The following is a 230,686-nucleotide window of genomic DNA, read 5'->3' as shown; positions in this document are numbered from 1 at the left end:
TCCTCGCTTCAGCGCATCTGCCAGAATGCGCATGAACTCGGTACGGTTGAAAAGCCCGGTCAAGGTATCGTGATACGCCAGCAGGTGGAGATCCCGCTCCGATTTTTTCTCCTCGGTAATATCCTGGAAGATGCCGAAGAAACCATCGCGCTCACCTTGCCGATTGAGGATGGTGCTGATCGACAGGCGAACCGGATAGTATTGACCGTCTGCGCGCTGGTTGATCAGTTCACCACTCCACTTGCCCTGTGTCTGAAGCGCCTTCCACATGCTGGCATAGAAGCCTGCGTCCTGCTGATCTGATCGCTGCAGTGACGGCGGCTGGCCCAGCAACTGATCCCGCGTGTAACCGGTCATCTCCACCAGGGACTGATTGACATCGACGATGCGATTCTCCGCATCGGTGATCATGATCCCTTCCGTAGTGTGCTCGAAGACGCGCTGCGCAATTCTGGCGAGGTTCTCGTTACGTTCCTGCTCGGTTACGTCCGTCGCTACCGTGCAAATGGCATACACCTGCCCTTCCTCATTGACCAGAGGAAACTTGACCATGAACCAGTTGTGCATTTCGCCTTGCACCGGAAAACTGATATGAAACTGGCGCGCTTCTCTGCTTTCAAGCACTCTGCGGTCATGATCCGCAATCTCGCTGGCAAAAGGCTCAGGAAGCACATCAAAAACGGTTGTTCCGCCTTCGTCCGGCTCTCCAAGCACCTGAACAAAACGTTCATTGACCAGGCGATAACGCCCTTCCGGATCCTTGATGTAGACCATCGACGGTATGAAGCGCAGGATATTTTCCATTTGCCGGTTGGCCTGCACCAGCTGATAACGGTTCTGCTCCAGACGGTCGGCCATCTGGTCAAGCGTCTGGCCCAGCATGCTGAGTTCGTCCTTTCCCTGTAGCAGGGTTCGGTGACTGAAGTCTTCAGCAGCAAGCCGGTGAACCGTATCCGTAATCCGTACCAGCCGCCGGTTGACCGCTCGTTCAAGCAGCAACCAGGAAAAGCCGGCCAACACTACTACGGCTATCCCTACCCACATGAACAGAGTATCCAGACGCCGGTAAACCTGGTTCAGAGTACGGTCGATATCGACTTCCAGAATAACCAGTCCTCTGCGCTCCCGAAACCCGTTTTCAGTATCGGGATAAAGATAAGGGGCCGCACCGTAGATGGTATTTTCACCCTGCTGTTGACGATGATAGGCCGGCTTCCAGCCCGCCTTGACCTCGTCGATCAACGACGACTCGTAATGAATAGGCACACTGTTAATCAGTTGCCCTACATACGAAAGCTGACTGGCCGCTACCACCTTGCCGCTGGCGTCGATCATCAGCAGGTTTTTCACCTCGATGTGCGCGCTGGTGGCAGCAACCTCTCGCCTCACGCCCTCAAGGTCGCCCTTGCTGAGCAGATATTCGGTAGTCCCCTGCAAGCGGTTCAGCGTTGAGCGCAGTCCCGATTCCAGATTCTGATACAACAGTTCACCAACGAAGGGCTTGATGACGGCAAACGACAGCACCAGCATGACCACTGCAAATACCAGAATGGTCGCCGGTATAACCCGGCGCAGAGGGATGTTGTTGATAAGACTCATTCGACGGGGTAATGGCTGTAGATCAGCCCCTCCAGATCCGGAATTGTGTCGATGAGCTGGTGCTGAAACATGCTGTCAGCCAGTTTCACCGCCTGCTGAGGTAACGGAGAGGTCTTGCCCATCAGATTTCGACTGCGTTGCCAACCGGGCAGCTCCAGATCCTCATGACTCTTGAGCACTTCGTCCGGTGTCAGTTTCAGGCGTTCGGCCATCATTTCCGCCGAAGACCTTGGCTGCGAGCGAACCAGATCCAGGCTTCGCTGCCAGGCCTGTACCAGATGCTGAATCTGGTCATGACGCTCTTTCAGCAAAGATTCGCGCACGACCAGCACATCCACGATTTCACCTGGAATCTGGCTCGAATCGAACACCTTTACCGCTCCGGCTTCCATCAGCTGCTGGCGGACCGGATCAAAGGTTACGACGGCATCCACCGCACCGCTCAAGAACGCCTCCCGATGTTCGTTGACCTCCAGCCTGACCACTTCCACATCGTCCGGTGACATCTGATGCATTTCCAGCGCTCGTGACAACATGTATGCCCCAAGAGCGGTTGCTTCGACGCCAACCCGACGGCCCTGCAAGTCGTTAACGGCACGAATACCGGGCCGAGCCAGAATCACATCGGCGCCATTGGAAATATCGGCCACCTGGACAATCACCGGCTTCAGGCCAATGGCCCTGAGGCTGATGACCTCATCCAGCGTCAGTGCTGCCGCATCGATCGCACCGTTACGAAAAGCTCGCATAACCTCACTGGCCGAGAGCAACTCGACCAAGGCAACCTGATCCTCAGACAGCAGCCCCTGCTGCCGTGCCAGATACAGGGGCTCATAACCGGGCCAGAGGTTGGTCCCCAGTTTCAGGGGAGGAGTGGACGACGGCAAACAAGCAGCCAGAACAACGACCAGAGGCAGAATGACACTGAACCTTAGCCACATTTTCCTCAAGGCATATTCCTCTTGACGCTAAATAAAGACATTCTATCGAAAAACAGCACTGCTCACCTCGATCATGCGAAACGATTCCGGATTATTTACACCGATGCGTTATCCAGACTCGAATTGCACTCTATCCCGCAGTTTGCACACACCATTACCCACAACAACCGAACACATTAAATTTTGTTGAAAACCATCCCTTTTTTGCTCACATATTCTGTGCAAAAACATCGGGATAACTTTTGGAAAGAGTGAAAAGCATATAAATAACTAATTGATTTATATGGATATTTAAAAAGCGTACATTTCTTGATCGCGCAGGTGATAGTTTTAATCAACACCGGTTTGTCAACCCCGAACAACCGTCTATTTTTTAGCCAAAACGGCATTCCGTCACAATAATCAAGACTTCTTTTCCACATTGCAAAAGTTATTCTGCCGACTTGAGGGACAGATCGACGCTCCTGTTAATAACTTCTTCCGGAGCCAGCCGCCTTGCCATCCACCAGGCATCCTGCCAATAGGGATTATCCAGTCGAGAGATCATCACTCCCCGACTTGTGGATGCATGGATAAATTCGCCATTGCCAATGTATATCCCGGCATGACGCTGCTTCTCCCCGGTTTTGAAAAATATAAGATCAGCCGGTTGCAGTTTCTGCAGCCGGACCCTGCCTCCAAGCTCAGCCAGCTGTTCAGTTGTGCGGGGCAACAGCCGACCGTCCAGCTGCCAAAAAACCTGTTGGATAAACCCGGAGCAATCGACACCCTTTTGATCATTGCCACCAAACCGGTATGGGGTGCCTGCCCAATCGGCAAAGACCTGGAGCAGACGGTGACGTTGAGCATCGTTGAAATGACTTTGTGGCGGCACTGAATTTCGACTGGCACAGCCAACCAGCAACAGACACAAAACAAGATTGGGGATAAGCGATAAGCGTATCGGCACGGATATGACCTCTCACTGTGATGACCAGAGTCGGCAAGTGCCCTGACTGACAATGTAGCAAAGCCCAGGCATGCCTGTCTGCGGGGTAGATCACCTTCCATGCATCTCAAATCCTCTCGAAAGCTTCCGCAGCCTTCCAAAACCCCTGGCCGGTCTGGCTGTATCCACAGAAACTGTGGACAAACGTCTTAACAACCTAGGCACAGGTTGAGCGATCCCCCGGCGACAGGGAGTTTGACTATCTGGATCATTTTACATCCTCAGAGCAGCCAGAATTTGCTAGGATTCGTGCACACATGACCATGCGAGAACTCAACGTGTTTGCTGAATTGATGCTGCATGATCGCCTGCTTAAGGCGATCGACAAACTGGGCTTTACCCAGCCCACCCCCGTACAACAGGCAGCCTTGCCGGAAGCCCTGAATGGCCACGACCTGATCGTGGGCGCAGAAACCGGCAGCGGCAAGACGCTCGCGTTCGTTGTACCCATGCTCCAGCATTTTCTGGATGCTCCCGCCCCCAACACGGGCACCCGGGGCCTGATTTTGACGCCTACCCGCGAACTGGCCGAACAGGTCTGTCAGGCAGTCAAGGATATGGCAGCCTATACACGCATCGGCGTCATGACCGTCTGCGGTGGCACAGGCTTCAAGGAGCAGGCGGCCGAGATGCGCAAGAATCCGGAGATTCTGGTCGCCACTCCCGGCCGTTTGGCCGAACATTTGGAACGTCAGACGCTGGACTTTGATGACCTGGAATTTCTGGTTCTGGATGAAGCGGATCGCATGCTGGACATGGGTTTCCGCGACGAAGTCATGGCGATCATCAACGTCTGCCGCGCCGAGCGTCAGTCAATGGTGTTTTCTGCCACCCTGACCCATCGCGGTGTACGTGCGCTGCTGCCGGAAGTGCTTAACGAGCCCAAAGAGCTGATTCTGAACACCCCACAAAGCTCACAGGAACAGATTCGTCAGCAGATCATTCTGGCCGATGACGACAAGCACAAGGAGCGGCTGGTCGAGTGGCTGTTGGCACATGAAACCTATGACAAGGCGATCATCTTTACCAACACCCGCGACAAGGCACAGTGGCTGGCCAAGAGCCTGCAGCGCCAGAACCGCCGCTCGGGTGTCCTGCATGGCGAAATGAGCCAGGACGAGCGCAAGCATGTCATGGAGCTGATGCGCAGCGGCAAGATCAACATCCTGGTCGCGACCGATGTCGCTGCACGCGGGCTTGATATCGAGGGCCTGGATCTGGTGGTCAACTTTGACATGGCGCGCAAGGGCGACGAACACCTCCACCGTGTCGGCCGTACCGGTCGTCAGGAACGCGAAGGCCTGGCCATCTGCCTGATCGCTCACAACGAATGGAACCTGATGGCCAGCATCGAGCGCTACCTGAGACTCGAATTCGAGCGCCGGACCATCAAGGGCGTGGAAGGCAGCTATAAGGGCCCGAAAAAACTGAAGGCATCCGGCAAGGCTGCTGGCAGCAAAAAGAAGAAAACCGACAGTAAAGGCAGCAAGAAAACGGCAGCCAATAAAGTACGCTCCCGTGACCGCAAGCAAGTCGGCAAGCGTCGAAGTGAACCTGCGGGCAACAGTGCAGCGCCCAAAGGGCCTTCGTTGGGTGACGGCTCCATGCCGATGATGAAACGCAAACCCAAGCCGCAGGCTGACTGAGCGCCAACCTGTGCATTCCATCAAAAACGGGCCATTAAGGCCCGTTTTTTTATGTCCGTCTGCAGCACTGATGACATCGGTCTCACCGCCCCCATCAGCCTGACAGGAGGCAAGAGGTTGCTCAGTTTGCAACTCAGTTTCTACAAAACCGCAACAATGTCTACAATATTTTTCAAAAACTAGACTAAAGAACTATTACACATACCCTTACCAGCTCTCAAAACCCTCTAAATCACTGATAGAATGGCGATCCCACTATCTTGTACAAAAAACAGACACAAGTCTAAATCACAAGATTGTCAACAATATGACGTGAGATTGAATATGCCTGATACGTCACGAATCCTGTGCCCAGTACTCAGCCAGCGCATTATGAGTGCCGAAGAAGCGGCCGAGCTGATTCCGGCAGGTGCCAATGTCGGCATGAGCGGTTTTACCGGCGCCGGTTACCCAAAAGCGGTACCGGGCGCACTCGCTGAGCGCATCCGTCACCTGAACGCCGAAAATACCAAGCCCTTCCGCATCAACGTGTGGACTGGCGCGTCTACTGCGCCGGAACTGGATGGTGTTCTGGCCGAAGTGGATGGCATCGAGATGCGTCTGCCGTTCCAGAGCGACCCCATCTGCCGCAGCCGCATCAACAACGGCACCATGGATTACGTTGATTACCACCTTTCCGAGGTGTCCCAGTACGCCTGGTCCGGCTTCCTCGGCAAGATGGATATTGCTCTGATCGAAGTGGCCGGAATCCGTGAAGACGGCAGCCTGATCCCCTCCTCCTCCATTGGTAACAACAAGACCTGGATCGAGCAGGCCGACAAGATCATTCTGGAGGTCAACTCCAGGCAGAATGCCAAGCTGGAAGGGATGCACGACATCTACTACGGCACCGCTCTGCCGCCGAACCGCAAGCCGATCATGCTGACCGACCCGGCTGATCGTATCGGCGAGCAGTATCTGGCCTGCCCGCCGGAAAAAGTGATCGCTGTGGTGGAAACCGCCGCGCCGGATCGCAACTCGCCGTTCAAGCCGAGCGACGACGTTTCCAAGAAGATCGCCGGGCACATCCTCGAGTTCTTCAACAGGGAGATCGAGCTGGGCCGTCTGCCGAAAGAACTGCTGCCGATCCAGTCCGGTGTAGGCAACATCCCCAACGCCGTGCTCGAAGGCCTGGATGCCGGCCCCTACAAGGGACTGACCGCGTTCACCGAGGTGATTCAGGACGGCATGCTGAAGATGCTCAAGTCCGGCACCCTGAAGGTCGCGTCCGCAACCGCTTTCTCCCTGAGCCCGGACGGCATCAAGGAATTCGATGAAAACATCGACTTCTACCGCGACAAGATCATTCTGCGCCAACAGGATATTTCGAATCACCCGGAACTGGCACGGCGTCTTGGCGTCATAGCCATGAATGGACTGATTGAGGCGGATATCTACGGTAACGTCAATTCCACTCACATCATGGGTACACGAATGATGAATGGTATTGGAGGATCCGGTGACTTCGCCCGCAACGGCTACCTGTCGATCTTTGTATCACCGTCGACGGCAAAAGGCGGCGCTATTTCGGCGATAGTGCCAATGGTTTCTCACGTGGATCACACGGAGCATGACGTCAAGATTATCGTAACCGAGCAGGGTCTGGCAGATCTGCGTGGCCTGTCACCACGCCAGCGCGCCCACGAAATCATCAATAACTGCGCTCATCCGGACTTCCGTCCTGCACTGATCGACTATTACGAGCGTGCGCTGCACTCTGGTCGCGGCATGCACACTCCACACCTGCTTGAGGAAGCGTTGAGTTGGCACCAGCGCTACGAAGAAACCGGGCAGATGTAAGTTTTTTCTGATGCTCTAAGCCTTGAGCGCCCTTTGGGCGCTTTTTTTTGCTTTTCTTGATAGCCCCAACCAGAATTTCACCATATGACAATCCGGCTCTTGTCGGAATTCCCCCACTGATCCAAGAAAAAACCGTCAAGATCAAAACACTTACATTTACCATGTATATGAACTGTCTTAATATAGCGCCATCATTATAAACAAGCATATTTCCTGCATCATTTGCTTCGATCCCGGGTGCTCCCGCCCCCGGTAAAATGGTCACTGGATCAGTTTGGCGTCTGAGGCAGAATTTAATAGCCGTTATGGCAGAAGCACACCGGCTATGGCCGATGATAAAAGTAGTCCGACGATGCCTCTGCTCAAACTTCACAGAATCTTGCTGCTGATGACCGGAGCTGCAAGCCCAGCTCAAAACACCAGGAAAGTGCCAGACAACAGACATGATTGACATGATCAGGCCAGACGCAGGCTCCTCACGCTTTGAGTATGAGTGGGAGCGACAATACGCTGCACTCAACCACCACGCCATCGTCAGTATTACGGATGCTCAGGGACGTATTACATACGTCAACGACCTGTTTTGCGAAATCAGTGGCTACAACCGTGAAGAGTTGCTGGGCAAGACCCATAGCCTGGTGAAATCCGACGTTCACGATCCCGCCTTTTACCAGGATATGTGGCGCACCATCACCTCTGGCCAGCTCTGGAAGGGCGAAGTCTGCAACCGCCGTAAGGATGGCTCTTTCTATTGGGTCGAATCCACGATCACCCCTTTTATGGATGATCAGGGCAAACCCTATCAGTTCGTCTCTATCCGTACTGACATTACGCGAATGAAGGAACACGAGCGGGAGCTGATCGCCGCACGTAACGAAGCCGAGCGAGCCAACCGTGCCAAGTCCCAGTTTCTCTCCAGCATGAGCCACGAACTGCGTACCCCGATGAATGCGATCCTCGGGTTCGGCCAGCTCATGGAGTATGACAACGACCTTCCCACGGAGCACAAGGAGAGCGTGCACGAAATTTTGAAGGCGGGACGTCACCTGCTCGACCTGATCAATGAAATTCTCGATCTGGCCAAGGTGGAGGCCGGGCACTTGACCCTGTAACTTGAACCCGTCGAGCTGTCTGGCCTTGTCAACGAGTGCATTAGCCTTGTCTCCCCCTTGGCCAATACCCGCGACATCCGCTTAAACGTTCATAACCTGGAACGCGTTCGCGTGACCGCTGACAAGACTCGACTCAAACAGGTGATATTGAACCTGCTGTCGAACGCGGTGAAGTACAACCGCGATCAGGGTACTGTCACCCTTGAATGCGTTGCTACCAGGAACGAACGTGTCCGGCTGCAATTTACCGATACAGGGCGCGGCATTCCGGCAGAACAGCTTGAGAACCTTTTTCAGCCTTTCAACCGAATGGGCGCGGAAAGAACCGGTATCGAAGGAACCGGCATTGGCCTGACCCTTAGCAAGCAACTGATCGAATGCATGGGCGGCGCCATCGGCGCACAAAGCACGTTGAACCAGGGCAGCTGTTTCTGGATTGACATTCCATGGGACAGCCAGCCTCACAGCCTGAACAGCTCTGACAGTGAGCCGCAGAACACCCTGCCTGATGCCCCTGAGGGGATGACGAAAACCGTTCTTTATGTGGACGACAATCCCTCCAACATCAAGCTTATCCGTGGGCTGATAAGCCATCACAGCAGGATCAGACTGCTGGACGCGCATACCCCCGATCTGGGTCTAGAACTCGCCAGGCAACATCATCCGGACCTGATTATTCTGGATATCAACATGCCCGGGCTTGATGGTTATGAAGTGTTGAGCATTCTGAAAAGAACACCGGCTTTTGTTGAGACCCCCATCATTGCGCTCACCGCCAATGCCATGACCAAGGATATTGAAAAGGGGCTGAATGCCGGTTTTGCACACTACCTGACCAAGCCTCTGAACGTCCCTGCCTTTTTTGAAGTGATTGAGACGATACTCGGCCTCGACAAGGAAAAAGAGCATGGCCCGGTCTGATTTTGCCCGAGCAGTTCGCATATTACGGATCGAAACACTGTCTCGCTCCACGCTCGGGTTGTTTTGCGCAATTTTCCTCTTGCTGACGGCTTTGCTGCTGGCCATCGGCTATCCGATCCTGCAGGCTTTTGAAGCCCAGCGAAACAAAGCCCTCGACATCTTGCACCTGCACCACCTGGAAGAATCCAAACAGCTGGTTCAGTCCGAACTGAGACGCGCTGCCGATGACGCTTTGCTGTTGGCTCATTTGCCGGCCCTGACCACCTTTCTGCATCAGCCCACCCCCGAACACAAAGCCCGCCTGGAGAATTTTTTCGAACTCTTGTCGAACAGACTGGGCACCTATGCCCAAATTCGCTTTATTGATCTTCAAGGGCAGGAGCATGTTCGGATCGATCATCAGGACGGTGTCGCCTTCGCCGTTGCCGAAGACCAGCTGCAGGATAAATCTGGTCGTTATTACTTCCAGCAGTCCCGGGCGCTGCCAGCCGGTAAGGTGTTTATTTCCAAGGCTGATCTGAACGTCGAACATGGTCAAATTGAGATTCCGTTCCAGCCGATGATTCGTATCGCCACGCCGGTGTTTGATGGCCGCAATGAGCGCCGCGGGGTTCTCGTCATCAACTACCGACTGGAAGAGATGCTTTCCCACATTCGCGATCGCTTTGCCCTGATACAGCAGGGAACCGCGGTGCTGATCAGCCATGAAGGGGACTATTTGATTGGCAGCTACCCCGGCCATGAATGGGGGTCCATACGCGACCGGGCAGATCTCAACTACCAGCAGGATCATCCTGAGGTATGGGCCCAGCTCCAGCGCGCCACTCACCAGCCAATTGTGACACCCGTTGCCAACGTTCTGACGCTGGACATACCGCTGCTTGAAGTCATGCCGGGCACTCACGCACTATCCGTTGAGTCTGTCATCTCACCGGAGCTGATACGGTGGACGGCGTTGGTTCACCGTCAACCCAGGCATACGCTGGGTACGACGTTCCAGTCGGTAACCAGCTGGTTGACGCTGGGCTTTACCCTGCTCCTGCTCGCCCTGATCGCCTGGCTGTCGGCGTCACGTATCGTCAGCCGCCACCTCTATATTGAGCATATGGCCGCAGCCGCACGGGAGGCGGAAGCAGCCAATCTGGCCAAGAGCCGTTTTCTGGCCAACATGAGCCATGAACTGCGCACCCCGATGAATGCGATTCTTGGATTTGGCCAACTGATGGAATACGACCGCAACCTGGCACCCGAGCACAAGGAAAGCGTTCACGAAATTCTTACCGCCGGCAATCACCTGCTGGAACTGATCAACGACATTCTCGATCTGGCCCGGATTGAGTCGGGACGCATGGTACTGTCGTTGGAGTCGGTTTCAATCGCAGACCTTGTCGATGAGTGTACTCGCCTGATTCGACCGCTGGCTGACCAGCAGCAGATTCGCATCGAGACATTACCGCTGACTTCCCGTCATGCCATGGCCGACAGGACTCGACTGAAACAAGTGATTCTGAACCTGCTGTCCAATGCGGTGAAATACAATCGCGAGCAGGGGCTGGTCAGAATCAGCGGCCAGATGCTCGAAAACAACCGATTCAAACTGAGCATTCAGGATACAGGTACCGGTATCTCCACCGAGAACCTGAAGCAGTTGTTTCAACCCTTTAACCGGCTGGATGCAGATCACTCCGGTATTGAAGGAACCGGTGTCGGCTTGACGCTGGCGAAGCAACTTATGGAACTGATGGACGGTACCATCGGCGTGCACAGCACCCCGAACGAAGGCAGCTGTTTCTGGATTACCTTATCCCTGGACAGCGCAGAGGATTCACCCACCGCTGAGGACATCACGGAGGCGCTTGTCGCCAAGGATACAACGCCCATGAAAACCATTTTGTATGTTGATGATAACCCCTCTAACATCAAGCTGTTACGGGGACTCATGAACCGTCTGAAAGATGTCGTCATGCTGGACGCCCATACCCCCAGCCTGGGATTGGAGCTGGCCAAACAACACCAGCCGGACCTGATCATACTCGACATCAACATGCCCGAGATGGATGGCTACGAACTGCTTCAACTGATGAAAAAAGAACCGACACTCATGCATACACCGGTGATGGCATTGACGGCCAACGCCATGCACAATGACGTCGAAAGAGGCCTTGAAGCCGGCTTTGACAGCTACCTGACCAAACCTCTTGATGTAAAAATACTGCTTGAAACCACCGAGCAGCTCTTAAATATGAAGGGAGAAAACCCGAATGTCTCTCAATAACACGCTCACCCACTCCCGCATACTGGTGGTGGATGACGAGCCGGTCAATCTGCGGCTGGTCGAGCGCGTTTTGGCACTGGAGGGATACGACGGGCTCTCCCTGATCAGCGACCCTCGTCGGGCTGTCGAGGAGTACCAGCAGCACCGCTTTGACCTGGTACTGCTGGATATCAATATGCCGGGGATGGATGGATTCGAAGTGCTGGAGGCCATCAAGGCGCTGGAGCCCGAGATGCTGCCGCCGGTCATCATGCTGACCGCGCAGCACGACAAGTCTTTCCGCCTGAAAGCCCTGTCGATGGGTGTGCGTGACTTCATCACCAAGCCCTTCGACCGTGATGAACTGCTGATGCGTGTTGGCAACCTGCTGCAACTGCAGATGGGCCTGCGCATGATCCATGACCAGAAAAACGTGCTGGAAGAGCTGGTGCAACAGCGCACCGAGGAGCTTTACAACAGCCGCCTCGATCTGGTGCAGCGACTGGGTCGTGCCGCCGAGTACAAGGACGAGGAAACCGGCAGTCATATCCTCAGAGTCAGCCATGGTGCCGCGTTACTGGCCAGGGCTCTGGGCTGGGATGATGAGCAGATCAAGCTGATCTTTAACGCCTCCCCCATGCATGACATCGGCAAGCTCGGCGTCCCGGACGCCATCCTGCGCAAGCCAGGCCGGCTGACGCCCGAAGAGTTCGACCAGATCAAGCTGCACACGCTGATTGGCGCAGAGCTGCTGGATGGCGCCAACGAAAATGACCCGCTGCTGCAGATGGCCAAGAGCATAGCGCTCTCACACCATGAAAAGTGGGATGGCTCCGGCTATCCTCTGGGGCTTGCCGGAGAAGCAATTCCGATTGAAGGGCGTATCGTGGCGATCGTCGATGTCTTCGATGCGCTCACTTCAGAACGCCCCTACAAGAAAAGCTGGTCAATCGAGGACGCTGCTGCGCTGATTCGGGACAACCGTGGCAAGCACTTCGACCCCGAGCTGGTCGATCTTTTCTTCGCCCACTTCGAGCAGATCTGCCAGCTGCGCCAGCAGTTCAGCGAATAAACCCACTGCCAGAATCTTACCGGTGCGTTCAGGGACAATCGTCCCCTGAATGCCCGCTGATTTTTCTTCCCCACAATTGCCACCACTTCCGCACGGAACCTGCCCGGTACAATTATTCTGTTCTAATCTGATAGGCTTGAAGTATCGCGTCGAACAGCCCTGGCGGAGGCGTTATGGACAACTCTCAACTACTGCATGTACTGGTGGCGCTGGCATTGGGCATGCTTATCGGCCTGCAGCGCGGCTGGCATGAACGCAACATTCGTGCGGGCGGACGCATTGCCGGCATCCGCACCTTCGGTCTGCTTGCGGTCACCGGTGCCCTGACCGCTGTCCTGTTGCCGACTCTGGGGCCGGGCATCAGCATTGCTATCGGCATCGGTATCACCCTGTTGCTTGGTCTGGCGCACTGGCTCGACTCCAGCGAAGACCATGACTACGGCATGACCACCGTGATCGCCGGTATCGTTACCTATCTCATTGGTGTTATTACCCTAGTGGGCGATCTCAAACTGGCCGTTGCAACGGCCGTGATGACCACCATCGTGCTGCATTTCAAGCAGACCCTGCATCACGCCCTGGAGCACCTGAGCGACTCCGAAATCCGCGGCATTCTCCAACTCGCCCTGATTTCAGCCGTGCTCTTGCCGGTATTGCCAAACCAGTCCTACGGCCCCTGGAATGCCCTCAACCCCTATGAAATCTGGTTGCTGGTGGTGCTGATCGCAGGGATCAGCCTGACCGCCTACTTTGCCATGCGCCTGACCGGGCCAGACAAGGGCATCATGATTACCAGCCTGCTGGGCGGTCTGGCTTCCAGCACGGCGCTGACCCTGAGCCTGGCACGGATGAACGCGCATCTGCCCCTGCCCCGCTTGCTTGCCTGCGGCATCCTGCTGGCAGCTGCGATCATGTATCCTCGCATTCTGCTCGAAGTCGCCGTGGTCAACCCGGGCTTGCTGCCCGACCTCTGGCCACCGATGCTGGCGATGACACTGGGCTGTGCAGCCAGCGCCTTCTGGCTTTGGCATCGCAAGGAGCCGTTCGGCTGTATTGATGCCAGCAAGGTAACGGCTCAACCCTTTCAGTTACTGCCGGCACTCCAGTTCGGTGCCCTGCTGGTGGTCATCATGCTGATTGCGCATGGCATTCAGGCACACATGGGAGAACAGGGGCTTTGGCTGGTCGCCATCGTTGCGGGTCTGACCGACGTTGATGCCATTACGTTGACGCTGGCGCGCATGTCGATTGACGGTATCGCCGCCGATACCGCGGTGACCGGCATCACCCTGGCAGCCATCACCAACACTCTGGTCAAGGGTGGACTGGCCTTCTTCGCCGGACACTGGAGTTTGTGCCGCTCTCTCTGGCCCGGCTTGACCCTCGCGATTCTGCTGGCCCTGCTAACCTTAAGTCTGATCTGATCTAAAGGGATACGTCATGGACACGCCGCTCACCCCCGAACAGTTACGCCACAGCTGTGATCTTTCCGCTTTCGGTATTTCGTCCACGGCAGATATCACGCCCGATTACTCGGCACTGGGCCAAACCCGTGCCATGGATGCGATCCAGTTTGCCATCGGCATGGAGCACCAGGGTTACAACCTGTTTGTCAGTGGCTCCACCGGCGTTGGCAAGCGCGAACTGGTCTCCCGCATCATCAGCGCCGAGTCAGCCAGCGGCGAAGCCCCCAGTGACTGCTGCTATATCCACAATTTCGAGCGCCCCAACCAGCCTTGCGTCCTCATCCTGCCACAAGGCACCGGGCATCGGCTGCACATGGACCTGCGCAAACTGATCGAGATCCTGATGGTGCGGATACCGGCTCAATTCAAGAGCGACGAGTACCGCAACCAGTTGCAGGCGCTGAACGATGAATTCCAGCAACGCGAAGAGATGAGCTTCAAGGCGCTGGGCAAAAAGGCACACGAGCTTGGCATTACCCTGCTGCGCACGCCGGGCGGCTATACTCTGGGTCCCATTCGGGACGGCAAGTTGATGACCCCGGACGAGTTCAAGCAACTCCCCGAGGAAGAGCGAGAACAGATCAAAAGGGCGATCGACACCCTCAATGAGGAGTTGACCGAGCTGATTCATGAAGTTCCGAAAATGCACCAGGAGCATCAAAGCCGTATCCGTGAACTGGAACAGGAAACCACCCGGGGCGTGATCGACCCGGCGCTGAACAACCTGCGCCAGACCTATGGCGGGCATGCCGGGGTGCTCGACTTTCTGGACACCATTCATCAGGACCTGATCGAAAACGTAGACGATTTCTTTCCGTCCGAAGAGGAGGAACGGGCTCCGCTGCACAAGCGGGCTCGCTCGGCCAAGTTCCGCCGCTATCAGGTCAATATGCTGGTAAGCCAGAACCACAACGGCGGCGCACCGGTGGTATTTGAAGATATTCCAAGCTACCAGAACCTGATCGGCCGTATCGAATATGAAGCCCATTTCGGTACGCTGACGACCGACTTCAGCCTGATTCAGCCCGGAGCCCTGCACCGCGCCAACGGTGGATATCTTGTCGTTGATGCCCAGAAACTGCTGACCTTTCCCTTCGCCTGGGAGGGACTCAAGCGCGCCCTGCGCAACCGCGAACTGCGCATCGACCCGCTGGAAAAGATCTACGGCGTCAGCGGCACCCGCTCGCTGGAACCTGAACCCGTGCCACTGGATGTCCGCGTGATTCTGATCGGTGACCGCCGCCTCTACTATCTGCTCAAGCAGTATGATCCCGAGTTCACCACCCTGTTCAAGGTCTACGCCGACTTCGCCGAGGGCTTCGACCGAGACCGGGCAAACCTGGAAAACTATCTGGGACTCATCACCATGCTGATTCGCGAGGAGGGGCTGGCCCACTTCGATCTCAGCGCACTGGAAGCGGTGGTCGAACACAGCTCCCGGCAAATGGACGACAGCCAGAAACTGTCACTGAATCGAGGCCAGCTGATCGATCTGCTGCGCGAGTCCAGCTTCTGGGCACTGCGTCAGGGCGCATCTCAGGCATCACGTGAGCATGTCCACAAGGCCATCGTTCAGCAGCGTTACCGCAGCAGCCAGTTTTCGGAACTGCTTCAGGAGCAGATCGAAAGAGGGACGTTGATGATCAGCACCAGCGGCATGGCCATCGGCCAGGCCAATGGTCTGGCGGTTTACCAACTCGGCGATCAGCGCTTCGGCAAGCCCAACCGGATCTCAGCGACCGCCCGCATGGGAAGCGGTCGCATGCTCGACATCGAGCGAGAAACCAAGCTTGGCGGGCCAGTGCATTCCAAGGGCGTAATGATTCTGGCCGCCTGCATCGGCAGTCGATACGCTCGCAACCAGCCCCTCTCCCTGAACGCCAGCCTGGTGTTCGAGCAATCCTACGGCCCGGTAGACGGTGACAGCGCATCGGCAGTTGAACTCTGTGTGCTGCTGTCGGCCATCTGCGGATTGCCTCTGAAACAAAGCTTCGCCGTGACCGGATCAATTAATCAGCAAGGGGAGGTCCAGGCCATCGGTGGGGTGAACGAGAAGATCGAAGGCTTTTTCGAGTTATGCGAGGCGCGCGGGCTGGACGGCAGCCACGGGGTGATTATTCCGGCGGCAAACGTACCACACCTGATTCTGGACCCATCAGTGGTGGATGCCTGCCGTGAAGGACGCTTCGCCATCCATGCTGTCAGCACACTTGATCAGCTGATTAAGCTGCTGTTTGACCGCGACGCCGGACGTGCCGACAGCGACGGCCGCTACCCACCGTCCACCGTCAACGGGATGGTGCAGCTGCAGCTTGCCGACTGGGCAGAGCAGGCCCGCAAGCTGAACGGCAAAGGCGACGACTGAAAAGGGAAGCAGACCGATCAATGACGGGCCCGCACCTGAAGGCCGGTGTAACACCGGCCTGATCAGATAAAGCAACAGAATCAGGTGCGAAAGTGCACCACCCTATCGTGCATTTCTGCCGCCAAACGAGCAAGTTCCTGGCTTGCGGCGCTGGTCTGGTTGGCACCCGCGGCGGTCTGTGCCGCAAGATCACGGATATTGATCAGATTTCGATCCACTTCTCGTGCAACCTGTGTCTGCTCTTCTGCCGCACTGGCGATGATCAGGTTACGGTCATTGATCTGACTGATGGAGCCAAAGATTTCCTCCAGTGCCGAGCTCACCATCCCGGCGCCAGACAGGGTGCGCTCGGCGGAACCACGACAGAGATCCATGGCACGAATCACGCTGTCGGTACCCTGACGCATATTTTGAATCAGCTTCTCGATCTCAGTCGTCGATGCCTGGGTTCGTTGGGCAAGTGTACGCACCTCGTCGGCAACGACCGCGAACCCGCGCCCGGCCTCACCAGCCCGGGCAGCTTCAATCGCCGCATTCAGTGCCAGCAGGTTGGTCTGCTCGGCCACATCATGAATCACATCGAGGATCTGGCCAATATTGCGACTGTTTTCTGCCAGTTGTGCAACCTGTGACGAGGTTTGTTCCACACCTTCCACAACCGCGTGAATATCGCCCACGGTGGCTTGTACACCACGGCGACACTCGGCGGCCAGTGCGTTAGATGCCTGAGAAGCCTCAGAGGTACTCAACGCATTATTGGCCACATCGTCTACCGCCGTGCTGAGCTCGGTAATAGCCGTGGCCGCCTGTTGCAGCTGATCGCTCTGTTCCTGCAGCCCGCGCTGGCTCTCGTCTGTTACCGCACTGAGTTCTTTGGCAGCTGCGGCCAGCTGGCTGGAGGACGCCATCAACGCGCGGATCATGTTGCGTTTGGCCTGCTTCATTTCGTGCAGCGATTTGAACAGGTCACCAATCTCATTCCGGCTTGAGGTATCAATATCCTGAGTCAGGTCCCCCTGCGCCATCATCCGGAAATGCGCCTGCGCCAGCTGCAGAGGCGCGGTCACATAACGACGGACATACCAGAGACTCCCGGTAACCAGCAACAGCGACAACAGCGTTAACCCCACGGCCCCAAAGATTGACCTGTCATAGGCCGACTGCGCCTGCACCATGCGCACACGACGATCCTCTGCCTGCACCCGCTGAAAATCGAGCAGTGCGGCATAGTAACCCTCACTGGCTTCGCGCGCCTTCAGGTTCGCCGCCAGAAAAGCACTGCGGTCACGACCGTTCAAGGCAAGGTTCAACTGCTGGATTGCTTGCTGGAACTGCTCAAAACGAGCCGACACCTGCCGTGCTATCGGGGCGGTAGCCGGAGACGTTTCAGCCTGCTGGAATGTCCGGAAGGTATCCGCCGCTTCTTGCGCGAATCGCTTCGAAGCATCGTGACTGTGCCTCGCATTCTCCAGATTGCCGTTCTGATACTCTGCCTCGGCACCAATCACCGCCAGGCGCGCCCGCAGAACGGTGATCAAAGTGTTGGTCACCGGCACCGTCTGGGTTTCGGTGATTCGATTCAGCTGGGTCAGTGCCTGGTGAGCCTCTCTGGCCGTCCACCAGGCAGTGACACTGATCAGAACCAGGAGACCGCTGAACACCAGAAGAATGAGCAGCAGCGCGGAGCGAATTTTGACATGTTTGAGTTCCATGGGAGCCTTATTGAAACCGTCATTCTGACTTTGCGAAAAAGAGCGCAATCTTCTCGCATTTGCAGAATCAATAAGACACCCAAAACCGGCAACTCTGAGTTGCCCAGTTTACGCCACGGCCAGGTTGCTTTCGCTCAGCCAGCTGGCAATGGCCTCAAGTCCATCCATGACCGGCTTAAAAATCTCCACCAGCTCGGCCTCTGTTGCCTGCAGGGCTGCAGCCCCATCGAAGTTGACGTAGGAGAGACGAGCAACCAGCTCCTGCTCAGGCATGCCGAAGGCCGTGCCCGGCAACAGAGCCACCCCCGCTTCCTCGAGCAGCCGACTACAAAGCTGGTTCGAAGTTGAAATACCGGAAGCCTCCAGCCGCTTGCGCCAGTGCCCAAAGTCAGGGAACAGATAAAACCCGCCTTCGGGAGATGCTGTCAGGACCCCCACCTGGTTAAGCCGGTCAGCAGCCTGCTGGCCGAGCTGAGACAGTATCTGCCGTTCACGCTGGACATAGTGTTCCACTTCCGGCCCAAAACGATATGCCTCGGCAGCGGCCTGCTGAACCGGCGCGGCCACACACGACCAGGTTTCGGAGGCTACGCCCAGCAACCGTGGCAGCAGGTTGTCTGACAGTGCTTCAGGCACATGCAGGACGCCAAGACGCCAGCCACCGGCACCACACCATTTGGATAAGCCGCCGGTGACCAGGGTACCTTCCGGGTAGTATCGCGCCAGAGAGCGATGCTCACCGCGGTGGTGCAACATGCCATAAATTTCGTCACTGATGACCAGTACACCATAGCGACGCATCACCGCTGCAAGCTCACGCAACTGCTCCTCGCTGTAGGTGGTCCCGCTCGGGTTGCCCGGGTAGTTCAGCACCAGCAACAGGGGCAGCTCCGGGTTTTCTCGTGTTTCACAGAAGGCCTCCAGCATTGCCGGGGTCAGCCGCCACTCGCTGGCCGCGTCAGCCTGCACACGTGACACCTTATGGCCAGCCAGTTTTGCCTGGGGCTCATAGGATACCCAGCTGGGGGATACCAGCAGTACCTCAGCCTGGGTGAAGGCAGCCATTACCGCGTAGATCAACAGCTTGCTGCCGGGCCCCACCAGCACCCGCTCCGGCTGCCAGTCAACTGCATCCTGCTGGCGATGAAAGGCCGCGACGGCCTCACGCAAGGGTTTCCAGCCCTGCACGGGCAAATAGGCCTTCTCATGTGCCTGCTGACGCAGCACTTCAGTCACCCCTGCCGGTACCGGAAAGGGCGACTGGCCAAAGCCGAAACGGTAGACCTGACGGCTGGCCGCCAGCTGGTCGGAAAGTTCATTGATCAACAGTGTTTCTGAATGGTTGATCGGACGAAGATAGGCATCAATGGACATGGTCAAGGGTTCCTGTGGTGAATCCATGTGCAATACTATGGATCAAATAAAACTCGTTTCAATTTGACCGATCAATTTGGAAATATTTTTTCAAAAAAACATTCAATCCTAATAACTGCCCCTGATAATCGATTAAAATCAAATAGCTACAGCAACAAAATCGAAAGGATAAAAAGGTTTTGAAATCTGCATCCGGCATCAACTTCCCTCCCGCATCGCTGGCCGAGTTGCGCAAGCTGCCATCACTGCTCAAACGGGGTGAGCTGACACTGCCGATGGGCAAGCGACTTCTGGTCGCTCTGTGCGTGATGCTGGATGACCCCCGCCTGGTCGCTACACACAGTATCACCGAGCTGGCACAGGTAACGTCTGTCAGTCCCGCCTCACTGACCCGGTTGGCCAAGCTGCTGGGGTTCAAGGGTTTTGTCCAATTTCAAAGCCTGTTTCGCCATGCTCTCAGCCAGCCAGGCCGCTACTACAGTGCCCAGGCCTCGGCACTGATCAAGCCGAGTGAAGAGATGTCAGTGGAAAACAGGGTCCGGCATCATCTGGAGCAACAGGCCGAAAACCTCGCCCAGTCAGCCGCTCAACTCACTGAACAAAACCTGAGTCAGGCCGCTCAATTACTGGTGAAGGCCCGCCGTGTCAGGATCTCCGGGCGACGGCAGTCATACGGCCTGGCCAGCATGTTCAGCTACATGCTGGGGCTGATTCGGGAACAGGTCAGTGTGGTTGGCTCGGCGGGAGAAGGGCAGGCTCAGGCGTTGGCGGAACTGGGTTCAAGAGATCTTCTGGTGATGTTCGGCTCCGAACCCTACAGTCGAGATTCGGTGATGCTGGCACAGGTAGCCAACCAGCTGAAACTGCCACTGCTGACCATCACAGACAGCCACCATTCTCCTCTGGCGCAGCTGGCCGACTGCAGCCTGATCAGTCGCAACAACAGTCCGCTGTATACCAACAGCATGGTTGCCACTCAGTTTCTGGCCGAAACCCTGCTGCTGCAAACGGCGCGTATGCTGGGCGAGCGAGCCGTCGAACGACTGAGTCATCGAGAAGAACTGATTAACCGCCTGAACGACGAGTTCTAGTGCGAACGCACCTGAGCCGCGTCAGTCGTTTCTTCAGCAGTGGCCCGTTCACTGAACGGGTGACTGAAGCGGTAACAGTTACGCCCTGCCGACTTGGCGGCATAGAGCGCTGCATCCGCATCACGCAGCACTGATTCCAGATCATCCCGACTGGCCAGGTGACAACCGATACTGAAGGTCATGCTCAGATAAGTGCCACCGGGGGTCTGCAGGCTTTGGCCTCGAATCACGCGTAGCAGTCGCTCACAAATGCGTTCTATCAGGTAACGGTCGGCATCCCGAACCATCAGCAGAAACTCGTCTCCGCCCCAACGGGAGGCGGCATCATATTCCCGCACCACCGAACGCAGTACTCGAGCCACCAGCTTCAGCGCTTCATCACCAACAGCGTGGCCATGAACGTCATTGATCTCCTTGAACAGATCCAGGTCGATCCAGATCACACCCAATTGGCGATTTTCACGCGCAGAGCGCTTGAGTTCCTCATCCAGTCGTTCGTCCATGCCGCGACGGTTCAGCAGCCCCGTCAATGGATCGGTTTGGCTGATTCGGTTCAACTCATCGGTCCGCTCTCGCACCTTGGCTTCAAGGTTGGAGCGAGCTTGAAACACCTCTGCAGTCATCTGCTCGAATTCACCGACCAGACGTCCCACTTCATCTCCCGAAGCTTTCACCCCCAGAGGCTCGCCGCGGTAATCCCCCTGCCTGAAGCGGCGCATGGCGGCATCCAGAGTCTGTAGAGGCCCCAGAACCACACGTCCGAGCACAACATGAAACATCAGCAGAGTTGCCAGCAGGGTGCCTGCAAAGATCAACAGGATCGGATTGAACCGACTCATCGGCAGCAGCTGGTTCAGATCCATAAGAGTAATTTCGTACCAGTCGATATCCGGCAGGTAAGCAACTCCGACGAGATAGCGGGTCTCCTTGATGTCCACAAAACGGCTGGCCACCGCTTGAGGATCCATCTTGACCTCTGCCATTGCAGCCTGCAATTTAAGCAAATCGTTCGGGGTTACCATTAAGTTCAGTCGTTTCTGATCACCTTCAGGCTTACCCAAAGTGGCAAAGTCGATCAGTGCCTGATCCCGGTATAACTGAATTGCACCATCATGGTTAACGAAGAGGCTGGTGATGCCAGCATCCCCGCTGTCGACGAAGTCATTGAGGAACCGGCTCAGGTTGAGGCCTGTACCGGCGACACCCAGCACCCGACCGTCTGGCCCCCGCAGGAGTACGTCTATCCAGAGCTTGGTCACGCCCAGATGGGGGTCCGGATTGACATTCAGGTTAAGGTCTTTTCCCTGAGCGATCATGTCATAGAACCAGCGGTCGGCCGGTTCGTGCGGATAAAGAACATACCTCAGCTGATCGTTGCCGTATTCATCTTCTGCATTGTTGTAGTAGTAGCGCCCATTACCCACGATACCGAGAAAATAATTATTGTCCTCAAAGGCTTCGCGGTAGCGCTCAAGCTCGGCCAGCGCACGAAACTCCAATACGATGTCGTCCGGGCTCTGTAACCATTCCAGCAGCAAAGGAGAACTCGCCAACTGTCGTGCCAGCACGATCTCGCGCAGCAGCGGCTGCAGCACGCGCTGCTTGTCATAGCGCGCCTGCTTTTCGACGTAACGCTCAGCCCATTCCGTAATGATTCGCTCGGCCAAAGTTTGTACTGAGACCCATACGGCCAGACCTGAAGCGATCATCAGCACTATAACCAAGAGGCTGAACTTTGCTTTCAGCTTCAAAGGCAACCTCCCTGCATTCGACCGGCACCCCTAATTCCTTTAAGTCTAATCGGCCTAATATAGTTAAAACTTTAAGAAAAACGTACCTGAACTCTGACATTTCCCCAATACGATTAATAAATTAACACTTCGCCCTCCAAAATACGGGGCTTGATTACCTTTCAACCGGCGCCTCAATGGCTGCTCGACTTAAAAATGACACCCGCTTCAGCGTCTCTCCCGGCAGCCGGGCAGCAACGCTGCAAACAGTGCCAAAGCCCCATCTGCTCAAGGCTGCCAAAGGTTCAGAGTATCGAGATAGTTGGCACGCTCCCAGGCGGACGGATCGGCCGAGTTGGCATGACAAACACTTCCACGCAACTGATCCAAAGAATCGTATTCTTTCTCATCCATCCACTGCAGCATGGCCGTTTTCATCTCCGTCAGCATCGATTCGCCACGCTGCATCAGGACGCTGGCCAGCTGAGCCACCTGAGCCCCAACCAATTGCGTCTTGAGTACTCCCTCCGCTGAGTGGACCCCGCCCGTAATCGCGATATCCAGCCCAACCTGAGCCCGCATGATGGACGTCCAGCGCAAGCGTTCATTCAGTTCATCCGCTGTGGATAACTTCAGCTGGGGTACTATTTTCAGTGTCTCAAGATCCAGTGTTGGCTCCAGGAAACGGTTGAACAGCACGACGGCGTTGGCGCCCTGCGCCTCCAGCTGGGCCGCCAGATGAACCGGGCTGGAAAAACATGCCCCCAGCTTCACGGCCAGCGGCAAATCCGGCACGGCCCTGCGCACTTCATTGAGTACACTCAAGTACCGTTGCTCCACCTCCATTCCGCTCTCATGGACAGAAGCGGCAATGTGGTAAACATTCAGCTCAAGAGCATCTGCACCCGCCTCGGCCAGTTGACGAGCGTGGTCTGCCCAGCCCCGAGGGCTGACGCCATTCAGGCTGGCAATCACCGGGATCTGTAACCCGGCCTTCATCGCCTGCAGGCGTTCAAGGTAATGTTCTTCAGCGGTTTTGAACGCATCCGGAACCGGCAGGTAGTCATCCGCTTCATAATGACCTATCTCCTGCTCATAGAGGAAATGATGCAGCAACTCATGATCGCGAGAACACTCCTCCTCGAACAGGCTGTGCATGACAATGGCACCGGCACCTGCCTCTTCCAGTCGCAACGCTCCCGCCAGAGTTGCGGTCAGTGGTGAAGCCGATGGCATCAGAGGGTTATCAAGATCCATCCCGAGGTAACGGGTATGCAAACGCTTACTCATGTTCTGCCTCCTGGTCCTGCTCGGGCACTTCAACCTGCTCCCAGCTCAACCCGGCCAGCTGCTCGTAACGGTGGTAGCGTTCGCTGACCTCATGCTGAGCCTGCTCGATAAACGCCCTCGCTGCCTCGGGATTGGAGCGCGCCAGCATGCTGAAGCGGGCCTCGGTGCGTGCGAAGGCCTCATAGGCAATCGAGGGCGGCTTCGAATCCAGCCGCAGCGGGTTCTCCCCCTGCTCAGCCCGACGCGGATCGTATCGCAGCAAGGGCCAGTGGCCAGACTCCACCGCCAACCGCTGGTGCTCATGGTTGTCGGCCATATCGAAGCCATGAGCGATACAGGGCGAATAGGCGATGATCAGCGAGGGGCCATCCCAGGACTCGGCCTCCTGAAAAGCATGCAGGGTCTGCATGTCCTTGGCGGCATAGGCCACATGAGCCACGTATACATGCTCATAATCCATCGCGATGCGCGCCAGATCCTTCTTCGCCACCGCTTTGCCACCGGCCGAGAACTTGGCCACCGCACCAAGGGGAGTCGCCTTGGAGGTCTGCCCCCCGGTGTTGGAGTAGACCTCGGTATCCAGTACCAGAATATTCACGTTTCGCCCCGACGCCAGCACATGGTCAAGACCACCGTAGCCGATATCGTAAGCCCAGCCATCGCCTCCGATGATCCAGACACTGTGCCGACACAGCTGGTCAGCCAGTGCCGCAAGCGTGTAGGCACGTGGATCATCCATGATCTGCAGCCGTTCACGCAACCGGGCGATGCGCTGGCGTTGTGCCTGGATACCGGCCTCGTCCCCTTGATCGGCCGTCAACAGCTCTTCCACCAGGTGGGCATCCAGCTGACTACTCAGCCCCTGCAGCAACTCGCGTGCATACTCGTTTTGCTTATCCAGAGCCACACGCATGCCCAGACCAAACTCGGCATTATCCTCGAACAGGGAGTTATTCCAGGCAGGACCGCGGCCATCGGCGTTCAGGGTCCAGGGGGTCGTCGGCAGGTTGCCGCCATAAATAGAGGAACAGCCGGTGGCGTTGGCCACCAGCATGCGATCACCGAACAGCTGACTCAGCAGGCGGATGTATGGGGTTTCGCCACAACCGGAGCAGGCGCCGCTGAATTCAAACAGTGGCTGCATCAGCATCGAGCCTTTCATCGTATTGGCTTTCAATGCAGTCCGGTCAAACTCCGGCAATCCCGTGAAGAAGTCCCAATTGGCTCGCTCACGCTCCACAACCCTGTCCTTGGGCACCATATTGAGTGCCTTGCGGCTCTGATTGGATTTGTCATGAATGGGGCAGATCTCGACGCAGAGGGTACAGCCGGTACAGTCATCCGGCGATACCTGATAGCTGATCAGCGTTTTGTCAGGGAAATCCTTGGCCCCCTTGATCGGCACCGCCTTGAAACCTTCCGGAGCCTGCTTCATCTGTGCTTCGGAGAAGGCCTTGGAACGAATTACCGAGTGTGGGCAAACAAATACACACTTGCCACAATGGGTGCATAGATCCTCTTCCCACTGCGGCAACTCACGCGCAAGATCCCGTTTCTCATAGGCTGCGGTACCACTGGGCCAGGTTCCATCCACCGGCACTCGACTGACGGGCACACCGTCACCACGTCCGGCAATCAGCTCTGTAGTCACCTGCTGCACGAAACGACTGGCATCCTCTGCCACGACCTCATGCATGGGAATCAGGCTGCTCACGTGCCTGGGAAGCTCGAATTCGACCAGATGGGTCAAGGCATTGTCGATTGCCGCCAGGTTCATGTCAGCAATGCGTCGGCTTCGGCGTCCGTAACTGGCTTCTACGGCAGCCTTGATCTCGGCTATGGCGTCTTCCTGCGGCAGAATATCGGTCAGGGCGAAAAAGCAGGTCTGCATGATGGTATTGATACGCTTGCCCAATCCTGCCTCGGCAGCCACCTTATAGGCATCAATCAGGGATACCCTGAGCTGCTTGTCGATCATGGCCTGCTGCACCGGGGCAGGCAGTCGGTGCCAAAACGCTTCGCCACTCAGGTCCGTATTGATCAGCACCCGAGCACCCCGAGCGGCCTTGTCGAGCATCGGGTAGCGCTGCAGAAACTGGGGCTGGTGGCAGCCGATGAAATCGGCCTCTCCATCCTGAATTTCATAGGTGGATCGGATAGGATCGGGGCCGAAGCGCAGATGGGAAACCGTAACAGCCCCCGACTTTTTGGAGTCGTATACGAAGTGTCCCTGAGCGAAGTGCCCCTCAACCCCACCGATGATTTTGATGCTGTTCTTGTTGGCCGACACCGTTCCGTCCGCGCCCAGGCCATAAAAAACAGCCTGAATCTGCCGCTCAGCCGCATCGGTACGAAAACCGGCCTCCCAAGCCAGACTCAACCGGGTCACATCGTCATCGATACCCACCGTAAACTGACGCTGGCCACCGGGTTTACTCAGGCGATCAAAAACCGCCTTTACCATCCCCGGGGTGAACTCCTTGGACGATAGACCAAAACGCCCGCCCAGCACCCGAGGCATTGATTCACTCGGCCAACGCCCTTCGCTGCAGGCTTCGAATACCGCAGTGACCACATCCTTGAACAGGGGCTCTCCATCCGCCCCAGGCTCCTTGGTGCGATCCAGCACGGCAATTGCGCTCACACTGGCTGGCAAAGCGGCCAGCAAACGCTCTGCCGCAAGGGGTCGAAACAGACGCACCGCCAGCACCCCAACTTTTCCCCCACGTGCATTCAGGTGATCCACGGTTTCCTGTACACAGGACACCGCCGAACCCATCACCACGATCACCCGCTCCGCATCTTCAGCGCCATGATAGTCATAGAGCTTGTACTGGCGCCCGGTCACATCAGCAAAACGGTCCATGGCGTTCTGCACAATCGCCGGAAAAGCATCATAAAAAGGATTTGCCGCCTCACGAGACTGAAAGAACAGATCAGGGTTCTGTGAAGTACCGCGGATGAAGGGATGATCCGGCGACAGAGCGCGCTCTCGGCAGGCCTGAACCAGCCGCGGATTGATCAGGCTTAACAGTTGCTCCGTACTCACCACATCTACCGTAGAGATCTCGTGACTGGTACGGAAACCATCAAAAAAATGCAGCACCGGCACCCGCCCTTCCAGGGTTGCCATTTCCGCTATACACGCCATGTCCATGACTTCCTGGGCATTACCGGATGCAAGCAGAGCAAAGCCGGTCATACGGGCGGCCATCACGTCACTGTGATCGCAGAAGATCGACAGTGCATGAGTGGCCACCGAGCGTGCGGCCACGTGGAATACCGTCGGCGTCAATTCGCCGGCGATCTTGAACATGTTTGGAATCTTCAGCAACAGCCCCTGAGAAGCGGTGAAAGTGCAGGTTTTGGCCCCCGCCTGCAGAGCGCCGTGAACCGCACCGGCGGCACCTGCCTCGCTCTGCAGTTCGATCACCTGAGGCACTGTACCCCAGAGATTGCGGCGACCGCGCTCACTCCAGCTGTCTGCCAGTTCGCCCATGACTGAGGCCGGTGTAATCGGATAGATGGCAATGACATCATTAAGCTGATGCGCAATTGTAGTCGCCGCCTCGTTACCATCCATCATCCGTGTTTCTGACCTGGCCATTCCCCACTCCTGCGCCTTGAATACTGCGTTCAGTATGGCAGAAATGGGAACGGCGGCGATTGACCTGCGCCAATCGCCGCCGTTCTGGTTAACCGGTTAAGGCATCTCCCGTCAGACAGTTTCGCCTCGACCAAACAACGCATCGACCAGGTCACGGAAACTGGAAGCCTGCAGGTTAATCTCAACCGGTATCTGCAGACGACGAGCGATTTCACTGGCTGAGATGATGCCACAGATGGCATGTGATTCCGGATCGACCACCAGCATGTGCATGCTGCCTTCATGGCGCAAAGTCTTCAGCAGATCGCCGATGGTCCCCTGCTGAAGGGCAGACAGGGTGACACCACGCAATTTTTCTCGACTGATCATGACGTCCTTGATGCTCAGATCATCACGCTTAAGCCCGAGACTGGTCGCCTGGCTAAGCACTTTACGGCTCTCAAGATCCATCACCGTCAGAATGCCACGGAAATCACCACTGCTGTCGGTCACGATGACCGAACGCACATGTACCTTGCGCATGGCCCGAGTCGCGTCACTGACACTTTCGGTCAGGCTCATGGTCAGCGGCGGAACCCGGCGAAAGTCGGTCATCACCTCTTGCGCAGGGGAATCCAGGCTGGTTTTCGAATGCCCTGAGCCCTCGCTCAAGCGAGTATAGTCTTCAAGCCCGATGGTTTTGAGTTCATGGTATTGTTTCATCTTGGTGCTCCACGCGCTGCCTGAGCGCTCTGTTCAATAGAGAAATCGGCACGGTACCGGTTGGGTAATGCGAAGCTGCTCATGTGAACGGTGGTGCACGTGACCGATAACAGGATTGCAATCTCAGGCAGGGTGTTTCAGCACCTGTTTGAATCGGGATAAAAGAGGTACCCGACGGCACTGCCGGGAAGTGCTGAGGCAGAAAGATGTCAGGATGAGATTGTGAGTCGCCGGAAAAATCGAAGTAAACGAGTTCGAGACTTAATGTCGAAGGAAGCGATAAAGAGGCTGTATTTCCTTCTGAACCGGAAAAAAGAAGCAGAACAGCCAAGACTAGACAGGGAAGCTTTGCAACCGCAGCTAGCGGAGAGGTTTCTCCAGATTGGAAACGATAACGGAATCTTGATCGCAATGGATCAACCTCGGCAGAACACGATGACGCTTTCAGCTTAGTCCCGCCATCCCGCCTGTCAAACGCTTTACCCCTGAATCACTCGCCCCCGATAAACTCTGAGTGTAGTGCTGGAGGTTACGGGAGCAGAAAGGCCGGCCTTATTCTGATGCCAACGCTCCTCATGTTCAGAGGACTTGCGATACCCCAAAGTGTTCAGCAATCGATCGCCCTGCTCAGGCAACAGCGTCTCAGTCAGCGGATAGATAAGTTCCGGCGTGAAGGAGAAACGCAGCGGTGTCATGGCGGCAAGCTGTTCCAGTGCTGTTTCATTATGCATGCCATGATGGGCAACCCCCAGCAACTGCCCACGGGACAGTACAATCTGAGCCGAATGGTTATCCGCGGTGGCCACGAACAGGGTGCCCGTTGCTCGCTCGTCAACGAGCTCGAAAAGTGTTGTTTTGAATCCGCTGAAATCAGCTGAAAGACTGCCCATGGCTCTCTCCATTTATCCATGACTGCTCGTTGTGCAAACCTGACTCAGCTGAAGCAAGAAGCGGACCAGCACCGATTTTACAGGCTGCGGGGGTCCGCTGATCTCAAATTGTGCACTATAAGCGTGCACACTTACCCGATCTGGGGCGCGTCGTAGTCTTCCGGCTCATCGGTATAGATACACACGTTCCAATCCTCAGCCAGACCATCTTCGGCCTTACAATAGCGCTCGAAGAAGTCGACGATTTCCTTACGCTGACAATGCGCTTCAAAGCTTTCCATATCGCTCCAGATTTCGTGGAACACGATCGGGAAACTGGTGCCCTCAGCAAAGGGGCTGCTGATCTGGCGTGTCACCGTGTACTGCACACAGGCGTCTTCTCGGTGGGCATTGGGCTCCAGCGCCTGGAGCGCTTTGAACAGCTCACGCTCCTTGCCAGGCTTGGGCTTGAACTGGGCAGTGCAGTAAACCAGTGATGACATTGGCGACTCCTTGATAATCCATTGAGGTGTGGTTATTGCGAAAACACCCGGTCAAGCCGGGCAATATGAGGACGAACCTGTTGTTTATCAGCTTCGGGCACCCGGGACAGCACTTTTGCGATCAGCATCGCCTGCTCGACCTGGAGCCTCTGCTCCGGCGGTAACAGTTGCATGAACTGAGGGTCTGCGCCTTGCATCTGCCTGGCCAGTTGCAGTATCGCCGGGCTTTCGGACTCCACCTTAATGGCGCCATAAGCCAATACCACACGATCACCAACCAGCGCCCAGCTTTCGGGACTGATGAAACCTCTGCGCTGGACGATCCGCATCAGTGCCTGGTGCTGATCAGCATGCTCTCGCTTGAGCGCCATGACCGCACGCTGGTGAGGATCAAAAGCTTCACCGGCTCTGGGCATGATTTCTCGCTCCAGAAACGCGCCCAGTCCTGAGGATTTCATGCGCTCGCCCAACTGCTTGACCTCATCGAGGGTATCCAGATAGGCGTCAACCTGTTGTTTCTCCAGTACCGCTGCAAACAGCGACAGGGGTGTCATCAGCATTATCAAGAGTACCAGCAGTACTCTCATCGGTTTGCTTTGCATCTTTCTTCCTCTTCCCTGATCCCCGGTGGCTCCGGAGTCTATCAGAACCCGGCAGCAGCGACTAAGCTTCTTCGCAGGGGTAAAAAAACTGTGTAATAATCAACCCGATAGTCGTTCTAAAAACATAATAAATCGGTGCCTCTGCAAGCGCTGACAATGACTAACCCATGAGGGGAACAACATGAAACTGAAACATGGATCCTTCGGTAAGACCCTGATCGCTGCCAGCACCCTGATGGCGGCCCTTGGCGTTCAGGCTGAAACACTCAAGATTGGTATTGCCGGCCCTGTCACAGGCCCCGTGGCCCAGTATGGGGATATGCAGAAAATCGGTGCCATTATGGCGATCGACAAGATCAATGAAGCCGGTGGTATCAACGGCATGACCCTTGAAGGCGTAATTTACGACGATGCCTGCGACCCCAAACAGGCTGTCGCGGTCGCCAACCGAATCGTCAATGACGAGATCCGCCATGTCATCGGTCACCTGTGTTCCAGCTCCACCGAACCGGCTTCGGATATCTACGAAGAGGAAGGGGTGATGATGATCACCGCTGCGTCCACTTCCCCCAGCATCACCGAAAAGGGGCATCAGCTGATCTTCCGCACCATCGGTCTGGATAGTCTGCAAGGCACGCTCGCAGCCGAATACATCAAGGACAACATCAAGCCTCAGCGTCTGGCCGTGATCCACGACAAGCAACAGTACGGTGAAGGTCTGGCGACCACGGTGAAGAATCTGCTCGCAGAAGCCGGCACCGAAGCGGTGATGTTCGAAGGCGTCACGCCCGGCGACAAGGACTTCTCGGCCCTGATTGCAAAGCTCAAGCGTAACGATGTGGATTTCGTCTACTACGGTGGCTACCACCCGGAACTGGGTCTGATCCTGCGCCAGTCCCGCGAAAAGGGCTTTGATGCTCCCTTCATGGGCCCGGAAGGCGTCGTGAACTCCGACCTGGCCGCCATTGCCGGTGAGGCGATGGAAGGCGTATTGGCCACCGCACCCAAGAGCTTTGACCAGAGCCCAGAGAACGCGGCCCTGGTAGAAGCCTTCAAGGCTCGCAACGAAGATCCGTCCGGTCCTTTCGTGTTCCCGGCCTACTCGGCGATTCAGGTGATGACCGAAGCGATGAAGGCGACCGGCTCCACCGATCCCTATGAACTGGCAGATCATCTGCGTGCCAACCGTTTCAACACCACCATCGGTGAAATCGGATTCGACGCCAAAGGAGACCTGACCGAGCCGACGTTCGAGATCTACACTCTGCACGCTGACGGCAGCAAAACGCCGGTCAGCGAGTAACCACTGAAGCACAAGGCTCTCCCCCTATCCAATGCCGGGGGAGAGCCCTCTGTCTGAGGGCTCATGATGACTGAAACCAGCCTCTATGTACTTCAGCAGCTGATCAACGGACTGACCATCGGCTCAACCTACGCCCTGATCGCTATCGGTTATACGATGGTGTACGGCATTATCGGCATGATCAACTTCGCCCACGGCGAGGTCTACATGATCGGCACCTATACGGCATTCATCACCATCATCGGTCTGTTGACCATGGGCGTTGGCTCCTTGCCCATCGTCATGTTGCTGGCCTTGATGACCGCCATCATTATTTCCTCAACCTATGGCTATGCCATCGAAAGGGTGGCCTACCGACCATTGCGCGGAGGCCCCAGGCTCATTCCGCTGATTACCGCAATCGGCATGTCCATTTTCCTGCAGAACTATATCCGCCTGGCTCAGGGCTCTCGTGACCTGGCCATGCCAGCCCTGGTCTCCGGCGGCATCCAGTTCGGTGACCCTGCCGTATTCGAGGTCAGCATTTCCTGGATGCAGCTGATTATCTGGGTGGTGACGCTGATCTCGATGACCGCACTGGCCCTGTTCATCTCCCGCTCTCGACTTGGCCGTGCCTGTCGCGCCTGTGCTCAGGACCTGAAGATGACCAACCTGCTCGGGATCGATACCAACCGCATCATCGCGCTGACGTTCGTCATTGGGGCGGCTCTGGCTGCAGTGGCCGGGGTTCTGTTGGGACTTTACTACGGTACCATCAACCCCTACATCGGCTTCATGGCCGGACTCAAGGCGTTTACTGCAGCCGTCCTGGGCGGTATTGGCTCCATCCCCGGCGCCATGCTCGGCGGTCTGATTCTGGGCGTCACTGAAGCCTTAACGGCCGCGTTTTTCCCATCCGAGTACAAGGATGTGGTGGCCTTTAGCCTGCTGGTGCTGATTCTGTTGTTCCGCCCCACCGGCCTGCTCGGCAAGCCGGAAGTGGAGAAGGTGTAAGAGGAGTCGATAATGCAAAGAGCACTCTTTCCCGCCCTCTTTGCGGCGGGTGTAACCTTCCTGCTGACCTGTCTGGTCATTGGTGTGCGTCTGGAGCAGGAAGGCCCCAACCTGACTGTCGTCGGTGCCGATGCCGAAACCTGGAGCTGGATCGGTTTTGCCGTGATCGTGGTGTTTCTGTTCCAGCTTTTTCAGCAACCACTGTCACGCCTCAAGCAACGCCTGCCCTCACCGGATGTCACCGGACTGTTGCCCGATCATAAGTTGCGTGCACGCCTTCGCCCCTGGCTGATCGCACTGGTCGTCGTCGGGCTGTTTGTCTGGCCGTTCATGGTATCGCGGGGTGCTGTGGACCTGGCGACGCTGACCCTGATCTACGTGATGCTGGGCCTGGGCCTCAATATCGTGGTCGGCTTTGCAGGCCTGCTGGACCTGGGGTATGTCGCCTTCTATGCCGTAGGGGCATACACCTATGCACTGCTGTCGGAGTACTACGGACTTTCCTTCTGGGTCTGTCTGCCAATCGCCGGACTACTGGCGGCCACCTTTGGCTGTATTCTTGGTTTTCCGGTATTGCGCCTGCGAGGTGATTACCTGGCCATTGTAACGCTTGGGTTCGGTGAGATTATCCGTATCCTGCTCAACAACTGGACCAACGTCACCGGCGGCCCCAACGGTATCGGCGGCATCGAGAAGCCATCCCTCTTCGGCCTTGAGTTCAGCCGCCGTGCCAGCGAGGGCGGTCAGACCTTTCATGAGTTTTTCGGCATCAGCTACAACAGCAGCCATAAGGTGATCTTTCTCTATCTGGTCGCGGTACTGCTGGTTTTGCTGACCATTTACGTGATCAACCGAATACAGCGCATGCCTATTGGCCGTGCCTGGGAGGCCTTGCGCGAAGACGAAATCGCCTGTCGTTCGCTGGGACTCAACCCGACGGTGATCAAGCTGTCCGCTTTCACCATGGGGGCTTCTTTCGCCGGCTTTGCTGGCTGTTTCTTCGCAGCGCGTCAGGGCTTCATCAGTCCCGAGTCCTTCACCTTCATCGAATCGGCGATCATTCTTGCGATCGTGGTACTGGGGGGCATGGGCTCACAGCTGGGCGTCATCCTCGCCGCTATTGCCATGACCATACTGCCGGAACTGGCACGTGAATTTCAGGAATACCGCATGCTGATGTTCGGTGGTGTCATGGTACTGATGATGCTGTGGCGTCCGCAGGGCCTGCTGCCAATGAAACGTCCCCACCTGGAGCTGAAAACCTCATGAGCGAAAATCTGTTAGACGTCTCAGGTCTGATGATGCGCTTCGGCGGGCTGCTGGCGGTGGATAACGTCAGCCTGCAGGTGAAGCCGCGTCAGATTCACTCGGTGATCGGCCCCAACGGGGCCGGCAAAACCACCGTCTTCAACTGTATCAGTGGCTTCTACAAGCCAACCGGCGGCGAAATCCGCTACCGCGGCCAACCGATTCAGGGGATGACCGGTCACCGCATCTCTCTGCTCGGACTGGTGCGCACCTTCCAGCATGTACGCCTGTTCGCCAACATGACCGTGATCGAGAACCTGCTGGTGGCCCAGCACCGTCACCTGAACACCAACTATTTTGCCGGTCTGGTCAAAACGCCGTCCTATCGACGCCGTCAGCGCGAGGCGATGGACAGGGCTGCCCACTGGCTGCAGCAGGTTGACCTGCTCGAATTCGCCAACCGTGAAGCAGGCAACCTCTCCTATGGTCAGCAACGCCGCCTTGAAATTGCCCGTTGCATGGTGACCGAACCGGGTTTGCTGATGCTGGATGAACCCGCAGCCGGGCTTAACCCCAAGGAGACATCGGAACTGGACCAGCTGATCCTGCGTCTGCGTGACGAGCAGGATATTTCTGTACTGTTGATCGAGCACGATATGGGGCTGGTCATGGGTATTTCCGATCACATCACCGTCATCAATCAGGGTGCCCCGCTGGCCGACGGCACACCGGATCAGGTTCGCCAAAACCCGGATGTGATCAAAGCTTACCTGGGAGAGAGCTGATGCTGCGACTGGATAATGTTTCGACTTTTTACGGCAAGATTCAGGCTCTGCACAATGTCTCACTTGAGGTGAACAAGGGCGAGATCCTGACCCTGATCGGCGCCAATGGCGCCGGTAAAACGACTCTGATGATGACCATTTGCGGCGACCCTCGCGCCCATGGCGGCCATATCGAGTTCGATGGCCAGCAGATTCAACAGATGAATACCTCAGATATCATGCGCATGGGCCTGGCTGTGGTGCCGGAGGGAAGACGAATCTTCTCCGCCATGACGGTTGAAGAGAACCTGTTCATGGGCAGTTTCTTCCAAAGCCGGGGTGATGCTGAAGCCCAGCTCGATCATGTGCTGGAGCTCTTTCCTCGCCTTAAGGAGCGCTTTAACCAGCGCGGAGGCACCATGTCCGGAGGCGAGCAGCAGATGCTCGCGATCGGACGTGCCCTGATGAGCAAACCGCGGCTGCTGTTGCTTGATGAGCCCTCACTGGGGTTAGCTCCTATCATCATCCAGCAGATTTTCGAGATCATCGAAAAGCTGCGAGAGGAGGGTGTGACCATTTTTCTGGTCGAACAAAACGCCCACCAGGCATTAAGGATTGCAGATCGAGGTTACGTGCTGGAGAATGGCCGCATCGTAATGAGTGGCAGCGGTGACGCCCTGCTCAACGATGACAGTGTTCGTAAAGCATATCTTGGCGGTTAATGGACGAATCGAATGCGCCTTCTGGTCATCTCTCTGCTGGCACTCTTTGCCAGCCTTTCCCTGCTGATTATCGGCAACTCTTTCCTGATCACACTGCTCGGCCTGAGGTTCAGTCTGCTCGGTATCGAGCCCTCCACCATCGGTATGGTGATGGTCTGTTACTCTGCCGGTTTCGTGATCGGGTCCCTCTATGCCGACCGGATAGTGCGCAGAGTGGGCCATATCAGGGCCTTTGCCGTTTTTGCCGCCGTGGCAGCAATGGCGGCCCTGATCTACCCGATGACCTACAACGTCTGGTACTGGGGTATTCTCCGTGGTGTTGGCGGCCTGACCATTGCAGCCCTGTTTATCACCATTGAAAGCTGGTTCAGCGCCGTTGCCACCAACAAGAACCGCTCCACCATCTTTTCTCTGTATCAGATCGCAGCCTATTCGGCTGCCGCACTGGGTCAGCTGCTGATCGGTAACGGTAATCCGATCAACTACGCCCTGTTTTCTCTGGCCGCCCTGTTCATTATTGCCGGTATCATTCCCCTGTCATTGTCACGGATGAAGTCACCGGAAATTTCTGAACACACCGATAGCATGTCCTTACTGCAACTGGTGCAACTGGCTCCCATCGGAGTGATGGCCGCTTTTACCAGCGGCATATTCCTGGGGTCCTTCTATGCTCTGGTGCCCCTGTTCGCCAGTCTGACAGGGCTGGAAAACAATGAAATCTCCATCTACATGTTCGCTTCCATTCTGGCGGCCATGCTGTTTGCCTGGCCAATCGGTTGGGTCTGCGACAGGGCCAAACGCAGTAACGTACTGCTGTTTATTCTGGTCCTTGGCGCTGGGGCCTGTGCAGCCAATGCGCTCGTCGTCGACATGGAGTTTGGCTTGCGGCTGCTGGCTCTGTGCGTCTGTATGGGACTGGCCTCTACCATCTACTCCATCGGTGTTGCCATCACCAATGACATGATGGACAGCAGCCAGATTATTGCCGCCAGCTCCGGTCTGATGCTCAGTTACGGTGTCGGCAGCGTGGTCGGGCCGCTGGTCAGTTCATCCCTTATGGAATATTCCGGCCCCGAAGCTCTGTTCCAGACCCTGGCCTCCGCACTTGTGCTGATGGCGGCTTACACCCTCTACCGCCAGCGCCGTGTACCACCGATGCCGGTCGAGGCACAGGAGCAGTTTGTCCCCGCCATTCCGGATGTGAATGCGCTCCCCGATATCGATCCGCGTAATGAAGAGTTCGTCGATACACCGATTGAGGAGCTGTTCCACCGTACTCCCGATACAGTGGACAGCGGAGACGAAGGCGAACTGATGGGCAAGGCTGATGCTGAATCGGCAATAGCATCTCCGGAGGGCAACGAAGCGGCGCCATCGGCCGATCAACCCGAGCCGGAAGAGCCCGCTCCCCCCCGCAGTGGCAACTGAATCTGCTCGGCACAGAGAAACCCTTCAATAGCCGGCGTGTAGTCCCAGCGTTCAAGCTGAAGCGCCTGTTGCGCAGGCAGCCATTCAATCAGGTTGAACGAGTTGGCTTTATGGTCACGTACTCGGAACGAGATGGCGGTACCTGCCTGAAAAGTCCAGCACTCCGGCGACAAGCCGGGGTAACGGCGCTCAAGACGCGCGCAGAAGGGATAGTGGATATGGCCGGCCAGATACAGCTGCATGCCCGCCTGAGTCCAGGTACGCACCGCTCTTTCAGCACCGCGGGCGATATTTCGTTCATCACTTTCCAGCACCGCATCCACCGGGTGGTGACCCATGACGATCTTGACCCTGGCATGACTGGCTTTGAGCCGGTGCGCGACGGTCTCGATCTGCTTTTCGGTGAAAGTGCCATCGATATGCCTGCGCGGACAGGTCGTATTGACCCCTACAACCAGCACCTGCCCACTGTCATGGCAGGGTAGCAGGTCATCGCCGAACGTACGGGTAAAGTGAGCATAGGGTGCGACCAGCCGTTGCCAGAGGTTGAACAAGGGGATGTCATGGTTACCCGGCACGGCCATTATGGCTGCTGGCGGCAGCCGAGCCAGCAACCGCTCACAGGCACGGAACTGGGCACGCCGGGCGCGCTGAGTAATATCCCCGCTGAGCAGCAACAGATCAGGACTCAGCTGATGCATGACCGTTACCAGAGCGTCCATCACCTCTGGGCGCTCAGTACCGAAATGCAGATCAGACAGCTGAATCATTCGCATTGAGGCCCTCCTGCATGAGACGTTCGAGCAGGAACCAGACATCGATATGCCTCTCGCCGGGTTTCCAGCACCAGCGGTGAACGGCAGCGATGCAGCTCACCATCAATGGCCACCGTCACACGCCGCCTGCGGGTGGACACCTGCAGCCACTCGGTCAGAAAATAGTCCAGTTGCTCAAGCCGCTTGAGTTCACCCCGCAGACTCGCCCAGAGGTATCGCCAAAGTGCCTTGGGCGCATCAGACTGCATCACGAAGACCAGCATCTGCCCGCGCCTGATGCCTTCCACCTCGGTTAGGGCAAAGTTTTCCAGCTGACTGGGACTGACGCTGGCCAGCAGCATGGGAGCCGTTTCAACCCGCTGTTCGCCGTCATGCTCAAGGTAGAGTCGTCGTCCACGGGCTCGAGTCAGGAAGACCCAGATACCACTGAGAAGAGAGACCAGGCGGTTACGACCGGTCAGCGCACTGACCTGTTCACGTGCCGCAATGATGCGGGGATAGACACCGAGACTGGCACTGACACAGAAAGGAATTCCATTGATACTTGCCAGCGAAAAGGTGCGCGCCTGACCGTGAAGCAGCACGTCAATCGCTGCCTCAGAGTCCACCGGTATTCCCCGGTCACGGACAAAATAATTGAACGTACCGCAGGGAATGACGCCCAGGGTAACCTCCGTACCCGCGAGTACCCTCAGCGCTGCACTCAGGGTACCGTCACCTCCGGCAACCACGAGTATGGCCCCGGTTTCGGTACAACGCTCAACCTGCTGCTGCAACTGCGACACCAGGCCGGATTTCGGCTTCAGCCGCTGCAGCCCAAGCAGCTGCTGCTTCGGTATTCGCCGTCGAATCCAGTGCTCAAGTTCCAGATCAGCCTGATCACCGGCACTCGTGTTGATACAAACCAGAAAATCACGCCTGGGAACCGACATCATGGCTATACTCCTGATGACAACGGGTATCGATCTTCCAGGGAACCCTCTCCAGAGGTCAGGGTCCTACCCCTGTTATTTTTCAAGGAGAGCACAACATGCATTTTATCCGCCCACATTCAGGTTACCTGAGTCTGATGCTTGCAGCCACGATTCTGGTGACAGGATGCAGCACATTGTATGGCGACCGAAGCCATGAAGTTTCGGGGCAGGCCCTATACCGTGAACGCATGATTGTGCCCGCCGACAGCCGTCTTGAGGTGCGCCTGCAGGATGTATCCCGTGCCGATGCGCCGGCGGTCATACTCGACAGGGTTGTGCGTGACAACATTGCCAGCCCACCTTACCCGTTCAGCTTCAAGGTAGCCGCTGATCAGCTTCAGCCAGGGCACAGCTATAGCGTCAGCGCTCGCATTACCCATAACGACCGCCTGCTATTCATCACCGACAGCCGATACAGGGTCCTGGCCGGAGAGAAGGATACGGATCTGATGCTGGTGATGAAAAAGGTCAACGAAGAGTCCACTCAGGCCAGGTTGCAAAACACCTACTGGAAACTGACTGCCTTGAATGGCGCAGTGATCGAGCTGGATAAGGAACAGCGTGAGCCGCACCTGATCCTCAAGCAGGGGGATCGCGTCCAGGGGTTTTCTGGCTGCAACCAATTCATGGGGCAATTCACACAGACAGAAAACAGCCTCTACTTTGGCCCCATTGCCGGCACCATGCGCGCGTGCGTGCCCAGCATCGATTACGAGCACCGTTTCCTGCAACTGTTGCAGGGCGAGGTCAACTGGTCGATCGACGGCGAGCAGCTCCATCTGAGCAACCCCGCAAACGACCTGCGCGCAACTTTTCAGGCTGTCTATTTGAAATAGTCCAAAGGCCCCGAGCACAGCCCCTCTTCGGAGGGGCTTTTTTGTGCCGAATTTTTTTCAATTTTGTGTAAGGATCCGCTCGCAAACCCGACTGATGTACAGAACCGAACGGAACGGCACGAGGCAAACGCCCGGCCGACACGGATTTCTATAATCAAAACAACGAGGTAACTATTATGTCCAAGCATACAAAACCCACTATCGCTGCTGTCGGCACCGCTTTTCTGCTGGGTCTGGGCGCCACGTCCGGAGCCATTGCGGCCGAAAACCCCTTTGCCGCCCAGCCTCTGAGCAACGGCTATGCCCAGCTGGCCGAAGCCAAGTGCGGCGAAGCCAAATGCGGCGGCGATACTGCCCCTAAAGCTGATACCGAGGGCAAATGCGGTGAGGCCAAGTGCGGTGGCGATACTGCCCCCAAGGCTGATCGAGAAGGCAAGTGTGGTGAAGCCAAGTGTGGTGGTAACCAGTAACAGCCCGACCACCGGCTCCTGATGGGAGTCGGTGGTTCCTGCAACAGGAGCCAGCATGAGTACCTCAACCTTTCAAGCGCTTCAGGGTTCCGGTCTGGGCCTCAGACGCCCCATGCTCAAAGAATTGCCTGAAGCGGATATTGGCGATGTCGATTTTTTCGAGATTGCCCCCGAAAACTGGATGCAGATGGGCGGTCGCCTGGGACGCCAGTTTCGCGAGCTTACCGAACGCCATACGTTCAGCGCCCACGGCTTGTCCCTCTCCCTGGGAGGCCCTGAAGCGCTGGATATGGACTTCGTGGATAACATCGGGAAGTTTATGCAGCAACACGATATCAAGCTGTACAGCGAACACCTGAGCAGCTGCAGCGATCATGCTCATCTTTACGATCTGATGCCGATCCCTTTTACCGAAGAGGCGGTCCATCATGTCGCCCGGCGTATTCGTCAGGTGCAGGATCGGCTGCAACGCCGAATCGCTATCGAGAATGTCAGTTACTACACTCCGCTTGCTACAGATCTCAGCGAAATCGAATTCATTAATGCCGTACTGGAAGAGGCCGACTGCGACCTGCTGCTGGACGTCAACAACATCTACGTCAACAGCATCAACCATCGCTACGATGCAGAAGCGTTCATGCGTGCTCTGCCTGCAGAGCGAGTGGTCTGCCTGCACATGGCTGGTCATTACCAGGAGGCCGAAGATCTTCTCATAGACACACACGGCGCGCCGATCATCGACCCGGTCTGGTCACTGCTGGCCAAGACCTACGCACATACCGGCCCAGTGGCAACGCTGCTCGAACGTGACTTCAACCTGCCACCGCTAAACGAACTGCTGCAGGAAGTCCGCCAGATCCGCCACTGCCAGCAACAGGGAGCCTGCCAGCATGAACGTATCCCGGCCTGAACCCGACTTCATCCGTTGCCAGCGGCGGTTTGCCGAGCAGATACGCAACCCGGAGCTGTCGCTGCCGGAGGGCATCGAGGCTCGCCGCATGCAGGTGTATGTGGAGCTGTTCTTCAACAATATCGCCGGTTTTCTGGAAGGCGCCTTTCCGGTCTACCGCAGCCTGTGTGATGACCCTTTCTGGCAAGCCGAGATTCGTCGCTTCATGCAGGAGTACGGATCAAAGAGCCCACTGTTCAGGGATCTGGCACTGGCCTATCGCGACTATGTGGAAAACACCCGCAGGCCCCAGCCGGAGGACCCTCCCTTCCTGCAGGAGTTGCTGCACTACGAATGGGTCGAGCTGGCGCTGGATATCGCCGAGGAAGATCCCTTCATGGACTGGCCACCAGCAACGATCAATCCCGACCAACTGTTGCGGGAGCACCCCGTGGTATCACCGCTGGCCTGGTCATTCGGCTATCAGTGGCCAGTGCATCGCATCAACAGCAGCTTCTGTCCGGATCAACCAGCCGAGCAGCCCAGCTGGTTGCTGGTCTATCGCAATCGTGAAGACAAGGTGAAATTCATCGAACTGAATGCCCTCAGCGCTCGCCTGCTTTGGCTTTTAAACGAAACCCCAGACCTGAGTGGTGCTCGGGCACTGGAGCTGATCGCTGACGAATTGCCGCAGATCCCTCGCGAAACCATCATTCAGGGCGGCCTGGATTTGATGCAGCAATTTATGCGTGACGACATTCTGCTGGGCACACACCCCGCAGGCAATCCAACCCCTGCCGGGAGGTAACCCCATGAATCGACTGACCACTGCCTACCGCCCCCTGCAAGGCGCCTTGCAACAACTTCAGTGGGGTGATGGCCTGGCTCCTCTTTTGCTCAGACTTTATCTGGCGCCCGTCATGCTCCAGGCGGGCTGGAACAAGCTGAGCCATTTCGAGGATACCGCTGCCTGGTTCGGCAACCCCGAGTGGGGGTTGGGCCTGCCCTTCCCCGAGCTGATGGCCGCGTTGGCGGCCGGAACCGAATTCTTCGGCGGCCTGCTGCTGTTGATTGGGTTGGCAGTGCGCTGGATCAGCATCCCGCTCATGATCACCATGCTGGTCGCCGCGCTCGCCGTACACTGGGATAACGGCTGGCTGGCAATTGCCGACCCTTCGAGCTGGCTGGCCAATGACCGGGTGATGGAATCTGCCGAGCGTTTGCAGCGTGCCCGCAGTCTCCTGCAGGAACATGGTCATTACGATTGGCTGACCGGTCGCGGCTCCATCGTCATTCTCAACAACGGCATCGAGTTCGCAGCCACCTACTTTGTCATGCTGCTGAGCCTGTTTTTCACCGGTGCAGGCCGCTTTACCAGCCTGGATTACTGGCTGGCCAGAAAAACAGGACTGGGAATCACCCCCCCGTCAAAGTGATACAGGCAACATGCCGGCCAGCCCCAGCAGCCAGAGAATCAGGTTGATGCTGACAAAAGACACGGCCGTCGCAACCACCAGCGCCGGGGTACAGATTGCAGACTGACCGTACCGCTGCCCCAGCAACGACAGCACACTGGCCATGGGCATGGCTGCCATGAGGATGGCGATGGCCTGCATGGCGGGGTCGAAGTCCGGCAGGGTCCAGACGGCAAGCGCCACGATGGCCGGGTGCAGCAACAGCTTGAATGCTGTCATCTGGCCGATGTCGACCATCCGTCCCTTGATCGAACTGCCGACCAGGCTGCCACCAATGACAAAGAGCGCCACCGCGGGTGCGGAACGGCCCAGCATGCCCACTGCCTGGTCCAGCGCTTCAGGCAAACCGATTTCCAGCCAGGACACCAGCAGACCAGCCGCAATGGCCAGTACCAGTGGATTCACCAGCGTACGCCGAAACAACTGGACAGCACGTCGTCCTGCACCGCCCTGCCCGCTGCAAAGCTCTGCCAGCACCAGCCCTAACGGAATCAGAATCAGCAGGTCCACCAGCATGGTCAAGGCCACCGCTATCGCAGCCGCCGAGCCGAACAGTTCGCCGGCAACCGCCAGACCGATAAAGGCACTGTTGGCCAAAGTGGAGCCGAGGCCCTGAAAGGCGGACGCCCAACAGCTGGCCTGACGCACCTTGGCACTGAGCGCAAAGGCGCCCAGCAGCAATATGACCGATCCCAGTGCATAGGCCCGGATGTAGTCAAAGTTCAACGATTCCTCCACCGGACGTGATGCCATTGACTGAAACAGCAAAGCCGGCAATGCCAGCTTGATCACATAGCTGCCCAGTGACGGCAAGGCCGACTCGCTGACCCAACCGGCTCGTACCGCAAAGTAGCCAATGGCGATCAGCATGAAGATCGGCAGTGTCAGGAGAAAAAGTTGTAACATCGCACCTCCGGAAGGCATATAGTTAATATATTAATTAAGTGGCGAGATTGTGCGCCTCAAGAGCTTGCTTCTGAAGCGATTAATTTTCAGCCAACCGGTGCATTTTTTTCATGGTTGACCATGGCGGGGGCGATGAAGGATGATGAGGTCAGTTTTTTTCAGGAATCTCTCATGCTGCTTTCTTCTGCACCTGTCGTGATGCGACGTAACGATGCCATCGGTGTCCCGCCGAAGGCATGTCTGTGCATTGAGCTGCCGAGCCCTGATCTGTTCTGATCCAATTAAGCCAAGGCCGCAGCAGTTTCTGCGGCCTTTGTCGCTGAAGCTGCGGCCGACTGACACGGAGCGGTTATGTCGGTACCCATTTCCTATTTCGCAGTGGTGTTGATCTGGTCCACTACCCCCCTGACAATTGCCTGGAGCAGTGAGTCAGTCGACCCTGTCGTGGCTGCCGGCCTGCGCATGGCGATCGCTGCTTTTCTTGGCCTGTGCCTGATGGCACTGCTGCGCACCCCGCTGCCACTGCACCGCCGGGCTCAGAAAACCTATGCCAGTGCTGCCATCGGTGTGTTCGGCGCCATGTGCTGTGCCTACCTGTCGTCACGCTATGTGCCCTCCGGGCTGATCTCGATCATGTTCGGCCTGGCGCCGATTCTGTCGGCGGTTCTGGGCCAGTGGCTGCTGAAAGAGCCCACTTTTCGCGCCTATCGCTGGGTTGCCTGCATGCTTGCACTGCTGGGCCTGGGCGTGATCTTTACCGATGATGTGGCTTTGGGGCCGGACAGTCTCACCGGCCTGTTGTTACTGCTGCTGGCTGTCACCCTGTTCAGCCTGAGTGCCGTACTGGTCAAGCGCTGCAACGGCCAGCTGCACCCACTGGCACATACAGTAGGTGCATTGATCTGGTCTCTGCCGGGCTTTGCCATCACTGGCTGGCTGCTGAGCACCGGACCGGTCGAGATCGATGTTGCCAGCCGCTCGTTCTGGTCAATCATCTATCTGGCCACCTTTGGCTCTTTACTCGGCTTCGTCTGCTACTACCATGTACTGCGCCACCTCCCACCCAGTACGGTAGCTCTGGTCACCCTGATCACGCCGGTTTTTGCCCTGATGCTTGGGCACTGGCTGAACGGAGAACCATTAACGGCGGGGCTATGGCAGGGCTGCCTGCTGGTCGTTGCAGGACTTGGGTTATTCTTTTGGGGCCACCGGCTGCAACCGGTGCGCGGCTGAGCAGGAGAAACTGATGAAACGTCTGACTCTGATTCGACACGCCAAGTCCAGCTGGGACGATCCTTTCCTCGCCGATTTCGATCGTCCCTTGAACCATCGCGGCCAGTATGACCTGCCGCTGATGTGTGCGCGTGTGCAGGCACATGGCCCCCGGCCGGACCGGCTGATTCACAGCAGCGCCCTGCGCACGAGGCTAACGGCAACGCCGCTGATCGAGGCTTTCGAACTCGATAACGCGTCGGTCATGAGCACGGAGAGGATCTATGAAGCCAGCGAAGACGCGCTGCTTGAACTGATTCGGCAACAGCCGGACCACATCGAACACCTTATGCTGGTCGGCCACAACCCGGGGTTGCTGATGCTGGCACATTGGCTCTGTGAAGAGGCGCCTGCCAAGTTGCCCACATCGGCGGTTATTCAGCTTGAACTGGCAACAGCGCACTGGGACACCCTCGAACCGGACAGCGCCCGGCTGTTGTGGTTCGACTTTCCCAAACTCCATGCCCAGTCCTACAAATGAGTGCCAGATAGGCTACACTCGCTTTCCCGTAACCGCAGCGGAGCCCCGACTTGAACCTCTATCTGCAAACACTAGGCTATACCGCCAATATCGTCGCGCCGATATTCTTCATCCTCTTTCTCGGTTACCTGCTGCGCCGCAGTCGGCTGATCGACGACGCCTTCGTTGCCACCGGATCCAAGCTGGTATTTGTCGTGACCCTCCCGGCATTGGTGTTCATGTCGATCGCCCGGATGGATTTTCATGCCGTATTCAATCCCCACCAACTGGGGTACGTCATGGTCGGCATTCTGATCAGTTTCGCTCTGATCTGGTGGCTGGCTGCTCGCTGGATCAAGGCGCCGGAAGACCTGGGCGTCTTCGTGCAGGGTGCCTTCCGCAGCAACTACGGCATTATCGGCCTGGCTGTCAGCTTCAACCTCTTTGGTGATGCCGGCCTGGCCCAGGCTTCGCTGCTGCTGGCACTGGTGATCCCGCTGTTCAACGTGCTGTCGATCCTCTGCCTGAGTATTCCCATGCAGCGCAGCGAGAGCATGAAACTGAGCCGCACTCTGCTGGAAATCCTGAAAAACCCGCTGATTCTGGCGGTGCTCTTTGCCCTGCCGGTGTCCTGGTTCGGCATTCAGCTGCCGCAGGTCGTCGCCAAGACCGGCACCTACTTCGCCAACCTGACCCTGCCGCTGGCACTGTTGACGATCGGTGCTTCATTGAATCTGAAGAGCCTGCATGACACCTCGGCACAGGCATTCTGGGCGACCGCCTTGAAGCTGGTAATTCTGCCGGTCGTGCTGACCTTCGGTGCCTGGCTGTACGGTTTCAGTGGTGAAGAGCTTGCCATTCTGATGGTGCTGTTCGGTTGCCCAACCGCCGCGGCCAGCTTCGTCATGGCGCGCGCCATGGGCGGCAACGCCCAACTGGCGGCCAACATCGTACTGACGACCACGCTGGGATCGGTGCTGACGCTCAGCGCCGGCATCTATCTGCTGCGCCTGATCGGCATGATCTGAGCCAGGGCAAACGAGGTAGAAGAGATATGCTTACATCACTGTTCGACAGTCGCCATGAACGCCTGCTCAAGGCAATCGAAAACAACGACCTCGACAAGGTCGTGAAGCATATGAGCAAGCTGGAACCTGAGCTGTTGCTGACACCGGGCAAGGACGGTCGTCACCCGCTTGAAGCCGCACTGACCGCCGAGGAAAGCAGAATACTGGAACTGCTGCTTCATAAGGCGCCACGCCCTCTGCCGTCAGCCCGCTGCGGCACCCCTCTGGTTTGCCTGGCACTGCAACACCCGGACAGCCTGCCACGCCTGACGATGCTGCTTCAGGCCGGCGAAAACCCCGACCTTGAACATCAGGGCCAGCCGTTACTGCACCTGTGTGTCGAATACTGTGATCCCGGTCGACTGATGCTGCATCTGAGCCGCCTGCTGCAACAGGGTGCAGACATCAACCGTCGCAATGCCGAGGGGATGACGCTGCTGCAGCGACTTCTACCGAAGGGCGACCAGCCACTGCTGCAGTTTTTGCTGCAATCCGGGGCCGAGTGTGAAGCACACTGGTTGGAGGAGATGGAAAACAGAGAGCTGGCCACCCAGCTAAACCGCGTTCTGGATGACCTGCGCATTCGCCAGTTAATGATGGGCGGCTAATTGTCCCTGGGGCGCAACGCCCAAACGCGGAATCTCGATCGCCGGGCAACGATCCATGACCACTTCAAGTCCGGCAGCTTCCGCACGCTCAGCCGCTTCTTCATTGATGACGCCCAGCTGCATCCAGACCGACTTGGCACCCGCCTCGATGGCTTCATCGACAACGTAACCGGCATCGACCGAATTGCGGAAGATGTCCACGATATCCACAGGCCCGTCAATTTCGGCCAGCGATGACACAACCGGCTGCCCCAGGAGTTCCTGACCGGCCAATGCGGGGTTGACGGGGATGACCTCGTAGCCGCTGTTCAGCAGATAGGACATCACCTGGTAGCTGGCACGGTGGGACTTGGCACTGGCACCCACCAGCGCAATACGGTGACTACGCTCTAGCAGTGCTTTGATCTTATTATCCTGCATCTTGCGTGTTTCCTTTACAGATCGGACATTCTGGGTCAGGGCGCAACTTCAGGCTACGCCATTGCATTCGTTTGCCGTCGAGCAGCAATAGACGGCCGGTGAGGGTCTCTCCGACACCGGCCAGTAGTTTAAGAGCTTCCATCGCCTGCATGCTGCCGATCACGCCAACCAGCGGCGGAAAGACACCGGACTCGCTGCAGGTCATCGCCTCATCATCCCCGCCTCGCCCATAAAGACACTGGTAGCAGGGTGAATCCGGCTGGCGCGGGTCGTAGACGCTGATCTGGCCATCAAAGCGGATGGCCGCTCCGGAAACCAGTGGGGTACCGCTGGCAAAGCAGGCACGATTCAGGGCAAATCGGGTTTTGAAGTTATCACTGCAGTCCAACACGAGGTCCACCTGCTCCACCCACGCCCGCAGCGCATCCTCTTCCAGCCGTTCGGCCAGCTGAGTCACACGCACGTCCGGATTGATCGCCGACAGCGTGACCGCCGCCGAGGCCACCTTGGCTTCACCGCAGGCTTCGTGACTGTGGATAACCTGTCGCTGCAGGTTACTCAGCTCCACCCGGTCGTCATCGACCAGTATCAGTTCACCGACACCCGCCGCGGCCAGATACGCAGCTGCCGGACCGCCCAAACCTCCCAGACCGAGAATCAGCACTCGCGCATTGCACCAGGCATCCTGACCGGCGATATCAACTTCCGGCAGCATGATGCTGCGGCTGTAACGAAGCAGTTGTTGGTCATTGAGCATCGCTCTCTCCTTGCCAGTATCCAAGGGTCACCCGGTCATTGTCGCCAAGATCTCGATGCGTGCAGACCTGGACATAGCCAAGAGCCTGCAACAGATGACGCACCAACTCTCCCTGATCATAGCCGTGCTCGAACAGCAGCCAGCCGCCCGGCTGCAGCAGGGCTCGCGCCTGTTCAGCAATGGTGCGAATATCGGCCATCCCCTTCTCTTCGGCCGTCAGTGCCGACAAAGGTTCAAAGCGAACGTCGCCCTGATCAAGGTGAGGATCATCGGGGTCGATATAGGGAGGATTGCTGACGATCATGTCGAAATGGCCACTCAGCGGTTCACACCAGCTGCCTTGCCGTATTTCTACGTTGCTCAACCCGCAGGCCTGTGCATTTTCGCGCGCCAGCGACACGGCTCCCGGATGCAGGTCGGTGGCAACCAGTTGCCACTGTGGCCGCTCACTGGCCAGCGCCAGAGCAATGGCCCCCGTCCCGGTGCCCAGATCAGCTACTCGCGCAGGCTGATCCGGCAGCAGAGCCAACGCCTGCTCGACCAGAGTCTCGGTGTCAGGGCGGGGAATCAGCGTGTCAGGACTGACTTTCAGTCTTAGTGTCCAGAAATCTCGGTAGCCCAGCAGATGAGCGATCGGGGTACCCTGCACTCGACGCATGAGCAACTGTTCGAAACGCATCTGCTGCTCGGCACTGAGGACCTTGTCAGGCCAGGTGAACAGCCAGCTTCGAGGCTTATCAAGGACTTCACAGAGCAGCATTTCAATATCAGCCCTGGGGCTGTCGCTGACGTCGGTCAGTTCGGCTGCCCGGTCCAGCGCCTCAGCGACACTCAGTTCAATCATTGGAGAGGCTGCTGAGCTGCTCGGCCTGGTATTCGTTGCGTAGCGGCTGAATCACCTGATCCAGATCGCCGGCAACAATTTCGTTGAGGCGGTAAAGGGTCAGATTGATCCGGTGATCCGTCAACCGTCCCTGTGGGAAATTGTAGGTACGGATACGCTCGGAACGGTCGCCGGAGCCGACCAGACTCTTGCGGGTGCTGGCCTGCTCGGCCTGTTGCTTGTCCAGTTCTGCCTGCTGCAGGCGCGACGCCAGCAGCGCCATCGCCTTGGAGCGGTTCTTGTGCTGGGAGCGCTCTTCCTGACACTCCACCACCAGCCCGGTGGGCAGGTGGGTGATGCGGATCGCCGAGTCGGTCTTGTTGACGTGCTGACCACCGGCACCGGACGCACGGTAGGTATCCACGCGCAGGTCGGCCTTGTTGATCTCGATCTCCGCCGATTCGTCCATCTCCGGCATCACCGCCACGGTACAGGCCGAGGTGTGGATACGTCCCTGAGATTCGGTTTCGGGTACGCGTTGTACACGGTGCGCACCGGATTCGAATTTCAGGTGTGCATAAACATCGTCACCGGCCACCCGAGTGATGATCTCCTTGTAGCCGCCGTGCTCGCCTTCACTGGCGCTGATCACTTCGACACGCCAGCCTTTCTGTTCCGCATAGCGAGAGTACATGCGATAAAGATCACCCGAGAAAATCGCGGCCTCGTCACCACCGGTACCGGCACGAATCTCGAGAAACACGTTGCGGTGATCGTTGGGATCACGGGGCAGCAACAAAATCTGCAGCTCGGCTTCCAGGCTTTCGATTTGCTCTTTGGCGCTGTCGATCTCGTCCCGCGCCATCTCACGCAGCTCGGCGTCGTCTTCGTTCAGCATCTCTTCGGCAGAAGCCAGATCCTGCTGCGCCTGTTGCCAGCCGGCAAAGGCTTTGGTGATCTCTTCAAGCTCGGAGTATTCACGGGAGTAATCACGGAAACGATTCTGGTCCGCAATCACCTCAGGTTCACTGAGCAGCGCCGCCAGCTCTTCATGGCGGTCGCACAGTTTCTCCAGCTTGCTCTTGATCGATGCTTTCATGACAGCCTTAATTCCTGTGCTGATCCGCTCAACCGACCGGGTCGCTATCGTTCAGCTGATAAAGTTCCTGTGCCAGTTGCAGCAGGTCGGAGCGTCCTTCCGAGGAAGCACGGCGCAGCTGCACGGTTGGCTGGTGCAAGAGTTTGTTGGTGAGGCCATTGGCCAGACGCTTGAGCACCTCTTCGGCGTCTTTGCCATTACGCAGCTGACGCAGACTCTTCTCAAGTTCCTGCTGGGCCAGCTGATGGGCCTGATTGCGCAGCTGAGTCAGCGTATCCACCGCACCCAGTTCCCGCAGCTGGCGCATAAACTCCAGTGCCCCGGCTTCGATGATGCCTTCCGCTTCCAGTGCCGCGCTCTGACGCTCCCGCTGGTTTTCTTCTATTACTTCACGCAGATCGTCCACGGTATAGAGGTACACATCATCCAGTTCGCCGACCTGAGGCTCGATATCGCGTGGAACGGCAATGTCGACCATGAAGATGGGGCGATGCTTGCGCTTTTTCAACGCGACTTCCACCGCGCCCTTGCCCAGAATCGGCAACTGGCTGGCAGTGGACGCGATCAGAATATCCGTCTGCGGCAGCTCGTCGGGGATCTGACTCAGTTCGATTGCACGGCCATCAAATTCTTCTGCCACAGCCAGGGCGCGAGACAGTGTGCGGTTGGCGACCGTAATCTGCTGAACGCCAGCCCTCTTGAGGTGGCGAGCAACCAGTTCAATCGTTTCACCGGCGCCGATCAGCAGTGCCCGGCTACTGCTCATGTCGGCAAAAATATGCTGCGCCAGACTGACGGCCGCGTACGCAACGGAAACCGGGTTCTGACCGATGGCTGTTTGGGTGCGAACATCCTTGGCCACGGAGAAAGTGGCGCGGAACAGGCGTCCCAGCTCCACATTGGCCAGTCCTTCAGTCTGGGAAATGGAATAGGCGGATTTAAGCTGCCCGAGAATCTGGGGTTCCCCCAGTACCAGGGAGTCAAGACCGCTGGCCACCCGCATCATGTGACGCACGGCATCCTCGCCCCAGTAGGCATAGGAACAGCGCTGCAGCTCTTCAACATCCAGGTCGTGATAGTCTCCCAGCCACTCCAGCAGTGCACGCGTGCCTTCAAGCCCGGTCGTGCAGTAGAGTTCCGTCCGGTTACAGGTGGAAAGAATCGCCACCTCGGACAGCCGGACGCGCCGACACGCTTCATGCAGCGCCTCGGCCAGAGACTCGGGCGCAAAAGCCACCCGCTCGCGCACCTCGACCGGTGCTGTCTTGTGATTGATACCTAACGCCAGCAAAGCCATAAACGGACCGCGTCACCCCATTACAGACAAGCGCGTCATCATACACCTTTGCCGCTCCGGGATTAAGCCGTTGACGTATGCTTACTGTTGAAGGGAACCCTGAGCCCAGTTTGCAGACCAAACCACATACGGCATGACAGCCAGGAGCCCCCTGCTCTATAGTGAGCATTCAACCACCTGCAGGACCGGAACCGTGTATCGATTCAGCAAACAGCCTTTACTGCTCAGTCTGCTCGCCGGACTGGTATTGAGCGGCTGCAGCAGCCAGACACAGCCCCCCGTTGCCACATCGGGCCCCGATACCTTCACTCCGTCCGCTTATACACCAGGTGAGTTTAACGCCAACAGCCTCTATCACCTGCTGACTGCCGAACTGGCCGGCAAGCAGGGTCGCTTCGATCTGGCGCTGGATAATTATCTGCAGGAAGCCGAAGCCACTGGCGATGCGGCCGTTGCAGAACGCGCCACCCGCATCGCTCAGTTTCTTCGCCGCCCCGCTGCGGTACTCAAAGCCAGCCAGCTTTGGAGCGAGGCAGCGCCTGATGCCCTGGAGCCGCTGCACATTCAAGCCAACATCCTGTTGCATGAAGGGCGCTTTGAAGCTGCGCTCCCGCTCATGCAACAGTTGATTGAGAACGGCGGCAACGAGGCCCTGTCCCTGATTGCAGGTCGTATCGACGAGATGTCGCCGGAAATCGCCGGACATTATTCGCGCCTGTTGACCGAAATCAGCACATCCTTTCCGCAGCGCCTCGACCTGCTGCTGACCCGAGCCCTGCTGCTGAAACAGCAGCAACGCCCGGATGAAGCCGCACGTTTGCTTGATCAAGGGCTTCGCCTCAGCCCCAACGAAACCGAGCTGGCACTTCAGCGGGCCGAGCTTTTCCGCTTGCAGGGCGCATACAGCGAAGGCCTGAAACTGGTCGAACGCGCCCTGAAAGATACTCCCGATCACCGGCGTTTGCAGGCAACACGCGCACAGCTGCTGCTGCTAAGCGGTCAGCCAAGACGAGCCTGGCAAGCGATCCAGGACCTGCTGGCAGAGCAGGACAACGCTCAGCTCAGTTATTACTTTGCGCTGCTGCTGCTTGAAAACGAGCGCTGGCAGGAAAGCCAAACCCTGCTGCAGCAGTTGCTGGAAGAAGATCCGACGACCACAGCGCCCCATTTTTATCTCGGTGTCATTGCACAGACCCGCCAACAACCAGAGCAGGCTTTACGCCACTATCTGCAGGTTGAGGACGGCCCTAATCTGATTCAGGCTCACGCCAGAGCCCTGGCACTCTATGATCAGCCACAACAAGCGGCCGAAGTAGAAGCCTTGATAGACCTCGCCATCCGCAAACACCCTGAGCAGCGCGAGTCCCTGATCATTCTGTATGTCGAGTGGCTGCAACGCCAGGAGATGGTGGACGCCGCACTGGAAATTCTGAACCAGGCGCTGGCCAATACGCCGGACAGCATCAATCTGCTTTACACCCGCGCCATGCTCAGCGGTCATGATGATGCCGAGCGCATGATCAGCGACCTGCGCCGTGCCCTGGCACTGGCTCCGGACAACCCGATGGTGCAAAACGCTTTGGGCTATACGCTAACCCTGTATACCGATCAACTGAATGAGGCGCACGCACTGATCAGTCGCGCACTGGCACAACAGCCCGATGATGCCGCAACGTTGGACTCCATGGGCTGGATCCTGCACAAGCTGGGCCGACACGGCGAAGCCCGTCACTTTCTGCAGCGCGCCTACGATTCACACCCTGACCCGGAGGTCGGCGGCCACCTGATCCAGGTACTTTGGGCTCTGGGCGAACAGCAGGCCGCCCGCGAGCTGTTAACCAACAGCCTGGAGCAACACCCTGACAATGAACACCTGCTGGATGCCGCCAGCGTGATTGGAGTCACCCCCTGATGCGCCAGTCAATTCTGTTGATTCTGCTGTTCGGTCTGCTCGGAGGCTGCAGCCAGATGGCCCAGCAACCGCTCCCACCGCTGTCCATCGACCCGCAACAGGTCCAGCAGCTGCAGCAATGGTCTGCTGAAGGCCGGATCGGCATTCGCTGGTCCGAAGACAGCCAAAGTGCCAACCTTGACTGGCAGCAGACAGAGGATCGTTACCAAATCCGGGTCAGTGGCCCCTTGGGTCAGGGCGGCATCAGGATTGAAGGCAACGAGCAGATGGTCAGCCTGCAACGCTCCGGTGATGATCAACTCTATCTTGCAGACAGCCCCGAGGCACTGATGCAGCAACTGCTCGGTTGGCAGTTGCCTTTGAGTCAGGCGCAATACTGGATTCGCGGCATTCCGGCACCCGGCAACGAGGTCGAGTCGCTTAGCGACGGCCAATTCGGCTTTATCCAGTCTGGCTGGCAAATCGAATACCCTCGCCTGACCCATGCCGCCGGCATTGTCTTGCCGGAGAAGCTGCGCATGACTCGGGACGACCTGCGCATCACCGTGATCATCAACACATGGGAACGCCATGACGAGCGCTGAAAGAGAGCACAACAAATTCGCCTCAGGGGTTGATTTCATGAGACGCTTTATAGAGAATATGCGCCTTCTTGGAGCGTGGTCCACACCACAGGAGACGACTGGGGTATCGCCAAGCGGTAAGGCACTGGATTCTGATTCCAGCATGCGTAGGTTCGAATCCTACTACCCCAGCCAATTACCATGACTGACTTCCTCTCTACTTCATCAAACTCCGACGCAATCGAGAAGGTAATCGCCGTGTCTAAAATGATGGTCTTCACCGGCAACTCAAACCCGGAGCTGGCTCAGAAAGTTGTCGAACGCCTCGATATCCCGATGGGCAAGGCACACGTAGGCTGTTTCAGTGACGGCGAAGTCAGTGTCGAGATCCAGGAAAACGTGCGCGGCAAGGACGTTTTCATCATCCAGTCCACTTGCGCACCGACCAATGACAACCTGATGGAGCTGATTGTGTTCGCGGACGCCATGCGTCGCGCCTCCGCTACTCGCATCACGGCTGTTATCCCTTATTTCGGCTACGCCCGCCAGGATCGTCGTCCGCGCTCTGCGCGTGTACCGATCAGCGCCAAGGTCGTGGCCAGCATGATCGCCAACGTTGGCATCGACCGCGTACTGACCGTCGATCTGCACGCCGACCAGATCCAGGGTTTCTTCGACATCCCTGTTGATAACGTCTATGGCTCACCGATTCTGCTCGACGATATCGTTGACCAGCAGTATGACGACATCACCGTTGTGTCTCCGGACGTAGGCGGCGTGGTACGTGCCCGTGCCGTTGCCAAGCAACTGGACTGCGACCTGGCGATCATCGACAAGCGCCGCGAGCGCGCCAACGAATCTCAGGTCATGAACATCATCGGTGATGTTTCCGGTCGCACCTGCATTCTGGTCGATGACATGTGTGATACGGCAGGCACCCTGTGCAAGGCTGCCAAGGCGCTGAAGGACAAAGGCGCTGCCCGCGTCGTTTCCTACGTGACGCACCCGGTTCTGTCCGGTCCTGCGATCAACAACATTATTGCTTCAGAGCTGGATGAGCTCGTCGTTACCGACACCATCCCGCTGTCCGAGCAGGCGCAGAAGTGCGACAAGATCCGCCAGCTGTCTCTGTCGCCGCTGTTGGCAGAAGCGGTTCGCCGCGTCTGCAACGAAGAATCCATCAGTGCAATGTTCCGCTAAGCGGAACAGGCACTGAGTCCGGCTCTGCCGGTTACTTGAAAGGCCACATTTGAGGCCACAACATGCTGCATGCTTCTGGTCGCGGGGGTATGCAGCTTTAATTTATAAGGTGTAAATCACATGGCTACTTTTACTGTTAATGCTGTTGCCCGTAACGATCAGGGGAAAGGTGCGAGCCGCCGCCTGCGTCGTGAAGGCCTGATTCCGGGTATCATCTACGGTTCCAGCGAGCCGAAGGCGATCTCCGTAATCGCCAAGGACCTGAACCGCATGCTGCTGGAAGAAGGTTTCTACTCTTCTATCCTGACTCTGAACCTGGACGGTCAGGAAGAGAAAGTGATCATCAAGGATCTGCAGCGTCACCCGGCCAAGCCGGTTGTTCTGCACGCTGACTTCCAGCGCATCGATGACAACCAGAAGATCAAGCTGCAGGTTCCGCTGACTTTCGTCAACTTCGAGAAGTCTGCTGCCTCCAAGGCTGCTGCCAAGTTCGCCAAGGAAGCGTCTACTGTTGAAATCCTGTGTCTGCCGAAAGACCTGCCGGAAGTTCTGGAAGTAGATCTGTCCAAGATCGAACTGGGCCAGATTGCTCACCTGTCCGACATCACTCTGCCGGAAGGTGTTGAAATCGTTGCCCTGCGCCGTGGTGCTGACCACGACCAGAGTGTTGGCTACTGCTACGCACCGCGTGGTGCTCGCGCTGGCAAGTAAGCGTAGACCACGGGCACTGGCATGAAGGACCGGATTCAACTGATCGTCGGTCTCGGCAACCCCGGGACCGAATACAGCCAAACCCGCCACAATGCCGGTGCCGAGCTGGTGGAGCAGCTTGCTGCCCACCAGCACACCTCTCTGCAACCGGAGAAGAAATTCTTCGGCCTCTATGGCAAGGTGATCATCGACCACCTCCCGGTCCATCTGCTGATTCCTACAACCTACATGAATCGCAGTGGTCAGGCAGTGGCCGCACTGGCCAATTTCTACAAGATTCCTTCCAGTGACATACTGGTCGTGCATGATGAGCTGGATATCCCCCCGGGTACGGCACGCCTGAAACAGGGCGGCGGCCACGGAGGTCACAACGGCCTGCGCGACATCATCAGCAAACTGGGGAATGACCGAAATTTCTACCGTCTGCGTGTTGGCATTGGCCACCCCGGCAGCGCCGCTCAGGTGTCCGGTTTTGTCCTGAGCAAGGCACCGGTGTCCGAACGCGATAAAACGCAGGCGGCGATCGACGAAGCTTTGAATGTCCTGCCTGTGGCCGTCAGTGGTGAATGGGCCAAGGCGATGAATCGACTGCACAGCTTCAACGGCTAACTTCAACTACAGGATCTAAGCATGGGTTTCAAATGCGGTATTGTCGGCCTGCCTAACGTCGGCAAATCTACGCTCTTCAATGCCCTGACCAAAGCGGGCATCGACGCCGAAAACTTCCCGTTCTGCACCATCGAGCCGAATGCAGGTGTTGTGCCCATGCCGGACCCGCGCCTGAACGCACTGGCAGAGATCGTCAAGCCGGAACGGGTCATTCCGACCACCATGGAATTCGTCGACATCGCCGGTCTGGTAGCGGGCGCATCCAAGGGCGAAGGTCTGGGCAACAAGTTCCTGGCCAACATCCGCGAAACCGACGCCATCGCACATGTGGTTCGTTGCTTCGAAGATGACAACGTCATTCACGTGGCCAACCGCATCCACCCGCTGGAAGATATCGAGACCATCAACCTGGAGCTGGCCCTGGCGGACCTGGAGTCCTGCGAGAAGCAGCTGCAGCGCGTACAGCGCACCGCCAAGGGTGGTGACAAGGAAGCAGTTGCTTCCAAGGCCCTGCTGGAAAAGCTGATTCCGCATCTTGAAGAAGGCCTGCCAGTACGTGGACTGGAACTGGACGACAACGAGCGCAAGCTGGTTCGCAGTTTCCACCTGCTGACGACCAAGCCGACCATGTATATCGCAAACGTGGCCGAGGACGGTTTCGAGAACAATCCGCACCTGGATCAGGTGAAGGAACTGGCTGCATCCGAAGGCGCCGAAGTCGTAGCGATCTGCAACAAGCTGGAATCCGAAATTGCCGAGCTTGAGGACGACGAGAAAGTCGAGTTCCTGCAGGAGATGGGTATGGATGAACCGGGTCTGGACCGTGTCATTCGAGCGGGCTACAGCCTGCTGGGCTTGCAGACCTATTTCACAGCAGGTGTTAAGGAAGTTCGCGCCTGGACCGTCAAGATCGGTGCCACTGCACCACAGGCAGCCGGCGTAATTCACACCGACTTCGAGAAAGGTTTTATTCGTGCTGAAGTGATCGGCTACGACGATTTCATCGCCCACAAAGGCGAACAGGGCGCGAAGGATGCCGGTCGCTGGCGCCTCGAAGGGAAGGAGTACATCGTGCAGGACGGCGATGTCATTCACTTCCGCTTCAACGTGTAAAATTTTTAACTTTTTTGCTTTCAAGCTGTTGACATAAATACGAATTCACGGAATAATTCGCGGCCTTGAAAGCACACGGCAATGTAGCTCAGTTGGTTAGAGCAACGCATTCATAATGCGTGGGTCGCAGGTTCGAGTCCCGCCATTGCCACCAGCTTTCAACACATTGCAGGGGTATCGCCAAGCGGTAAGGCAACGGGTTTTGATCCCGTCATGCGGAGGTTCGAATCCTCCTACCCCTGCCATTTTGTGTGGCAATATAGCTCAGTTGGTTAGAGCAACGCATTCATAATGCGTGGGTCGCAGGTTCGAGTCCCGCTATTGCCACCATTCTCTGCAGGGGTATCGCCAAGCGGTAAGGCACTGGATTCTGATTCCAGCATGCGGAGGTTCGAATCCTCCTACCCCTGCCATCGCTCCCTTTTCTCAATCCTCTCCCGTTGTTCAATTGCCAGCTGACAGACGCCCTTCAAGGCCTTAAGCTTGACCGGTGAATTGAATATCAAGGACTGAGCGAACACCATGAGCGGTTCATCCGACGAGATCATCAGTGCGCTGGCCCGAAGTGCCCAGCAGGATTCTCCCAGACGCAATATCAATATTCTGTTTGCCCACTGTAACAGCACACAGACCGACCAGATCCTGAACCAACTGCGCACCGCCCGCTTTGCTCCACGCGGCGAGGCTGTCACTAGCCTCTCAGGCCTGCAGGAGGCTTTGGGGAAACGCACCTGGGACCTGCTCATCATGGCCGAAAATGAGCACCATGCGGATGAACTGACGCCCACACACACCGTGGCACTACTCCATCATCTGGACCGTGACCTGCCGGTATTGTTGCTGCTGCCCGGCCAGGATTACCCTGATCCGACCCCTTGGCTCAGAGACGGCATTCAGGCTGTGATCCCTGAAGCCAACAGTGCATTGCTGTTACTGACGGTTCAGCAGCTGTTTGATGCCTTGAACACCCGTCGAGAGTTACTGCAGGCCCAAATCCAGCTGAGCCACCTGAACAGTTACAGCCAGCGCCTTGTCCAGCATTCGTCACTGGCGATCTGTTACGTACATAACGGCCTGATCCGCTATGCCAATGACAGTTTTGCTCACCTGTTTGGTCATGAAAGCGGCGAACGCATGCACGATCATTCGCTGCGCCAGCTCATGCAACCGCAATACCGTGAAGACCTGGACATGATCTTGCATGAGAGTATCCAGGACGGGAGTCGCGTACAGCGCTCACTCGGTTCCGAGAGACCCGACCAGACCCGCTTCGACGCGCTTTTCACCATCGACCACACCGAATTTCAGGGGCAGCCCTGCCTGAGCGTTGAAGTCACCACCAGCCTCGACAGCTCCGAACAGATCTTCAAGGAAGTACACCCTCTCAGCGGCCTGCGGAATCAGACTGCGTTTCTGCAGGCGCTGGACAGCGCCTGTCATAACGCCCACAGGGGCGGGCAGGACCGCAGTCTGGTACTGGTTACACTTGACCACCTGGACGTCATCCGCAGCGAAGTGGGTACCGAGGGAATTGAACTCATCCTGCGCGATATCAGCACGATCCTGAAGCAGCAGGTCAGCCGCGCACACCTGGTCAGCCATCTGGACGACGACACTTTCGCCATCCTGATGCATAACGCCGACCCTGATATTGCACTCGCTCTGAGCAATACTCTCTGTCGCAGCGTCAGCACGCATGTGTGCAAGGTGCAGAAAACTGCCATCCACACCACCGTGTCGATCGGCGTAGTGATGATCAACGACAGCGCCCCGTCACCACAGCAACTGCTGCAACGGGCACGTTTGGCGGCCGAAAGCCTGCATCACGGCAACCGCCCCGGTAATGGCGTCAGTCTTTACCAGAGCGAACAGGCCTTGCTGCCCAGCATCGATACCAGAATGAGCAAGCGCCTGCTGAACGCGCTCAAGCTGGATCGCTTCCGACTGCTGTTCCAGCCGGTCGTCCCGCTGCGACTGAACAGCCAGTCCCAGTATTACGAGGTACTGCTGCGCCTGATCAGTGACAGCGAAAGAGCCCTGTCACCGAATACCTTTATCGCCCAGGCCATCGACCCAGAAGTACTTATAGAACTGGACCGCTGGGTCATCTCCACAGCGCTGGAGAAGCTCTCTGAGGCGTTTTTGAAGGGCGACCGAGTGCATCTACTGATCAACCTTTCCGGACCGTCCATGCGCAGTGCAGAGCTTCTGGAGTGGCTGAGTGACAAACTGCGACTCTCCCGCGTACCTGCCGAATACCTGGTCTTCCAGATCAGCGAGAGCGATGCCGCGGTAGATCTGATGGAAGTCCGCAGCTTCACTCAGGCCCTGCAGCAGCTCAACTGTCAGGTCTGCCTGAAGCACTTCGGCAGCTCACCGAACTCTGAACATGTACTCCGTGAACTGGACAGCAAGTTCATTAAACTGGATGGATCCTACATACAGGACCTGAAAGACCGCACGATCAAGCTGGATGCAATCAGGGCCATGCTGGAACCTCTCCATGCACGGCACAAGCTGATCATTGCCCCACTGGTGGAACACACCAGCGTGATCAGTGATTTGTATACGGCGGGCGTCCACCTGATCCAGGGCTACTACCTGCAGCAGCCACGGGAGCAGATGGACTATGACTTCTTCGCGGGAGACTCGCACTGACCCGGATGATCCGGGTCAACACGCCTGCTTTCAGAGCAGGCTGTCGCGGTCGCGGAACCCGATCAGGTAGAGAATGCCATCCAGCCCCAGCGTCGAGATCGCCTGTTTGGCGCTCTGGCGCACCAGCGGCTTGGCACGGAAGGCAATACCCAATCCGGCGATGGACAACATCGGCAGATCATTGGCACCGTCTCCCACTGCAATGGTCTGCTCCAGACACACGCCTTCTCGTTCGGCGATTTCACGCAACAGCTGTGCCTTGCGCTCACCGTTAACGATCTGCCCTGTCACTTCACCGGTGACCTTGCCGTCCTTGATATCCAGCTCATTGGCATACACGTAGTCGAAGCCCAATTTCTCCTGCAGATAACGCCCGAAGTAGTTGAAGCCACCGGACAGGATCGCGGTCTTGAAGCCCAAGGCCTTGAGGTGCCCCACAAGCTCGGCGGCGCCCTCTGTCAATGGCAGGCGTTCGGCGATCCGTTCCAGCACGCCGGCATCCAACCCTTTCAGCAGGGCGACGCGGCGTCTGAAGCTTTCGTTGAAGTCGATCTCGCCGCGCATGGCCGCTTCGGTAATCTCGATCACCTGCTCACCGACTCCCGCCTCCTTGGCCAGCTCGTCGATGACTTCTGCCTCGATAAGCGTGGAGTCCATATCAAACACCACCAGGCGGCGATTGCGGCGGTAGATATCATCCTTCTGGAAGGCGATATCCACATCCAGATCACTGGCGGCCTTGAGAAACTCCTCGCGCAGAGCACCTGCATCCGCCGGCAAACCCCGCACCGAGAATTCGACACAGGCACGCGTGCGCGGACAGTTGTCTTCCTGCAACGAGATCCTGCCAGAAAGGCGACTGATATTATCGATATTCAGCCCATGATCCGCAGCGATGCTGGTTACCCGAGCAATATGCTCCGCACTGATGCGGCGTGCGAGCAGCGTGATGATATGACGCGACTTGCCCTGCCCTTCTACCCATTGCTCGTATGCATCACCGTCCACCGGTTCAAAGCGAACCTGCATGTTCATCTCGTGCGCCTTGAACAACACGTCACGCAGCAACGGGGAAGATTCCAGCTCGGTCGGTACCTGGATCAGTACGCCCAGTGACAAGGTGTTGTGGATAACCGCCTGACCGATATCGAGGATATTGATATGGTAGCGGGCGAGAATACCGGTTATAGCCGAGGTTACGCCCGGGCGGTCGTCACCGGATACTGTCAGCAGGATGATTTCGTTCATCGCACCCTTCCGTTAAATGAGGCATCGCTGGTAAAGCCAGCACTGGGCTGCAATTATATCAGAGGGAGTACCACCCCCGCATTGTCACAGCCGTCAATCTATCCGAGATCCATACCGTGCTGGAGAGCCTGCTCACAACCCTTAGCCCGTCACCTTTTTTGCTGTTGTTGCTGATCTCGGCGATAGCTTTATTGGAGTCGTTGGCGTTTGTCGGCCTTTTGTTACCCGGCGTCGCGCTGTTGTTTGGGCTGGCCTTCGCGGCAGGCTCAAGTGGTGTTGATCCCCTAGCCTGCCTGCTGGCCGGTTTCGTTGGCGCCGTGCTGGGTGACGGCTTCAGCTTTCTGCTTGGTCAGCATGCAGCACCCCGCATACGTCAACTGGGGTGGGTTCAGCGTCATCCTGACTGGCTGGATCGCAGTGAAGCATTCTTTCGCCGCTGGGGCGGCCTCAGTATTGTTACTGGCCGTTTCGTTGGCCCGATTCGCCCTATCATCCCTTTTGTTGCCGGGAGCTGCGGCCTTTCAACAGCCCGGTTCATGACCTACAACCTGCTGTCGGCTCTGGCCTGGGCTCCGGTTTACCTGCTGCCCGGTTACCTCACCGGCCACGGCATGCATCTTCTGCCCCGTGAGCTAATTCCGCTGCTATGGAGTCTGGCCGCACTGGCATTTCTGCTGCTGATGGTTCAACAGATTCACCGTCAACTGCACCCCGAAAGCAGTCTTTATCAACACTGCCGCCGGTTGATGCCAGGGCACTGGCAACCCGCTCCAGTATTGATGCTGTTTTTTTCAGGCTCCCTTTTTATAGGCGCCACATTGCTGAGCCTGACACCGGCCGGCACTTACCTTAACCAGCAACTGCTGGAGCCGCTGCATCAGTTCGGCCAACAACTGCCGTTATGGGCACTGGCCATCACCCTGCCTGGGGATCCCGGCCTTTGTGCGGCGCTGGCACTGATGAGTGCACTTTACGGACAATGGCGCCATCAACAGCACCAGGGCTGGGGAGTATTGTTGGGTGTGGGCATCGCCCTGAGTCTGAACCACCTGTTGAAGCTGACGTTCGCGCTACCCCGACCCGAGGGCGCGGCACTGAGCACTTTCAGTTTTCCCAGTGGACACGCATCGGCCATAACGGCACTCGTAGGACTCAGTGTGGTTTGGGTAGTACACAACCGTCACCATGCCATCCGCCACCTGTGCTATCTGCTCGCAGCTCCCGTCATTCTGCTGGTCGCTCTTTCTCGGCCGATGCTGGGGGTTCACTGGCCACTGGACGTAGTGGCGGGTTGTGCGGAGGGATTGATGATTGCCGCCGTCTATCGGCTTTGGCTGTATCGGCATCCAGCCGACAAACCCATTCCTCTGGCATGGCTGGCCCTGCTACTGGGCACAGCCATACTCTACAGCGGCGTGCGGCTGGATGAAGCCGCACAACTCTACTTCGGTTGAATCCAGAGCCATCCTAGCCCTGGCGTTTTTGCCTTGCTCTTGGCGGGTGCTTGGGTTTGTGCGCTTTCTTGCGCTTGGGCGTGGCGGCATTTTTCTCCTTTCCCGCAGAGCGCCTGTTCGGGGCATCACCATGATGCCCTTCAGGCTTTTTTCCGCGGCTACGCCCCTTCTTGCGAGCGGGACGAGCGTCCTCAATCTGTCCCTTCGCCAACCTTTCTCGCTGCGTCAGCTTTTTAGGCTTTGTCGCAGCCTGTTCACCCGAGAGTTCGAAGTCGATCTTGCGTTCGTCCAGATCCACCCGTACCACCTGCACATCCAGACGGTCGCCGAGTTTGAAGACACGACGAGTCCGATCACCCACGAGGCGCTGCTTGGCGGCTTCAAAGTGATAGTAGTCACTGGGCAGCGCAGTGATGTGGATAAGTCCTTCCACATACAGATCTTCCAGCTCGACAAAAACCCCGAAACCGGTCACGGCTGCAACCACACCCGGATAGACTTCACCGATCTGACTCTGCATGTATTCACACTTGAGCCAGGCCACCACATCCCGGGTGGCATCATCGGCACGCCGCTCGGTCATGGAGCAGTGCTCACCCAGCGCCAGCATCTGCTCAAGACTGTAGTCGTACTTGAACGCCGAACTTGGCTGGAATTTCTTCGGACGCTCAACGCCCTTGACCTTGCTTTCAGCGTGGATGGCACTTCGAATGGCACGATGAACCAGCAGGTCCGGATAACGCCGGATCGGAGAGGTGAAATGGGTGTAGGCCGGATAGGCAAGGCCGAAGTGGCCATGATTATCCGGACTGTACACGGCCTGCTGCATCGAGCGAAGCATCATGGTCTGGATGATGTGGCGATCCGGCCGCCCTTCGATTGCTTCAGCCAGCTTCAGATAGTCCTTCGGCTCCGGGCTGTCACCACCAGGCAAATTGAGACCCAGCTCACCGAGGAAGGCACGCAGATTCTCCAGCTTGGCTTCCTTCGGACCATCGTGGATACGATAGAGCGCCGGCTTACCATACTTGGCCAGGAAACGTGCGGTTGCCACGTTGGCAGTCAGCATGCATTCCTCGATCATTTTGTGAGCATCGTTGCGGTGTACCGGCACGATCTCATCAATCTTGCGCACCTGATCGAAGATGATACGAGTTTCCACGGTTTCGAAGTCGATGGCGCCACGCTCATCGCGCGCCTTGCGCAGCGACTTGTACAACGCGTGCAACTGTTCGATATGCGGCACGACATCACGGTATTCCTGACGCCAGTGCTGGTGCTCCTCATGGTCTGGATCCACCATGGCGCCCACCTTGGTATAGGTCAGTCGTGCCTTGGAGTTGATCACGGCCTCGTAGAACTTGTAACCGGACAACTTGCCCGCTCGACTGACCGTCATCTCACACACCATCGCCAGACGATCGACCTTGGGATTCAGTGAGCAAAGGCCATTGGAGAGCAATTCCGGCAGCATCGGCACCACAAACTCCGGGAAATACACCGAATTGCCACGCTTGACGGCTTCACGATCCAGCGGCGAGTCGGGACGCACATAGTAGGAGACATCGGCAATCGCGACCCAGAGGCGCCAGCCGCCAAAGGTTTTCTTCTCACAATAGACCGCATCGTCAAAGTCCTTGGCATCTTCACCGTCGATAGTGACAAAGGGCAGGTCACGCAGGTCAAAGCGGTTCTGTTTGTCCTCTTCTCGCACTTCAGGCGTCAGCTCGCCAATTTGCTGATGCACCTCGTCCGGGAATTCGTCCGGAATTTCATAGTTGTGGATGGCAACCTTGATCTCCATGCCCGGTGCCATGCGATCACCCAGTACTTCGATCACCCGCGCACGGGCCGGCTGCTTGCGGGTCGGATGCTGGATAATCTCCGCGACCACCAGCTGACCATCTTCGTATTCCAGCCCGGTGGTCGGATCAGGGATGATCATCACCTGGTTGGTGATGCGCTGGTTTTCACAGATCAGGCTGCCAAAGCCACCATGACCATCAAAGCGGCCCACCAGTTTGGTGGTACAGCGTTCAAGGACCTCGACGATCTTGCCTTCGCGGCGACCGCGATGATCGATACCGATCGACTGCACCAGCACCCGATCACCATCGAACACCTCACGCATGTTGCGCGGACTGAGAAAGAGGTCATCACCACCGGCATCAGGCTGCAGGAAGCCAAAACCATCTCGGTGACCGATCACCCGCCCGGGGATCAGGTCCATCTTGCGGATCAGGCCATATTCGCCCTTCCGGTTCGAGATCAGCTGACCATCGCGGCACATGGCGATCAAGCGACGGCGAACACCTTCGATACCGTCTTCATCTTCGATGCCGAGTTCACGGCAGAGCAGCGGGTGGCTGATCGGTGCCCCCCACTTTTCAAGAAAATTGAGCAGGAAATCACGGCTTGGGACCGGCTGGTCATATTTCTCAGCTTCCTGCTGGGCATTGGGGTCTTTATCTTGCCAATTCTTAGTCATTCAATATCCAATTTTGTCTGTCACAGCCTCCACGGCTGCCAGCATCAACCATTCTTAGACTTAGAGAATAGTCGGGTAATCCATAAAAAATAAAGCCGGCAGAGCCGGCTTTACAAGTATCAGGGCAGCTCTTCTGCCTCTTCGCCCTCTTCTTTCTGGGGCGGGAGCAGATCATCTCGGGTAATGCCCAACATGATGAGCGCATTGGCCGCCACATAGATCGACGAGTAGGTACCGATGAGTACACCCACCAGCAATGCCATGGCAAAACCGTGAATCATTTCGCCGCCGAAGTAGAACAGCGCAACCAGTACCAGCAAGGTGGTCAAAGAGGTCATCAGGGTACGGCTCAGGGTCTGGGTCAACGAGGCATTCATCACCTCAGCGGCATCCCCCTTGCGCATGATACGGAAGTTCTCACGGATACGATCGTAAACCACAATGGTATCGTTCAGCGAGTAACCAATCACCGCCAGTACAGCCGCGAGTACGGTCAGATCGAATTCCACCTGCAGCAGGGAGAAAAAGCCCAGCACCACGATCACGTCATGCACAAGAGCCAGCACCGCGCCCAGCGAAAACTTGAACTGAAAGCGGAATGCCAGATACACCATGATCATGAACAGCGCCAGCAACATGCCAAGGCCGCCCTGTTCGCGCAGCTCTTCCCCGACCTGGGAACCGACGAATTCATTTCGACGCAGCTCCAGCGACTGATCGGTACCTGTCTGCAATGCAGCCAGCACCTTATCGCCCAGTACGGGGTCGTGGTCAGCCTGTAGACGGATCAGCACGTCCCTCGGAGAGCCGAAGGTTTGCACGGTCACATCCGCAAAGCCGGCGTCCTGCAGCTGGCTACGAACCTGCTCCAGATCAGCCTGCTGCTCATACCCGATTTCCACCAGACTGCCGCCGGTAAAATCAAGGCCGAACTTGAGACCGTTGACCGCCAGGGAGCCGATGGATACCAGCATCAGGATCAGGGAAAACGCCAGCGCCAGCTTGCGAATCCCCATGAAGTTGTAAATTTTCGTTGCATTGGCCATGGGGAGCTCCTCAGATCATCACTTTCTTCAGCGTGCGGCCACCGTACACCAGATTGACCAGCGCACGCGTCACCAGCAATGCGGTGAACATGGAGGTCAGAATACCGACCGACAGAGTCACGGCGAAGCCCTTGACCGGCCCAGTTCCCATGGCAAAGAGGATCACTGCCGCAATCAGGGTGGTGATGTTCGCATCCAGGATCGTGGTAAAGGCGCGACTGAAACCGGCATGGATCGCCGACTGCACCGGCAGACCATTACGCAGCTCTTCCTTGATACGCTCGAAGATCAATACGTTGGCATCTACCGCCATACCGACCGTCAGCACGATACCGGCGATACCCGGCAACGTCAGTGTCGCCGACAGCAGTGACATAACGGCTACAAGCAGCACCAGGTTCAGTGTCAGCGCGATATTCGCCAGCAGACCAAAAGTCTTGTAGTAAATGAGCATGAAGATCAGGACCAGCGCGAAACCGATCTGGACCGACAGGGTACCCAGTTCGATATTCTCGGCCCCCAGGCTAGGCCCAACGGTGCGCTCTTCGACAAAATAGATCGGCGCAGCGAGGGCACCGGCTCGCAGCAGCAGCGCCAGCTCGGAAGACTCCTGGGCACTGTCCAGACCGGTAATGCGGAATGAATTACCCAGCGTACTCTGAATAGTGGCCAGTGAGATGATGCCTTTCTCGGTATAGGGAATACGCTTTTCGACCCGCTCGCCGTCGATGGTCTGCACCAGCATGCGCTGCTTGTGCTCCACGAACAGCACGGCCATACGGCGCTGGATCGCATTGCGGGTGACGCGACTCATCATCTGGCCGCCCTTCGCATCCAGTGTAATCGACACCTGCGGCATGCCGTTTTCGTCAAACGCCGCCTGTGCATTGGAAACGCTGGAACCGGTGATGATTACGTCCTTCTCCAGCGTGGCCTTGCGGTCAGGCGTATCGCGGAAGCCATAGATTTCGGTATCCGCACGGCTGGCATCCGGACCTGCTTCCAGACGAAACTCCAGATTGGCGGTCTTGCCGATGATGCGTTTGGCAGCAGCCGCATCCTGCACGCCCGGAAGCTGAACCACGATGCGGTTGCGCCCCTGACGCTGTACCAGCGGTTCTGCCACACCCAGTTCGTTGACACGGTTACGCAGCGTGGTCAGGTTCTGCTTGATCGCATAGTCTTCGATGTCACGGATGGTCTGTTCGGTCAGATTGACGTAGAGCCAGGCTTCACCATCGACGTCATCGCTGTCGACCAGAAACTCCTGATAAGTACGCAGCAGCAGGCTTGAAGCCGCATCCCGGGTTTCCGCATCGATGAAGCGGATCGCCAGACGACCATCTTCGAGGTGGTCCACCACGCGGTAGCGCAGTTTTTCCTCACGCAGCTTGGTCTTGATTTCGCTGACATACACGTCGAGGCGCTGTCCCACCGCCTGCGCCATGTCGACTTCCAGCAGGAAGTGAACACCACCACGCAGGTCCAGACCCAGCTTCATGGGACCGGCGCCCATGCTGCCCAACCAGTCCGGGGTTGTCGGTGCCAGGTTCAGCGCGACCACGTAGTCGCTACCCAACTGATCCGAGATTGCATCCTTGGCCGCCAACTGAGCGTCAGAACTCGGCAGCCGAACCAGCGCCACTCCGTCCTGCTGCATTTCAGTACCTTTCACTTGGATACCGGAGGCCTCCAGTGCCGACTCTATCCGTGTCAGGGTGTCAGCATCGACCTGAGTCGTACGTGTACCCGAGATCTGTACGGCATAATCGTCAGGGTACAGGTTGGGAGCTGCATAGAGACCGGCGATCGCCAGCACCAGCAGGATCATCAGATTTTTCCACAGGGGGTAGCGGTTGAGCATCGTGCTCCATCCTCACCAAAAACAAAAGCGCCACCTGAACAGTGGCGCTGGATCACTCAAGACTGGGCTTAGATACCCTTGATCGTGCCCTTGGGCAGTTCGGCAGCCACGTGGGCTTTCTGGAACTTGAGCTCGGTACCTTCAGACACTTCCAGTACGACGTAGTCATCAGTCAGGCGAGTAACCTTGCCGATAATGCCGCCGGCGGTGATCACTTCATCACCCTTGGCCAGATTGGAGATCAGATTCTTGTGCTCCTTGGCACGCTTGGCCTGTGGGCGCCACATGAAGAAGTAGAAAATCAGACCGAAGCCGACCAGGAACAGGATGTTGAACAGACCCGCATCTGGGGCTGCTGCAGGGGCTTCAGCGGCCAGCGCCGGAGAGATGAAAAAGCTCATTCAGGTGTACTCCCGATTACAGTAAAAAGTGTTCGTGTCATGCCGTCAGTGGTGGCGTTTCCTCGCCCCGCTGACGATAGAATTCGTCTACAAAGTCGCTCAATTTACCCTGTTCAATAGCGTTGCGCAAACCGGCCATCAGCTCCTGATAATAGTGCAGGTTATGGATGGTATTGAGCTGCGCACCAAGGATCTCCTTGCACTTGTCCAGGTGGTGCAGGTAGGCGCGACTGAAGTTCTGACAGGTATAACAGCTGCAGGTTTCATCAACCGGTGAAGTATTCGTCTTGTTCGCCGAGTTGCGGATCTTGACGATACCCTTGCGGGTGAAGAGGAAACCGTTGCGCGCGTTACGGGTAGGCATCACGCAGTCAAACATGTCAACGCCGCGACGGACGCCCTCAACCAGATCTTCCGGCTTGCCCACGCCCATCAGGTAGCGCGGCTTGTCTTCCGGCATTTTCCACGCCAGATGATCCAGAACGCGTTTCATGTCTTCCTTCGGCTCGCCCACGGACAACCCGCCAATGGCATAACCATCGAAGCCGATACCGGTCAGGCCTTCCAGCGACTCGTCACGCAGGTCTTCATACATGCCCCCCTGGATAATACCGAACAGCGCCGAAGGGCTGTCACCATGGGCGTCTTTCGAACGCTGAGCCCAGCGCAGCGACATGCGCATGGAATCAGCCGCCTCCTTGTGAGAAGCCGGATAGGGCGTGCATTCGTCGAAGATCATGACGATGTCGGAACCCAGCTCACGCTGCACCTGCATGGAACTTTCCGGGGTCATCACCACTTTGCTGCCATTGACGGGTGACTGGAAAGTCACGCCCTCTTCGGTGATCTTGCGCAACTTGCCAAGACTGAACACCTGAAAACCGCCCGAGTCCGTCAGAATCGGCCCCTTCCACTGCATGAAATCATGCAGATCACCGTGCATCTGCACGATTTCGGTGCCCGGTCGCAGCATCAGGTGGAAGGTGTTGCCAAGAATAATCTGCGCACCGGTGGCTTCGATATCACGCGGCAGCATGCCCTTGACCGTACCGTACGTCCCCACCGGCATGAACGCCGGGGTTTCCACCACGCCCCGCGGGAAGGTCAGACGACCACGACGCGCCTTGCCTTCCGTGGTGATGGTTTCAAACTTCATAAAGCATTCTTTTCTCACGGGGACTCCTCATCCGTCGCCTCACGACGGGTCAAAAACATGGCATCGCCATAGCTGAAGAAACGGTAACGTTCGGCTACGGCTTCGGCATAGGCATCCATCATCGCCTTGTGGCCTGAAAAGGCACTGACCAGCATCAACAGGGTCGATTCAGGCAGATGGAAGTTGGTAATCAGGGCCTCCACCGTGCGGTAGCGATAACCGGGATAGATGAAAATATCGGTATCACCATAAAACGGCTGGATTTCGCCGGACTGACTGGCGGTTTCCAGACAACGCACGCTGGTCGTACCCACGGCGATCACACGATTGCCACGCGCCTGTGCCGCCTTGACTGCCGCACAGGTCTCTTCCGAGACTTCGATATACTCGGCATGCATGTGATGATCCTGAATATTGTCCACCTTCACCGGCTGGAAGGTCCCCGCTCCGACATGCAGGGTCACAAATGCCTGCTCGACCCCCATCGCCTTGAGCTGCTCCAGCAAGGGCTGATCGAAATGCAGCCCTGCCGTGGGCGCGGCCACCGCGCCGGGCTTGCGGTTATAGACCGTCTGGTAACGTTCTCGATCGGACAGCTGATCTTCGCGCTTCATGTAGGGCGGCAGCGGCATATGACCATGTTCTTCAAGCGCACTGACCAGGTGCCCGTCCAGATTGGTGAAGCGCACCTGGAACAGGTTCTCCTGACGCCCGGTCACCTCCGCCTCAAGCCCGCCTTCGAGTTCGAGCTTCGCGCCGGGTTTTGGGGCACGGCTGGAGCGGATATGCGCCAGCGCTTCACTGTCTGAAGTCACGCGCTCAATCAGCATCTCGATCTTGCCACCGCTCGCCTTCTGGCCAAACAAACGCGCCGGAATCACGCGGGTGTCGTTGAAGACCAGCAAATCACCGGGCTGAAGCAAGGAAGGCAGATCAGAGAACTGGCGATGCGCCCGTTCGCCGGTATTGCCGTCGACACAGAGCAAACGGCTGGCACTGCGCTGCTCCAGAGGGTAGCGCGCAATCAGCTCCTCCGGCAGCTCGAAGTAGAAATCTTTTACCTGCATGGGACTCAAACTGGAAACCTGTTGGAAAGGGCGAATTCTACCTGAGCGCAGCATTTTTTTCAGTCCTGATTGACGAACCGATCAAGACAAATATAATATGCGCCTGCTTTCAACGGTTTGACTGTTGATCGACTGCAAAGCCAGCGTGGTGAAATTGGTAGACACAGGGGATTCAAAATCCCCCGCCTTAACGGGTGTGCCGGTTCGAGTCCGGCCGCTGGTACCACTTCTTCAAGCCCTTGAAGAAGCACAGAAAAAGCCTGTAAATCAAAGGCTTTGACAAGCAAGCGGGACCGAAAGGTGGCCGCTTTTTTTGTGCCTGAATGCCCCACCCGGTCCATATCCTGCCCGCCGTCTGTGCAGTTTCTGTGCGTCGTGACATCCAACGGTATCCATCAAGCTCCGGTGTGCTCACCTGTTGTTCCGCGACCTGAAGGCCGCGCTAGTGCTCCGGTTAGACCTTAACTCGCCCAAGCCGAGGCGATCGGCACTGGCTCCGGCCACCTGTAACCGCATCATCGGGTTGCTGAAGACGATGGGACAGCTGGCGCTGCGCATGGATGTAATCGACGTGAATGAAGCGATGAAGATCGAGCAGTTGCGGGAGGACAACATTCGTACCCGTTTTCTGGACGTGCAGTAGCTTAAGGCGGTAATCCACGCATTGCTGGCGGTGACCACGAACGGCGGAAGCCGGGAGGTATGTCGGGTGCGAACCCGTAACAGATCTCGGCATCCGAGGAGGTTTTCCTCCCCGGTGCCGCTGGAGCTGTCCCTTATCTTAGAAGGGCACGGCCAGCCTGAAACGAATTGAGTCAGCATGACCGGAATTAACGGATTGAGTCCGTTCGTACACAAGCGAAGAGCCTACCCCGTTATTATGCTGATAATCCCCACCAACTCGGAAAATCCAATGGGAGGTTGCGGAAGCATCAACTTTCAAACGATAGCCTGTTGCATCACCAACATAGCGGAGATCAGCATTGGACTCGGGAGACAAATCCAAGCCGTAAGCCAGCCTCGCAAAAGGTCTGAGCTGACCACCATTCACAGCCATCTTATAATCGGCATCCACACCCAGATATATCATGTAATTCTTAACATTCTGTCTGTCATACTCCAGAGCAAGTGCACCACCCTGTTCTGTATAGCTTCCCAGCCTTGTATAAGCGGCATTTATTTCTGCGTAGGGGGTCAGCAAAAAGTCCCCTTTGATGATCGGCTCTTTTCTGATGGATGCGGAACCGAAGATCATATTGGCATTTCGGCTTCCGGTCAGCACCTGGGTGCCATCCATTCGCACTGAGTCCAGGCTCATGTGACCCAACCCCAATACCAGATCAATTGGCGGCAGCTCTTGACTGTCAATACTGGTATACATGGACAAACTGACATTATCGGATTCAAGGTTACTGCCAGCGTTGCCAACATCGATATCATCCTGCCCCAGATTCAAGGCGAAGCCGATAATCGATTCATTGCTCAGCTGCTTATCCATACCAATAGCCAGGTTAATACTTTCAGTATCATTGCTCTGGTTGGTGACTGAGTTTTTGTCTTTCGCAAGTGTCAGGTTACCTGCGGTCCAAAGATACCAGTCACCAAGGACTTTTCCGGCGGTCGGGTTCAGATTGACCCTTCCAAAACTGTTTTGAGCGCTCGCAATGACCAACTCCATTGGAGGGGCCTCTACATCAGCCATGGTCTGTACATTGGCCCCCAGACGACTGTCACTCTGAGATGTCGTGTTCGATGCAAGGTAGAATGCGCTCAGCGCTTTCGGGTCCCCACTGATGAACTGTTGCAGCAAAGGATCATCAACATGAAGATTAATCCCCTGAACCGATTTCAAATCGGATGACTGATTCCTTCGCAGCCACTGCATCCTATCATTCGCATGCTTGATACTATTGCTGTAGAAACGATTGGCGGCCTGAGTCGTTGCATTCAATGTATCAATAACGTCAGCTTTCGATGTCGGGTCAGATCCATAATTCCACTCAAATACGCTGGAAGCGGTATTTCCATTACTGGCGGCGTCTGTAAATACACCTGCCAAAACGGACACAGTGACAGTTCCAATAGAGTTCGGAACAAGGGTGGCTGTATACACAGTGGATGAAACTGCACTGAAGCTGTTGATTGAGCCATTACCCACTGTCACGTCCGATGCATCAAAATTCACAGTCGGTTCATTTGTCGTGAACGTAAGCTGGATGCTGCTGTCGTCCGAGGATTCTCCACTTGATACTTCTTGAGCCGAAATATTTATATTTGGCGGAGTAGAGTCACAGGCAGTTGTAGTGAAGGTTTGCTCAGGGCCGTAGAATACGCCAAACCAGTTGGCGGCATAGTAATATGTTTGCCCACAGCTGAGACCAGAGATATTTCTTGATATAGTGATTGTCGAATTTGGGGGTACATTCTGCCCAGATGTCGTATTAGTGTAAGGCGTACCCGAGTTTCCACCCCAACCAATTGCTACGCCATCAACAGAGTTGCTGCCACTGGTGTTCTGCACTCTGATATTAAGCGTAGCACTGGTACTGGTTATATTACTGGAGTATGTCGACTGTACCAGCAGTGCAGCTTCAGCTTTAGCTGAGATGGAACCCAAAAGCAGCAAATACAGGAAAGGCTGCCCGTATCTCAAGATTTTTTTCACAAGCTTACACCCCTAAGTCTTATGGATTGTTCTTAAAAACCCCCATCTTCTTTGTGTATTTCTTTGGAGTCAATAGTAACGGAGAAGCGATTGAATTCTCACGCATCGCCGAACTGGCCAGCCGAAAGAGACCGGCAGACAAAAACGGCCCAAGCATGGGTTTTCAAGGTGATCATGACGTGCGCGCTAGAGGGTTCAAAATTCCCCTGCCCTAACAGGTGTGCCGGTTCGAGTCCGGCCGCGGGTACCACTTCTTCAAGCCTTTGACGAAGTTTGCAAGAGCACATTCTGTACTAACCCTTACTCCCCCCTTACAGTCGCTTCGATAGGCTGCAAAACAGCATTTTATCCTTCCGTTCAGCCTGTTAAAGCCTGGCCGTCCGTCATGGTATAATCACGATTATTTTCCCCTCCCGGCAAAGGTGTACTCATGCCTCGCATTTCTTCCGAGCACCTGTGTTCAGAATGGTCGTCCATCAACCTTCGTTTCTCCCCTGATATACGGCAGCTCGCCATCGACTTTGCACGGGAGCACTCGGCTTCTCTATCCGAACACTTCTATCGGGAAATGCTATCCGACCCCGGCGCGTCACAGTTTTTATCCAACGACGAGGTCCAAAGCCGCCTAGGTGTGGGTGCTAAGGAGGTTGTTCACGCCGGTTAAGTTCGAGATGCTGGTTATCGCCAAACAAACAGCACAGAACAACCGACATGAACAACCCTCACAAGAATGCCCGAACTACGCCTCATATTCGAGCCCTGATCGTTGATCGAGCCCTCCGTAAGCGGCAGCCGGTGCGAGACATTGCCAGCACTTTTGGTATCAGCACGCACACTGTGTACAAGTGGATTGCTCGTTATCGAGAGGCAGGTGAGGCTGGTCTTGAGTCAGCATCCAGCCGTCCCCACGCCTCACCGAGGCAGATGCCGAAACAGTGGGTTGAGCTGATTCAGAAGATGCGCCTGACACTCAAGTGGACTGCCAAGCAGATCGCACAGGCACTGAGTCTGGCTTACTCCACAGTGACAGCTGTACTGCGCCGACTTAAGCTCAATCGAGCCTCACACCTGGAGCCGGTGCAACCTGCGCAGCGCTACGAACACCCCGCGCCGGGTGACATGCTGCATATGGATATCAAGAAGCTGCCTCGCTTCGACAGGCCCGGCCACCGCGTGACAAACAACCGTCGCCAGAATACCCGAGGTGCGGGTTATGAGTGCGTTCATATCTGTATTGATGATCACAGCCGCTGGGCGTTTGCCCGGGTACTACCAGATGAGCAGCAAGGCACCACAACGCGCTTTTTGGAAAACGCTCTAGCGGCCTACCGCGGAATAGGTGTAGAGGTGAAACGCCTGATGACCGATAACGGTCCAGCCTATCGTTCCCGTCGGTTCAATGCAGTTTTACAACGGGAAGGGATCAAGCATGTATACACGCGCCCATACACGCCCAGAACGAACGGCAAGGCGGAGCGATTTATACAAACAATGATCAGGGAGTGGGCATATGCAGTGCCCTACGCAAACGACATATCAAGGGCCTGGGCGCTGACAGACTGGATCAACCACTACAATAAACAGCGCCCTCATGGCAGTATCGGAAATCTACCGCCGGTGTCTCGAATACCGAAGCTGCGTGAACAAGGTGTTTAGTATTCACACCTAGGGCAGTCGATGCAGCGCTGGGTATCCGGTCTGTTCTGCGCAGGCACCGATGAAGACGTGCAGCGACTGATTGCCGAGCAGCGCAAGATTGGTGAAGTGCATGCACGTATCGACATTCCCTTACACCTGGTACTTCGGGGGGCTCGTTGTCTGAAGGATCGATTTGCGCAGCTGTTACACGAAGTCGATCACCTTTCGGCAGACGCACGGTACTCGGCCATACGACTGGTCGCCGACACGATTGACCTGGCGATGGAAATCATGGGCCATGCCTATGAACTGTCACACGACCGTAACTCCAGAGCAGAAGAAGCTTATCGACTGTTCGCCATTACCCAGAATATTGCCAACGAGAAAGAACACCAGAGAGCGGCCCTGTTCGATTGGGAAAACCAGCTGATGTTCAGTCAGGCAATTGGCACCAAATCCAGCGAAATGCCCCGCATCCAGGCGTCAGACTTCGGACTTTGGTTTCGGCACAAGGGGATTCATGCCTTCGAGGGCTCAGCCGAGGCAGCGGTGGTTATGGACACCATGGAAGAGATCGACAACGTGCTGCTGCCCCTGTTTGGCGCTGATGACAACAGTGTCAACAGTAAGCTCTCCAACATTCACCTGCTCAGGGATCTGCGTGACAAGGTCAAGAGCATTCGCTTTCACCTGAGCAACCTGTTTGAGCAGAACAACGAACTGGAGTCAGGGCGAGATGTGCTGACCCGGTTATTGAACCGCAAATTCATGCCTGTGGTGTTGAGCAAGCAGATCAGTCAGGCCCGCTCACAAAAAACGAGCTTTGCCGTTTTCGCGATTGATATTGATTACTTCAAGCGGGTGAATGATACCTATGGCCATCAGGCCGGTGACGCGGTACTGCAGCAATTGTCACTCATTCTGGTGAACAACAGCCGTTCCGGTGATTATTTGTTCCGTCTGGGCGGAGAAGAGTTTTTGCTGATTGCCGTGGACATGGATGCGACCCGCGCCAGGTCGATGGCCGAGAAACTGCGTAAAAGCGTCGAGCAGGAAGCGTTCCGGCTCTCCGAGGGTAAAGAGCTGAACGCCACGATCAGTATTGGCATCGCCTGTTTTGACGGGCACCCAGACTATCAGCGTCTGGTGCGCAGAGCGGATGATGCCCTGTATCACGCCAAGAATACGGGCCGCAATAAAGTGGTGGTCGATCTGGCTGGAGATGCTCTAGCAGACTCCCAATCTGGACATCCATGATTTGACCTGTTTTTCAGCCTTGTCCTGAAGGCCTTGCGGGATGAGGCCCACCTCCATCAGACTGAAACACTCGAGCACACTCGCTTGCCTCACCCGGAAACGGTCAATGTGATCGGTTCTGCAGAATGAACTATGATGACCTCAAGGCTGCTCTTAACTGCCTGACAGCCTGTATCGACAATCAAGGAAGTGATCATGAAACTGGCAATACTCTCTCGGTCCTTAAAATCATATAGCACCCGCCGGTTGAAAGAAGCCGCCTTGGACAGAGGCATCAATGTCAAGGTACTGGACACACTGAAGTTTGCCATCGATTTAAAGCGTGGCGACCCTGACCTGTATTTCCGTGGCAGACAGCTCAGTGATTATGATGCCGTCCTGCCCAGAATTGGCGCCTCGATCACTTACTACGGTACGGCGGTCGTGCGTCAATTCCAGGAAATGGACGTTTTCTGCGCCAATACCGCTCATGGCATTGCCAACTCCCGAGACAAACTGCGCAGCCTGCAGATTCTTGCCCGCCACCATATCGGCATTCCGGAAACCACTTTCGTTCGCGACAAGCGGGATGTTTTGCCGGCCATTGAACGTGTAGGCGGTGCTCCGGTCATCATAAAACTCATCGAAGGCACTCAAGGCATAGGTGTTCTTCTGGCAGATACCGTCAAGGCTGCCGAGTCGATCATCGAGTTACTGCAAAGCCAGAAACAGAACGTACTGATTCAGAAATTCGTCGCCGAGAGCCGCGGCCGGGATATACGTGCGCTGGTCGTCGGCGATCGCGTGGTTGCCGCCATGCGACGCGTTGCTCAAGGACAGGAGTTCAGAAGCAACGTCCACCGTGGTGGTATCGCCGAACCAATTGACCTCCCGGAAGAGTATGCAGAAGCCGCCATTCGCTCAGCACAAATTCTGGGCTTGCGTGTTGCCGGGGTCGATATGCTGGAGAGCGCCACCGGCCCCCAAATCATGGAAGTCAATTCATCCCCCGGCCTGGAGGGCATCGAAAGCTGTACTCAGCTGGATGTTGCCGGTGCCATCATTGACTACATAGCGGCACAGGTTGAGTTTCCCGAAATAGATATTCGCCAGCGACTCACTGTCAGCAAGGGGTACGGCGTCAGTGAAATTCTGGTTCCAGATGGGTCAGAATTCGTCGGCAAAACCATTTCGGATGTAGACCTCTCATCCAAGGACCTGAATGTCCTGACCCTTAACAGGGGCAGTAAAGTCATACCCAACCCAAGAGCGGACCGGATTCTGGAACCGGGGGACAAGCTGCTGTGCTTCGGTAAACTCGAATCCATGCGCGGCATGGTTCCGGCTCGAGCTCAACGCAGGCGCCGCCCCAAGGTAATGGACTTGCCTGACACAGCGGTAACCAATCCTGACTCTGATGGACACAATGGACATGACTAAAACACTTGGATGGCGAGAATGGGTATCCCTGCCTGATTTAGGGATTGCGAAGATCAAGGCAAAAGTCGATACCGGCGCAAGGACATCCGCTCTGCATGCTTTCGATGTCAGGCTTGCAGAGGTCGATGGCGTTAAGATGGTGAACTTCAAGATTCACCCGTTTCAGCGAGACTCGGAAACGGTGATTGAGTGCCAGGCACCCTTGCTTGATGAACGCGAAGTACGCGACTCTGGTGGTCACAGCGAAATGCGTTATGTCATAGAGACCTGCATAACCATAGGTTCAACCACGCATATCGCAGAAGTCACGCTGACAAACCGCGACACTATGGGATTCCGCATGCTGATCGGCAGAACGACCATGAAGGGGCATTATCTTGTCGATCCCGGAAAGTCCTATCTGCTGAGAAAAACCAAAAAAACCGCCTGACATTATCCAGATCTCATACACCAGAGCCATCTGCCTGTGGCCACAATGCCCCTGGAAACAATCAATGCAGTTTCAGGCCATTGCCAAAAAAAGGCTTCGATCGGTCAGACCACTCCTTATGCAGCATTTGCAGGAGGCTCTGGAGCATCATGGGACGTGCTGTATTAGAGTGCGCCCTCAGTAGAAAGCAGAGTACGCCTTCCTGAAAGCGCATACTCACAGCGCGTTCATGCACCCTTCAGACATGGTTGATTCATCGGTCAGCTCCCTTAGGGACTCAGCCAGCGTTTCAGACTCACCACGAAAAGCGATCTGTCAAACCATGCCCTTGGTCAACCTTAGTGGTAAGGGACTTGTTTTCACTGAATAAAGTTTGGAATATGGTGCCTGCGCTTTCACAACTCGGTAGTTGCTCATGCGAAAGCGACCGGATGTTCAAGGACAGGACTTCCTCTTGTTTGGCAAGCCAATGACACGCCCCCTGTCACCATCATGCCAATGTAAAAGTCCTGTCTGGGGAAAATAATAATGATTAACCATCGGACACATTCTCTCTCTGCCCCGTGCATGGCCTTGCTATGTACGGTGTCTGTAACTGTTCAGGCCGCCGCGCCCGATGGTGCCGACTTTGCGTCACTGTCTCTCAAGGAACTGGTTTCTCTTGAGGTGTTCACTTCGGCATCGCTGCTGCCAACACAAACCAGCAAGGCACCGGGAACGGTTTACACTTTCAGCCGGAAAGAATTCGAGCACCTTGGTGTTCGCTCTCTGGATGACCTTATGGCCTTTGTCCCCGGCCTGCAGTCGAACCAGTACCGCAAACGGCACCGCTCCATCTGGGCTCGCGGCCTGCTGGATCGTTACAACGACAAGATGGTGCTCATGGTGGACGGCGTCAGGATGCGCAGCCTCTACTATGGTCACTTCTCGCTGGGCGACAACCTGCCTCTTGAGAGCATCGAGAAAGTCGAGGTCATTCTTGGCCCTGCATCCAGCCTTTATGGCGCCAATGCCTTCGGCGGCATCATCTCCGTTACCACCCGTGATTTTTCAGACACTCCGGAATATAACCTGACTGCCGAAGCGGCCGACCACCAGCGCCTGAAAGGCACGCTGAGTTACAACAGCCCGACATTCCAGGCGTTTGCCAGTCACACGCAACAGGATGCTCCTTTTCGGAGCGACCGTCTGAGTTTTATCGGAACAGAGGTTCTCCAGCCACTGGATGAAGATTTCAGTAACTTCCAGCTCAAGGGCAAGCCTCTACCGGGCCTGACCTTGTCGCTGAATTACACGGACAACTCGACGCCTTTTTTATTCATCCCCAGCAGCCAGGATGCCTTTGTCGATGAGCAATTACTGACACTGGCGGCAAACTATGAAACGGGTACCATTGATACGGGGCGCATCGAGAGCGTGCTCTATTATCAGCAGGACCACATCAAAGAATACGAGATTGAGCAGAACACCCGAGCTCTGGGTTACATCGAGTATCAGAATGCCACCAAGGCCGGTGCTTCAGTAACCGGCTTGAAGCGCTATGGAGACCATACGCTTGCCGCTGGCCTGAGCTGGCAGCATGAGCAGGCCGACGACACCAGCTACACTCGCTTCTTTCATTTCAGTGATGGTTTTCTGGACCCTGCCGAAACCGGCAACCTGCTGTCCAAACCGGGCATCACCAACAACGACTTTGCCCTCTTCGTTCAGGATGTCTGGGATATCAGCCCCGAGCTGAACCTGACTCTTGGTGGCCGCTATGACGAATTTGACCAGTTCGGCGGTTACTTCAACTACCGTGCGGCGCTGGTATATACCCCGGACGCTCGGCAGACATTCAAGGCTCAGTACGGTACCGCGATCCGCACTCCAACCCTGCGTGAATACCTCAAGGTGATGGAAGGTACCAGCTTCATCCCACCAGTGGCTGATGCCGAAGAGATTCGCATGATGGAACTTGGGTATATCTATCAATGGGATGAGGCCAATCTGAGTATCAGCCTGTTCAGGAGTCAGCTGGATAACTTTATTCTGGAGATGCCTACGCCAGACAATGCCGACGAGTTTTTCTCCAACAGTGACGATCGCTATACGATGCGTGGTGTCGAGGCTCTGTTCAATGCCCGCCTCAGCGATCGACTGAATCTGCGTCTGGGAGCGGCATATCTGCATTCAGACGCACCGGACAGTCAGGAGTTGCCCTACCTGGCCAGCTGGACCGGTAGTGCTCAGCTGGATTATCGCTACTTGCCGCATCACAACCTTGGTCTGAGTCTGATTCATAACAGTACTCGCGAGGACACCAACAGTTTCTCGAATGATGCTGCCGATCACTTTGTGGTGACCAACCTCTATGCCTTTGGACAGATTAACCCCAGCCTTTCCTACACCGCCGGGATTGACAACCTGTTTGATAAAAAGGTCTTCGACCCGGCCGCCGACTTTGGCTCTCAGTTCAACAATGAACGCAGTGAACGAGTAATCTGGCTGCGCCTGAGCTGGAGTGGTGACCTTTGATCCAGGCTCTGATAGAACGCCGCGATATGAAGCCTTATCCCGTGCAGGTTGCGCTCTGGCTGTCACTCTGCGCCTGTTGTCTGATCGCGAGCAGCAGAGCCTTTGCCGATCCTCAGTCTGAGAAAGTCAGCCTCATAAAAGCGGCCTTTGTGTATAACATGGCCAAGTTTGTCGACTGGCCCCAGAATCTCTCGATCCAGCGTCAGGATCGATTTGTCATCTGCTATTACCGGGAAGACTTTCTGGGCCGCGGATTCGAATCCATCCAGGGTAAGAAAGTACAGCAGCGCCCTGTGGAAAAACGGGTTATCGATGCTCTCCATCGCTCGAATTCCTGTGACGTGGTGCTCATTGGCACCTCTCAGTTGCAGCAGTTTCACCTTGAGCTGGACGATACTCTTACAGACCCTGTATTGACCATTGCAGACCTTACTGAACCGGGTACCCGCAACGAAGACCACCATCACGCCATGATCAATCTGGTTCGAGACGGAAAGGGCATGGGATTTGAAGTCAACCTCAATCTCGTCACCCAGGCAGGGCTCACCATCAGTTCGGAGTTGCTGAAACTGGCCAGAGTCAACCGACCCTAGTGTAGGCAAGTATGAAGAGTCTGTTCAAAAGGCAATCGCTCAAACGCAAACTTCTGGTCCTGCTGATGGTCATCAGCTGTTCCGTGCTGCTGCTCGCCACACTGGGATTTGCTGTCAGTGACTGGATTAGTTCAAGAGGCGAACTCTACGACCGAATGCGCTCGCAGGGCAGTCTGATTGGTAACAACACCCTGGCCGCTCTGGTGTTCGGTGATACGGACGCGGCGCAACAAACTCTGGCGACCCTGAGCGGTGAAGACAATGTGGTTGCCGCGGCACTGTTTGACCATTCAGGACAGAGCTTTGCAACCTACAGAAGAGGATCGGTCTCCCTCCCTGAGGCCTTGCCCAAGCGCACTACCGGCGAACTTGATGGCGTACTCTATATACTCCAGCCGGTCATTCATGATCATGAAACCATCGGCCATATCATGATTCTGTCCGAACTGAGCAACTGGCAGCAACAGCAGGTACAGCGAATGATGGTGGTACTGGGACTGTTTCTGGTCTCCGTTCTGGTCGCCAGTATTTTATCGGATGTCGCACAAGGCGTAGTAACAGGCCCGATTCTGAACCTTGCCCGAACCGCTCGGCGCATCACCGAGACCCGCAATTATGAGCTCAGAGCAGAAAAGCTTTCGCAAGATGAAATTGGCAACCTGGCAGATGACTTCAATGAAATGCTCAACCAGATCCAGTTGCGTGATGAGGAATTGCGCAGCATTCAGGCTCATCTTGAAGAAAAGGTTCAAGAGCGCACCGCAGAACTGGAGGAGCTCACCCGTCAGCTTGAACATCAGGCCTTTCATGACACCCTGACGGAGCTATCCAATCGCGCTACCTTTGATAACAACCTCATTACCGCGATCCATTATGCGCAACGGCATAAAAGCCAGCTTGCCGTCATGTTTCTCGACCTGGACCGATTCAAGGAGATCAACGATACCCTTGGGCATGGCATCGGAGATAAACTGCTGATCGAAATGTCAGCGCGCCTGCGGAACTGCCTGCGTGAGAGTGACAACCTTGCCCGCCTGGGGGGGGATGAATTTGCTGTTCTGTTGATGGATGCCAGCGTTGACGGCGCAGCAGAAGTGGCACAGAAGCTGGTCAAGGCGATCAGCCATCCGGCCAATATTGATGGTTACCATCTGCAGGTCAGTACCAGCATCGGCATCAGTCTCTTTCCTGAAGACGGCACAGAGGCGTCAGCACTGCTGAAGAATGCCGACACGGCCATGTATCATTCAAAAGAACTGGGCGGCAATCAGTTCAACTTCTACGTCACTGAAATGAACCAGCGGACCGAACGCCGTATGCTGCTGGAAAGCAAGTTGCGTTGTGCACTGACCCAGCATGCCTTTACCCTCCACTACCAGCCCAAATGGGACAGCCAAAGCCTCAGGATGACAGGCGTTGAAGCCCTCATACGCTGGTTCGATGATGAGGAGGGCTTTATCTCACCGGCCGAGTTCATTCCTTTGGCCGAGGATTGCGGCCTCATCAGTGAAATAGACGACTGGGTGACTCATCGGGCCTGCCAGGATCTTCTGTCACTGTATGGCGAGTCAGAACCCCAGCTGTCACTTGCAGTTAATCTGTCCCCTGCGTTGTTTATCAAGGAAGATGTCTACCGGCGCATCGCCAGAACCCTTGAAGAGACTGGTTTTCCGGCACATAAACTGGAACTGGAAGTTACCGAAACGCTGGTGGTTTCCGAGGTCGGTTCGGTATATGAGCAGCTGAGCAAGATTCGCAACCTCGGTGTTGAGATCGCCATTGATGACTTCGGGGTCGCCTATTCATCCCTGAGTCGCCTCAAGCAACTGCCACTGAATACCCTGAAGATTGATCGTTCTTTCATACAGGACATCGGCACAGATCCGAATGACGAAGTCATTGTCAGAACGATTATCGATATGGCACACAACCTGAACCTGAAGGTCGTTGCTGAGGGTGTGGAAACAGAACAGCAATATCAGTTCGTTAAAAACCATCTTTGCAACCAGGTACAGGGCTACCTGTTCAGCAAACCCGTTCCCTTGTGTGAGCTGGCCGTTTTGCTTCGACAACAGGACCAGGCCCCTGGCCCCTCCTCGCCCAGCGTTCAAGCCAAGCTGTTCTAACAACTGTCGCACGGAGCGTCGCACCCGAACACCCAGCACTCAAACCATCATCAGGCCTGACCGTGAACAGCTATCCGATTGCGCCCCTGCTGCTTGGCCAAATACAGTGCTTTATCCGCATGAGCCAGCAGTACTTCTGCATCAAGCTCTCCTCGGCTGCAACTTGTCACCCCGATGCTCACCGTGATCTGGACCTGCTCACCACCCGGCAGTTGAATTCGACAGTCTGATACCGCCTCGCGTAACCGCTCTGCCAGCTGCTCAGCCTGCAGGCAAGCGGTATTGGGCAGCACGACGGTAAATTCTTCGCCACCATAGCGACCAAGAAAATCGACTTCGCGCAGGTGCCTCAGGAGCACATTGGAAGTTTCTTTCAGCACCTGATCTCCTGAGGGGTGCCCATAGCTATCGTTGATACGTTTAAAGTGATCAAGATCCAGCATCAGCACACTGAGCGCCTGGCCATAGCGTGAACTTCGCTTAATCTCTGTGGATAACTGCTCCATCAAGGCTCTTCGGCTCAACACTCCGGTGAGCTCATCCCGCTCCACCAATTGCTGCAACTCGGCCTGGGCTTTAACACTGGCACTCAGGCGACTGCGTACCAGATAAAACAGGCTGAACAGGCTTACCCCCATGATCGACAGGAATACGAACACCAGCAAATGGATTCGACTGGAACCTTGCTGCATCTCACTGACCAACTGATCAACCTGGACGGCGGGTACGCTAAAGCCGATACCGCCCCGGATATCCCCTATCCGATACCCCTGACCTTCATGACATTGCATACACTCTGGCTGGATGGTCAGGCCAGCGAAATAACGATAACGTCCCCCGATTCTCTCGACCCGTTCAAGCTGACCACTGCGCTCAAACTGCTGCAAGGTTGCCGCTTCCCAGGCATCAGGGCGATTGGCAGGATTGATCGGTTGAAGGCTGGTGATGCGCATCTGTATCTCTGAGCCCTGTAACAGCTCCGAGATCTGTCGCGTCATATATGCAGGGTTAACTTGTGTCAGCTTACGCCCAAAGTTATCGGTGATATCCCGATCCTTGTTTCGCAGGTAAGGGTTAGGTGGCGTCGCCTCTGAAACCGGGACATACACCTTGCCTTGAATTGCGTTCCAGTGCCGGGCCGTTTGGATCAACTCAAAAGCGGCACGCCCCTGCACACTGAACACCTTCAGTGATATGGCCTCTATTGCCTCACGGTTAATGTGCCAGGAGAGCCCCACCACGTGCCCTAACCCCAACACGATCAGCAGATTGATAATCGCCAGCCTACGCAACAGTGACCCCGCTGAAATAGAAGCAGATGAAATACCCTTTTAGCATAGAAGAATAACGCAGGCGCACAAAGCCGATACTGATTCCCATCAAAGGCTAAATTTCGTACAGCCCGTTGTGTCACAATCATCACCACGATATAATACTAAGGTCTAACACACATATTGGGGAGTGTTGTTATGAACGCAAAGCACTACACCGGTTTTCCGAGTGAGGATCGTCGTATCCACCTGGAGCTGGTTGCCATGGGCTACACGGATTGTTCTGAGGAACAAGGTCCTGGTGCTTTTGCCCGACTGTACAAACAGGCTGGCGAACTGCTGACCTGGATGCGCTGGAAGGGTGAAATCGCTGTTAGCGGTCACCGTATCGGTGCCCATGTGACCCGTCACATGGAAGCGATCAAGACTGCGTGACAGCTTCAGGGTGTTGATACCTAATCTGTTGTTTGTTGTTTAGGCCCGCAAGGTTTACCTTGCGGGTTTTTTTATGCCTGTGCTTTACAGAGATCCACCCCAGGCTTACATGCGTAGCCATGCCTAAAATGCACGGAAAACGCCCATGCCCAATGCCCCCCGCCTTAGACTCGTTCTCGGAGATCAGCTCAACCTGAACATTTCCAGTCTGCGTGATGCAGACCCGAGTCACGACCTGATCCTGATGTGCGAGCTCAGTGTGGAAGCAACGTATGTACGCCACCACAAACAAAAACTGGTACTCGTACTTTCGGCCATGCGCCACTTTGCAAAGCAGCTGAAGGAAGAAGGATTCAAAGTCCGTTACCTGCGGCTGGATGATACGGAAAACAGTGGCAGTTTTACCGCTGAAATCGAAAAGATTCTGTCTTCTTCCGATTGCCGACACTGCGTAATGACCGAACCCGGTGAGTACCGTCTGAAGCTTCAGTTTGAGCAATGGCAGCAGGCACACCCGGAATACACCCTTGAGGTACGCGAAGACGATCGTTTCCTCTGCCGTCATGAAGAGTTCCGCCAATGGACAGAGGGACGCAAACAGTTGCGCATGGAGTACTTTTATCGGTGGATGCGACGCCGCTACAAACTACTCATGGACGGTGAACAACCGGTGGGAGGCAACTGGAATCTGGATGCACAAAACCGTAATCCCTTGCCCGACACCCAGCGCCCTCCCAAACCTGTGCGTTTTCCACCGGATCGTATCACCCAAGAGGTCATCGATCTGGTCGAAGATCGATTTCATAACCATTTTGGCGATCTGCATGAGTTCGGGTGGGGTGTGACCGCCGCACACGCAAAAGAGGCTCTGGACAGTTTTATTCGTGAACGGTTACCGCTGTTCGGTGACTATCAGGACGCCATGCGAGCAGGAGACCCTTGGCTGTATCACTCACACCTGAGCGTATACATCAACCTGGGATTACTTGATCCAATGCAGGCAATCCGCGCTGCTGAAGCAGCCTATGAATCCGGGAGCGCCCCCCTTAACGCCGTCGAGGGCTTCATTCGTCAGATTCTGGGTTGGAGAGAGTTTGTTCGAGGTCTTTACTGGCTGTGGATGCCCGACTATCCCAGACTTAATTACCTTCAGGCCGATCGTCCATTGCCTGGTTTTTATTGGGATGCAAAAACCGATATGCACTGTCTGCAACAGTGTATACAGGACACACACAAACATGCCTACGCTCACCACATTCAGCGCCTGATGGTGTTGGGAAATTTTGCTCTGCTGGCAGGCATTGATCCGACCGCAGTCAACGAGTGGTATCTGCTGGTCTACGCTGATGCTTACGAGTGGGTGGAACTGCCCAATGTCCACGGCATGATTCTCTATGCTGATGGCGGCGCTCTTGCCAGCAAGCCCTATGCCGCAGGAGGCGCTTACATCAACCGGATGTCAAATTACTGCACCCGATGCCGTTATGATGTGAAGCAGAAAACCGGGACCAACGCCTGTCCCTTCAATTATCTGTACTGGCACTTTCTGGAACGGAATATCAACCTGCTGCGCCACAATCCCCGCATGGCACTGGCCTACCGAAACCTTGAACGTATGAAAGAGGAACTGCGTGAGGAAACCAATCGAAGCGCGCAAATCTTTTTGCAGCAACTGGACTAGCACACTAGCGCAGTAACACACCAAGGCTGCCGCCGGGCAGTTCCTCCAGTGGCTGTTTACGATAGATTCGCAACTGGCTTTGGCGCAGCGTCTCTGCAGTATTCAAGGGCAGGCGCTCCGTGAGACGCAGGTATCGATCAACCATTTTCAGGCGTTGCTCCCGCTTGCCGTCACTGTCCCTGGCCGCTTCCATAAACAGCTGTGCCAGATTCAACAGTGCCGCAGCATTACCCGGATCATATTCAATTGCCAGCCCGAAATAACGTATGGCTTGCGAAAGCTTACCAGCCAGGTAGTGCTTAACACCCAAACGATTAACCTTGTCACTCATGCCCTGATCACGCTGAGTGCCCGTGTCGACTACCTCTGGTTCAGGCTCCAGAACCGGAACATGATCACCCGCCAGAATCAACGACTCACGCTCCAGCTGCAGGGGTAGATCCAGCTCGGCGTTGCGACGCTCCGCGTCCTGCCGGTACTTGTGGGCCTCCTGCATTTCACCCAGATCCTGAGCCACATTGGCACGCAGCAAGGCCGTTCTCACCTTCAGTGCCGCATCCCCCGGAAAACTGTACTCGGCCTTATTCAGATGTGCATCCAATTCGTTGCGGAGCTCGATCTGTCGGCGAATGTCGGCCCCCTGCATCTCTAAGCGACGAATATTGGCCAGCCTCAAGTAGGGCTCAGGTGAGCGATAGCAACTGTTGCGCCCAAGGGCTATGGATTTACGGTATGCCCCTTCTGCCAATTCCAGCACCCGGGTCTGCGTAGCGACCCTGCCCAATTCCATCTGCCGGGGAATACCCAGAGGTGCCTTGGACGTCGCCAGCTGCAACATCTCTCTGGCGCCATCAAGATCCCCACTCTGCTCGCAAACCTGAGCCATGAGGTCATAGGCGGCAATCAGCAGAGGGTAATGTTCAATCAGGCTCTCAAGCAAATCCTGGGCTTCTGCCAATCGCCTCATGGCAACCAGTGCCTGAGCCATGCATAGCCCAAGTTCCTTGTCCGGCGTCTGCCAGAATGCGGGCTCAAGGACAGCATAGGCCTCATCGGGCCGATGGAGCTGTAGCAGCAGACTGGCCTTCAGACGACGAGCATAGTCCCGGTTGGCATCCTGACGCGGCAAATCGTCACAGGCCTGAACAGCCGCTTCAAGATCACCGGCCTCGATCGCCTGCTCAACGGGAGCCATGACCTCCTTTCGCAGTACCAGGTTGTCCAAACGACTTTTCAACTCTTCAATGGAAAAGGGGCGCGTCAACAGATCATCAGGACGACTGTCGATGGCGTGCAACACGACTTCCTGAGAAGCATCACTGGTCATGAAGATCCAGCCAGCAGTGGGACGGATAAAACCGCGGAAACGCGCTTCCTCCAGCAGCTGTAGCCCCGTGACAGCATCGCTGCTGTTGTGTCCCAGCAGGATGATGTCAAAAGACTCTTCCTGAATCAGCTGAAGCACTTTTTCATTGACGGTCGTCGCTTTGACATTTCGCACACCCAGCTCACGCAACATGTAGAAGATGGTCGAGCGCAGGTTGCCACTGCTGTCGATCAGCAGAACCTTTTTGTGGGTGTAGTCGATGTTGCGAGAAGCCACCGTGGCCGGTCCACCTTCAAGTCTGATACTGTTGTTGGAAATTGTATTCAGTATACAGAGCCTTAGGTGCAGCAAGAAGCACAGGAAGAGAGGGAGACTGATAAAAAAACACCGAGCATCGGGGGCGATGCTCGGCGTCAAAGACAGTTCTATGCTGTCTGAACACTATAGAGGACCTTTGTCGCAGGACTCATGACCGAGGTCAAATATCAATACAGAGACTAGGGTTTAAGAAGAATTAAGACCTTCGCCTAAGCCTCGGTCACTACTTTTTCCTCTAGAATGTCGACAATAGAGGAACAGGCTATCGCTATGACGACCGCATTTATTACACACAAGGACTGCATGCTGCATAACATGGGCCCCGAGCATCCGGAGAGCCCAGTTCGGTTAGCAGCTATTCACAAGGTGTTGCAACGCACCGGCCTCATCGACCAACTGGATCAGGTCACTGCGGTGCCCGTTACCGACGAGCAGATCTCACTGGCACACCACAAGCTGCACCACAAGCGGCTGGAAGCCAAGCAGCCACAGTCGGGGGTTCACTACACAGACGACGATACTGCACTCTGCCCGGACTCGCTGCATGCCGCGAGCCTTGCGGCCGGTGGTGTTATCCTTGCGACCAACCGTGTACTGGCCGGCAAGGCCAATAACGCCTTCTGTGCGGTACGGCCTCCCGGCCATCATGCGGAATACAACCTCGCGATGGGTTTTTGCCTCTACAACAACGTCGCCATAGGTGCCGCTCACGCACTGCTGCAACCCGGGATTCAGAAAGTTGCCATTCTGGATTTTGACGTTCACCACTGCAACGGTACGGTGGATATTTTCAAGGACCGCCCCGAGGTACTTGTGTGCTCAACCTTCCAGCACCCCTACTACCCTGAACGCTATCACGAGATCGACCGCCCCAATATCGTCAACTGCCCCATCGCGGCACATACAGAACCTCATGTATTCCATCGTGCGATCGAGGAAAAATGGCTGCCGGCATTACACGAGCACCGCCCTGACATGATTTTCATATCGGCCGGCTTTGATGCTCACAAGGAAGACCCGATGGCCGACCTGAACCTGGAAGAAGAGGACTATCGAAAAGTCACTCAGGTAATCAAGCAGTTTGCCGATGAGCACTGTGGCGGTCGCATTGTTTCCGTGCTCGAGGGGGGATATAACCCGGTGCCGCTCGCTTTCAGCGTCCAGGCTCATCTGGAAGTCCTGGCCGGTTTCTGAACCGGTCCGTTCATTCGGACGAATAGCATCCTCACTGTGCAACTGAGGAAAACAGCCAACAAAAAACGGAGCCCTGAGGCTCCGTTTTCATTTGGAACGGCTTGAGAATCAGCCTACAAACTTGATCATCACACCAGCCGCAACCGCCGAGCCAATTACGCCAGCCACGTTCGGACCCATGGCATGCATCAGCAGGAAGTTCTGCGGGTTGGCTTCCAGACCCAGTTTATTGGAGACGCGGGCCGCCATGGGAACAGCGGATACGCCAGCCGAGCCGATCAACGGGTTGATGGCATTGCCACCTTCCAGTTTGTTCAGCAATTTAGCCATCAATACACCAGCCGCAGTGCCAATACCGAAGGCGACAATACCCAGCACCAGAATGCCCAGGGTCTGTACATCCAGGAACTTGTCGGCAGACAGCTTGGAGCCCACGGACAGGCCGAGGAAGATGGTCACGATGTTGATCAGTGCGTTCTGAGCGGTGTCACTCAGACGATCAACTACACCACACTCCCGCATCAGGTTACCAAAGCAGAACATACCCAACAGCGGTGCAGCATCCGGCAGCAGCAGCGCTACCAGGATCAACAGCAGGATCGGGAACATGATCTTTTCGATTTTGGACACGTGACGCAGCTGGCTCATGCTGATCTTGCGCTCGGCTTCAGTGGTCAGCGCACGCATGATCGGCGGCTGGATCAGCGGTACCAGCGCCATGTAGGAGTAGGCTGCTACCGCGATTGCACCCAGCAGATGCGGTGCCAGCATGCTGGCTACATAGATAGCCGTCGGGCCGTCCGCACCACCGATGATACCGATGGCTGCCGCATCCTGAATGCTGAAGTCCATGAGACCCAGACTAGTCAAACCGACAGCGCCAAGCACAGTCGCGAAGATACCGAACTGTGCTGCCGCCCCCAGGAACAGGGTCTTCGGGTTGGCCAGCAGCGGACCGAAGTCGGTCATTGCACCCACGCCCATGAAGATCAGCAGCGGTGCAGCACCCGAGGCAATGGCGATGGTATAGAAGTTATACAGCATGCCATTGCTGTAACCGGCATCCTGAGCAACCAACGCAGCTGCCGCATGGGTGCTGGCGTTGGAGTTGTGATACACGTGTGCCAATTCATGCGCATCAGTGCCATTCACACCCAGAACATTTGCCAGGGCCTGCAACACTTCCGGCTTGGCAAAATGGATCGCATTTTCCACCGCCGACATTGCCAGACCCGCTTCAGGGATGTTCGCCAGAATACCGCCGAAGCCGATCGGAACCAGCAGGAGCGGCTCGAAGTTCTTGCGGATCGCAAGGTAGAGCAACACCAGGCCGATGATCATCATCGTCAGCTGGCCGAAGGAGATATTGTAAATCCCCGATGCCTGCCATAGATCAAGTAGCTTTTCCATGCGGCGTTACCTTAGGCCAGGGTCACCAGAGAGTCGCCGACCTGTACGGCGTCGCCCTCTTTGACATCAACAGAGACGATGGTGCCGGCACGCGCTGCACGCACTTCAGTTTCCATCTTCATCGCTTCCAGAATGACCAGGACATCACCTTCCTGTACGGCCTGACCAGCAGCCACCTGTACTTTCCAGATGTTACCTGCCAGCGGTGCAGGAACCGGCTCACCGGAGCCAGCTGCAGGAGCTGCAACTGCCGGAGCTGCGGCAGGAGCTGACTGGATAGAGGAAACATCACCACCTTCGGTCACCTGAACCACGTAGTTCTGGCCGTTGACATTGATGGTATAAACTTCAGGTCCGTTGTTTTTCTTGGTTGCCATGGGTTTTGCGTCCTCAAGAGTCGGTACAGGTTCAAATGCGTCGGGATTACCGCGGTTTTCCAGGAACTTCAGGCCAATCTGCGGGAACAGAGCGTAGGTCAGAACGTCATCGATCTCCTTGTCACCCTGCTCAAGATTGATGTCCTTTTCACTGGCAATCTGCTTCAGCTCAGCGGTCAGCTTTTCGACTTCAGGCTGCAACTGGTCAGCAGGACGGCAGGTCAGAGGCTCCTTGCCTTCGAGTACACGGGCCTGAAGCTCAGCATTGTAAGGTGCCGGTGCAGCACCATACTCACCCTTCAGGATGCCCTGTACTTCCTTGGAGATAGTCTTGTAACGCTCGCCCATCAGCACGTTGATAACCGCCTGAGTACCCACAATCTGGGACGTCGGGGTTACCAGAGGGATATAGCCCAGGTCTTCACGCACACGCGGAATCTCGGCCAGTACTTCGTCGAACTTGTCGGCGGCGCCCTGTTCCTTGAGCTGGCTTTCCATGTTGGTCAGCATACCACCTGGCACCTGAGCAACCAGGATGCGGGAATCGGTACCACGCAGGGAACCTTCAAACTTGGCATACTTCTTCCGGACTTCACGGAAGTACGCGGCAATTTCTTCCAGCGCCTTCAGGTCAAGACCGGTATCACGATCGGTACCCGCAAGCGCGGCCACAACCGATTCAGTCGCAGTGTGACCGTAGGTCATGGACATGGAGGAAATGGCAGTATCGACACGATCCACACCCGCTTCTACAGCTTTCAGGATCGTCATGTCAGAGAGACCCGCAGTGGCGTGGGCATGGAACTGAACTTCCAGGCCGGTCTGAGCCTTCAGGCGGGAGATCAGGTCAAAGGCATTGTACGGCGTCAGAATGCCGGACATATCCTTGATCGCAATGGAATCGGCCCCCAGGTCTTCCAGAGTCTTGGCGTAATCGACCCAAGTCTCGATGGTGTGAACCGGGCTGGTGGTGTAGGAAATAGTGCCCTGAGCGTGCTTGCCACAGTTCTTGACTGCCTTGATGGCTCGCTCCAGGTTACGCGGATCGTTCATGGCGTCGAAGATACGGAACACATCTACGCCATTGGTCGCTGCGCGCTCGACGAACTTGTCGACAACATCGTCAGCATAGTGGCGGTAGCCCAGCAGGTTCTGGCCGCGCAGCAGCATCTGCTGCTTGGTGTTGGGCATGACCGCTTTCAGTTCACGAATGCGAGTCCAGGGATCTTCACCCAGGTAACGGATACAGGAGTCGAAGGTGGCACCACCCCAGCTTTCAAGGGACCAAAAGCCGATTTTATCCAGCTTTTCGGCAATCGGCAGCATATCGTCGAGTCGCAGACGGGTCGCAAACAGAGACTGATGCGCATCACGCAGAACGACGTCGGTAATGCCTAGCGGTTTTTTTACGTCTGACATGAGTTAGCCTTTCCTTTCAGATTTCTTGTTATTCACCGCATCACTTGGAACGGTACTTGTGTACCGCTGCCGTGATGGCCGCGACTAATTCGTCGTTGTTGGCACTTGCCCCTGCAGCCGCAGGCTGGGGACGGGCTTTGGGCGCCTTGGCTACCGGCTCAGGCAGATAGCGTGTAGCCAACCGCGACATGATGCCAGTGGCAAACACCAGCAACGTCAGAAAGACGAAGACGAAACCCATGCCGAAGGCCATAAGAGTGAGGCCTTCCGAGAACAGATTATCCATCTTGTGGGTGCTCCTGTTGTAATTCTAAACCCTGGGGCCTGCCGGCGGCTTTTGGCCGCACTCAGCTCTCCTGGTTTCAGAGCCGGGACGACAGACGGATGTCCAGACTATGAGGTTTGACTGCAAATAGCTATCAGCAGATGCCCCATGATCGAACGAATCTATTCTAACGCAAACCAAGGGGGCAATTGCAAGATTGTCGACAATCTGTAATTTTTTTACATTTCATACAGCTTCAAGCTTATTTTGCGACAATAATGTCGACATTAACGCAGAGGTGTTTCATTAATGCAACAATGACACTTAGCCTTTTGGCTAATTTACAAATTCGACACAAAAAAAAGCCACTCATCGAGTGGCTGGACGGAAGACTTTGACGTTGTTGTAACCCAACTCGTGCAGATGCTGCGCATGCATCTGTGACATTACACCCTTATCGCAGTAGAGCAGGTATTCCCGCTCCTCGGGCAATGTCGGAAACTCGGTTTCCAGCTGATAAAACGGAATGATACGAACATCACAGCCAGGCATATTCAGCGGCTTACGTTCCTGTTCCCGTGGCGGACGGATATCGACCAGCGTCTGATTGTCAGCAACACGGGTCATCGCCTCAATCTCAGAATTGATATTATGATTTTCCACAATATCATCAATCCGAATCACCTCAGCCTGCTCAAGGGCGCGCTCCAGCGTCTCGAAATCAAAATTACTTTCTTCCGCTTCGACCCGCTCACGGCGAGCATGCGTTGTCGGCTTATCGGAAATAACCCCACAGTACTCCGGCATGGCACTGGCAAAGTCGAAGGCACCGATCTGGCGCGAGATATCGATGATCTCCGGCTTATCCATGGTCACCAGAGGACGCAACACCAGATGCTCGCAACTTTCATCGATCAGACGCAGGTTAGGCAGTGTTTGGCTAGAAACCTGCGCGACGCTTTCACCAGTAACGATGGCGTTGAGCTGCATACGGTCTGCCACCTTGTCAGCGGCACGCATCATCATACGCTTGAGCACTACCCCCATGTGAGAGTGATGCACCGACTGGAGGATTTCGCCCACCACCTCTTCGAAAGGCACGGTGATGAATTTGACCCTCGCTGAGGCGCCGTAACGCTTCCACAGATATAGCGCGACCTGCTTGACGCCGATTTCATGTGCATGACCGCCCAAATTGAAAAACAGGAAATGGGTCTTGCTGCCACGGCGCATGGTCATGTAGGACGCTACGACAGAATCGAAGCCACCCGAAATCAGTGACAATACGTCTTCCTGTGTACCCAAAGGATAACCGCCCAGCCCCTTGTGTATCGCCGTCACCACGAAAAGCGTGTTGTCACGTACTTCGAGATCGACCCACACATCAGGGTTGCGCACATCAACACCAGCAGCCTCGGTATGCTCGCGCAAACCGCCACCGATATAGCGCTCCAGCTCCACAGAGGTAAAATCATGTTGACCGGTACGTTTGACGCGCACCTTGAAGGTTTTGCCCTTCAGACGTTCCGCATAAGCCTCACGGGTCAGCTGGAAGGCATTGTCAAAGTCGACCAGCGGATATTCCTGGACTTCCAGAAAGTTCTGAATACCCGGTACACGCTGCATCTCGTCCACAATCTGACGGCCAAGCTCATCATTCTGTCCCTGGAAGCTCACTTCGACCTTGTCCCAGAAGCCACTGACCTTGATATCCTCATCAAGGCGTTTGAGCAATATCTGCAGGTTGCTCTGCAGGCGCTGGATGAGACGACGGCGAACAGGACGGCTCTTGATCGTGATTTCAGGAAACAGCTTGGCAATGAATTTCATAGTAGTTCCGGATTGATGGAAATCAGACGAAACGCCCGGCTTACGATGATGGAAATAATCAGAAAGGGGATGGCGCGCCCGAGAGGATTCGAACCTCTGACCGCCTGGTTCGTAGCCAGGTACTCTATCCAGCTGAGCTACGGGCGCATACCGAAAGGATGGAAAAGATGGCGCGCCCGAGAGGATTCGAACCTCTGACCGCCTGGTTCGTAGCCAGGTACTCTATCCAGCTGAGCTACGGGCGCACACATGTTTTCAATTGTTGTTGCCTTGAGATGGCGCGCCCGAGAGGATTCGAACCTCTGACCGCCTGGTTCGTAGCCAGGTACTCTATCCAGCTGAGCTACGGGCGCACATCAAATGGCGGTGAGTGAGGGATTCGAACCCTCGATACCTTGCGGTATACGCCCTTAGCAGGGGCGCGCCTTCAGCCACTCGGCCAACTCACCTCGTCAACAACGGCGCGTATGTTACAAGACTGATTTTTAAAAGGAAAGAGATATTTTAAAAAAATTACTCTTGGTCGTTGTCTTGTGACTTTTCACGCTGAATGCGCTGGTAAATCTCTTCACGATGAACAGAGACATCCTTGGGCGCATTTACACCGATGCGGACTTGGTTACCTTTCACACCGAGTACGGTTACGGTGACATCATCACCAACCATAAGTGTTTCGCCAACGCGGCGGGTTAGAATCAGCATTTGTGGCTCTCCTTAAATTGTCCTGTTGGGCGCTGAATTCTTTCTCTTTGAAGCAGATTCACACCATTACCCCTACGTCCTTAGAACATCCAGGTTGACTACGAATGGGCAAAAACCGCTCCAAACTGCTTTTGAGGGGGCCTAGAACGGTACTATAGAACAGATGTTGGCCCCCGTCATCCGATACTGTCGTTACTCGCGGACTGTATCAGATGCATCCAGATCGAACGCCGAATGCAGCGCACGCACTGCCAACTCCAGATATTTCTCGGCTATAACCACTGATACCTTGATTTCAGAGGTCGAGATCATCTGGATATTGATATTTTCTGCCGCAAGCGCATCGAACATTTTGCTGGCAACGCCTGCATGTGAACGCATGCCGACACCGACAATCGACACTTTGGCGATCTTGTTGTTTCCGATCGCTTCCCGCGCGCCGAGTTCCTTAACGACCTGCTGCAGCACCTGCTCAGCTTTATCATAGTCGTTCCTGTGCACTGTAAAGGTAAAATCGGTGGTCTGATCAGCGGCAATATTCTGCACAATCATATCGACTTCGATATTGGCTCGGCTGATTGGCCCAAGAATTCTGGAGGCGACTCCCGGAATATCCGGCACACCCACGACCGTCAGTTTGGCTTCATCGCGGTTGAACGCAATACCTGAGATAACCGGTTTTTCCACAGTCTCATCATCCTCTATCGTAATCAGTGTGCCAGGGCCATCCTGGAAACTGGACAATACACGCAATGGAACCTTGTATTTGCCTGCAAACTCCACCGAGCGGATCTGCAGCACCTTCGAACCCAGGCTTGCCATTTCAAGCATCTCTTCGAAAGTGATCTTTTCCAGGCGACGAGCTCCCTCGACGACACGCGGATCGGTCGTGTACACGCCATCCACATCGGTATAGATCTGACACTCATCCGCCTTCAGTGCTGCAGCAAGTGCAACGCCCGTGGTATCAGAACCACCACGCCCAAGGGTGGTGATATTGCCGTCAGTATCCACGCCCTGAAACCCTGCAACCACGACCACACGCCCCTGAGCCAGGTCGGCGCGCATGCGCTCAGTCTCGATATCCTGAATACGCGCCTTGGTATGGTACTGATCAGTTAGAATGCGGACCTGCGCCCCCGTGTATGAGCGTGCATCAACCCCTCGCTGTTTCAGCGCCATGCACAGCAGTGCTATGGTGACCTGTTCACCGGTTGAAAGCAGCGTGTCCAGCTCTCGCGGATCCGGACGCTCCTGCATCTCATTAGCCAGCGCAATCAAGCGGTTGGTTTCGCCACTCATGGCAGAGACGACAACAACAATGTCATGCCCCTGCTGACGAAAACCCTTGACCTTATCGGCGACCGCCTGGATGCGCTCCACAGAGCCAACAGAGGTACCACCGTATTTTTGAACGTATAACGCCATTTTCCAGTTTCCATCTGGCTGCCGGTCGCTCGAAACCGGCAGCGCCTGACTTACTTACAGGCTTGCCGCAACCAGCTCGGGCACTGCTTGCAGAGCCGCAGGGACAGCACTCACATCAGTGCCCCCACCCTGAGCCATGTCCGGGCGACCGCCCCCTTTACCGCCAAGGCGTGATGCCAGTTCACGCACCAGGTCACCCGCCTTGATCTGACCGGTCAAATCCTTGGTGACACCAGCAATCAGGCTGACCTTGTCATCCTGAGCCGTGATCAGTACCACCACACCGCTACCCAACTTGCTCTTGAGCTGATCCAGAGTGTCGCGCAGGGCCTTGGGTTCAACGCCTTCCAGTTTGGCGGCCAGGACCTTGATACCGCTCACGTCCTGAACCTGGCTCAGCAGGTCACCGCTTTGAGCGCTGGCCAGCTTGGCTGCCAGGCGTTCAATTTCTTTCTCCAGCTGCCGGCTGCGTTCATTCAGGCTGCGCACTTTTTCCAGTGCACTCTCACGCGAGCCTTTGACCAGCGCAGCTATCTCGCCAAGCGCCTGCTCATTGCTGTTGACCCACTGCAGTGCACCCGCACCGGTCACAGCTTCGATACGACGTACACCTGATGCAATACCGCTTTCGGCAACAATTTTCAGCAGACCGATATCACCGGTACGCTTGGCATGAGTACCACCGCACAGTTCCACAGAGAAGTCACCTCCCATGCTCAGCACACGGACTTCAGCATCGTACTTCTCACCGAACAGAGCCATGGCTCCTTTTGCCTTGGCGGCATCAAGTTCCATCAGTTCCGTTTCGACGGCAGTGTTGGCGCGAATCTGTTCATTTACCATCGTTTCGACAGCAGCAACCTGCTCTGCGGTCATGGCCTCGAAGTGAGCGAAATCGAAACGCAGACGGTCAGCGTTAACCAAAGAGCCTTTCTGCTGTACATGATCACCCAGCACTTTGCGCAGGGCAGCATGCAACAGGTGTGTCGCCGAGTGATTCAGAGCAGTCGCCTGACGCTTGCCCATATCAACTTCGGTCACCACCTGATCACCCACCTGCAATACGCCCTCACTCAGGACTCCGTGGTGCAGGTGATGTCCGCTTTCCTTGGTACAGTCGTTTACATCAAACTGACCACGGTCCCAGCGCAACAAGCCCTGATCGCCGGCCTGACCACCGGACTCGGCATAGAAGGCCGTATTCTTCAGCACCACCACACCGGTCTCGCCCGCTGACAACTGGTTGACAGCTTCGCCCTCACGATAAAGCGCCACCACTTCAGACCGATCTTCAAGACGATCATAGCCGGTGAAGGCCGTGCTGCCTTCCAGCTTGATCTGGTCATTGTAGTCTACGGAGAACTGGCCAGACGCACGGGCACGCTCACGCTGAGCTTCCATCGCCTGCTCGAAGCCATCCATATCCAGTGTAAGCTCGTGCTCACGAGCAACATCCGCGGTCAGGTCAACCGGGAAACCGTAGGTGTCATACAGACGGAATACGGTTTCACCCGGAATGACGCTACCCTCGAGTTCGGCAATCGCCTGGGTCAGCAACTGCATGCCATGATCCAGCGTTCGGGCGAACTGCTGCTCTTCTTTGAGCAGGATTCGCTCCACCTGATCCTGCATCTTGGCCAGTTCAGGATAAGCCTCGCCCATCTCCTTGACCAAGGGTGCTACCAGCTTGTGGAAGAAAGGTTCAGTTGCACCCAGTTTGTTACCGTGACGAATGGCACGACGCATAATGCGGCGCAGCACATAGCCACGTCCTTCGTTTGACGGCAGCACGCCATCGGCAATCAGGAACGAGCAGGAACGGATATGGTCGGCGATAACACGCAGCGACTTGCTGTCGATGCTGTCCAGCCCCAACACGCTAGCCGTTGCCTTGAGCAGGTTCTGGAACAGGTCGATCTCGTAGTTGCTGTGTACGCCCTGCATCACCGCAGCTACACGCTCAAGCCCCATACCGGTATCGATGCTGGGACGCGCCAGCGGCTCCATGGTGCCATCGGCAGAGCGGTTGTACTGCATGAACACCAGGTTCCAGATTTCGATATAGCGGTCGCCATCTTCGTCCGGGCTGCCCGGAGGCCCGCCCGCCACGTCAGGACCATGGTCGAAGAAAATCTCTGTGCAGGGACCGCAGGGGCCGGTATCACCCATGGCCCAGAAGTTGTCTTCATCCAGTTTGGAAAAGCGTTCGGGGTTGATCCCCATCTCTTCCTTCCAGATCTTCTCGGCTTCGTCATCCGTGTAGTGCACGGTTACCCACAGGCGCTCTTCCGGCAGACCCAGACGCTTGGTCAGAAACTCCCAGGCAAACTTGATCGCTTCACGCTTGAAATAATCACCGAAGCTGAAGTTGCCGAGCATTTCGAAGAAGGTGTGATGACGTGCGGTGTAGCCGACATTCTCAAGGTCGTTGTGCTTACCGCCGGCACGCACGCAGCGCTGTGAGGTTGTCGCACGGCTGTAAGGACGCTGATCAGAGCCAAGGAACACATCCTTGAACTGCACCATGCCTGCGTTGGTGAACAGCAGCGTCGGATCGTTACCCGGAATCAGCGGACTGGAGGCAACAATCTCATGTCCCTGCTGGTTGAAGTAATCGAGAAATGCCTGGCGGATCTCCGCACTTGTCATGTAGTTCATATAAGGTCCGTTGCGTCTGTACTGGTTGGCACGACAGACCGCTTTTCATCGAGTAAAAAGCGGGCATTTGTACGCAAAAATTAGCCGCCAAGTATATAACGCGGGCAAAAAATGTACGATAGGTTTTGCGCCCGCTTTTATGCACAGACCTGTTGATTTTAGTCGTATTCATCCCCCTTGCAGGCAAGCGCGTAGCGAGCATCATCATAGCCAAAGCCGCGACTGATCATGAAGCGCATGCGCTTTGCGTAGTCTTTATGGTCCTTGGGTGGCTCTTCGCCAAAACGGCGCTGATAACAATCCAGCGCCAACTGCCGGCTATCGATTTCATGCTGCTGCAAAACCTGCTCAATCTGCTCGCGGCCTATCCCCTTGCGTTGCAGTTCCTGCCGAATCCTGACCTGTCCATAGCCTGCACTCAGCCTGCTGCGAACAAAAACTTCGGTAAACCGCTGATCACTCTGATATCCGTCGGCCTGAAGCTGGTCCAGGGCCTCCATCAGCAACCTGCCATCCGGGGTTCGCCCTCGCAACTTTTGCTCAAGTTCGGCACGGCTGTATTCCCTTCTCGCCAACAGCGCAATGGCCGCATTACGAACATTTGCCAGCGTTTCCAGTGCTTTGGCCATTTACATTTCCCCTAAACCAAACAGGGGCCAAAAGGCCCCTGTGGTTTGATCAACAGCCCCAGATCAAAGATCCAGCTGTCCTGCTTCTTCAGCCGGTACTGCAGCCTCTTTGGGCTTGGGCACGTTAAGCAGCTGGGCACGGATTTCGTTTTCGATTTCCTGCGCCACTTCCGGATGATCTTCCAGGTACTTGGCTGCATTAGCCTTACCCTGTCCGATCTTGTCGCCCTTGTAGGCGTACCAGGCACCGGATTTATCGACCAGGCCCTGCTGAACGCCAAGGTCAACCACCTCACCCATATGGTAAATGCCCTGACCATACAGGATCTGGAACTCGGCCTGACGGAACGGCGGTGACACCTTGTTCTTGACGACCTTAACGCGCGTTTCGTTGCCCACAACCTCGTCGCCCTGCTTGACCGCACCGGTGCGGCGAATATCAAGACGAACGGACGCGTAAAACTTCAGCGCGTTACCACCAGTTGTGGTTTCAGGGTTACCGAACATCACACCAATCTTCATACGAATCTGGTTGATGAACACCAGCAGGCAGTTGGACTGCTTGACGCTGCCAGTCAGTTTACGCAGCGCCTGCGACATCAAACGCGCCTGCAGACCAACATGGGAATCACCCATTTCACCTTCAATCTCTGCCTTCGGTACCAGTGCTGCTACTGAGTCGACGATGATCACGTCTACAGCCCCCGAACGGGTCAGCATGTCGGTAATTTCCAGCGCCTGTTCACCGGTGTCCGGCTGAGACACCAGCAACGCATCCACGTCCACACCCAGTTTTTCAGCGTAGACCGGGTCCAGTGCATGCTCGGCATCAACGAAGGCACAGGTTTTCCCCTGTTTCTGCGCTTCAGCAATGACCTGCAGCGTCAGCGTGGTTTTGCCGGAAGATTCGGGGCCATAGATCTCAACCACTCGACCGTAAGGCAATCCACCGATACCCAGTGCGATATCCAGGCCCAGCGAACCGGTTGACACCGCCGGGATGGCTTCACGGGGCTGATCCCCCATGCGCATAACCGCGCCCTTGCCGAACTGACGTTCAATCTGTGACAGTGCTGCATCCAACGCTTTCTTTCTGTTTGCGTCCATCGGGAAACCTTTCATTAGCCGAGGGGTTAAAATACTGTATATCTGGACAGTATTATTTCACACCCTGATCAGATTGCAACCTCTGTCCATCAATGAGGCAAGTAAGCCATGATGCCTTCCAGTGCCTGCTCAACCGCCTGCTGACGAATTTCATCTCGCCCGCCGTTAAAAAAGCTCAAACAGGTCACCGTGGGATGACCTTCTACCGCCCAGGCAAACCAGACCGTACCAACAGGTTTATCCTCACTGCCGCCTCCGGGTCCGGCAAGACCACTGATTGCAACTGCGATATCTGCGTCACTGTTACGCAATGCACCTTCTGCCATTTGCGCCACTACCGGCTCACTGACAGCACCACTTTTTTCCAGTACCGCGAGGTCAACACCCAGCATCTTGTGCTTTGCGGTGTTGGAATAGGACACGAAACCGCAATCAAACCAGCCGGAACTGCCTGGAACGGCCGTCACCGCCTGGGATACCCAGCCTCCGGTGCAGGACTCGGCCGCAGCCAATTTCATCCCCTTTGCCAAGAGGGTTTCACCTACTTTCTGTGCCAGGTTTTTCATATGGTTACTCCAAAGCCGCGACTACGCAGCGTGCCATGTTTAACGTACAATTCCCTCATTAAAACCCCGAGCCGAACCCGTTTCAATCCCCGCAAAAGGATGATCGCGTCAACTATGTCTTCAGCAAGCAAGAGCACTCAACACACTCCGATGATGCAGCAGTACCTGCGCATCAAGGCCCAGCACCCGGACCAGCTGCTCTTCTACCGCATGGGTGACTTTTACGAGCTGTTCTATGATGACGCCAAGAAGGCTGCCTCGCTGCTGGATATTTCACTGACCGCACGCGGTAAGTCTGCCGGCGAACCTATCCCCATGGCAGGCATTCCCTACCATGCGGCTGAAGGCTATATCGCTCGCATTGTCAAAGCCGGCGAGTCCGTGGTCATCTGTGAACAGGTCGGCGATCCAGCTACCAGCAAGGGTCCCGTCGCCCGCGAAGTGGTGAGGATTGTCACGCCGGGGACGCTCACTGACGAGGCATTGCTGGACGAACATCAGGACAATCTGCTGATGGGTGTGGCTCGACAGGATGATCGCTACGGGCTTGCGATGATCGATATCAGTTCAGGCCGCTTCAGCCTGTTCGAGGTCGATGGTGATGAAGCCCTGCTGGCGGAGCTGGAACGATTGCGCCCTGCTGAGCTGCTATACCCTGATGATGTGGCCGTACCAGAGCCCTTGCGCAAGCGTCCCGGCGCTCATGCCCGCCCACCCTGGGATTTCGAACCCGACACCGCAGAGCGTCTGTTGTGCGACCAGTTCAACACCCGTGATCTGAGCGGTTTCGGCTGTGATCACTTGAAGCTGGCCATTTGTGCGGCCGGTTGCCTGCTGCAGTATGCGCGTGATACCCAGCGCAGCAGCCTGCCCCATATTCGTCGACTGCAGGTAGAGCAACACGACGAAGCCGTGGTGCTGGATGCTGCGACACGGCGGAATCTCGAACTGGATTTGAACCTGTCCGGCGGTCGCAACAATACGCTCGCATCGGTTCTGGACAAGTGCCGCACCCCAATGGGTAGCCGTCTGTTGCGCCGCTGGCTTCATCGCCCATTACGTGATCGCGCTATTCTGGAGGCCCGTCAGGATGCTATCCGCTGGCTGATGAATCCTGACTGCTGCGACAACATTTCAGAACAACTGAAACCTGTCGGTGACATGGAGCGAATCCTCTCCCGTGTCGCATTGAGGTCCGCTCGCCCCCGTGATCTGGAACGTCTGCGCAACGCTCTGGCTTCACTGCCGGCCTTGCAACAGCTGCTTGGGCGTAACGACTCGCCACACATCAAAACCCTTGCCAGTACCATCTCGACCTTCCCCGAACAGGCTGGACTGCTGTCTCGCGCCATTATCGATGCACCACCTGTTGTCATCAGGGATGGTGGCGTCATCGCTTCCGGCTATGACGCGGAATTGGATGAGCTTCGTAGTCTAAGCGAGAATGCCGGCGACTTCCTGCTGCAGCTGGAAGCACGCGAACGTGCCCGCACCGACATTTCCACCCTCAAGGTGGGTTACAACCGGGTACATGGCTATTTCATTGAGGTCAGTAAGGCACAGGCTATCGACATGCCTGCCGAATATGTTCGCCGCCAGACACTGAAGAATGCTGAACGTTTCATCACCCCCGAACTGAAAGAGTTTGAAGACAAGGCTCTGAGCGCCAAGAGCAAGGCGCTGGCCCGTGAGAAGCAGCTTTACGATGAACTGCTCGAGTTGATTGCCGCTCAACTGGCACCACTGCAGGAGTGTGCTGCGGCTCTGTCGGAGCTGGATGTCCTCAATACACTTGCGGAGCGCGCCCTGTCGCTCGACTATCAGCGCCCTCAACTGGTCGACGAACCTTGCATCAAAATTACGCAGGGGCGCCACCCGGTCGTCGAGGCGGTCCTGGACGCCCCCTTCGTAGCCAACGACCTGATGCTGGATACCGAACGACACATGCTGGTGATCACGGGCCCCAACATGGGTGGTAAGTCCACGTATATGCGCCAGGCTGCACTGATTACGCTGCTCGCACACATCGGTAGTTACGTACCGGCCGAAGCCGCAACCATCGGCATCGTTGACCGCATTTTCACCCGCATGGGCTCATCCGATGACCTGGCGGGTGGCCGCTCCACCTTCATGGTGGAAATGACCGAAACAGCCAATATCCTGCACAATGCAACGGCCCGCAGCCTGGTGTTGATGGATGAGGTCGGACGCGGCACCAGTACCTTCGACGGCCTTTCACTGGCCTGGTCATGTGCTGAATTCCTCGCACGTGAGGTCAAGGCGTTTACCCTGTTTGCCACCCACTATTTCGAGCTGACCAGTCTGCCGGAACGGGAGAGCGGGGTAGCCAACGTTCACTTGACTGCTGTTGAGCATAATGACCATATCGTGTTCATGCATGAAGTACAGGAAGGGCCTGCCAGTCAGAGTTACGGACTGCAGGTCGCACAACTGGCCGGCATTCCGTCGGGCGTCATCCGCAGCGCCCGCGACAAACTCATCGTCCTTGAACAGGACAGCCGTGATCAGGGTGAAAAAGTCTCCCGTAATCCCGAGCCCGTTTCGGCCAAGGGCAAGGAAGAACCGATGCAGACCGATCTTTTCGTCAGCTATCAGCCTTCGGCAGCCGAGCGCCAGCTGCGCGACCTTGACCCGGATAATCTGACACCGCGTCAGGCACTGGATCAGCTTTACGCCCTCAAGGCCTTGCTGTCCTGATAAGGATTCAGATCAAAATATTCTGTGCGCACTATACTGCACTCAGTATCGAGCCAATGGGAGGCTGAGCGATGACCTACATCGTGACCGAAAACTGCATCCGCTGTAAGTACACCGATTGTGTCGAGGTATGCCCGGTGGACTGCTTCTATGAAGGGCCGAACTTTCTGGTGATTCACCCGGACGAGTGCATCGACTGTGGACTGTGCGAACCGGAGTGCCCGGCAGAAGCGATTCTGCACGAAGATGACCTGAGCCCGGAGCAGGACCAATTCTACCAGCTCAACGCCGAGCTGGCCGAAATCTGGCCCAACATTTCCGAGCGCAAGGCACCTTTGCCGGATGCGGAGAAGTGGGACGGAGTACCGGACAAGCTCCAGTATCTGGAGCGCTGACCGCTTCTCCACCGTGAAAGGATCTGTTACTGCAACAGATCCTCTCCGGTCAGACCATTCTTCTCGACAATCTCACGCAATTTGCGTAATGCTTCGACCTGTATCTGGCGCACCCGCTCACGAGTCAACCCGATTTCCAGACCGACCTGCTCAAGAGTGCTCATCTCGTATCCCCTCAAACCGAAGCGACGTGAGAGTACATCCGCGTGTTTCTCAGGAAGCATCTCCAGCCAGCGGTTCAGGTTGCCACTGATGTTGTTGTTTTGCAGCAGTGTTTCCGGGTCAGCAGCGTCCTGATCGGCGATGGTATCCAAGAGCGGTTTGTCTGCTCCTTGGCCGGCGGGCACATCGACTGAGCTTACGCGCTCATTGAGCCCCAGCATGCGCTCCACGTTAGCCACAGGTTTATCCACTAATGCGGCGATCTCTTCCGCTGTCGGTTCATGATCGAGCTTCTGAGCCAACTCGCGAGAAGCGCGCAGATACACATTAAGCTCCTTGACCACATGTATCGGCAGGCGGATGGTTCGGGTCTGATTCATGATCGCCCGTTCGATGGTCTGACGAATCCACCAGGTGGCATAGGTTGAGAAGCGAAAGCCACGCTCAGGATCAAATTTCTCAACCGCGCGAATCAACCCCAGATTTCCTTCCTCAATCAGATCAAGCAGGGTCAGTCCACGATTGATATAGCGTCTGGCGATTTTGACAACCAAGCGAAGGTTGCTTTCGATCATACGCTTGCGAGCCGCTTCGTCCCCCTTGAGGGCGAGCCGAGAGAAATAGACTTCCTCCTCCGCGCTCAGCAGCGGCGAGAAACCAATTTCATTGAGATACAGCTGGGTTGCATCCAGCGAACGGGCATTCACCAGATCCTTGTGAGCCATGGAGCCTCGTCCACGACCACTGTTGATGAATTCAGGCAGGTCTTCAGAGGAATCATCCTCGTCCAACGACGAGGTGTCATCCTGGTCTTCGTCATCGTCAAGCGTCTCGTCCATTCGATGCTCGTCATCCAGGTCGCTTTCACGGCTCTGCGCGGAATAGCGTACCTCTTCTCCTAGGATTCCCATAATCTTCACCCCCAGGTTTTGGGAGGGCGGACTTACACCCATCCCGGCTTGTCATGATTTTTATTGTTGTTATCGCTTGGGAAGATAGCGCAACGGGTCTACCGGATCTCCATCTCGTCTGATTTCAAAATGCAGCATTGTGCGAGTGGCACCGGTATTACCTATCTCGGCTATTTTTTCACCAGCTTTAACCTTATCACCCTCTCGTACAAAGATGCGACTGTTATGTGCATAGGCACTGAGATAGCGTTTATCGTGGTTCACAATAACCAGGTTGCCGTAACCCAGCAGCCCGTTACCGGCATACACCACTTCCCCATGTGCGGCAGCTTTGACGGCTTCGCCCTTGTTGCCTGCAATATCAACCCCTTTGTTGGCCGGCTGGCCACGGCCAAAGGCGAGGATAATTTTGCCTTCATGAGGCCAGTGCCAGCGCACAGGACCAGAGGGTGCAGATGCTTCCTGACGTGAAGAACGGGGCGCTGGACGGGCTGCAGGCGCAGCAACCGCGGGTCTCGCAGCTGTAGCGGACGGAGAGGGTTTGGCGGCCGTAGAAGCCGTTGAGGAAGAGGTGGATGAGGCGCGGGTCGCTCTTTCGCCGGATCGCGAACTGGCCGTGACCGGCGGAGCCTGAAGGCGCAGTTTCTGCCCCGGGTAGATGAAGTATTGGCTATCGATGTTATTCCAGCGAGCCACACTGCGGTAATCCAGACCATAGCGAAAGGCGATGGAATAGAGGGTATCACCCTGTTTGACCCGGTAGTTTGATGGTGCGGGCTCCTTGGCACTTGCCCGGGCCCCCAGAGAGCGCTCGGCAACAGGCGCATAACCCGTCGAGCACCCCCCAAGGACCATGCCCAGACAAGTCAGCACAAGCAGCAAACGATAGGGCACTCCGGTCTCCCACTTCAGTGCTGCTGGCGGTCCATCACCACTCCCAGCAGCGCACCCAACAACATCAGCGCCAAAGCAGGCCACAACCAGGCATTCAACCCGGTCAGAACCTCATAGCTGCCCGGCAGCAGATTATCCTGCAGTAGCGGCACCTCTTCTCCATGCCGGTTGATGGTATAGGCCAGCGTGTATTTCCATGGCCACACCTTGTTCAACGAACCCAGCATGAAGCCACCCAGCAAAGCCAGAGTCAGCATTCGGTGGTGATGAAATGCCCAACTCAATACCCGCGAGAAACTGAGCAGTCCAAGTACACAGCCACTGACGAACAACCCAAGTGTCAGCCACTCCAACCCTTTGATCGCGCCAAGAATGGGTGTATACATGCCCATCAGCAGCAAAATAAAACTGCCTGAAATACCCGGCAATATCATGGCACAGATAGCGATCATGCCGGAGAGAAAGACCATCATCAAGGTAGGTTCAACAGAAGTCGGTGCCTGTTCGGTAATGATATAGGCGAGCAAGGCTCCGCTGGCAAACATGGCCACAAGGTTGGTATTCCAGCCACGAATATGACGCAACACACTCCAGGTCGATGCCAAAATCAGTCCGAAGAAAAACGACCAGATCAGAATAGGATGCGCTTCCAGCAAATAGAGCACCAGATGAGACACCGACACCAGGCTCAGCAGAACTCCACTGAAAAGCGCCAGCAGGAAATTACCATTTACATAGCGCCAGCAGGATAGAAGCCCCTCACTGAACAGGATACGAACAGCTTCGGGATTGAACTGCTTTAAGGTATCAATGAGCTCTTCGTAGATACCGGTAATAAACGCAATTGTACCGCCGGATACACCGGGAACGGCATCGGCTGCCCCCATCATCATCCCTTTGCCGGACAGCAGCAGATAGTCCTTTTTACTTCGCACGTACATTCCTCATCAATTAACGCACTGTCCCGCCAAGCAGCGGCACAAAACGGACACTTTCCAGCACTTCGGTTTCGTATTCAGTCTCACTGGTGCGTGTGATCCGCTTCAGGGTCTGATGCTCGTCACCAACAGGTATGACCAGACGCCCCCCAACAGCCAGCTGCTCCAGCAGCTCCTTCGGTACTTCCCGGGGAGCGGCCGTCACAAGAATTCCGTCAAAAGGCGCCTTGTCAGGCCAGCCCATCCCGCCATCGGTATGGCGCAGCATCACATTATGCAGCTTGAGTCGTTGCAGGCGCTTGCGTGCTTTCTCCTGCAGCGGGCGTATCCGCTCAACGCTGAAAACCTGATCCACCAGCTGAGCCAGTATCGCCGTCTGGTAACCGGAACCGGTACCCACTTCCAACACTTTGGCAAGAGGACCGGCCTCCAGCAACTGCTCCGTCATCCGTGCGACGATATAGGGCTGGGAGATGGTCTGGTTAAAGCCGATGGGTAGTGCCGTGTCTTCATACGCTCGATGCGAGAGCGCCTCATCGATGAAAATGTGACGAGGTGTATCAACCAGCACCTTCAGCACATCCTCATTCAGAACACCCTGATCACGCAAACGCTGCGCAAGACGCTCCCGTGTCCGCCGAGAGGTCATGCCGATACCCTGCAAATCCCGATCGATCACATCAGCCCCTCCAGCCAGTCCGCCAGATTATCCATGCCCGTATAGTGGGTCATGTCGATCTGCAGGGGCGTCACCGACACAAAGCCGTTTTCCACCGCGTAAAAGTCGGTACCGGGTTCTGAATCCGCTGCATCTCCCGCACCGGCAATCCAGTATCGAACCCGCCCTCGCGGGTCTTCAACCTGTACAGGAGGCTCCGCACCATGACGATGCCCAAGACGAGTGACATGGATACCCTTGATCTGATCCAGTGGGAGATCAGGCACATTGACATTGAGGACAGTCCGCGGCGCTACCACCAGTGATTCCAGGCGCTGAATCAATGTCGCCACAATTTCAGCAGCCGTCTCATAGTGCTGTGGATGGAAACTGTGCATGGATACAGCGATAGGAGGAAGTCGACAGTGACGCCCTTCTGTCGCTGCCGCAACGGTGCCGGAATACAGCACATCATCGCCCAGATTCGCGCCGGCATTGATGCCAGACACGACGATATCCGGCTTCTGGCCATCCGTGAACAGCCCCGAGCCCCCCAGATGTACGCAGTCAGTTGGCGTACCGTTGATACCGTAATAACCGCTGCTGTGGTAGTGGGCTTCCAGTGGTCGATCCAGCGTCAGCGAATTGCTGGCACCGCTACGGTTACGATCAGGCGCCACCACGCAGGTCTGATGATCCTGCGCCAAACGTTCTGCCAAAGTGGCCAATCCCGGTGCATACACACCATCGTCATTAGAGATCAGAGTCAGCATGTCCGTTCTTCTTGATTATATCTGCTCGGTGGCCGCGTTATGCCACTGACAAAGTTCACGCAATACACTGGTGGCAAAAGCCCCTGCCGGGAGTTCGAATTCCAGACGCCACTGGTCCTCTGCCTCAGCTTCGGCCTTCAACCCCTGAGGCATCAATCGAAGTGAGCGGCGCTCCTGGTTCAGGCCCAGGCCTTCAAGCCCCTCACACAATGACTGCCATGGCGCCAGCGCTGCCATTTCAAATGCCCGCGCATCGATCTGGGTCATCAACTCGCCACGCCCCCACATGGGGCCGGTCAAATGCAGATCACCCTGCTCAAGGCGCGGCATCATGTCCGAGGGATTATCAGCCATGAAACAGCTCTGGGTGCCATTCAGCATGAGTACATCCCCGGGCAGTATGCTGCTCCATAACTGCTGATCAATACGGGCGCTAATCACCTGATTGAACAGCCAGGAGCGCAGGGCAGAGATATACAACCCTTTCTTGTGTCGCTGGCGCTCCCTCAGCGTCCCGGCCAAAAGTGCCTGCCCCTTGGTCAGGTTTCCGCCATCATTGCCGAAGCGCTGCTCGCCGAAATAGTTGGGAACCCCCAGGCGCACTTTCTCAATCCGCGCAGCCAATGCGTCAGGCTGGGATACCTGGCGCAGCCGAATGACAAATCGGTTACCAGACAAAGCCCCCAGCCTGAGTTTACGGCTGTGGCGCTCCGTTTTCAGTACCTCGATAGTCTCACCCCCGAACAGAGACCAGTTCAAAGTTCTTCCGATCGGCAGACGCACGCTGAACCATTGTTCGGTTACGGCGTGGCGATCCTTTTTGCCGGCATAGCCGACATCACGAGGGCTAATCTGACAGAAGCGTGCCAATTGGCGGGCGACCCAATCAGTGTTTTCTCCGGTCTTGCGGATATACAGGAAAAGATGCTCCCCTTCGCCATCAGGTTCAAACGGCAGACGTTCATAGACCTGAAAGTCGTCCGCGGCACTGCGCAGCATCGCTTGGGATAATGGCTCGCCATACAGCCACTTACAGGCGAGATCTAGGTTCAACGTTGAGATGTCTCCGGCTCGGGTTCGATTAACTGGAAGAAGGTTTCACCCTCTCGGATCATGCCCATCTCACTACGGGCGCGCTCCTCCAGAGCGGTCAGACCCTGCTTGAGATCCTGCACTTCAGCCTCAAGGCGTTTGTTGCGCTCTGTCAGCTGCTGATTAACCTGCTGCTGCTCCAGAATTTGTTGCTCCAGCTGCCATACCTGACGCAGGTTGGCTTCGCCAAACCAGAGCCGATATTGCAGCCCGGCGAGCATCACCAGCAGAATCAACAACAACCAGCGGTACACAGGCTTACCTCTTGCGAATCAGGCCCAGGGTCAAAAAAGGGGGCCCAAGGCCCCCTTTTTATCACATTTTCAGGACTCAGGCCTGACCTTTGATCTCTTTCAGACCGTTGTATACCGCACCGGCACCCAACTCTTCAGCGATCCGTAGCAAACGGTTGTACTTGGCCACACGGTCAGAACGACACAGAGAACCGGTCTTGATCTGGCCTGCTGCAGTACCTACTGCCAGATCGGCAATCGTCGTATCTTCGGTTTCACCTGAACGGTGAGAGATTACCGCGGTGTAGCCTGCATCCTTGGCCATCTTGATCGCATCCAGGGTCTCGGACAGTGAGCCGATCTGGTTGAACTTGATCAGGATGGAGTTGGCGATGGACTTCTCGATGCCTTCTTTCAGGATCTTGGTGTTGGTTACGAACAGGTCGTCACCCACCAACTGCACCTTGTCGCCGATCTTGCGGGTCAGGCTTGCCCAGCCGTCCCAGTCAGATTCATCCATACCGTCTTCAATAGACACGATCGGGTAGTTTTCGCACAGCTGAGCCAGGTAGTCGCCGAAGCCTTCGGCGTCGAATACCTTGCCTTCGCCGGCCAGGTCGTACTTGCCGTCCTTGTAGAACTCGGAAGAGGCACAGTCCAGCGCCAGGGTTACATCAGTACCCAGCTTGTAGCCTGCCTTGTCGATCGCTTCCTTGATGACCACAAGAGCTTCCTCGTTGGAGCCCAGGTTCGGTGCAAAGCCACCTTCATCACCCACTGCAGTGTTCAGACCACGAGCCTTCAGTACCGCTTTCAGCGCATGGAAGATTTCGGCACCACAACGCAGAGCGTCCTGGAAGTTGTCGAAGTTCACCGGCTGTACCATGAACTCCTGAATGTCCACGTTGTTGTCAGCATGCTCGCCACCGTTGAGGATGTTCATCATCGGCACCGGCATGGAGAACTGACCGGCAGTACCGTTGATTTCAGCGATGTGCGCGTACAGCGGGATGCCCTTTTCGGTTGCAGCCGCTTTCGCCGCGGCCAGGGATACCGCCAGAATAGCGTTGGCACCCAGGTTGGACTTGTTCTCGGTACCGTCCAGCGCCAGCATTTTGTCATCCAGCGCGCGCTGGTCAGTGACATCCATACCGACCAGAGCTTCACGAATAGCACCGTTGATCGCAGCTACGGCTTTCTGCACGCCCTTGCCCAGGTAACGTGACTTGTCGCCGTCGCGCAGTTCCAGCGCTTCGCGGGAACCGGTAGAGGCACCGGACGGTGCGCAGGCAGAACCCACTACGCCGGAAGCCAGAATCACGTCCGCTTCAACAGTCGGGTTACCACGGGAATCCAGAACTTCACGTGCCTTGATATTCGCAATCTGAGCCATTGTATCTGTGTCTCCAGTTAACTCGTAAAAGTGTTACTGCTGCGCCTGAAGAGCCAGCGCGGCCTTGATAAATCCTGTGAACAGGCCGTGACCGTCACGCGGGGTCGAGGTGAACTCAGGGTGGAACTGACAGGCCACGAACCAGGGATGGTCCGGCGCTTCCACGACTTCTACCAGCTCACCATCAACAGAGCGACCGGTAATCTTCAGCCCGGCCTCTTCAAGCAGCGGCACATAGTTATTGTTCACCTCGTAACGATGACGGTGACGCTCGCGGATTTCGGTGCTGCCATAGGCTTCTGCTACTTTGGAGCCTTCTGTCAAATGACAGGTCTGCGCACCCAGGCGCATGGTACCGCCCAGGTCAGAGTTCTCACCGCGCACCTCAACCTCACCGCTGCGGTCAGTCCACTCGGTAATCAGGCCAATCACCGGATGCTCTGACTGCTTGTTGAATTCGGTCGAGTTGGCATCCTTCAGTCCAGCTACGTGACGTGCATACTCAATGACGGCCACCTGCATGCCGAGGCAGATACCCAGGTAAGGAATCTTGTTTTCGCGGGCGAAACGAACGGCTTCGATCTTGCCTTCAACACCACGCTCACCAAAGCCCCCCGGCACCAGAATGGCGCTGAAGCCTTCCAGAATCTGGCTGCCTTCACGCTCAACACGTTCAGAGTCGATGTACTCGATTCTGACCTTCTTGCGCAGCGCAATACCGGCATGAGAGATAGCTTCAATCAGTGACTTGTAGGCGTCCAGCAGCTCCATGTACTTGCCGACCATGGCGATGGTCACTTCACCTTCCGGATGCAGGTAGGCATCAGCGACACGGCTCCATTCGCTCAGGTCCGCAGGCTTGCAGTTGATGCGGAAGCGCTCGGTCACGATTTCATCCAGATGCTGCTCCCACAACATCGCCGGGATGTTGTAGATGGTATCAGCGTCCGGCAGTGAAATAACGGCTCGCTCGTCCACGTTGGTGAACATGGCGACTTTCTTGCGAGAAGACTCATCCAGCGGCTGTTCGGAACGGCACACCAGAATATCCGGCTGGATACCGATAGAACGCAGCTCTTTTACCGAGTGCTGAGTTGGTTTGGTCTTGGTTTCACCAGCGGTCGCGATGTACGGAACCAGTGTCAGATGCATGAACATGGCGCGGGATGCACCCACTTCCACTTTCAGCTGACGCACGGCCTCAAGGAACGGCAGAGACTCGATGTCACCCACGGTACCACCGATCTCGACCAGTGCCACATCGGCATCACCCGCGCCTTCAATCACGCGACGCTTGATCTCGTTGGTGATGTGCGGAATGACCTGTACGGTACCGCCCAGATAGTCGCCACGACGTTCCTTGCTCAGCACGTGCTGATAGACACGACCGGTCGTGAAGTTGTTGCGACGCGTCATGGTGGTACGGATGAAACGCTCATAGTGACCCAGATCCAGGTCGGTCTCGGCGCCATCGTCGGTCACGAACACCTCACCATGCTGGAAGGGGCTCATGGTACCCGGGTCCACGTTGATATACGGATCCAGCTTGAGCATGGTGACCTTGAGACCACGGGCCTCAAGAATAGCCGCCAAAGAAGCTGATGCGATGCCTTTGCCCAATGAGGACACAACACCGCCTGTGACGAAAATATAACGCGTCATGCGGAACCTGTCAGATCGAGATGTTGGGGAGGAGAAAACGTACTCAAGATGGGGTTGCAGCTTAGCAAAAACCGCCCCTCAGGACAAACCAAAACCGCTCCATTGAGGCACCCAAGCGTTTTCGACCCAGGGACCTTCGCACAGGCAGACGCCCGGAACGGCCAGAATACTGTCTCCAAGCCAGATAATCGGCTGCAAAGACCTGAGCCAGGGAGGTACACCAGCTTCCTGCAGCAACTGCTTGAGACTGACAGAACCCCCTCGCCCCATGGGCCTGAGGCGCTCGCCCCCCTGACGAAAACCCAGCGTTAATGCCACGCCTTCCGGCAGCCCCAGCCTTGATCGTTCCCACTCAAGCACCCCCTGGGGTAACACCAGGGGCGTCCCGACGACCAACGACAAACGGCTGTCGGCCTTTATGGTCGGCAGCGGATCCGGAAGCAGATAAAGGCGATCACGATAGCGCCTGAGCTGCTGTCCCTGAAGTCGCTCCACAGGCTCGGCATCATCACGTTCAGAGAGCATGGAGTTCAGCAGGTTTTGCAACCGCTGGCGACTCAGACGCATCCCCGCTTGGTGGCTAACCCAGTGATGGACAAGATTACGCTGACGCTCTGGCGATAACCGGCGAATCGCCTCGATGCTCAGCTCACCCGTTCCCAGTCGACAAATCTGCAGATCCTCTTCAGCACGCTCGCGCAGCAACAGATTCGCATCGGCCATAAGAGCCGCCGTATCCCGACAACGCTGCAGCAGAGCCGGCCAATGTTGTTTCAGGCCCGGCATGATATGCAATCGCAGCCAGTTACGATCATAGTGATCCTGCCCGTTGCTCGGATCCTCCACCGGCGACAACCCGAGCTCTGCCGCACATTGTTCAAGCGAGGCCCTTGACAGGGTCAATAGCGGACGAAGCAATCGCCCCTTGCCCAAAGGCCTGCGCTCAGGCATGCCTGCCATCCCGGCAACACCGGCACCGCGCAGCAGGCGCAGCAACAGCGTCTCTGCCTGGTCATCGGCATGCTGCGCCAGCAACAGACAGTCTCCGGATTGAAGGAAGTCGGTAAAAGCCGCATATCGGGCATCACGGGCACTGGCTTCCGAAGCCGAATCAGGAATGACGGTCAGCGTTGTCAGCGGCACCGAAAGGCGCTGACAATGACGTCGACAATGTTCGGCCCAGTCGGCCGATCCTGGCTGCAGCTGATGGTCGATATGAAGCGCTACCAGTGGCTGAGCCAATTGCAGGCGGGAACAGAGTTCAAGCAGAAGAGAGGAATCGAGACCGCCACTGAAAGCAATAACCCAGCGGCGGACATCAATCTCAACAGCCAGTCGGGCTGCCAGATCTTGAAGCAAAACGGGCAGCGGGGAAACTGCCCGATATTCATCAGTCCTCGAACACACCGTAGGACATCAGGCGCTGGTAACGACGCTCAAGCAGCTCGTCGGACTCCAGAGTAGAAAGACGGTCAAGCGTTTCCAGCAGGTGTTTTTTCAGGTTGGCTGCCATCAGCTCAGGGTTGCGGTGTGCGCCCCCCAAAGGCTCGCTTACCACCTGATCAACCAGACCCAGCTCATGCAGACGACCGGAAGTAATACCCATCGCCTTGGCCGCATCGGATGCACGCTCCGCACTTTTCCACAGGATGGACGCACAGCCTTCCGGTGAAATAACCGAGTAGGTGCCGTACTGCAGCATCAGCAGCTCGTCACAGACACCGATCGCCAGTGCACCACCGGAGCCGCCTTCACCGATCACGGTCGAGATGATCGGAGTGTTCAGCTGAGACATTTTGGCCAGGTTGAAAGCGATCGCCTCGGACTGGCCACGCTCTTCCGCATCGATACCCGGGTAGGCTCCCGGCGTGTCGATGAAGGTCAGTACCGGCAGCTTGAAGCGCTCGGCCATTTCCATCATGCGCAACGCCTTGCGGTATCCTTCAGGGCGTGGCATGCCGAAGTTGCGACGCACCTTTTCCTTTACCTCACGGCCTTTCTGATGACCGATCACCATCACCGGGCGACCATCCAGGCGAGCCAGGCCGCCCACGATAGCCTGATCGTCGGCAAAATGGCGGTCACCGTGGATTTCGTCAAAGTCATCAAAGATGTGTTTGACGTAATCAAGGGTATAAGGACGCTGCGGGTGACGTGCGATCTGGGAGATCTGCCAGGCAGACAGATCCTTGAAGATCGACTCGGTCAGGGTACGACTCTTTTCCTGCAGCTTTTCCAGCTCATCACTCAGGTTGAGCCCCGCCGTGTCCTCGTTGACATGGCGCAGCTCACTGATTTTGGCTTCCAGCTCTGCAATCGGCTGTTCAAAATCCAGATAGTTCGGATTCATGCGTGTCTGCTTCTGTTCAGTAACTTGGGGCCCAAAGGCACGAAAAATAATTGCACGATTCTACCGTCTGCCGGCTCGGATCACCACCCTGTTCAATCGTAACAGAGCCGGACCGCCTCGTTGCCAAACTGCTCCTTGAGCTGCAGCAACAGCTCATCGGTCGGAGCGGTCGCCCACTGGCTGTCAAGCCAGAGCCGCGCTTCGGCATCCTCCCGGCGATAGTGCAAGGCCACCGCCAGACTGATCAACGGACTACGATGCTGTCTCAGCGTATTCCCCAACTGACGCAACCCTTGCTGATTCATCTGACGGCGCTCACAACATATCTCGACACAGCGGGCCGCTTGAGCGCGCACCTGCGCCATGCTCGAGACCTTGTTGCAGCGCACCTTAAGTCCGCCATTGTAGTCATCCTGGGCGACTTCGCCCTCCACCACCAATACGGCATCCTTATTAATCAGGTTGCGGGCTTCTTCATAGGTGTCACCAAACAGGGTGACTTCCATGCGGGCACTGCGGTCATCGAGGGTCAGGAAACAAAGGTTGTCGCCTTTCTTGGTCTTTTTAAGTCGCATGTCCACGACCAGACCCGCCATTTTCTGGGTGCTGCCACGACTCGGCTGCAACTCTACCAGCTTGCGACTGACCAGATGCTTAAGCTCGGTCTCGTACTCATCGATCGGATGACCGGTCACATAGAGACCAAGCGTATCCTTTTCACCCTGGAGTCGCTCCTTGTCGGTCCAGTCGCGTGCCTTGCCAAACTCGGCATAGGGGTCGGATGGGCTTTCAGCCTCCACGGCACCAAACATGTCCATGATGCCAGCATCGGCATTACGCGCACTCTGGTCTGCGGCCTTGAGTGCAGAGGCGATGGCCTCCCAAAGAACCGCACGCGATGGTCCCAGGCTGTCCAGCGCACCACAGCGCACCAGTGCCTCAAGCACACGCTTGTTGAGTTTGCCGGCACCAACGCGCTCACAGAAGTCAAACAGGTCCTTGAACGGCCCGCCTTCACGGCGAGCCTGAACGATCGCATCCACGGGACCTTCACCGACACCCTTGACCGCTCCCAGACCATACACCACTTCATCGGCATCGTTGACGGTAAACATGTACTCACCGTCATTGACGTCCGGCAGACGCACCTTGAGCCCCATCTGTCGACACTCTTCGATGAAGATCACCACCTTGTCGGTGTTCTGCATATCCGAGGACAGTACTGCGGCCATGAAAGCCGCTGGATAATGCTGCTTCAGCCAGGCGGTCTGGTAGGAAACCAGGGCATAGGCTGCCGAGTGAGACTTGTTGAAGCCATAGCCGGCAAACTTTTCTACCAGATCGAAGATGTTGCCCGCCAGGTCCTTATCAATACCCTGATTGGCACAGCCTTCAAGAAAGACAGCACGCTGCTTGGCCATCTCCTCAGGCTTTTTTTTACCCATGGCTCGACGCAGCATATCCGCGCCACCCAGTGTATAGCCCGCCATTACCTGGGCAATCTGCATCACCTGCTCCTGATACAGGATGATGCCGTAGGTCGGTTCCAGCACCGGTTGCAGGCTGTCGAGCTGGTAGTCGGGGTGTGGCCAGGCCAGAGGCGCGCGACCGTGCTTACGGTTAATGAAGTCGTCCACCATGCCCGACTGCAACGGCCCCGGACGGAACAGCGCCACCAGTGCGACGATGTCCTCAAAGCGGGAAGGCTGAAGACGACGAATCAGGTCCTTCATGCCGCTGGATTCAAGCTGGAACACCGCGGTCGTCTGTGCACTCTGCAGCAGTTTGAAGGTAGGCGGATCCTCCAGATCGATACTCTCGATCTCCAACGGCTCCTCACCCGCCTTTTGACGCTTGCGGTTGATGGTGTCGAGTGCCCAGTCGATGATGGTCAGTGTGCGCAGGCCGAGGAAGTCGAACTTCACCAGCCCGGCTTCTTCCACGTCGTTCTTGTCGAACTGGGTCACCAACCCCTGACCTTCCTCGTCGCAGTAGGTGGCAGCAAAGTCCGTCAGTTTTGTGGGCGCGATCACCACACCACCGGCGTGCTTGCCGACATTTCGGGTGATCCCTTCCAGCTTGTAGGCCATCTCCATGATTTCTTCGGCTTCTTCACTGCCATTGACGAAATCACGCAGTGCCTCTTCCTGCTCCCAGGCCTTGCTCAAAGTCATGCCGACCTCGAACGGGATCAGCTTGGACAGGCGGTCAGCCAGGCCAAAGGGCTTGCCCTGAACGCGCGCCACGTCTCGCACGACCGCCTTCGCAGCCATGGTACCGTAAGTAATGATCTGAGAAACGGCATCGCGGCCGTAAGTCCGGGCCACGTAGTCGATCACCTTGTCACGGTTGTCCATGCAGAAGTCGATATCGAAGTCAGGCATGGAAACTCGTTCAGGGTTCAGGAAGCGCTCGAACAGCAGGTCATATTCAAGCGGGTCCAGATCGGTAATTTTCAGTACATAGGCCACCAGTGAACCGGCACCGGAGCCGCGCCCAGGGCCTACCGGGATGCCGTTTTCCTTGGCCCACTTGATAAAGTCCATTACGATCAGGAAGTAGCCCGGAAAACCCATCTGGATGATGATATCCAGTTCGAACTTCAGACGTTCTTCATAGGGCTTGCGCCGCTCCTGATAATCAGGGGCAGCCTTATCGAGCAGAAAATCGAGTCGCTCCTCCAGCCCGTCCCAGGACACCTGGCGGAAGAAGTCATCCATCAGCATCCCTTCAGGCACCGGGAAGCGTGGCAGATAGTAAGTACCCAGCTCGATCTCGATGTTGCATCGACGTGCGATCTCGACGGTATTTTCCAGCGCACTGGGAATATCGCTGAACAGCTCGGCCATTTCCTCGGCAGAGCGGAAATACTGCTGATCGGAGTAATTGCGCGGTCGCTGTGGATCATCCAGCGTGCGTCCAAGGTTGATGCACACTCGCGCTTCGTGGGCTTCAAAGTCCTCCTGTTTGAGGAACATCACCTCGTTGGTCGCAACCAGCGGACAACCGGTTTTGGCTGCCAGCTCAACACTGGCATGGACCAGCGCCTCATCACCGGAACGCCCGGTACGCTGAATCTCAAGATAAAAACTGTCAGGGAATACTTCTTGCCATTCAGCCAGCACCGCTTCGGCCTGATCAGGCGCCCCCGACAACAACGCACGCCCAACTTCACCCAGGCGCGCACCGGAGAGTGCAATCAGCCCTTCAGCCTTTTCCTTGATCCACTCTTTTTTTACCAGCGCCCATTCGGGAATGATGTTCTGACCTTCGGCATACGCGCGAGACACCAGCTCCATCAGATTGCGATAGCCCTGACCATTGCGCACCAGCAAGGTTAGCCGGAAAGGCTCACCGTCTGGCTCAGCCGGATTCTGGACCCATAGGTCCACACCACAAATCGGCTTGACACCTGCCCCCAGCGCAGCCTTGTAGAATTTAACCAGCGCGAACAGGTTGGTCTGGTCAGTAATCGCAACAGCAGGCATTTGCTGAGCCGCAGCCGTAGACACCAGCGGCTTGATGCGTACCAAACCATCGAACAGGGAATATTCGGAGTGCACCCGAAGGTGAATAAAACCAGGATCAGACATTTTCTTCTCGTGCCAGGCGCTCTCTTACCGGGCGAAAGCTGCGTCGATGCTCGGGCAAAGCCCCCAGCTTTTCCAGCGCAGCCAGATGTTCAGGAGTTGGGTAGCCCTTATGGCGAGCAAAACCGTAATCGGGATAGCGCAGATCCAGCTCGACCATCTGGCGGTCACGGGTTACCTTCGCCAGGATGGATGCAGCACCGATCTCCGCGACGCGTGCATCACCCTTGACCACAGGCTCAGCCGGACAGGGCAATGCAGGACAGCGATTACCATCGATCAAGGCATAATCGGGCACCAGACTCAAACCCGCCACTGCACGCTGCATCGCCAGCATGGTCGCATGCAGGATATTCAGCTCGTCGATCTCGGCAGGTGATGCTGAGGCGATACACCAGGCCAGGGCCTTTTCTATGATCTCGTCATAGAGCCGCTCGCGTTTTTTCTCACTGATTGCTTTTGAATCGCCCAAACCCTGAATCGGATTGTGGGGATCAAGCACCACCGCAGCAGCCACGACATCACCGATCAGCGGACCACGGCCGACCTCATCAACACCGACCACAAGGCCTTCGGGACGAAAATCGAACTCAACGCTCCGCACTAGGGTTCTCCAACAGTTCCACTACGGCTTCCGCAGCGCGTTCACTGGCATTTTGCCGCAACTGCTCACCAATGATGCCAAAGACACGGTGCAGGCGCTTGCGATAAGAATCATCCTCCAGTGCCTTGAGCACCAGCGGCCCCATCACTTCAGGGGTCACCTGCTGCTGTAGCACCTCCGGCACCATCTCCTCATCAGCCAGCACATTCGGTAAGGAGATCCAGCGGCTTTTGATCATTCGCGAGTAGATTCGATAGGTCAGTTCGGCCATGCGATAGGCCACAACCATAGGTTTTTGCAACAAGCAGGCTTCAAGCGTCGCAGTACCCGATGCTATCAAGATTGCATCAGCAGCCGCCATCACTTCCCGCGACTGCTGTAACACCAACCTGAGGTTCAGATCGGAGAACTCTGCATCAATCAGCTTTTGTAACTGATCATAGCGTCGCTGATTGGCGGCGGGCAGGACAAATTGCAGCTCTGGGCGGCGCTGTTGCAACCAGCGCGCGGTCGTCAGGAAAGGGCTCGCCAGATATTTGATCTCGCTGCCGCGGCTACCCGGCAAAAGGGCCACCATGTCACCGCCGCTTTCCTTTCTAAACTCAAGACGTGCAGCATTCAGATCCATCTGTGCAGGAATGACATCGGCCAAGGGATGACCCACAAAACGAAGATTTTGCTGCGTCGGCTGATACACCTCTGCTTCGAACGGAAACAGAGTCAGCATCAAATCGGTACTTTGCTTGATCTTGAAGATGCGCTTGCGTTTCCAGGCCCAGACAGAAGGACTCACATAATGCACCGTCGGTATACCGGCTTGCTTGAGCGCCTTTTCCATTCCCAGAGTAAAGTCTGGAGCATCGACACCGATGAAAACATCTGGCGGGTTGTCGATGAAGTGCTGTATCAAGCGCCGACGAACAAGCAAAAGCTCGGGCAAGCGACCGAGTACTTCGACCAGCCCCATCACAGACAGACGCTCAAGGGGGTAGAGTGAGTGACAGCCCTCTGCCAGCATCAGCTCGCCGGCAATCCCCTCAAATTCAGCCTGTGGATAACGCTGCTTTAATGCCTGAATCAGGCCGGCCCCCAGGATATCCCCGGAGGCCTCGCCGGCTACGATCCCTATCCGCAGAGGTTTCATGCCAACCTCAACGAATAATGCCGCGGGTCGAAGTTTCCAGCGACTCGATCAACAACTGCACTGCGGGATGATCCTGAGCCATCAGATTCAGCTCCTGCAATGCCTGATCAACAGTCAGCCCTTTGCGATAGATTATCTTGTAGGCTCGGCGCAGAGCACCGAGTGCTTCAGCGTCAAAACCTCTGCGGCGCAGACCTTCAAGGTTGATGCCGTGAGGGCGTGCACTATTGCCGGTTGCCATGACGTAGGCGGGGATATCCTTCAGCACAACCGTACCCGCACCACACATCACATGGGCACCAATTCGGCAAAACTGATGTACAGCCGTAAAACCACCCAGGATGGCATGATCACCCACATGAACATGCCCTGCCAATGCGGCATTGTTGGCAAGAATGATGTTGTTCCCCATGACACAGTCATGCGCAACATGAGCATAGGCCATCAGCAGGTTATGACTGCCGATACGCGTAATGCCCTCATCCTGAACGGTGCCACGATGAATCGTGCAGCCTTCTCGGATGACATTATGGTCACCGATTTCCAGTCGGGTCGGCTCACCAGCATATTTCTTGTCCTGGCAATCCTCACCGATGGTCGCAAACTGGAAGATCTGATTCCCTTCACCAATACGCGTAGGCCCCTTGATCACGACGTGAGAGGCGATACGAGTGCCCGCACCGATCTCCACATCCGGTCCGATCAGCGTCCATGGGCCGACTTCGACATCCTCGGCAATGCGCGCCGAGGGATCAACTATGGCTTGCGGGTGAATCAATGTCACACCTTTCGATCTGCACACAGAATAGTTGCGCTGCTGACGGTTTCACCGTCGACGCTGGCGCGGACATCAAATTTCCAGATGCCACGACGCTCTGAAATCACCTTGGCATCCAACTGCAACTGGTCTCCGGGCACCACTGGACGCTTGAAGCGCAGGTTATCGGCGCCGACGAAGTAATAAATCGAACCGTCTTCCGGCGTTTTGTCCATGGTCTTGAAACCCAGCACCCCTGCCGCCTGCGCCATCGCTTCCACGATCAGCACGCCCGGCATCACCGGGTGGTCTGGAAAGTGGCCATTAAAGAAGGGCTCGTTCACGGTTACATTCTTGATTGCGGTGATCGACTCACCCGGCTCCAGAGCCAAGACCCGGTCCACCAGCAGAAACGGATAGCGGTGGGGCAGATAGTTCCGGATCTCTTTAACGTCCATCATCTTTTTGACCTTCTGTAGAGTATAGTTCGACAGCCTGTTCGAGTTTACGCACCCGGCGCGCCAACTCGTCGAGCTGACGGAAGCGAACCACGTTGCGCTTCCACTGCTGGTGTGGTTCAAGACCGGTGCCGGAAGAGTATACACCGGGACGTGTGATCGACTTGCTGACCAGTGACATGGCTGTCACATGGCTGCCATCAGCGATCTCAAGGTGTCCAGTAATTCCGGTCATCCCGGCAATCGTACAGCGTTCGCCAATTCTAGTGCTTCCCGCCACTGCGGTACAGCCTGCGATGGCGCTATCCCGTCCGATCACGACGTTATGGGCGATCTGGATCTGGTTATCCAACTTGACGCCGGCACCGATACGCGTGTCGTCCAGCGCGCCACGATCAATGGTCACGCCCGCACCAATCTCGACGCGATCCTCAACAACCACCCCGCCAAGCTGGCATATTTTTTCCCAGCCCAGAGGAGTAGGAGCAAAGCCAAAGCCATCGCTGCCCAGCACCGCTGCACTGTGAACCAGCACATCAGAGCCAAGGCGCACGTTTGGATACAGCGTCACGTTGGCCTCCAGACGTGTGCGGTCTCCGATCACGCAGCGCTCTCCAATCACGGAGCCTGCTCCAATGACCACACCTTGCCCAAGCGCAACATCAGCCTCAATTACGACGTGGGCACCGATCTCGGCATCTGCCGGCACCGGCACACCCTCTGCAATCACAGCGGTCGGATGCACGCCAGGCTTTGCAGGCCTGCGCCAGTCGAACAACTGACTGGCACGCGCGAAAGCAAGATAGGGGTCATCCACGACAATGGTTGCAACAGGGCAATCCGAACGATGTGCTGCCGAAACCAGCACCGCTTCAGCTTTGGTCTCGCGGAGCTGCTGCAGATAACGGGAATTGGCGAAGAAGGAGAGCTGACTCTCCCCGGCCGACATCAGCGTAGCCAGGGAGCGAATCTGAAGCGAGGGATCACCTTGAAGCTCACCACCCAGAATGCCGGCAAGCTCTGCCAGTGTGTAACAGGCGGCAGTGCTCATCGAATTATTGCTTGTTCAACAGTTCAGTCACGCGTGAGGTCAGGTCAACACTGTCAGCACTGAAAACCGTTGCCTGTTTGGAGATCACGATATCGAATTTCTCTTTCTCGATGATTTCACGGATCGCTTTATCCAGACGAGGACGCATTTCAGCGATAAACGCCTGCTCACGTTCTGCGCGCTGCTGTTGCATCGCCTGCCCCTGGCGCTGATACTCCGCAAAGGCTTTCTGGAACTGCAAACGCATCTGCTTGATGTCTTCTTCAGAAGCCAGACCTGCATTTTTCTGCAGTTTGTCACGCAGCTCACGCGCCTGTTTTTCAAGTGCGACCAGCTGTTTCTCGTCGTCAGCAAATTCCTTTTTCAGCTCCTCGCGAAAGCTGCCTGCCGCACTGGATGTCAACAGAGCTTCTTCTACACTCAATACTGCAATTTTCTGTGCCCAGACAGGTGCACTGAACATCAGGGCAGCCATGGCAGCCGCTCGAGTAAAACGTTTCATCACATCTCCTTAGAAAGTCTGACCGAGCGCAAACTGGAACACTTCGGTATCGTCATTTTCCTTGCTGTTCAGTGGCTTGCCGAGGGACACAGACAGCGGCCCGATCGGGGTCAGCCAACTGATACCCAAACCGACCGAGTAGCGCAACTCACCCAGATCCACATCTTCCGAGCAGTTGACCTGGCTGGTATAGCAAGCGGTGGAGTAGACATTACCAGCATCAAGGAAGACCAGGCTACGCCATGCACTCTTGTCATCAAGGAAAGGCATCGGGAAGATCAGTTCGGCATTACCGGTCAACATCAGGTTGCCGCCGAACGGGTCTTCATTGGAGTCAACCGGCCCCAGCGAGTTGTTGGCATAGCCGCGCACCGATTTCAGGCCACCCGCATAGAAGTGCTTGAAGAACGGATAGTTGTTGCCCCCCAGGCTGTCACCGTAGCCGGCACGGCCACGCAGACTCAATACCCAGGTTTCGTCCTCGTTCAGCGGACGATACCACTTGCTGTTGTACTGGGCACGGATATAGGACAGATCGCTTCCCGGCACAGCCATCTCGATACTGGCACCCTGCGCATAACCACGGGTCGGGAAGAAGCCACGGTTCAGACGGTTATCACTCCAGCCCGCCGTCAATTTCCAGTTGAGGAAACTGTCATTACCTTCGTCTTCCAGGAAGCCACAAACATCCTGTGCCGTTCCGCTCAGACTGGTATTAGTAAAATCTCGATCACAGTTAAAGGTATTCAGCTGGATAAACTCAATATCACCACTGAAGCTCAGGCGCTGGTAATCATCGATCGGGTAGCCGAAGGTTACACCACCACCGGCTTCATCAGCGGTATATGAACTGATATCGTCTTCTTCATAGTCACGTTCACGGAAGTAGACGTTGAAGCCACGACTGACCCCATCCACCGTATAATAGGGGTCCAGGTAGTTGAAGCTGTACTCGGTGCGGGTTGAACTGTTGGAGATACTGAAGCCCACTTTCTTGCCGCTGCCAAGGAAGTTATCCTGCTGCACGCCAAGATCAAGAATCAAGCCGTCGTTCTGCGAGAAACCGACACTGGCAGTAAACTGACCTGACTGCTGCTCCTCAACACTGTACTCCAGATCCACCTGATCATCGGTACCCGGAACCGGGCGCGTTTCCACATTCACACTTTTGAAGTAGCCGGTTTTGTCCAGACGAACCTTGGAACGTTCAATATCTCGACTGGAGACGATGCCAGCTTCCATCTGCTCAAGCTCACGACGAATGACTTCATCGGCAGTACGCGTATTGCCTTTGATATTGATGCGGCGTACATAGGTGCGTTTGCCGGGCTCAACGAAGTATTTGATCGAAACCGTGTTGTCGTCATGCGTTTCAGGAACAGGGCTCACATTGGCAAACATGTAACCCTCGTCGCCAAGCAGGCGCACCAGTTTTTCCTGGCTTTCGGTCATGTGCTTGCGTGAGAACACTTCCCCGGCATTCACGGTCAGCTCTTGCTGCATCACGTCCTGAGGCACAACCATTTCACCGGCCACACTCACATCGCGAACGGTAAACTGCTCACCTTCACTGATACCAACGGTGATATAGACATGCTGCTTGTCAGGAGTGATCGAAACCTGAGCGGAGTCGATATTGAAATTGATGTAGCCACGATCGAGGTACCAGGAACGCAAGCGCTCAAGGTCACCGGTCATTTTCTCGCGCGCGTAGCGGTCGCTTTTGGTGTAGAAGGACCAGAAGTTGGGCAGTTTCAACGAGAACAAATCTTTCAGTTCTTCGTCGCTGAACACGGTATTGCCCACAATATTGATATGCTGGATGGTGGCAACCTGACCTTCATTGATTGTGATATTCAACTGCACTCGGTTGCCTGAAAGCGGCTCAACCTCGGTATTGATGTCCGCACCGTATCGACCTTGAGAGGTGTACACACGCAGCAGGTCCTGACTGATCTGGTTCAGCGCCGCACGACGAAACACATCACCTTCGCGCAGACCGGATTGCTTAAGGCCATTAAGCAAATCCTCTTCCTTGATCACATCATTCCCTTCGATGTTGATCAAGGCGACCGAAGGCCTTTCCTGCAACTTGAGCACAAGCACGTCACCATCACGCTCTGCTTGCACATCAGCAAAATAACCTGACCGGAACAGTTCACGCACAGCATCTGACAGCTGGCTTCGTGTCAGCTGATCTCCTGCCGTTACCGGGAAGTTGCGAAATACAATGCCGGGCTCGACCCGCTGCAATCCCTCCAGGCGAATGTCATTGACTTCAAACGGGAGCGCGGCAGCTTGCGCCTGCGCCATCCATAGCATCGATACAAAAAACAGACCCAGCTTGCGTTTCATGCAGTACTTCTTACGTTTATTTGGCTGACTGATAGGAAAACTGGCTCAGATCAAAAGAGCCGGGCGATGTCATTGATAATTGCCAATGCCATCAGACTGAACAGCAAGGCCATCCCAATCCTGAGACCCAGCATCTGCACCTGCTCACTCACTGGGCGCCCACGCACCAGCTCGACAACGTAATACAGCAGATGTCCTCCATCCAGCATCGGAATTGGCAGCAGGTTAAGCACGCCCAGGCTGATACTGAGATAGGCCAGAAAACTGATAAATGACTCCAGCCCCGAGGCCGCTGAAGTCCCCGCCACTTTAGCAATGGTTATCGGGCCACTCAAGTTTTTTACCGAGATCACACCGGCAATCATCTTGCCGATGGAGTCAAGGGTAAGACTGATCATCTGTCCGGTCTTGTGAATCCCGTTCACCAGTGCATCAACCGGACCATAGCTCAAGGTGCGCTGCATCGACTCGGGCATTTCAACCGGAGCGACACCCGCACCGATATATCCATGCACACGACCATCTTCAAACGTACGCGATTCGGGTGTCACCACCACCGTGTGACGCCCATCTTCACGTTCAACACTCAGCTGCAGTGACTTCGAGGGCGAACTCTGGATCAGTCGGACCAGGTGCAGCCAGTCCTCCACGGATTCGCCATCTACCGACAGCACTTTATCTCCAACCTTCAAGCCATCTCTGGCCGCTACACCATCAGGCAGCAGCTGCCCGATCACAGCCGGAAAGCTCGGTTGCCAAGGCTCAAGTCCAAGCGCCGACAGTGGAGATTCGCGCTCCAGATCTACCGACCAGTCATTGATCTCAACCTGATAGCTGTGAGCATACCCCCGCTTGGGATCACCCATCATCAACTCGATGATACCGCTCTCCCCAACTCGAGCAGCCAGGCGCAAATTCACCTCATTCCAGGTCCGGACGGGATGCCCATCCACCTCCAGCACTTCATAGCCGCTGTCGACTCCTGCTACGGCAGCGGGAGAGCCAGCCGCAACACCACCCACAAGCGGAACGACCGTACTGATACCTGACATAAACAGGAACCAGTAAGCCAAAACGGCAAAGATGAGGTTAACCAGAGGTCCGGCTGCAACGATGGCTATTCGCTGTAACACCGGTTTATTGTTGAACGCCTGATTCCGTAACGCCTCAGGTACATCACCTTCGCGTTCATCAAGCATGCGGACATAGCCGCCCAAGGGAATGGCAGCAATCGCGTATTCAGTGCCATCGGCTGCCGTTCTCATCCATAAAGGCTTGCCAAAGCCAACGGAGAAACGCAGCACCTTGACACCACAGCGCCGCGCCACCCAGAAGTGGCCCCATTCATGAATAGTTACCAATACACCGAGCGCCACCAGCGTGGCCAACAGGGTCTGCAACAGCTCCATGGGAATGCTCAGGCTCCTTGAAGAAAATAGAGGCCGACCAGAAATACCGGGGCTGCAGCGGTCAAACTGTCAATTCTGTCCAGCACACCACCATGTCCCGGCAACAGCTTGCCACTATCCTTGATACCTCGCTCACGCTTGAACAGGCTTTCCAACAGATCACCCAGCACCGAAACCAGGCCTGTCATAATCGACAGCAACACCACATAGACTGATTCCGAGAGGCCAAGTTCCAGCCATATAGAAAAGAGCACCCCCACCAACGCACAGGTCGTCAAGCCGCCCCAAAGCCCTTCGCGGGTTTTGCCCGGACTAACCAAAGGCATCAGCTTGTTGCGCCCAAAGGTTTTCCCAGCCGCATAGGCGCCAATATCAGCCCCCCACACCAGCATCAGCAGCATCAGCAGCAGCGGCAGGCCCTGCTCCTGAGCTCGCAAGGCCGTCATCGCGAACCAGGACGGCACCAGCACCAGCACCCCAATCAAAACTCCGGCCTGCTTGCGACACCAGCCGGCAGATCCGGGATAACCGCGAACCATAAACAGCGCCAACACCCAGAAGACCAACGCAGCCCCCAGCGACCAGGGCTGGAGCCACTCCTGAGTCCCGACCACCAGCATCAGACCCGCCAGGGCCAAGACATATATCATCCGCGACAGAGACTGGAGTCGACAGAGATTCCCCCACTCCCAGGCACCATACAGAAAAACTGCCGCAGCCACCCATTCAAAGGGCTGCTGCGGCAGCAGGAAAAGCGCTGCCAACGCGACAGGCGCCAGCAGTACAGCGGTCAGTATTCTCTGCTTCAACACCGTTTATCGGCCTCCAACTGCTCACTGGTACGCCCAAAACGGCGTTCACGGGTCAGAAATGACTGCAGCGCAGCAAATAGTTCAGCCTTATCAAAGTCAGGCCAGAAGCAGTCGCTGAAATAGAACTCGGTGTAGGCAAACTGCCAGATCAGGAAATTGCTGATCCGCTGTTCACCTCCGGTGCGAATACACAGATCTGGAGGTGCCAGGTCAGCAAGGGAAACCTGTTCGTTGAACAGGTCTTCGGTGATATCAGCCGGATCAAGCTCACCATCCACACAGCGCTGAGCCAAACTGCGTGCCGCCTGTACAATATCCCAGCGACCACCATAGTTCGCTGCAATATTGAGCGCCAAACCGGTATTACCCGCCGTGAGTTCTTCCGCGTCACGAATCCGCTTCTGCAACTCGGGACTGAAACGACTCAGATCCCCCACAATCCGCAGACGAATATTGTGACGGTGAAGCTTGCGCACTTCATGTTCCAGCGCACGCATGAACAACTGCATCAACCCTTTGACTTCAAGCGCCGGCCGCTTCCAGTTTTCACTACTGAATGCAAACAGGGTCAACGCTTCGACCCCCTGTTCAACACAGCCCTCAATCACGGCTCGAACGCTGTTGACGCCCGCTTTATGCCCTGCGAGCCCCGGCAAGCGTCGTTCTTTGGCCCAACGGTTGTTGCCATCCATGATGATCGCGATGTGACGGGGCATGGAGCGCCCCGGAGGGATAATCAGCTGGTGCTCAGAAGTCATGCAGATCCGTTGCGGGGCCAGGCCCCGCCTGTCAGTTTAGATTTCCATCAGGTCCGTTTCTTTCTGAGCGAGCAGTTTGTCGACTTCAGCCACAAACTTGTCGGTCAGTTTCTGCACCTGATCTTCACCGCGACGGCTATCGTCTTCAGTGATTTCCTTTTCCTTCAGCAGATCCTTGATATCGCCATTGGCATCACGGCGAATGTTACGGATCGCTACACGAGCACCCTCAGCCTCGGTGCGTGCCTGGCGAATATAGCCCTTACGGGTTTCTTCGGTCAGAGGCGGCATGGGTACACGAATGACATCACCATTGGTGCTGGGATTCAGACCCAGATCAGACTTGTGAATCGCCCGCTCGATATCACTCACCACCTTCTTTTCCCAGGGAATGATGGTCAGCGTGCGCGCATCCTCAACGGACACGTTGGCAACCTGCTGAATGGGCACATCCGAGCCATAGTAGGAAACGGTGATCGTATCCAGAATGCTCGGATGAGCACGTCCGGTCCGGATCTTCTTGAAGTTTTCTACCAGGGCTTCGACACTTTTCTGCATGCGGCTGTCCGCATCGCTCACAATCTCATTAATCATCGAGTTCTCCAGCTGTAGAGCCGCTATCAATCAGAGTTCCTTCGTCACCACCAACCACCAGATTGACCAGCGCACCATGCTTGTTCATGTTAAACACGCGCACCGGCATGTCATGATCCCGGGTCAGGCAGATCGCCGTCATATCCATCACACCCAACTGCTTTTCCAACACTTCATCGAAAGTGAGGCGCGTATAGCGGGTGGCGGTCGGATCTTTCACTGGATCAGCGGTATAAACACCATCCACTTTGGTCGCCTTCAATACCACATCAGCCTCGATCTCAATGCCACGCAGACAGGCTGCCGAGTCAGTGGTAAAGAAAGGATTACCGGTACCCGCTGCAAAAATTACCACATCACCCTGATTCAGGTAGCGCATGGCGTTGCGGCGGTCATACTGGTCAACCACACCGCTCATCGGGATGGCCGACATGACACGGGTAGCGATATTACAACGTTCAAGGGCATCACGCATGGCCAGGGCATTCATCACTGTAGCCAGCATACCCATATGATCGCCGGTCACCCGATCCAGCCCGGCTGCACTCAGCGCCGCGCCACGAAACAGGTTACCACCGCCGATCACCATTCCGACCTGGACACCAATCCCCACCAGCTGCCCGATCTCGAGCGCCATACGATTCAAAACCTTGGGATCAATCCCGAAGTTTTCATCACCCATCAGGGCCTCACCGCTCAGTTTCAGCAGGAGCCGCTTGTATCTGGACTGTTTTTCAGGGGCAGGCATGATTTTCTCCGCACAGACGAAATGGCAAAAAGTGTAGCAGGAATGCAGGCGACTGGGCATATGAAATGCCCAGTCGAAAGGGCAGCAGCCGATTACTTCTTCAGCTGTTCTGCAACTTCAGCAGCGAAGTCTTTCTGCTCGACTTCGATACCTTCGCCAACAGCAACACGTACGAAAGATACGACTTCCGCACCGGCTTCCTTGGCTACCTGACCAACAGTCTGCTCAGGATTCTTGACGAACGGCTGCTCAACCAGGCTGTTTTCAGCCAGGAACTTCTTGATGCGGCCACCAGCCATTTTTTCCTTGATTTCCTGCGGCTTGCCTTCCATATCCGGCTGAGCCATGATGATTTCTTTCTCACGCACCAGCTCTTCTTCCGGCATTTCCTCCGGACGGGTAACGCGCGGGTTAACCGCAGTCACGTGCATGGCAACATCACGAGCCACGTCAGCGTTACCGCCTTTCAGCGCTACCAGAGCAGCCAGACGGTTGTTGCTGTGGACATACGCATCAACCACATCACCTTCAACCAGCATCAGGCGACGAACGGTGATGTTTTCACCGATTTTCTGCACCAGCGCTTCACGAGCAGACTCGAGCTCACCAGCCATCAGAGCAGCAACATCAGTTGCCTTGTCAGCGAAAGCTTTCTCCAGAACGGTGTTCACGAAGCCCAGGAAGTTATCGTCACGAGCAACGAAGTCGGTTTCGGAGTTGACTTCAACGGCAATTGCAAAGCTGTTGTCGTCAGCAACTTTAACGGCAACGACACCATCAGCAGCAGTACGGCCAGCCTTCTTGGCAGCCTTCATACCAGAAGACTTGCGCAGATCATCGATCGCTTTTTCGATGTCACCTTCAGCTTCAACCAGTGCCTTTTTGCACTCCATCATGCCCAGGCCGGTACGCTCACGCAGTTCTTTAACCATCGCTGCAGAGATATTCGCCATGTCGCATTCCTCTCTATTAATGCTCTAATTCAAATTCAAAAAAGGGGAGCCAGGCCCCCCTTTCAAAATCCGTTCAAGACTATCGACTCAAGTTGTCAGCCCGATTACTGGGCCGCTTCCTCAGCGTCAACTTCAACGAACTCGCCCTTGTCGCCAGCGTTGGCAGCGGCACCTTCTACGCAAGCGTCTGCAACAGACTTCACGTAGATCTGGATTGCACGCAGAGCATCGTCGTTACCCGGGATAACGTGATCGATGCCGTCCGGGTTGCTGTTGGTATCAACAACACCAATAACCGGGATACCCAGCTTGTTGGCTTCGTTGATAGCGATACGCTCGTGGTCAACGTCGATTACGAACAGCGCGTCCGGCAGGCCGCCCATGTCCTTGATACCGCCGATAGACAGCTCCAGCTTCTCCATTTCACGGGTGCGCATCAGAGCTTCTTTCTTGGTCAGTTTTTCGAAGGTGCCGTCCTGAGACTGAGTCTCAAGCTCACGCAGACGACGGATAGACTGACGGATGGTCTTGTAGTTGGTCAGCATACCACCCAACCAGCGGTGGTTAACGTAAGGCATGCCAGCGCGAGCGGCTTCCTCTTTGATCACCTTAGCGGCAGCACGCTTGGTGCCGACGAACATGATCTTGTTCTTGTTGCTGGCCATGTTCTGAACCACATCCAGAGCGTTGTTCAGCGCCGGCAGGGTGTGTTCCAGGTTGATGATATGGATCTTGTTACGCGCACCGAAGATGTACTTGGACATTTTCGGGTTCCAGTAACGGGTCTGGTGACCGAAGTGAACACCTGCTTTCAGCAGGTCGCGCATAGAAACTTTAGCCATTGTGGTCTTTCCTCTAACGGGTTATAACCTCCACATATCCCATCGCCCAACCGCATGGCGGCACCCAGGACGCATGTGACGATACGTGTGTGTTTTCAGTTGATTAAATTCAGAGCCGCACAAGCGCCTCTTTCGGGAGCGCGATTTATACCACAGCAGCGGCACTTTTTGAAGCGCCCTTTGGCGCCTGACGCCCGCTTTCGATACAATGCAAGTCTAGCTGACGCTCACGCAGTTTGCGTGCGACTTACCCCGTTTCGACAAGCCGAGTACTTATGACTATCAAGATCAAGACCCCCGAAGAAATCGACAAGATGCGCGTAGCCGGCCGTTTGGCGGCCGAGGTTCTGGAAATGATCGAACCCTACGTCAAGCCGGGCGTCACCACCAACGAACTGAATCAGATCTGCCACGACTACATTGTCAATGAGCAGGGCGCCATTCCTGCTCCGCTGAACTACCACGGCTTCCCCAAGTCCATTTGCACTTCAGTCAATCAGGTTGTCTGCCACGGCATTCCCAACGACAAGAAACTGAAAAGCGGTGACATCATCAATGTCGATATCACCGTCATCAAGGACGGTTACCATGGCGATACCAGCAAAATGTTTTATGTTGGTGACGTCGCGCCTCACGCCAAGCGTCTTTGTGAGGTGACCCGCGAGTGCATGTTCAAGGGTATCGAGCAGGTACGTCCGGGGGCTCGCCTGGGTGATATTGCCGCGGCAATCCAGCAGCACGCCGAGAGCAACCATTACACCGTGGTGCGGGAATACTGTGGCCACGGCATCGGCGCCGAGTTCCATGAAGACCCTCAGGTACTGCACTACGGTAAGGCAGGGACCGGCGAAGAGCTTAAAGAAGGCATGATTTTCACCATCGAACCGATGATCAATGCCGGCAAGCGCCATGTAAAACTGAACAAGCGCGACGGCTGGACCGTGGAAACGGCCGACCGGCGCCTTTCAGCGCAGTGGGAACATGAGGTTCTGGTCACCGCCGACGGTTACGAGATCCTCACCCTGCGCAAGGAAGAAATGTCCAACTGAGCCTGACAGAGAGCACTGGCATGACCCGCACCGTTCAACCGCTCGCAGCCGTTCCTGAGCTTTTCGACAGTCAGGAGATTCAAGCCAGCCTCAAGGCCGGTGATCAGCCGGTCATTAAAGTGCTCAAGCAGGCACTCAAGGATGCCCAGTCCCGCATGGATGAGGCTTTCCGACAAGGCGAGGACATCCGCAGGCTGATTTATGGCCGTGCCTGGATTCTCGACTGCATTCTGCAGCTCGCCTGGGAACAGTTCACCTGGCCACCGGCCGAGCAGGCCGCTCTGGTCGCGGTCGGCGGTTATGGTCGCGGCGAGCTGCACCCCTATTCCGATGTGGACATCCTGCTGCTGTTTGATCAGGTCGAACCGGCCGACTGGCAGGACAGCATCAGCGGCTTTCTGACCCTGCTCTGGGATATCAGTCTCGACCTGGGATCCAGTGTGCGAACCATCGACGAATGCTACGACGAGGCTCGCAACGATATCACCATTGCAACCAACCTTATCGAGTCACGCACCATTTGCGGCGATCCGACCCTGCAACTGGAAATGTACAATCGGGTTACGTCCGAGGGTGCCTGGACCGACAAGGAGTTTTTCAAGGCCAAGCTGGCCGAGCAGAAAGAGCGACACGAAAAAACCAACAACACCGAATACAACCTGGAGCCTAACCTCAAGGCCTCCCCTGGTGGACTTCGGGATATCCAGACGGTCGGCTGGGTCGCCAAACGCCATTTCGGCGCCACCTATATTCGAGATCTGGTCGACCACGGCTTTGTCACCGAGTCCGAGCTGGACACCCTGAACAAGGGCGAACTGTACCTGTGGACCGTGCGCTACGCTTTGCACATGCTCTGCAAGCGGCGCGAAGACCGGCTGCTGTTCGACCATCAGCGCACCCTGGCGTCCTATTTCGGGTATGAAGACCAGGAAGGCGCTCTCGCCGTTGAACAGTTCATGAGCAAATACTATCGGGTCGCCATGGCGATGTCCGAGTTCAACGACATGCTGCTGCAGCATTTCGATGAAGCCATCCTGCGCATCGATGACAAGCAAAGCATCCGACCGCTGAACAACCGTTTCCAGGTCCGTAACGATTTCCTCGAAGCCGTTTATGACAAGGTGTTCGAACACCATCCGTTCGCCATCATGGAGCTGTTTGTGCTCATGGCCCAGCACCCGGAAATCAAGGGTGTCCGCGCGTCTACCATCCGCCTGGTGCGCGATCACCGTCATCTGATCGATGACGAATTTCGCCATGACATCCGCAACACCTCCCTGTTCATGGAACTGCTGCGTTCACCGGAAGGGGTTTCGACAGAGCTTAAACGCATGAACCGCTACGGTATCCTGGGACGCTATCTGCCCGAATTCGGCAAGATCGTTGGCCAGATGCAGCACGACCTCTTCCATATTTACACCGTCGACGCGCATACCCTGAAAGTGATCCAGAAAATGCGCCAGTTCCGTCACAGAGAATACCGCGAGCAATTCTCCATCGCGCACCGGATTGTCAACCAGCTGCCCAAGATTGAACTGCTCTACATTGCAGGCCTCTATCATGATATCGCCAAGGGGCGTGGTGGCGACCACTCCGAACTCGGCGCCGAAGATGTTGTGGACTTCTGTCGCCGCCACCACCTGGGCAAATGGGATACCCACCTGGTCGCCTGGCTGGTTCGCAACCACCTGAAAATGTCGATGACTGCCCAGCGCCGTGACATCTCAGACCCTGAGGTTATCCACAGCTTCGCCATGGAAGTCCGCGATCTGGTCCACCTCGACTATCTCTATGTGCTGACCGTGGCCGACATCAACGCGACCAACAACACTCTGTGGAACAACTGGCGCGCGACCCTGCTACGCCAGTTGTATATGGAAACCAAGCGCGCTTTGCGTCGCGGCCTGGAAAACCCGATCAACAAGGAAGACCGCATCGAACAGGTTCAGCATGAGGCCATGTTGCTGCTGGCCCGCAAGGGGGTTCGCGAGCAGGATGTGCTCGATTACTGGTCATTGCTTGGCGATGACTACTTCCTGCGCGAAGATGCCCATAACATCGCCTGGCATACTCAGGCGATTCTGGAGCATGGTGACAGCCCGCTACCTCTGGTGCTGATCCGTAAGACTTCCTATCGGGTGTTTGAAGGCGCCACCGAGATCTTCATTTACAGCGAGGATCTGCCCACCCTCTTCCCGGCTACCGTGGCGGCAATGGATCAACTCAACCTGAACATTCAGGATGCGCGCATCATTCTGACCGATCACGGTCGCACCCTGAACACCTACACGGTGTTGACTGAAGATAACCAGCCATTGTCCGAGAACCCCGAGTATCTGGCGAATATTCAGCGACATCTGACCGAAGAGCTGGATGATCCGGAAGACTACCCTGAGATAATTCAACGCAGGGTACCGCGCCAGCTGAAGCTATTCACGACACCGACACGCCTGACCTTGAGCAACGATCCGGTTGCACAGCAAACAGTACTGGAGGTAATCACACCTGACCGCCCGGGACTGCTGGCGCGCATCGGGCGCATCTTTGTCGAGTTCGGAATTTCGGTTCGCAAGGCCAAAATTTCCAGCATCGGCGAACGCGTCGAGGATTTCTTTTTCATCACTGACAGCCAGAATCAGCCAATCAGCGACCCTGAGCTGTGCCGCCGCCTGCAACAGTCGATCTGTGACCAGCTGGACCAGCATATTCATTGAGGCCACACCTGCAAAAATAAAAGCGTCTCCCCCGGGAGACGCTCGGCATTTTTTGCTAAAGTAGCGTCTTTTTGCACCGATATAGGTGCTATAGCAACGACCGGATACAGCCCTTTCAGGCGTCGACAAGGACTTTTTGGCTTATGAACAACCTTTTCAGGCTCACTACCATTGCAGGTCTGGCTCTGATCATTACTGGCTGCGCTCAATACTCGCCCTACTGCGACCCCTGCGAGCCGCGCGCCAGAACCTATGTCCAGGTACAACAGCCACCCGCTCAACCCGCGCCTCAGGCAAGCTATGCCTCACCGAAGGTCGACGACACTCTGGTCATCAAGGTCACCGGCTATGGTGCTCCCAAAAGCACTTTCGAGAGTCTGGCCCAACGGCGCCTGATGGCCCTTCGTGCCTCTGAACTTGATGCCTACCGTAAAATCGCGGAGCAGGTTTCAGGCCTTCATATTGTCGGGGACACCCGAATGGATGATTTCATCGCCGACCGTGACCGCCTGCGTGCCTACCTCAACAGCTTTGTGCAGGGTGCGGCCATTATCAATCAGGAATTCGAAGCCGACGGTCTGGCGGTTACCACCATGTCACTGAAGATCAGCCGTAGCCGTATGCTTCAGCAGCTGGAGCAGGAACGCCGTTGGCATGCCGCAGGTGGGCATCTGCCACCCGGCAGCGCTTACAGCACTCCATCCTTCGCACCGCGTTACTGAGTGTACATGAGACCTTCCCAGCGAAGGTCTCTTCAAACCGGCACCGCAAGGAGTCTGCATGCTGACGTCATCATCATGGTCCGCCATGCTGCTTGCCCTTACGCTGGTCATGACACCAGCGGGCGCGGCAGCCAGCAGCACGTACACCGTGCAGCAGGGAGACAGTCTCTCTTCCATCTCTGCACAACTGCTCGGCAGTGCCGATCGCTGGCGTGAGATATGGGCGCTCAACCCTCAGATTCGCTCTCCAGAACAGCTTCAGCCCGGTGCTCGCCTGCGCCTGCCAACGGCCACGGAAAACGCCTTACAGACCGAACATCACGCCACGACACTACTGGATCAATCCCAAAACTCGGGTTCGCTTGACCCCATCGTTGTAATGGCAGAAGACCTTCTGCGCAGCGGGCATATCGATCGGATGCGTACCGATTATCGTCTGCTCGCCACAGGCGCCCCAGAGCTTCTGATCCGCATTCACAGTACCCGCGCTGAAGCCGATGGCGACTATGTATACATCCACGGGCTCGATCGAGTGTTCCCGGAAGGTACACTCTTTGGACTGTTCAGGCCCAGCATGGAGCCGATTAGCGAAACGACGGTGGAGCTGATCCGAACCGGCAAGGCCAGGCTGCTACTGCAGCAGGATGACAAGGCGCGCTTGCGCGTTACCGAAAACAGCCAGGAAGACCTGCATACCATGCTGGCCCTCCCTTTGGAGAGCCCCCCGACGGGCTTCAACATCGGCTACCCGGACGCGCCGATCAATGCTCACGTGATCAAGGCTCTCTATGAACAGTCCGGAGGCTACCTGCTGATACTCGACCAGGGCCTGGGCACAGGGCTAAAACCCGGCCACTTGCTGCGCTACAGCAAGCCCGACCTCGTTGCGTCGCAGGCAGAACCCGTCATAAAGGCGCGACAGGGAGGGGGCTGGATGCTGGTGATTGATACCAGCCATGAGATGAGTCTTGCCCTTGTTCTCCAGGCTCGGCAGATTCCGGCCGTGGGCGACAGAGCGCACTAAGAGCACCCGCTCAGTCAGCCGTTGTGATCAGACGGGGCTCCCCCCGAACGAAGCGTGCACATGGCAGTGAACGCTGCAGACGATGACCACGCACTAATCGCAGATGCCCTGTTTCTCCTTCGAAATACCCCGAAGCGCCCGCGCGCATCTGTGGCAAGGCACGATAGACCGACCCTGCATCCAGCCCCAGTGCAAAAAAGCTGCTGGAGGGTGAACGTCCCGGGCGCTGACGCAATCGCCAAGGCATGTCACAAAATACGATGCCTTCCAGGTCACGATCCTGGATAGCGTCAACCTTGCCAGTAAACAGATGTGAACCGGCATACACCGGCAATGCATCTGCCCTGTGATAATTGAGAATCGGCTTGACCAATCGCGCCTCGTCAGGCCGAGCGATCAACAGCACGGCATCGATGTCTCGACGATGCCGTGCCTCCTGTTTGGGCGCTTCCGGCAGCAATTGCGCCAGTTGCTGCGCGCGCTCACGACTGGCGTTCACGCCCAGCACTTGACCCAGTTGCCAGCTCAACCGCTCAGGTGTCGCTTCATAGCGCAAGCGATCCTGAATGACCAGTTCCTGAGATACACTCAGTTGCTCGATCCAGGCCAACAGGGGCTCCACCCAGGCTTCATCCGCTGGCGCCAGCAGCAACACACGACGGTGACCATCCTGCCGAATCTGCTTGATCAGCTGGCGCAGCTCCTGGTCGGATGCCAAATCAAGTTGATAGCCGTTAAATTCTTCCCCTCCCGCCCGATTCAGAGCCAGCACGGGGACTGACTGCATACGGGTGAGCTGCTGTGTCAGCTCAGGTCGCAACGGACCAACCAACAGGTCTGGAGCCCCCTCTTCCGCCAGCTGGCTCAAGAATTCTGGCAATTCTTCCACAGCCCCAGTGTCGTGGATCTGCAACTGAGGCACCGCATAGCCCTGACGCCGGTCCCATTCCAGTGCAGCACGCATGCCGGCCAACACTTCTCGACCCTGCTCTGCAAACTGACCACTGAGTGGCAACAGCACCCCAAGACGCTCGACACGATCAGGTACTGAAGCCCGTGGAACTGCCTGTTTCAGGTAAGGCAGCCAGACCTTCGCCGGGTGGTGAAACCAGCGCGCCTGCCACTGATCCAGCCGGCTGTCTTGCTGACTTGTGGTCACCAGCCGATAGTCTCGGGCCAATTCAAACCATCCCTGCTCGAAGTAATTGTTGCTGTCCTGACGGCTCAGTTCGATCAGCTGTGCGATGGGCAATTCCTGCAGTGCACGCCAGACTGGTTCAAGGGATGATGCCGAGGGATGCACGCCTGCTGCGTTGATCAACTGCCTTAGCCTGTCGGTTTTGACACCATCCTCGGCCGTGGTGCTCAGAGGAAACAGCAGCGCCCCCCAAAACAGCAATATCAACATCCTCTTCATCTGACTTATCCATCCTGACCTGCAGCCTGTAATATGGTGTTTTTCCTCGCTACAATCCAGAGACACTCACCCAGCCAGTCGGGATTCGACTTCATGAAACAGCTAGCCGCCGCTCTGCTCCACCTTCTGACATTGACCCTGTTGCTGCTGCCAAGCCAGGCGTCGGCGGTGTCGATTGAAGCCACCGGTCAGGCTCCTTACGTTGAAGAAGACCCGGGACTGTCACGCCAGCAGGCACTGCAGCGTGCCATGGAGCAAGCCTCGATTCGTGCCTCCGCCTGGCTGAGCGGTACACGCCAGGCCCGCGACGGAGTCCTGGAAATTGATACCCTGCGTCTGAGCACACTGGGCAAGGTCAGTAACGTGCGCGTGATTGATGAGCAGGTCAGGGATGATCAGATCAGCGTTACCATTATCGCGGATGTGGATATCGCGCAGGGCTGCAAGGACAGCCTGCCGCAAACGGCTTATCGAAAATCCCTGGCGATCACACATTTCCCGCTGGAGAACCCTGCCGATGCCAATAACGGCCAGTTGCACGAAATTCAGCAGGGGCTGGCGACACTGCTGGCCTACGAGCTGCAGCGCAGCAGTACCTTTGAAGCACTGGATGCCGGCAACCTGAACATCATTGGCGACCCAACCCAGGCACCGGTTCGCCTGCTGCCCGAGGGCACCCTGACCACCATCCTGAACAACACGCCCCAGCACCAGGTGCAGTACCTGATTAGCGGCGTCATCCGCGGAATGGCGCCACACTATACTCCTGGCCCACGCGAGCCTAACGTACTGGTCGATCTGTACCGGCAGTTCGACAGGGAGCAGCGCTTCCATCAGCGTGATCTGGTACTCGACCTGTTCATCCATGATGCCTTCACCGGTGCTCTCAAACACCAACAGCGCTATCACATGACGGCCGACTGGAACGCGGACAGCCACGCCAAGGTTGGTTTTGGTACCCCGCAGTTCTGGCAGCAGCCGTTTGGCCAGCAGCTGCGCAGTGTCATCCGGGCGGTCAGCAACGATATTCAGCTACAACTGACCTGCGAGCCATTTACGGCGCGCATCACCCGCACCCGCGACAAGGAGGTATGGATCAGTGCAGGCAGCCTTGACGGCCTCAAACCGGGAGACCGACTCAGCGTCTACCGCCGCCTGACCCACTATGATGGCCAAATGCGCCCCGAGTACGAGCTCATCAATACCGAGCACAATCTCACCCTGACGCAAACTCAGCCCAGCTTCTCCAAAGGCACACTGGACGTCGATAGCGAAACCCTCAACATTCAGCAGGACGATATTGTAATTGCGCATTGACAGGCTTAGTCTTGAGCACTTTTAGCGAGTGCCACAGGAGCAAGTCACCATGCAGAGCGAACTCTTTACCGAACTGGAAAGCAAAATTGAGGGATTGATCGAAGAGGTCGAACTGCTGCGCTTGGAAGTCAGTGAGCTGCGCCAGGCCAAACAAGGCCTCGAAGAGGAACGTTCCCGGACCGAACAAAACCTGCAGCGTCTGCTGGGCAAGTTTGATCGCCTGAAGGAAAGCGAAAACATCTGAAGCACGGCCTGGCATAGAAAAACCAGAAGGGGCGTCCTGTGGACGCCCCTTTTTGCTTGCCGCCGGAAAGCTATTCTTCAATTCAACGCTGAGTACCGCGAATCTTGATTTCAACACGGCGATTCGCTGCCCGCCCTGCGGCCGAATCATTACTGGCAATCGGGTAGCGCTCGCCATAACCGCGAGCATCCAGGCGCAGGTTATCCACACCAACCGACGACAGATAACGAGCAACGCTGGTGGCACGGCGCTCCGACAGCTGCTGGTTATATTCGAAAGAACCCGTGGAGTCCGTAAAGCCCTCAACCGCAACCTGGGTACGGTCGAACTTGATCAGCACTTTGGCCACCGAATCCAGCACCGAGTAGAAAGAAGGTGCAACACGATCACTGTCGGTGGCGAAGGTAATATTCCCGGGCATGATCAGGCGGATGTCGTCACCAATACGCTCAACACGCACCCCTGTGCCTTCCAGCTCCTGGCGCAACAGCATTTCCTGACGATCCATGTAGTAACCGATGCCACCACCGACTGCACCTCCGATGACAGCCCCCGCCAGCGCGCCTTCGTTGCGATCACCCTTATCGGAAACAGCAGCACCGAGAACGGCCCCTGCCAGCGCTCCGATACCTGCGCCTTTGGTTGCGTTGGACGTTTTGGATTCCTGAGTGTAAGGATCCAGCGTCGTACAGCCACCCAGTACCAGCGCGCTCATGGCCGTTGCCAGCATCAGTTTTTTCATGATTCCTCCTGAATTCAGACATCCGGCCCCTGTTCAGGCACCGGCAAACGAGATCTATATAGACCAGAATAGCTGAATACTATATGAAAAACAGTTCCACCCCCGCCTATTAAAACCGTCCACAGCGCTGGCCAGTCTTGCACTCAGGCGATAAAATGCACTGTTATCTTTTTCTGTCACCCGCGTCACCATCCCGAGGAGTTTCTCTTGTCTCAACTGCCTGTCATTGTCGGTTTTGGTGGTATCAGCCCCGCTGGTCGTTCCTCTTTTCATCACGGCTATCGCCGTCTGATTCTCGATCAGCTGGATACGCGCAGTCGACAGGAAACCCTGACCGATCTTGCTACTCTGACAGGTCTGGCACGTTATGAAGACGGGCAATATCGACTGGGCGAGCAGATGCTGCCGGACCGCAATGCCCTCGCCGAAGCGGTGGAACAGCAGGTCCGCAACAGCACCCTGATCCGCCGCATCCATCCGGACTGGTTTGATGTCAATGCAGTGATGTTCAACCGACCGGCAACCGCCAAGAGTGGTGATGAGCCACTGCGCTTCCGTCTGCGCAACCGCCACCTGCCTCAGGTGATTCCGGATAACTGGACCCTCAACGATATCGGCGGTGGCCAAACCGAGATTACCATTGAAGGCAGCTGCGAGCTGATCTTCCCTGACAGCAAGACTTCGCTGGTTCAAAGCGCGGGCATGCTGCCCACCGGCTTCGAGCCGGGCAAGCTGTATCAGTCACGTAACCACCCCCGTGGCCTGCAGATGGCTGTTTACGCTGCATCAGATGCCCTCCGCTCTGTCGGCATCGATTACGACAGTATTCTCAACCGCCTGGCCCCGGACCAGATTGCCGTATTCGCCAGCAACTCCATCGGCCAGCTGGATGATCTGGGCTTTGGCGGTTTGACCAAGTTCCCGGCCCTGGGCAAGCGCACCACATCCAAGCAGATGCCACTGGGCTATGCCCAGATGCCGGCAGACTTCATCAATGCCTACCTGCTGGGTAATGTCGGTACCACTGGAGGCGCCTTGGGTGCCTGTGCCACCTTCCTGTACAACCTCAAGAGTGGCGTGGAAGCCATTCGCGGCGGCAGATGCAAACTGGTGCTGGTGGGGGGAAGCGATGCGCCGGTGACGCCGGAGATCATCGAAGGTTTCCGCGCCATGGGGGCGCTGGCCGAAGACAAACAACTGGCCGCGCTGGATAATCTGGCGGAACTGGCAGAAGAACACTACCGTCAGGCCTGCCGTCCTTTCGGTAACAACTGTGGTTTTACCATGGGTGAATCCAGCCAGTTCCTGGTCCTGATGAGCGATGATCTGGCACTGGAGCTGGGTGCCGATATTCATGGTGCCGTCGCCGACGTCTTTGTTCACGCTGACGGTCACAAGAAGTCGATCTCGGCCCCCGGCATCGGCAACTACATGACCCTGGGCAAGGCTGCTTCACTGATCGCCGAACTGCTGGGCGAGGAGTCCCTGCGCCAGCGCAGCTTCGTTCAGGCTCACGGCACCAGTACGCCTCAGAACCGTGTCACTGAATCCCATGTCATCAACGAAACCGCCAAGGCATTCAATATCCCGGCCTGGCCTGTCAGCGCAGTAAAGGCGTATCTGGGGCACTCTCAGGGCACCGCAGGTGGCGATCAGCTGTTTGCGTCTCTGGGCGTCTGGAAATACGGCATCATCCCGGGACTGACCACCACTCCTGAGATTGCCGACGATGTGCATGACTCCAACCTCAACCTGCCGCTGGAGCACCTGAACGTAGGCCCGCAGGGGATGGATTCTGTATTGATCAACGCCAAGGGCTTTGGCGGCAACAACGCCAGTGCTGCCATTCTGGCTCCTCATGTAGTCGAGCAGATGCTGACCAAACGCCATGGCGAACATGCCATGAGTGCCTGGCGTGAGCGCCGCGAACAGGTACGTGAGCAGGCAGAAACCTATAACCAGGCAGCGATCAACGGCGAAGCCCGTCCGATCTACCACTATGACTACCATGTGTTGACCGGTGAGGACCTGCACATCACGGCTGACGAGATCCGTTTGCCGGGGTATGCGAATGCAATCTCGCTGAAGGTCGACAACCCCTACAAGGATCTGTGCTGAACCTTAGGCTCGGCTCCCGTTGTCGCACCCGGCAGCAGGAGCCGATTTTCTGCTACACTCGCTCGCAATCCATAGATTGAAACAGGACGTTGCCATGAAGCGCTTGAGTCTGCTGGCCTCTGTGCTGGCTTTGGGAGGATGCGTCAACCTGTCCGGTGCGCTGAAGGAAGATCCCACCGCCGATCAGTTTTACACCCTGGATACCCGCTACTACCGTTTCTGCCGCGGCGAAACTTCAAGCTGCCAGGACCTTACCTCTATTGTCTCGGTTCGCGCCCAGCTGAAGCCGATCGAAGAAATTTACGGCCGCAAAATCCAGGGACCCAATTACCCAACGGATCTGGCCCGGATGATTCTCACCCCGCCGGATGGCAGCTACAGCAGCGAATCGGCTGGTACTGATGGTCGTTACTTCCGCGTGCCGATCAACCGCCACACCGATACCGTCTGGCATACCGTCGACAAAGCATACAACAGTATCTATCAGTAAGCCGGCAGGCGCAGCAGCTGCTGCGCTGTCACCGACGTCTTCCTGGCAACTTCTTCGATAGACAGCCCACGCAGTGCAGCAATCAGCGCCGCCACACCAGCCACTCGGGCAGGTTCGTTGGGCTTTCCCCGGTGTGACTCAAGCGGCATATCCGGCGCATCAGTCTCCAGCACCAGCCACTCCAGCGGCAATTCAGCTGCCAGACGGCGCAGCTTCTGTGCTCGCTCGTAGCTGATGGCCCCGCCAATTCCCAATTTGAACCCCAGCTTTGCATATTCCCGGGCCTGCTGCTCGCTGCCGGAGAAGGCATGTACGATCCCCGCCCGTGGCAACTGATAACGGCGCAACAGTTTGAGCACCTGATCGTGTGCCCTGACCACATGCAGCAGCACCGGCAGGTCATATTGTCGGGCCAGTTGCAGCTGCTGCTCGAACAGTGGCTGTTGCACCTCGGCCTCAATCTGTCCGGGACGAAAGTCCAGTCCTATTTCCCCGATTGCCACGACCTTATTCACTTCCAGTGCCTGTGCCAGAGTATTCAGGGCGGCATCGGTGTCATGTGGAAAGCAGGGGTGTAACCCAAGTGCAGGATGGAAACAGGGCGAAGAGGCACAGAGATCGATAACGCGCTGAAGGTTATCCACAGTCACCGAGGGTATAACAATATGATCTACCTCTGCGGCCAGCGCGCGCGTGACCACCGCCTCGCGGTCAGCGTCAAAATCAGAAAAATCGAGATGACAATGGGTATCGATCAGCATGCAAGGAGTATGGCACAGACCTGAACGGCCTGTGCCAGTGAGCGATCAGTGCTCGCGGGTGGCACGGAAGCGAATATCCGGCCAGCGTTCTTCGGTCAATGACAGGTTGACTCGCGTGGGTGCGAGATAGGTCAGCAGGCCGGCACCGTCTTCAGCAAGGTTGTCATAGCCCTTGCGGCGGAAGTCGTCGAGCATCTTATGGTCGTCGCACTCAACCCAACGCGCCGTCTGGACACTGATCGGCTCGTACAGACACTCCACCTTGTACTCATCCTTCAGGCGGAACACCACCACGTCAAACTGCAGCTGACCGACCGCACCCAGAATCAGGTCATTGTTTTTCAGCGGCTGGAACAACTGCACTGCCCCTTCTTCCGACAACTGCTGCAGGCCCTTCTGCAGCTGCTTCATTTTCAGCGGGTCAGTGGGACGTACACGGCGGAACATCTCCGGTGCGAAGTGCGGAATGCCTGTGAACTTCAGGCTTTCACCAGCCGTGAAGGTATCGCCAATCTGAATGGTGCCGTGGTTATGCAGTCCGATAATATCCCCGGACCAGGCTTCCTCCACGTTCTCGCGGTCACCCGCGATGAAAGTGACCGCATCCGCAATACGCACATCCTTGCCGATACGCACGTGTTTCATTTTCATGCCTCGGGTATAGCGGCCGGAGCAGATACGCATGAACGCGATACGGTCACGGTGTTTGGGATCCATGTTCGCCTGAATCTTGAACACGAAACCACTGAATGCATCTTCACCGGATTCGACTTCACGGGTTTCAGTCGGACGCGCGGGGGGAGCCGGAGCCCACTCGACGAAGTCATCAAGCATCTCCTTGACGCCGAAGTTACCCAGTGCGGTACCGAAGAACACCGGTGTCATCCTGCCTTCCAGGTAGGCCTGCTGATCCCATTCGTGACAGGCACCTTTTACCAGTTCGATCTCGTCTACGAAATCGTCATAATCGTCTTCCAGCAGAGCACGGGCCTCATCGGAGTCCAACCCCTGGATACGCTTGTCTTCGGGCAGTTTATGCCCCTGCCCCGGGGTGAACAGGTGAATGGTATCGGTGTAGAGGTTGTACACGCCCTTGAACCACTTGCCGGAGCCTATTGGCCAGTTGATCGGCGCTGCCTCAATCTTGAGAACCTCTTCGATCTCATCCAGCAGTTCGATCGGATCACGAATGTCCCGGTCCAGCTTGTTCACGAACGAGAAGATCGGCGTATCTCGCAGACGACAGACATCCATCAACTTGATGGTTCGCTCCTCGACCCCTTTGGCACCATCGACGACCATCAGAGCCGAGTCTACGGCGGTCAGGGTTCGGTAGGTATCTTCGGAGAAATCCTCGTGCCCGGGAGTATCCAACAGGTTGACTGTTCGGTCATTGTAGGGGAACTGCATCACGGAAGAGGTGATGGAGATACCACGCTCCTGCTCCATGCTCATCCAGTCAGAGGTAGCATGGCGATCGCTGCCACGTCCCTTGACAGTACCGGCGACCTGAATCAGCTGACCCAGCAGCAACAGCTTTTCAGTGATGGTGGTTTTACCGGCATCAGGGTGAGAAATGATGGCAAAGGTGCGACGTTTGGAAACTTCCTGGGCAATGGACATGAATTCGTGTCTTTTCGTCTGGACAGGGACAGGGCCTTGCGACCCGTATGTGCGGTTGATCATTGATTGGTCGTTATTCTCGCCGATCACACGGGCTTAAACAACGGCTTTGCCGAGAGTTGTCATGCCTGACAGCGGCTTTCTTCTGCCATACGAGCAGCGTGATCGGCAAAGGCCGGGATTTGTTCACTGCGCAATGAACGACTGAACAGCCAGCCCTGTACGGATGCCCGGTTCGCCACCATCACATGGGCAAGCTGCTCCCGCGTCTCGACACCCTCGATGATCACATCCAATTCCAGTGCTTCGGCAAATCCCAGAATACCACTGAACACCTTGCCACCCTTGTCAGAGTCCAGCGCCAGTACAAAGCTTCTGTCGATCTTGATCGCATCCACGGAAAATTGGCTCAGGTATCCCAGTGACGAGTAGCCTGTGCCGAAGTCGTCTATGTAGACCTGCACCCCGATACCGCGAATGCGATCTATATGATGTTTCACGATGGCTGGTTCAGCCGTCAAGGCTTGCTCTGTGATTTCGAGCGCAACCTGCCCCTGACAGGTACTCAGAAGCTCAATGACGTCATCCACCACTCGGGCATCACATAACCCTTCTGCGGACAAATTGATACTGACCTTGAACCGATAACCGGCGCGTGCCCATTCATTGGCTTGCCGGCAGGCTTCCCGAACGACCCAGATATCCATCGCCCTCATCATGCCACCCTGTTCCAGCTGGGGCATGAATCGGGAGGGCAGCAACAGCTGACCGGCGGAGTTCTCGGCACGTACCAGAGCCTCAACACCTGTCATGACACCCGTGTGAGGGTCCACCTGTGGCTGGTACTCCAGCAGAAACTCGTAGTCCCCCAATTCATCAAGCTTTTGCCTTAACTGCAGCTTGCTCTTACGCTCCCGCAAACCATCGGTCACGGTATCCCGAGCACCATGTTCGGCCTCTTCAACATGCCGAGCAAACAGGGTCTCAATCGAACGCGCGATAACAGCCTGCCCTTCAACAAAGCGGGTTTCCAGGCCGCTCACAAACGGTCGATAAAGCAGTATTCCCAGTGTCAGGTTGACCAGCTGCAACACCACTGCCCCCGGATCTCCACCGGTTGCCAGATACACATTCAGGAGCACGGGACTGTTGAAAGGAACATTAATGTAAGGCCCCTGTACCCATCCCAACTCTATCGCCGTCTGTCCCACCAGCACGTTCAGCACCGGCACCAGCACAAAAGGCAACAGCAGTCTCGGATTGAAGATGACCGGCAAACCGAAGAGCAGCAGCTCATTCACATTCATCAGCGCCAACGGCAGGCTCGCCATGGCCAATAGCACAAGATTCGGTACCCGTGTGCTGCACAAAATGGCCAGTGCCAACGAAAGGGTAGCCCCACTGCCGCCGATGAATACGAACGCCCCCAAGAAGGCACTGTTCATCGAATAGGCCAAACCCGAGCCACCGGCCATCACAGTAGCATAGTTCAGCTGCAGGGCCTGCTCCAGCCCCTCCAGCATGGGTAATAGCGCGTGGTAGCCGTGTACCCCGAAAAACCAGAGGATGGAATTCAGCAAACTATAGGTTACGCCAACCTGATAAGGCTCATTCGCGTAATCCATGAACAGGTAATAGTTGATCCAGTCCGGCGCAGGCAACACCAGAATCAGCGCGGTCATCGTCAGCAAGACCAGCGCTGCAACCAGAATACCCGGAATGATGAAATTCATGGTTTCACGCACCGTGCCACAGGTGCCTTCTATGCGGGCCAGATGGCACCAGGGCTTGGCATGCAGTACGGCCAGGGCACGTGTAGCCCAAATCGGGATCAGAATCGCACTGAGCAGAAAGACGATGCGCGCGGCGCCATTGTAATGTTCCATCAGCTGGGAGACGCAGGCCAGATAGGTCAAGTTGAGAAACATTACCGGCAACCTTGGCAGGTGTGCCTGAATGGCCACCATATAGGCTATGGATGCAGTCACCAGGTAGGGCGTAATTGCAGTAATGCGATCATATAACTGGTTCAGCACGGCCACCCGCTCTGCACTGACACCCAGCATTTCCAGGCAAACAGCCAGGACCAGCAGCGTAGCCGAAAGAATCAGACAGGGTACCACGCCCAGGAGGCCATCTCGAATGGCTCTGAGGGAAGGTTTCGCCGCCAGTGCTTCAACCTTGCGATCCATCGCCCTCACGACCGACAACAAGTGATCAACCAGGACTGACATGCGTCAACCTCTCTATGACCAGAAGACTGACAGCAGTATAGCAGCTGGCAATCCCGCGCTGCTCCGGGCAGAAGCCGAATCTGCTGATCGAAATCGGCTACCGCCACAGGGCCGATATCGGCGTATCGGCATCAAAGCGATCCGCTACCTGCGCCAGCAGTAGCTCACCCGATGCGATCGCATCGGTCAGCGCATGATGGGGGCGATAGTATGGCAGATGATAACGCTCGCGGCTTTGGGCCAGTCGAATCGAAACCGGCCGACGCCCCAGCAGACGCGCCCAGAACCCCAGTGGACGCCGACGCCAGAGTCGCGCCTCCAGTTCCATGGTGTCAATCACCGGAAATTCGATGCCTTCTGTGATCCGGGCTTTGAGCGCGGCATTGAGAAAGGCTCTCTCGATACCCCGATGATGCACCACAACGACCTTGCCTTGCAGCTGCAACAACAGCTCATCAAGGATCAGGGACAGATCGGGGGCGGCCTCTATCTCGGAGTGAGTGATGCCATGTACGACGACTGACTCACTGCTCAATACCGCCCTTGGTTTGAGCACCCAGTGACATGCCTGTGAACAGTAAATGCGATGAATGGTCATCGGCACCAGACCAATACTGACGATCCCGCCATTGCGCGGGTCCAGGCTGGTGGTTTCAAAGTCCATCGCCACCAGCGGCACCTGCTCCAGTGGCGTATCGGGAGCCACCATCCCGGCCGCATAGTAACTCTTCAGCGCCGGGTATCGGGCAGACATTGCCAGTTCACGGAAACGCTCCGACCAGTCGCTGACAGCAGTATCCTGCTCCTCAAGGGAAGGCTCACTCTGCAGCTTGCTGCGTTCAAGGTAGAACATCAGCTACTCCGCCCCGGCTGATAGCGGTACTTGAGAAACTTCTGCGCATTGGACAGGATTTGAAACGCATCCTTCAGGTTCTTGCGTTCAAAATCGGACAGGTTTTCAGGCTCGATATTGTTGTCAGGCTCATTGCCTGCCTCCAGGTCCAGCGCCTGATGCCGGATTCGTACCATGGCGATCAACTCCAGTGCATCCCGCAGGTCTGCTCCCCGTCCTCGAGGCAGGATATCAGCCTCGATAATCTCCTTGAGTCGATCGAAGGTGTTGCACTCGCGAGACCCGATCGCCAGTGCGTGTACCCGCACCAGATCAGCCAGCGGCGCCGTGCCACGGCGCTTCATATTGATCGAGTTGCTGTGACGACCATCGGTTTCCATCACGAAATCCTTGAAGAACCCCAACGGTGGTGTTCGTTGCAACGCATTACGCGCCATGCAGGCCAGAAAGCGCGGGTTGCGCTGCGCCTTGCGCCGAATCAGGTCATTGAGCATGTTGGCCCAGCGCGTTTCCCCCCAGACCCCTTCCAGATCGAAAAAAATGGAGCTATTGAGCAGAAACTCGGGCGTGGGCTTTTCGATCCAGTCGCTGAAATACTGCTCCCAGACCCTGAGCGGCTGACGCCATTTGGGGTTGGTGGCCATGATGCCGCCCGCACAGAAGGTATACCCGCAGGCATCCAGCCCCGTGCACACGAAGTCGGCCAATGCCTTGAAATAGCCGTCATGCAGAGCAGGCTCAAAACGGTTATCCAGGATCATGGCATTGTCCTGGTCGGTGACGATCAACTGCTCTTCCCGCGCCATGGAGCCCAGTGCCAGAAAACAGTACGGGACCGGTGGCGGCCCCAGTTTCTCTTCCGCAAGCTCCAACAAACGCTGCTTGAAGCTGCGTCCGATAACCGACATGGCAGTGCCGATCATTTGAGAGTTGGCATCCTCGTTTACCATGCGACTGAAGCAGGCACTGACATCACTGCGCAGGGCGACAAGCTCCTCAACGCTCTGCGCACGGAAGATGCTGCTGACCACGAACAGGCTATTCTGGGACTCATAGCGGATGATATCGGAGATCGCCACCACGCCCAGCGGCTGCTGCCGTTTGACTACCGGCAAATGATGCACGTTGTGCCTGAGCATCAGCAGCATCGCCTCGAAGACGAATTGGTTGTGCTCAACGGCGATGAGTTCGGCTGTCATGATCTCGGTGACCGGCGTATCAAAGCTCAGCCCCGGGGTAATCAGGCGATTACGCAGGTCCCGATCCGTGATGATCCCCACAACCTGCGGCTCTGCCACACGATCATCCAGCACTAGCACCGAAGACACGCCTTCCTCGCTCATCCTGATGGCGGCATCTCGTGCTGTGGCTTCCATCGACAAGGTCACTGCCGGACGTTTGACCAGCGTTTCGATTTTCGCCGTCATCAACTCATTGGCGTCTTCTCGTCGCCGCGCAACAGCCTGACGCAGGCGCGTACGGTCCTCGACTTCGACGATATCGGCAAAGGCTTCGTTATTGTCGAACAGTTCGTTGAATACCGCCTCAGGGATCAAATAGACGAGCGTATCTTCCAGTGCCTTGATCGGAAAGCGGACCCGCCCGTTGCGCAACAGACCAAACTCACCAAAGAAACCACCTTCGCTGAGTCGGTTGTACAGGTCACCATTTCGACGATAGATCTCCACAGCACCGCTGCGAATCACGTACCATTCGTGAATTTCCTCGCCAAACTCCAGAATTTGGCTGCCCGCCTTGAAATAGGCGATCTCTACCTGAGTCGCAACCTGAGCCAGCTGCTCTTCGGACAGTTCGCTGAACGGCTGATGCCGCCCGAGAAAGTCGGCGATCTCTACATGTTCCGCATGCATCTCAGCGCTCTCATCAGTTTCATAACGAAAACAGGCGGAGCCCGCGATACGCTGACCCCGCCTGACAGATCACAGCAAGCTTCAGATCCGGGGCTCGGATGCCAGCCCCTTGACCATTGAGAAAGCCGCCATCAGCAGCACCAGTGTAAACGGCAAGCCGGTCGACACAGCCATTGCCTGCAAGGCAGCCAGACCGCCCCCCAGAATAAGGGCGATTGCAACCAGTCCCTCAAAGGTGCACCAGAAAACGCGTTGTGGTGTCGGTGCATCCACCTTGCCACCCGCTGCGATCACGTCGATGACCAGCGAACCGGAATCGGAGGAGGTGACGAAGAAGACCACCACCAGCACGATGGCAATAAAGGAGGTGATTTCAGCCAGCGGCAGTACATCCAGCATCGTGAACAATTGCAGCGGCAAAGCGGCGTCCTTGATCGCGGTATAGCCCTCGGCAAAGTACAGATTGACGGCGGTTCCCCCGAACACGGTCATCCAGAGCACACAGGCCGTAGAGGGCACCAACAGTACGGCAATGATAAATTCGCGGACACTGCGGCCTCGTGAGACTCGGGCAATGAACATGCCCACGAACGGGCTCCAGGAGATCCACCAGGCCCAATAGAAGGCGGTCCAGCCGGATGCAAAATTGGCATCCTCACGACCAACAGGATTGGCCAGCTCCGGCAGGTAGCGCAGGTAGGACACCAGGTTGTCGAAAAATCCGGTCAGCAGCAGGACTGTTGGACCAACAAGAACCACAAATACCAGCAACAACACCGCCAGCATCATGTTGATTTCGGACAGCCGCTTCACCCCGGCATCCAGACCGGCCAGCACAGATACCAGTGCAATACCGGTAATGCCGATCACCAGCAGAATCTGAGTGGTGTCACCCAGCGGAATACCAAACAGGTAGTTAAGCCCTGATGTCGCCTGGGACGCACCATAGCCCAGAGAAGTAGCGAGACCAAAGAGGGTCGCCAGTACCGCGAGAATATCGATGATATGACCCGGCCAGCCCCAGACACGCTCCCCCAGAAGCGGGTAAAAGACCGAGCGAATGGTCAGCGGCAAGCCTTTGTTGAACGAGAACAGTGCCAGCCCCAGTGCCATCACGGCATAAATCGCCCAGGGATGCAGAGCCCAGTGGTAAATGGTCGCCGCCATGCCCAGTTGAAGGGCCGCCTCCTCATCACCGACAGCAGCTCCCAATGGAGCCCAGTCGCTACGTACACCGTTTTCCAGACTGGTGCCACCGAATGAACTGAGCGTATGTGAAAGCGGCTCGGAAACACCAAAGAACATCAGGCCGATCCCCATTCCGGCCGCAAACAGCATCGAGAACCAGCCCAGATAGCTGTAGTCCGGTTGCGCCTCGGTACCGCCCAGACGCACTCTGCCCAGGGGCGTAAAAATAAGCACGATGCACAACACCACGAAAATGTTGGCCGCACTGATAAAGAACCAGTCAAGGCTGGTTGTCAGCCAGTTGCGCAAGTCCGTGAACAGGGGTTCGACCTGATTCTGGAATGCCAGCGTCAGGAATACGAAGGCGACAACGGCAAAGCCGGAGATTGCAAAGACACGGTTGTGAATATCGAGCCCGAACGGGCCTACGTTGACAACAATGTTATCCTGACCGATCTGGTAGTCTGTATCGATAGGATTGACATCACCATCGGGGATCATAGGATCTCTATTGTCAGCCATTATGGACTGTCTCCCTCAGGTTATAAAACAACAGGTTGCAGCCGGACTCCGCATGTACGCGCGCGCCGGCACTTCCTTTATTAGTATGTTTGATACTTTAGTCGTTAATCAAGTTGCATATATGCGACAATCCTCATGCGACACTTGGTCGCAGCATCCGGTCTGAAGTACAGGGGTATACTGATCCCCCGACACATTGATGGAGATTTTCCCTGAACGGTTATCACGCTTCGCTGCTGCAACTGAGCTATATTCGCACCCTGGTGCTGCTCATACAGAGCGGTGCGCTGACGTTCGCCCTCTTCGTCCTGCACCTGAATCTGGATGCCTGGCTGTTGGGCTCAGTGCTGGCAGCGCTGCTGGTGCTGAACCTGATGACCTTCACCCGACTGCATTCACCCTTGCCGGTGACAGACTGGGAACTGTTCAGCCAGGTCTGTGCCGATGTTGTGCTCTATGGCTGCCTCCTCTACCAGTCGGGAGGCGCGACCAACCCGTTCATCTTCATCCTGCTGATACCTCTGCTGATCACCGCGGCAACCCTGCCCAAGGGCTTTACCCTGCTGATGGCACTGATGGTGGTGACCCTGTACAGCATCCTGCTGCGGCACTTCCAGCCGCTGATTGAACCCGGCGATAGCCACCAGCACATCTTGCTCAATCTGTTTGACCTGCACATTACCGGCATGTGGATAAACTTCCTGTTTACCGTGCTGTTGGTCATCTGGTTCATCAACCGGATGCAATTGTCTTTGGACAGGCAACGTCAGGTCTTGCAGCAGGAGCGGGAAAAGCAGATTCAGGATCAGCAGCTGCTTTCCCTGGCCACCATGGCCGCCGGCACGGCACATGAGCTGGGTACACCACTGGCCACCATGAAAGTCACGCTGAAGGAGATGGCACTGGACCACCCTGACTCACCTCAGCTGCAGGAGGATATCGCTCTGTTGCAGGAACAGGTTGAGCAGTGCAGCCAACGCCTGCGCCAACTGGCACATAAGGTTCGGGATGAGCAGGTCAGCGGTCCTGCGGTTCCGCTCAAGACGCTGCTGGACGGCGTCATAGAGGAGTGGGGACTGATGCGTCCCGAAGTCGGCTACAGGCTTGACGTCAGCATCAGCGAAGAATCCCTCGTTCAGGACTCAACCACCCTGCGCCAGGCATTGCTGAACCTGCTCAACAACGCGGCCGATGCCTGTCCTGACGAGATTGAAATCCAGCTGAGCGACACCGATTCCGGACAGGCGGCTCTGCTGAAAATCCGTGACCACGGCCCTGGCCTGCCACTGGAGCAGGCTGACCAGCTGGGGAAACCCTTCGTCACGACCAAGGGACGCGGGCTGGGCATCGGCCTGTTTCTGACCACTTCCACCCTGGCCCGACACCAGGGTGAAGTGCGCCTGTATAACCATCCTGAAGGCGGAACACTGACTGAAGTCTGCCTGCCTCTGCTTCCACCTCGACAAAAGGACAATGTGGATGCCTGAACATTTTCTGATTGTGGATGATGACCCGACCTTTACCCGGGTACTGGCCCGAGCAATGACACGACGGGGTTTCGAGGTTGCTGTGGCACGCAACGTCCCTGATGCAATCAGTCAGGCACGCGAGCAGCTTCCAACTTATGCTACCGTTGACCTGAAGATGGACGGCCCTTCAGGGCTGGCACTGATTCCAGAGCTGCGGGCGTTGAATCCCGAGATGAAGATTCTGGTTTTGACCGGTTATGCCAGCATTGCCACAACAGTCGACGCCATCAAGTCCGGCGCTGACAACTATTTGCCAAAACCCGCCGATGCCGACCAGATTCTGCGTGCACTGGCGTTTGATACCGACACGGTGGCGTTACCGGCAGAAATTCCCGATACCCCCATGTCCGTCAACCGACTGGAGTGGGAACATATCCAGAAGGTGCCGCAGGAGCACGATGGGAACATCTCTGCAACTGCACGCGCATTAGGCATGCATCGTCGCACTCTACAACGCAAGCTTGCCAAGCACCCGGTAAGGCGCTGATACCCGTCTCGGTGAAGCTTCACTGCTCATCAATATAATGGCGCGCGTCGAAAGTACGAATCCAGTCGGGATGAAACACCATCATCGCGGTCATGATGATGCCGTTGAGCAACCCTTCCGGGAACATGATCAGCGGCAAAAAGCGCACATACTCCAGGTAGATCTTGCCCCAGGCATAGACACCATCCACCCAAAGCAGTAATGCCATCACCATGCCGGCCACCGCCGTTGCCGCCCCGGCACCAAAGAAGGCACATAGAAACAGGTAAACAAAGAAGTTTCTTGGCAGACGCGCTTCAACCAGTCGCAACACCCCCATACTGGCCAAGGCAGGCACAATAACCGAACAAAGCACGTTGACGCTGAAGGTATCCCAGCTTTCCTGCCCAATGAGAGTCATGCCCAACATGGCCAGCGTGCCTGACAGGATTGCCAGGTCCCAGCCAAACATCAGCGTCAACGTCGTCATGCCCAGAAAGTGAATACCCAGCCCGGGAGAAATACCGGCACGCATGGTCCACATCAGCATCAGCGCAACCGTGGCGCCAAACAGCAGGTGCTGCAACCGCCGTTCCTGCGCCAGCACACCCCAGGGTGCACACCGTACGGCCAGCAACAGAGTGAATACCGAAAACAGAGCGGCAGCCCAGAGCCAGCCCCCGCTGATCAGCCCCTGTGTCAGACTCATAGCGCTACCCGTTCAGTTCAGACCAGAATTCAGAGTGTGCGACTGAAGATAAGTGCATCCTCTCGACCATCCGCCAGTGGATAGTAGTCCTTGCGCCTGCCGCTCTGCTGCCAGCCGGCACGGCGATAAAGCTGTTGTGCCGGCTGATTGGACAGCCTGACCTCCAGAAACAGCTGGGCAGTTCCCGACTCTCTGAGAGCCGTTTCGGCATGGCTCAGCAGTCTTGCTCCAAGCCCCCGCTGCCGGGCATCAGGGGCAATGGCGATACGCAGCAACTCGGCTTCATCCAGCACGCGACTGAACAGGCAGTAGCCAAGCAGTCGGTCATCTTGCCATGCCACCGAGGCAAAGGCTCCCTGTCCCGAGACGGCCTTGTGCCACCAACCAGATGCAAACGCGTCACCCTCGAAGCACAGAAGATCCAGCTGTTGTACCGCAGCCAGATCGTTATCGGTCAAAGGACGCAGCTCAGTCATGATCCTGCTTCAGGTCACGACGGAAGGGTTGCAGGTCACACCACACCTCTGCCTTACGCTCAGGCAGACGCAACAGTTCACTGAGGCTCAAGGTCACCAGCGCCTGGCGCCCTTCGCCCAATTCCAACACCCGGCCCTGCATATCATCAAAATGGCCTTCCTGCTCGACCACCCAATGGCTGGCAGCCTCACCCAGCAGCAATACCTGCCGGATTTCAGGCTTGAACGCCAGTGTGTTGTGCAGTTTTCGACTGACCGCCTTGCGCGCCTCATCCGGTCCCTGATTCAACGTTTTACCGGCCAGCATCGGCCAGGGCAGCATGAACGGAGCCGAGAGCTCTTCAGTCGCCTTGATTCCCAGTGCATTGGTGATGCCCTGTAGCAGTTGACGGTGCTGACGGCTGAAGCCTTCCGGCTGGTGGGGCGGCAACGAATCGATGATCAACAAATCTTCCCGTACCAGCCAGGCCAGCTTGAATCGGGGGGCCGGTTCAGGCTTGGCGGCACGAACTGGAGTGGCTCGCTGCAGCTCAGACACCTGAGCCTCACTGGTGGAAGGAGCCAGAGAAGACGACTCCGGGCGACGTTCGCTCGGACGACGAGGCTCATCCAGCAGGGCACTCGTATCGATCCTCGGCCCCGACGCTTTGACCGCTCCGGCAACCGGCCGAGGCGGCTCTTCAACTGTCTCACCGCCCCAGGAATCGTCCTGCCAGGACGACGCATCGGACTCGGGATAACAAAACGTTTCGACCCACTCTGGCGAGGGGGCAGCACCCGACAGTGGCTGACGGGGCAACCAGCTGTCGATGCCGATTGCCTCCAGCCACTGGTGACGCTCCAGCTCATGAGCCTGCAAGGACATCAGCGCCCCTTATACCTGCGGGTGCGCTTTTTGAATGTTGGCATCCAGCATGTTCAATGCATGAATGTAAGCCTTGGCAGAGGCGATGATGATATCGGTATCCGCGCCCAGACCATTGACGATACGGCCCGCCTTTTCCAGACGCACGGTCACCTCGCCCTGAGAATCGGTACCGCTGGTGATGGCGTTGACCGAGTACAGCTGCAGGTTGGCGCCCGAGTTGGCCACCTGTTCCAGCGCCTTGAACGCCGCATCCACGGGACCACTGCCGGATGACTCTACTGAGTGCTCTTCACCATCGACCGATACCACCAGGCTGGCGACCGGCGTTTCACCGGTCTGAGAGGTCACATTGAGGCTGCTCAACTTGTACTTCTCATGACCGGCAGAGGCACGTGCATCGCTGACCAGTGCCACCAGGTCGTCATCAAAGATTTCACTCTTCTTGTCGGCGAGTTCCTTGAAGCGGGAGAAGGCTGCATTGAGTTCAGCATCAGATGCAAAGGTGGTACCCAGCTCTTCCATACGGGTACGGAAGGCATTACGGCCAGAAAGCTTGCCCAGCACCATACGGTTGGTGTTCCAGCCCACATCTTCCGCGGTCATGATTTCATAGGTTTCGCGATGCTTGAGCACACCGTCCTGATGGATGCCGGACTCGTGAGCGAAGGCGTTGGCACCAACGATCGCCTTGTTCGGCTGAACCGGAAAACCGGTCACGCTTGAGACCAGACGGGATGCAGGCACGATTTGAGTCGTATCGATGCGGGTTTCCAGCCCCAGTACATCCTTGCGGGTACGCAGCGCCATCACGATCTCTTCCAGTGACGCGTTGCCGGCACGTTCACCCAGGCCATTGATAGTACACTCGACCTGGCGGGCACCGGCACTCACCGCCGCCAGAGAGTTGGCGACAGCCAGACCCAAATCGTTGTGACAGTGCACGGAGAAGATCGCCTTGTCCGCGTTGGGAATACGCTGGATCAACTGAGCAATGGTATTGCCGTACTCCTGGGGCACTGCATAGCCCACTGTATCCGGAATATTGATGGTGCGGGCACCGGCATCAATCACCTGCTCGATGATACGGCACATGAAGTCCAGCTCCGAGCGGCTGGCATCCTCCAGTGAGAACTCCACATCATCGATCAGGTTACGGGCACGTTTCACCGCACGCACCGCGTTTTCAACCACCTGATCCGGCTCCATCTGCAGCTTGTACTGCATGTGGATCGGTGAGGTCGCAATAAAGGTATGAATACGACCGGAATTGGCGCCGCGCAGGGCTTCACCGGCACGGTCGATATCCGCATCCAGGGCACGAGACAGGGAACAGACCGTGCTGTCCTTGATGGTATCGGCGATGGTTTTCACCGACTCGAAATCACCGGGGCTGGCGATGGCAAAACCCGCTTCGATCACATCCACACGCAGTTTTTCCAACTGCTTGGCGATGCGCAGCTTCTCGTCACGCGTCATCGACGCGCCCGGGCTCTGCTCGCCGTCACGCAAGGTGGTATCGAAAATAATCACGCGGTCATCATTGCAGCTCATGCTCACTACTCCCGTCGGGCCCGAACAACTCCTGTCCGGGTGTGGATACGTCTGCCTTGAGATCACAGGTGGAAGGCAGCTGAAGATAGGCTTATTGTATCACCAAGCTGCACTCGTCAACACGCATAGAGACCAGGAGCCAGGGACATGAATGCCACCCGTTTTGACCAGCTGATCGACCGCCGCGCCACTTCCAGCGAAAAATGGGAGAAATATGCCGACAGCGAAATTCTGCCGATGTGGGTGGCCGATACCGATTTCATGGCGCCTCAACCGGTGATCGAGGCCCTGCATCAGCGCATCGACCATGGCGTTTTCGGCTATACCTGCACGCCGCAGGAGCTGAACCAACTGGTGATTGAGCGCATGCAGTCGCGGTATGACTGGCAAATAGAAGCCAACGACCTGGTGTGGCTGCCGGGACTGGTCTGCGGTCTCAATCTGGCCTGCAGAGCCGTCGGCGAGAGCGGCTCGGCGGTGATCACGCCAGCCCCCGTCTACCCGCCCTTCATGTCTGCGCCTCGCCTTTCGGAGCGCACCCTGATCAAGGTACCCCTCAAGCGCGGCGAGGACTGCCGGACACTGATTGACCTGGAAGCGCTTGAAGCGGCCATTACGCCCGAGGCGAAATTGCTGCTGTTCTGCAATCCGCACAACCCGGGAGGCACGCTTTATCGTCGCGAGGAACTGAGCGCTCTGGCCGAGATCATCATTCGCCACGACCTGATCATCTGTTCAGACGAGATCCACTGTGACCTGATTCTGGAGCCGGGGCTCACCCACACGCCAATCGCCTCGCTGGGCGAGGAGATCGCCGCGCGCACCATCACTCTGATGGCACCGAGCAAAACATACAACATCGCCGGTCTGGGCTGCTCCTTCGCGGTGATTCAGAACCCGGAACTGCGCCAGCGTTTCCAGCGCGTACGCAAGGGCATCGTGCCTGACGTCAACCTGCTCGGCTATACCGCCACACTGGCGGCCTACCGCGACGGTGACGAGTGGAACCGCGCCCAGCTCAACTATTTGCGCGCCAATCGCGATTATCTTGTAGAAGCGATCAACGCCATCCCCGGCCTGAAACTGGACCCGATCGAAGCCACCTACCTGGCCTGGATCGACGTGTCTGCCGCCAGTCTGGAAAACCCGCCCCATTTCTTCGAACAGGCCGGGGTCGGCATGTCACCGGGGCGCGACTTCGGTGACGACCGTTTCATGCGCCTGAATTTCGGCTGCCCCAGAGCGCTGCTGGAACAAGCGGTGGACCGGATTCGACGCGCGCTGTTGAACGAGCTGCCGGCCTGAGTGAAATACGGGCCCCTCAGGCCCGTTCGTGCATAAAGGACACAACCTGTTCGAGACTGTCTACACCCAGCGCCAGCATTACCAGACGGTCCACCCCCAACGCCACGCCCGCGCATTCGGGTATCCCTGCCTCCAGTGCCTGCACGAGACGTTGTTCCAGCGGTCGCTGGGGCAACCCCAGTGCAGCGCGCTGCAGCTGATCGGCGTTCAGCCGACGCGCCTGCTCGGCGGCATCGGTCAGCTCGTGGTAACCATTGGCCAGTTCCACGCCGTCAACAAACAGCTCGAAGCGGGCCGCAACCTGCCGCCCCTGTGCATCCTTCCGCACCTGCGCCAGCGCGGCCATCGACGCCGGATAGCTGTGGATAAACACCGCGCCTTTCAGGCGTGGCTCAAGTACATGGGACATCAACAGGTTGAGCCAGGTGTCGCGATCATCGTCGTCGAAGGGCGCGTCCAGATGCTCACGGCAGCGTTGCTGCAACTGTTCCAGAGTGGCCCGGTGCGGATCCAGCCCCAGTTCCTGTTCGAACAGGTCAGCATAGCTCAGGTAACGCACCTGCAGTTCGGGGACCACTTCCCTGATCAATGCCTCAACCTCGGCCATCAACTGACGGTCGTCGAAGCCGAGTCGATACCATTCAAGCATGGTGAACTCGGGGTTATGCCGACGACCCGATTCGCCGTTACGAAACACCTTGGCCATCTGGTAAATGTCGCCACTACCGGCGGCCAGCAGACGTTTCATGGCATATTCAGGCGAAGTCTGCAGATAAAGACGCTCATCTTCGACACCCGGCTGGAACCCGAAGCTGACCTCAAGGCTGTCGATAAAGGGGTCACTGACGGCACACTTTGACAGCACGGGGGTTTCAACTTCCAGCACCTCTCGCTGGGCAAAAAAGCGACGGATCTGCGCCAGCACCTTGCCACGGGCACGCAGGTTTTCAATCGGGGCACTCGGGCGCCAGCCTGTCTCTTGCATGGAAATCTTGCTCACAAAACAAGAAAGGCAGCCGAAGCTGCCATTCTGATGGATCACCGAGCGAGGATTAGTTCGCGCGGCTAACGTATTCGCCGGTACGGGTATCGATGCGCAGTACTTCACCCTGCTCGATGAACAGCGGAACACGCACCACGGCACCAGTGCTCAGGGTTGCCGGCTTGGAGCCACCCTGGGCAGTGTCGCCTTTCAGACCCGGGTCGGTTTCCACGACTTCCAGTTCAACGAAGTTCGGCGGCGTTACGCTGATCGGGTTGTTGTTCCACAGGGTCACAACAATCTTGTCCTGCTCTTTCAGCCACTTGGCAGCATCGCCCACGGCATTCTGATCAGCGGCAACCTGCTCGAAAGTTTTCGGATCCATGAAGTGCCACATTTCGCCGTCGTTATACAGGTACTCCATATCCGTATCCATAACGTCCGCGCTTTCAGCGCTTTCGTTGGACTTGAAGGTACGCTCCCAGATACGACCGGTCAGCAGGTTGCGCAGACGCACACGGGTGAATGCCTGACCTTTGCCCGGCTTGACGAATTCAACATCGACCATGCTGCACGGGTCGCCGTCGATCATCACTTTCATGCCGTTCTTGAACTGGTTGCTGGAATAGTTAGCCATAAATAGAAAGTTCCGCGATCTGAAATTTCGAAGGCAGGCAACCGTCCAGCGGACAGGCGGCCCGTAAATTGACAGCCATTCTACTGCAAAGGAGAATGCAGGCAAATCCATCCGCACAACCCCTGAGCGACACACCCCGATGAACCTGCTACACCCCGTTGATGCCGACTGGCAGCACGAACTGCGCCACGCAATTACCGATCCGGCTCAACTTCTGGCTGAACTGGAGTTACCTGCTGATCTGCTGATCGGTGCACAGGAAGCAGGCCGGCTGTTTGCGCTTAAGGTACCTCGCCCCTACCTTAACCGTATTCGCAAGGGTGACCCGAATGACCCCCTGCTGCGCCAGATCCTGCCGCTGGGGCAGGAGCTTCTTGAGGTACCGGGTTTCGTCAACGATCCTCTTGCCGAGGCCGCCGCCAACAAGTCCCGGGGTCTGATCCATAAATATACCGATCGGGTGCTGTTGATCCTGTCTGGCGCCTGCGCCATCAACTGCCGCTACTGTTTCCGCCGCCACTTCCCGTATGGCGATAATCAGCTGGGTGGTGATCAGTGGCAGGCCGCGCTGGAGTATATTCGCAACCACGAGCAGGTCAGCGAAGTCATCTTCTCCGGCGGCGACCCTCTGGCTACGCCGGATCGCCGTCTGGCCAGGATGATCAGCGATCTTGAGGCTATTCCTCACCTCAAGCGACTGCGCATTCATTCTCGACTGCCGCTGGTGATTCCGCAGCGCGTCACGCCTGAGCTGGTCAACAGGCTCGCCGACAGCCGGCTGTCATCAACGCTGGTATTACATATCAACCATCCACAGGAAGTGGACCAGCAGGTACGTGACAGCCTGAAACCTTTACGCCAGGCCGGGGTCACTCTATTGAATCAGGCAGTGTTGCTCAGGGGCATTAACGACAGCGTCCCTGTACAAAAAACACTCAGCGAGAATCTGTTCAGTGAAGGTATCCTGCCCTATTATCTATTTGTGCTGGATGCGGTGGCGGGCGCTGCACACTTCGATATCAGCGATGAAGAAGCGCGCCTGTTGGTCGGAGAGTTGCAAACGGTGTTACCAGGCTATCTGGTGCCTCGTTTGGCGCGGGAGATTCCCGGACGCCCCTCCAAAACCCTGTTGCTGCCCATCGTACCAGTGGACGGTGCCCAGATCTGAACCCGTTGTAAGCCAGCATTCAGTTTGCTGACGTCACCCTAGCGCCCTACCCTGGCCCCGGCCGGGCAATGTCAGAATTAAGGGATTTGGATACCCATGTTGAATCAAGGTAAGAGCAATCGTCGTTTTTCACCCCTTCGCCTTGGCGGTCTGTTGGGCATCAGTATCTTGCTGGCCGCCTGCGCCCAGAAGCCGGCTGCGCCCCCCGTTGCCCAAAAAGCCCCCAAGCCGGCTCTCAAACCCGTTCTTCTTATCAACGACCACCATACCCGTGGCAGCAGCGATGCCAGCATCAGTTTCACCAACGGCACCGATCAGACGCTTCAGTACGTCATGTTCAAGACCACCGCTTTTACCCGTGAAGGCAAGCCGGTACATTCCAAGAAGAGTGGCCGCCGAGATGCCTGGCTTCGGGTGGCTGGCCCCTTTGCGCCCGGTGAGCGCATCGGAGATAAAGTCTGGCAGAAAGTGTGGCAACATCCCAATTTGGGCTGCTTCAGGATCGAAGGGGCTGAGCTGATCTTTGCCGATCAGAGCGTGGAGTACCACAGCACCGACCGCCTCGCGATGCTGAACCAGAGCGCCATGCAGAATGCCGCCTGTGGCGGCAAGGGCGTGCGCACGGCGGCTCAGTAAAGCTTACTTATCCTTGCGTGGCGGGGTCAGGGGAAAGGCCGCAATATTGCCCTTGGCCTCGCTGATACGAGCAACCCCTTCGTTCTTGACTTCATCAATGCGGATAATCGCCTGCATGGGTACATAGCAGGTGTTCACATCGGCAAACTCCTGCTTGAGCTTTTCCTCGCCCGGATCAACCAGCAGTTCCGAACGATTGCCAAACACGAAGTCCTCCAGCTGGATGAAGCCCCACATATCACTTTGATAGACATGGCGCACATAGACTTCGTACACCTTGTCCTGATTGACGAAATTGACTCGATAAAGACGTTCTTCGCTGGCCATTAAACGCAACTCTCCCGATAAACTCTCTGAGCCAATATGGGGTCTTGAGAGAGGAAAACAAGGCTGGATATTTTTTAACCAGTTTATGGCCTCAGGGCTTGGCCTTGGGTATAATTTTGCCCCTCTTCGAGACCCGCTCTCTTTTATTTCCACAGGCTTTACAGGTGATTCATGGCGAAAAAGCTGTTTATCAAGACACATGGCTGTCAGATGAACGAGTACGACTCTTCCCGCATGGCGGATCTGCTGGGCGAAAGTCACGCGCTGGAGTTGACGGACAATCCGGAAGAAGCGGACGTCCTTCTGCTGAACACCTGCTCGATCCGTGAGAAGGCACAGGAGAAGGTGTTTCATCAGCTGGGTCGATGGCGCAAGCTGAAAGAACAGAAACCGGACCTGATGATCGGGGTTGGCGGCTGCGTGGCCTCACAGGAAGGAGAAGCGATTCGTGATCGTGCGCCCTACGTGGACATGATCTTCGGCCCTCAGACCCTGCACCGCCTGCCGGAAATGATCACCGAAAGCCGCAACGGCGGTGTGGGCATCGTGGATGTCAGCTTCCCCGAAATCGAGAAGTTCGATCACCTGCCCGCGCCCAAGGTCGAGGGTGCCGAGGCATTCGTATCGGTGATGGAAGGCTGCAGCAAATACTGCACTTTCTGCGTGGTGCCCTATACCCGCGGAGAGGAGGTCAGCCGTCCACTGGATGACGTTCTGGCAGAGTGTGTCGAGCTGGCCGAACAGGGTGTGCGTGAAGTCAACCTGCTGGGCCAGAACGTGAATGCCTACCGTGGTGCCACCCATGACGGTGACACTGCCGATCTGGCCGAACTGATCCGCTGCGTGGCCGCGATCGACGGCATCGACCGTATCCGCTTCACCACCTCTCACCCGGTGGAGTTCAGTGACAGCCTGATCGACGTCTACGCCGAGGTGCCCGAGCTGGTCAGCCATCTGCACCTGCCGGTTCAGAGCGGTTCCGACCGCATCCTGATGGCGATGAAACGCGGACATACCGTGCTGGAGTACAAATCCAAGCTGCGCCGTATCAAGAAGCTGCGCCCGGATATCAGTTTCTCCTCGGACTTCATCATCGGCTTCCCCAATGAAACCGAAGCGGATTTCGAGGCGACCATGAACCTGATTGCCGAAGTCGGCTTTGATGCCTCGTTCAGTTTCATCTACAGCCGCCGTCCGGGCACTCCGGCGGCCGATCTGCCGGACAACGTTGACGAAGAAACCAAGAAGCAGCGCCTGAAGATTCTGCAGGATCGTATTACCGCTCAGGCGTTCCAGATCAGTCGCCGCATGGTGGGCAGCACCCAGCGCATTCTGGTCAACGGCTACTCCAAGAAGGACCCGGGCCAGCTGTCCGGTCGCACCGAGAACAACCGTGTCGTCAACTTCCGCTGCGACAATCCGGACCTGATCGGCCACTTCGCCGACGTGCGAATTGCTGAAGCCTACGCCAACTCATTGCTCGGTGAACTGGTCAGTTCCGAGCTTGACGCCTGACTCTAGGAGCGCGACTTGACCCCCAACCACTCCACTACTCTGATCCTGGAGCCGAACAACCCGGCCGCACTGCTGAACCTGTGCGGCCAGTTTGATGCTCACCTTAAACTGCTGGAGGAACGCACCGGTGTCGAGATCCGCAACCGAGGCAACCGCTTCCAGCTGGTCGGTGGTGAGACCGCAACCCGTGCCATGAGCCGCCTGTTGGAGCAGCTTTATCAACAGGCGCTGGCCGGTGACGATCTGAACCCGGAAGGCATCCACCTGCAGTTGCAGGACAGCGGAATCGAACAGCCCCCCAGGGCAAGCGACAAGGCGCAGAGCGCCGAAGAGAAGCGCTATGCGATCCGTACCCGCAAGGTGTTGATCAAACCACGTCCAGGCAAGCAGCAAGACTATGTTCAGCAGATCCGCACCCACGACATCAACTTCGGCATCGGCCCGGCCGGCACCGGCAAGACTTACCTGGCCGTAGCCTGCGCCGTGGAAGCACTGGAGCGTGAGGAGGTCAGTCGTATTCTGCTGGTCCGCCCGGCGGTTGAGGCCGGCGAGAAGCTCGGCTTTCTGCCCGGCGACCTGAGCCAGAAGGTAGACCCTTACCTGCGCCCGCTCTACGATGCCCTGTACGAGATGCTCGGTTTTGAAAAGGTGGCCAAGCTGATCGAGCGCAACGTGATCGAAGTCGCTCCCCTGGCCTACATGCGTGGCCGAACCCTGAACGGCTCCTTCGTGATTCTGGACGAAAGCCAGAACACCACCCGTGAACAGATGAAGATGTTCCTGACCCGTATCGGTTTCGGTTCCACGGCCGTAATCACCGGTGACAAGACTCAGATCGACCTGCCCAAGGGGGTCAAATCCGGTCTGTTGCATGCCATGGAAGTGCTTGATGGCGTCAAGGAGATCGGTTTCACCTATTTCGGTTCCAAAGACGTGGTGCGCCACCCGCTGGTACAGCACATTGTCGAAGCCTATGAGCGCCACGAAGCCGCTCAGCAAGAGGAAGACGCGCGATGAGTATTGCCGTTGATGTCCAGTTCGCGATCGAAGCTCCCAACCTGCCGACTGAAGCGGATTTTACCCTGTGGGTCGAAACCGTACTCAAGGAGCGCAAGGTAGACGGCGAAGTCTGCATCCGCATCGTCGATCAGGAAGAGAGCCAGGCACTGAATGCCGAGTACCGTGGCAAGGACAAGCCGACCAACGTGCTGTCCTTTCCGTTCGAGGTACCACCGGGTGTTCCCGTCACCCTGCTGGGCGATCTGGTGATCTGCGCAGATGTAGTCGCTCAGGAAGCCGAAGAGCAAGAGAAACCCCTGTTGCATCACTGGGCTCATATGGTTGTACACGGGACCTTGCATCTGCTCGGATTCGATCATATAAATGACGACGAAGCCGAAGAGATGGAAGCGCTGGAGCGCGACCTTCTGGCCCGGCTGGATATAGCCGATCCCTATCAGGCTGACGTCTGATCCGGTCCAGCGACCGGACACAGCGTTTAGCCCAGACTCCTTTCAGAGGACCCCTATGAGCGAAGACCGATCGGGCGCAACGTCAAAGAGCTGGCTGGAAAAACTGACTCAGGCCTTCTCCGACGAACCCCGCAGTCTTGAGGATGTGCGTGAGATTCTGTTGCAAGCCAACGAATCCGGCATTCTCGACAACGACGCCCACAGCATCATCGAGGGCGCCATGCAGGTCACCGAAATGCAGGTGCGGGATGTTATGATCCCGCGCTCGCAGATGACCATGGTTCAGGTGAACCAGACACCACGGGAATTCCTGCCGGTGATTATTTCCAGCGCCCACTCCCGCTTCCCCGTTTGTGGCGAAAATCCGGACGAGGTGCTGGGCATCATGCTGGCCAAGGACCTGCTGCCCTACATGCTTGAGGGCACTCTGGACCAGTTCGACATTCGGCAGTGCCTACGCAAGGCCACCTTCATCCCCGAGAGCAAGCGCCTTAACGTGCTGCTCAACGAGTTCCGTGGCACTCGCAACCATATGGCAATCGTGGTCGATGAGTATGGCGGTATCGCTGGCCTCATCACCATTGAGGACGTGCTGGAACAGATCGTTGGCGAGATCGAGGACGAACACGACGCCGAGGACGACGATGGCAACATTCGCCCCTTCGACGACAATGGTTTCCTGGTCAAGGCACTGACGCCGATCGAGGACTTCAATGCCTACTTCGATGTCGGTTTCTCCGACGATGAGTTCGACACCATCGGCGGCATCGTCACTCAACACTTCGGACACCTGCCAGCCAAGGATGAGCAGATCGATATCGACGGTTTCAGTTTCAAGGTACTGGCCGCCGATAACCGCCGCCTCCGCCTGCTGCAGGTGACACGCCGCTGACGTGACCACCACGACCAGACACTCGAACTGGTTAACCGCTCTGCTGGCACTGGCCGGTGGAGCGGGCATTACCCTGTCACTGGCTCCTTTCGACCTTCTGCCATTCGCCCTGCTGGGCCCAGCCCTGCTCTACTGGCTGCAACGCCACCAGAAAGGCCGTCCTGCCTTCCTGACAGGCTGGGCCTTCGGCATCGGTTTCTGGGGCGCAGGCGTGTCCTGGGTCTATGTCAGTATCCATACCTATGGCAACGCTTCAGCCGCACTGGCCGGTCTGCTCACGGGACTGTTTGTGGTTGCCCTTGGGCTGCTCTTTGCTGTGCAAGGCTGGTGTTTCAGCAAGCTGGCACAGCCGGCTCGACAACGCTGGCTGGTGTTCTCGCTGGTGTGGGTCGGATTCGAGTGGCTGCGCAGCTGGCTGCTGACCGGTTTTCCCTGGCTGCTGCTCGGCTACGCCTGGCTGGATACACCGATGCAGTCCTGGGCCCCTGTCGGCGGCGTCTGGCTGCTGTCACTGCTGTCCGTATTGCTGGCAACCGGACTGGTCCGCCTGCTGGTCGACCGTAAGCCCCTGGCTCTGATACCTGGCGCATTGATGGCGGCCATTGCCTTTGCTTTACCCTTGAACTGGACTGAACCTCAGGACAACAAGCCGCTGGATGTAGCGCTGATCCAGCCCAACATCCCTCAGCTGGCCAAGTGGCAACCCGACAACCTGCAGCGTATTCTGCAACACCAGATCAGTTTGAGCCTGCCGATGGCCGACGCTGACCTGATCGTCTGGCCGGAAACGGCGATCCCTGCCACCTTTGACCGCGCCGCCCCGGTTTTGACACCTTTCCTGAATCGTCTGGATGCTCAAGGGACCGCTCTCATCAGCGGCTTCCCTTTCGCCGAGGCGGACCCTGAAAGCCCACGCGGCCATCGTTTCCACAACAGCATCGGGGTGTTCAGTGGGGGACAGGATCTCTATCACAAGCAACGGCTGGTGCCCTTCGGTGAATATGTGCCTTTTGAAGCCCAGCTCCGTGGCCTGATCGCTTTCTTTGATCTGCCCATGTCCAGTTTCAGCCTGCCAACCCGAGATACCGATCCGCTGCAGCTGGGCGAGCTCAGTATCGCTCCGGCCGTGTGCTACGAGATCGCCTACCCCGGACTGGTCCGGTCACTGGCGAATGACAGTGGCATTCTGCTGACCGTTTCCAATGACACCTGGTTCGGCCGCTCCATTGCGCCGGATCAGCACCTTCAGCTGGCGCGCATGCGGGCACTGGAAAACGGCCGCTGGCTGATTCGCAGCACCAACAACGGCCTGACCGCCTTTGTGGCACCGGATGGCAGCATCGCGGCACTTGCTCCAGTGGATCAGGCCACTCAACTGCGTTATACATTGATCCCAATGAGTGGCCTTACGCCCTGGCAGCGTTTTGGTCTCTGGCCCGTAACCCTGCTGGGCCTGGTATTGGGCCTAGTGGCCTTCTGGCGACCAGGGCAGCGAAACGCGCTCAAACAGTACCGCCCCACAGTGTGAACAGGGCTGGATCCGCTCAGTCGCCTTTAACTGCTGTTTTTCACCGCATTGCAGACACCTCAGGGTACCCGGCGCACTGACTTCGCCAGCCAGATACTGATCTTCCGAATGCGCCAGCTGTTCGCGCAGCAGCTCATGCTGAACTCTCGTCTTGTCAGCCAGATCCATCAGGCTCTGTTTGATCTTCTGTTCAAGAAAATCAAGATCGAAATGCAGCCACGCAGCGATCCCCTCACCGGTTTCGTGGGCATAGTAGCCAAGCTGCTTGAGATCGCGACGAAGATAGGCTTTCAATAGCTCGATCTCGTCACGGGTCATCTCTTCCGCCGCCAGCTCGACTTCGGCCGCCTCTTCGATCTGTTCCTGCAGATATTCCCAGCTGACTTCACCGGCCTTGTCCAGTCGCTGACGCAACTGCTCAAGGATACGATCATAGGCAGCAGGGGCATTTTCGGAGTGTTTCGGGGTTGTGGGCTCTTGCTTGCTCATCGGCGACTCCTGGACTTCCTCGACCGCAAAATGCGGCCAGGGTTTGCTTCAGTATATAGCCGATTTCAAGTGACTGAAGGGGCACAGGTCAACACTGGCAGACCTGTGCCCTTGCGGGGAGGGTGATCAACGAACCAAAGTCGCATTCACTGCCGTGGTATCGCGTACCCACACTTCAACTCGACGGTTGCGCTCGCGGCCGGTGGCCGTAGCATTGGAAGCAACCGGGGCCAACGCCCCCAAGCCCTGCACGTCAGCCACGTTGATCCCCCTCGCCAACAACTGGTCGCGGACAATCTGGGCACGCTGCAGCGAAAGGCTGCGGTTGTGCTCAGGATCCCCGGTGCTGTCGGAGAAGCCGATCAAAAACACGCGCTGCCCCGGATTCTTCTCAAAGAATCGGATCACTCGCTCCAGATCTCTCTGCGCCTTGTTGTCCAGCTCGAAGGTGCCGCTATTGAAGCGGAAGTTCAGCGACAGGCGGCTGCCACCACGGGTCAGAGCCAGATATTCCTGCGGCAGTTCGTTACTCAGTACCGGCTGAATCCGCTGGATATTCTGGGAAATAAAGCCGCTCTTGCGGACAATGTCCTGCCCTTCTTCCGAGGTTACGAAACGCATGAACTGGTGCGCCGGGCTGTTCAGCGACAGAGTCATCGGCTCATACATGTAGAGACGTCGAGTCAGGGGGTAATCTTCAGTCGACACGGTAAAGGTCGTCGGAAAGACCGGCAGAGCCCCCTCTTCGTCCGCCACCGCCAAGGCCTTTGCCCTGAGCACGTAGGGCAAGCCGATAAAGCCGATAGCGCCCGGCTCCTGACTGACCCGGTCGGAGAGTTCCATGCTCGATTCGAAGCGACGGGCGGTGGCTGCCAGCTTTACGCCGTGCTTCTTCAGCACCATGCTCTTGAACGAGTCCCAGGTTCCGGAGTTTTCATCACGGCTGTATATTCTCACCGGCTCATCCGGCCCACCCAGTTGCTTCCAGTTAACAATCTCACCGGAAAACAGCCTCGCCAGCTGAGCCGTGCTCAGACTGCTGATAGGGTTACGCGGATGAACAATGATCGCCAACCCATCCATACCCACCACGTGCTCGGTGCGGACGCTGCTCAGGTCGCCATAGAGGGGTGCCAGACGGGTCTTTTCCTGATCCTTGATTCGGCGCGAAGCCATGGCCAGATCTGTCTCACGGTTTAACAGTCCTTTGAAACCCGTGCTGGAGCCATGTGCCTTGAGTTCGACCCGCTGCAAGGCTGACTTGCCCGGCAGCGAGAACAGGATATCCCGTTCAACCTCAACGGTTCCCTGATGTATTCGGATATCCTGTGCCCCCTGCTGTTGCCAGAACGCCTTCAACAGTTCAGGCGCCAGCGTTTCGCCAATGGTATTGGAACCATGTATCCGAAACAGGGTTTCCGTGGAGGCATGCGGTTTGATAGCCTGTGTTGGAGAGGTCTGCACTGCTGAGGCGACTGCCGGCGATGCTACATCAACATCAGCCTGCCGCCCCTTCAATCCTGCAGTACTGATAAGATCGGAGGCAATCTGGTTGCCGGTCAACTCGACCAGTGCCGCCACACCAACCAACAGAAACAGCACAATGAAAAGCCCGGTCAGAAAACCCGGCGCCTTACGACCACTTTCCACAGTATGCACTGGCCCACCAGGACGTGGCTTGGTAACCGGGGGAAGGGTCCGCACCTGACGGGTGATATCCAGAGTGCGCCTGTCGAGCAGCTCAGGCAAGATTTGCTGATAAGCCGGATTCAAGGCTTTCAGGTCCACCTGTTTGAGGACACGACGACGATATTCCAGATCCTCAATAAAGGCCGGCATATCAATCGTTTCTAATCCTTTCAGTTCGAGCTCCTGCTTCAGCTGCCACAACAGATCAAAAAACGTAGTATTCACTCTGACTCTTCCCTGGGATTCGAAGCAGGATGCGTCGATCCGCTGCCCTGCCAAATGCTGTTGCCTTCAGGCTACGTCATCCAGATGTCACCCTTGTGACATCTGCCGAACACCTCGTCACCCACTCTGTTGACAGCAGGCTGAATATTGTATGCTATGCGCCATTCATCCCATTTTCGGCTGCCGGTGATGCGCCCCCAGTACAGGTGATTCCTGCCGGCACCTCAGCTACCAACGAGTTGCAACCGACCACAATGAACGAACAATACAATCCCCAGGATATCGAACCCCAGGTACAGAAACATTGGGAAGCTCAGGACAGCTTCAAGGCTGACGAGAACGCCGCTGGCGAGCCCTTCTACTGCCTGTCCATGTTCCCCTACCCCAGCGGTCGACTGCACATGGGCCATGTTCGTAACTACACCATCGGTGATGTGGTCTCCCGCTACCAGCGCATGAAAGGCCGCAACGTACTGCAGCCCATGGGCTGGGACGCCTTTGGCCTGCCCGCTGAAAATGCGGCAATGAAGAACAATGTCCCGCCGGCCAAGTGGACCTACGAAAACATCGACTATATGCGTAACCAGCTCAAGCAGATGGGTTTTGGTTACGACTGGTCCCGCGAGCTGGCCACCTGCCATCCTGAGTACTACCGCTGGGAGCAGTGGTTCTTCACCCGCCTGATGGAAAAGGGCCTGGTCTACAAGAAAGAAGCCGAGGTGAACTGGGACCCGGTTGACCAGACTGTTCTGGCCAACGAGCAGGTCATTGACGGACGCGGCTGGCGTTCAGGTGCACTGGTCGAGCGCAAGAAGATTCCACAGTGGTTCCTCAAGATTACAGACTATGCGGATCAGCTACTGGACGATCTGGACAAACTGGATGGCTGGCCGGAGCAGGTCAAGACCATGCAGCGCAACTGGATCGGTCGCTCCGAAGGTGTAGAGCTGAACTTTCATGTTGACGATTTCGGTGAGCTGGAAGTGTTCACCACTCGCCCGGACACCCTGATGGGCGTGACCTATGTTGCCGTCGCGGCACAGCATCCGCTGGCACTGAAAGCGGCCGAGAATAATCCGGAACTGGCTGCCTTCATCGAGGAGTGCCGCCACACCAAGGTTGCCGAAGCCGATATGGCGACCATGGAGAAAAAGGGCATGGCGCTGGGTATTGAAGCGGTTCACCCTCTGACCGGAGAGAAAGTGCCCGTCTGGACTGCCAACTTCGTACTGATGGACTACGGTTCAGGTGCGGTGATGTCCGTTCCGGGCCATGACCAGCGCGACTGGGAGTTCGCCCGCAAGTACGGCCTGCCGATCAAGCAGGTGGTTGCGCCGCTGAACTCCGATGTGTCCGTAGACCTGGACAAAGAAGCCTTTACCGACAAGGGCGTGCTGGTCAACTCCGGCGACTTTGACGATCTCGAGTTTGAAGTCGCCTTCAAAGCGATCGCCAAGGAGCTGGAAAGCAAGGGCAAGGGCCGCACCACCATCAACTACCGTTTGCGTGATTGGGGTGTCTCCCGCCAGCGTTACTGGGGTGCGCCGATCCCGGTGATCAACTGTGCATGCTGTGGTGCCGTGCCGGTGCCTGAAGACCAGCTGCCCGTGTTGCTGCCTGAAGAGGTCGAGTTCGATGGTTCCGGCTCACCGATCAAGAAGATGCGTGAGTTCATCGACACCACTTGCCCGAAATGCGGCGGTGCTGCCGAGCGCGAAACCGACACTTTCGACACGTTCATGGAATCCAGCTGGTACTACGCCCGTTACGCCAGCATGAACCCGAACGCCATGCTTGATCCCAAGCAGGCCAATCACTGGCTGCCGGTGGATCAGTACATCGGGGGTATCGAACATGCCATCCTGCATCTGCTGTATTCACGCTTCTTCCACAAGCTGATGCGAGACGAAGGACTGGTCGACTCCGACGAGCCGTTCAAGCGCCTGCTGTGCCAGGGCATGGTACTGGCAGACAGCTACTACTATGAAGACGAAAAAGGCGGCCAGGTCTGGATCTCACCCGCTGAGGTCACCACCGAAAAGGACGACAAGGGCCGTGTTACGCGTGCTACCACTGCCGATGGTCGCGAACTGAACCACGACGGCATGTCCAAGATGTCCAAGTCGAAGAACAACGGCATCGACCCGCAGATCATGATCGACCGCTACGGTGCCGACACCGTACGCCTGTTCATGATGTTTGCTGCCCCGCCGGAGCAATCGCTGGAATGGCTGGATTCCGGTGTGGAAGGTGCCCACCGTTTCCTGCGACGACTGTGGAAACAGGTTCATGATCACCTGCAGACGGGTACTGACTGTCCGGCGCTGGATGTGGACACACTCAACGACGAACAGCGCGACCTGCGCCGCAAGGTGCACGAGACCATCGCCAAGGTCAGCGACGACATGGATCGCCGTCAGACCTTCAACACGGCTATTGCCGCGGTGATGGAACTGTCCAACGCCATCGGCCGCTTTGTCGATGTAAGCGACCAGGGTCGAGCGGTGACCCGCGAGGCACTGGAAGCCGCCATCCGACTGCTGGCACCGATCGTGCCGCACATGACTCATGAACTCTGGCGCGAGCTGGGCCACAGCGATGACTTGCTGCACACGCCATGGCCGGAAGTGGATGAAGCCGCACTGACTCGCGCCAGTGTTGAACTGGTGGTGCAAGTCAACGGTAAGGTACGAGCCAAGATCACTGTCCCAGCCGATGCTGATGAGGACATCGTCTTGCATACGGCACTGGCCAACGAGAACGTCCAGAAGCACATGGAAGGCAAGACCATCCGCAAGAAGATCGTCGTACCCAACAAACTGCTCAACATCGTTGTCGGTTAAGGAGAAACCGCCATGCGCAAACACCTGACACTGCCGCTGTTTGCCCTCCTGATGAGCGTGATGCTCAGTGCTTGCGGGTTCAAGTTGCGGGGACTCTACGATGTACCCGAAGCACTGCGTCAGGTGGCGCTGGTGACTGCCAGCCAACCCAGCCAGATCGAACCCGAACTGCGCCGCGCACTGGAGATCAACGGTATCGACATCAGCACCTCAGCCCGTTACCAGCTCGAGGTGCTGCAGGAGCGTCATAACCGACGCACAGCCACTCTGACCGGTGATGCCGATGCTTCCGAGTATGAACTGCGCTCTGAAGTCAGCTTTCGCGTCATCGACCGTCAGCGTGACAACCTGGCGTTGATGCCGGAGCGTACAATTACGATTGAGCGCGTCTACAGCAACGAGGCCAGCAACATCACCGCCAGCGCTTCTCATGAGAACCTGATCCGCCACCAGATGCAGCAGGACATGGCGCAACAGATCGTGCGTCAGTACCTGAGCATCAAGCCCGGATCCTGAAGCCAAGCGCATGAAAACCAGGCCTGACCAGCTGGTCAATCAGCTAGAGCGACTCAAGGCACCGTTGCCGGTCTATATGGTGACCGGCGACGAGCCTCTGCAACACGCCGAAAGCTGTGACAATATTCGTCGATCTCTGCGCGCCGCCGAGTTTACCGAGCGCGAAGTGATGCACGTCGACGCCGGTTTTGCCTGGGAAAGCCTGCTCGAAAGCGCCAATGCACTCTCGCTGTTCGCCGAGCGCAAGATCATTGAACTGCGTCTGGGCAACCAGAAACTGGACAAGAAGGCCAGCGGTCTGTTGCAGCGCTATCTCGACAACCCGGCTCCCGACAATGCATTGCTGATCATGGCCGATCGGCTGGACGCCGGCGCCAAAAAAAGCGCCTGGTTCAAGCAAGTGGAGAAGACCGGACTGGTCGTCGAGATCTGGCCGATCGAAGCCGACCAGTTACCGGGCTGGCTGATGCAGCGCGCCCGCAGCCTTGGACTGGAACTGACCTCGGATGCCGTGCAGCTGCTGGGAAGCAGAATTGAAGGTAACCTGCTGGCGGCCCAGCAGGAAATGGACAAGCTCAGCCTGCTCTATCCCAACCAGAAGATTGATGTGGAGCAGGTCATCGAGGCCGTTGCCGACAGCTCACGTTTCGATATTTTCGCCCTCAGCGATGCCCTGCTGCAACATGACCCGGCCCGATGCCAGAAAATTCTGCTGGTATTGCGCCAGGAAGGCGTTGAAGCCACTCTGGTGCTCTGGGGGATCAGTCGCGAGATCCGCACATTGCTCAACGTGCAGCGCGGGCTTGCCAATGGATTGGCCTATGACAGCCTGTGCCAGCGTGAAAAGATCTGGGGCAAACGCAAGGCTCTGGTGCGCAAGGCAAGTCAGAAACTTTCCGCACATCAATTGGAAGGCCTGCTGATACTTTGCCACGATATCGACCAGGCGATCAAAGGACAGCTCAAGGCAGATCCCTGGCTTCTGTTGTCCACCCTGACACTGGAACTCTCGGGCTGTCATCTGAACCAGCCCAATCCGATTCACTGAAGGATTTACTCTCCATGAATCGCACGCCTGGACTTATCCGCTTGCTGCTCTTGCCCCTCACCGGCCTGATACTGAGCGGCTGTAGTGACCCCTCTCCGCAGCAGTTGAAAAAAGGGGATGAGCTCTACAGCTATTACTGCCGCAACTGTCACGAAGTTAAAGGACTGGGGCCTTTTCTGGAGCAGCTGCCACTGACAGCATCGTCACTTAAACAGCACGAAGTGGTACTGATGATCAAGCATGGTTATCCACAGGGCCATGAGGCCATGCCCGTGTTTACACAATTAAGTCATGAACAGGCCGACGCCGTGGCACGCTTCATCCTGCAGCAGCGCTATCGCCGCCCGATTCAGCCCAACTGAGCGCGGATCTCTTCGAGCAGCAACGCTTCCTTGCCCTCGCGCAGCAGCGCCCCGACTTCATCGGCGGGCAGCGGAATGATGCTGACCAGTGCTCTTGAGGGGATTTCCAGATCGGCAAAGGGGGTGTTTTGCAACTGATCGCACAACAGAATCAGCGGGGTTATCTGATGTTGTAACTGGGCCACGTTGACTCGCTGAGCCGGCTCACTGCGGATCAGCAGACTACGGCCATCGGAGGTCACTCCGATCAATTCATCCACACGCCCCAAATGTGTGGCTTGAGGTGTAAGACGCGTAAGGATCAGCACATGTTGCATCAGCCCGGGCTTCCTGGTTGCAGCTTGGTCGATCACTATAGCACGGCCCCGGCAAAGTCCAGCTGTCGCCAGGCTTCGTACACCACGATGGCACAGGCATTGGACAGATTCAGGCTGCGACTGTCTGGCAGCATCGGCAGGCGAAGCCCCTCAAACCGCTCCCGCACTTCGGCCGGCAGGCCACGGGTTTCAGGCCCAAACAGCAACATGTCGCCTGCTGCAAACTCGACCCGGCTGTAACACCGGGAAGCCTTGGTAGTCAGTGCCCAGACCCGCTTCGGTTTCAGCTTGTCCAGACAGCTGTCCAGATCCGCATGCACCTGCACCCGCGCCCATTCGTGGTAATCCAGACCCGCACGACGCAGGCGTTTGTCATCCAGTTCAAATGCCAGCGGCTCAATCAGATGCAGTCGAAAACCTGTATTGGCACACAGGCGGATGATATTACCGGTATTGGGCGGTATTTCGGGCTGATAGAGCACCAGATCCAGCATAGGGAGCCTCCTTTGATCGGCCCGCTATTATACCGGCTGAATATCAGTCGTCACCCTCGTCATCCCCGAGGTCATGGTCGTCCAGGTGCAGTTCCTTGATCTTGCGCGTAAGCGTGTTACGCCCCCAGCCCAATAACCGAGCCGCATCTCGGCGGCGCCCCGCGGTCGCCTTTAGCGCCGTCATGATCATCACCCGCTCAAATGCCGGAACGGCTTCCTGCAGTATGCCCTCGGCACCATAGCTCAGCTGCTGCTCTGCCCAAACACGCAGACCTTCCTGCCAGCTGCCGGACACGATGGGGACTTCCTGTTGCTGCGACAAGAGCTCGGGCGGCAGATCTGAAACCAGTACTTCGCGACCCGACGCCATTACCGTGATCCAGCGACAGGTATTCTCCAGCTGACGCACGTTACCCGGCCAGGGCAAATCGCACATGAACGCAGCCGTTTCCGGTTTGAGTACCTTGGGCTCTACTGCCAGTTCCTCCGCCGAGCTGGCCAGAAAATGCCGCGCCAGTCGCGGAATATCCTCGCGCCGCTCGGCCAGACGCGGAATATGAATCCGAATCACGTTGAGGCGATGGAAAAGGTCCTCTCGAAAGCGACCTTCCTTGACCAGCTGCTCCAGGTTCTGATGTGTGGCCGCGATAATGCGCACATCGACCCGAACCGGGGTGTGGCCGCCAACCCGATAGAACTCACCATCAGCCAGTACACGCAAGAGACGGGTCTGAGTATCGGCAGGCATGTCACCGATCTCGTCCAGAAACAGGGTCCCACCGTCTGCCTGTTCAAAGCGGCCTCGGCGGCTGGCGGCTGCACCGGTAAAGGCACCTTTCTCATGTCCGAACAGCTCAGACTCGATCAGATCCTTGGGAATTGCAGCCATATTCAATGGAATGAAGGGCTTGCTGGCCCGTGGACTGTGTCGATGCAGAGCGTGGGCAACCAGCTCCTTACCTGTGCCTGATTCACCATTGATCAGTACGGTGATGTTTGAATGGGCAAGACGACCAATGGCACGGAACACTTCCTGCATGGCCGGAGCTTCACCGATAATCTCGGTGGCACGTTCGGGCAGTATTTCTTCAGTCTGCGCCGCACGCTGCTCACGGGCATGAGCGACCGCTCGCTGTACCAGAGCCAGCGCTTCATCCACATCGAATGGTTTGGGCAGATATTCAAAGGCACCGCCCTGATAGGACGCAACCGCACTGTCCAGATCCGAGTGAGCTGTCATGATGATCACCGGCAATTCGGGATGATCGTCGTGCAGGTGTTCCAGCAACTTGAGCCCGTCCATACCCGGCATACGCACATCACTGAGCACGGCATCAGGGACTTTTTGATCCAGCCGCTCCAGCATTGCTGCAGCGGAATCGAAGGTTTCGGTCGTCAGGCCGGCCGAGGACAGCGCCTTGTCCAACACCCAGCGGATGGAACGATCATCGTCCACGATCCAGACATTAGCGGCTTGCGTCATGGCTTAGCTCCAGAGGTATAAACAGGTTGAAACGGGTACAGCCAGGTTCCGAGGTGAACTCGATCAACCCCTTGTGCTGATTCATGATGGACTGGGCGATTGAAAGCCCCAACCCCGATCCCTGGGCGCGACTGCTGACCATCGGATAGAACAATGTATCGGCCAGCTCGGCAGGGATACCGGGACCGTTGTCGATGATCTCCAGTGCACACACCAGCCGATGGCGTTCGGCACCCAGCGTAATCTGCCGCAGCGCACGGGTTCTCAGCGTAATGACCGGTTCCGGTGTTTGCGCCTCTTCCAGCGCCTGCATGGCGTTACGGATAATATTCAGTACTGCCTGAATCAGTTGACCGCGTGCGCCCTGAAACTCAGGAATGCTGGGATCGTAATCACGCACGATTTTGATTCTTCCACCGACCTCCGCCGTTACCAGACTGCACACATGCTCCAGGATCGCATGAATGTTGACGACCTCGATCACCGGCAGCTTGTGCGGACCCAGCAACCGATCAACCAGATGCCGCAAACGATCGGCCTCGTCGATGATGATGCGGGTATACTCATGCAATTCTTCGCGGTCGAGCTCCCGGTCCAGCAACTGGGCAGCGCCGCGAATCCCCCCGAGGGGATTCTTGATTTCATGCGCCAATCCGCGCACCAGTACCCGAGCACTGGCATGGCGGGTCAGCAACTCTTCTTCACGTTCGATTCGGATCAGACGATCACGCGCCTGGATCTCCAGCAGAATACCGGCTTCCGGTATCGGATTAACGCTGTAATCAACCGTCAGTTCCTGACCAGTCTGAGTGACCAGCCGCGCCTCACGCTTGCTGTAAGGGTGACCACTGGCCAGCGACTGACGCAGCACGGCCAGCTCATCTTCGCTGGATGAAAGCCATTCCTCGATGGGGCGATTCTTCAACCGACGTGCTGTCGCTTCCAGCAACATCTCGGCGGCCGGATTCATGTACTGGATACACAGTTGATCATCCAGCACGAGAACCGCCCCGGTCAGGTTATCCAGTATTTGTTTGTGCGACTGTGAATGTGGCATAAGCTCTCGTCGTGCTGATCTGTTATTTTATTAAGCAAGAAAAGCGCCAATTCCGTTTTAAGTTCAGGCCGCCAAAACGCGGTAATGTTCTGGCCTTACAGCAAAATGCCCCAACGCCCAATGCACCATAATAGTGCAAATAATCTTCATGCACTTCTTTGCACCAGAAAGGCGCACCCACATCATTGACCGATGAACGTCGGAAATAAAAAAGGCTTCCCGGGGGAAGCCTTTTCTAGATATGCGCTACTCGTGATTAAACAGAGTAGTACAGGTCGAATTCAACCGGGTGAGTGGTCATGTTGACCTTGGCCACTTCCTCACGCTTCAGCTTGATGTAAGCGTCCAGCATGTCGTCGGTGAATACGCCACCGCGGGTCAGGAACTCGCGATCCTGTTCCAGAGCATCCAGTGCTTCGGTCAGAGAGCTGACAACAGTCGGGATCTCTTTGGCTTCTTCAGCCGGCAGGTCGTACAGATCCTTGTCAGCCGGGTCGCCCGGGTGGATCTTGTTCTGGATACCGTCCAGACCGGCCATCAGCAGCGCTGCGAAGCACAGGTACGGGTTGGCAGCCGGATCCGGGAAGCGCGCTTCAACACGACGTGCTTTCGGGCTGGTGGTGTACGGAATACGCAGAGAAGCAGAACGGTTACGGGCAGAGTAAGCCAGCATAACAGGCGCTTCGAAGCCCGGTACCAGACGCTTGTAAGAGTTGGTAGACGGGTTGCAGATAGCGTTCAGCGCCTTGGCGTGCTTAACGATACCACCGATGTAGTACAGAGCGGTTTCGCTCAGACCGCCGTAGCCGTCACCCGCGAAGATGTTGGCACCGTCCTTGGACATGGACAGGTGAACGTGCATGCCGGAACCGTTATCACCGACCAGCGGCTTGGGCATGAAGGTCGCAGTCTTGCCGTATGCGTGCGCAACGTTGTGTACGCAGTACTTCAGGATCTGAACTTCGTCAGCCTTGGCTACCAGGGTGTTACCGCGAACGCCGATTTCACACTGACCAGCAGTCGCCACTTCGTGGTGGTGTACTTCGATAGTCAGGCCCATGGACTCCATGGCATCACACATGGCTGCACGCAGGTCGTGCAGGGAGTCGATCGGCGGAACCGGGAAGTAACCGCCTTTTACGCGCGGACGGTGACCGGTGTTACCACCTTCGATCTTGTGGTTGGACGCCCAGGCAGCTTCTTCAGACTGAATGCTGTAGCCGCAGCCGCTGATGTCGGCGTGCCACTCAACACCATCAAATACGAAGAATTCAGGTTCCGGGCCCAACATGGCGGAATCAGCGATACCGGTAGACTTCAGGTACTCTTCGGCGCGCTTGGCAACGGAGCGCGGGTCACGCTCGTAGCCCTGGCCAGTGGCCGGCTCAATGATGTCGCAGCGTACGATAACGGTTGCATCTTCAGCGAAGGGATCCAGTACGGAAGCGCTGTCGTCCGGGCGCAGGATCATGTCGGATTCCTGAATGCCTTTCCAGCCAGCGATGGAGGAACCGTCGAACATTTTGCCTTCTTCAAAGAAGTCATCACCCATGTCAGAGACCGGGATGGTGACGTGCTGTTCCTTGCCTTTGAAGTCGGTAAAGCGCATATCAATCCACTTTGCGCCACTTTCTTTGATCAGATTCAGAGTCTTCTCTGACATTTGGCTATCCCCACTCGTTATCAGTTTGCCTGGGCAAAACATCTTTACATTAGGATCCGGAAACCGGTTGCCAGAACATAAAGCAAAGGTCGTGCCAGCTTCTAGAACAAGCTAAGTGCTTGATTTATTGAATGCACGGATTTGGCGCAATAACTTTATGCACCAAAAAAGAGCACGCGCGACCTTAAGTGCACCGTACCAGTGCAAACTATCCGCAGTCAGCGTACGCATCACGGCATCTGGTGCCTATAATAGTGCAAAGCAAAACCGAATGCTGCACACCACCGTGCTTTAAATCATTCCTCGGTCAGAGTACCCTTCAGGTGTTACTCCTGATGAAAGACCGCTATTGGACACCATGCTCAGACTTTCCAGACTGTTGTGCTGCACCCTCTTCATGGCCAACTTGTCGTCGCAGGCACTGGCTACCACAACACCCGGATATGGCAAGCGTTTCCCGGCCAAGTGGCTTGAGCGCAGCGGCGAAATCCTGCTCGATACCATCTGCTATAACTACCCGGCCGACAGCTACATGTATCGCCTTTGCCGTGAAGAAGCCGTACATACGCTGAATGCACGCTGCCAACGCTATGAGGCTGTTGCGCAACACTCACCGGACAGCAACCACTACCTCGAACTGGCCGATAAGTATTGTGTCGCGGCCCGACTTTATCGCCCATTTCCCGAACAAGCGCCTTTGGACAACAATAACGGTCAGTAAATGATCGATTGTTACACATCCCTTCCGTATAATGTCGCGCTTTAACACATCACCAAGGTACTACGCGTGATCGAGAACCTCCGAAATATTGCCATTATCGCCCACGTTGACCACGGCAAAACCACACTGGTCGACAAGTTGCTGCAGCAGTCTGGCACTCTGGGCCGCCGCGATGAAGGCGCCGAGCGCATCATGGACTCCAATGACCAGGAACGTGAGCGCGGCATTACCATTCTGGCCAAGAACACGGCCATCAAGTGGAACGATTACCGTATCAACATCGTTGACACCCCGGGGCATGCGGACTTCGGTGGCGAAGTTGAACGCGTACTGTCCATGGTTGACTGTGTTCTGCTGCTGGTGGACGCACAGGACGGCCCCATGCCGCAGACACGTTTCGTTACGCAGAAGGCCTTTGCTCGCGGCCTGCGCCCGATTGTTGTCATCAACAAGATCGACCGCCCCGGCGCGCGTCCCGACTGGGTCATGGATCAGGTCTTCGACCTGTTCGACAACCTGGGCGCTACTGACGAACAGCTGGATTTCCCGATCGTCTACGCATCTGCCCTGAACGGTATCGCCGGTAATGATCCGGACGACATGGCCGATGACATGACACCGCTGTTCGAAGCGATCATCAAGCATGTTGACGCACCGCATGTAGACACCGAAGGCCCGTTCCAGATGCAGATTTCCGCGCTGGACTACAACAGCTATACCGGCGTTATCGGTGTCGGCCGCGTTTCCCGCGGCAGCATCAAGACCAACACTCAGGTCAAGGTCATCGACAGTCACGCCAAGGTGCGTAACGGCCGAGTGCTGAAGATCATGGGTTACCATGGTCTGGAGCGCGTGGAAGTCGATTCTGCCCAGGCTGGCGACATCATCTGCATCACCGGTCTGGACGAGCTGAATATCTCCGATACGCTGTGTGACCCCGAAGTCGTGGAAGCACTGCCGGCCCTGTCCGTGGACGAGCCGACTGTATCCATGACCTTCCAGGTCAACGACTCACCATTCGCCGGTCAGGAAGGCAAGTTCATTACCAGCCGTAACATCAAGGACCGTCTGGAACGTGAACTGATCCACAACGTGGCCCTGCGTGTCGAGCCCGGCGACAGCCCGGAGAAATTCCGTGTTTCCGGCCGCGGTGAACTGCACCTGTCGGTGCTGATCGAATCCATGCGTCGCGAAGGCTACGAACTGGGTGTTTCCCGTCCCGAAGTTATCCAGAAGGTTGTCGATGGCGAAGTCCACGAACCTTATGAAGTGGTGATGATCGACGTTGAGGAGGAGCACCAAGGTTCTGTCATCGAAGAGCTGGGCAAGCGTCGCGCAGACATGACCAACATGGAAGTGGATGGCAAGGGCCGTGTACGCCTGACCTTCATGATGCCGTCTCGCGGTCTGATCGGCTTCCGCAGCCAGTTCATGACCATGACGTCCGGTACCGGCATCATGACTTCCGTGTTCGACCACTACGGTCCAGTCAAGGCAGGTGAAGTGGTATCACGTCACAACGGCGTACTGGTTTCCATGGTCAACGGCAAGGCACTGGGTTACGCCCTGTTCAGCCTGCAGGAGCGCGGCCGTCTGTTCATCGATCCGAACATCGAAGTCTACGAAGGCATGGTGCTGGGCATTCACAGCCGCAACAACGACCTGGTGGTCAACCCGACCAAGGGCAAGCAGCTGACCAACGTTCGTGCCTCCGGTACCGATGAAAACATCGTGCTGACACCGCCGATCAAGTTCTCGCTGGAGCAGGCTCTGGACTTCATCGAAGATGACGAACTGGTCGAAGTGACTCCTGAAAGCATCCGTATCCGCAAGAAACTGCTGAAAGAAAACGAGCGCAAGCGCGCCGGCAAGAAGTAAGTTTTTTCGGAATATGAAAAGGCCGGTGGCACTTGCCCCGGCCTTTTTTTATGCTCCCGGCACGCCAGGCCCAATTGCAGCCCGAGCCCGCCACATCATGACTGACGGAATCGGACATTCCAGGTTCAAGTCCAGCAGACGGCTGGCTATACTGGGTCTTCAGTCGGAAAAGGAGACTCCCCATGCGCACCCTCTACCCGGAAATCGGGATCAATCACGAGTACTACCTCGAGGTAGACGAGCAACACACGCTCTATGTGGAGGAGTGCGGTAACCCTAACGGCATTCCGGTATTGTTCGTACATGGCGGTCCCGGTGGCGGCTGCAGCCCGTCCCATCGGCGCTTTTTCAACCCGGAACGCTACCGCATCATCCTGTTCGACCAACGCGGTTGTGGCCGCTCCACTCCCCATGCAGAGCTGGAGGGCAACACCACCCAGGCGCTGGTCAGCGACATGGAGCGGATTCGGGAGTTCTTCAGTATCGATCAGTGGCTGCTGTTCGGCGGCAGCTGGGGCTCTACGCTGAGCCTGGTCTATGCCCAGACCCATCCGTCTCGTGTGTCAGGCATGATTCTGCGCGGCATTTTCCTGTGTCGGGACCGGGATATTCACTGGTTCTATCAGCAGGGCGCCAGCGCCCTCTTCCCTGATTACTGGCAGGACTATCTGGAGCCGATCCCCGCAACAGAACAGCAGGATATGCTCACAGCCTACTATACGCGACTGACGTCCCCCAACGAGCTGGCTCAGATGCAAGCAGCCAAAGCCTGGTCTGTTTGGGAAGGGCGCTGTTCTACTCTTGATCCGAATCCCGGCGTCGTCGAACACTTCGGGGACCCACATTTTGCCCTGGCCATGGCGCGGATCGAAGCCCATTATTTTATCAACAAGGCGTTTCTGGAGCCGGACCAGATTTTGCGTGATGCCACAAAACTGCTTGATATCCCGCTGACCATCGTCCATGGCCGCTATGATGTGGTCTGCCCGCTGGAACAGGCTTACGCTCTCCATCAGGCACTGCCACAGGCTCGCCTGCATATCGTTCGTGACGCAGGCCACTCCGCTTTCGAACCCGGCATCATTGATAACCTGATTCAGGCAACCGACGATTTTGCCTCGTGCAGAGCCTGATCCTGAGGAGTAGTCGTGAAAGGACTGATTCAGCGTGTGCGCCACGCCAGTGTCACCGTGGATGGAGAAATCACCGGACAGATCGACCAGGGCATCCTGCTGTTACTGGGCGTTGAAAAAGGTGACAACGAAACCAGCGCGAACAAGCTGCTGCAGAAAGTACTGAAGTATCGCATCTTCGCGGATGCCGACGACAAGATGAACCTGAGCCTGGCCGATATCGGCGGAGGCCTGCTGGTCGTATCCCAGTTCACTCTGGTAGCAGACACCCGCAAGGGACTCAGGCCCAGTTTCTCATCAGGCGCCACGCCCGCCGAAGGCGAGCGCCTGTACAACCATTTCGTCAAGCAGGCCGAAATTATCCACAGCCCTGTCGCAACAGGGCGTTTCGGTGCCGATATGAAGGTGGAACTGCTCAATGACGGCCCCGTCACTTTCCTGCTGGAAGTTCCACCGACGGATTAAGCGTGCCTCACTTCAGCCAGGCTGTTGATAAGCTCTATTCATCAGCCGAGCTGATGAGTAACGCGAGTGTCCAGCTTGATGTTGTCATGCAGAGGGCAGCGCTCGCAGACAGCATCGAGAAACGCCTGCTTCTCCTCCTCACTCATGTCCGCGTCAATCTCTGCTGATACCTGAATCTGCTGAAAGCCAACGCGGTCATCACTCGGCTTGCCCAGCAGGCCGGCAGGGTTGTAGTCCCCCGCAACACTGACCTTCATGCCACGCAGGTTGATCTTCTGCTGCATGGCCGCGATACGACCAATAGTGCAGATACAACCGCCCAGAGAAAACAGGAAGTACTCCAGCGGAGTCGGCCCTTTATCCGTACCACGTGCGGCTTCCGGCTGATCGATGCTGACCTGGTGACCACGGATATCCGCGCTGACCAGAAACCCTTCGGCCATCTCGGCATTGACTGAAACACGCTTGTTGCTACTCACTAGGCTTCCCCTGAATCGATAAATAAGAGATAACTAATATTAAGGAGAACCCCTTAGCGAGGCAATGCTTCAGATACAAAAAAGCGCCCGAAGGCGCTTTTTGCGATGCCATCCAAGCATGCCTTCAGCCGACTTTCTCGCCCTTCGCCTGAAGGTCGGCATGGTAGGAGGAGCGTACCAGCGGACCACTGGCTACGTGGGTAAACCCAATCTCCTTGGCAATGCGCTCGAACTCAGCAAACTCATCTGGCGTTACATAACGATCCAGCGCCAGGTGGTTGCGGCTTGGCTGCAGATACTGACCGATGGTGATCATATCGACATCGTGAGCACGCAGATCATGCATCACCTCAATGATTTCCTCATTGGTCTCGCCGCAGCCCACCATCAGACCGGACTTGGTACGCACTTCCGGGCGCAACGCCTTGTAGCGCTTGAGCAGCTCCAGCGACCACTGGTAATCAGCACCCGGTCTTACCTTGCGGTACAGACGCGGAACAGTTTCCAGATTGTGGTTGAACACGTCCGGCGGAGTCTGTTCCAGAATTTCAAGCGCCACATCCATGCGACCACGGAAGTCGGGCACCAGCGTCTCAATCTGAATTCCCGGCAGACGCTCGCGGGTTTCCCGAATACAGTCTGCAAAGTGCTGGGCACCACCATCACGCAGATCGTCACGATCCACCGAAGTGATCACCACATACTTCAACCCCATGTCCGCAATCGCTTCAGCCAGCTCTCTCGGCTCGTCCGGTGACAGTGCATTGGGACGACCGTGAGCCACATCGCAGAAGGGACAGCGACGGGTACAGATATCGCCCATGATCATGAAAGTGGCAGTGCCGTGACTGAAGCATTCACCCAGATTGGGGCAGCTGGCTTCTTCACAGACGGACGCCAGCTTGTGTTTGCGCAGCTTATCCTTGATCCGCTTTACTTCCGCATTGGAGCCCATGCGAACTCGCAGCCAGTCCGGCTTGCGCAGCATCTCTTCCTTTTCCGTCGGAATGACCTTGACCGGAATACGAGCCACCTTTTCAGCGCCACGCAATTTGACGCCCTGCTCGACCCGACCGGTTTTGTTTTCGGAGGATTCAGCCATACTAATCAGTCTTCCAATGTGTGTGTGCGGGTGAGGACAGTATACCCCAACTTCTTAACCAAGTAATTTACTAGGTTATTGGGAACAGCGTCCAGATCGGCCCTTGGGGCCAGTGTACGTAGCTGGGTCATCTGCAAACCGGCATAGCCGCAGGGATTGATCCGCAGGAAAGGTTCAAGATCCATGTCCAGGTTCAGGGCAAGGCCATGAAAGGAGCAGCCACGACGGATCCTGAGACCCAATGAGCAGATTTTCTGTTCATTGACGTAAACGCCGGGGGCATCCGGCTTGGGATAGGCTTCGATGCCGTAATCCGCCAGCAGTTCAACGATCGACTGCTCGATGATGTCGACCAGTTCACGCACACCGAGCTTGCGACGACGCAAATCAAGCATCAGGTAAGCGATCAGCTGTCCGGGACCGTGATAGGTCACCTGACCTCCACGATCCACCTGTACAACCGGAATGTCACCCGGTTGCAGCAAGTGCTCGGCCTTGCCCGCCTGCCCCTGAGTGAAGACCCGCTCATGCTGAAGCAGCCAGATCTCGTCCACCGTATTTTCATCACGGTTCGAGGTCAAAGCCTGCATCGACTGCCAGGTTGGTTCGTAAGGCTGCAGTCCCGGCAGCTGACGAATAATCAGCTCATCGGCTACGGCCATCAAAGCACCATCTTCACTCGGCCGGTCGCCTTGAGGTCTTCATGCAGATTGACCAGCTGCTGCTCGCTGGTCGCGGTGATTTTCAAACGTACGGAGCTGTAATTGCCCTTACCGCTCTCCTGCACGACGACCTGCTCGATATCCAGATCAGGCGCATGGACCTGCACGATTTCGATGACCATTCCCTTGAAGTCAGCCTGGTTGTCGCCGATCACCTTGATCGGGTAGTCGGGATGCGGAAATTCGATTTTCGGTGCTTCGGTTTCGGTACTCATTACGCCTCTCCGGTCATTAGCCGGTGTTGAAAACGGGTAAACAGGTCGAACATCCGGTGCCACAACGGGCCTTTTTGGCCGTCGGCAACGGGTTCACCATCAATGGTCAAAACGGGCATCACGCCACGGGTCGAGCTGGATATCCAGACTTCATCAGCGGTGGCAAGCTCTTCAGGCCTGATGTCCACTTCCTGATAGGGAATACCGGCTTCTGACGCCAGTTCCAGAATCAGTTCACGGGTCGTTCCCCCCAGAATCTCCGAGCTGCGCTTGGGGGTATAGATGACTCCCTGCTTTACTACGAAGAGATTGCTTGAGGTCCCCTCACTCAGCAGTCCGTCCCGGACCAGCAGCGCCTCATCGGCACCGGCTTCACGGGCCTGCTGCAACACCAGGATATTGGGCAATAACCCGGTGGACTTGATATCGCAGCGACGCCAGCGCAGATCGGCCGTGACGATCACGTTATAGCCCTGAATCTGTTCGGCGCCATCACTGTAGATATCACGAATCGGCGAGGTACAGGCAAACACTGTCGGGCGCATGCTGTCGTCGTAGGTATGCGTACGATAGCCGGCGCTGCCACGGCTCACCTGCAGATAGACCGACAGGTTGCCGCCGCCATTACGACGTACCAGTTCATCCAGAATGGCAGCCCAGTCTTCATCCGCCTGGATACGAACCGCTCTGAGGCTGTAGGCCAACCGATCCAGATGTTGTTGCAAACGAAAGCCGACGCCCCGGTAGTAGGGGATGACTTCATAGACGCTATCGGCGAACAGAAATCCCCGATCGAATACGGAGACCTGCGCCTGATCAGGCGCCACAAAACGACCGTTAAGGTATACGACTTCGCTTTTCATAAAATGCAACTGCCCACATCCCTAGATGTGGGCAGCATAAACCGGTTTCAAGGTTTTGTCTGTTTTTCAGCCAATCAGGCCAAGGAAGAACAGCAGGATCGCATGCCAGATTCGCTTGAACAAACCACCTTCTTCAACGCTTTCCAGCGCCACCAACGGAACAGTTGTTACGGTTTCGCCATCAATACTGACACGCACCTTGCCCAGTTCCTGCCCCTGAACAACCGGTGCCTTGATCACCTTGTCCAGCTCGATGTTGGCTTCGAGCTGGTCGATCTTGCCACGTGGCACGGTCACCGCCAGATTCTCGGTCAGTCCCATGCGGACCTGATCACGCTGGCCGGCCCAGATCTTGCTGTCCTTGAGCACCTGACCGGCCGTATACAGCTGATGGGTGCGGTAGTAACGGAAGCCGTAGGACAATAGTTTCTGGCTTTCGCGGGCGCGCGCTTCCTCACTGTCAGTGCCCATGACCACCGAAATCAGGCGCATGTCATCACGTTTGGCTGATGCAACCAGGCAGTAGCCCGCTTCGTCGGTATGGCCGGTTTTGATGCCATCGACACTGTTATCCCGCCACAACAGCTTGTTGCGGTTGGGCTGGCGGATGTTGTTGTAGGTGAAGTACTTCTGCGCATAGATAGCATACTGATCAGGGAACTTGGTGATCAGTGCCTTGGCCAGTATTGCCAGGTCGATGGCTGAGGAATAATGATCCTCGGCCGGCAGGCCGGTGGCGTTGACGAAGTGGGTATCGTTCATACCCAACAGGCGCGCATGCTGGTTCATCAGGTCTGCGAATGCACGTTCGCTGCCGGCAATATGCTCGGCCAGAGCGACGGAGGCATCGTTACCGGACTGAATGATCACGCCGCGCAGCAGGTCCCCCACCTTCACCTGGGTACCTTCCTGAATGAACATGCGGGAACCGCCGGTGCGCCAGGCCTTTTCACTGACCAGCACCAGGTCTTCTTCGCTGATGTTGCCCTTGCTGATTTCGTATTCAACGATGTAACTGGTCATCATTTTGGTCAGGCTGGCCGGTGCAAAGCGCTCGTTCTCACGATCCGCTGCAATGATATGACCGGTATCGGCATCCATCACCAGATAGGCACGAGCCGAAACCTGGGGCGGAGCCGGAATCAGCGCCGAAGCAGCCTGTACGGTACTGGCCATTAGCAGGGCCAGCATCAGGGTGAGATAGAGGAATGCGGTCGAGAAGGAGATTCGTTGCGCCATAATCAGTCAGTTACATCATTATCAATGGGTGAAGGTGCAGCCGCCTGTGCGACCCCACACATAAGGTTTCCACTCTACCCGCGGCATCATGGCAAGTCCACCAGATGCGCCCCGGAGTACCCTGCCTGAGACAGCTGCTGCAGCAGCCAGTTCAATGTATGTGTACCTGTGAGCGGTCCAAGGCGAACCCGGTACAGCGTACGTCCGTCACGTTCGGCATGCACCACCTGAACCGGCTCGTTGAGCAGCGTCCGCAATTCGCTTGCCAGTGTTTCGGCCCCCTGAACACTGCTCAGGGCCGCAACCTGCAAAGTGCGTCCGGTGATGGCGGCCTGCTCAGCCGGTACTCCACTGCGTCCGTACGCGGCCGTCATCAGTTTGGCCCCTGGCGTGATCGCTTCAACCTCAACGCGCGCCGTGCCCTTGCCCAGCATATCCAGACGATAGGCGGCGGCATAGGACAGGTCGATAATCCGTCCCTCATGGAAAGGCCCACGGTCGTTCACCCGCACAACGACCTGGCGCCCGTTATCCAGATTGGTGACACGAACATAGCTGGGCAACGGCAGTGACTTGTGCGCAGCGCTCATCTGGTACATGTCATAGATCTCACCGTTGGAAGTGGTGTGACCATGAAACTTTTTGCCGTACCAGGAAGCGACGCCGCGCTGACGATAGCCTTCGGCACTGGGCAGCACCTGGTATCGCTTGCCCAGAACGGTATAGGGGCTCTTGTTACCCCAGCGGCTGGGCGGCTCTGACCGGGGCACTGCATCCGGCACACGTGACAGGTCTACAGCGCCGTCCGGCCCCCGGTCCTGCTTGATGCTGTAACGCCCGGCATTGTCGTTGGAGGCACAGCCTCCCAGCAACAACACACCGGCACTGAAAGTTGCAATCAGCCAGGGCTTCATATCAGGACTCCTGAGCGGTTTCCGGCTGGCGCGCGTCCTTGATCGCCTGACTCAGTTCATACACGGCCATGGCGTACAGGCGGCTGTGGTTGTAACGAGTAATCACGTAGAAGTTATGCAACCCGAACCAGTAATGCTCGCCATCTTCCATGGTCAGTTCCATCAGGGTAGCCGGCTGTTGCGGATCCAGATCCCTGCGCGTCGCGATGCCACGCTCATGCCATTGCGCCAATGTCAGCTCAGGCTTGAGACCGGCATTGAACCAGCTTGGATCGGCACTGCCGTTGATGACCACGTTGGAGCGCACCGGTTCACCGGCCTTCCAGCCATGTTCACGGAAGTAGTTCGCCACACTGCCGATGGCGTCGACCTCATTGCTCCAGATATCACGCTTACCGTCACCATCGAAGTCGACCGCATAATTGCGGAAACTGGAGGGAATGAACTGGCCATATCCCATGGCCCCGGCGTAGGACCCCAGCGGTTGGGTCGGATCCAGCTGTTCTTCCCGAGCCATGCGCATGAAGTCCACCAACTGTCCGCGGAAGAAGTCAGCCCGTTTGGGATAGTCAAAGCCCAGCGTTGCCAGTGCATCCAGCACGCGGTAACGCCCCATGATTCGACCGTAACGGGTTTCCACTCCAATGATGGAGACGATGATTTCGGCTGGAACTCCGTAGGTTTCCTCGGCACGCTTCAGCGTGGCTTCATGCTCATTCCAGAAGGCAACACCCTGCTTGATCCGACGTGGCTCAACAAAAATCTTGCGATATTCGCCCCAGGTCAAACGGCGCTCGGCCGGACGTGAGATCGCCTCAAGAATTGATTCCTGCCGCTTGGCCTTGGCCAGAACTGAGCGAACCTCCTCAGCGTCAAACCCTTCTGCAGCCAATTGTTCCACGACCTCACCCGCCAACGGGTGGTTCTCATAACCGCTACTGGCCCATACTGAACCTGTCGTCAGCAGGGTGCTGGCCAGCAGTAAACGTCCCAGTGTCTTGCGCATTCCTATCTCCATCATCGAGTCAGCATCTGCCGGTGGGTACTGATCGACATCAGCACGCCGAAACCGGCCATAAGAGTTACGATCGAGGTGCCGCCATAGCTGACCATCGGCAGCGGCACACCGACTACCGGCAGCAAACCGGTGACCATACCGATATTCACGAACACATAGACAAAAAATGTCAGTGTAATACTCCCCGCCAACAGCCGGGAAAAGCTGTCCTGTGCTCGAGCCGCAATAATCAGCCCTCGCGCAATGATCATCAGATAGATTCCCAGCAGCACCAGAACCCCCGTCATACCAAGCTCTTCACCAATCACCGCAATGATGAAGTCGGTGTGAGATTCGGGCAGAAAATCGAGCTGCGATTGTGTTCCTTGCAACCACCCCTTGCCGGACAGGCCACCGGAACCGATCGCGGTCTTCGACTGAATAATGTTCCAGCCAGAACCCAACGGATCGCTCTCCGGATCGAGGAACGTCAGCACTCGCTGGCGCTGGTAGTCCTTCATCACCGCCCAGAGCGCTGGCAATGCGGCTCCGAGCAAGCCCATGGCGATGAAAATCCAGCGCCAGTACACCCCGGACAACAGAATAACAAATACACCTGACGCGGCGATTAACAACGAAGTGCCAAGGTCCGGCTGCTTCATGATCAGCACCGTCGGAATTGCCAGCAGCACCAGCGTGCTGAGCAAGTGCTTGAACGTAGGCGGCAGCTGCTCACGGGTCAGCCAGGCCGCTACCATCATCGGCAGCACCAATTTCATGATCTCAGAGGGCTGGAAACGAAACCCGGGCAACTCCAGCCAGCGCTGGGCTCCCTTGGCCCCGACCCCGAACAGCAAAACACCAACCAGCAGACCAACACCTGCCAGATAGCCCCAGGGGGCCAGCCGACGAAACGTTCGCGGCTGGAACTGGGCCAATACGATCAAGCCAAAAAAGCCAGCACCCATTCGTATGCCCTGACGCAGCACGTAGTCCATGTCCTGACCTGAGGCGCTGTAGAGTACGAACAGACCAAAGCCACAAAGTATCAGCAACAGCGACAGCAACCAGGCATCCAGATGAGTGTAGTGCCAGAGTCCAGTGGGGCGCTGCAGGTGTACGCTGCTGCCCGGCATGGTGCGTTGGAAGTCCCGATGACTCATCCGTCCTCCTTCAGGTCGTTGCGATAGTCGCCCAGCAGCCAGGCATCCATCACTTCACGGGCAACCGGTGCGGCGGTCGACGAGCCACCACCGCCATTTTCGACCACAACCGCCAGCGCAATTTTCGGGTTATCCACCGGCGCGAAAGCAACAAAGAGCGCGTGGTCACGATGACGCTCCTCCAGCGCTTCGGCATCGTATTCTTCGTCCTGGGCAATACCCACCACCTGAGCGGTGCCGGTCTTGCCGGCGATACGGTATTGAGCCCCTTCCGCAGAGCGTCTTGCGGTCCCTTCGCTGCCGTGCATGACCGATATCATGCCCTCAATCACCTGATCCCAGTGTTTTGGATCCTTGAGTACCACATCATCCGGTTTTTCCTTTCGAGTGAGCATGGGCGCATAGGGTTGAGGCTCACCACCCGTTTCGTCCAGCACGCCCTGCAACATGCGCGGCTGCACCCAGCGACCACGGTTGGCCATCACGGCCGTGGCCGTCGCCATCTGCAAGGGAGTCATCACCAGGAATCCCTGTCCGATACTCATGTTGATCGAGTCACCGGGATACCAGGGCAGACGCCGCCGCCCCTCTTTCCATTCACGTGACGGCAGGAAATTGGTCAGTGCTTCCGGCTGATCAAGACTGGCATCCTGACCGACACCGAAACGCCCCAGCATATCCGACATGGGATCTACGCCCATCTTGTGGCCGGCTTCATAGAACCAGACGTCACAGGACTGTGCCAGCGCATGATTGAGGTCCACCCAGCCATGTCCCCAGCGCTTCCAGTCACGATAGCGACGACCGTTCTTGGTAATCTGGTAGAAACCGGGGTCCCAGACCCTGTCCTCGGCGGTGAAGGTATTGGTTTCCAGCGCCGCCAACGCAATGATCGGTTTGACCGTCGATGCCGGTGGATAGCTGCCGCGCAGGGAACGATTGAAAAGCGGCAGGTCGCGGGAATTTCGCAGGGCGTTATAGTCCTTGCTGGAGATACCGGTGACGAACAGGTTGGGATCATAGGTCGGTGTGCTGACCATGGCCAGGATCTCACCGCTGGAAGGATCAATTGCCACCACTGAGGCACGTCGGCCTTCCAGCAGGCTTTCGGTAAACTGCTGCAGGCGCAAATCAAGGCTCAACTGCAGATCGCGGCCAGGCACCGGGTCCTGGCGCTCAAGCACCCGCAGCACACGCCCGCGGGCATTGGTTTCCACCTTCTGGAAGCCCACCTGCCCGTGCAGTATATCCTCGTAAAATTTTTCGATACCAAGCTTGCCGATATAGTGGGTAGCCGCGTAGTTCTGCTCGTCGACCTTGCTCAGCTCGCGTTCGTTGATACGTCCGACATATCCCAACGCATGTACCAGAGAGGCGCCATGAGGGTAGTAACGGATGAGATCCGCTTCTACCTGCACACCCGGCAGGCGATGGTAATTCAGTGATATTCGGGCAATTTCCTCCTCGGTGAGACCAAAACGCAAGGGCACCGATTCAAAGGGACGACGACGCTGGTCCAGTCGTTTGCGAAAACGTTCCACATCGCGATCATTCAGTTCGATCAGCTGCCCCAGCTCCACCAGAGTGGCATCCAGGTCTCTGATTTCCTCTTTCAGCAGCGTAACGCTGAAGTTGGGACGATTATCAGCCAGCAACTCACCGTTGCGGTCGAAAATCAGACCACGGCGCGGCGCCACCGGCTGTAACTGAACGCGATTATTCTCTGAAATGGCCGCATAGCGGTCGTGTTCGATCACCTGCAGGTAATAGATGCGCGCGATCAACACCAGCATCAGCAGTACCACGAACACAAACGCGATCACTGACCGGCTGGTAAAGGTAATGCTCTCCCGGGAATAGTCCTTTAGGCGTTCGAAGGATTCCATGTGGCAGAGTTACTTGTGATAGGGATGGCCCTGGAGAATACTCCAGGCACGGTAAAGCTGTTCTGCCAACACCACCCGCACCAGCGGGTGCGGCAGTGTCAGCGCGGACAGGGACCACTTCTGATCCGCCTGCGCCAGACAGCGAGGGTCCAGCCCATCGGGACCACCCACCAGCAGACTGATGTTGCGGCCGTCCATACGCCAGCCTTCGGCCTGTTCGGCCAGCTGTTCTGTTGACCAGGGCCGCCCTTTCACGTCCAGTGCGACGACCCGATCACCCTTGCCGATTGCCGCCAGCATGGCATCGCCTTCGCTGCGGATGGCGCGAGCCAGGTCCGCATTTTTGCCCCGATGCCCTGGCGCCAGCTCAACCAGCTCCAGCTGAAAGTCGGACGGCAGACGGCGGGCATACTCGTTGTAGCCCGCTTCCACCCAATCCGGCATGCGGTTACCCACCGCCAGCAAACGGATACGCATGGTTCAGTGGTTACTCCGCAGCTGCTTCTTCATCAGCGTCAAACTGCCACAACCGTTCCAGATCATAGAAGCTGCGCGCATCCGGCATCATTACGTGCACAACCATGTCACCCAGATCCACCAGGATCCAGTCGCCCGCGCTTTGCCCTTCGGTGCCCAGCGGTTGAAGGCCGGCTTCCTTCACCTTGTCCAGCACTTCCTGCGCCACCGACATCACATGACGTTTGGACGTGCCGCTGGCGATCACCATGTAATCGGTGACGCTGGATTTGCCGCGCACATCCAGTTCGGTGATATCACGTGCTTTCATGTCGTCCAGTGCGGTATGCACCAGCTCACGCAGTTGATCGATCTCCATCAGAGCCTTGTACCTTTCTTAAAAATAACCATAGAGTTTATGTTGCTGGATATAGTGCCACACCGGTTCTGGAAGCAGATAGCGTGGCGAATGCCCCTGGGCAATCAGCCGGCGAATCTGTGTCGCCGAGATGCCCAGTGGGGTCAACTCCTGAATATGCACCCTGCCCGACGGACGGGTCAGCAACTCGCTGACGGCGCTCGCCTGATGCGCTTCTGTAAAGCGCAGCAGCTGTTCGTCAGCGCCCGTCTTCTCGTAACCGGGCCGTGCCAGCACCAGAATGTGGGCATAGTCCAGAAAGGACTCCCACTGATGCCAGCTGGGCAGCGTCTGATAGGCATCCATCCCCATCGTCATGATAATCGGACAATCGCTCCCCCGCTCGCTTCTCAACGCCTGCAGCGTCAACAACGAATAGGAGGGCGCATCCGACTCGATCTCCCGCGGATCGGCACAAAGCGCCGGCTCATCCTGCACGGCAAGTTGTACCATCTCCAGTCGCTGCAGCGGTGTACAGCCGGGCTCGTCCCGATGGACCGGAGCCCCTGACGGGATCAGGCATACCTGATCGACGCCCAGCCACTGCTTGAGTTCCAGCGCCGTGCGCAGATGACCGTTGTGAACGGGGTCAAAAGTCCCGCCCATGAACACCAGCGGTTGCATCAAACACGAACCTGACCGTCGCCTAGTACCACGTACTTTTCGGAGGTAAGGCCTTCCAGACCCACAGGCCCGCGGGCATGGATCTTGTCGGTTGAAATGCCGATTTCGGCACCCAATCCATACTCGAAGCCATCGGCAAAGCGGGTAGAGGCGTTGACCATGACCGAGCTCGAGTCCACCTCACGCAGGAATGCCCGCGCCTTGGTGTAGTTTTCCGTGATGATCGCGTCGGTGTGGTGTGAACCGTGACGATTAATATGCTCGATCGCCTCGGCCATTCCAGCGACCACTTTGACCGCCAGGATCGGCGCCAGATACTCGGTATCCCAGTCTTCGGCAGTCGCGGCCTTGATGCCCGGCAGCAAGGCACGCGTCTGGTCGCAGCCACGCAGCTCTACGCCCAACTGGCCGTAGTGCTCCGCCAGTTCCGGCAACAGCTCCGCCGCCACTGCGGTATCCACCAGCAGGGTTTCCATAGTGTTGCAGGTACCATAACGGTGCGTCTTGGCATTAATGGCGATGTTCAGCGCCTTGCTGCGGTCGGCTTCGGCATCGATAAACACGTGACAGATACCGTCCAGATGTTTGATCACGGGGACGCGGGCATCTGTGGAGATTCGCTCGATCAGCCCCTTGCCGCCACGCGGCACGATGACATCTACATATTCAGGCATCGCGATCAGGCGACCTACGGCCTCACGGTCGGTCGTTTCGACTACCTGTACCGCTTCCTGCGGCAGCCCTGCTGCTTCAAGCCCCTGGCGAATGCAAACCGCGATCGCCTGGTTGGAATGGATCGCTTCGGAGCCGCCACGCAGAATAGTCGCATTGCCAGACTTCAGGCACAGGCTCGCCGCTTCACAGGTCACGTTGGGACGCGACTCATAGATGATGCCGATCACGCCCAGCGGGACGCGCATCTTGCCAACCTGAATACCTGATGGGCGGTAGTTCATGTCACGGATACCACCGATCGGGTCCGGCAGTGCCGCTACCTGACGCAAGCCCTCGATCATGCCGTCGATACGCGCCGGGGTCAGTTCCAGACGATCAAGCATGGCTGCATCCAGTCCCTTTTCGCGACCGTTCTGCATATCCTGTGCATTGGCTTCGGCCAATACTGCGCGATTGGCATCAATGGCATCGGCCATGGCGGCCAGAGCCCTGTTCTTGCTGGCGGTATCGGCACGCGCCATCACACGGGAAGCAGCACGTGCGCGCTCCCCCAATTCAGTCATATAGGCTTCTACATTCATCTCATCTATCCGGCTCGATGATTTTAGCGGTACAGTATAACCTTAACCTGGATCAAAGGTCTTTGAGATCCATGCATAATCGGCAACGCTGTGCTCTTCACAAGGATGTTGCTATGATCAGACATCAACCTGAACATCTGCCTGCTTCAGATGTGGAGCCTCAATGAAGCCGACAGCCGAAACCGCCAACCGCACCTCCAGCCTGCCTTTGCGCACCCTGCTGTCAGTCTCACTGGTCCTGATGCTAAGCCTGCTGCTGGGCGGCACTTTTGAGTATCTTCGCCTGCAGGACAGAGCCGCTGAGCAGGCCAACGAAATCAGCCGTGCCTTCGGCCGCAGCAGTGCCGTCCTGATTCAGCCTCTGGTGCTGTCGGATGACCGCATCAGCCTGAATTACCTGCTGAACGAACTGACCCGACAGCCGTTGATCAACGGCATGCGCCTGACAGCCCCCGACCAGACATTGATTGCACTGGCTGGTGACGCTCAGGGACGCATGCACACCCTGGAGCTGCTCCAGGGCGATGTCCCCCTGGGACAATTAACCCTGTGGAGCAATGCCGCTGCTTTCAGCACGCCATTGCGTGATCAGTTGCTGGAAACAGCCTTATTGCTGTTTTTATGTCTCACTGGTGCCGCTACCCTGATCGCACTCAGCCTGAGACGCAACACAAGCTCCGAACGCGCCACTGAGCCCAGCTTTGCCGAGGTCAAGGCGGCTTTCGAACAACCGCGTGACAGCGACCGCATTCCCGACTTCACGTTTGATCTGGACAGTGATCCCGAGCCGCTCACCGAAACGTCGACACCGCAACCAGGCCGCTCTGCGCCCGCACGCCCCTCCCAAACCACCGGTGAATCCTCCAGTATCCCGGCTATCGGACCTGCTCCTGACGTGGAACAGGGCGCTGAGCCGATGCCAGCCGATTCGGACGCCCCGCCGGACCTTCAGTCTGAGCTCGAGTCCCTCGAGAAATCTGCCGCCGAGGATAGCGCAGCTAACGGCAACAAACAGGATCAGCTCGATACCGGTGAACTGGTTTCGTTGCTCAAGCCGGAACGCTCCGACGACAGTATTCCTCGCTTCACTCCACGTGCCCCCGGAGCCGACCTGCCGGAGGATGATGTGGATGAAGCGATGGTGCCGAGCCTGGGCAGCGCCACCGACGACGACTTTACCGTTGATGAGCTGGGTCCCGCAGAGCCTGCCAACACGCGCCTCAACCCGCTCCAGCTCAGCGATGAAGAACAGCTTGGCCTGTATACCTTTGAACAGGAGCTGGAGTTGCTGCTGACTCCGGAAGAAGCCGGCTATCTGTTACTGATCGATACCCGCAGCGCACACAGCGACAATGTCGAGGATGAAGAGCGCAACCAATTGCTGCGCAATTACCGTACGCTGGCCAACTCGGCCGCCCGCATTTACAGCGGTGAGATCAGCGCGCTCAAGGACGGCAATCTGCGCATCCTGTTTACCGAGGGTGACGACAAGGATAGCCACGGCATCAACGCGCTGTGCTGCGCCATGCTGTTCACCTACCTGTACAAGCAGTACAACCAGCGTCAGATCCGCGCCTTCCAACCGGTAATGAATCTGCACATGGCACTGGTACGAGGCGCCAGTGAGCGGGTCGACCGCATGCAGGAGGAAGCCCACTTCCTGACCCGCACAACGCAGAGCAACGAACTGATCAGCCATACAGCATTGACCGAAGCACCCTTGCTGAAGGAAATGCTGCTGCAGAAAGCCGATATCCGTCGGGAAGATGAGGACAAGGTCCTGATCCTGAGCATCAGCGATGCCTACCAGACCCTGCTGGAGAAACAGGCACGCCACCTGCTGAGCAAACTCAGCGAGCGGGAACGCGGCAATACCGGTGCCTGATAACCGGTATTGCCGTTCTGATCAGTCGCTGATCACTTCCAGACTATCCACCTTCTGATAACCGCGCGGCAGCTTGTTACCGCGACGACCTCGTTCGCCCCGGTAATGATCCAGCTCGGCACCCTTAAGCTTCAGGTGCTGACGACCGGCATTGACGACCAGCGTATCCTCGGGGTTCAGCAGGATCACCTGGGTCATCAGCTCTTCCCGGGTCGCGGCGCGTGCACTCGGGATGTTGATCACCTTGTTGCCCTTACCTCGGGCCAGCTCCGGCAGCTCTGTGACCGGGAACACCAGCAGCCTTCCTTCACTGCTGACGGCAGCCAGCAGAGCATCTTCACCGGGCACCAGAGCCGGCTGCAACACCTTGGCCCCCTTGGGCAGGGTCAGCGCGGCCTTGCCGTTTTTGGTCTTGCTGGTCAGCTGGTCGATGCGGGTAATAAAACCGTATCCGGCATCGGAGGCCAGCAGCACGGCATCACTGTCACGCCCACAGACCAGCGCATCGACCATGGCTCCCTTGGGCAAACTGACATGGCCTGTCACCGGCTCGCCTTGTCCCCGTGCTGAAGGCAGCTTGTGGGTTTCCAGCGTATAGCTGCGTCCCGTTGAATCGAGCAGAATACAGGGCTGGTTCATGCGTCCCGGACTGGCCAGCTTGAAACCGTCACCGGATTTGTAGTTAAGCCCGGCCGCATCGATCTCATGTCCCTTGGCGGCACGGATCCAACCCTGCTTGGACAACACCACGGTCACCGGGTCAGCGCTGAGCAGGTCTTTCTCGCTGAATGCCTGTGCTTCCTTACGCTCCACCAGCGGTGAGCGACGCTCGTCCCCGAACTCTTCCGCGGTCGCCTCGATCTCTTCACGAATCAGCTTGCGCATCAACTCGTCAGAATCCAGTGTCTCTTCCAGACGTTGACGCTCTTCGTTGAGTTCATCCTGTTCACCACGAATCTTGATCTCTTCCAGACGCGCCAAATGACGCAGCTTGAGATCGAGGATCGCATCAGCCTGCACATCGCTCAGCTCGAAGCGGCGCATCAGCTCCTCTTTCGGCTTTTCCTCCTCGCGGATAATGGCGATCACCTCATCGATGTTGAGGTAGGCCACCATCAGGCCTTCGAGGATATGCAGTCGATCACGCACCTTCTGCAGGCGGTACTCCAGTCGGCGACGCACCACACTGGTACGCCAGCTCAGCCATTCAACCAGAATCTGGCGCAGGTCCTTGACCTGAGGGCGGCCATCTATACCGATCATGTTCAGGTTGACGCGGTAGCTGCGTTCCAGGTCGGTGGTCGCAAACAGGTGCGCCATGAGCTGATCGCAGTCGATCCGGTTGGAGCGGGGCACCACCACCAGGCGCGTGGGGTTCTCGTGGTCGGACTCGTCACGCAAGTCGCTGACCATCGGCAACTTCTTCTGCTGCATCTGCGCCGCTATCTGCTCCAGCACCTTGGCGCCAGACACCTGTGCCGGCAGCGCAGTGATGACGATCTCGCCCTCTTCCCGGCTCCACAGAGCACGCATGCGGAAACTGCCCTTGCCTGTGGCATAGAGCTTCTTCAACTCCTCGGCGGGAGTAATGATCTCCGCCTCGGTGGGCATGTCCGGCCCCGGCACCAGCGCACAAACGTCTTCCAGCGTCGCCTGAGGGTGATCCAGCAGATGACAGCAGGCCGCAGCCACTTCACGCAGGTTGTGCGACGGAATATCGGTGGCCATACCCACCGCGATGCCGGTACCGCCATTGAGCAGAACGTTGGGCAGCCGTGCCGGCAGCACTTCCGGCTCGTCCAGGGTGCCGTCAAAATTGGGCACCCAGTTGACCGTGCCCTGCCCCAGCTCCTTGAGCAGCACCTCGGCATAAGGCGCCAGTCGCGACTCGGTGTAACGCATGGCGGCGAAGGATTTGGGATCGTCCGGTGAGCCCCAGTTACCCTGACCGTCGATCAGCGGATAACGGTAGCTGAACGACTGTGCCATCAGCACCATGGCTTCGTAGCAGGCAGAGTCCCCATGGGGGTGGAACTTACCCAGCACATCACCGACTGTACGTGCCGATTTCTTGTACTTGGCTGTGGCCTTGAGCCCCAGCTCGGACATGGCATAGACAATACGTCGCTGTACCGGCTTCATGCCGTCGCCCAAATGTGGCAGGGCACGGTCGAGAATCACGTACATGGAATAGTCCAGATACGCCTTTTCGGTAAAGTCGCGGAGTGACAGCTGCTCGGTATCGCCGTCAAAAGTGGTTTCTACACTCATCAACTGATCCTTGCACGGAAGTGCCCACGGCCGAGCGTGGAGGCAATTGCGGTTATGGCGGCAGTATGCCAGCTCGATGCAAAAAGCGCATCCCGACAGCTCCCGTCTTGAGGATTTTGCGTATAGGATAAATATAAATGCCAACACGGAGGGTCTTGCCATGTCGACCGACAACAACCGCCTGCTGCTGGAACTGGACCGATACCGCCGAGAAATCAATCGCGACATCATCAACCCGCGTTTTCCCGAGCTGCGCATGGAAGACCTGAAACCGGTATTGACCATGGTTGCTCATGCACGTGCCGACTTTGTGTCGCAACTGCTGGAGTTGGCTGAAAGCGGTTCAGGAGAACCCCCGGCACCGGAACAGATTGCGACTCTTAAGCGCAGCCGCGAAACCTTTGAAGAGCTGGTCGCGGCGGTCAATGCCCTTGAAAGCGTGATTTCACGCGACTACCTGGACGTTGACAGCGGATCTCAGAGCCGATGAAAGCACTACTGGCCTTCACGCTGATGTGTTTTAGCGCCCTGAACTGGGCGCAACCGGCACACCCTCTGGAGGGCAGACTATGGGCCATTGAATCGGCTGAGTTCATCACCACGGAAGCGCTTTTTGAACGTTTACCGGCGGGTGGATGGCTGCTGTTGGGTGAACAGCATGATCATCCGGAGCATCACCGGATTCAAACCCGGTGGATTTCGGCATTGGCTGATCGCCAGCAACTGGGAAGTGTTGCGCTGGAAATGGCTGATCACAGCCAACAGACCCATCTTGATGCGGCTCGCGGCAAGGGCGACCGACTCACGCCTGAAATGCTGCACTGGCAGGAAGGCTGGCCCTGGACCCTGTACGGAGAAGTGGTTTCCACTGCGTTGAACCGTGCGGCTGCCGTTGCCGCCGCCGACCTGACCCGTGATGAGCAGCGCAGGTTCTATCGCGAGGGCGCTCCACAGGGTGAACTGGAGGATGAGCATGCCAGTTTCATGCGTGACCTGCTGTACGAGAGCCATTGTGGCCAGATGCCACGACAGGCACTCGATGGCATGCGCCAGGTGCAACTGGCGCGTGATCAGCGCATGGCCGAGGTACTTCGTCAGTATGCCGACGACCGCCGCACCGGCGTGATGCTCACCGGCGGTATTCACGCCCGACGGGATTTGGGCATTCCTCGCTGGCTCCATCTCCCCGTCATCAGCGTGTTGATGATTCCGGCCGATGGCTCCGAGGCCCCGACCGACTATCTGCCGCAGGGGTTACCCGGTCACCCGGTGGCAGATTACCTGTTATTCACCACCGCATTGCCGGACAAGGACTACTGTGCAAGCTTTGAGGAACAGCCGAACTAACGGGCCGGCATCAACGGCAACCGTCCCTGCTCTTCAACACGTACCGGCCACTGCAAACCACCGCCGTCGAGCTTGGCCTCAACACGATAATCAAGCGCTTCGATTTGCGGGCTGTTCATCAAATCACTCAGCAACCGGATACTGCCAAACAAGGCCGGAGTGGCACTGACCTCAATGGTACGGGAGGAGTAGCCGGCAACGTCCGGCAAGTCTCGGGCAACGCCACTGAGTACACGCTGCTCCTGCAGGTAAAGGTTATAGCTGATCCCGTCCAGTCGCAGCGATTGGCGGTTCGGGTTGATGACACGAAGACCGATCAGGAATTGAGGCACTGCACCACGGCTGGAGGGGTCCAGCCGCACACCTGTGACTTCCAGTGTGGGTGGCTCGTAGCCCGGTTGCAGACCGGCACAGCCTGCCAGCAGCGCAGCCAGCATCATCAGGCCGATGGTATAGAATCGAAGCCGCATAGGTTTCTCCCTGTAGAGTCCGCTTGCCATTGAAGGCGGTCACGGATGAAGCTTAGCTGAACCCGAGCACTCTGCAGCGGTCCATTATCAGACCTCTGGCCAGCACACTTGCCCGATTATTGCGCCAGTACAGAGCTTAATGAAGGAGTTTTATCATGCAATCCCTGGCCCTGGGGCCCTTTGCCCTGTCCATCGACCGCCTGCTGATACTGCTGGCCATTGCAGTGGCATTATTCGCCGGCTGGATCAGCAGTCGACGAGACGGCCGCAACCCTGAAGCTGCTTTGATCACCATCGTATTGATCGGGATCCTGGGCGCACGCTTGGGATTCGTGCTTCGTTATCACGAAGATTATCTCGCCGATCCGCTGCAGATTATCGACATCCGTGACGGCGGCTTCTGGTGGGTCAGCGGCCTGGCTTGCGGCCTGACAGTCGCTCTGACCTACCTCTGGCGCCAGCCCGATATCCGCCGCTCACTTGGCATTGCTCTGGCCACAGGCACATTGGTCTGGGGCAGCATAGCCCTGCCCCTGGCACAGTTGCAGAACAGCACTCGAGGCTTGCCGGAAATGACACTGATGACAGCGGCGGGAGAAGCAGTAAACCTGCGAGACTACGCGGGACAGCCGATAGTGCTGAATGTCTGGGCCAGCTGGTGTCCGCCCTGCGTACGTGAAATGCCGGTTCTGGAGGAAGCCCAGCACCGCTACCCCGGCGTACAATTCCTCTTTGCCAACCTGGGTGAAGACCCCGCAACGGTGGAGGCCTTCCTGTCTCAACTGGATGTCGACCTGCAACACGTGCTGCTGGATCAACATAACCAGCTGGGCCAGCATTACGGCTCAAGAGGACTCCCCACAACCCTGTTCATCGATGCCGATGGACAGCTCAAGGACACACACCTTGGAGAGCTGTCCGTGGCAAGCCTGAAAGGACGACTGGGCAGCATTCTGCCGGGTCAGCTGCCCCAGTAACGCACGCGCCCGGTATCGATATGCACGAAATTCGAGCGCGTATACAGGCCTACACCGCCCACCTTGGCCTCACAGGCCAGGCGGTGCAGCTCTTTCAATGGCGTACCCGGCAAACGGATATCCAGTGCACGCCCCTGCATATGCAGACTCTTCTTGGCCACGCCGCTGCTGGAAGCACTCAACTGTGCGTTGGTCTTTGGTGAGCGATAACCGGAGATGATCTGGAAGGGATTATCATTACCCGTTTGCTGCTGCAGCCGGTGTAACAGGTCCAGCAGTTTAGGATCGATCGGGTGCACTTCTCCGGTACGGAAATCCCTCAGCAGATGATTGATATCCGTCAGGCTGGCACTGACATATTGCCCTTCGGCCCAATAGGTCGTGCTCAGTTTCTCCCCCGTATGCAGGTGATCAAACTTCAGCTCACGACCAAACAGCGGACGAATATTTGCCTGAGCGACCGGCAGGTGCAGCAGTGCGGCTGAACCGGCCAGTCCTCCCAGCAGGCGACGACGCTGGCGGCACTCTGGCTCTTGTGTTTCGGTCCGGGGATGACGGCGAGGGGTTAACAGCATGAAAAACCTCAACTGTATCAACTACTGTATAAAAATCAGGCAAAACTGGGCGAATTTTACCCATAAATCACGAACCTGACTACTTTTTGAGCAGTTTTTGTGCCAGTTGCAGTTGTGCTGGGCTCAGCGGGGTGGGGAGAGGGCCAAGAGCGACGTTCATGCGAGCATCTGCACCGTAGAGATCGGGATAGAAGTAAGGCTGACCCGACTCGTCAACCCAGACACTCAGGTAAACAAGGTAGACCGGCAAGGGGGCATCCAACAGCAGGTGCCTTGTCCCTTCCTTGCTTAACTCCAGCTCCAGAGATTCCTCGCCCAGCAGCGTTTGAGCCAGTTGCCCGATTCCCTGCACACGAATACAGCCGGAGCTGAACGCCCGCAGAGGCTCATCAAACAAGGATTGCTGAGGCGTGTCATGCAGAAAAATGCTGTGTGGATTGGCCATGCCAAAGCGTATCTGCCCAAGGCTGTTATGGGGGCCGGGTTGCTGCCGCAGCAGATAATGAAAGTTATGGCGCGACACCCCGGACCAGTCGATCGATGCGCTGTCCACAGGCGTCCAGTGTCCATCCTGCTGTGCGAGAACCTCGATCCCCAGGCGCGTGAAATAGTCAGGGTCCTGCTGCTGCTTGGGCAAGAGGTCCTCCACCGCCAGTCGGAAAGGCACCGTCCAGGGCGGGTGCAAGATCAGTCGATCCACGTTAGCCGCAAAGGAAAGACTGGGCCGCGCCGGACGCCCACTGATGATCGAGTGGCGCTCCGTCACCGCCCCCTGCTCCACCAGATCAAGACTGAATGCCGCCGTACGCACCAGCAGATAACGCTCACCCAGCGAAGCGGGCAATGCTCGCCAGCGCGCCAGGTTGGCACGCACCTGCTGCAGCTTGTGCGCCGGGCTCAACAGCATGGCGGCACGGGTATCGGGCCCGAAAATACCGTCTACCTTCAACCCCTGCTGTTGCTGAAAGCGCCTGACCGCATCAGCCACCTGAACGCTGTAGGTGCGTTCATCCTCAAGCGAACTCTGCGCTGCATTAAGCAGCCCCAAGTGGCTTAACCAGCCGCGCAACTCAACCACGCCCTCAGAGCGATCACCGATACGCACCAGCCCTGTTGGCAACAGGGGAGGGACGAACGGCTGAAATGTCTGCTCGGCCAGCTCGACATGCAAGTCGACCAGCCGGTTATACTCATCTGAGCGAGGCAAAAGCCCCCTCAACAACTGATCGACGCCCAGGCCATGGTCCAACTGCCGAAGCAATTCCACAGGATCCAGCACTTTCGCCGGCAGGCGCCACAAAGGATCGATCTGGCGCAGGTCCAGACGGCTACCGGACAAGTCCTGCGCCAGCCGAATGAAGGCATGACTCATCAGCAGGTCGTTTAACAAAGCCTCGCTGCTCAACCCGGGGGCTGAGCCTGCTTCATCCATGCCGTTCAATAACTGCAGCCGTTCATGGCCATAATCACGAGGATTCAGTCCATGCGCATGTGACAGGGTGATCCATGCTGCCAGCTGTTCCCGGCGTTCATGTCGCGGCGCCCCATTAACATCTGACCAGACCAATTGCCAGTCGCGCTGCTCATACAAGCGCTGCAACTCGGACCAATGTTCGATCATGACCCCCGGGAGTGCACCCTGGCGCCCAGCGGCCAGCAACTGCTTCAGATGCTCCCCCACCGGCAAGGCCGTTGCGGCCACCAGGGACGAAAAAGCCAGTAATATCGGCAACAGGCACCCGAAGAGCCAGGATCTGGCAGCGCGAAACATAGTGCCTCCACAGATTTACACTTTCTTCACTATAGCCTGTTTTGACTTGATGTTATGCTCAGAGCCGATATGCGGACGGGCAGCCGGAAGGCGGTCGCTGCAATATGACATAACCCGAGTACGATGGAGAAAAGGATGCAAAAGTGGATTGGTGCGGGTGTTTTGGTCGCGGCCGCAGGTGCGGGGCTGGCATGGCAGCAGGGATGGTTCGGCACAGCTGCCGGCAGCGAGCCATTGACCGCCTATGTGCCGGCCGACACGGTGCTCTACGTGGGCGGTCAAGCCGATGCCGACCAGATGGAACATATTCGCAAGCTGCCGCTGATGGCCAACTCCCAGTTCCAGGCCAAGCAGCTGCTCGACGAACTGGAGCGCAGTAACCGTCGCCAGACCCCGCAAGGCCTGTTTGCCACCGCTCTGTTCGCGGACTTTATTCGCAATGCCAACACCTATGGTGACATGGCAGAGCACTACGGCCTTGATCTGACCAAGCCTCAGGCGATTTACATGGATGGCCTGGTACCGGTCATTCGTTTCGGTCTGAACAATGAAGCCGCCTTCTGGCAGGTGCTGGACAAGGCATCAGCCGACAGCGGACTACAGCCGCGCGAAGTGACAATCGGTGACACAACCGCCAAGCTCTGGCGGCTGACCGCGGAAGGCGACAAGACGCTGGACCTTGCCGTCAACGTCCGTGGCGGCACAGCCACCATTACAGCGTTCCATTTCCTGGACCAGGACAGCGATCAGCAGCAGCGTCTTGCACTGACCAAGCCAGCCCGATCACTGGCTGACAGTGGCGAACTGGATCAGCTGCGCAAGACGTACAGCTTCGATGACAGCATGCTGGCACTGTTGCACTTCCAGCGCCTGGCACAAGGCATATTGCAGCCGGAGAGTAACGGTTTCGGTCAGGATCTGGGCGCGCTGCTCAAATCACAGAACAAGCCTCTGCCCGGCGAAGAGATGGAGGCTGCGTGCCGCACAGAAGTACTGGACCTGATCAGTCAGGTGCCGCGTCTGGTCGCTGGCAACACCAATACGAGCAGCGGCAAGGTATTGCAGATGCAGACCCGTTCGGTACTGGAACTGACCAATGCCGAAGTCGTCGGAACTCTGTCATCCCTGCGTGGCCACATCCCGGGACACACTCGCCATTCGGAGGGACAGATTCTGGGTTTTGGTGCAGGTCTGAATATCGACAACCTGGTCCCGGCCGCCACGACCCTGTTCAACAAGTTCACTTCCACCGAATCGAATTGCCCTCAGGTCCGTCGCATGCAACGTGAGATGAGCGGCGCCAGTCCGGCGATGATGGGCATGTTCACCGGTATGGTGCAAGGCACCAAAGGCATCGGCTTCTCACTGTATGACCTGGAGCTGGACGGCAACAACCCGATCCCGTCCAGTTATGACTTCCTGTTCAGCATCGCCACCAGCAATCCCCAACCGCTGCTGGGCATGCTGTCGATGTCGCCGATGGGACGCCAGTTACAGATCCCGACCGATGGCAGCCTCGCCGATGTGGATCTTTCCTTCATTGCGCCGGGCCTGAGCCTCAAGGCCGGTGTTCAGGGCAACCACCTGGTCGCATTCGCCGGTGACAAGGCACAGCAGGCTGTCGACAAGCTCAAGGCAGAATCCCTTGAGCCGAACGGTCTGACCCACTTGTCTGCCGACTACAGTCGCTTTGCTGACCTGATCGATGCCATTCCACCGATGATCGCCAGCGAGATGAACGCCGGTTTGTCCGAAAGCGGCTGCGTCGCTCAGGCCCAGCTGTCGCACATGCTGCGCAGCCAGAGCGCCAGCCTGGACTACACGCTGGATATCATTGACCAGGGTGTCAGCACCGATATCAGCATGAAAATGGATACCACGGCACTGGCGGGCATCAACCCTGTCGGCCAGTATACGCTGATGGATCAAACCTGGGATTGCGCCGGAGGTGAAGCCCTGGGGATCGAAGAGATTCGCGCCGACAAGACCGGTGTATATACCTATGCTGCGGATGGCTGCGACCTCTATCGCACCGAATATACCTGGTCACAGCAGGGCAACCTGTTCAGCGTAGAACCCACCAAAGCAGAAAGCCGTGACAGCTGTGAAGCAGAGTGGAAACCGGAAGAACTGGTTAGCAGCCAGTGCATACTGCTGCCGGCCGACCAGGGCTTCCGCTGCATCTACAGCGACGACGATCGCGAAAGCCTGTTCCACTATATCCCCCGTTCCTGACAGGGGTTTAATGACTCCGCTGCAGTAACGAAAACGCCGGGCATTGCCCGGCGTTTCTGTTTGCATGGCCTGCCTCAATGCAGGTCAGATGACCTCGGCCAGATTGCCCTTCTGTTCCAGCCAGCGCTTGCGATCCGGCGAACGCTTTTTCGCCAGCAGCATATCCATGATCTCCAGGGTGTCATCCCCTGCCGCCAGAGTCAGCTGAACCAGGCGTCGCGTATCCGGTGACATGGTGGTTTCACGCAGCTGCAGCGGGTTCATCTCGCCCAGCCCCTTGAAACGCTGTACCCCGATCCTGGCATTCTTGCGCTCGGCCCGGATACGCTCGATAACGCCATCTTTCTCGGCATCATCGAGGGCATAGTAGACCTCCTTACCGAAATCGATCCGATACAGCGGCGGCATGGCCACATAAATATGTCCGGCAGCGACCAGCGGCTTGAAGTGACGCACGAACAGTGCACACAGCAGCGTGGCGATATGCAGACCGTCAGAGTCGGCATCAGCCAGAATGCAGACCTTGTTGTAACGCAGACCGTCCAGCTTATCCGACCCCGGATCAACACCGATCGCCACCGAGATGTCATGGATTTCCTGAGAGGCCAGCACCTCCGCAGGATCAACCTCCCAGGAGTTGAGAATCTTGCCGCGCAACGGCATGATCGCCTGAAACTCACGGTTTCGCGCCTGCTTGGCGGAACCGCCGGCAGAATCACCTTCCACGAGGAACAACTCGGACTGGCTGGCGTCAGCACCGGAACAGTCTGCCAGTTTGCCCGGCAGAGCCGGCCCCTGAGTCACTTTCTTGCGTACCACCTTGCGACCGGCGCGCATGCGACGCTGGGCACTGGCAATGACCAGCTCGGCCAGCTTCTCGCCCTCCTCCACATGGCGATTGAGCCAGAGTGAGAAGGCGTCCTTGATGGCGCCGGAAATAAAGGCCGCGATCTGACGGGACGACAGACGTTCCTTGGTCTGACCGGCGAACTGGGGATCACGCATTTTCGCCGACAGGATGTAACAGCAGCGGTCCCAGATGTCATCGGGGCTCAGCTTGACGCCACGCGGCAGCAGGTTGCGAAACTCGCAGAACTCGCGCATGGCATCCAGCAGCCCGGTGCGCATACCGTTAACGTGAGTGCCTCCCTGAGCCGTGGGAATCAGGTTGACGTAACTCTCGGCAGTCACCTCGCCACCTTCAACCAGCCACTGTACCGCCCATTCGACGGCATCTTCCTCACCCTGAAGGCTGCCACTGAACGGCTCCGCCGGCAGGGTTTCATAGACCTGAGTGGTACCACGCAGATAAGCGACCAGGCCATCTTCGTAATACCACTCTTCCTGCTCCTTCTTGCCGCCGCTGAGGTCGGTGAAGGTAACCTTGAGGCCAGGACAGAGTACGGCCTTGGCACGCAGGTTATGCTTGAGCCGGGACACGCTGAACTTGGGGCTGTCGAAGTACTTGGGATCCGGCAGGAATCGCACCTGGGTGCCGGTATTGCGCTTGCCACAGGTTCCGATCACTTCCAGCTCGGACACCTTGTCGCCATCGGCAAAGCCGATCCTGTACACCTGACCGTCACGCTTGATTTCGACATTGAGCAACTTGGACAGGGCGTTCACCACCGACACCCCGACCCCGTGCAAACCGCCGGAATAGTTATAGTTGTCGTTATTGAACTTGCCCCCCGCATGCAGCTTGGTGAGGATCAGTTCCACACCGCTTACACCCTGCTCAGGATGGATATCCACCGGCATGCCGCGGCCGTCATCCGACACGCTCAAAGACCCGTCTTCATGCAGGCAGACGTCGATCTGTTTGGCATGACCGGCCAGCGCCTCGTCCACCGAGTTGTCGATCACTTCCTGTGCCAGGTGGTTAGGACGGTCGGTTTCGGTGTACATGCCAGGGCGACGGCGCACCGGGTCCAGGCCACTGAGAACTTCTATCGCTTCGGCGTTGTATTGCTTCGACATCAGGTCTTCCTGTTCAGAGAGAGACGGCCGGCAGAGGCGTGGGTTCGGGCAGATCTATCCTGCCCTCCGCAAACGCCAGCACCGCCGGAATCAGCGCCTCGAACTGTTCAAATCCATGACTGCCACCCGGCTGTACGAACTGCGCACAGGCGGCATAATGTTCCACCGCTTCGCGGTAATCGAGTGTTTCATCCGCCGTCTGCACCAGCAGCAGATAGCGCGATGGATCTGCCTGCAGCGGACAGGCCAGGGCCTTCAGCTGGGCAAGGTGCTCAGGTGTGAGCTCGTAATGTTCATCGGTGTAGAGATTGGTATTGTCTCCCAGCCAGGCTTCCAGCAGACGATAGGGATAAACCGCCGGGTTCACCATGACTGCGCGCACGCCCGGGATCTGCTCCACCAGCCAATGGCTGTAATATCCACCCAGAGAACTGCCGACCAGCGTCACCGGGCCGTCGGCGGCTTCAATCTCAGCTTGCAACTGACGGATCGCCTCCTCTGGCCAATGCGACAACTTGGGCACCTTCAATCGATGCCCCAGCCCCAGTGCATCCATATGCGCCTGTAATTGCCGCGCTTTCCAGGATTGAGGTGAGCTGTTGAAACCATGGACATAGATGATCAGCGATTCGCTCATGCAGGGCAAGCCTCTTCACCAGATGTGCACTCGGGCGTTGTGGACAGGTGCAGTAGATGGGCATCGATGCGACCGTCTGCGTGCAGCTCGTACCAACGACACCCCGGGGTCGAAATGGATGGGTCACTTTCCAGCGTAAAGTCATCACAGCCGGCCGCAAACTGCACCACCGTGGACGGAGCACTCCACAGGGGACGACCGGCAAAATTCAGCTGCTGAGCCTGATGCAGATGTCCACAGATCAGCCCCTTCACCTGAGGTGCCTGTTCAACAATGACCTCCAGCACCTGAGGATTACCCAGCCGGATAGCATCCTGCCAACGACTGCCGGTCGCCACCGGGTTGTGGTGCAGCGCCAACAGAACGTGCTGATCCTTGAGCAGGCTCAGGGTTTGCTGCAACCATTCCAGCTCCCTCCTGGAGAGCGAGCCACTGCCGCGACCATCGGGAAAGGCTGTGGTATCGAGCTGCAGCAAGGTCCAGTCACCACTTAGCTTGACCTGCTTGCGCCCCAGCACACGTTCGGGATCAGCCGCCTGCATCGCATTCCACTCATCATGGTTACCCGGGAGCCAATGAGGCTCACCGGCCAAGGGCGCAATAAGCGACAGCAATCGCCGGTAAGCATCCACGCCTGCGTGGTGAGTGAGATCGCCGGTAAGCAGCAGATGGTCGAACGCAGGCATGCGGGACAGCTCGGCCACCAGTGCCGCCAGTGTGCAATCGGCGTCCCGGCCACGAAAGGCTTCGCCGGCACGGGCCTGCAGGTGACAATCACTCAACTGAAGCAGGCGCAGTCTCACTCGGCAAACACCTCCTCCATCAGCTGGCCGTGGGCCAGACAGTGACTGAGCCATTCCCCCAGAAAGGCATTAAGCTGGGCTTTCTCATCCGGCTGGTGCATCTGCTGGTTGGGGTAAGGGTAGACGCCGGACAGCTGACGACGCTGGCGGGTGCAGATCACTTCAGCCACACGCGCATCATGGTAGAGGCGAACGACCAGCTTGGGTGCTTCCAGCCAGACAGACGCATTTTCATGCTGCTGGGAAACCACCACACTGGTGGTATAGGCAAAGCGCTCGTCCACTTCAAGACGCACCCGTGCGCGCTGATTGTCGATGACCACCTGAAATTCACGCTGGTCACAGTGGTCCAGATCCGGCAACAGCTTGATCAGTCGCAGATAGTTGGCTTCACCCTGAGCCATTTGCCGTTTCAGGTCAGGCACATATTTACGTTTCATCGGACACCCGCATTGTTTGCAGCCGTCCATGGTTCAGTTCCAGCCACTGCAGGGCAATGATCGCCGCTGCGTTGCTCAATTTATGGTCACGCACCAGGGCGAAGGCATCGGCAGCGTCAATCACATGCACCTTGATATCCTCACCCTCACTGTCGAGACCATGGACACCGCCCGCCCCGCTGGAATCGATCAGCGCACAGACCAGATCGATCCACTCGTCACAGCCCCCGGGGCTGGGCAAATAGCCGGTTATCGGAAAGACCGGTCCCAGTTCGATGCCGGCCTCTTCAACGCTTTCACGCCTCGCCACCGCTTCAGCGGATTCCCCTTCTTCCACCATACCGGCGACCAGCTCCAGCAGCCAGGGACTATCGAGCTTACCCAGTGCGCCGGCACGAAACTGCTCCACCAACACCACTGTGTCCGCCACAGGGTCATACAGCAACACACACACCGCATCGCCACGGTCCAGAATTTCGCGTTGAATGCGCACCCGTCCGCCCTCAAAGCGGGGATGGCTCAAGGTCAGTCGATGCAGGCGGAAAAAGCCGTTATACAGCGGCTCGTCCTGTTCCAGACGAACATCACGCTCATCGAAGACGGGACTCCAGGCAGTGGACATGGGGGTAACCTCGACACGCTTGAATCAAAACGCGACTATACCACTGCAAGGCAATAGACCCCAATTGGGGTCAGGCGAGGGACAGCAACTGTCGGCAGCAGGCTCAGCCGTACCAGCGACGACGCAGGAATCGGCGTGCCCGACAGGCCAATGAGGGACGCAACTGCTCGGGTGTCAGCAAGGGGCGGGGGTGCAGTTCAGGCCGTCCCAGCAGGAACCCCTGCCCCAGTTCCACTCCCAGAGCCTGCAGGCTATGCAGCTCGGCTTCATCCTCCAATCCTTCTGCCAGAATGCAGCAGCCCAGACTTCGGCCGATCTGGCTGATGGAGCGGACAAACTCGCGCTTCACCGGATCACGGTGCAATCCCCGGATGAAATGCTTGTCGATTTTGACGAACTCCGGCTGCAATTCCGACCAGAGCTTAAGTCCCGAGTAGCCACTGCCCAAGTCATCGATAGCGATGCGAAATCCCATGCTGCGATAGTGGTCGACAGCGGCACGCGTCAGCCCATGTTGATCGAAGGGGTGCTGCTCCGATAATTCGATGACGATATTTTCGACAGGGATACCGAGCTGATGCAGCAGATCGCGGGTAAACCCACGCTGATGGTCAGGAGAACTGAGCAGGGAGGCGGTCACGTTAAGGAAAAGAACACCCTCGAGCCCCAAACGGGCGAACTGCTGCAAGGTCAGCTTGCGACACAACAGCTCAAGCTCCAGCTGACAGCCTTGCTTGATCGCCACCCGGAACAGTGCTGCGGGCGAGTGCAGCGGACTGTTCCAGGGGCCACGAATCAGGGCTTCATGGCCCAGCAACGAGCCGGTCTCAAGACACATGATCGGCTGAAAATGAGGATAAAGCAGTTCCTCACGGAGAATCCGTTCCAGCTCGCTCTGCTCTGACAAGGCGCCCTCGAGAGACGCTGCCTGATGACTACCGTTGTTGACCCATGCCAGCTGCATACCGCACTCACACCTGCTGCTAAAAAAACAGAGCGAGTCTAGGCCGCCTCCGTGACAGGGGTATGACAGGTCTCAGGCAGCCGCCAGCGCCCGCAGCTGCTGGATCTCATCAGCCCAGATCTCCGGCTCGATGGTCTCCAGTACCAGCGGAATACCTTCAAAGCGGGGATCTTTCATGATGTATTCGAAAGGCGCCCAGCCGATTTCACCCTGCCCCAGGCTGTGGTGGCGGTCAATACGGCTTTCCAGCGCTCCCTTGGAGTCGTTCAGGTGCATCCCCCGCAGGTACTCGAACCCGACGATACGCTCAAACTCGGCGAAGGTATGCTCACAGGCTTCGGGTGTACGCAGGTCATAGCCCGCGGCAAAGGTGTGACAGGTATCGAGACAGACCCCCACACGGGACTTGTCATCGACCTGCTCGATGATCGCGGCCAGCTGCTCAAAGCGAAAGCCCAGATTGGAGCCTTGACCAGCGGTATTTTCGATCACGGCGACAACGTTTTCAGTCTCGGCCAGCGCCAGGTTGATCGACTCAGCGATGGTGCTCAGGCAGGTTGCTTCATCCACCTTGCGCAGATGGCTACCGGGGTGGAAGTTGAGCAACTTGAGCCCGAGCTGTTCACAGCGTTGCATCTCGTCCAGAAAAGCCACGCGGGATTTTTCCAGAGCGTCTGTTTCCGGGTGACCCAGGTTGATCAGGTAGCTGTCATGCGGCAGGATCTGATCCGCTGAAAAACCCAGCCGCTCGCAGTTGGCCTTGAATGCCTTGATGCTTTTGCTGGTCAGCGGTTTGGCATCCCAGCGACGCTGATTCTTGGTAAACAGGGCAAAGGCGTTGGCACCGATTCTGGCGGCGTTCAGCGGGGCATTTTCAACCCCGCCCGAAGCGCTGACATGAGCTCCGATATAGTACATGACAACCTCTTACAGCTTGCAGGCACCACCGAGGCAGTCATCAAAATCCATGCTTTCCAGCTCGCTGCGCTCGGCATGGGCAGTTTTGAGACGGTTCAGAAGATCGGCTTCAACGGCATCCACAGTATCGCCGGCACGGTCAAACACGCTCAGCAGTGCGGTCAATTCTTCCAAAGTCAGTTCATGCATGAGGTACTCCTCGGCCAGCTTCCGGCCGGTCTAATGGGCAATCAAAACGGGGCGCGTATCCTAGCCTAACAGCAGACCAAACGACACCGTATACAGAATTTAACCAGACTCAGTCCGTGCCGATCCAGTCCACCATCAGCTGCAGACTGCGTTGGCCACGAAATTCATTCACGTCCAGCCGGTACACCAGGCGCACCTTCTGTACCGACTCATCCGGCCACACCAGCGTATCCACATTGAAAGCGATGGCATCCAGCGCTAGGGTGCCGCCTTCGGGCATCACCACCAGCTTGAGGTGGCGCTGGCCGACGATGCGCTGCTGCAGCAGGTGGAAGCGGCCCTCGAACAGCGGCTCGGGGAACTGATGCCCCCAGGGACCCGCGTTGCGCAACGCTTCTGCCAGTTCCATGCTGAACGCTGTTTCCGGCAACTCGCCATCGGTGAGGATGCGTTGGGTCAGGTCTTCGGCGTTCAGTTGACGACGCACTTCGGCATCGAAGGCATCGCTGAAGGCCGCCAGATCATCGGCGGCGATGGTCAGACCGGCTGCCATGGCATGACCACCGAACTTCTTCAGCAGGCCCGGATGCCTGGCCGCCACGGCATCGAGGCCGTCACGGATATGAAAACCGTTGATCGAACGCGCCGAACCCTTGATCTCGCCCTCGTCACCGGGGGCGAAGGCGATCACCGGTCGGTGCACCCGCTCCTTGATGCGCGAGGCCAGAATGCCTATCACGCCCTGATGCCAGTATTCGTCATACAGACACAGGCCAAACGGCAGCTCCTGATCATTCAGGCTCAGCTGTCCCAGCAGCTCCAGTGCCTGCTGCTGCATTTCCTGCTCAATACCGCGGCGCTCTCGATTGAGCTCATCCAGTTCACGGGCCATCGACAGTGCGCGGTCGTAGTTCTCTTCCAGCAGACATTCGATGCCGATCGACATGTCTTCCAGACGTCCGGCGGCATTCAGCCTTGGTGCGATGGCAAAGCCCAGGTCACTGGCAACGATGCGGTCACGACGACGGCCGGACACTTCGATCAGCGCCAGCAAGCCGGGCCGCGCCTGACCGGCACGGATACGCTGCAGCCCCTGCCACACCAGCGCGCGGTTGTTGCGCTCCAGCGGTACCACGTCCGCTACCGTGCCCAGCGCGACCAGATCCAGCAGGGCCGCCAGATTGGGCGGCTGACCGTTGAACCAGCCACGTTCATTCAGGGCGCGGCGCAGCGCAATCAGCACATAGAAAATCACGCCCACACCGCAGGTGGACTTGGCAATAAAATCGCAGCCCGGCTGGTTGGGGTTGACGATGGCACAGGCCTCGGGCAGCTCGGCCCCGGCCAAGTGATGATCGGTAACGATCACGTCAATGCCCAGCGCCTTGGCGCGCGCCACCCCCTCAATGCTGGAGATGCCGTTATCCACGGTAATCACCAGATCCGGCTGGCTTTTTGCCGCGACCTCAACAATTTCGGGACTGAGGCCATAGCCGTACTCGAAGCGGTTGGGCACGAGATAGTCCACCTCGGCCACGCCCAGCATGCGTAACCCCAGTACTGCCACACTGGTACTGGTGGCACCATCACAATCGAAGTCACCGACGATGAGTATTTTCTGGCGCTGCTCGAATGCGACCAGCAAACGCTCCACTGCCGCAGGAACCCCTTTCATCTGGCTATCCGGCAGCAGTTCCTGCAAACGACGCCCCAGTTGCTCGGGATCATCGATACCACGCGCGGCGTAAATGCGGGCCAGCACGGGATCGAGCGCGCTCAGATTAGGGTGGGCGGGATCGACCTGGAGTGGCCGTTGTTCGATGATCGGATCGGATACGCTCATGCAGGACAGTCCAGCAACGACAAGGGGCAAAGGCGGAAAAAACAGGACAAGCATGGCGGACCTGCAGAAAGCAGGCCCGCCGGAACGGACTCAGCCGTCAGTGATCAGTCGCGGTGAACGTGACCGGCGATAAAGCTCTGCACCTGAGACAGGTCGTTGGCCAGCACTTCGTATCGCTCTTCACGCTCGAACAGGTCAGCCATGTGCGCCGGCAGCTGCGGCGATTCCAGACCAGCCTTGACCACCGGCTCCGGGAATTTGACCGGGTGAGCAGTGGCCAGCGTGATCATCGGCACTGACTTGTCGCGCCAGCATTCACGCGCCGCCTTGACGCCAATAGCGGTGTGCGGATCAAGCAGGTAGCCGGTCTCGGCATGCACATCCTTGATCACTTCGCAGGTGGTATCGTCGTTAACTGCGTAGCTGTCGAACACCTCACGGACCTTGTCCCACTGCGCCGGGTCCAGCTGTACGGATTCGGTCTTGAAGCGTGCCATCAGATCGTCGATGGCTGCACCGTCACGGCCGTAGACATCGAACAGCAGACGCTCGAAGTTGGAGCTGACCATGATATCCATGGACGGGGACAGGGTATGGACCAGATCGCCTTTGGACATGTCGTTGCCACTGATCACGCGGTGCAGAATGTCATTGCGGTTGGTGGCCACCACCAGCTGCTCGATCGGCAGACCCATCTGCTTGGCCAGGTAACCGGCGAAGATGTCACCGAAATTGCCGGTCGGCACGGAGAAGGACACCGGACGGTGCGGACCGCCCACGGCCAGCGCCGCAGAGAAGTAGTAAACGATCTGGGACATGATGCGCGCCCAGTTGATCGAGTTCACCGCACCCAGCTTCATGCCCTTCAGGAACCCCTGATCGGCAAAGCTGTCCTTGACCATCTGCTGGCAGTCGTCGAAGTTGCCTTCCAGCGCGATATTGAACACATTGTCTTCCAGAATGGTGGTCATCTGGCGACGCTGAACTTCGGAGACACGCTGATAGGGGTGCAGGATGAAGATATCCAGATGCTCGGAGTGACGGCAGCCTTCGATCGCAGCGGAGCCGGTGTCACCGGAGGTGGCACCCATGATCACCAGACGCTCGCCGCGCTCGGCCAATACATGATCCATCAGGCGGCCCAGCAGCTGCAGCGCGAAGTCCTTGAACGCCAGGGTCGGGCCGTGGAACAGCTCCAGTACCCACTCATTGGTTCCCAGCTCTTTCAGCGGCGCCACGGCGCTGTGGTTGAAACCGGCATAGGTCTCATCCACCATGCGCTTGAGGTCGGTTTCGCTGATGCAGTCAGCCACAAACGGCTTGATCACCTTGAATGCCAGTTCGGCATAGGACAGCCCGGCCCAGGAAGCGATCTCGTCCTGGGAAAAAGTCGGCAGCTCTTCCGGCACATACAAACCACCGTCGCTGGCCAGACCGGCCAGGAGCACATCGGCAAATTTCAGTTTCGGCGCCTGGCCGCGGGTAGAGATGTAGTTCATTCCTGTATTCCTCAATCAGCCAGCAGCTCGACACGGATGCGAACGATTTCGCCGAGAATGTCCGGCAACGCTTCGATCTCGCGGATCGCTTCGTTCATCATCCGCTCTTCCACTCGCTGAGTCAGCATGATCACCGGCACCTGAGCCTCGGTGGTCTGTTTCTGGATGATCGCTTCGATATTGATGCCCTTCTCACCCAGAATACGGGTCACATGGGCCAGCACCCCGGGACGCTCAACGGCCTGCAGGCGCAGGTAGTAGGCGCTGGTGGTTTCTTCCACCGGCAGCACCGGCGCATCGGACAGTTCGGACGGCTGGAACGCCAGGTGCGGCACACGGTTGTCGCGATCGGCGGTCAGGGTACGGACCACATCCACGATATCCGCCACCACGGCAGAGGCGGTCGCTTCGGCACCGGCACCCGGGCCGTAGTACATGGTCTGGCCAACGGCATCGCCATCCACCAGCACCGCATTCATAACGCCGTTCACATTGGCCAGCAGCACTTCCCTGGGAATCAGCGTGGGGTGAACACGCAGCTCGATCCCCTTGTCGGTACGACGGGTGATGCCCAGATGCTTGACGCGGTAACCCAGTTCTTCCGCGTACTGGATATCCTGCGGAGTGATCTTGCTGATGCCTTCGGTGTAACCCTTGCTGAACTGCAGCGGGATACCGAATGCCAGCGAAGACAGGATGGTCAGCTTGTGCGCAGCATCAATCCCTTCGACATCGAAGGTCGGATCGGCTTCCGCATAACCCAGTGCCTGAGCTTCCTGCAACACATCAGCAAACTCGCGACCCTTCTCGCGCATCTCGGTCATGATGAAGTTGCCGGTACCGTTGATGATGCCGGCCAGCCAGTTGATCTGGTTTGCCGCCAGACCTTCACGGATCGCCTTGATGATCGGAATACCACCTGCCACGGAAGCCTCGAATGCAACCATGACGTTTTTTTCCTGCGCGGCTTCGAAGATTTCGTTGCCGTGCACGGCGATCAGCGCCTTGTTGGCAGTGACCACATGCTTGCCGTTTTCGATGGCGGTCATGACCAGATCACGTGCGGTGTCGTAGCCGCCGATCAGTTCCACGACGATGTCGATCTCGGGGTTGGTTGCCACCTCAAAGATATCCGTGGTTGTCTGCATGCCGCTGGTATCGCAGGCGGGGTTGTCACGGCGCGTCGCAATCTGTTCAATCACGATATGGCGCCCGGCACGCCGGGAAATCTCCTCTGCATTTCGCGTCAGGACATTGAAGGTACCGCCACCAACGGTCCCCAGACCACAGATCCCTACTTTTACAGGTTTCAAGCCAACACCTCGCAGATAGTTCGGTCAGATCAGTCACCGCCGGCCGGCGGTCAAAAAATGGGCTCCATTATAGCGAAAAGGCGGGTCATACACTATGTATGCCCGCCTTTGTCATGACTGGTCGCCCGGCTCCGATCCGGTCGCGCTCAGTTCAGCTTGAGAATCTGCTGCAATCGTGCCGCCGGCATGTAGCCCGGCAGCAGTGTTCCATCATCGGTGATCAGCGCAGGTGTACCGGTCACGCCCAGCGTCTGCCCCAGTACATACTGGTCCAGTACCGGGTTTTCACAGCTTTCGTTGTCCAGACGCTCGCCACCCTTGATCGCATCCATACGCTCACGACGCTGAGCCTCTGTGCCGCACCAGATGGTCTGCATTTTCAGATGGGCAGGGGAACCGGGACCACCACGCGGAAAAGCCAGGTAATTGACCTGCACTCCCATCTTGTTCAATGCCGGTACTTCCTCATGCAGCTTGCGGCAGTAAGGGCAGTCCACATCGGTAAACACATGCAAGGTGGCCTTAACCTCGCCGGTTGGCTTGTATACCACCATATCAGCCTCATCCAGCGCCTGCATTGCTTCCAGACGCGCCAGATTTCGCTTCTGCTCGGTCAGGTTGACCAGCCCCTGCTCCTGATCCACCTTGAACAGCTGGCCCGCCAGCAGATACTCCCCCTTCATGTCGGCATAGAGGGTTTCGCCACTGCTGAGCATAACTTCATAAAGCCCGGCAACCGGAGCCGGCTGAACACTCTGCACCTGCAGTCGACTGTCGACCTGACTCAGTTGCTGGCGGATATTTTCTTCTGCACTTTCAGCGGCCCAGACAGAACCTGTCAGGACCAGCATCATGGCTGATGTCAGGGTGGTAGATCGCATGAGAGCCTCAATTAAAAACAGGTTATACGGCTGTGATCTGCTCAAGCCGTTTTAGTTCCTAGCCACGCGGATGATGTTCACGGTGCAGCGACTGCAGACGATGACTGGCCACGTGGGTATAGATCTGGGTGGTTGACAGGTCGCTGTGCCCCAGCAACATCTGCACCACACGCAAATCGGCGCCGTGATTCAGCAAATGTGTTGCAAACGCATGGCGCAGCACATGCGGTGACAGCGGCTTATCAACTCCACTTTCAATCGCATAGCGTTTGACACGATACCAGAAAGTCTGCCGTGTCATCATCTGCCCACGCTGACTCAGAAAGAGTGCCTCTTCGCGCATATCTCGGACCAGCATTGGCCGCGCTTCTTTGAGGTAGCGTTGAACCCAGTAAAGGGCCTCATCCCCAACCGGGACCAGGCGCTCTTTATTACCCTTACCGATCACACGAATGACGCCGATGCGCTGATTGATCTGCTCCAACTGCAGAGCAATCAGTTCACTGACCCGCAGGCCTGTGGCATAAAGCACTTCCAGCATGGTGCGATCCCTCAGCCCGAGCACATCCGAAGTATCCGGAGCGGCCAGCAGAGTCTCGACATCCTGCTCGGTCAGCGTTTTAGGCAACGGCCGCCCGGTACGCGGGTTATCCAGGTTGAGCGTGGGGTCAGTACTGATCCGTCCCTCACGTAACAGATAGCGGTAGAAACCGCGCAGACAGGAAAGCAGCCTGGAAGTCGAGCTGCTTTTGAGTTGCTGTTCGAGCCGCCAGTTGAGGTAGTGCTGAAGCTCCGAGCGCCCGGCATGCAAGAGGCCAAGCTGCCGCTGATTCAGCCAAAGTGCATACTGGCGCAGATCACGACGATAGGATGACTGAGAATTTTCACTCAAGCCCTTTTCCAGCCAGAGCACATTGATCCAGGATTCGATCAGTTCGACATCGGTCGCCTGAGGCGACCGGGTCGTACAGCGTCGATCATGACTCAACGATAAACCTCAACCTGCTCAATACGCTTGTAATCAAGCGGGTATTCGGCCATCCCCTGCTCCAGACGCTGGAGTACACGGACACCGTGCTGCTCAACTGCCACCAGACGGCCTTCGACATCGTTACCAAAGTAGGTAAAGATACGCACATTCGCCCCGATATGATCCCCAAGCTGCTCGACCGGTGTTTCACGGAAGCGCTTGGCAACCGGTTTCTGAATAGCCGGTCGTGCAGGCTCCTCAAGACGGCCAACTGCAGCAGTCTCCACTCGGCTTTCAACCGGCACCTCCATAACTTCTGCCGGCTGCTCAACAGACACCTGCTCACTCTCACGTGCTACACGACTGCCGCTGCCGGCGAGGGCGAACTGCATGACAAGTTCATCCCACTTGACGCCGTCGAGGTTCAACGGGGCATCATTCACCTTGACGCTCGGATTCAGCTTTTCGATCAGGTAGCGAGGATCCTGCATCATCATCAACTCGGCTGAGCCGAAGCCTCCTACCGGATTCATCGAGAGGGTAAAGGAAGAACCTTCCTGCTGGAAGTCGGCATAGGCTTCCAGCCATCCGGCCGGCAGTTCAATACCATTGGTGTAGAGCCAGCGCTTGAACAGTTCAAGGTGGTGAGCGCGATAATCTGCTGGGCGCATTTCAGCCTCACGGGCACAGAGGTTCACCTGACGCTGGTTATAGCCGCGATCACGATAATCGACACTCAGCTTTTCCAGGCGCGCACTGCCAGTGGCCATCATAGGGTTCTTGAGCTGGGCAGGGTCAGCACTGAACACCATTTCCAGACGGGTATCACCCATCTTGTCGATATCCACCTGTGCTTCAAAACGGATCTTGCGCGCATTTTCATCGCCCTGGTAATGCAAGTCCAGATCCATGACCAGGTCACGGTAGCCCATCATTCGCGTCGTACTGACATCGAACTGCCGGATGGATCCACAGCCCAAGGCCGCTGGACTGACATACAGAGGGTTGGACTCACGCGCCAGGTCCATCTGTTTTTGCAGATCATGGAAAAGTGCGGACTCAAGACTTTGTTCCACCCGCTTGAGACTGACAAAAAGCTCTGCCGGAGGCTCATCCGCACCGAAGATCAACGCAAGCGGACCACCGGCCTGAACGCGAACCTGCTCAATCTCAACCGGTGAATGAACCTGATGAGGCGCAATACTCAGTGCGTTGACGCCTACAGTACCGTCAGGGTGCGCATAGATGGCGCCATATTGAATGCTGGCAAAAGGTGAAAGCTGCTGTACCAGCTCATCAACCTTGCTTTTGACCTGATACCAATACACGCCGTATGCCGCTGCCGTTGCCAGCACCAGTATTCCAAGCAATGATCCCAGCTTGCGCATGCAACACCCCGCGTTCCATTCAGTTGCTATTCAGAACGACCAATTCTAGGAGCTGAACCCTCAAATGGCGAGTATCCAGATCAACAAAAAAGGCAGCCACCTGGGCTGCCTTTTTCTTAAGCTGACAAGGTTTGACCTTAGCCGAGCTTCTCTTTGATACGTGCAGACTTGCCGCTACGCTCACGCAGGTAGTACAGCTTAGCCTGACGCACATCACCACGACGCTTCACTTCGATCTGTTCAACGGTCGGGCTGTAAGTCTGGAAAGTACGCTCAACGCCCACGCCGTGGGAGATCTTGCGTACGGTGAAAGCAGAGTTCAGGCCGCGGTTACGCTTGCCCAGCACTACGCCTTCGAACGCCTGCAGACGGCTACGGGTGCCTTCTACTACGCGTACCTGTACTACTACGGTGTCGCCCGGTGCAAAAGCCGGGACTTCTTTGCTCATCTGTTCAGCTTCGATCTGCTGAATAATCAGGCTCTTGTTGCTCATTGCTCGCTCCTAGATATTGCTCCCGCCGGCCGCCCGGGCCTCGCGGATATATTCGCTTAACAACGTCTGCTGTTCCGGGTTCAAATCGATCTTCTCCAACAGGTCCGGTCGCCGCTCCCAGGTTCGCCCCAGTTGCTGTTTCAGGCGCCAGCGACGGATCTCGGCATGATTGCCACTGAGCAATACCGCCGGCACCCGCTGGCCGTTCAGCTCCTCGGGACGGGTGTAGTGCGGACAGTCGAGCAAGCCTTCGAAGAATGAGTCTTCCACCGCCGAATCCTGATGCCCGAGAACTCCGGGCACCATTCGTGCCACGGCATCGATCATCACCATCGCCGGCAACTCGCCACCACTGAGAACGAAATCTCCCAGTGACCACTCTTCATCGACTTCACTCTGCAACAAACGCTCATCGATCCCTTCGTAGCGCCCGGCTACCAGAATCAACTTGTCGTTTGCCGCCAGCTCGCATACCCCGACCTGATCCAGACGACGCCCTTGCGGTGACAGATAAATCACCCGAGCACCCTCGCCTGCGGCCGTTCTGGCAGCATCGATCGCATCCCGCAGTGGCTGTACCTTCATCAACATGCCGGGACCACCCCCGTAGGGACGATCATCCACCGTGCGATGACGATCATGAGTGAAGTCGCGGGGATTCCAGCACTCCACATCAATCAGGCCGTTGCGTACTGCCCGTCCGGTGACGCCATAGCGGGTAACCGCTTCGAACATCTCCGGGAACAGGCTGACGATCCCGAACCACATGACTCAGAAATCCGGGTCCCAATCGACCCGCATCAATCCCGAATCAAGATCAACTTTTTTCACCACCTGATCAGGCAGCCAGGGGATCAGTCGCTGTTCACGATCGATACTCTCGGCTGTTCCCTTGACCACCAGCACATCATTTGCACCGGTTTCCATCAGGTGGCTGACCCGACCCAGCAATACGCCGGATTCGGTGTATACCAACAGGTTTTCCAGCTGGCTCCAGTAATACTCACCGGTCTCCAGTTGCGGCAGCTCGGACTGGGGCACTTTGATTTCGCGACCATTCCAGAGCCTTGCCTCTTCCGGAGTATTCACACCGGCCAATTTGGCGATCAGACCTTTCCCGTGGCGCTTGCCAGCTTCCAGTTTGACCGGCATCAAACGCCCGTCACACTCCACCTGCCACGAGTCATAGTTCAGTATGTTCTCCATCGGGTCGGTGTAAGAGTAGACCTTGATCCACCCTTTCACGCCGTAGGGAGCCGTGAAACGACCCAGTACTACCAGATCTGTGTTGTCACTGTTTACTGACACGGCCTGTATCCGACCTTACTCTGCTGCCTTGCGTGCTTCTTTGAGCAGCTGAGCAACACGCTCAGAAGTCTGAGCACCTTTGCCAACCCAGTAGTCGACACGTTCCAGGTTGACGCGCAGACGCTCTTCCTGGCCACGGGCAACCGGGTTGAAGAAGCCGACACGCTCAATAAAGCGGCCATCACGCGCATTGCGTGAATCGGCTACGGTGATGTGATAGAACGGACGCTTTTTAGCGCCACCACGAGACAAACGAATAGTGACCATGCGCTGGACCCCTTTATTTCGCTGGATGGGTTTTAGGATCGCCCATCGTTTTGTTTCTTCGTTCCCCAGCCAAACTGCCCAGATAAACGAAGGCCAAATTAAACAGGGCGGCAATTTTACGTGAAATTGCCGCCCGTTGAAAGCATAAAGATCAGATTTTAATCAGTTCGCAGCCGTTCAGAAACGCGGAAAACCACCACCGCCACCCATACCCGGGGGCATCATGCCTTTCATGCCGCGTGCCAGCTTGGCCATGCCCGACTTGGAGCCGAACTTCTTCATCATTTTGGCCATCTGCTTGTGCTGCTTGAGCAGGCGATTCACATCCTGAATCTGGGTCCCCGAACCCATGGCGATACGACGCTTGCGCGAACCGCTGATGACATCCGGGTTGCGACGCTCGTGCGGGGTCATTGAGTTGATGATGGTCACCATCTGCTGGATGCCTTTCTCGGCCTGCGCCGCCTGAGCGGCCTGGACCATCTGCCCCATGCCCGGCAGCTTCTCCAGCATCGACATCATACCGCCCATGTTGTGCATCTGCTGGATCTGCTCGCGGAAGTCTTCCAGGTCAAAGCCCTTGCCCTTGGTAATCTTCTTGGCAAACTTTTCCGCCTTGGCCTTGTCGATCTTGTGCTCGGCTTCCTCGATCAGTGACAGCACGTCACCCATACCAAGGATACGGGAGGCTACACGGTCCGGATGGAAGGGCTCCAGCGCGTCGGTTTTCTCACCAACGCCAAGGAACTTGATCGGCTTGCCCGTGATATGACGCACCGAGAGCGCGGCACCGCCACGGGCATCACCATCGGTCTTGGTCAGAATCACACCGGTCAGCGGCAGCACTTCGTTGAAGGCGCGTGCGGTATTGGCCGCATCCTGACCGGTCATGGAGTCAACCACGAACAGGGTTTCGACCGGTTTGACCGAGGCATGCAGGCGTTTGATCTCCTGCATCATATCTTCATCGACATGGAGACGGCCGGCCGTATCAACAATCAGGATATCAAACGCCTTGATACGCGCGTGCTGAATGGCCGCTTCGGCGATATCGACCGGATCCTGCTCCGCAGTAGACGGGAAGAACTCAACGCCGACTTCACCGGCAAGCGTTTCCAGCTGTCGAATTGCGGCAGGTCGGTAAATGTCGGCGGACACCACCAGCACCTTTTTCTTTTTGCGCTCTTTCAGGTAACGCGCCAATTTGGCCACGGAGGTGGTTTTACCCGCGCCCTGCAGGCCCGCCATCATCAAAACAGCAGGGGGTTGGGTCGCCAGATCAAGCTCGGCGTTGGCCTCACCCATCACCTTGACCAGCTCTTCGTTAACAATCTTGACGAAGACCTGACCCGGACTCAGGCTTTTGCTGACTTCCTGACCAACAGCTCGTTCCTTGACACTGTTGATGAACGCCTTCACTACCGGCAGGGCGACATCCGCCTCCAGCAATGCCATGCGCACTTCACGCAGGGTGCCCTTGATGTTGTCTTCAGTCAGTTTTGCCTGACCGGTCACCGAGCGCAGCGTCTGCGTAAGCCGTTCTGTCAGATTATCAAACATCGAATACCTCTATCTGCCGGTGGCACCCTCCCGGCACCCACCCTTAAACGCTTTGGCGACATATTATACAGAACCCCCTGCCCCGGGGGCACCTATATTTCCTCACCCCTGCATTTATGCCACACTTAGGCGCCATTAAGGAGGATATGGATGCTGATCACCACGACGCTTATCGCCGCCCTTTGCTATCTTGTTGCAACCGTACTGCAATGGCGTCGCCTGTCGGCCGGCAACCAGGATCAGTTGCGCCTGCCCACGCGCCTGCTCGGCATGGTCGGTTTCCTGCTGCAGGGTTACAGTGTGTATCTGCTGTTGCACCAGCCTGAGGGCATTGATCTCAGTTTCTTCCCGGTCGGCTCCCTGATCGCCTGGAGCGTCGCCGGCATGGTCCTGGCCAGCAGCCTGCGTCAGCGTCTCGACAACCTGTTCATCGGCGTTTTCCCGCTCGCCGCCATTACCTTGCTGGCCGCCACCTTCATTGATGCCGGGTCAGCCCCCAAACCCTATTCCGGCGGTTTGATCACCCATATCCTGCTGTCATTGCTGGCCTACAGCCTGTTTACCATCGCCACGGTACAGGCGGTTTTATTGTGGCGTCAGGAATCAGCCCTCAAACAGCACCACACCCGGGGTCTGGTCGCCTCGCTGCCGCCGCTGCAGATGATGGAGCGTCTGTTGTTCGAAAGCCTCTGGGCGGCATTCCTGCTGCTGAGTGCGGCGCTGGTGACCGGCTTCCTGTTCATCGACAACCTGTTTGCCCAGCATCTGGTGCACAAAACCCTGCTGTCATTGTTCGCCTGGGTCGTCTACGCCGTTCTGCTCGCCGGTCGTCACTTTCTCGGCTGGCGCAGTCGCACCGCCGTGCGCTGGACGCTGGGCGGTTTCCTGTTACTGATGCTGGCGTTCTTTGGCTCCAAACTGGTGCTTGAACTGCTACTCAAGGCTTAGTCGGTTCGCTTGACAGCCTGTTACTCTGACCAGAAAATGAACGCCCCGAATTCAATTAAGGTTAATGTCCCTTGGACGACGCGTCGTTAAGTACACTGACAGCTATTCTGGTCCTGCTGATTTTCTGTTCAGCGTTCTTCTCCAGCTCTGAAACCGGAATGATGTCGCTCAACCGCTACCGGTTGCGACACTTGGTGAAAAACGGACATCGCGCCGCCCGCAAGGCCAACAGCCTTCTGGAGCGTCCCGACCGCCTGATCGGCCTGATTCTGATCGGCAACAACTTCGTCAACATCCTGGCGTCCGCAATCGCCACGGTCATTGCAGTTCGCCTCTGGGGTGACGCCGGTATTGCCATCGCAACGGCGGGTTTGACCCTGGTGATCCTGATTTTTGCGGAAGTCTCGCCGAAGACCATGGCGGCTCTTCACCCTGAAAAGATTGCCTTTCCGGCTTCCTACATTTTGCAACCGATGCTGAAGCTGGCCTACCCGCTGGTGTGGATCATCAACGGTATCACCAACGGCTTCCTGCGCATGTTCGGCGTCAACGTAAACGAAGCCGGCAACGAACATCTGAGCACCGAAGAACTGCGCACCATCGTGCATGAAGCCGGTTCGCTGCTACCGCACCGCAACCAGTCGATGCTGCTGGGCGTGCTGGAGTTGAATGAGGTAACCGTCAACGACATCATGATTCCGCGCAACGAGGTTGAGGGGATCGACCTGGACCTGGAAATGGACCAGATTCTTGAACTGCTTTCCAAGACCGGACACACACGCCTGCCGGTCTATCGCGGCGACATCAACAACATCGTCGGCATCCTCCACATGCGCAACCTGGCCCAGCTGATTCAGCAGGGCAACGTCACCAAACCGGCCATCATGCAGGTGGTTCATGAAGCCTACTTCGTGCCCGAAAGCACCCCGCTGCAGACCCAGCTGCTCAACTTCCAGAAACACAGTCGCCGTATCGGCGTGGTGGTGGATGAGTACGGCGATATCGAAGGGATCGTCACTCTGGAAGATATTCTTGAAGAGATCGTGGGTGAACTCTCGAACGATCATGACGAGATGAACCAGGAAATTCACCCGCAGGAAGACGGCAGCTTCTTCATCGACGGCAGTGCCTATATCCGCGAGATCAACAAGGCTTTGCATTGGCAGTTGCCAACCGATGGGCCCAAGACACTGAATGGTCTGATCACCGAAGTGCTGGAGTCGATCCCCAACTCCAACGTGTGTCTGGAAGTGGCCGGCTACCGCATGGAAACTCTGCAGATCTGCGACAACCTGGTGAAGACTGTACGCGTCATCAAGACCGCCAAGGCTCGCGAGAGCCTCTAACCGGCCGGATCACGAGGAGCCCGGCACCCGCAAGGGCTCCTTACTCCCCCTGAACAGACTCCCCCTGCTCTCGACGCCGAATCAGCGCCCATACCGCACGCTTTTCGTCATTGCTCATCCGTCCCCACTGGCTGATCTCCTGACCGCTGCGGTGACAGGCGATGCAGATATCACCCTCACCCAAGGCGCAGACACTGACACAAGGGCTGGGCACAGGCTTGTCATCGATACAGTCAGTCACGGGGACTCTCCAGATGTTCAGGGCGTGGACGCATGGGGATATCGGCATCGAAGCCGACGTTGAGCAGCTCGCTCAGGATGTAGGCCGTGAGCCCCCAGATCACCTCGCCCTGCCACGGCCAGGCAGGAACGAATCGGGCCTGCCCGGCAAGCTCAAGCCGATCCATGCGCCGATTGGCCGGGTCCAGCAGAAAGCTGAGCGGCACTCGGTAAATCTCGGCGATCTCTTCCGGGTTGGCCACCAGCGGCAGGCTCGGAGAGATCACCCCCACCCAGGGCGTCACCTGCAAATGGTGCTTGGACACCACCTGACCCAGCGAGCCGATCACTTCGACATTACCAGGACTGAGCGCAATCTCCTCCTCGGCTTCACGCATCGCCGTTGCCAGCAGGTCAGGATCATCGGGATCTCGCTTGCCGCCGGGAAACGAGATTTCGCCGCTGTGCGTGGACAGGTGAGGCGACCTCAGAGTCAGAATCACTTCAGGATCGGTACAGTTGGTCAGTGCTACCAGCACTCCCGCTTCACGGCCACGAGTTCGCAGGCGCCAGGGACGGTGATGCTGCAGCCGGAAGCGAAGATGGTCTAGCATGGGAGATCCGGTTACATCTGATCTGCCTATAATACCCCTGTGGCAAGGCTACCGCGACCCTGGGTGAAAATGTCAAAATGATCCACCCAGCTCACAATAGAATTACAAGGAGCCAGGATGAAATACTGCAGCTGTTGCGGCTCTCCGGTTAGCCTCAAAATTCCCGCCGGGGATAACCGTGAGCGTCATGTCTGCGACCATTGTGGACAGATTCACTACCAGAATCCACGCATCATTTCCGGCTGCCTGCCTGTGCACGGAGATAAGGTACTGCTGTGTCGACGCGCGATCGAACCGCGGTACGGCTACTGGACACTGCCCGCCGGCTATATGGAGAACGGGGAAACGACAGAGGAAGCAGCTCTTCGAGAAACACGGGAAGAGGCCCGCGCAGAGGTCGTACTGCGCCAACTCTACACCCTGACCTCAATCATCCATGTCAATCAGGTGCAGTTGATCTATCTGGCCGACCTTCCCGAGCCACGGTTTGGCAGCAGCGAGGAAACG

206 protein-coding genes, 10 tRNA genes and 2 pseudogenes (2 of these 218 cut by a window edge) are annotated in these 230,686 nt (G+C 56.9%); 87 read left to right on the top strand and 131 right to left on the bottom strand.

Features of this window, described 5'->3' with window-relative positions; all coding sequences use genetic code 11:
* From LN244_RS02960 to LN244_RS02950, 3 genes are all read right to left on the bottom strand, one after another.
* Window positions 1-1,599, bottom strand: the 5' portion of a protein-coding gene (locus LN244_RS02960) for a bifunctional diguanylate cyclase/phosphodiesterase (RefSeq protein WP_239041367.1). Its footprint begins 1,194 nt before the window's first position; only the first 1,599 of its 2,793 coding nucleotides appear in the window; its start codon is at window positions 1,597-1,599; its stop codon lies off the left edge, out of view.
* On the bottom strand, window positions 1,596-2,540 hold the full coding sequence (locus LN244_RS02955; protein ID WP_239042358.1) for an ABC transporter substrate-binding protein: 945 nt from the start codon (window positions 2,538-2,540) through the stop codon (window positions 1,596-1,598). Before LN244_RS02955 ends, LN244_RS02960 begins: the two co-directional genes overlap by 4 nt.
* Before the next feature lie 430 nt (window positions 2,541-2,970).
* A complete protein-coding gene (locus LN244_RS02950) occupies window positions 2,971-3,414 on the bottom strand; it encodes a C40 family peptidase (RefSeq protein WP_239042357.1) in 444 nt (147 codons plus the stop codon).
* 371 nt (window positions 3,415-3,785) lie between these two features.
* Here LN244_RS02950 and LN244_RS02945 point away from each other — a divergent pair, with 371 nt between their 5' ends.
* The 8 genes from LN244_RS02945 (at window position 3,786) to LN244_RS02910 (ending at window position 16,203) form a co-directional block, all read left to right on the top strand.
* A complete protein-coding gene (locus tag LN244_RS02945; RefSeq protein WP_239041366.1) occupies window positions 3,786-5,174 on the top strand; it encodes a DEAD/DEAH box helicase in 1,389 nt (462 codons plus the stop codon).
* 324 nt (window positions 5,175-5,498) lie between these two features.
* Window positions 5,499-7,013, top strand: a complete 1,515-nt coding sequence (locus LN244_RS02940; RefSeq protein WP_239041365.1) for an acetyl-CoA hydrolase/transferase family protein — start codon at window positions 5,499-5,501, stop codon at window positions 7,011-7,013.
* 443 nt (window positions 7,014-7,456) lie between these two features.
* Window positions 7,457-8,125 carry a PAS domain-containing protein gene (locus LN244_RS02935; protein WP_239041364.1) on the top strand — a complete coding sequence of 223 codons (669 nt, stop codon included), beginning with the start codon at window positions 7,457-7,459 and terminating at the stop codon, window positions 8,123-8,125.
* A gap of 57 nt (window positions 8,126-8,182) precedes the next feature.
* A complete protein-coding gene (locus LN244_RS02930; protein WP_239041363.1) occupies window positions 8,183-9,046 on the top strand; it encodes an ATP-binding protein in 864 nt (287 codons plus the stop codon).
* Complete coding sequence (locus LN244_RS02925) at window positions 9,033-11,321, top strand: ATP-binding protein (protein WP_239041362.1); 2,289 nt, start codon at window positions 9,033-9,035, stop codon at window positions 11,319-11,321. The genes LN244_RS02930 and LN244_RS02925 overlap by 14 nt, the downstream gene beginning before the upstream one ends.
* Entirely contained in the window at window positions 11,308-12,372 is a 1,065-nt protein-coding gene (locus LN244_RS02920) for an HD-GYP domain-containing protein (RefSeq protein ID WP_239041361.1), read from the top strand. Before LN244_RS02925 ends, LN244_RS02920 begins: the two co-directional genes overlap by 14 nt.
* A gap of 173 nt (window positions 12,373-12,545) precedes the next feature.
* Complete coding sequence (locus LN244_RS02915; RefSeq protein WP_239041360.1) at window positions 12,546-13,796, top strand: MgtC/SapB family protein; 1,251 nt, start codon at window positions 12,546-12,548, stop codon at window positions 13,794-13,796.
* Window positions 13,797-13,812: 16 nt separating this feature from the next.
* Complete coding sequence (locus LN244_RS02910; protein WP_239041359.1) at window positions 13,813-16,203, top strand: Lon protease family protein; 2,391 nt, start codon at window positions 13,813-13,815, stop codon at window positions 16,201-16,203.
* A gap of 80 nt (window positions 16,204-16,283) precedes the next feature.
* Here the strand turns inward: LN244_RS02910 and LN244_RS02905 are convergent, their stop codons facing one another.
* Both LN244_RS02905 and LN244_RS02900 read right to left on the bottom strand, forming a co-directional pair.
* Window positions 16,284-17,915, bottom strand: coding sequence for a methyl-accepting chemotaxis protein (locus LN244_RS02905; protein WP_239041358.1), 1,632 nt, complete (start codon window positions 17,913-17,915; stop codon window positions 16,284-16,286).
* Between the two features lie 108 nt (window positions 17,916-18,023).
* The gene (locus LN244_RS02900) at window positions 18,024-19,289 is read right to left on the bottom strand and encodes a pyridoxal phosphate-dependent aminotransferase (protein WP_239041357.1); all 1,266 of its coding nucleotides are present in this window, start codon (window positions 19,287-19,289) and stop codon (window positions 18,024-18,026) included.
* Window positions 19,290-19,468: 179 nt separating this feature from the next.
* On the opposite strand from LN244_RS02900, the gene LN244_RS02895 reads away from it, so the two are divergent.
* Window positions 19,469-20,380, top strand: coding sequence for a MurR/RpiR family transcriptional regulator (locus tag LN244_RS02895; RefSeq protein WP_239041356.1), 912 nt, complete (start codon window positions 19,469-19,471; stop codon window positions 20,378-20,380).
* On the opposite strand, the gene LN244_RS02890 is transcribed toward LN244_RS02895, so the two are convergent.
* The 7 genes from LN244_RS02890 to LN244_RS02860 all read right to left on the bottom strand — a co-directional run bounded on the left by LN244_RS02890 (window position 20,377) and on the right by LN244_RS02860 (window position 29,683).
* Window positions 20,377-22,131: a GGDEF domain-containing protein gene (locus tag LN244_RS02890; RefSeq protein ID WP_239041355.1), complete on the bottom strand. Its 1,755-nt coding sequence runs from the start codon at window positions 22,129-22,131 to the stop codon at window positions 20,377-20,379. The genes LN244_RS02895 and LN244_RS02890 overlap by 4 nt on opposite strands.
* Window positions 22,132-22,398: 267 nt before the next feature.
* Complete coding sequence (locus LN244_RS02885; RefSeq protein WP_239041354.1) at window positions 22,399-23,400, bottom strand: dihydroorotate dehydrogenase-like protein; 1,002 nt, start codon at window positions 23,398-23,400, stop codon at window positions 22,399-22,401.
* Complete coding sequence (gene nifJ, locus LN244_RS02880; RefSeq protein WP_239041353.1) at window positions 23,393-27,007, bottom strand: pyruvate:ferredoxin (flavodoxin) oxidoreductase; 3,615 nt, start codon at window positions 27,005-27,007, stop codon at window positions 23,393-23,395. Before nifJ ends, LN244_RS02885 begins: the two co-directional genes overlap by 8 nt.
* Before the next feature lie 111 nt (window positions 27,008-27,118).
* Window positions 27,119-27,709: a CBS domain-containing protein gene (locus tag LN244_RS02875; protein ID WP_239041352.1), complete on the bottom strand. Its 591-nt coding sequence runs from the start codon at window positions 27,707-27,709 to the stop codon at window positions 27,119-27,121.
* Between the two features lie 479 nt (window positions 27,710-28,188).
* Window positions 28,189-28,599 (bottom strand): hypothetical protein, encoded by a 411-nt coding sequence (locus tag LN244_RS02870; protein ID WP_239041351.1) that lies wholly within the window; start codon window positions 28,597-28,599, stop codon window positions 28,189-28,191.
* 131 nt (window positions 28,600-28,730) lie between these two features.
* Complete coding sequence (locus LN244_RS02865; protein ID WP_239041350.1) at window positions 28,731-29,081, bottom strand: putative quinol monooxygenase; 351 nt, start codon at window positions 29,079-29,081, stop codon at window positions 28,731-28,733.
* Between the two features lie 32 nt (window positions 29,082-29,113).
* Complete coding sequence (locus LN244_RS02860; RefSeq protein WP_239041349.1) at window positions 29,114-29,683, bottom strand: hypothetical protein; 570 nt, start codon at window positions 29,681-29,683, stop codon at window positions 29,114-29,116.
* A gap of 181 nt (window positions 29,684-29,864) precedes the next feature.
* On the opposite strand from LN244_RS02860, the gene LN244_RS02855 reads away from it, so the two are divergent.
* From LN244_RS02855 to LN244_RS02830, 6 genes are all read left to right on the top strand, one after another.
* Window positions 29,865-30,986 carry a branched-chain amino acid ABC transporter substrate-binding protein gene (locus LN244_RS02855; RefSeq protein WP_239041348.1) on the top strand — a complete coding sequence of 374 codons (1,122 nt, stop codon included), beginning with the start codon at window positions 29,865-29,867 and terminating at the stop codon, window positions 30,984-30,986.
* Between the two features lie 66 nt (window positions 30,987-31,052).
* Window positions 31,053-31,979 (top strand): high-affinity branched-chain amino acid ABC transporter permease LivH, encoded by a 927-nt coding sequence (gene livH / locus LN244_RS02850; RefSeq protein ID WP_239042356.1) that lies wholly within the window; start codon window positions 31,053-31,055, stop codon window positions 31,977-31,979.
* 12 nt (window positions 31,980-31,991) lie between these two features.
* Window positions 31,992-33,248: a high-affinity branched-chain amino acid ABC transporter permease LivM gene (locus LN244_RS02845; RefSeq protein WP_239041347.1), complete on the top strand. Its 1,257-nt coding sequence runs from the start codon at window positions 31,992-31,994 to the stop codon at window positions 33,246-33,248.
* Window positions 33,245-34,012: a high-affinity branched-chain amino acid ABC transporter ATP-binding protein LivG gene (livG, locus tag LN244_RS02840; RefSeq protein WP_239041346.1), complete on the top strand. Its 768-nt coding sequence runs from the start codon at window positions 33,245-33,247 to the stop codon at window positions 34,010-34,012. Before LN244_RS02845 ends, livG begins: the two co-directional genes overlap by 4 nt.
* Window positions 34,012-34,713: an ABC transporter ATP-binding protein gene (locus tag LN244_RS02835; RefSeq protein WP_239041345.1), complete on the top strand. Its 702-nt coding sequence runs from the start codon at window positions 34,012-34,014 to the stop codon at window positions 34,711-34,713. Before livG ends, LN244_RS02835 begins: the two co-directional genes overlap by 1 nt.
* Window positions 34,714-34,725: 12 nt before the next feature.
* Window positions 34,726-36,141: an MFS transporter gene (locus LN244_RS02830; protein ID WP_239041344.1), complete on the top strand. Its 1,416-nt coding sequence runs from the start codon at window positions 34,726-34,728 to the stop codon at window positions 36,139-36,141.
* Here LN244_RS02830 and LN244_RS02825 read toward each other — a convergent pair.
* On the bottom strand, window positions 36,096-36,917 hold the full coding sequence (locus LN244_RS02825; RefSeq protein WP_239041343.1) for a metallophosphoesterase family protein: 822 nt from the start codon (window positions 36,915-36,917) through the stop codon (window positions 36,096-36,098). The two genes, LN244_RS02830 and LN244_RS02825, sit on opposite strands and share 46 nt — an antisense overlap.
* The gene (locus LN244_RS02820) at window positions 36,908-37,852 is read right to left on the bottom strand and encodes a diacylglycerol/lipid kinase family protein (RefSeq protein ID WP_239041342.1); all 945 of its coding nucleotides are present in this window, start codon (window positions 37,850-37,852) and stop codon (window positions 36,908-36,910) included. The genes LN244_RS02825 and LN244_RS02820 overlap by 10 nt, the downstream gene beginning before the upstream one ends.
* A 95-nt stretch (window positions 37,853-37,947) precedes the next feature.
* On the opposite strand from LN244_RS02820, the gene LN244_RS02815 reads away from it, so the two are divergent.
* The 5 genes from LN244_RS02815 (at window position 37,948) to LN244_RS02795 (ending at window position 41,522) form a co-directional block, all read left to right on the top strand.
* Window positions 37,948-38,727, top strand: a complete 780-nt coding sequence (locus LN244_RS02815; RefSeq protein ID WP_239041341.1) for a YbaY family lipoprotein — start codon at window positions 37,948-37,950, stop codon at window positions 38,725-38,727.
* A 176-nt stretch (window positions 38,728-38,903) separates the two neighbouring features.
* A complete protein-coding gene (locus LN244_RS02810) occupies window positions 38,904-39,197 on the top strand; it encodes an HvfA family oxazolone/thioamide-modified RiPP metallophore (protein ID WP_239041340.1) in 294 nt (97 codons plus the stop codon).
* 55 nt (window positions 39,198-39,252) lie between these two features.
* Window positions 39,253-40,107, top strand: a complete 855-nt coding sequence (locus LN244_RS02805; RefSeq protein ID WP_239041339.1) for an HvfB family MNIO-type RiPP peptide maturase — start codon at window positions 39,253-39,255, stop codon at window positions 40,105-40,107.
* Window positions 40,088-40,894, top strand: coding sequence for an HvfC family RiPP maturation protein (locus LN244_RS02800; RefSeq protein ID WP_239041338.1), 807 nt, complete (start codon window positions 40,088-40,090; stop codon window positions 40,892-40,894). The genes LN244_RS02805 and LN244_RS02800 overlap by 20 nt, the downstream gene beginning before the upstream one ends.
* Before the next feature lie 4 nt (window positions 40,895-40,898).
* Window positions 40,899-41,522, top strand: coding sequence for an HvfX family Cu-binding RiPP maturation protein (locus LN244_RS02795; protein WP_239041337.1), 624 nt, complete (start codon window positions 40,899-40,901; stop codon window positions 41,520-41,522).
* On the opposite strand, the gene LN244_RS02790 is transcribed toward LN244_RS02795, so the two are convergent.
* Window positions 41,514-42,467, bottom strand: a complete 954-nt coding sequence (locus LN244_RS02790) for an AEC family transporter (RefSeq protein ID WP_239041336.1) — start codon at window positions 42,465-42,467, stop codon at window positions 41,514-41,516. The two genes, LN244_RS02795 and LN244_RS02790, sit on opposite strands and share 9 nt — an antisense overlap.
* A gap of 351 nt (window positions 42,468-42,818) precedes the next feature.
* Between LN244_RS02790 and LN244_RS02785 the strand changes: the two genes are divergently transcribed.
* From LN244_RS02785 to LN244_RS02770, 4 genes are read left to right on the top strand one after another with little or no spacing between them, the layout of a single operon-like run.
* Window positions 42,819-43,700, top strand: coding sequence for a DMT family transporter (locus LN244_RS02785; protein ID WP_239041335.1), 882 nt, complete (start codon window positions 42,819-42,821; stop codon window positions 43,698-43,700).
* 13 nt (window positions 43,701-43,713) lie between these two features.
* Window positions 43,714-44,220, top strand: a complete 507-nt coding sequence (locus LN244_RS02780; protein ID WP_239041334.1) for a SixA phosphatase family protein — start codon at window positions 43,714-43,716, stop codon at window positions 44,218-44,220.
* A 50-nt stretch (window positions 44,221-44,270) separates the two neighbouring features.
* Window positions 44,271-45,227, top strand: coding sequence for an AEC family transporter (locus tag LN244_RS02775; protein ID WP_239041333.1), 957 nt, complete (start codon window positions 44,271-44,273; stop codon window positions 45,225-45,227).
* Window positions 45,228-45,253: 26 nt separating this feature from the next.
* A complete protein-coding gene (locus LN244_RS02770; RefSeq protein ID WP_239041332.1) occupies window positions 45,254-45,874 on the top strand; it encodes an ankyrin repeat domain-containing protein in 621 nt (206 codons plus the stop codon).
* On the opposite strand, the gene LN244_RS02765 is transcribed toward LN244_RS02770, so the two are convergent.
* The 5 genes from LN244_RS02765 to hemA are packed head-to-tail and all read right to left on the bottom strand — an operon-like array spanning window position 45,857 to window position 50,270.
* A complete protein-coding gene (locus LN244_RS02765) occupies window positions 45,857-46,294 on the bottom strand; it encodes a CoA-binding protein (protein WP_239041331.1) in 438 nt (145 codons plus the stop codon). The genes LN244_RS02770 and LN244_RS02765 overlap by 18 nt on opposite strands.
* Window positions 46,284-47,051, bottom strand: coding sequence for a molybdopterin-synthase adenylyltransferase MoeB (moeB, locus tag LN244_RS02760; RefSeq protein WP_239041330.1), 768 nt, complete (start codon window positions 47,049-47,051; stop codon window positions 46,284-46,286). Before moeB ends, LN244_RS02765 begins: the two co-directional genes overlap by 11 nt.
* On the bottom strand, window positions 47,041-47,895 hold the full coding sequence (prmC, locus tag LN244_RS02755) for a peptide chain release factor N(5)-glutamine methyltransferase (RefSeq protein WP_239041329.1): 855 nt from the start codon (window positions 47,893-47,895) through the stop codon (window positions 47,041-47,043). Before prmC ends, moeB begins: the two co-directional genes overlap by 11 nt.
* The gene (gene prfA, locus LN244_RS02750) at window positions 47,888-48,973 is read right to left on the bottom strand and encodes a peptide chain release factor 1 (protein WP_239041328.1); all 1,086 of its coding nucleotides are present in this window, start codon (window positions 48,971-48,973) and stop codon (window positions 47,888-47,890) included. The genes prmC and prfA overlap by 8 nt, the downstream gene beginning before the upstream one ends.
* 28 nt (window positions 48,974-49,001) lie before the next feature.
* Window positions 49,002-50,270: a glutamyl-tRNA reductase gene (gene hemA / locus LN244_RS02745; protein ID WP_239041327.1), complete on the bottom strand. Its 1,269-nt coding sequence runs from the start codon at window positions 50,268-50,270 to the stop codon at window positions 49,002-49,004.
* Window positions 50,271-50,463: 193 nt separating this feature from the next.
* Between hemA and LN244_RS02740 the strand changes: the two genes are divergently transcribed.
* The 12 genes from LN244_RS02740 to LN244_RS02685 all read left to right on the top strand — a co-directional run bounded on the left by LN244_RS02740 (window position 50,464) and on the right by LN244_RS02685 (window position 59,036).
* Complete coding sequence (locus tag LN244_RS02740) at window positions 50,464-52,182, top strand: tetratricopeptide repeat protein (RefSeq protein ID WP_239041326.1); 1,719 nt, start codon at window positions 50,464-50,466, stop codon at window positions 52,180-52,182.
* Window positions 52,182-52,766, top strand: coding sequence for a lipoprotein insertase outer membrane protein LolB (gene lolB, locus LN244_RS02735; RefSeq protein ID WP_239041325.1), 585 nt, complete (start codon window positions 52,182-52,184; stop codon window positions 52,764-52,766). Before LN244_RS02740 ends, lolB begins: the two co-directional genes overlap by 1 nt.
* A gap of 99 nt (window positions 52,767-52,865) precedes the next feature.
* Window positions 52,866-52,940: transfer RNA gene (locus LN244_RS02730), tRNA-Gln, on the top strand.
* Window positions 52,941-53,003: 63 nt separating this feature from the next.
* On the top strand, window positions 53,004-53,945 hold the full coding sequence (locus LN244_RS02725; RefSeq protein WP_239041324.1) for a ribose-phosphate pyrophosphokinase: 942 nt from the start codon (window positions 53,004-53,006) through the stop codon (window positions 53,943-53,945).
* Between the two features lie 120 nt (window positions 53,946-54,065).
* Window positions 54,066-54,656: a 50S ribosomal protein L25/general stress protein Ctc gene (locus LN244_RS02720; protein WP_239041323.1), complete on the top strand. Its 591-nt coding sequence runs from the start codon at window positions 54,066-54,068 to the stop codon at window positions 54,654-54,656.
* 21 nt (window positions 54,657-54,677) lie between these two features.
* Window positions 54,678-55,265 (top strand): aminoacyl-tRNA hydrolase, encoded by a 588-nt coding sequence (pth, locus tag LN244_RS02715; protein ID WP_239041322.1) that lies wholly within the window; start codon window positions 54,678-54,680, stop codon window positions 55,263-55,265.
* A gap of 21 nt (window positions 55,266-55,286) precedes the next feature.
* Entirely contained in the window at window positions 55,287-56,378 is a 1,092-nt protein-coding gene (ychF, locus tag LN244_RS02710) for a redox-regulated ATPase YchF (protein ID WP_239041321.1), read from the top strand.
* Between the two features lie 77 nt (window positions 56,379-56,455).
* A tRNA-Met gene (locus LN244_RS02705) sits at window positions 56,456-56,532 on the top strand.
* A 16-nt stretch (window positions 56,533-56,548) separates the two neighbouring features.
* Window positions 56,549-56,623: transfer RNA gene (locus LN244_RS02700), tRNA-Gln, on the top strand.
* A gap of 8 nt (window positions 56,624-56,631) precedes the next feature.
* Window positions 56,632-56,708 (top strand) — tRNA-Met (locus LN244_RS02695).
* A gap of 8 nt (window positions 56,709-56,716) precedes the next feature.
* A tRNA-Gln gene (locus LN244_RS02690) sits at window positions 56,717-56,791 on the top strand.
* Between the two features lie 109 nt (window positions 56,792-56,900).
* Window positions 56,901-59,036, top strand: a complete 2,136-nt coding sequence (locus LN244_RS02685) for an EAL domain-containing protein (RefSeq protein WP_239041320.1) — start codon at window positions 56,901-56,903, stop codon at window positions 59,034-59,036.
* Window positions 59,037-59,066: 30 nt separating this feature from the next.
* Here LN244_RS02685 and serB read toward each other — a convergent pair whose 3' ends face one another.
* The gene (serB, locus tag LN244_RS02680; protein WP_239041319.1) at window positions 59,067-60,284 is read right to left on the bottom strand and encodes a phosphoserine phosphatase SerB; all 1,218 of its coding nucleotides are present in this window, start codon (window positions 60,282-60,284) and stop codon (window positions 59,067-59,069) included.
* A gap of 116 nt (window positions 60,285-60,400) precedes the next feature.
* On the opposite strand from serB, the gene LN244_RS02675 reads away from it, so the two are divergent.
* Window positions 60,401-61,738, top strand: a complete 1,338-nt coding sequence (locus LN244_RS02675) for a VTT domain-containing protein (protein WP_239041318.1) — start codon at window positions 60,401-60,403, stop codon at window positions 61,736-61,738.
* Window positions 61,739-61,751: 13 nt separating this feature from the next.
* Here LN244_RS02675 and rnr read toward each other — a convergent pair whose 3' ends face one another.
* From rnr to queA, 6 genes are all read right to left on the bottom strand, one after another.
* Window positions 61,752-64,226: a ribonuclease R gene (rnr, locus tag LN244_RS02670; RefSeq protein WP_239041317.1), complete on the bottom strand. Its 2,475-nt coding sequence runs from the start codon at window positions 64,224-64,226 to the stop codon at window positions 61,752-61,754.
* Between the two features lie 119 nt (window positions 64,227-64,345).
* Window positions 64,346-65,272 carry a protein translocase subunit SecF gene (gene secF, locus LN244_RS02665; RefSeq protein ID WP_239041316.1) on the bottom strand — a complete coding sequence of 309 codons (927 nt, stop codon included), beginning with the start codon at window positions 65,270-65,272 and terminating at the stop codon, window positions 64,346-64,348.
* 10 nt (window positions 65,273-65,282) lie between these two features.
* The gene (gene secD, locus LN244_RS02660; protein WP_239041315.1) at window positions 65,283-67,136 is read right to left on the bottom strand and encodes a protein translocase subunit SecD; all 1,854 of its coding nucleotides are present in this window, start codon (window positions 67,134-67,136) and stop codon (window positions 65,283-65,285) included.
* Window positions 67,137-67,204: 68 nt separating this feature from the next.
* A complete protein-coding gene (yajC, locus tag LN244_RS02655; RefSeq protein ID WP_239041314.1) occupies window positions 67,205-67,537 on the bottom strand; it encodes a preprotein translocase subunit YajC in 333 nt (110 codons plus the stop codon).
* A 37-nt stretch (window positions 67,538-67,574) separates the two neighbouring features.
* Window positions 67,575-68,693, bottom strand: a complete 1,119-nt coding sequence (gene tgt / locus LN244_RS02650; RefSeq protein WP_239041313.1) for a tRNA guanosine(34) transglycosylase Tgt — start codon at window positions 68,691-68,693, stop codon at window positions 67,575-67,577.
* Window positions 68,694-68,707: 14 nt separating this feature from the next.
* Window positions 68,708-69,760, bottom strand: a complete 1,053-nt coding sequence (gene queA, locus LN244_RS02645; RefSeq protein WP_239041312.1) for a tRNA preQ1(34) S-adenosylmethionine ribosyltransferase-isomerase QueA — start codon at window positions 69,758-69,760, stop codon at window positions 68,708-68,710.
* 139 nt (window positions 69,761-69,899) lie between these two features.
* Here queA and LN244_RS02640 point away from each other — a divergent pair.
* Both LN244_RS02640 and LN244_RS02635 read left to right on the top strand, forming a co-directional pair.
* Window positions 69,900-69,986 (top strand) — tRNA-Leu (locus LN244_RS02640).
* Window positions 69,987-70,205: 219 nt separating this feature from the next.
* Window positions 70,206-70,403, top strand: a complete 198-nt coding sequence (locus LN244_RS02635; RefSeq protein ID WP_239041311.1) for a hypothetical protein — start codon at window positions 70,206-70,208, stop codon at window positions 70,401-70,403.
* A 138-nt stretch (window positions 70,404-70,541) separates the two neighbouring features.
* Here the strand turns inward: LN244_RS02635 and LN244_RS02630 are convergent, their stop codons facing one another.
* On the bottom strand, window positions 70,542-72,425 hold the full coding sequence (locus LN244_RS02630) for an autotransporter domain-containing protein (RefSeq protein ID WP_239041310.1): 1,884 nt from the start codon (window positions 72,423-72,425) through the stop codon (window positions 70,542-70,544).
* 711 nt (window positions 72,426-73,136) lie between these two features.
* Between LN244_RS02630 and LN244_RS02625 the strand changes: the two genes are divergently transcribed.
* From LN244_RS02625 to LN244_RS02590, 9 genes and pseudogenes are all read left to right on the top strand, one after another.
* Window positions 73,137-74,081, top strand: a complete 945-nt coding sequence (locus tag LN244_RS02625) for an IS481 family transposase (RefSeq protein ID WP_239040410.1) — start codon at window positions 73,137-73,139, stop codon at window positions 74,079-74,081.
* An 18-nt stretch (window positions 74,082-74,099) separates the two neighbouring features.
* A pseudogene (locus LN244_RS16415) lies at window positions 74,100-74,369 on the top strand (protoglobin domain-containing protein); the annotation flags it as partial.
* Window positions 74,346-75,320, top strand: a complete 975-nt coding sequence (locus LN244_RS16410; protein ID WP_338037891.1) for a GGDEF domain-containing protein — start codon at window positions 74,346-74,348, stop codon at window positions 75,318-75,320. The pseudogene LN244_RS16415 and the gene LN244_RS16410, both read left to right, overlap by 24 nt.
* 195 nt (window positions 75,321-75,515) lie before the next feature.
* Window positions 75,516-76,394: pseudogene (locus tag LN244_RS02615) on the top strand (ATP-grasp domain-containing protein); the annotation flags it as partial.
* A complete protein-coding gene (locus LN244_RS02610; RefSeq protein ID WP_425542787.1) occupies window positions 76,371-76,739 on the top strand; it encodes a cation:proton antiporter regulatory subunit in 369 nt (122 codons plus the stop codon). The pseudogene LN244_RS02615 and the gene LN244_RS02610, both read left to right, overlap by 24 nt.
* Window positions 76,732-77,169 carry an ATP-dependent zinc protease family protein gene (locus tag LN244_RS02605; RefSeq protein WP_239041308.1) on the top strand — a complete coding sequence of 146 codons (438 nt, stop codon included), beginning with the start codon at window positions 76,732-76,734 and terminating at the stop codon, window positions 77,167-77,169. The genes LN244_RS02610 and LN244_RS02605 overlap by 8 nt, the downstream gene beginning before the upstream one ends.
* 585 nt (window positions 77,170-77,754) lie before the next feature.
* Complete coding sequence (locus tag LN244_RS02600) at window positions 77,755-79,686, top strand: TonB-dependent receptor plug domain-containing protein (RefSeq protein WP_239041307.1); 1,932 nt, start codon at window positions 77,755-77,757, stop codon at window positions 79,684-79,686.
* Window positions 79,687-79,712: 26 nt separating this feature from the next.
* Window positions 79,713-80,279 (top strand): YfiR family protein, encoded by a 567-nt coding sequence (locus tag LN244_RS02595; protein WP_239041306.1) that lies wholly within the window; start codon window positions 79,713-79,715, stop codon window positions 80,277-80,279.
* 11 nt (window positions 80,280-80,290) lie between these two features.
* The gene (locus LN244_RS02590) at window positions 80,291-82,405 is read left to right on the top strand and encodes a putative bifunctional diguanylate cyclase/phosphodiesterase (protein ID WP_239041305.1); all 2,115 of its coding nucleotides are present in this window, start codon (window positions 80,291-80,293) and stop codon (window positions 82,403-82,405) included.
* Between the two features lie 50 nt (window positions 82,406-82,455).
* On the opposite strand, the gene LN244_RS02585 is transcribed toward LN244_RS02590, so the two are convergent.
* Window positions 82,456-83,697, bottom strand: coding sequence for a diguanylate cyclase (locus LN244_RS02585; RefSeq protein WP_239041304.1), 1,242 nt, complete (start codon window positions 83,695-83,697; stop codon window positions 82,456-82,458).
* A 177-nt stretch (window positions 83,698-83,874) separates the two neighbouring features.
* Between LN244_RS02585 and LN244_RS02580 the strand changes: the two genes are divergently transcribed.
* Window positions 83,875-84,111: a hypothetical protein gene (locus LN244_RS02580; RefSeq protein WP_239041303.1), complete on the top strand. Its 237-nt coding sequence runs from the start codon at window positions 83,875-83,877 to the stop codon at window positions 84,109-84,111.
* 145 nt (window positions 84,112-84,256) lie between these two features.
* Entirely contained in the window at window positions 84,257-85,792 is a 1,536-nt protein-coding gene (locus tag LN244_RS02575) for a cryptochrome/photolyase family protein (RefSeq protein WP_239041302.1), read from the top strand.
* 4 nt (window positions 85,793-85,796) lie between these two features.
* Here LN244_RS02575 and LN244_RS02570 read toward each other — a convergent pair whose 3' ends face one another.
* Window positions 85,797-87,395, bottom strand: coding sequence for a tetratricopeptide repeat protein (locus LN244_RS02570; RefSeq protein WP_239041301.1), 1,599 nt, complete (start codon window positions 87,393-87,395; stop codon window positions 85,797-85,799).
* A 312-nt stretch (window positions 87,396-87,707) separates the two neighbouring features.
* On the opposite strand from LN244_RS02570, the gene LN244_RS02565 reads away from it, so the two are divergent.
* Entirely contained in the window at window positions 87,708-88,631 is a 924-nt protein-coding gene (locus tag LN244_RS02565) for a histone deacetylase family protein (RefSeq protein WP_239041300.1), read from the top strand.
* A gap of 108 nt (window positions 88,632-88,739) precedes the next feature.
* Here LN244_RS02565 and LN244_RS02560 read toward each other — a convergent pair whose 3' ends face one another.
* From LN244_RS02560 to LN244_RS02495, 14 genes are all read right to left on the bottom strand, one after another.
* Window positions 88,740-90,041, bottom strand: coding sequence for a sodium ion-translocating decarboxylase subunit beta (locus tag LN244_RS02560; protein WP_239041299.1), 1,302 nt, complete (start codon window positions 90,039-90,041; stop codon window positions 88,740-88,742).
* 11 nt (window positions 90,042-90,052) lie between these two features.
* Window positions 90,053-91,837, bottom strand: coding sequence for a sodium-extruding oxaloacetate decarboxylase subunit alpha (gene oadA, locus LN244_RS02555; RefSeq protein WP_239041298.1), 1,785 nt, complete (start codon window positions 91,835-91,837; stop codon window positions 90,053-90,055).
* A gap of 40 nt (window positions 91,838-91,877) precedes the next feature.
* Window positions 91,878-92,123, bottom strand: coding sequence for an OadG family protein (locus tag LN244_RS02550; protein ID WP_239041297.1), 246 nt, complete (start codon window positions 92,121-92,123; stop codon window positions 91,878-91,880).
* 348 nt (window positions 92,124-92,471) lie between these two features.
* Window positions 92,472-93,932 carry a tRNA uracil 4-sulfurtransferase ThiI gene (gene thiI, locus LN244_RS02545; protein ID WP_239041296.1) on the bottom strand — a complete coding sequence of 487 codons (1,461 nt, stop codon included), beginning with the start codon at window positions 93,930-93,932 and terminating at the stop codon, window positions 92,472-92,474.
* Between the two features lie 70 nt (window positions 93,933-94,002).
* Window positions 94,003-94,079, bottom strand: a tRNA-Arg gene (locus LN244_RS02540).
* 21 nt (window positions 94,080-94,100) lie between these two features.
* Window positions 94,101-94,177 (bottom strand) — tRNA-Arg (locus tag LN244_RS02535).
* Window positions 94,178-94,208: 31 nt separating this feature from the next.
* Window positions 94,209-94,285: transfer RNA gene (locus tag LN244_RS02530), tRNA-Arg, on the bottom strand.
* An 8-nt stretch (window positions 94,286-94,293) separates the two neighbouring features.
* Window positions 94,294-94,381: transfer RNA gene (locus LN244_RS02525), tRNA-Ser, on the bottom strand.
* Window positions 94,382-94,445: 64 nt separating this feature from the next.
* Window positions 94,446-94,634 carry a carbon storage regulator CsrA gene (gene csrA / locus LN244_RS02520; RefSeq protein WP_239041295.1) on the bottom strand — a complete coding sequence of 63 codons (189 nt, stop codon included), beginning with the start codon at window positions 94,632-94,634 and terminating at the stop codon, window positions 94,446-94,448.
* A gap of 192 nt (window positions 94,635-94,826) precedes the next feature.
* Window positions 94,827-96,062 (bottom strand): aspartate kinase, encoded by a 1,236-nt coding sequence (locus LN244_RS02515; RefSeq protein WP_239041294.1) that lies wholly within the window; start codon window positions 96,060-96,062, stop codon window positions 94,827-94,829.
* A gap of 54 nt (window positions 96,063-96,116) precedes the next feature.
* Complete coding sequence (gene alaS, locus LN244_RS02510) at window positions 96,117-98,711, bottom strand: alanine--tRNA ligase (protein WP_239042354.1); 2,595 nt, start codon at window positions 98,709-98,711, stop codon at window positions 96,117-96,119.
* Window positions 98,712-98,878: 167 nt separating this feature from the next.
* Window positions 98,879-99,349, bottom strand: coding sequence for a regulatory protein RecX (locus LN244_RS02505; RefSeq protein WP_239041293.1), 471 nt, complete (start codon window positions 99,347-99,349; stop codon window positions 98,879-98,881).
* Between the two features lie 63 nt (window positions 99,350-99,412).
* Entirely contained in the window at window positions 99,413-100,456 is a 1,044-nt protein-coding gene (gene recA, locus LN244_RS02500; RefSeq protein WP_239041292.1) for a recombinase RecA, read from the bottom strand.
* 89 nt (window positions 100,457-100,545) lie between these two features.
* The gene (locus tag LN244_RS02495) at window positions 100,546-101,022 is read right to left on the bottom strand and encodes a CinA family protein (protein WP_239041291.1); all 477 of its coding nucleotides are present in this window, start codon (window positions 101,020-101,022) and stop codon (window positions 100,546-100,548) included.
* A gap of 114 nt (window positions 101,023-101,136) precedes the next feature.
* On the opposite strand from LN244_RS02495, the gene mutS reads away from it, so the two are divergent.
* Window positions 101,137-103,740, top strand: a complete 2,604-nt coding sequence (gene mutS / locus LN244_RS02490; RefSeq protein ID WP_239041290.1) for a DNA mismatch repair protein MutS — start codon at window positions 101,137-101,139, stop codon at window positions 103,738-103,740.
* Window positions 103,741-103,811: 71 nt separating this feature from the next.
* Window positions 103,812-104,135 (top strand): ferredoxin FdxA, encoded by a 324-nt coding sequence (gene fdxA, locus LN244_RS02485; RefSeq protein ID WP_239041289.1) that lies wholly within the window; start codon window positions 103,812-103,814, stop codon window positions 104,133-104,135.
* Window positions 104,136-104,161: 26 nt separating this feature from the next.
* Here fdxA and rpoS read toward each other — a convergent pair whose 3' ends face one another.
* The 26 genes from rpoS to rpsB form a co-directional block, all read right to left on the bottom strand.
* Window positions 104,162-105,136 (bottom strand): RNA polymerase sigma factor RpoS, encoded by a 975-nt coding sequence (gene rpoS / locus LN244_RS02480; RefSeq protein WP_239042353.1) that lies wholly within the window; start codon window positions 105,134-105,136, stop codon window positions 104,162-104,164.
* A 141-nt stretch (window positions 105,137-105,277) separates the two neighbouring features.
* Window positions 105,278-106,102 (bottom strand): peptidoglycan DD-metalloendopeptidase family protein, encoded by an 825-nt coding sequence (locus tag LN244_RS02475; protein ID WP_239041288.1) that lies wholly within the window; start codon window positions 106,100-106,102, stop codon window positions 105,278-105,280.
* 14 nt (window positions 106,103-106,116) lie between these two features.
* On the bottom strand, window positions 106,117-107,037 hold the full coding sequence (locus LN244_RS02470; RefSeq protein WP_239041287.1) for a polyprenyl-phosphate transporter: 921 nt from the start codon (window positions 107,035-107,037) through the stop codon (window positions 106,117-106,119).
* A 16-nt stretch (window positions 107,038-107,053) separates the two neighbouring features.
* The gene (locus tag LN244_RS02465) at window positions 107,054-107,689 is read right to left on the bottom strand and encodes a protein-L-isoaspartate(D-aspartate) O-methyltransferase (protein ID WP_239042352.1); all 636 of its coding nucleotides are present in this window, start codon (window positions 107,687-107,689) and stop codon (window positions 107,054-107,056) included.
* Window positions 107,690-107,715: 26 nt separating this feature from the next.
* Window positions 107,716-108,471, bottom strand: a complete 756-nt coding sequence (gene surE / locus LN244_RS02460; RefSeq protein ID WP_239041286.1) for a 5'/3'-nucleotidase SurE — start codon at window positions 108,469-108,471, stop codon at window positions 107,716-107,718.
* Between the two features lie 15 nt (window positions 108,472-108,486).
* Complete coding sequence (truD, locus tag LN244_RS02455) at window positions 108,487-109,524, bottom strand: tRNA pseudouridine(13) synthase TruD (protein WP_239041285.1); 1,038 nt, start codon at window positions 109,522-109,524, stop codon at window positions 108,487-108,489.
* Window positions 109,521-109,817: a cell division protein FtsB gene (gene ftsB, locus LN244_RS02450; RefSeq protein ID WP_239041284.1), complete on the bottom strand. Its 297-nt coding sequence runs from the start codon at window positions 109,815-109,817 to the stop codon at window positions 109,521-109,523. Before ftsB ends, truD begins: the two co-directional genes overlap by 4 nt.
* A gap of 76 nt (window positions 109,818-109,893) precedes the next feature.
* A complete protein-coding gene (gene eno, locus LN244_RS02445) occupies window positions 109,894-111,189 on the bottom strand; it encodes a phosphopyruvate hydratase (RefSeq protein WP_239041283.1) in 1,296 nt (431 codons plus the stop codon).
* A gap of 33 nt (window positions 111,190-111,222) precedes the next feature.
* The gene (locus LN244_RS02440; RefSeq protein ID WP_239041282.1) at window positions 111,223-112,851 is read right to left on the bottom strand and encodes a CTP synthase; all 1,629 of its coding nucleotides are present in this window, start codon (window positions 112,849-112,851) and stop codon (window positions 111,223-111,225) included.
* A 78-nt stretch (window positions 112,852-112,929) separates the two neighbouring features.
* Entirely contained in the window at window positions 112,930-114,210 is a 1,281-nt protein-coding gene (gene tilS / locus LN244_RS02435; protein WP_239041281.1) for a tRNA lysidine(34) synthetase TilS, read from the bottom strand.
* Window positions 114,211-114,241: 31 nt separating this feature from the next.
* On the bottom strand, window positions 114,242-115,201 hold the full coding sequence (gene accA, locus LN244_RS02430; RefSeq protein ID WP_239041280.1) for an acetyl-CoA carboxylase carboxyl transferase subunit alpha: 960 nt from the start codon (window positions 115,199-115,201) through the stop codon (window positions 114,242-114,244).
* Between the two features lie 92 nt (window positions 115,202-115,293).
* Complete coding sequence (dnaE, locus tag LN244_RS02425) at window positions 115,294-118,794, bottom strand: DNA polymerase III subunit alpha (protein WP_239041279.1); 3,501 nt, start codon at window positions 118,792-118,794, stop codon at window positions 115,294-115,296.
* Window positions 118,787-119,395, bottom strand: a complete 609-nt coding sequence (gene rnhB / locus LN244_RS02420) for a ribonuclease HII (RefSeq protein ID WP_239041278.1) — start codon at window positions 119,393-119,395, stop codon at window positions 118,787-118,789. The genes dnaE and rnhB overlap by 8 nt, the downstream gene beginning before the upstream one ends.
* A complete protein-coding gene (lpxB, locus tag LN244_RS02415; RefSeq protein ID WP_239041277.1) occupies window positions 119,382-120,539 on the bottom strand; it encodes a lipid-A-disaccharide synthase in 1,158 nt (385 codons plus the stop codon). Before lpxB ends, rnhB begins: the two co-directional genes overlap by 14 nt.
* A 7-nt stretch (window positions 120,540-120,546) precedes the next feature.
* Window positions 120,547-121,317: an acyl-ACP--UDP-N-acetylglucosamine O-acyltransferase gene (gene lpxA, locus LN244_RS02410; RefSeq protein ID WP_239041276.1), complete on the bottom strand. Its 771-nt coding sequence runs from the start codon at window positions 121,315-121,317 to the stop codon at window positions 120,547-120,549.
* Between the two features lie 2 nt (window positions 121,318-121,319).
* Window positions 121,320-121,757: a 3-hydroxyacyl-ACP dehydratase FabZ gene (gene fabZ, locus LN244_RS02405; RefSeq protein ID WP_239041275.1), complete on the bottom strand. Its 438-nt coding sequence runs from the start codon at window positions 121,755-121,757 to the stop codon at window positions 121,320-121,322.
* On the bottom strand, window positions 121,744-122,805 hold the full coding sequence (lpxD, locus tag LN244_RS02400) for a UDP-3-O-(3-hydroxymyristoyl)glucosamine N-acyltransferase (RefSeq protein ID WP_239041274.1): 1,062 nt from the start codon (window positions 122,803-122,805) through the stop codon (window positions 121,744-121,746). Before lpxD ends, fabZ begins: the two co-directional genes overlap by 14 nt.
* A gap of 4 nt (window positions 122,806-122,809) precedes the next feature.
* On the bottom strand, window positions 122,810-123,307 hold the full coding sequence (locus tag LN244_RS02395; RefSeq protein ID WP_239041273.1) for an OmpH family outer membrane protein: 498 nt from the start codon (window positions 123,305-123,307) through the stop codon (window positions 122,810-122,812).
* Between the two features lie 9 nt (window positions 123,308-123,316).
* Complete coding sequence (bamA, locus tag LN244_RS02390; protein WP_239041272.1) at window positions 123,317-125,662, bottom strand: outer membrane protein assembly factor BamA; 2,346 nt, start codon at window positions 125,660-125,662, stop codon at window positions 123,317-123,319.
* 50 nt (window positions 125,663-125,712) lie between these two features.
* On the bottom strand, window positions 125,713-127,071 hold the full coding sequence (gene rseP / locus LN244_RS02385) for a sigma E protease regulator RseP (protein ID WP_239041271.1): 1,359 nt from the start codon (window positions 127,069-127,071) through the stop codon (window positions 125,713-125,715).
* An 8-nt stretch (window positions 127,072-127,079) separates the two neighbouring features.
* Window positions 127,080-127,883, bottom strand: a complete 804-nt coding sequence (locus LN244_RS02380) for a phosphatidate cytidylyltransferase (protein ID WP_239041270.1) — start codon at window positions 127,881-127,883, stop codon at window positions 127,080-127,082.
* Window positions 127,877-128,641 carry a polyprenyl diphosphate synthase gene (uppS, locus tag LN244_RS02375; RefSeq protein ID WP_239041269.1) on the bottom strand — a complete coding sequence of 255 codons (765 nt, stop codon included), beginning with the start codon at window positions 128,639-128,641 and terminating at the stop codon, window positions 127,877-127,879. The genes LN244_RS02380 and uppS overlap by 7 nt, the downstream gene beginning before the upstream one ends.
* A 36-nt stretch (window positions 128,642-128,677) precedes the next feature.
* Window positions 128,678-129,235 carry a ribosome recycling factor gene (gene frr / locus LN244_RS02370; RefSeq protein WP_239041268.1) on the bottom strand — a complete coding sequence of 186 codons (558 nt, stop codon included), beginning with the start codon at window positions 129,233-129,235 and terminating at the stop codon, window positions 128,678-128,680.
* Entirely contained in the window at window positions 129,228-129,983 is a 756-nt protein-coding gene (gene pyrH, locus LN244_RS02365; protein ID WP_239041267.1) for a UMP kinase, read from the bottom strand. The genes frr and pyrH overlap by 8 nt, the downstream gene beginning before the upstream one ends.
* 92 nt (window positions 129,984-130,075) lie before the next feature.
* Entirely contained in the window at window positions 130,076-130,936 is an 861-nt protein-coding gene (tsf, locus tag LN244_RS02360; RefSeq protein ID WP_239041266.1) for a translation elongation factor Ts, read from the bottom strand.
* Between the two features lie 104 nt (window positions 130,937-131,040).
* The gene (gene rpsB, locus LN244_RS02355) at window positions 131,041-131,778 is read right to left on the bottom strand and encodes a 30S ribosomal protein S2 (RefSeq protein ID WP_239041265.1); all 738 of its coding nucleotides are present in this window, start codon (window positions 131,776-131,778) and stop codon (window positions 131,041-131,043) included.
* A gap of 275 nt (window positions 131,779-132,053) precedes the next feature.
* Here rpsB and map point away from each other — a divergent pair, with 275 nt between their 5' ends.
* The 4 genes from map (at window position 132,054) to LN244_RS02335 (ending at window position 137,287) form a co-directional block, all read left to right on the top strand.
* The gene (map, locus tag LN244_RS02350) at window positions 132,054-132,827 is read left to right on the top strand and encodes a type I methionyl aminopeptidase (RefSeq protein WP_239041264.1); all 774 of its coding nucleotides are present in this window, start codon (window positions 132,054-132,056) and stop codon (window positions 132,825-132,827) included.
* A 20-nt stretch (window positions 132,828-132,847) separates the two neighbouring features.
* On the top strand, window positions 132,848-135,541 hold the full coding sequence (locus LN244_RS02345) for a [protein-PII] uridylyltransferase (RefSeq protein ID WP_239041263.1): 2,694 nt from the start codon (window positions 132,848-132,850) through the stop codon (window positions 135,539-135,541).
* Window positions 135,542-135,684: 143 nt separating this feature from the next.
* Complete coding sequence (locus tag LN244_RS02340) at window positions 135,685-136,263, top strand: LPP20 family lipoprotein (protein ID WP_239041262.1); 579 nt, start codon at window positions 135,685-135,687, stop codon at window positions 136,261-136,263.
* Between the two features lie 58 nt (window positions 136,264-136,321).
* Window positions 136,322-137,287 carry a LysM peptidoglycan-binding domain-containing protein gene (locus LN244_RS02335; RefSeq protein ID WP_239041261.1) on the top strand — a complete coding sequence of 322 codons (966 nt, stop codon included), beginning with the start codon at window positions 136,322-136,324 and terminating at the stop codon, window positions 137,285-137,287.
* Window positions 137,288-137,297: 10 nt separating this feature from the next.
* On the opposite strand, the gene LN244_RS02330 is transcribed toward LN244_RS02335, so the two are convergent.
* The gene (locus LN244_RS02330; RefSeq protein ID WP_239041260.1) at window positions 137,298-138,704 is read right to left on the bottom strand and encodes a penicillin-binding protein activator; all 1,407 of its coding nucleotides are present in this window, start codon (window positions 138,702-138,704) and stop codon (window positions 137,298-137,300) included.
* 93 nt (window positions 138,705-138,797) lie between these two features.
* Here LN244_RS02330 and LN244_RS02325 point away from each other — a divergent pair, with 93 nt between their 5' ends.
* Both LN244_RS02325 and zapB read left to right on the top strand, forming a co-directional pair.
* On the top strand, window positions 138,798-140,021 hold the full coding sequence (locus LN244_RS02325; RefSeq protein ID WP_239041259.1) for a flagellar assembly protein T N-terminal domain-containing protein: 1,224 nt from the start codon (window positions 138,798-138,800) through the stop codon (window positions 140,019-140,021).
* A gap of 49 nt (window positions 140,022-140,070) precedes the next feature.
* Entirely contained in the window at window positions 140,071-140,265 is a 195-nt protein-coding gene (gene zapB / locus LN244_RS02320) for a cell division protein ZapB (RefSeq protein WP_239041258.1), read from the top strand.
* 82 nt (window positions 140,266-140,347) lie between these two features.
* Here the strand turns inward: zapB and LN244_RS02315 are convergent, their stop codons facing one another.
* A complete protein-coding gene (locus LN244_RS02315) occupies window positions 140,348-141,007 on the bottom strand; it encodes an OmpA family protein (protein ID WP_239041257.1) in 660 nt (219 codons plus the stop codon).
* Between the two features lie 207 nt (window positions 141,008-141,214).
* On the opposite strand from LN244_RS02315, the gene LN244_RS02310 reads away from it, so the two are divergent.
* Window positions 141,215-143,125: a beta-ketoacyl synthase gene (locus tag LN244_RS02310; protein WP_239041256.1), complete on the top strand. Its 1,911-nt coding sequence runs from the start codon at window positions 141,215-141,217 to the stop codon at window positions 143,123-143,125.
* Window positions 143,126-143,219: 94 nt separating this feature from the next.
* The gene (locus LN244_RS02305) at window positions 143,220-143,615 is read left to right on the top strand and encodes a hypothetical protein (protein WP_239041255.1); all 396 of its coding nucleotides are present in this window, start codon (window positions 143,220-143,222) and stop codon (window positions 143,613-143,615) included.
* Here LN244_RS02305 and LN244_RS02300 read toward each other — a convergent pair.
* From LN244_RS02300 to LN244_RS02275, 6 genes are all read right to left on the bottom strand, one after another.
* Window positions 143,609-144,376, bottom strand: coding sequence for a TatD family hydrolase (locus LN244_RS02300; protein ID WP_239041254.1), 768 nt, complete (start codon window positions 144,374-144,376; stop codon window positions 143,609-143,611). The two genes, LN244_RS02305 and LN244_RS02300, sit on opposite strands and share 7 nt — an antisense overlap.
* A 45-nt stretch (window positions 144,377-144,421) precedes the next feature.
* Entirely contained in the window at window positions 144,422-145,999 is a 1,578-nt protein-coding gene (locus LN244_RS02295) for a peptide chain release factor 3 (RefSeq protein WP_239041253.1), read from the bottom strand.
* 122 nt (window positions 146,000-146,121) lie between these two features.
* A complete protein-coding gene (locus LN244_RS02290; protein WP_239041252.1) occupies window positions 146,122-148,233 on the bottom strand; it encodes an EAL domain-containing protein in 2,112 nt (703 codons plus the stop codon).
* 97 nt (window positions 148,234-148,330) lie between these two features.
* Complete coding sequence (locus tag LN244_RS02285) at window positions 148,331-149,086, bottom strand: 3'-5' exonuclease (protein ID WP_239041251.1); 756 nt, start codon at window positions 149,084-149,086, stop codon at window positions 148,331-148,333.
* A complete protein-coding gene (locus LN244_RS02280; protein WP_239041250.1) occupies window positions 149,086-150,957 on the bottom strand; it encodes a DUF294 nucleotidyltransferase-like domain-containing protein in 1,872 nt (623 codons plus the stop codon). Before LN244_RS02280 ends, LN244_RS02285 begins: the two co-directional genes overlap by 1 nt.
* 81 nt (window positions 150,958-151,038) lie before the next feature.
* Window positions 151,039-152,667, bottom strand: a complete 1,629-nt coding sequence (locus LN244_RS02275) for a BCCT family transporter (protein WP_239041249.1) — start codon at window positions 152,665-152,667, stop codon at window positions 151,039-151,041.
* A 263-nt stretch (window positions 152,668-152,930) separates the two neighbouring features.
* Between LN244_RS02275 and LN244_RS02270 the strand changes: the two genes are divergently transcribed.
* Both LN244_RS02270 and LN244_RS02265 read left to right on the top strand, forming a co-directional pair.
* Window positions 152,931-154,154, top strand: coding sequence for an ATP-binding protein (locus LN244_RS02270; RefSeq protein ID WP_239041248.1), 1,224 nt, complete (start codon window positions 152,931-152,933; stop codon window positions 154,152-154,154).
* Window positions 154,147-154,683 carry a response regulator transcription factor gene (locus LN244_RS02265; RefSeq protein ID WP_239041247.1) on the top strand — a complete coding sequence of 179 codons (537 nt, stop codon included), beginning with the start codon at window positions 154,147-154,149 and terminating at the stop codon, window positions 154,681-154,683. Before LN244_RS02270 ends, LN244_RS02265 begins: the two co-directional genes overlap by 8 nt.
* A 19-nt stretch (window positions 154,684-154,702) precedes the next feature.
* Here the strand turns inward: LN244_RS02265 and LN244_RS02260 are convergent, their stop codons facing one another.
* Genes LN244_RS02260 through LN244_RS02245 form a run of 4 tightly spaced genes read right to left on the bottom strand, consistent with a single transcriptional unit; the run spans window position 154,703 to window position 158,266 of the window.
* Window positions 154,703-155,371: an energy-coupling factor ABC transporter permease gene (locus tag LN244_RS02260; RefSeq protein ID WP_239041246.1), complete on the bottom strand. Its 669-nt coding sequence runs from the start codon at window positions 155,369-155,371 to the stop codon at window positions 154,703-154,705.
* A 29-nt stretch (window positions 155,372-155,400) separates the two neighbouring features.
* On the bottom strand, window positions 155,401-155,847 hold the full coding sequence (gene rimI / locus LN244_RS02255; RefSeq protein WP_239041245.1) for a ribosomal protein S18-alanine N-acetyltransferase: 447 nt from the start codon (window positions 155,845-155,847) through the stop codon (window positions 155,401-155,403).
* Window positions 155,840-156,712 carry a uracil-DNA glycosylase family protein gene (locus LN244_RS02250; RefSeq protein ID WP_239041244.1) on the bottom strand — a complete coding sequence of 291 codons (873 nt, stop codon included), beginning with the start codon at window positions 156,710-156,712 and terminating at the stop codon, window positions 155,840-155,842. The genes rimI and LN244_RS02250 overlap by 8 nt, the downstream gene beginning before the upstream one ends.
* A 9-nt stretch (window positions 156,713-156,721) precedes the next feature.
* Window positions 156,722-158,266 carry a 2-isopropylmalate synthase gene (locus LN244_RS02245; protein WP_239041243.1) on the bottom strand — a complete coding sequence of 515 codons (1,545 nt, stop codon included), beginning with the start codon at window positions 158,264-158,266 and terminating at the stop codon, window positions 156,722-156,724.
* Between the two features lie 147 nt (window positions 158,267-158,413).
* Between LN244_RS02245 and LN244_RS02240 the strand changes: the two genes are divergently transcribed.
* Window positions 158,414-159,571 carry a MalY/PatB family protein gene (locus tag LN244_RS02240; RefSeq protein ID WP_239041242.1) on the top strand — a complete coding sequence of 386 codons (1,158 nt, stop codon included), beginning with the start codon at window positions 158,414-158,416 and terminating at the stop codon, window positions 159,569-159,571.
* A gap of 16 nt (window positions 159,572-159,587) precedes the next feature.
* On the opposite strand, the gene epmA is transcribed toward LN244_RS02240, so the two are convergent.
* Together epmA and efp are read right to left on the bottom strand one after the other, a co-directional pair.
* Window positions 159,588-160,556: an EF-P lysine aminoacylase EpmA gene (gene epmA, locus LN244_RS02235; RefSeq protein ID WP_239041241.1), complete on the bottom strand. Its 969-nt coding sequence runs from the start codon at window positions 160,554-160,556 to the stop codon at window positions 159,588-159,590.
* Window positions 160,557-160,623: 67 nt separating this feature from the next.
* Window positions 160,624-161,190 carry an elongation factor P gene (gene efp, locus LN244_RS02230; protein WP_239041240.1) on the bottom strand — a complete coding sequence of 189 codons (567 nt, stop codon included), beginning with the start codon at window positions 161,188-161,190 and terminating at the stop codon, window positions 160,624-160,626.
* A gap of 139 nt (window positions 161,191-161,329) precedes the next feature.
* Here efp and epmB point away from each other — a divergent pair, with 139 nt between their 5' ends.
* Window positions 161,330-162,358: an EF-P beta-lysylation protein EpmB gene (gene epmB, locus LN244_RS02225; RefSeq protein WP_239041239.1), complete on the top strand. Its 1,029-nt coding sequence runs from the start codon at window positions 161,330-161,332 to the stop codon at window positions 162,356-162,358.
* Window positions 162,359-162,454: 96 nt separating this feature from the next.
* Complete coding sequence (locus tag LN244_RS02220; protein WP_239041238.1) at window positions 162,455-162,994, top strand: hypothetical protein; 540 nt, start codon at window positions 162,455-162,457, stop codon at window positions 162,992-162,994.
* A 3-nt stretch (window positions 162,995-162,997) separates the two neighbouring features.
* On the opposite strand, the gene LN244_RS02215 is transcribed toward LN244_RS02220, so the two are convergent.
* The gene (locus tag LN244_RS02215; protein ID WP_239041237.1) at window positions 162,998-163,321 is read right to left on the bottom strand and encodes a DUF1820 family protein; all 324 of its coding nucleotides are present in this window, start codon (window positions 163,319-163,321) and stop codon (window positions 162,998-163,000) included.
* A gap of 171 nt (window positions 163,322-163,492) precedes the next feature.
* On the opposite strand from LN244_RS02215, the gene miaB reads away from it, so the two are divergent.
* From miaB to lnt, 5 genes are read left to right on the top strand one after another with little or no spacing between them, the layout of a single operon-like run.
* Window positions 163,493-164,836 carry a tRNA (N6-isopentenyl adenosine(37)-C2)-methylthiotransferase MiaB gene (miaB, locus tag LN244_RS02210; protein ID WP_239041236.1) on the top strand — a complete coding sequence of 448 codons (1,344 nt, stop codon included), beginning with the start codon at window positions 163,493-163,495 and terminating at the stop codon, window positions 164,834-164,836.
* 15 nt (window positions 164,837-164,851) lie between these two features.
* Complete coding sequence (locus LN244_RS02205; protein WP_239041235.1) at window positions 164,852-165,853, top strand: PhoH family protein; 1,002 nt, start codon at window positions 164,852-164,854, stop codon at window positions 165,851-165,853.
* Window positions 165,850-166,308, top strand: a complete 459-nt coding sequence (gene ybeY / locus LN244_RS02200; RefSeq protein WP_239041234.1) for an rRNA maturation RNase YbeY — start codon at window positions 165,850-165,852, stop codon at window positions 166,306-166,308. The genes LN244_RS02205 and ybeY overlap by 4 nt, the downstream gene beginning before the upstream one ends.
* A 55-nt stretch (window positions 166,309-166,363) precedes the next feature.
* Window positions 166,364-167,200: an HlyC/CorC family transporter gene (locus tag LN244_RS02195; RefSeq protein ID WP_239041233.1), complete on the top strand. Its 837-nt coding sequence runs from the start codon at window positions 166,364-166,366 to the stop codon at window positions 167,198-167,200.
* Between the two features lies 1 nt (window position 167,201).
* Complete coding sequence (gene lnt / locus LN244_RS02190; RefSeq protein WP_239041232.1) at window positions 167,202-168,728, top strand: apolipoprotein N-acyltransferase; 1,527 nt, start codon at window positions 167,202-167,204, stop codon at window positions 168,726-168,728.
* Here the strand turns inward: lnt and LN244_RS02185 are convergent.
* Both LN244_RS02185 and LN244_RS02180 read right to left on the bottom strand, forming a co-directional pair.
* Window positions 168,666-169,217 carry a zinc ribbon-containing protein gene (locus tag LN244_RS02185; protein WP_239041231.1) on the bottom strand — a complete coding sequence of 184 codons (552 nt, stop codon included), beginning with the start codon at window positions 169,215-169,217 and terminating at the stop codon, window positions 168,666-168,668. The genes lnt and LN244_RS02185 overlap by 63 nt on opposite strands.
* A gap of 126 nt (window positions 169,218-169,343) precedes the next feature.
* Window positions 169,344-171,131 (bottom strand): substrate-binding domain-containing protein, encoded by a 1,788-nt coding sequence (locus LN244_RS02180; RefSeq protein ID WP_239041230.1) that lies wholly within the window; start codon window positions 171,129-171,131, stop codon window positions 169,344-169,346.
* 254 nt (window positions 171,132-171,385) lie between these two features.
* On the opposite strand from LN244_RS02180, the gene leuS reads away from it, so the two are divergent.
* The 4 genes from leuS to LN244_RS02160 are packed head-to-tail and all read left to right on the top strand — an operon-like array spanning window position 171,386 to window position 175,900.
* Window positions 171,386-173,974 (top strand): leucine--tRNA ligase, encoded by a 2,589-nt coding sequence (leuS, locus tag LN244_RS02175; protein ID WP_239041229.1) that lies wholly within the window; start codon window positions 171,386-171,388, stop codon window positions 173,972-173,974.
* A gap of 12 nt (window positions 173,975-173,986) precedes the next feature.
* On the top strand, window positions 173,987-174,490 hold the full coding sequence (locus LN244_RS02170; protein ID WP_239041228.1) for an LPS-assembly lipoprotein LptE: 504 nt from the start codon (window positions 173,987-173,989) through the stop codon (window positions 174,488-174,490).
* A gap of 10 nt (window positions 174,491-174,500) precedes the next feature.
* The gene (gene holA, locus LN244_RS02165; RefSeq protein WP_239041227.1) at window positions 174,501-175,538 is read left to right on the top strand and encodes a DNA polymerase III subunit delta; all 1,038 of its coding nucleotides are present in this window, start codon (window positions 174,501-174,503) and stop codon (window positions 175,536-175,538) included.
* Window positions 175,539-175,552: 14 nt separating this feature from the next.
* Window positions 175,553-175,900, top strand: a complete 348-nt coding sequence (locus LN244_RS02160) for a c-type cytochrome (protein WP_239041226.1) — start codon at window positions 175,553-175,555, stop codon at window positions 175,898-175,900.
* Here LN244_RS02160 and LN244_RS02155 read toward each other — a convergent pair.
* The 5 genes from LN244_RS02155 to glnA form a co-directional block, all read right to left on the bottom strand.
* A complete protein-coding gene (locus LN244_RS02155; protein WP_239041225.1) occupies window positions 175,888-176,217 on the bottom strand; it encodes a hypothetical protein in 330 nt (109 codons plus the stop codon). The two genes, LN244_RS02160 and LN244_RS02155, sit on opposite strands and share 13 nt — an antisense overlap.
* Before the next feature lie 35 nt (window positions 176,218-176,252).
* Complete coding sequence (gene trmL, locus LN244_RS02150; protein WP_239041224.1) at window positions 176,253-176,711, bottom strand: tRNA (uridine(34)/cytosine(34)/5-carboxymethylaminomethyluridine(34)-2'-O)-methyltransferase TrmL; 459 nt, start codon at window positions 176,709-176,711, stop codon at window positions 176,253-176,255.
* Between the two features lie 43 nt (window positions 176,712-176,754).
* Window positions 176,755-178,194: a nitrogen regulation protein NR(I) gene (glnG, locus tag LN244_RS02145; protein ID WP_239041223.1), complete on the bottom strand. Its 1,440-nt coding sequence runs from the start codon at window positions 178,192-178,194 to the stop codon at window positions 176,755-176,757.
* The gene (gene glnL / locus LN244_RS02140; RefSeq protein WP_239041222.1) at window positions 178,178-179,251 is read right to left on the bottom strand and encodes a nitrogen regulation protein NR(II); all 1,074 of its coding nucleotides are present in this window, start codon (window positions 179,249-179,251) and stop codon (window positions 178,178-178,180) included. Before glnL ends, glnG begins: the two co-directional genes overlap by 17 nt.
* 256 nt (window positions 179,252-179,507) lie before the next feature.
* Window positions 179,508-180,914, bottom strand: coding sequence for a glutamate--ammonia ligase (gene glnA, locus LN244_RS02135; RefSeq protein ID WP_239041221.1), 1,407 nt, complete (start codon window positions 180,912-180,914; stop codon window positions 179,508-179,510).
* Between the two features lie 397 nt (window positions 180,915-181,311).
* On the opposite strand from glnA, the gene LN244_RS02130 reads away from it, so the two are divergent.
* The 4 genes from LN244_RS02130 (at window position 181,312) to dtd (ending at window position 185,111) form a co-directional block, all read left to right on the top strand.
* A complete protein-coding gene (locus LN244_RS02130) occupies window positions 181,312-181,635 on the top strand; it encodes a hypothetical protein (RefSeq protein WP_239041220.1) in 324 nt (107 codons plus the stop codon).
* Between the two features lie 66 nt (window positions 181,636-181,701).
* The gene (typA, locus tag LN244_RS02125) at window positions 181,702-183,513 is read left to right on the top strand and encodes a translational GTPase TypA (protein ID WP_239041219.1); all 1,812 of its coding nucleotides are present in this window, start codon (window positions 181,702-181,704) and stop codon (window positions 183,511-183,513) included.
* A 182-nt stretch (window positions 183,514-183,695) separates the two neighbouring features.
* Window positions 183,696-184,646: a prolyl aminopeptidase gene (pip, locus tag LN244_RS02120; protein ID WP_239041218.1), complete on the top strand. Its 951-nt coding sequence runs from the start codon at window positions 183,696-183,698 to the stop codon at window positions 184,644-184,646.
* Window positions 184,647-184,661: 15 nt separating this feature from the next.
* Window positions 184,662-185,111, top strand: a complete 450-nt coding sequence (gene dtd, locus LN244_RS02115) for a D-aminoacyl-tRNA deacylase (RefSeq protein ID WP_239041217.1) — start codon at window positions 184,662-184,664, stop codon at window positions 185,109-185,111.
* Window positions 185,112-185,152: 41 nt separating this feature from the next.
* Here dtd and LN244_RS02110 read toward each other — a convergent pair whose 3' ends face one another.
* The 14 genes from LN244_RS02110 to LN244_RS02045 form a co-directional block, all read right to left on the bottom strand.
* Window positions 185,153-185,590: an OsmC family protein gene (locus LN244_RS02110; protein WP_239041216.1), complete on the bottom strand. Its 438-nt coding sequence runs from the start codon at window positions 185,588-185,590 to the stop codon at window positions 185,153-185,155.
* Between the two features lie 124 nt (window positions 185,591-185,714).
* Complete coding sequence (gene lipA / locus LN244_RS02105; protein ID WP_239041215.1) at window positions 185,715-186,692, bottom strand: lipoyl synthase; 978 nt, start codon at window positions 186,690-186,692, stop codon at window positions 185,715-185,717.
* Window positions 186,693-186,697: 5 nt separating this feature from the next.
* Window positions 186,698-187,354 (bottom strand): lipoyl(octanoyl) transferase LipB, encoded by a 657-nt coding sequence (gene lipB / locus LN244_RS02100; protein ID WP_239041214.1) that lies wholly within the window; start codon window positions 187,352-187,354, stop codon window positions 186,698-186,700.
* Window positions 187,354-187,629 carry an HP0495 family protein gene (locus LN244_RS02095; RefSeq protein WP_239041213.1) on the bottom strand — a complete coding sequence of 92 codons (276 nt, stop codon included), beginning with the start codon at window positions 187,627-187,629 and terminating at the stop codon, window positions 187,354-187,356. The genes lipB and LN244_RS02095 overlap by 1 nt, the downstream gene beginning before the upstream one ends.
* A complete protein-coding gene (locus tag LN244_RS02090) occupies window positions 187,629-188,492 on the bottom strand; it encodes a D-amino acid aminotransferase (protein WP_239041212.1) in 864 nt (287 codons plus the stop codon). Before LN244_RS02090 ends, LN244_RS02095 begins: the two co-directional genes overlap by 1 nt.
* Window positions 188,493-188,558: 66 nt before the next feature.
* Window positions 188,559-189,731 carry a D-alanyl-D-alanine carboxypeptidase family protein gene (locus LN244_RS02085; RefSeq protein ID WP_239041211.1) on the bottom strand — a complete coding sequence of 391 codons (1,173 nt, stop codon included), beginning with the start codon at window positions 189,729-189,731 and terminating at the stop codon, window positions 188,559-188,561.
* Window positions 189,732-189,817: 86 nt separating this feature from the next.
* The gene (locus LN244_RS02080; protein WP_239041210.1) at window positions 189,818-190,645 is read right to left on the bottom strand and encodes a septal ring lytic transglycosylase RlpA family protein; all 828 of its coding nucleotides are present in this window, start codon (window positions 190,643-190,645) and stop codon (window positions 189,818-189,820) included.
* A 1-nt stretch (window position 190,646) separates the two neighbouring features.
* A complete protein-coding gene (gene mltB / locus LN244_RS02075) occupies window positions 190,647-191,651 on the bottom strand; it encodes a lytic murein transglycosylase B (RefSeq protein ID WP_239041209.1) in 1,005 nt (334 codons plus the stop codon).
* Between the two features lie 11 nt (window positions 191,652-191,662).
* On the bottom strand, window positions 191,663-192,805 hold the full coding sequence (gene rodA, locus LN244_RS02070) for a rod shape-determining protein RodA (protein ID WP_239041208.1): 1,143 nt from the start codon (window positions 192,803-192,805) through the stop codon (window positions 191,663-191,665).
* The gene (mrdA, locus tag LN244_RS02065) at window positions 192,802-194,691 is read right to left on the bottom strand and encodes a penicillin-binding protein 2 (protein WP_239041207.1); all 1,890 of its coding nucleotides are present in this window, start codon (window positions 194,689-194,691) and stop codon (window positions 192,802-192,804) included. Before mrdA ends, rodA begins: the two co-directional genes overlap by 4 nt.
* Window positions 194,692-194,700: 9 nt before the next feature.
* Window positions 194,701-195,168: a 23S rRNA (pseudouridine(1915)-N(3))-methyltransferase RlmH gene (rlmH, locus tag LN244_RS02060; RefSeq protein ID WP_239041206.1), complete on the bottom strand. Its 468-nt coding sequence runs from the start codon at window positions 195,166-195,168 to the stop codon at window positions 194,701-194,703.
* A gap of 10 nt (window positions 195,169-195,178) precedes the next feature.
* Entirely contained in the window at window positions 195,179-195,526 is a 348-nt protein-coding gene (gene rsfS, locus LN244_RS02055) for a ribosome silencing factor (protein ID WP_239041205.1), read from the bottom strand.
* Between the two features lie 18 nt (window positions 195,527-195,544).
* Complete coding sequence (gene nadD, locus LN244_RS02050; RefSeq protein ID WP_239041204.1) at window positions 195,545-196,189, bottom strand: nicotinate-nucleotide adenylyltransferase; 645 nt, start codon at window positions 196,187-196,189, stop codon at window positions 195,545-195,547.
* Window positions 196,189-197,445 (bottom strand): glutamate-5-semialdehyde dehydrogenase, encoded by a 1,257-nt coding sequence (locus tag LN244_RS02045; protein WP_239041203.1) that lies wholly within the window; start codon window positions 197,443-197,445, stop codon window positions 196,189-196,191. Before LN244_RS02045 ends, nadD begins: the two co-directional genes overlap by 1 nt.
* Before the next feature lie 163 nt (window positions 197,446-197,608).
* On the opposite strand from LN244_RS02045, the gene LN244_RS02040 reads away from it, so the two are divergent.
* Entirely contained in the window at window positions 197,609-199,330 is a 1,722-nt protein-coding gene (locus LN244_RS02040) for a hypothetical protein (protein ID WP_239041202.1), read from the top strand.
* A 21-nt stretch (window positions 199,331-199,351) separates the two neighbouring features.
* Here LN244_RS02040 and parC read toward each other — a convergent pair whose 3' ends face one another.
* Window positions 199,352-201,601, bottom strand: coding sequence for a DNA topoisomerase IV subunit A (gene parC / locus LN244_RS02035; protein ID WP_239041201.1), 2,250 nt, complete (start codon window positions 201,599-201,601; stop codon window positions 199,352-199,354).
* Window positions 201,602-201,761: 160 nt separating this feature from the next.
* On the opposite strand from parC, the gene LN244_RS02030 reads away from it, so the two are divergent.
* Both LN244_RS02030 and LN244_RS02025 read left to right on the top strand, forming a co-directional pair.
* Window positions 201,762-202,091 carry a hypothetical protein gene (locus tag LN244_RS02030; protein ID WP_239041200.1) on the top strand — a complete coding sequence of 110 codons (330 nt, stop codon included), beginning with the start codon at window positions 201,762-201,764 and terminating at the stop codon, window positions 202,089-202,091.
* Window positions 202,088-202,948, top strand: coding sequence for a ChaN family lipoprotein (locus LN244_RS02025; protein WP_239041199.1), 861 nt, complete (start codon window positions 202,088-202,090; stop codon window positions 202,946-202,948). The genes LN244_RS02030 and LN244_RS02025 overlap by 4 nt, the downstream gene beginning before the upstream one ends.
* Here the strand turns inward: LN244_RS02025 and LN244_RS02020 are convergent.
* Window positions 202,945-203,418, bottom strand: coding sequence for an LEA type 2 family protein (locus LN244_RS02020; RefSeq protein WP_239041198.1), 474 nt, complete (start codon window positions 203,416-203,418; stop codon window positions 202,945-202,947). The two genes, LN244_RS02025 and LN244_RS02020, sit on opposite strands and share 4 nt — an antisense overlap.
* Before the next feature lie 155 nt (window positions 203,419-203,573).
* Between LN244_RS02020 and LN244_RS02015 the strand changes: the two genes are divergently transcribed.
* Window positions 203,574-204,395 (top strand): TlpA disulfide reductase family protein, encoded by an 822-nt coding sequence (locus tag LN244_RS02015; protein ID WP_239041197.1) that lies wholly within the window; start codon window positions 203,574-203,576, stop codon window positions 204,393-204,395.
* On the opposite strand, the gene LN244_RS02010 is transcribed toward LN244_RS02015, so the two are convergent.
* Together LN244_RS02010 and LN244_RS02005 are read right to left on the bottom strand one after the other, a co-directional pair.
* Window positions 204,380-204,970: a DUF882 domain-containing protein gene (locus LN244_RS02010; protein WP_239041196.1), complete on the bottom strand. Its 591-nt coding sequence runs from the start codon at window positions 204,968-204,970 to the stop codon at window positions 204,380-204,382. The two genes, LN244_RS02015 and LN244_RS02010, sit on opposite strands and share 16 nt — an antisense overlap.
* 79 nt (window positions 204,971-205,049) lie before the next feature.
* Window positions 205,050-206,741: a L,D-transpeptidase family protein gene (locus LN244_RS02005; RefSeq protein WP_239041195.1), complete on the bottom strand. Its 1,692-nt coding sequence runs from the start codon at window positions 206,739-206,741 to the stop codon at window positions 205,050-205,052.
* 135 nt (window positions 206,742-206,876) lie between these two features.
* On the opposite strand from LN244_RS02005, the gene LN244_RS02000 reads away from it, so the two are divergent.
* Window positions 206,877-208,976, top strand: coding sequence for a hypothetical protein (locus LN244_RS02000; RefSeq protein WP_239041194.1), 2,100 nt, complete (start codon window positions 206,877-206,879; stop codon window positions 208,974-208,976).
* Between the two features lie 84 nt (window positions 208,977-209,060).
* Here the strand turns inward: LN244_RS02000 and parE are convergent, their stop codons facing one another.
* From parE to ffh, 19 genes are all read right to left on the bottom strand, one after another.
* On the bottom strand, window positions 209,061-210,956 hold the full coding sequence (gene parE / locus LN244_RS01995) for a DNA topoisomerase IV subunit B (protein ID WP_239041193.1): 1,896 nt from the start codon (window positions 210,954-210,956) through the stop codon (window positions 209,061-209,063).
* 13 nt (window positions 210,957-210,969) lie between these two features.
* Window positions 210,970-211,593: a YqiA/YcfP family alpha/beta fold hydrolase gene (locus tag LN244_RS01990; RefSeq protein WP_239041192.1), complete on the bottom strand. Its 624-nt coding sequence runs from the start codon at window positions 211,591-211,593 to the stop codon at window positions 210,970-210,972.
* Window positions 211,590-212,396 carry a metallophosphoesterase gene (locus tag LN244_RS01985; RefSeq protein WP_239041191.1) on the bottom strand — a complete coding sequence of 269 codons (807 nt, stop codon included), beginning with the start codon at window positions 212,394-212,396 and terminating at the stop codon, window positions 211,590-211,592. Before LN244_RS01985 ends, LN244_RS01990 begins: the two co-directional genes overlap by 4 nt.
* Window positions 212,393-212,836, bottom strand: a complete 444-nt coding sequence (locus LN244_RS01980) for a DUF1249 domain-containing protein (protein ID WP_239041190.1) — start codon at window positions 212,834-212,836, stop codon at window positions 212,393-212,395. Before LN244_RS01980 ends, LN244_RS01985 begins: the two co-directional genes overlap by 4 nt.
* On the bottom strand, window positions 212,826-213,458 hold the full coding sequence (locus tag LN244_RS01975; protein ID WP_239041189.1) for an NUDIX domain-containing protein: 633 nt from the start codon (window positions 213,456-213,458) through the stop codon (window positions 212,826-212,828). The genes LN244_RS01980 and LN244_RS01975 overlap by 11 nt, the downstream gene beginning before the upstream one ends.
* A gap of 103 nt (window positions 213,459-213,561) precedes the next feature.
* Window positions 213,562-214,422, bottom strand: a complete 861-nt coding sequence (locus LN244_RS01970) for an EAL domain-containing protein (RefSeq protein ID WP_239041188.1) — start codon at window positions 214,420-214,422, stop codon at window positions 213,562-213,564.
* A gap of 72 nt (window positions 214,423-214,494) precedes the next feature.
* Window positions 214,495-215,340 carry a deoxyribonuclease IV gene (nfo, locus tag LN244_RS01965; RefSeq protein ID WP_239041187.1) on the bottom strand — a complete coding sequence of 282 codons (846 nt, stop codon included), beginning with the start codon at window positions 215,338-215,340 and terminating at the stop codon, window positions 214,495-214,497.
* Between the two features lie 9 nt (window positions 215,341-215,349).
* Complete coding sequence (locus tag LN244_RS01960) at window positions 215,350-215,529, bottom strand: hypothetical protein (RefSeq protein WP_239041186.1); 180 nt, start codon at window positions 215,527-215,529, stop codon at window positions 215,350-215,352.
* 109 nt (window positions 215,530-215,638) lie between these two features.
* Window positions 215,639-217,372 (bottom strand): single-stranded-DNA-specific exonuclease RecJ, encoded by a 1,734-nt coding sequence (gene recJ, locus LN244_RS01955; protein WP_239041185.1) that lies wholly within the window; start codon window positions 217,370-217,372, stop codon window positions 215,639-215,641.
* A gap of 104 nt (window positions 217,373-217,476) precedes the next feature.
* The gene (thrC, locus tag LN244_RS01950; protein ID WP_239041184.1) at window positions 217,477-218,871 is read right to left on the bottom strand and encodes a threonine synthase; all 1,395 of its coding nucleotides are present in this window, start codon (window positions 218,869-218,871) and stop codon (window positions 217,477-217,479) included.
* Between the two features lie 11 nt (window positions 218,872-218,882).
* On the bottom strand, window positions 218,883-220,184 hold the full coding sequence (locus LN244_RS01945; RefSeq protein WP_239041183.1) for a homoserine dehydrogenase: 1,302 nt from the start codon (window positions 220,182-220,184) through the stop codon (window positions 218,883-218,885).
* 146 nt (window positions 220,185-220,330) lie between these two features.
* Window positions 220,331-221,065 carry a DsbC family protein gene (locus LN244_RS01940; RefSeq protein ID WP_239041182.1) on the bottom strand — a complete coding sequence of 245 codons (735 nt, stop codon included), beginning with the start codon at window positions 221,063-221,065 and terminating at the stop codon, window positions 220,331-220,333.
* A 58-nt stretch (window positions 221,066-221,123) separates the two neighbouring features.
* Window positions 221,124-222,053 carry a site-specific tyrosine recombinase XerD gene (gene xerD, locus LN244_RS01935; RefSeq protein ID WP_239041181.1) on the bottom strand — a complete coding sequence of 310 codons (930 nt, stop codon included), beginning with the start codon at window positions 222,051-222,053 and terminating at the stop codon, window positions 221,124-221,126.
* A complete protein-coding gene (locus tag LN244_RS01930; RefSeq protein ID WP_239041180.1) occupies window positions 222,050-223,423 on the bottom strand; it encodes a hypothetical protein in 1,374 nt (457 codons plus the stop codon). Before LN244_RS01930 ends, xerD begins: the two co-directional genes overlap by 4 nt.
* 137 nt (window positions 223,424-223,560) lie before the next feature.
* The gene (gene rplS, locus LN244_RS01925) at window positions 223,561-223,917 is read right to left on the bottom strand and encodes a 50S ribosomal protein L19 (RefSeq protein WP_239041179.1); all 357 of its coding nucleotides are present in this window, start codon (window positions 223,915-223,917) and stop codon (window positions 223,561-223,563) included.
* Window positions 223,918-223,926: 9 nt separating this feature from the next.
* Window positions 223,927-224,685, bottom strand: coding sequence for a tRNA (guanosine(37)-N1)-methyltransferase TrmD (gene trmD, locus LN244_RS01920; RefSeq protein ID WP_239041178.1), 759 nt, complete (start codon window positions 224,683-224,685; stop codon window positions 223,927-223,929).
* 3 nt (window positions 224,686-224,688) lie between these two features.
* Window positions 224,689-225,225 carry a ribosome maturation factor RimM gene (rimM, locus tag LN244_RS01915; protein WP_239041177.1) on the bottom strand — a complete coding sequence of 179 codons (537 nt, stop codon included), beginning with the start codon at window positions 225,223-225,225 and terminating at the stop codon, window positions 224,689-224,691.
* Window positions 225,226-225,240: 15 nt separating this feature from the next.
* Window positions 225,241-225,492 (bottom strand): 30S ribosomal protein S16, encoded by a 252-nt coding sequence (rpsP, locus tag LN244_RS01910; RefSeq protein ID WP_239041176.1) that lies wholly within the window; start codon window positions 225,490-225,492, stop codon window positions 225,241-225,243.
* A 177-nt stretch (window positions 225,493-225,669) separates the two neighbouring features.
* A complete protein-coding gene (ffh, locus tag LN244_RS01905; protein WP_239041175.1) occupies window positions 225,670-227,052 on the bottom strand; it encodes a signal recognition particle protein in 1,383 nt (460 codons plus the stop codon).
* A 150-nt stretch (window positions 227,053-227,202) separates the two neighbouring features.
* Between ffh and LN244_RS01900 the strand changes: the two genes are divergently transcribed.
* A complete protein-coding gene (locus LN244_RS01900; RefSeq protein WP_239041174.1) occupies window positions 227,203-228,000 on the top strand; it encodes a cytochrome C assembly family protein in 798 nt (265 codons plus the stop codon).
* Between the two features lie 71 nt (window positions 228,001-228,071).
* Entirely contained in the window at window positions 228,072-229,346 is a 1,275-nt protein-coding gene (locus LN244_RS01895; protein WP_239041173.1) for an HlyC/CorC family transporter, read from the top strand.
* 40 nt (window positions 229,347-229,386) lie between these two features.
* Here LN244_RS01895 and LN244_RS01890 read toward each other — a convergent pair whose 3' ends face one another.
* Window positions 229,387-229,587 carry a DUF1289 domain-containing protein gene (locus LN244_RS01890; protein WP_239041172.1) on the bottom strand — a complete coding sequence of 67 codons (201 nt, stop codon included), beginning with the start codon at window positions 229,585-229,587 and terminating at the stop codon, window positions 229,387-229,389.
* Window positions 229,580-230,179: a CoA pyrophosphatase gene (locus LN244_RS01885; RefSeq protein ID WP_239041171.1), complete on the bottom strand. Its 600-nt coding sequence runs from the start codon at window positions 230,177-230,179 to the stop codon at window positions 229,580-229,582. Before LN244_RS01885 ends, LN244_RS01890 begins: the two co-directional genes overlap by 8 nt.
* A 117-nt stretch (window positions 230,180-230,296) precedes the next feature.
* On the opposite strand from LN244_RS01885, the gene LN244_RS01880 reads away from it, so the two are divergent.
* Window positions 230,297-230,686 carry the 5' portion of an NUDIX hydrolase gene (locus tag LN244_RS01880; protein WP_239041170.1) on the top strand. The gene runs 174 nt beyond the window's last position, so the window shows 390 of its 564 coding nt (coding positions 1-390); its start codon is at window positions 230,297-230,299; its stop codon lies off the right edge, out of view.

The sequence above is a fragment of the Marinobacterium sediminicola genome (assembly GCF_022343685.1).
GTDB lineage: Bacteria > Pseudomonadota > Gammaproteobacteria > Pseudomonadales > Balneatricaceae > Marinobacterium > Marinobacterium sediminicola.
This window is presented reverse-complemented; position numbering and strand designations above follow the sequence as displayed.

Excerpts from the sequence above, each read along its gene's own strand:
- LN244_RS02955 (WP_239042358.1), bottom strand. The coding sequence starts at position 2,540 with ATGTGGCTAAGGTTCAGTGTCATTCTGCCTCTGGTCGTTGTTCTGGCT.
- LN244_RS02945 (WP_239041366.1), top strand. The coding sequence starts at position 3,786 with ATGACCATGCGAGAACTCAACGTGTTTGCTGAATTGATGCTGCATGAT.
- LN244_RS02940 (WP_239041365.1), top strand. The coding sequence starts at position 5,499 with ATGCCTGATACGTCACGAATCCTGTGCCCAGTACTCAGCCAGCGCATT.
- LN244_RS02935 (WP_239041364.1), top strand. The coding sequence starts at position 7,457 with ATGATTGACATGATCAGGCCAGACGCAGGCTCCTCACGCTTTGAGTAT.
- LN244_RS02925 (WP_239041362.1), top strand. The coding sequence starts at position 9,033 with ATGGCCCGGTCTGATTTTGCCCGAGCAGTTCGCATATTACGGATCGAA.
- LN244_RS02920 (WP_239041361.1), top strand. The coding sequence starts at position 11,308 with ATGTCTCTCAATAACACGCTCACCCACTCCCGCATACTGGTGGTGGAT.
- LN244_RS02915 (WP_239041360.1), top strand. The coding sequence starts at position 12,546 with ATGGACAACTCTCAACTACTGCATGTACTGGTGGCGCTGGCATTGGGC.
- LN244_RS02910 (WP_239041359.1), top strand. The coding sequence starts at position 13,813 with ATGGACACGCCGCTCACCCCCGAACAGTTACGCCACAGCTGTGATCTT.
- LN244_RS02905 (WP_239041358.1), bottom strand. The coding sequence starts at position 17,915 with ATGGAACTCAAACATGTCAAAATTCGCTCCGCGCTGCTGCTCATTCTT.
- LN244_RS02900 (WP_239041357.1), bottom strand. The coding sequence starts at position 19,289 with ATGTCCATTGATGCCTATCTTCGTCCGATCAACCATTCAGAAACACTG.
- LN244_RS02885 (WP_239041354.1), bottom strand. The coding sequence starts at position 23,400 with ATGAGTAAGCGTTTGCATACCCGTTACCTCGGGATGGATCTTGATAAC.
- nifJ (WP_239041353.1), bottom strand. The coding sequence starts at position 27,007 with ATGGCCAGGTCAGAAACACGGATGATGGATGGTAACGAGGCGGCGACT.
- LN244_RS02875 (WP_239041352.1), bottom strand. The coding sequence starts at position 27,709 with ATGAAACAATACCATGAACTCAAAACCATCGGGCTTGAAGACTATACT.
- LN244_RS02870 (WP_239041351.1), bottom strand. The coding sequence starts at position 28,599 with ATGGGCAGTCTTTCAGCTGATTTCAGCGGATTCAAAACAACACTTTTC.
- LN244_RS02865 (WP_239041350.1), bottom strand. The coding sequence starts at position 29,081 with ATGTCATCACTGGTTTACTGCACTGCCCAGTTCAAGCCCAAGCCTGGC.
- LN244_RS02860 (WP_239041349.1), bottom strand. The coding sequence starts at position 29,683 with ATGCAAAGCAAACCGATGAGAGTACTGCTGGTACTCTTGATAATGCTG.
- LN244_RS02855 (WP_239041348.1), top strand. The coding sequence starts at position 29,865 with ATGAAACTGAAACATGGATCCTTCGGTAAGACCCTGATCGCTGCCAGC.
- livH (WP_239042356.1), top strand. The coding sequence starts at position 31,053 with ATGACTGAAACCAGCCTCTATGTACTTCAGCAGCTGATCAACGGACTG.
- LN244_RS02845 (WP_239041347.1), top strand. The coding sequence starts at position 31,992 with ATGCAAAGAGCACTCTTTCCCGCCCTCTTTGCGGCGGGTGTAACCTTC.
- livG (WP_239041346.1), top strand. The coding sequence starts at position 33,245 with ATGAGCGAAAATCTGTTAGACGTCTCAGGTCTGATGATGCGCTTCGGC.
- LN244_RS02835 (WP_239041345.1), top strand. The coding sequence starts at position 34,012 with ATGCTGCGACTGGATAATGTTTCGACTTTTTACGGCAAGATTCAGGCT.
- LN244_RS02830 (WP_239041344.1), top strand. The coding sequence starts at position 34,726 with ATGCGCCTTCTGGTCATCTCTCTGCTGGCACTCTTTGCCAGCCTTTCC.
- LN244_RS02825 (WP_239041343.1), bottom strand. The coding sequence starts at position 36,917 with ATGCGAATGATTCAGCTGTCTGATCTGCATTTCGGTACTGAGCGCCCA.
- LN244_RS02820 (WP_239041342.1), bottom strand. The coding sequence starts at position 37,852 with ATGATGTCGGTTCCCAGGCGTGATTTTCTGGTTTGTATCAACACGAGT.
- LN244_RS02815 (WP_239041341.1), top strand. The coding sequence starts at position 37,948 with ATGCATTTTATCCGCCCACATTCAGGTTACCTGAGTCTGATGCTTGCA.
- LN244_RS02810 (WP_239041340.1), top strand. The coding sequence starts at position 38,904 with ATGTCCAAGCATACAAAACCCACTATCGCTGCTGTCGGCACCGCTTTT.
- LN244_RS02805 (WP_239041339.1), top strand. The coding sequence starts at position 39,253 with ATGAGTACCTCAACCTTTCAAGCGCTTCAGGGTTCCGGTCTGGGCCTC.
- LN244_RS02800 (WP_239041338.1), top strand. The coding sequence starts at position 40,088 with ATGAACGTATCCCGGCCTGAACCCGACTTCATCCGTTGCCAGCGGCGG.
- LN244_RS02795 (WP_239041337.1), top strand. The coding sequence starts at position 40,899 with ATGAATCGACTGACCACTGCCTACCGCCCCCTGCAAGGCGCCTTGCAA.
- LN244_RS02790 (WP_239041336.1), bottom strand. The coding sequence starts at position 42,467 with ATGTTACAACTTTTTCTCCTGACACTGCCGATCTTCATGCTGATCGCC.
- LN244_RS02785 (WP_239041335.1), top strand. The coding sequence starts at position 42,819 with ATGTCGGTACCCATTTCCTATTTCGCAGTGGTGTTGATCTGGTCCACT.
- LN244_RS02780 (WP_239041334.1), top strand. The coding sequence starts at position 43,714 with ATGAAACGTCTGACTCTGATTCGACACGCCAAGTCCAGCTGGGACGAT.
- LN244_RS02770 (WP_239041332.1), top strand. The coding sequence starts at position 45,254 with ATGCTTACATCACTGTTCGACAGTCGCCATGAACGCCTGCTCAAGGCA.
- LN244_RS02765 (WP_239041331.1), bottom strand. The coding sequence starts at position 46,294 with ATGCAGGATAATAAGATCAAAGCACTGCTAGAGCGTAGTCACCGTATT.
- moeB (WP_239041330.1), bottom strand. The coding sequence starts at position 47,051 with ATGCTCAATGACCAACAACTGCTTCGTTACAGCCGCAGCATCATGCTG.
- prmC (WP_239041329.1), bottom strand. The coding sequence starts at position 47,895 with ATGATTGAACTGAGTGTCGCTGAGGCGCTGGACCGGGCAGCCGAACTG.
- prfA (WP_239041328.1), bottom strand. The coding sequence starts at position 48,973 with ATGAAAGCATCGATCAAGAGCAAGCTGGAGAAACTGTGCGACCGCCAT.
- hemA (WP_239041327.1), bottom strand. The coding sequence starts at position 50,270 with ATGGCTTTGCTGGCGTTAGGTATCAATCACAAGACAGCACCGGTCGAG.
- lolB (WP_239041325.1), top strand. The coding sequence starts at position 52,182 with ATGCGCCAGTCAATTCTGTTGATTCTGCTGTTCGGTCTGCTCGGAGGC.
- LN244_RS02720 (WP_239041323.1), top strand. The coding sequence starts at position 54,066 with ATGGCTACTTTTACTGTTAATGCTGTTGCCCGTAACGATCAGGGGAAA.
- pth (WP_239041322.1), top strand. The coding sequence starts at position 54,678 with ATGAAGGACCGGATTCAACTGATCGTCGGTCTCGGCAACCCCGGGACC.
- ychF (WP_239041321.1), top strand. The coding sequence starts at position 55,287 with ATGGGTTTCAAATGCGGTATTGTCGGCCTGCCTAACGTCGGCAAATCT.
- LN244_RS02685 (WP_239041320.1), top strand. The coding sequence starts at position 56,901 with ATGAGCGGTTCATCCGACGAGATCATCAGTGCGCTGGCCCGAAGTGCC.
- serB (WP_239041319.1), bottom strand. The coding sequence starts at position 60,284 with ATGAACGAAATCATCCTGCTGACAGTATCCGGTGACGACCGCCCGGGC.
- rnr (WP_239041317.1), bottom strand. The coding sequence starts at position 64,226 with ATGACTAAGAATTGGCAAGATAAAGACCCCAATGCCCAGCAGGAAGCT.
- secF (WP_239041316.1), bottom strand. The coding sequence starts at position 65,272 with ATGGCCAATGCAACGAAAATTTACAACTTCATGGGGATTCGCAAGCTG.
- secD (WP_239041315.1), bottom strand. The coding sequence starts at position 67,136 with ATGCTCAACCGCTACCCCCTGTGGAAAAATCTGATGATCCTGCTGGTG.
- yajC (WP_239041314.1), bottom strand. The coding sequence starts at position 67,537 with ATGAGCTTTTTCATCTCTCCGGCGCTGGCCGCTGAAGCCCCTGCAGCA.
- tgt (WP_239041313.1), bottom strand. The coding sequence starts at position 68,693 with ATGAAGTTTGAAACCATCACCACGGAAGGCAAGGCGCGTCGTGGTCGT.
- queA (WP_239041312.1), bottom strand. The coding sequence starts at position 69,760 with ATGCAGGTAAAAGATTTCTACTTCGAGCTGCCGGAGGAGCTGATTGCG.
- LN244_RS02625 (WP_239040410.1), top strand. The coding sequence starts at position 73,137 with ATGAACAACCCTCACAAGAATGCCCGAACTACGCCTCATATTCGAGCC.
- LN244_RS16410 (WP_338037891.1), top strand. The coding sequence starts at position 74,346 with ATGGAAATCATGGGCCATGCCTATGAACTGTCACACGACCGTAACTCC.
- LN244_RS02605 (WP_239041308.1), top strand. The coding sequence starts at position 76,732 with ATGACTAAAACACTTGGATGGCGAGAATGGGTATCCCTGCCTGATTTA.
- LN244_RS02595 (WP_239041306.1), top strand. The coding sequence starts at position 79,713 with ATGAAGCCTTATCCCGTGCAGGTTGCGCTCTGGCTGTCACTCTGCGCC.
- LN244_RS02590 (WP_239041305.1), top strand. The coding sequence starts at position 80,291 with ATGAAGAGTCTGTTCAAAAGGCAATCGCTCAAACGCAAACTTCTGGTC.
- LN244_RS02580 (WP_239041303.1), top strand. The coding sequence starts at position 83,875 with ATGAACGCAAAGCACTACACCGGTTTTCCGAGTGAGGATCGTCGTATC.
- LN244_RS02575 (WP_239041302.1), top strand. The coding sequence starts at position 84,257 with ATGCCCAATGCCCCCCGCCTTAGACTCGTTCTCGGAGATCAGCTCAAC.
- LN244_RS02565 (WP_239041300.1), top strand. The coding sequence starts at position 87,708 with ATGACGACCGCATTTATTACACACAAGGACTGCATGCTGCATAACATG.
- LN244_RS02560 (WP_239041299.1), bottom strand. The coding sequence starts at position 90,041 with ATGGAAAAGCTACTTGATCTATGGCAGGCATCGGGGATTTACAATATC.
- oadA (WP_239041298.1), bottom strand. The coding sequence starts at position 91,837 with ATGTCAGACGTAAAAAAACCGCTAGGCATTACCGACGTCGTTCTGCGT.
- LN244_RS02550 (WP_239041297.1), bottom strand. The coding sequence starts at position 92,123 with ATGGATAATCTGTTCTCGGAAGGCCTCACTCTTATGGCCTTCGGCATG.
- thiI (WP_239041296.1), bottom strand. The coding sequence starts at position 93,932 with ATGAAATTCATTGCCAAGCTGTTTCCTGAAATCACGATCAAGAGCCGT.
- csrA (WP_239041295.1), bottom strand. The coding sequence starts at position 94,634 with ATGCTGATTCTAACCCGCCGCGTTGGCGAAACACTTATGGTTGGTGAT.
- LN244_RS02515 (WP_239041294.1), bottom strand. The coding sequence starts at position 96,062 with ATGGCGTTATACGTTCAAAAATACGGTGGTACCTCTGTTGGCTCTGTG.
- alaS (WP_239042354.1), bottom strand. The coding sequence starts at position 98,711 with ATGACAAGTGCGGAGATCCGCCAGGCATTTCTCGATTACTTCAACCAG.
- LN244_RS02505 (WP_239041293.1), bottom strand. The coding sequence starts at position 99,349 with ATGGCCAAAGCACTGGAAACGCTGGCAAATGTTCGTAATGCGGCCATT.
- recA (WP_239041292.1), bottom strand. The coding sequence starts at position 100,456 with ATGGACGCAAACAGAAAGAAAGCGTTGGATGCAGCACTGTCACAGATT.
- LN244_RS02495 (WP_239041291.1), bottom strand. The coding sequence starts at position 101,022 with ATGAAAAACCTGGCACAGAAAGTAGGTGAAACCCTCTTGGCAAAGGGG.
- mutS (WP_239041290.1), top strand. The coding sequence starts at position 101,137 with ATGTCTTCAGCAAGCAAGAGCACTCAACACACTCCGATGATGCAGCAG.
- fdxA (WP_239041289.1), top strand. The coding sequence starts at position 103,812 with ATGACCTACATCGTGACCGAAAACTGCATCCGCTGTAAGTACACCGAT.
- rpoS (WP_239042353.1), bottom strand. The coding sequence starts at position 105,136 with ATGGACGAGACGCTTGACGATGACGAAGACCAGGATGACACCTCGTCG.
- LN244_RS02465 (WP_239042352.1), bottom strand. The coding sequence starts at position 107,689 with ATGACCTCTCGGCGGACACGGGAGCGTCTTGCGCAGCGTTTGCGTGAT.
- surE (WP_239041286.1), bottom strand. The coding sequence starts at position 108,471 with ATGCTGACTCTGATCTCTAATGACGATGGTGTGTATGCACCGGGATTG.
- eno (WP_239041283.1), bottom strand. The coding sequence starts at position 111,189 with ATGGCTCAGATTGCGAATATCAAGGCACGTGAAGTTCTGGATTCCCGT.
- LN244_RS02440 (WP_239041282.1), bottom strand. The coding sequence starts at position 112,851 with ATGACGCGTTATATTTTCGTCACAGGCGGTGTTGTGTCCTCATTGGGC.
- accA (WP_239041280.1), bottom strand. The coding sequence starts at position 115,201 with ATGAATCCGAACTATCTGGATTTTGAACAGCCGATTGCAGAGCTGGAA.
- dnaE (WP_239041279.1), bottom strand. The coding sequence starts at position 118,794 with ATGTCTGATCCTGGTTTTATTCACCTTCGGGTGCACTCCGAATATTCC.
- lpxB (WP_239041277.1), bottom strand. The coding sequence starts at position 120,539 with ATGAAACCTCTGCGGATAGGGATCGTAGCCGGCGAGGCCTCCGGGGAT.
- fabZ (WP_239041275.1), bottom strand. The coding sequence starts at position 121,757 with ATGATGGACGTTAAAGAGATCCGGAACTATCTGCCCCACCGCTATCCG.
- lpxD (WP_239041274.1), bottom strand. The coding sequence starts at position 122,805 with ATGAGCACTGCCGCCTGTTACACACTGGCAGAGCTTGCCGGCATTCTG.
- LN244_RS02395 (WP_239041273.1), bottom strand. The coding sequence starts at position 123,307 with ATGAAACGTTTTACTCGAGCGGCTGCCATGGCTGCCCTGATGTTCAGT.
- bamA (WP_239041272.1), bottom strand. The coding sequence starts at position 125,662 with ATGAAACGCAAGCTGGGTCTGTTTTTTGTATCGATGCTATGGATGGCG.
- rseP (WP_239041271.1), bottom strand. The coding sequence starts at position 127,071 with ATGGAGCTGTTGCAGACCCTGTTGGCCACGCTGGTGGCGCTCGGTGTA.
- uppS (WP_239041269.1), bottom strand. The coding sequence starts at position 128,641 with ATGACTTCTGAGCACCAGCTGATTATCCCTCCGGGGCGCTCCATGCCC.
- frr (WP_239041268.1), bottom strand. The coding sequence starts at position 129,235 with ATGATTAATGAGATTGTGAGCGATGCGGACAGCCGCATGCAGAAAAGT.
- pyrH (WP_239041267.1), bottom strand. The coding sequence starts at position 129,983 with ATGCCTGCCCCTGAAAAACAGTCCAGATACAAGCGGCTCCTGCTGAAA.
- tsf (WP_239041266.1), bottom strand. The coding sequence starts at position 130,936 with ATGGCGAATATCTCTGCAGCGATGGTTAAAGAACTGCGTGAGCGTACC.
- rpsB (WP_239041265.1), bottom strand. The coding sequence starts at position 131,778 with ATGGCTAAAGTTTCTATGCGCGACCTGCTGAAAGCAGGTGTTCACTTC.
- map (WP_239041264.1), top strand. The coding sequence starts at position 132,054 with ATGACTATCAAGATCAAGACCCCCGAAGAAATCGACAAGATGCGCGTA.
- LN244_RS02345 (WP_239041263.1), top strand. The coding sequence starts at position 132,848 with ATGACCCGCACCGTTCAACCGCTCGCAGCCGTTCCTGAGCTTTTCGAC.
- LN244_RS02340 (WP_239041262.1), top strand. The coding sequence starts at position 135,685 with ATGAACAACCTTTTCAGGCTCACTACCATTGCAGGTCTGGCTCTGATC.
- LN244_RS02335 (WP_239041261.1), top strand. The coding sequence starts at position 136,322 with ATGCTGACGTCATCATCATGGTCCGCCATGCTGCTTGCCCTTACGCTG.
- LN244_RS02330 (WP_239041260.1), bottom strand. The coding sequence starts at position 138,704 with ATGAAGAGGATGTTGATATTGCTGTTTTGGGGGGCGCTGCTGTTTCCT.
- LN244_RS02325 (WP_239041259.1), top strand. The coding sequence starts at position 138,798 with ATGAAACAGCTAGCCGCCGCTCTGCTCCACCTTCTGACATTGACCCTG.
- zapB (WP_239041258.1), top strand. The coding sequence starts at position 140,071 with ATGCAGAGCGAACTCTTTACCGAACTGGAAAGCAAAATTGAGGGATTG.
- LN244_RS02315 (WP_239041257.1), bottom strand. The coding sequence starts at position 141,007 with ATGAAAAAACTGATGCTGGCAACGGCCATGAGCGCGCTGGTACTGGGT.
- LN244_RS02305 (WP_239041255.1), top strand. The coding sequence starts at position 143,220 with ATGAAGCGCTTGAGTCTGCTGGCCTCTGTGCTGGCTTTGGGAGGATGC.
- LN244_RS02300 (WP_239041254.1), bottom strand. The coding sequence starts at position 144,376 with ATGCTGATCGATACCCATTGTCATCTCGATTTTTCTGATTTTGACGCT.
- LN244_RS02295 (WP_239041253.1), bottom strand. The coding sequence starts at position 145,999 with ATGTCCATTGCCCAGGAAGTTTCCAAACGTCGCACCTTTGCCATCATT.
- LN244_RS02290 (WP_239041252.1), bottom strand. The coding sequence starts at position 148,233 with ATGTCAGTCCTGGTTGATCACTTGTTGTCGGTCGTGAGGGCGATGGAT.
- LN244_RS02285 (WP_239041251.1), bottom strand. The coding sequence starts at position 149,086 with ATGTTCTACCTTGAACGCAGCAAGCTGCAGAGTGAGCCTTCCCTTGAG.
- LN244_RS02280 (WP_239041250.1), bottom strand. The coding sequence starts at position 150,957 with ATGCATGCGGAACATGTAGAGATCGCCGACTTTCTCGGGCGGCATCAG.
- LN244_RS02275 (WP_239041249.1), bottom strand. The coding sequence starts at position 152,667 with ATGGCTGACAATAGAGATCCTATGATCCCCGATGGTGATGTCAATCCT.
- LN244_RS02265 (WP_239041247.1), top strand. The coding sequence starts at position 154,147 with ATGCCTGAACATTTTCTGATTGTGGATGATGACCCGACCTTTACCCGG.
- LN244_RS02260 (WP_239041246.1), bottom strand. The coding sequence starts at position 155,371 with ATGAGTCTGACACAGGGGCTGATCAGCGGGGGCTGGCTCTGGGCTGCC.
- rimI (WP_239041245.1), bottom strand. The coding sequence starts at position 155,847 with ATGACTGAGCTGCGTCCTTTGACCGATAACGATCTGGCTGCGGTACAA.
- LN244_RS02250 (WP_239041244.1), bottom strand. The coding sequence starts at position 156,712 with ATGTCCTTGCAGGCTCATGAGCTGGAGCGTCACCAGTGGCTGGAGGCA.
- LN244_RS02245 (WP_239041243.1), bottom strand. The coding sequence starts at position 158,266 with ATGAGCTGCAATGATGACCGCGTGATTATTTTCGATACCACCTTGCGT.
- LN244_RS02240 (WP_239041242.1), top strand. The coding sequence starts at position 158,414 with ATGAATGCCACCCGTTTTGACCAGCTGATCGACCGCCGCGCCACTTCC.
- epmA (WP_239041241.1), bottom strand. The coding sequence starts at position 160,556 with ATGCAAGAGACAGGCTGGCGCCCGAGTGCCCCGATTGAAAACCTGCGT.
- efp (WP_239041240.1), bottom strand. The coding sequence starts at position 161,190 with ATGGCTAACTATTCCAGCAACCAGTTCAAGAACGGCATGAAAGTGATG.
- epmB (WP_239041239.1), top strand. The coding sequence starts at position 161,330 with ATGAACCTGCTACACCCCGTTGATGCCGACTGGCAGCACGAACTGCGC.
- LN244_RS02220 (WP_239041238.1), top strand. The coding sequence starts at position 162,455 with ATGTTGAATCAAGGTAAGAGCAATCGTCGTTTTTCACCCCTTCGCCTT.
- LN244_RS02215 (WP_239041237.1), bottom strand. The coding sequence starts at position 163,321 with ATGGCCAGCGAAGAACGTCTTTATCGAGTCAATTTCGTCAATCAGGAC.
- miaB (WP_239041236.1), top strand. The coding sequence starts at position 163,493 with ATGGCGAAAAAGCTGTTTATCAAGACACATGGCTGTCAGATGAACGAG.
- ybeY (WP_239041234.1), top strand. The coding sequence starts at position 165,850 with ATGAGTATTGCCGTTGATGTCCAGTTCGCGATCGAAGCTCCCAACCTG.
- LN244_RS02195 (WP_239041233.1), top strand. The coding sequence starts at position 166,364 with ATGAGCGAAGACCGATCGGGCGCAACGTCAAAGAGCTGGCTGGAAAAA.
- LN244_RS02185 (WP_239041231.1), bottom strand. The coding sequence starts at position 169,217 with ATGAGCAAGCAAGAGCCCACAACCCCGAAACACTCCGAAAATGCCCCT.
- leuS (WP_239041229.1), top strand. The coding sequence starts at position 171,386 with ATGAACGAACAATACAATCCCCAGGATATCGAACCCCAGGTACAGAAA.
- LN244_RS02170 (WP_239041228.1), top strand. The coding sequence starts at position 173,987 with ATGCGCAAACACCTGACACTGCCGCTGTTTGCCCTCCTGATGAGCGTG.
- holA (WP_239041227.1), top strand. The coding sequence starts at position 174,501 with ATGAAAACCAGGCCTGACCAGCTGGTCAATCAGCTAGAGCGACTCAAG.
- LN244_RS02160 (WP_239041226.1), top strand. The coding sequence starts at position 175,553 with ATGAATCGCACGCCTGGACTTATCCGCTTGCTGCTCTTGCCCCTCACC.
- LN244_RS02155 (WP_239041225.1), bottom strand. The coding sequence starts at position 176,217 with ATGCAACATGTGCTGATCCTTACGCGTCTTACACCTCAAGCCACACAT.
- trmL (WP_239041224.1), bottom strand. The coding sequence starts at position 176,711 with ATGCTGGATCTGGTGCTCTATCAGCCCGAAATACCGCCCAATACCGGT.
- glnG (WP_239041223.1), bottom strand. The coding sequence starts at position 178,194 with ATGACGCAAGCCGCTAATGTCTGGATCGTGGACGATGATCGTTCCATC.
- glnL (WP_239041222.1), bottom strand. The coding sequence starts at position 179,251 with ATGCCACATTCACAGTCGCACAAACAAATACTGGATAACCTGACCGGG.
- glnA (WP_239041221.1), bottom strand. The coding sequence starts at position 180,914 with ATGTCAGAGAAGACTCTGAATCTGATCAAAGAAAGTGGCGCAAAGTGG.
- LN244_RS02130 (WP_239041220.1), top strand. The coding sequence starts at position 181,312 with ATGGCCAACTTGTCGTCGCAGGCACTGGCTACCACAACACCCGGATAT.
- pip (WP_239041218.1), top strand. The coding sequence starts at position 183,696 with ATGCGCACCCTCTACCCGGAAATCGGGATCAATCACGAGTACTACCTC.
- lipA (WP_239041215.1), bottom strand. The coding sequence starts at position 186,692 with ATGGCTGAATCCTCCGAAAACAAAACCGGTCGGGTCGAGCAGGGCGTC.
- lipB (WP_239041214.1), bottom strand. The coding sequence starts at position 187,354 with ATGGCCGTAGCCGATGAGCTGATTATTCGTCAGCTGCCGGGACTGCAG.
- LN244_RS02095 (WP_239041213.1), bottom strand. The coding sequence starts at position 187,629 with ATGAGTACCGAAACCGAAGCACCGAAAATCGAATTTCCGCATCCCGAC.
- LN244_RS02090 (WP_239041212.1), bottom strand. The coding sequence starts at position 188,492 with ATGAAAAGCGAAGTCGTATACCTTAACGGTCGTTTTGTGGCGCCTGAT.
- LN244_RS02085 (WP_239041211.1), bottom strand. The coding sequence starts at position 189,731 with ATGGCGCAACGAATCTCCTTCTCGACCGCATTCCTCTATCTCACCCTG.
- LN244_RS02080 (WP_239041210.1), bottom strand. The coding sequence starts at position 190,645 with ATGAAGCCCTGGCTGATTGCAACTTTCAGTGCCGGTGTGTTGTTGCTG.
- mltB (WP_239041209.1), bottom strand. The coding sequence starts at position 191,651 with ATGCGCAAGACACTGGGACGTTTACTGCTGGCCAGCACCCTGCTGACG.
- rodA (WP_239041208.1), bottom strand. The coding sequence starts at position 192,805 with ATGAGTCATCGGGACTTCCAACGCACCATGCCGGGCAGCAGCGTACAC.
- mrdA (WP_239041207.1), bottom strand. The coding sequence starts at position 194,691 with ATGGAATCCTTCGAACGCCTAAAGGACTATTCCCGGGAGAGCATTACC.
- rlmH (WP_239041206.1), bottom strand. The coding sequence starts at position 195,168 with ATGCGTATCCGTTTGCTGGCGGTGGGTAACCGCATGCCGGATTGGGTG.
- rsfS (WP_239041205.1), bottom strand. The coding sequence starts at position 195,526 with ATGGAGATCGATCAACTGCGTGAGCTGGTGCATACCGCACTGGACGAC.
- nadD (WP_239041204.1), bottom strand. The coding sequence starts at position 196,189 with ATGCAACCGCTGGTGTTCATGGGCGGGACTTTTGACCCCGTTCACAAC.
- LN244_RS02045 (WP_239041203.1), bottom strand. The coding sequence starts at position 197,445 with ATGAATGTAGAAGCCTATATGACTGAATTGGGGGAGCGCGCACGTGCT.
- LN244_RS02040 (WP_239041202.1), top strand. The coding sequence starts at position 197,609 with ATGAAGCCGACAGCCGAAACCGCCAACCGCACCTCCAGCCTGCCTTTG.
- parC (WP_239041201.1), bottom strand. The coding sequence starts at position 201,601 with ATGAGTGTAGAAACCACTTTTGACGGCGATACCGAGCAGCTGTCACTC.
- LN244_RS02030 (WP_239041200.1), top strand. The coding sequence starts at position 201,762 with ATGTCGACCGACAACAACCGCCTGCTGCTGGAACTGGACCGATACCGC.
- LN244_RS02025 (WP_239041199.1), top strand. The coding sequence starts at position 202,088 with ATGAAAGCACTACTGGCCTTCACGCTGATGTGTTTTAGCGCCCTGAAC.
- LN244_RS02020 (WP_239041198.1), bottom strand. The coding sequence starts at position 203,418 with ATGCGGCTTCGATTCTATACCATCGGCCTGATGATGCTGGCTGCGCTG.
- LN244_RS02015 (WP_239041197.1), top strand. The coding sequence starts at position 203,574 with ATGCAATCCCTGGCCCTGGGGCCCTTTGCCCTGTCCATCGACCGCCTG.
- LN244_RS02010 (WP_239041196.1), bottom strand. The coding sequence starts at position 204,970 with ATGCTGTTAACCCCTCGCCGTCATCCCCGGACCGAAACACAAGAGCCA.
- LN244_RS02005 (WP_239041195.1), bottom strand. The coding sequence starts at position 206,741 with ATGTTTCGCGCTGCCAGATCCTGGCTCTTCGGGTGCCTGTTGCCGATA.
- LN244_RS02000 (WP_239041194.1), top strand. The coding sequence starts at position 206,877 with ATGCAAAAGTGGATTGGTGCGGGTGTTTTGGTCGCGGCCGCAGGTGCG.
- parE (WP_239041193.1), bottom strand. The coding sequence starts at position 210,956 with ATGTCGAAGCAATACAACGCCGAAGCGATAGAAGTTCTCAGTGGCCTG.
- LN244_RS01990 (WP_239041192.1), bottom strand. The coding sequence starts at position 211,593 with ATGAGCGAATCGCTGATCATCTATGTCCATGGTTTCAACAGCTCACCT.
- LN244_RS01980 (WP_239041190.1), bottom strand. The coding sequence starts at position 212,836 with ATGAAACGTAAATATGTGCCTGACCTGAAACGGCAAATGGCTCAGGGT.
- LN244_RS01975 (WP_239041189.1), bottom strand. The coding sequence starts at position 213,458 with ATGTCCACTGCCTGGAGTCCCGTCTTCGATGAGCGTGATGTTCGTCTG.
- LN244_RS01970 (WP_239041188.1), bottom strand. The coding sequence starts at position 214,422 with ATGCAGCTGGCATGGGTCAACAACGGTAGTCATCAGGCAGCGTCTCTC.
- nfo (WP_239041187.1), bottom strand. The coding sequence starts at position 215,340 with ATGTACTATATCGGAGCTCATGTCAGCGCTTCGGGCGGGGTTGAAAAT.
- LN244_RS01960 (WP_239041186.1), bottom strand. The coding sequence starts at position 215,529 with ATGCATGAACTGACTTTGGAAGAATTGACCGCACTGCTGAGCGTGTTT.
- recJ (WP_239041185.1), bottom strand. The coding sequence starts at position 217,372 with ATGAGCGTATCCGATCCGATCATCGAACAACGGCCACTCCAGGTCGAT.
- thrC (WP_239041184.1), bottom strand. The coding sequence starts at position 218,871 with ATGAACTACATCTCTACCCGCGGCCAGGCGCCGAAACTGAAATTTGCC.
- LN244_RS01940 (WP_239041182.1), bottom strand. The coding sequence starts at position 221,065 with ATGCGATCTACCACCCTGACATCAGCCATGATGCTGGTCCTGACAGGT.
- LN244_RS01930 (WP_239041180.1), bottom strand. The coding sequence starts at position 223,423 with ATGCGCAAGCTGGGATCATTGCTTGGAATACTGGTGCTGGCAACGGCA.
- rplS (WP_239041179.1), bottom strand. The coding sequence starts at position 223,917 with ATGAGCAACAAGAGCCTGATTATTCAGCAGATCGAAGCTGAACAGATG.
- trmD (WP_239041178.1), bottom strand. The coding sequence starts at position 224,685 with ATGTGGTTCGGGATCGTCAGCCTGTTCCCGGAGATGTTCGAAGCGGTT.
- rpsP (WP_239041176.1), bottom strand. The coding sequence starts at position 225,492 with ATGGTCACTATTCGTTTGTCTCGTGGTGGCGCTAAAAAGCGTCCGTTC.
- ffh (WP_239041175.1), bottom strand. The coding sequence starts at position 227,052 with ATGTTTGATAATCTGACAGAACGGCTTACGCAGACGCTGCGCTCGGTG.
- LN244_RS01900 (WP_239041174.1), top strand. The coding sequence starts at position 227,203 with ATGCTGATCACCACGACGCTTATCGCCGCCCTTTGCTATCTTGTTGCA.
- LN244_RS01885 (WP_239041171.1), bottom strand. The coding sequence starts at position 230,179 with ATGCTAGACCATCTTCGCTTCCGGCTGCAGCATCACCGTCCCTGGCGC.